Below are 211,843 nucleotides of genomic sequence, written 5' to 3'. Positions count from 1 at the left end.
AATCAGATGAGCGATGTCAACGCTCGCAACCAGGACCGGACGACACAAGAGCGGGCGGGCTCGGCCCAACGCCGAGCCCGCCCCCGGCACCCAGAGAGCCCAGATCATCCTGGTCTCCGGACGAGGGCTTCCGCCTCGGCGATCACGACGCGGACGGTTGCCGGGCACCCTCACGGCCGCGCCATGTGTGGCCGGACGTCGACGCTGGCTACCCCGACTGGGGGGGTGACGACCTTCGGCTCCGGCAGCGGCAGGGACGGAGCCGAGCGCCGCGTCAGGACCGCCTGGGTCAGACCATCCGCAGCACGACCTCGGCCACCGGCGCCTCGGGTGAGACACGCATTGCGACGGCTGTCCACACCAGTTGCTCGGCCGCAGTGGCGAACTCCCCTTGGTAGCCCGGCAGCGGTAGGCCCGTGACCGGGTCGATGGGCACTCCGGTCAGGGGGTGCAGTGCCGGCAGAACGGAGATGAGCTTCCTTGGTTGGGTGGGGACCCGTCGCCCGTGCGGGCGCCCGATGCCGGTGCCCGTCTCGTGGGCCCGCCGGCGCTCCTCCGCCTCGTATCTTTCCCGCGCTGTCCACAACGGACGCAGGAAGCCGAGCTCGATGACCGCGCCGCGGTCGTCGCAACGGGGCAGGCCCTGCAGGTAGAGGCTGCGTCCGTCGCCCAGCACCTGAGCGGCCAGGCCCTCGCCAGCCGGCAGCGCCGTCCCGCGGAGGCGGCTGCCTAACCAAGACGGATGAGCCTCGACCAAGCCCGTGACGACCGGCGTGAGCGTGTTTCCCGGAGCCGCGCCGGCCGCCCGGGACGCGTCCAGGTGCACGACGTCGACGAGCAACGCCTTGCCGGCTGCGACCAGGGCGTCGAGCGCACTACTGTCCTCCGTGGAGCCCAGCGCCTGCGCGATCCGTTGGCGCAGCGGGTCATGCGCCGGCCGGCCGGCCACCAGCCGGGTCCCGGCGATGGCACCGGCCGCCACGATGACGGCCCGCGCGAAGGCGACACGACCGGCGGCCTCCCCACCCGGCACATCGAGCAGCGGCTTGAGCCGGGTCACGAAGTCGGCCCGTGAGGCGACCCGGCCCAGTCCGCGCAGCGCCTCGGCGTCGACGAACCCCAGCTGGCCGTTGGACGGGTCAAGGATCGGCACCTCACGGGCGCCGCCGGCCACAGGCCCGGAGGGCACGGCCGCGTTCCAGGCCTCGACGGCCGCGGTCAACTCGACCTCACCGGTCGGCGCGCAGCCGAGCACCGCGGTAAGGAACACCGACTCGAAGCCGCCGAGGGTGCCGGCCTGCCGGGCGACCGCGGACGCGTGGCCCAGCACCGCGCGCAGCGGGACCGCGTCCAGGACCGCGAGCTGCCCGAGAATCCCGGCCGTCGCGTTGGACAGCGTGGTGAATGCCGGGCGTGCCCCCTGCAGGGCCTGGGCGTGCAGGGTCGTGAGGGAACGCAGGGTGGGTGCCGGGAGGTTGGCCCGGACCAGACCCGGCTTGAGCGTCAGAGTCATCTTGTTCACATCCCGTACGTGTACTGGCGCAGGACCGCGACGGCGTCGCGGACGGACGTCTCGGGCGAGACCCGGACGTGGCGCAGGGCCTCGACCGTGAGGCGCTGGTAGTCGCGCAACGTGGTGAACCGCGTCCGCGGCACGAGCTCGACCCACCGCTCGACGCCCTCGGCGGTCAGACGCCGCTCGGGCGCCACCAGCAGTTCCTGGAAGACCGCACCCGGGTCGTGCAGCGTCCCGAGCTCGTCGATCTCGGCCAGCTCGCCCATCAACAACGAACCGGTCGGCGACCGCTGGAAGAGGCCCTGGCGGCCGGGCCCGATCGGCACCATGCCCCCGACGAGCTGGGCCTCGGCGGCCCAGAACGGCACGGCGAAGTCCTCGTCGAACCGGCCCTCGACCTCGCACTTGTGCGGATGAGGCTCGATGGTCTTGTGGCCGAGCCCGTGGTGCGGGCGATGGCCCGACGCCGGTGCGTGATGCGAGGGCCCCACCTGGCCGTGTGGGTGGGCGACGTACGGCCTGCCGTCGCGAGTCTCCAGCCGCACGTCGGAGTGGACGGGAACCTTGTCGCCGGACGCATGCTCGCGGCTGTGGTGGTCGCCGGACCCGCCGAAGAGCCCCTGGAAGAACCCGGCCACAGCGCCGATGATGCCGCCGGCCACCGTGCCCACTCCGGGGATGGCCGAGCCGAGGAGAGCGCCCCCGGCCGCGCCGGCCGCCGTGGAACCGATGACCTCCCCGACCTTGCCGGCCGCGTGCTGGACGTCAGGCCCGCCGCCGACGTCGCGGGCCAGCCCGGCCAGGTCCCGCGACATCTCCTGTGGGCTTGTCACATGGGAGAAGACGTGTGCGACCTGGCCGATGGGCGTCTGACCCAATGTGCGGCTCGCGACGTCGAAGATCGTGCTGTGCTGGGCGCCCCCGCCGGAGTGGGAAGGTGCGCCACGCGAGGACGCCAGCCACTGGAACTGGTCCATTTCCGCCGTGACGCCGCCCAGCCGTGACGCGGACTGGAACGCCGCGGTGGCGGCCGACTCGAGCCCGTCGAAGCCGCCGTACAGGTCGACGGTGTCGCAGATGGAGCCGAGCAGGTGGTTACCGACGGCCGGAGAGGTCACACCGATCTGACCCAGCACCGCCGAGAGCCCGTTACTGTAGGCGGTGAACGCGTCGTCCGGCCAGAGCTTGCCGGCGTCGGTCACGTAGCGGAACCCCTCGGTGCCGATCGCCGCGTGATGCAGCTCCCGCAGTCCCAGCCAGGCCACGTCGGGCTCGACCAGCGCGATGAGCGACGGCGCGATCCACAGGTCGCCGGCCGCGTTGGTGCCGGCGGCGTCGGGTGGCCCGAGCCGCGAGAACCATTCGTCAGACATGTCAGCCACTCCTTCGGTCAGCCGGCGGCGATGGCCGCGCGGTGGAGGTACGTGAGCACGGCGAGGACCCGCCGGTGGTCGCCGGGTGCCGGTTCGAGATCAAGCCGCACGAATATGCTGCGGATGTGCGACTCGACGGTCTTCGGGGTGAGGAACAGCCGGTCGCCGATGCCTTGGTTGGACCGGCCGGCGGCCATCAGCTCGAGCACCTCGCGCTCGCGGTCGCTCAGCGCGGTGACCGGATCGCGCCATACCGGCAGTGGTGTGGCGTTGGCGCACCGGGCCCGCAGACTCGGTGCCACCGCGCTGCGACCGGCCGCGACGGTGCGGACCGCGACGACGAACGCCGGCAGCCCCACATCCTCCTCGACCAGGTAGCCGAGGCCGTCGGCGCCGGCCGCGAGCAGGGCCGCAAGCAGGTGCTCGTCGGTGCGGTCGGCCAGCACGACCAGCCGGTGCGTGCGGCGCAGCCCGACGAGCGTGTCGGTCATGTGTTCCGCCGCCGTGCCGCGCCGGTCGACAACCACGACGTCGGCCGTCACCCGGCGCATGACGGCCTCGAGAGCGGCCAGGGTCGGCGCCATGAGACGGACGGTGCAGCCGGATCCGCGCAGCGCCGCGGCGAGTGCCTCGCCGGCCAGGCCGGTGCCGGCCAAAATGATGCGGGTCGCGGCCGGGTGGGTCGCCTGGTGCAGGTCCGTACGCATACTCTTCCTCCCACGTCGGTACGCCAGGTAGATGCGGCCCGGTACGCGTCTGATCCGTCGAGCGGCGGTCGTTTTCCAGTCGACGAGACGGACCGGACGGATCAGGGACGCCGTCGCAGGCATCTGGTAGGCAGGCCGTGGAGGTGAGCGATGGAGGCCGAGGTGCTCGCGGCGGCTCGTACCGGTGACCAGCGGGCCTGGGACGCGATCGTGGACCGGTACACCGGTCTGCTGTGGTCGGTGGCGCGCAGCTTCCGGCTCGACGCGGCCGACGCGGCCGATGTCGTGCAGCTCACCTGGTTGCGCCTGGTCGAACACCTCGACGACGTCGTCGACCCGGACCGGCTCGGGGCGTGGCTGGCCACGACCGTCCGCCGCGAGTGTCTGCAGCTACTGCGGCGCCGGCGGGAGCGGCCGGCGGCGGTCGACGACTGGCTGGCCTCCGTGCCCGACCCGGGCCCGCCGGTCGACGCCCGGATGCTGCGGGTCGAACGCGACGCCGGCCTCTGGCGGGCCCTGCACACGCTGTCGGGCCGATGCCAGCAGTTGCTGCGCGTGCTGATGGCGGTGCCGCCGCCGTCCTACGCCGATGTGTCGGCCGCCCTCGACATGCCGATCGGCGGCATCGGCCCGGCCCGGCAACGCTGCCTGGCGGCGTTGCGCCGCGCGCTGGACGAGACGCCACTGTCCCCGGGAGACCACCGTGACGGATGACGAGCTGCTGGCCGAGCTGACCCGGGTCGCCGCGGCCGCCGACCCACCGCCCGAGCTCGTCGTGGCGAGCGCGCGGCACGCGCTGTCGACCCGCGGGCTCGACGACCAGCTGGCCGCCCTGCTGGCCGACTCCGCGCTCGACGCCGATGTGCAGGTGGTCCGCGGCGACGACCAGCTCCGGCTCCTGTCCTTTGCCCACGCCGACACGACGATCGACCTTCAGATCCAACGCACCGCCGACGGCCTGGCGGTGCGCGGCCTGGTCACCGGCGCCGCGGGCGAGGTCGTCGTCGACGCGAGCGATGGCCCGCACGCCGCCCCGCTCGACGAGGCCGGCTGGTTCACGGTGGCCGATCTGCCGGGCGGGCCGCTGCGGGTGCGGCTGCCGGGCCGGCCGGCCGGCGGCATCTCGACCGGGTGGATAGCGCCGTAACGTGTCGGCTGCCGCCGCGCTCGCCGCTCGCGCGTTGGATCTGGTCGGCGCGGATCCGCGCCGCGCGCTGGAGACGGCGGACGCGGCCGTACGGGCCGACGGGTCGGACCGCGCGGCCGTCTCCCGGGCCCACCGGGCGGCCGCGCTCGCGCTGCGCGAGCTGGGCGATCCGGCCGCGGCCGAGCGCCGCCTCCGGGTGGCCGTGCGTAGCGCCGGGCCCGTCGCCGAGGCCGCGGCGGAGGCGCGGATGAGCCTCGCATTCGTGCTGGTCGACCGGGGCCGACTGCGGGCGGCGCTGGTCGAGGCCGACCGAGCCGCCGCCGCGCTCGACGGGCTGCCGGCCGTGCGGCTGGCGGCTCAAAGGGCGTTGATCCTGCAGCGGACCGGGCGGCTGGCCGAGGCCCTGTCCGGGTACGCCGCCGCGCTGCCAGCCCTGCGGTCGGCCGGCGACACGCTGTGGGAGGCGCGGGCCCTCAACAACCGCGGTCTGCTGCACAAACACCGCGGGACGCTGGAAGCTGCCGACGCCGACCTGGTGCGGGCCGCAGCCCTCTACACCGAGCTGGGTCTGCACCGCTTCGCGGCGGACGCCGAGTGGAACCGGGCCACGGTGGCCGCCCACCGCGGCGACGTACCGGCCGCGCTGGCCGGCTTCGACCGGGCCGAGGCGGCCCACGCCCGGGCCGGCACGCCGCGGCCGCAGCTGTGGCTCAACCGCAGCCAGGTGCTCATGTCGGTGGGGCTGACCGCCGAGGCGTACGCCACGGCAGTCCGGGCGGTGGCGGCCCTGCGGGCCAGCGGGCACGCGACCGATCTGGCCGAGGCGCGGCTGCTGCTGGCCGAGGCGGCCGTGGCCGACGGCCGTCCGGCCGAGGCGGTGACGCAGGCCCGTACGGCCGGCCGGGCGTTCGCCCGCCAGGGCCGCGACGGCTGGGCGCTGCTGGCCCGGGTCGCCGCGCTACGCGCGACCTCGGCCCGCCCCCGAGTCGGCCTGCGCGACGCACTGGCCTGCGCCGAGGCGCTGGCCGCGGCCGGCTGGCGCGGCGCCGAACAGGACGCGCGGGTCGTGGCGGCCCGGTTCGCGCTCGCCGCCGGCGACCCCGCAGCGGCCGCCGCCCAGCTCCGGCGTGTCCGGCCGCGGCGGGCGACCGCCCCGCTCGACCTGCGCGTGCGCTGGTGGCATGCCGAAGCCGACCGGCGCCGGGCCGTCGGCGACCGGGCCGGCGCCCTGAGCGCGCTCCGGGCCGGGCTGCGCCAACTCGACGACGCCCAGGCGGTGCTCGGGGCGACCGACATGCGGGCCCACGTGGCCGGGCTCGGTCATACGCTGGCCGCCGACGGGCTGGACCTCGTGGTGGCCTCCGGCCCGGCGCGGGCGGTGCTCGTCTGGGCCGAACGGTCGCGGGCGCGGGCGCTGCGGCTGCGTCCGGTCCGTCCGCCGGACGACCCGGAGCTCGCCGCAGCGCTGGCCGAGCTGCGCCGGCTCGCGGCCGCGGCGGGGCCGGCCGGCCCTACCGCGGCGGCGCGGGCGGCCGCCGAGAGCCGGGTGGTGCGGATCAGCCGCATGACGGGTGGACCGTTGCACCGGCCGGCGGACCTGCCCCCCGCCCCGGCCGCACTGGCGGCGGAGCTGGGCGAGCGGGCACTCGTGGCGTACATCCGCCATCGCGACGAGCTGCTGGCGGTCTCTCTTGCGGACGGACGCTGCACGCTGCACCGGTTGGGCCCGGCGTCGGCGGTGACCGCGCCGCTGGAGACGTCCCACTTCACGCTGCGCCGGCTCGCCCTCGGCCTCGGGCCGCCGGCGGCCACCGATCGCATGCGGCACCTGGCCGAGGCGGCCGGCCTAGCGCTCGACCGGCTGCTCCTGGCCCCACTGCGGCGTGCGGTCGGCGACCGGCCGCTGGTCGTAGTGCCTACCGGCCTGCTGCACGCCGTGCCGTGGGGGCTGCTCCCCAGCGTGTCGGGGCGGCCGGTGACGCTGGCTCCGTCGGCGGCCGCCTGGCTGCGGGCGGAGTGTCGGCCCGCACGCCGCGGGCACCGACTCTTCGCCGCCGGCCCGGGGCTGCCCGGCGCCCGCCAGGAGGCAGCGGGTCTGGCCGGGCGTAGGGCCCTGCTGGACGGCGCGGCGACCGTCGAGTCGGTACTGTCCGGGATGGACGGCGCTGCGCTCGCCCACGTTGCTGCCCACGGTGTCCTGCGCGTGGACAACCCGCTGCTGTCGGCCCTGACGTTGGCCGACGGTCCGCTGACCGTCTACGACCTCGAGCGGCTGGCCACGGCACCAGACACGGTCGTGCTGCCGGCCTGCCAGTCCGGCGTCGCCGCCGTGCGGGCCGGTGACGAGCTGCTCGGCTTGGCGTCGGCCCTGCTCGCGCTCGGCACCCGAACGGTCGTCGCGACCGTCCTACCGGTGGCCGACGGGGCGACCGAGCCGCTGATGCGCGACTTCCACCGGCGCCTGCGGTCCGGGCAACGCCCGGCCGCCGCGCTCGCAGCCGCCCGGGCCGGCGCCGGTCCCGACCACGCCGCCTTCGCCGCGGCGGCGAGCTTCGTCTGCCTCGGCGGCTGACTACCAGATGCTCTCGATGTCGCCGGCCGGCAGCAACCGGCCGGTCAAGCCGGGCCACGGCACCGGCGGCAGCTCGGCCAGCAGCCGGTCGCGGTGCGCGGCCACGGTGCCACCGGCGGGGTCGGCGATCAACCGCCGGGCCAGCTCGGCCGCGAACAGGGGTGCGGCGAACGACGTACCGCTCCAGCTGGCCCAGCCGGCGAAGGGCGACCCGGCCTCGTCCTCGTGCCCGTCGATGTAGGCGCTACGCAGCCGGACGCCTGGCGCGTACACGTCGACCCACGGCCCCCGGTTGCTGAACGGCGCCGGCACCGGCCGGCCATCGATCGTCTGATAGGCGCCGACGGCGACCACGCCCTTGATGGCGGCCGGCCAGAACGGCCGCTCGGCGCGGTTCGCGCTCTCGCCGTCGTTGCCGGCCGCCGCCACCACGACCCGGCCGGCGGCGAGGATCCGGCGCACGGCCGTGATCAGCGCCGCCGGCGGGATGTCACCTTCGGTGTAGCCGCCCAGCGAGAGGTTGACGATGGGTGCGGTCGCCTCCTCCAGCAGGGCAAGTGCGATCCGTGCCTCGTCACCTTCGCCGCTGGCGTGCAACACGGTGGACACCGCGACGCCCGCTGCCGGCGCGACCCGGCCGACCAGGCCGCAGATGAAGTAGCCGTGCCCGGCCTGCCGGTCCAGCCGCCCGTCCTCGTCTTCGTCCAGTGGGTTGCCGATCCGGTCCGGCACCGGGAACCGCTCGACGACGAGGGCCCGCAGATCACCAGGAAGCTCACGCCACTGCGGTGGCATCGCGGTGTCGAGGATGGCCACGTGCGCCGTGCCGTTCGCCTCGCCTTGGGCGAGCGGCCACTGCGTCGGCGGCAGCACCGGCCGCGGCCGGTCACCGGGGCCGCCGTGGTACCAGTCTTCGCCGACGAACACGTGGTTAAGCTGGACGCTGGCCCCGCGCGCTCGCAACGCCGCCACCAGGTCGGGCAGGTCGCGGCCGCGGCGATCGGTGACCGTCCACAGTCGATGGCCAGCCTCGGCTGTGGCCAGACGCTCGTTGACGTCGCCGTAGTCGGGCCCGGCCACCCGGTCCCGCCAGGGCGCGTGGCCGGGCACGTACGGCTCGGCCACGACGTCCGCGGCATCCAGCAGGTCGGGCAGATCGGGCTCGACCTCCACCCCGACCAGGAGCTCGTCCGGCCGGAACCAGCCGTCGTGGCCGGCCACGACCGGGGAGACGGCTCCGTCAGGCAGCCATTCGATGGTCATCGCGGATCCTCTCGTGGCGGTGGTGGCACCAGCATGGCGCCGGTGCCACCCCTCGCACCATCGGCCGTTAGAGCGCCAGCAACGCCAGTCCGACGACGAGTAGCCCTTCCAGCAGTCCCACGCCGCCGGTGCCGTCACCGCCGCCTTCCGGCAGGATCGCGGCTTCGTCGACGTAGCCGATGGCCTGTCCAAAACGATCGACCACGGTGATCATTGTTCGTCCTTTCCTTCCATCTCGGCCCGCAGCTGAGTCGCTGCCGTAGCCACCCGGCCGGCGATCAGCTTGGCGAACGCGGCGACGTCGCCGTCGGTGGTCCGGTCGATCAGCGTGCGGATCTGCACCATCGCGTTGTCGAACGCGTGGGCGGCGTCCGGCTCGCCGAGGGCGGTGCGCTTTTCCTGCAAGGCGTCCAGCTTGGACCGCACCTCGTCGGCTCGGCCGGCGAGTACGTCGGCCAGCCGTGTGGTGGCCGTCACGTAGTCGTCCAGGGTGCGGCCCAGCCGTTCGCGCGCCGCGGCTCGGCCGTCGGCCGATCCGCCGGGCACCGGCACGGACGCCCGCAGCTCGGCCACGAGCCCGACCGTACGGGCCACGTCGAGCCGTTCGTCAATGGTCTTCCTGTCGGCCATCACCTTTCTCCCTTCGGTTCTATCCCAGGTCGAAGTGCATGACGTCGCCGCTCTCGCGAACGCCGAAGTCGCTGGCCCCCCACCGCATGCGGCGAGTGCCGAGGATCGCGTCGCCCACGTGGACCAGTGAGCACACCAGTTCCTTGCGGAGCTGGAGGAACCCGTGGGCCGGGTTGCGCGTCGCCGTGATCGGCTGGGTCGGGTTGCCGTGGAGCATCGGGGTACGGACGGTCTCGTAGTCACGCAGCATCTGCCAGTACTGCTGCTCCGGCCCGTACGGCCAGCCTTGGTGGTTCTGGGCCCAGAACTCGTCGGCGTAGAGGAACTCGATCGCCGGGATGGCGGCGTCGGCCGGCTGGGCCAGCTCGGATGCGGGGATCGCACGCAGCGCCGGATGTCCGTCGGGCAGGGCGTACGCGTCGGCGATGGGCGGCCGGTTCACCCGCACGTGAACGGCCGAGATCGCCCAGGACAGGTAGAACACCAGCGCGTCGGACAGCTCGCGGAACCGGTCGTAGGTGAACTCGATGGTGTCGTTGACCCGGATGCTGGTGTCGGATCGTCGGCCGCTGAATGTGAAGAATGCGACCGCCCGGTCGTAGACCTCGACCACCCGCCGGCGCATCTCCTGCTGGTCGTGCGCGGCCGCCTCGCCGCCGTACGTTTCACCGGTACGCGTGACGATGTACGGGCACTCGGTCACGTTGAGGTCGACGGCCGCGCCGGTGGCGTGCCGGCCGTCGCCGGGCCGGGTGCCGATGACCGGCTCGGCCAGACCGGCCCAGGGGTGGAAGTCCGCTTCGTCCGGCGAGGCCTTCCACGTGCTCCACAGGTCGTCCTGCACCGCGGTGAGGACCTGGGCCATGGTCGCGTTGACGCCGCCGGTGATCGGCTGGCCGAGGAAGGTGTCCATCGGGTATCTCCCGTCAGTGCAGAAAGTCGACGAGGCTCTGGCCGCCTGGCACCGCGACCATGTTGCGGTCCACGAGGCCGGCGATGCCGGGAATGCCGGCGCCGATGGCGTGCTGCCAGACCGAATGGTCCGACCAGCCGCGCGGCAGCAGCGGGCCGTTGGGCCGGGTGGCGTGGGCACCGTGGCCCAGCGGCCGGCCGTAGCTCGCGATCCACAGGTGATGCTTGCCGTCGAAGCTGGCGTTCCCGCGCATCCGGCTGGTCCAGAACGACGGGTACGTGTAGATCAGCGGACGCTGTCCGGTCGCCTGCCACACGATGCTGATGAAGAACTGGAGCGACACCACGGCCTGCTCCGCGGTCACCCCGTGCGGCAGCGTCTCGACGTCGACCGCCGGCGGCAGCTCGGCGCCGCCGCCCGCCGCCGTCAGTACGTTGGTGAAGTGGTCGGCCTGCACGCGGGTCGCGTCGGGCGTTGTGCGGGCATGGAAGTAGTGGTAGGCGCCACGCGGCATATGGCCGGCGCTGCCCGCCCAGTTGCGGGCGAACTGGTTGTCGGTGTGGTTGTCGCCCTCGGTGGCCTTGATATAGGCGAAGCCGAGACCGGCCTGGCCGACGGCCGGCCAGTCGATGGTCCCCTGTGCGTAGGAAACGTCGATGCCGTCGACCACCTCGAACGCCGTGCCGGGGGCGCTGAGCGCCCGCAGTTCCACCAGGGTGCCGTTGTGGTAGAAGATCGAAGCGTACTGGAAGTGGCTCACCCGGCCGACCGGCTGCCCGCCGACGACGTCGTCGACCTCGTCGCTGACCGGGAAACCGAGGGCCAGCGGGCCGCCGAGCTCGAGGTAGCGGGCCAGGATCGCCCCGTGCACCTCGAAGGTGCCGGTGTCCGGGTGCTCATAGATCGTGACCGCTACGCCGTTGGACAGCACGTACCCGAAGAAGCGTCCGTGGGTGCCGGGTACGGGCAGGGGTACGACCGGCAGCGGCACGGCCGGGACCCAGCCCTGATGCAGCAGTTCCTGGTACTTCCCTTCGATCCCGCTCATGGCCCCAGGGTCCGGCCTGGGGCCGGATCAGCCATCCGGGTTAGCCCTGAAGCCGGCGGACGGATCCGGCAGCCGGCGACACCTCCTGACTTGGCATCCTGCCGAGGAGGAGGAAACCGCGTTCTCTCGACAGAGCAGTGGCCCAGCGACGCCAGGAACGCGACGGTGACCGACCGTCGCTGTTCAGTAGCGATGGGCGGTGGAGGCGACGGCCCGCGCCTGAAGCTCACCAACTACGCAACGTGACGGCATGGGCGACCCGGCGGCGCGCGAATTCGGACGGCCGGATGTCGAGTAGGCGCAACGAGTGAAGTACCTGCTCGGTCGCCGTGACCACCTGAGCGGGGCCCACGGCCAGCCGCCATCCGATCAACCCGACCACCACGAGACCGAGGACGAGGACGGCGAGCCCGATGTCCGGCGCGACGCCTACGCGGTGAACCAGTGATCGGATCGCGATCTGGTAGCCGGCCAGGCCGCAGCAGACCAGGCAGAGCACCAGCAGGACCCGCACCCTGCCCAGAAGTTCGCCAGGTAGCCAGCGGTGGTCTCGGACAGCCCGAAACACCGAGGGCCCGCGCTCGGGTTCGACGGGCTTCGGCGTGCGCGAGACAACTTTCTTGAGCGATTGCTGTCTTACCGGGGCCTCACCTCATCCGGCTACCGGCCTCATCCACGCCGCTGCCCTGCACCATCAGGTTCGAAATGGCTAACTCATCAACAATCCTTCAACAAATCACCCCACACAGTCGTAGCACGCTCATCACACCAACACCGAGGAGGTGAATCTCGGTAAACCAGCAGCCATTCTCAACGAAGCAAGGGCCGGAGGAAGCGCGTCATTGCTGGTCCGTTCGGGCCCTCCGCCCCAGCGAGGCAATCTGTGATGACGATGACAGCGGGAGGGAAAGAACGGTTGATATGAGCATGGACGGAAACAAACTAGTTGACTGGCCGAGGAAGCAATTTACGCGAATCGCTGCATACTTCGCCGTCGTGGCCATCGTACTGCTGTATCCAGCAGTGGCTACAATGACGCCAGCCAGCGCCTCCGTCGCCAGTGGCTTTGTTGGCGGTAGGGACGTGGTGTACGACGACTGGGCAGACGAAGGGCCGCTCGACTCCTCGTCGCACAGGCGCAGCGCTGCTACCGGACTCTGGCAGTGGGTGCTCCACGCCGACGGTTACTACTCCGGACCTATTGACTGCGACTACGGTCCTGCTACCACGGCGGCCACCAAGGCGTTCCAGAGAGCCAATGGGCTCGCGCAGGACGGCAGCGCGGGCCCGTTGACCATGGGGGCCGCCGACCGGCGGCTCGTGAAGGAGCACCTCGACTACGTCCGCTACCAGGGGTTGATGGAAGACATCTGGTTCAAGCGTGTGAACGACGCCTACCAGGTGTATCTCTTCGGCGGCTACAAGGTGGCCTCGTACACGTCGACAACCGCATGTTAACGCGGCGGGTGGATCGGTAGCAGGAGTCAAGATTCGTTCGCTTCCGGGCAGTGAACCTCTCGACCGCTGTGGCGGCTAATTCGCAGCCGCAGATTCCTGCTCGGGTGCGGACGCCTACAGCAGTGAAGCGACATGCGCGATAGGTCACGATTTCCTAAGGGTCGGGTAGCCGGCGGAGTGTTGCACCCTCCGGCCGCCCTACCTTCAGTACTTGCTACGGGCATTGACCGAGTCGACTGGTACTCGGGGCCGGTTGGACGCCGCAACGCGGCGCCGATGCGTCAGGAGTTCTTAGCGGGTGGCTTCGGGCATGCCGAGGTCGGTGTAGAGGGTCAGGGCGTGATCGTGGTGTTCGCGGGCGCGGGTCGGGTTGTTGAGTGCCTGGTGGGCGTGGCCGAGGCCGGTGTGGGCGCGGGCCTGTTCGTCGCGTTTGCCGGTGTTTTCCGCGATGGTGAGGGCATGGGTGTGGTGGGTGAGGGCGTTGGTGTGGTGGCCCGCAGTGTGGCTGGCTTCGCCGAGGCCGTTGAGCGTCCATGCCTCGCCGTACGGGTCACCGATCTCGCGGAAGAGGCCGAGTGCTTGCAGGTGGTGCTCAATGGCCAGTTCGGGCCGGCCGAGGCGGGTGTGAATGACGCCGAGGTGCGCCAGCGCCGGGGCTTCGCCGGACCGGTAGCCGAGGCGCCGAAACATAGCCAGCGCCTGCCGAAGGTGCTCGGCTGCAGGCTCACGTGGTTCCACTTGCGCTTCGGCGATGCCGAGTTTGAGGAGTGTGATGGCTTCTCCGAACCGGTCGCCGTTTTGCAGGTAGAGGGTCAGGGCCTGCCGCAGGCGATCGGCCGCCGACCCATGTCGGCCGAGCCGTCCCTCGATCTCGCCGAGGCTGTGCAGGGCGTGGGCTTCGCCCACCTGATCGCCGGTTTGCCGGAACAGGGCCAATGCCTGCTCGACGTACGTGCCGGCTGGCTCGAAGCGGCCGAGTCGTTCCTCGATGAGTCCGAGGTCGTTCAGAATGTGGGCTTCGCCGACCTGGTCGCCGGTCTGTCGGAACAGGGTCAGCGCCTGCTGAAAGTGCTGGACCGCTTCTCCGTGCCGGCCAATCTGCATGTGGGCGGCCCCTAGGCCGAGCAGGCCCTGGGCTTCCCCGGCCCGGTCGCCGACGTGTCGGGCCGTGTCGCGGGCGTGGCCGTGGATGGCGAGGGCGTCGATGGGGTGGCCGCCGTCGAGGTAGCGGTACAGGAGGGGGGAGAGTCGGATGATGTGTGTGGTCCAGGCGTGGTTGGTGGCGGTCTGTGCGGCCAGCGTGGTTAGGCAGGGCCGTTCGTTGTCCAGCCACCCTCGGGCAGTATCCGGGTCGGGTAGGTCCGGGGTGGGGGTAGCGGCTGGGGGGATGCGGGGTCGGCGGTGCGCCTCGGCGGGGTGTAGGCGGTCCATGGCGATGGCGGTGGTGGCGAGGTAGTAGTCGAAGAGTCGGGTCAGCGCCGCCCGGCGGTTGTTCGTGGAGTGTGTGGTGTTGGCCAGGCGGGTGGCGTAGGCGCGGAGCAGGTCGTGCATGCCGTACCGGCCCGGGGTGGTGGGGTGGATCAGGTGCGCTCGGGTGAGCCGGTCGAGGGCGCGGTGGGCGGTTTGCAGGCTGGTGCCGGCCAGCGCGGCGGCGGCGTAGGCGTCGAGGTCGGGGCCGAGGTGCAGGCCAAGCAGGGCGAAGGTGCGGGCGGCGTCCGGCGGCAGGTGCCGCAGCGACCAGGAGAAGACGGCGGCCACGGCAGCACGCGGGTCACCGCCGGCGTCGAGGAGATCCAGGCGTCGCTCCTGGTCGGCTAGCTCGGTAACCAGGCCGGCCAGGGGTGTGCGAGGGCGGATGGCCGCGAGTTCGGCGGCGACCCGCAGGGCCAAGGGTAGCCGGGCGCACCGTTCGGCGAGGATGACGGCGGCGTCGAGTTCGGCGTCCACCCGCGGGCCGATGAGCCGGCGCAGCAGGGCGTGCGCGTCGGCGGCCGGTAGCAGGTCGAGGTCCAGACGGTGGGCGCCGTGGACGGCGACCAGCCCGGCCAGGGAATCCCGGCTGGTGACCAACACCGCGCAGGAGCCGGTTCCGGGTAGCAGCGGGCGGACCTGTTCGACGGTGGCGGCGTTGTCCAGCAGGATCAGCATCCGCCGGTCGGCGATTTCGGTACGGTAGCGGGCCGCCCGATCCTCCACCTCCAGCGGGATGTCCGGGCCGGGCACGCCGAGTGCGCTCAGGAACCCGACCAGCGCATCCGCCACGGTCACCGGCTGGTCCGGGTCGTAGCCCCGCAGGTTCACATACAGCTGCCCGTCGGGAAACCGGCCGCGGGTCCGGTGTGCCCAGCGGATGGCCAGGGCGGTCTTGCCGACCCCGGCCGTGCCGGACACCGCCGAGATCACCGCCGTCGTCTCCCTTCTGCCGTCTCCTGCGTTCGTGGAAGGCCCGGCTCCGCCTCCGTCAGGGAGGAGTCGGTCTAGTTCGGCCAGCTCGGTGTCGCGGCCGGTGAATACGGGCACGTCGGCCGGTAGCTGCGCTGGCGCCTGTCGCGCCATCGCCATGGCTGGCGCGGTCACGCCGGTGTCGCCCAGCGGCCGTGGAGCGGCGTCCAGCCCCTGCGGCGCATCCGAGAGCGTGGCGGATTCTCCTTGTAGGACCGCCCGGTGGGCATCCTGTGCCTCGCGGCTGGGATCCGCACCGAGCTGCTCGGCGAGTTCGCGTCGTAGCCGGTCATACAGCTGCAGCGCGTCGGCCTGCCGCCCGGCGGCGTGTAGTGCCCTCATCAACGCGGCGGTCAGCGGCTCGGCCAGCGGATGCTCTGCAGCGAGTTCGGTCAACGTGCCGATCACCCGTGCGACGTTTCCGTTGCCGATCTCGGCGTGTGCCCAGGCAACGACAGCGTCGAGACGGTGCTGTATCCAAACATGGCGGCTCCGGGCGGCCCATTGACCGGGCAGTCCGGTCAGCGGCTCGCCGTGCCACAGCTTGAGCGCACAGGCAAGCAGCTCGGCCCGTTTACGGTCGCTCGCCGCAGCGTCCCGGGCGCGGTCGACCAAGCGCCGGAACCGGTGTAGGTCGACCCGTTCGGGATTGATGTCCAACAGGTAGCCGCCCGAGCGACGTACCAGGCACACCTGACTGTGATGCGGCGTGCCCGGCTGTTCCAGTAGGCGTCTGATCCGGGTGATGTGCGTGTGCAGGGTCCGGCGGGCACCGTCCGGCGCCTCGTCCCACACCCGGTCGATCAGCGTTTCCGTGGTCACCGGCCGACCGGCGTCGACCGCCAGCGCCGCCAGCACGTGCCGACGCTGAGGCGGTACCACCTCCAGCAGCCGATCGCTGCACACCACCTCGACCGGACCCAACACCCGAAGCTCCACCATCGACTCCAGACACGATCGCCGCACTTATTGCTCATCAACAATCCATCAACAAATCGACCCATCCAGTCGTAGCACACTCATCACAGCGTCCAGACGACTGCCGGCGGGGTCGGCAGTCGCGATCTACGGAGTGAGGGATGGGCGGAAATGTGCCACTTTAAGGCCGGGCGGGAACCATCTCGACGGCAGGCGACGATCGCGGGCGGGCACAATTCCAGCCGCCTACACAACGTGAACTGCGAGAAGGTAGAGATGCTGAAGCACGGAATGAGGATCGGGTTCGTTGCGCTGCTGGTAGTGGCAGCCGTGTGGGTGCCAGCGACCGCTCAGGCTGCAACGCAGAGCTGGATCGTCAACGCGAACAGCGAGCTATGCCTAACGATCAACGGGGGGAGCACCGCCGACAATGGAGTCGCCGTCCAGTTCGACTGCGATTATCACGATGCCCGGTTCTGGTACCGCCGGAACGTCGGCGGCGGCTACTTCAACATCGTGAACGCGCACAGCAACAAATGCCTCACCATTGCCGGGGGCAGCAAGTCCAACAATGCGGCGGCGGTTCAGTACAAATGCGACGGGCATCTTTCACGGAACTGGCGGGTTACCGGAACTGTCCATGTGAAGATTGTTAATCAGCACAGTACGAAGTGCCTTACGCCGGCGGGGGGCAGCAGCGATAACCTGGCCCGGATCGTGCAGTACAACTGCGACGACCATCCGTCGCGAACCTGGTTCAGCGGCCTTTGGTGATCACAGCTCCGGTCGGCGGCGACAACTCGTCCAACCCCTGCCCCCTCCCTCCTCTCGAAGGGAGGGGGCAGGGGTTGGACGTTGTGGCTCACGCTTCTGCATTCGTCACATGCCGTGCCCGGCCAACTTGCAGCAGCGAGGGCCCGTCGCGACCGCGTGGCAGCTCGCGACACCCGCGATCCCCGCACCCAGCTGACCCACATCAGCCCCCGACCATCCGGCCGGAGGCCCCAGGAGACCACACCCACCGCCGCGACAGACGGCCCACCACCACGGCCCAACCGCCCAAGAAATCAACGCAGGTCGACCAATCTGGCTGGGTTGGCGACGCCGCCGCTACACGCGAATCATCGAGGCCAGCTCGTGATCGGGCGTGTCCTTGAACACTCCGCCGCAGTTGCCTACCCGTGTACGGGCACCGTCGACGATCACGATTCGCTGGTCCGGACTGGTCATATCGAAATTCCTCCGTCCACGGGACGGATAACTCCGGTGATGTATCCGGCCTCTTCGGAGGCGAGGAACGCCGTGGTAGTGGCCATTTCGCTGGGCGCCGCGAACCGACCGAGTGGGATGGTGGCGGCGAGTTCTTGACGCTTCTCCTCGGGAATCGAGCCGATCATTCGCGTCTCGGCGTTGGGCGAGATGGCGTTGACGGTGACACCGAACGTCGCGAGTTCCTTGGCCGCGGTCTTGGTGAAGCCGATGATTCCGGCCTTGGCCGCGCCATAATTTGCCTGCCCGATGTTGCCGCGCAGGCCCGTGTACGAGGTCACGTTGATGACGCGGCCGTACCGCTGCTCTCGGAAGACAGGAACCGCAGCGCGGGTCAGCCGGAAAGTCCCGCCCAGGTGGACGTCCAGCACCTCGGCCCAGTCCTGGTCCGAAAGCTTCCACAGTCGACGGTCCCGGAGGATGCCGGCGTTGTTGACGATGATGTCCAGGCGGCCGGCCGTCGCGACCGCCAGGTTCACCAGGGCCTCGACGGCTTCGGTGCTGGTGACATCGCAGGCAACGCCGACAGCGCCCAACTCGCCTGCCGCCAGTGCGACCGCGTCGGCGTCGGCGTCGGCGTCGACCAGGAACACCGTCGCTCCGGACTCGTGGAAAAGGCGGGCGAACTCGAGTCCGAGTCCTCGCGCCGCTCCGGTCACGATCGCGGTTCTCCCCGGGAAGTCGAACGTCAGGTTCGGCAACTCCTGCTCCTCCTCACATGCCCGGGTAACGGCCGATTAGCTTATTCATGATTGCGTTGGAGTCCGCCCAGGTCTTGGTAACCCGGGCGGCCTTCCAGGACACGGCCACGCGATACTCATTCCTGACCCTATCCGCCCTGGCTAGAGCAGTTCCTCCGCCGCGTCTTTCAATGAGGTCAGGACGCGGCGGGTTTGCGGCGTGTCAGGGAGCAACGCGAGGAGCAGCGGAGAGGTGGAGAAAGTCGACTGGTGGACCATGAGGCGGCGGACCCATTCCATGCCCGCCTCCAACTCGGCGAGGGCGTCAGTCGCGCCGCCGCTGCGCACCCAGTTTCCGAGAGCGGATCGGTGGATCGCATCGATGAGGGCCGCAAGGGCCGTCGACTGAAAAGGCGGGGCGGCGGCCGGGAGATGATCGCGCAGGAACGAACGTGTGAGCGCCACGTACCGCTCGTGTTCAATGACCTCACGCTTCCGTAGCTCGGGAACGACGCGCGTCAGTTTGTATCGCCGGAGGACGAGCTCGGGTCGACTGAGGAAGTCGCGCAACGACTCCTCCGTGGCTGCGACGACGGCCTCTACCGGATCCGTATCAGGAGCGGATTCAACGAGGCATCGCTCGACGAGCCTGATGCGTTCGGTGTGGTCCGGAAACGCGAGTTCGTCCTTGCTTTCGAAGTGTCGGAAAACGGTGCGGCGGGACACGCTCGATGCCTCCGCGACGGCTTCGACGGTAACATTTGCATACCCCTCCTCGAGGAACAGGGCCATCGCCGTTTCCGAGATCCGGTACTTGGTCTCGAGTATTCTCCGCGAAGTCACCGACAGGTGCCCTCTCCTGATCTGGTGTTGCGCGAAGCTCAGTTCCCGCGCATCGTGAGTTTGCCGAACTCTGTAACCCTGCGAGACGTCTGCAGCGGCTCACGGCCCGCGCCTCGCCGGGTCGGCACTGGCCGACGTGCGGCGCGACGACGTACGGCGCTGCCGCCAGGCCAGCCATTGGTGACGAACGGTACCCCAGACTCCACGCCGGAACAGCAACACCACGAGGACGAAGACCGAGCCGGTGACCAGGTCGATGCCGTCGAAGCCGGACGAGGCGAGGTAGTCGGCGAGCATCACGGACAGGAACGCACCCAGGACCCCTCCCCACAGCGTGCCGATGCCGCCCAGCACCGTCATCAGCACGACTTCGCCGGAGGTGCTCCAGTGGAGTTCGGTCAGCGCGACGAAACCGTGGTTGATCGCGAACACGCCGCCGGCCAGGCCGGTCAGTCCGGCGGATAGCACGAAGGCGATGACCTTGTACTTCTCCACTTCGTAGCCAAGCGCCCGTGCTCGCTGGGTGTTGTCGCGGATCGACACCAGGACTCGTCCGAACGGCGAGTGCACCATCCGCCAGGCTGCCCACATGCCGAGCAGGAGGATCGGCAAGGCCGCATAGTAGAAGTAGAACGACTCGGTCTCCACCAACTCGATGCCGAAGAACTTCCGGGGCACGCCTTGCAGCCCGTTCTCGCCGCCGGTCAGGCCGCTCCACTGGTACCCGACGAAGTAGACCATCTGTGCAAAGGCGAGGGTCACCATCGCGAAGTAGATCCCGGACCGGCGCACCGACAGATAGCCGGCGGGGAGGGCGAGAACCATCGCGAACAGCGCGCCGCCGACGACGGCCACGGGAAACGGCGCACCGTAGTGCGTCGCGATCAGGCCCGTCACGTACGCCGAGCTGCCCCAGAACGCCGCGTGTCCGAAGGACAGCAGGCCGGTGTAGCCGAGCAGGATGTCCAGGGCGATCGCGAACAGCGCCATCGCCACGATGTCCATCGCCACGGGCGGATAGACGAACCACGGCAGCGCCAGCGCTGCCACCAGGCCGGCGGTCAGCAGAACCCATCGCAGCCTCGGGCTTTCCGCCGTGATGGGAGCGCGCGCCTCGGTGACCGGAGCCTGGGTGACCACGGGCTGGGTCATGCCGTCGCCTCCTTGCGTCCGAACAACCCGGCGGGGCGGACCAGGATGATCAGGGCCATCAGGACGAAGATCAGGATCTGTGCGAACGTCGGGGCGTAGGCCTGACCGAACGCCTCCACCAGGCCCACCATGAAACCCGCGAGCACGGCACCGACGATCGAACCGAGGCCCCCGATGACCACGACCGCGAACAGGATGATCGCGAAATTGTTGCCCATGTCGGCCGTGATCGCGCGAAACGGTGCGGCGAGCACGCCGGCCAGGCCAGCGAGCGCGACGCCGAAGCCGAAGACCGGAGTCACCCAGCGGCCCACGTTGATGCCCAGGGCACGGGCGAGCTCGGGCTTCTCGGTTGCCGCCCGGACGATCATGCCAATCCTGGTCCGCGTCATCAGCAGCCAGACGAGCACACAGATCGCCACGGAGAACAGGAAGACGAACAGTTGGTAGCGCGGCAGCACGACGCCGGCCAGGTCGACGCGTCCCGATAGCGCTTCCGGAGCCTTGTACGGCAGCCCGGAGACGCCGTACCTCTGCTTGACGAACTCCACGAGGACCAGCGTGAGGCCGAAGGTGAGCAGGAAGTTGTAGAGGGGGTCGAGCCGGAGCAGCCACTGCACGAGCAACCGCTCCACCACGACGCCGAAGACGAACATCAGTACCGGCACCACCAGCAGCGACCACCACAGCGTGAGACCGAGTGTGTCGAGCAGGACAGCTGCGGTGACCGCGCCGAGCATGTAGAACGCGCCGTGGGCGAAGTTCACCACGCCCAGGACGCCGAAGATGATCGCCAGTCCCAGGGCGGCCAGCGCGTAGAAGCTGCCGGCCGCCAGGCCCTGTACGGCGTACTGCAGCACTGCGTTCATGGGTTCCTTTCCCGGTGCTGACCCTGGGCGCCGAGGGGTGCCTTGGGCTTACGAAACCGGACCACCGCTCAGATCGAGCACTCGGACGCCTCGGCAGGAGGGAATGCCTTCGCCGCCGGGATCGTGGTCACGATTTCCTCGTAGTCCCAGTCCTCCTTGACCTCCGACGGCTCCTTGACGCGGGCCAGGTACGCGTCGTGGACGACGAGGTGGTCCTTGGCGCGGATCTCGCCATTGCGCAGGAACACATCATTGATCTTCTTGCCCTCGAGCTTGCCGACGACCGCGTCGGCGTCGTCGGTACCGGCCTCCTGGACCGCCTCCAGGTACTGGAGCGCCGCAGAATAGTTGCCGGCATGTTCGAAGGTCGGGCGGGTCCCGGTCTCATCGCGGAACCGGTCCGCCCACGCGCGCGACTCGTCGTCCATGTTCCAGTACCAGGCGTCGGTGAACATCGTGCCGGCGAACTGGTCGACGCCCAGCGAGTGGATGTCGGTGATGAGCATCAGCCCGACGGCCAGGTCGATGCCCTTCTCCTTCAATCCCGACTCGTTGAACTGCTTGACGACGTTGATCAGGTCACCGCCGGCCTGCATCGTGCCGATCACGTCGGGATTGGTGCTGCCTGCCTTGGTGAGGAAGGTCGCGAAGTTGTCGTTCGGAAACGGTGTCGGGATGGTGCCCTGCACCGTGCCGCCTGCCTTGGAGATCGCCTCGGTGAAGGACTCGGTCATGTTCTGGCCGAACTCGTAGTCGGGGTAGATGATCTGCCAGTTCTTGCCACCGTTCTCGGTGACGGTCGTGCCGGTGCCGTTGGCGAGCATGTAGGTGTTGTATGCCCACTGGAAGGTGTACTTGTTGCACTGAGCGCCGGTCAGTTCGGTGGTCGCCGCGCTGACGTCGAGAAACAGCTTCTTGTGGTTCTTCGCCTGGTTGGCGACGGCCAGCGCCGCGGACGAGGTCGGCACGTCGAGGATGACGTCCGCTCCCCCGCGCTCGTACAGCTCCTGAGCCTTGGTGTTCGCGATGTCCGGCTTGTTCTGGTGGTCGGTCGACGTCACCTCGATCTCGTCGACGACGGCCTTGTCGCCGTACTTCTTCTGGTAGTCGGCCACCGCCATCTTGACCGCCTTGACACTGTTGGGCCCCGACGCGTCCTTGTAGACGCCGGACTGGTCGTTGAGCACCGCGAGAACCAGCTTGCCGTCCGTGAAATCACCACCCGAACCCCCGGGGCCGCCGCGACCGCAGGCGCCGAAAAGCAGTACCCCTGTCATGGCCGCGGCCCCGGCCCGAATCCGCTTGCTCTCCATGGTGGTTCTCCTCGTGTCGTGTCGGATGTGTCGCGTCGTCTGGTCGACCGGTCAGATGCCGAGGTGCTTGAGGAGTTCGCCCTCGCGCCGCCGGAATTCCGAGTTGTCGAGGGTCTCGACGATGCGGCCCTGGCTGAGCAGGTAGTGCCGGTCAGCCACGGTGGCTGCGAACTTGACGTTCTGCTCGATGAGCAGCACGCCGACGCCGGTGGCCTTGATCTGGCGGATGATCGCCGCGATCCGGGCCACGACCACCGGGGCCAAGCCCTCGGATGGCTCGTCCATCAGCAGCAGCCGGGCACCGGTCCGGAGCGCCCTGGCGATGGCCAGCATCTGCTGCTCCCCACCCGACAGCGTGGTGCCCGGCGCCTTGCGGCGGTCGGCGAGCACCGGGAACGTTTCGTAGACCCGCTCCAGCGTCCATGCCCGGTCGGAGACCTTGGGCGGAAGCAGCAGGTTCTCCTCCACGGTGAGGCTCGCGTAGATGCCGCGGTCGTCCTGGACCCAGCCCATGCCGGCGCGGGCCCGCTGGTGGGCCGGCACGCGGGTGACGTCGCGGCCGAGGAAGGAGACTCTGCCGCCGATCTGCCGGTGCAGGCCGATCAGGCACCGCACCAGGGTGGTCTTGCCCGCGCCGTTGCGTCCGACCAGAGTGACCACCTCGCCCTCCCCCACGCGCACGCTCACCCCGTGCAGCGCCTGCGCCTCGCCGTACCACGCCTTCAGACCAGTGACCTCAAGCATGGTCGGCCTCGCCCAGGTAAGCGGTGATCACCCGTTCGTCGTTGCGGACTTCGTCGTAGGCACCCTCCGCCAGGACCTTGCCCTGCTGCAGCACCGTCACCCGGTCAGCCAGGCTGCCGACCACGTGCATGTTGTGGTCGACGAACACCACCGTGCGACCGACTGCGATGCGACGGACCAACTCGATGGTGCGGTCGACGTCCTCGATTCCCATCCCGGCCGTCGGCTCGTCGAGGAGCATCACCCGTGGGTCCAGCGCCAGCACCAGTGCCAGCTCCAGCGCGCGCTTCTGCCCGTAGGCGAGCAGTCCGACCGGCTTCTCCGCCAGCGGCGTCAGCCCCACCTGCGCGAGCAGCTCGTCCACCCGGGCGCGATTCCTGCCGAGTAGCTTCTCCGACCGCCAGAACCGGAACCCCTGGCTGGTGAGCCCCTGAAGAGCGAGCTCCACGTGCTCCCGGCTCGTCAGGGTCTCGAAGAGGCTGGTGATCTGGAACGACCTGGCCACGCCGCGGCGCGCGACCTGCTCGGGCTGGTGGCCGGTGACGTCCTCGTCGAACACCGCGATCGCCCCGGACGTCGGGGACACGAAACCGGTCAGGAGGTTGAACAACGTGGTCTTGCCCGCACCGTTGGGACCCACCAGCGCGTGCACGCTGCCCTCGCGAACCTCGAGGTCCACCGAGTCGACCGCGCGGAAGCCCCGGAACACCTTCGTCAGGGACCGCGTGCGCAGCGCCACCCGACCGCTCGTCGTCACACGGCTTCCTTCCTGGCGACCTGCGGGCTCCGGGTGACCTGCGGGGGCCGGACACCCGCAGCCGGGCAGGGCATGGACGTCGCACGCCGGAAACCAACGGTGGTGCATGCCAGACGCGCGGAGGCGGAGATGCCCTGCACTGTGGTCTGTCGGAGTACTGGCGAACCAACGTCCTGCGCCCGACTGACAGGTAGCTGGGCGCACGCACACGAGCCTGCTGTCAACTCGGCTGTACTCCCCCGGGCGAGGAGCAGCGCTGGCGGTCGAGGCATCTCAGTCCCTTCTCAGTCACACCGTTCGCGCGGCTCTGGCCGCGGCTGGTCACCGAACCTTTCCACCTGAACCGCGGGGCACCTGCGCCCCGGTCCGTGCCGGGGCGCCGACGGAGCGTCACGGCACGGCCCGTGGTCGGCTGACGTCAACGCGAACACACGAAGCTTTGGGCGCTGTCGGGATCACCCGAGCGGTACTTCGGCCAGCGCGGGTACTCGCAGAGCGGGCGCGTTCTGCCGCTCCTGCCGTCTACCGCCACCGGATTGACAGGCGACCGTCCTTCCTCGACCCAACGTTCGAGAGCGGAGAGCGAGTCCCAGTTGGCGGCGAATGCGGGCGCGCCGACGTTGGCGTGATTTGCGCCTGGCACGAGGTAGTACCGCATGAATTCTTGTGTCTGCCGGGGCCCTACCGTGTCGAGCACCCGCCGGTAATAGTCGTTCGTCGAGCGGTGGGAGACCAACTCGTCCGCGGAGCCATGAAGGAGAAGCAGTTTTCCGCCGGAGCGCGCGAAGGGACGGAGGTCCGAGTTGTTGCGATCCTGGACGGTGGAAAGGTAGCTGATTCGGGGAAGCCATTTTCCTGGTCGCCGAGGGTCGATAGCAAGGGAGTTGTAGTCGGGGTCCCTCGTCAGGAAGTACTTGACCCACTGGTCCCAGTACTGGGCCCCATATCCACTTGTCGCCGGCATGGGATTGGCGGGCGCGGAGGTGCCGAATCCAAGAACTGGCGTTCTCATGTCAGCACCTGAAAGGAGAGGAAAGCCGGGATAGTACCGCTCACCGCTGGCGATTCGGTATGGCCAACTGAACGGCCTGGATGCGGCGATCACCGATGTGATCTGCGGATCGGAGAGACATGTCGGGCCGGCGTCGACGCCGTTGGGGCAGCGGAGCGCGCGGGGGTCGAGGTCACAGCCGTCGAGGTTCGAGATGATCCTGTCCTCAAGGCCGTCTCGTCCGTCGCATGCCTCCATGGCGCTGTTGTAGAGGAGGGCCTGCTTGTCGGGCCCGGGAAATGCGCCAGGACGGGACATCACTTGCGCAAGGTATCCGAGATACAGGACTTCGGCCGTGTTGTTCCAGGCAGGGTAGGCGGAGATGACGCCATCGAAGGCGTCCGGCCACCGTTGTGCGACGACGAGAGCCTCACGACCGCCTGTCGAGCCGCCCGCGAAGTACGTTCGGCTGGGCCCTGAACCGTAGCCACGACGGATGAGGTACATGGCGGCATCGCGGGTCTTCTTGAGCGCATCGCCGGCGGCAAAATTACGAAGTGCCTCGTCGTTCATGCCGAAGGACCCGTCCAAGGAGCCTGCGGGACCTGCCTGGTGGCCGGAGTCACTTGCGAACGTCACGTACCTACGAGCCAGGGGTGTCGGTTGATCGGGACGCCCGAATGGCACGTTCTGCGTGATGTTGGGAATCGTTCCGTTGTATCCGCCGCCACCAAACATCATTGCGGTGCGGTTCCAGCCGACAGGCATAGCGATGTGCAGCCTGATGTCCGGTGCGGAGGGATCGATGGGGAAGAGCGCCGCGCCGACGCTGCAGTACTCGATGGTCTCGCCAGCCACGGTCTGGGTTACCAGGGCCGCCGACCCGACGCGGCCACCCTTGGTCGGCAGACTGATTGCCGACGCCGGAATCTCTCTCCCCGCCAACCCCGCGCAGCTCGGAGCCGTGTCCGCCGCGGCGGCGGGAGCAGGCCCGAGGACCGCCGTCACGCTCGCCAACGTGGTGGCGAACGTGAGTCCAGCAGGGAGTCGTCTCGATCTTCCACGAAGTCGCAGCACTTGGCTCATTGCGGACCTCCTGCCTAAGCACGCTGTGCCGGCCAGGCCGCTCGCAGACGGCACTGAGTGCCATCACTGTGCCATGCGTCACACTCGCCCGCAAGGGCCGACCGAGGAACGCCAGGTGTCGGAGACCCTTGAGGACTCGTCCCGGCCTGAGCGGCGGATCAAGGCTGCGCGTTGCCGTCGAAGCTGACCGGCAAGAAGCGTCGCCGAGCCGCCGGTGGGCGAGCTCCGATGGCTGCCGCCGAAGCCCCACCGGTCCTGGATGGAGGTCCGGCGCACCCAGCAGTACGGGTCGGGGTGCACGCTGCCGGGCGCTTCTTCAGCCCGTCGCCGAACCGGCCACTCTACGACCTGGCGGTGCGCGATGGGCTGCAGCAGCCCGTCGGCGAGGAGGACCGCCTGACGCTGAACGTCTTCCGTCCGTCGACGTCGAAGCGCAACCTGCACGTCGTGTTTCTTCATCCACGGCGGGAGCAACGTCGTCGGCTATTCGGCGGATCCGGTGTACGACGGGCGAGAGCTGGCCAGGCGCGCCCAGGCCGTGGTCGTAACCGCCAAGTACCGGGTAGGAATCTTCGGCTGACTGAGCGCCGAAGGCTCAGGGGACGGCGATCCGCTGTCGGCGTCCGGCAACTTCGGCACTCTCGACCTTGTCGACGCGCTCCGCTTCGTCGACCAGAACGCCCGGAAGTTCGGTGGCGACTCCGACAACATCAGCGTCATGCGCCAGTCGGCGGGTGCGGTAGATGTATGGTCCCTGCTCGTCTCCCCACTGGCTCGCGAAATGGTCGACAAGGCAATCCCGCTCAGCGGCGGCCTGAACACCCGAAGTGTGGCCAACCGGACGCGGTGCGTAAGAGCCACGCGGTCCAGGTTGAAAAGGTTCGGTGGCTGGCGAGCCTGGTGCTGGACGCGGACGATCGGCACATCCATCTCGGGTCGACGACCGACCGGTGAGGACGGTCTCCGCCTGACGACGGCCGGGGACACCCTCGCAGAAGCCGGCGTGCCAGCGATCTGGCGTGGTCTGGAGCCATTCCTGGGCACCGCAGACCTCTCGTCGCTGCGCATGGTGGTCAACAGCGGGAGCGCCCTGCCAGACGCGCTGTCCCAGGCATGGGAGCGGGCGATCGGCGTACCCATCACAAGTTCATGGGGGATTACCGAGACGAGTCCGCTGGTTGCGTGCGGGCGGGTGTCGTCCGCTCACGACGCACTACCAGCCGGCGAACGCCGACGGTTGCTCGCCCCCGGGCCGACAATGCCGTTGGTCGACGTACGAATCGTGGACGCGGAGCGTCGACCCGTCGAGCGGGACGGAACCGCGTCGGGCGAGCTCCAGGTGGCCGGGCCGACGATCGCGGCCAGCTACTTGGGCGCCGATCCGGGCACGTCGTCCTTCACCGACGATGGCTGGCTGCGGACAGGTGACGTCGCGACGCTCGACGAGTTCGGCTACCTACACATCGTCGGCCGCATCAAGGACATGATCAAGTCCGGCGGGGAGTGGATTTCGTCGGTCACGCTCGAGAACGAGCTGATGGCACACGCGGCTGTGCGTGAGGCAGCGGTGATCGGCGTCGTCGACGACCGCTGGGGGAGCGGCCGTGCGCATACGTCGTACTCGCGGCTGGGATGGGGGTCGATGAGACGGGCCTGCGCGAGTACCTTCGCGGGCAGGTCGCCTCGTGGTGGATCCCCGATCGCTTCGTCGTCATCGACGAGATCCCCAAGACGGCGACGGGCAAGTTCTCGAAGATGGCGCTGCGTGACCTCACCGAGTCCGTTGCCCGGTCGCAACCGGCGTGACAACTCCGCGCCGTCCGGAGCTGGTGGGCGGTGGCCGTGACTGCGGCTGCTGGACGCGGGGGTCTCGTTGCAGAACAGGCAGCAGGGCTCCGCGCCGCCCTCCGCCGCCCACGTGGTATACATAGATTTCAATCGATGAAAGCGTGGAGACGCCGTTCATCGGTACCCCTGACCCAGGACCGGCGAACTCGGTGAACGCGGTGATCCCGCAGACGGTGCGCGACCGCAGGTACCCCCTTGCCAGCCGGTCGGACGGCGACATGCAGGACCGTCCGAGCACCGCGCCCACGACGGCGGCCTGGCACACCGCGACCCACCGGCCGGCCGCGGGAGCCCGGGCCGACCCTACGAGTGAGCAGCTCCCACCCCTGATTGGAAGCGACCTATGCCCCGACGATCTGCCCGCGCCGCCCTGGCCGGTGCCCTGACGCTGCTGACGGCCCTGACCATCAACACCACGTTCGCCGGTGACCCGGCGGATGCCGCTGACACCGTGCGCGCCGGCGATCCGGCGGATGTCGGAGCCCCCGCCGGCACGACCGGCCCCTGCACCCCGGGCGCCTCCTACCCGTCGCCGCTACCCGCCGCCACCATGGCCGCCACCAGGATCAGCGGCGGCTTCAGTTTCCTGGAGGGACCGGTCTGGCTCGCCGGGTCCGGCCAACTGCTCCTCTCCGACATGCGCGGCGGTACGGGCCCGGAGAACGTGCAGCCTTCGACGATCCGCCGGTTCACCCCGCCGAACACGTTCGACGTGTTCCTCGAGAACGCCGGCAGCAACGGGCTGGCCGTGACCGGGGACGGCACCCGGGTCCTCGCCGCCACCCACGACCAGCGCAGCGTGTCCTCCTACCTGCTGTCCGACAGAAGCCGCAGCTCACTCGCGAGCGGCTTCCAGGGACGACGGTTCAACTCCCCGAACGACCTCACGGTCCGCGCCGACGGGACCATCTACGTCACCGACCCGAACTTCCAACGCGGCAACCGGCCGGATGAGCTGGGCGGAATGACCGGGGTCTTCCGGGTGAGCGACGGTGAGGTGTTCCTCGTCGACGGCACCGTGTCCCAACCCAACGGCATCGTGTTGTCGCCGGACGAGACGACCCTCTACACAGGCGGCAACGCCGACAACACCATCTTCCGGTACGACCTGATGCCGGACGGCAGCACCGGTCGGCGCACCACGTTCGCGAGCCTCGCCGGCCCGGACGGCGCGACGGTGGACTGCGCCGGCAACATCTACTGGGCTTCCTACACCGACGGGCGAATCCACGTCTTCGCGCCCAGCGGCGAGAAGCTGGGCACGATCTCCGCGGGCCGGAACACCACCAACGCCGCATTCGGCGGCCCCGACGGCCGAACCCTGTTCATCACCTCCGGCACCTGGGGCGACTTCGGCCTGTACCAGGTCGAACTCAACGTGCCGGGGTCGCCGTACTGACGGGCCAGGCAGCTCAACCAACCACTCCGGTACCCGGGTACCGGGTTGGGCAACCGGGGCACAAGAAGAACGTCCAGGGTGCACCGCTACGACCCGCTGACCGGCGCGCTCGTTGCCGGGCAGTGAGGGTGCTTCCCCGATGGCGGGCGCCACTGGCATCCGAATGCGAGGATCAGGACTGTGCGGGATGTCTGGGACGTCGAAGGGCAAAGGCACACCCCGTCCGGCGAACGGGACGTGATCAAGCCGATACCGCTGCTGTTGCGGGACAACGCCCGGCGGTACGGAGACCGGACGGCGTACGCCGACGACCGACGCGCCGTGACCTGGGGCCAGCTGGAGCGGCGTACGGCACGTCTCGGCGCCGCTCTCGGCATCGCACGTGGCGCCCGGGTGGCGTTCTGCCTCGACGGCGGCGTCGACCTGGTGGAGGTGCTCTTCGCGGCGGTCCGGGCCACGGCTGTCGGCGTCCCGCTCAATCCACACTGCACCGAGGGCGAGCTGGCTGCCCTGCTCGCCGACTGCGAACCGACGGTACTGGTGATCGACGAACGACGCCTCGGCCAGGTCGCCCGAGTGACCGCAGGACTCCGTCCGCTACGGCTGGTGGTGGCCGGAGCGGGTCCGTTGCCGGCCGGCGCGCGCCGGCTGAGCGACCTCGCTGGCGGTGGCGACGAAACCGGGGACCCCGTCGGAGACGTGCCGGACGACCTTGGCCTCGACGAGCCCGCCTTCATGCTCTACACCTCCGGGACGACCGGAGCGGTCAAGGGCGCTGTCTCGAACCAGCGGGCGGCCCTCTGGTCGGCGGTCAGTTGCTACGGGCCGGTGCTACGCCTGACCTCGGCCGACCGTCTGCTGTGGCCACTGCCGATGGCGCACAGCTTCGCACACTCGCTTTGTGTACTCGGTGTCACGATGGCCGGCGCGAGCGCGCGGATCGTCTCTGATCCCGCTCCCGCGACGGTGGCCCGGCTGCTCGACGAAGCGGCACCGACCGTCGTCGCCGGGGTGCCGGTGACGTACCGCCAACTACTGGACGCCGACCCGCCGGCGGTGTCGTCGTTGCGGATCTGCCTGACCGCAGGGGCGGTCAGTGACGCAGAGCTGCGTGCGGACGTCGAGGCCAGACTCGGCGTACCGCTGCTGGACTGTTACGGCAGTACCGAGACCTGCGGCATGATCGCGGTGGAACCGGTCGCGGGACCGCGGGTGGGCGGTACCAGCGGCCCCCCGGCCCCGGGCGTCGAGGTGCGGTTGGTCGACCCGGCGACGGGCCGAGCGGCGGCACCGGACGCGGACGGCGAGGTCTGGGTCCGGGGGCCCAATCTCATGCTCGGCTACCACGGACAACCGCAGGCGACGGCGGAGGTACTGCGGGACGGCTGGTACCGCACCGGCGACCTGGGACGAATCGATGAGCACGGGCACCTGAGCGTCGTCGGACGGGTCGGTGACCTGATCATTCGCGGCGGCACCAACGTGGACCCGGCCGAGATCGAACAGATGCTGCGACGCCTGCCCGAGGTACGTGACGCCGCCGTTGTCGCCCGGGCCCACCCGCTGCTCGGCGAGGTTCCGGTGGCCTTCGTCGTGCCGGTGGACACCGCCGGGGCGACCGATCCGGCCGGCCTGCTCCGGGCCTGCGCGCGGGCGTTGTCCGCGTACAAGGTGCCGGAGGAGATTGTCTTCACCCCCGTGATTCCGCGTACCGCCTCCGGCAAGCCCCGACGCCGGCTGCTGCGCGAGGCACTCGCGGCCGGCTCGTCGCCGGAGACGACGGCCCGGTTCGACGGCCTGACCGCCGTCGAGCGCCGGGCCGTGCTGACAGACCTGGTCCGCGCCGAAGTGGCGGCGGTCTGCGGCCCGATCGCCGAGCTGACCACGGCGTTCGCGGACCTGGGCATGACGTCGATGGCGGCCATGACGGTGTGGCACCGGCTCAGCCTGCGCACCGGGTCGCGGCTGCCGACGACGGTGCTGTGGGACCAGCCCAGTCCGGCGGCCCTGGTGGCCTATCTGGACGATCGCCTTTTCGGAGGTACCCCGGTCACGGTCGTTCGGCGCCCGAGAGCCGCCACCGAGCCGGTCGCGATCGTCGCAGTCGGCTGCCGGTACCCGGGTGGGGTGCGTTCACCCGAAGAGCTGTGGCAGCTCGTCGTCGACGGCGTGGACGCGACCAGTGAGTTTCCCACCGACCGCGGCTGGGACGTCGAGGCGCTGTACGACGCCGACCCGGACAGGATCGGTACGACGTACACCCGCCGGGGTGGATTCCTGCACGAGGCGGCGGATTTCGATCCGGCGTTCTTCGGCATCTCACCGCGCGAGGCCCTCGCCACGGATCCGCAGCACCGGCTGCTGCTCGAGGTCGCCTGGGAGGTGTTCGAGCGGGCTGGTATTCCCACGCCTCGGCTGCGCGGCGCCGACACCGGGGTCTTCGTCGGACTCATGCACGCCGACTATGCGAGCCGGTTGTCCGCGCACGAGTTGGAGTCGCATCTCGGAATCGGCTCGGCCGGCAGTGTGGCATCCGGGCGCATCGCCTACGTGTTCGGGCTGCGCGGCCCGACGCTGACCATCGACACGGCCTGCTCGTCGTCATTGGTCGCGATGGACCTGGCGGCGAAGGCGCTCCGGGCGGGCGAGTGCTCGCTGGCCCTCGCCGGCGGTGTGACGGTGATGGCGACGCCGGGGCCGTTCCTCGCCTTCAGCCGGCAACGCGGCCTCGCCCCGGACGGCCGGTGCCGCTCGTTCGCCGCCGGCGCGGACGGTACCGCCTGGGCCGAGGGAGCCGGACTCGTCCTGTTGGAACGTCTGGCCGACGCGCGGCGGCACGGGCACCCGGTGCTCGCGATCCTGCGCGGGACTGCGGTGAACTCCGACGGCGCCTCGAACGGACTCACCGCACCGAACGGCGAGTCGCAGCGGGACCTCATCCGGCTGGCGCTCGCCGACGCGGGACTGCGGGCATCCGAGGTGGACGTGGTGGAGGGGCACGGTACGGGCACCCGGCTCGGCGACCCGATCGAGGCGGCCGCGATTCTCGAGACGTACGGGCAGGACCGGGAGCGTCCCGTCTGGTTGGGCTCGGTGAAGTCGAACCTCGGTCACACCCAGGCAGCGGCGGGCGTGGCCGGCGTGATCAAGATGATCGAGGCGATGCGCCATCGACAGCTCCCCCGGTCGCTGTACGCCGAGGAGCCGTCGCCGTATGTCGACTGGACCGCGGGTGCGGTACGGCTGCTTGACACGGCGCGGCCGTGGCCCGCCGAGGGACGGCCACGACGGGCGGCCGTCTCGTCGTTCGGCATCGGCGGCACCAACGCGCACGTGATCCTCGAGGAGCCGACCGCCAGGGTTGCCGTGCCGGCCGCCGAAGCCGGCTCGGACGACGACCGCGCCGCCGATCCCGCCGAGGCCGGTGCGTCGGCGCCCGCCCGCTCCTCACGCTGGGGCACCCCGCCCTGGCTGCTCGCCGGCGCCGACGGGGCCGGGCTGCGGGCGTACGCCGGGCGGCTCGCCGCCGCGCTCCCGGACGCCTCGACGCTGGACGTCGCGTACTCGCTGGCCACCGGGCGGACCGCGCTCGGACACCGGGCGGCGGTGCGGGCCGGGCACCTCGACGGGGTACGCGACCTGGCTCGCGGGATGCCGAACATCGGCGTACGCCTGGCGGTCGCCCGCCGCGAGCCACGGCTGGCGTTCCTGTTCACCGGGCAGGGTGCACAGCGGCTCGGGATGGGCAACGAACTGGCGGCAGCCTTCCCCCGGTTCGCCGAGGTCTACGACGCGGTGTGCGCCGCCTTCACGCCCCACCTGGACCGGCCGCTGCACACCGTGGTCGAGGGCGACGACGCCGAACTGCTGGACCGCACGGACTACGCCCAGCCGGCCCTGTTCGGGTACGAGGTGGCGCTGCACGCGCTGTACCAGGCGTGTGGCGTCCGGCCGGACCACCTCGCCGGACACTCGATCGGTGAACTCGTCGCCGCGCACGTCGCAGGCGTACTCTCGCTGCCGGACGCGGCCCGGCTGGTCGCCGCACGGGGGCGGTTGATGGCCGCCCTTCCCCCGGGCGGGACGATGGTCGCGGTCCGGGCGACCGAGGCCGAGGTGGACGAGCTCCGCACCGACGTTGCCGGCCCGGTCGGGCTGGCCGCGGTGAACGGCCCGGAGTCCGTCGTGCTCTCCGGTGCCGAGAACGCCGTCACGGAACTGGTCGCACGGCTCGGGCGTCGTGCCGACCGGCTGCGGGTGAGCCACGCGTTCCATTCGCCGTTGCTCGATCCGATGCTGGCCGACTTCCGGGCGGTGGCCGAGTCGGTGACCTACCACCGCCCCTCGGTGCCGGTGGTCTCCGGGTTGACCGGTCGGCCCGAGCCGGACGCGCTCGGCAGCGCCGAATACTGGGTCCGGCACGCCCGCGAGACGGTTCGGTACGCCGACGCGGTCGCCTGGCTCGACCGGGCCGGCACGTCCGCCTACCTCGAGGTCGGGCCGGACGCGGTCCTCGGCGTCCTTGCCGAGCGGTGCGTCGCGGCGGACTCCGATGCCGCCTTCGTACCCGGCATCCGACCCGGGTCCACCGAGGTCGCCGGCTTCCTCGACGCGTTGGCGACGCTGCACCTGCACGGCGTGTCAGTGGACTGGCAGGTGGCGTACGCCGGCAGCGGTGCCCGGTGGTGTGATCTGCCGACGTACCCCTTCCAGCGGCAGCGCTACTGGCTGGACGCCACCCCGCCGGCCGCCGTGGCGTCCCATCCGATACTCGGCGATCCGCAGCCCGCCGCCGACGGTCCACAGGTACGCCACTCGGGGCTCCTCGGCGCCGCCCGCCAGCCGTGGCTCGCGGACCACGTGATCGGCGGCGACGTCGTCGTGCCGGCGGCCGCACTGGCCGAGATGGCGTTCCGGGCGTCGGGTGCCGGGGACGACGCCGCCGTCCGGCTGGCTGAGCTGACGATCTCCACCCCGCTGGTGCTGTCCGGACCGGTGGACGTCCAGGTCGTCGTGGACGCGCCCGACGGCACCGGTGACCGTCCGCTGACCATCTGGGCCCGCCCGGACGGATCTCCGGGACCGTGGACCCAGCACGCCACCGCCGACGTCACGGCCGCAACCGGCCGTGCCCCGGCGCCCCGGCCCGACTGGCCGCCGCCCGGTGCCCGGCCGGTCGCCGTCGACTACGACCGGCTCGCTGCGGCGGGATTCCGCTACGGCCCGGCGTTCCGCCTGGTCACCGGCTTGTGGCGGGATGCCGACACCATCTACGCCGACCTGGCCCTGCGACCGGGCGAAGCCGGCCGGTACGGCCTGCATCCGGCGTTACTCGACGCGGCCCTGCATGCCAGCCTGCTGGCCGAATCGCCGGACCGGCCACGGATGCCGTTCACGCTCGGCGGCGTCGAACTGCACGCCACCGGAGCCACGGCCGCGCGGGTGGTGCTGCACCGGATCGGACCGGACGAGGTACGGGTCACCGTCGACGACCCGCTCGGCCGACCCGTCGCCACGATCGACTCACTCGTCAGCAAGGAGATCGACGCCGAGACCGTGGCACGGGCGACGGCCCGCCCGGCGCTGCACCGGGTCGACTGGGTACCGGCACCGGCCGCCGGCGAGGGCGGCCGGTACGAGCTGTTCCGCCCGGCCGCGCCCGCCGACGGCGACCCACCCGCCCGGGCACGCGCACTGCTCGACGGCACCCTGCGCCGGCTCACCGACTGGCTCGGCGCCGACCGGCCGGGACGCCTGGTCGTCGTCACCGAACGGGCCACCGGCGCCGACCCGGATCCGGCCGCCGCTGCGGTGTGGGGGCTGGTCGGCAGCGCCCAGTCCGAACACCCTGGCCGGTACACCGTCGTCGACCTGTGCGGCGCGCCCGCGTCGGAGGCGGCCCTGGACCGGGCGGCCTCGCTGGCCGAACCACGGCTCGCGGTCGACGGCGGCACCATAGTCGCGCCACGGCTCGCCCCGTCCGTCGCGGCCGACGGCGCCGCACCGGCCCTGGATCCGGATGGCACCGTACTGATCACGGGCGGCACCGGCGCCCTCGGTGCGATCCTGGCCCGCCACCTCGTCGCCGAGTACGGGGTCCGGCACCTGGTGCTCGCCAGTCGACGCGGGACGCCGCCGCCCTGGGCGGACGAACTCCCGGCCCGGGTCAGCGTGCGCGCCTGCGACGTCCGCGACAGGTCGGAGGTCGACGCGCTGGTCGCCTCCTGCCGGCCGGGACTGACCGCCGTGTTCCACCTCGCCGGTCTGCTCGACGACGGTGTCCTCACCGCCATGTCGCCGGAGCGGATCGCCGCCGTACTGGCGCCGAAGGCAGACGCCGCCTGGCATCTGCACGAGGCCACCCGAGGGCTCGGTCTCGCGGCGTTCGTGACGTACTCCTCGGCGTCCGGCGTGCTCGGCCGACCGGGTCAGGCCAACTACGCGGCCGCGAACGCGTTCCTGGACGCGCTGGCACAGCACCGCACCACCCGGGGGTTGCCGGCACAGTCGCTGGCCTGGGGCCTGTGGGAAGCCGACGACGACGCCGGAGGCATGTCCGGCAGAGCGGTGACCGACACGGCCCGCCGGCAGTTGACCGACGGCGGAATCCGGGCGCTCACTCGGGCGCAGGGCACGGCGCTGCTCGACCGGGCGCTGCGCACCCCCGAGCCGGTGCTCGTCCCGCTCCTACTGGACGTGCCTGCGCTGGTCGGCGCCGCCGTACCACCGATCCTCAGCTCCCTGGTGCCGGCCGCCCAGGGCGGAGCCGCCGCAGCCGCCGACGACGGGCGGGAGGCCTGGCGCGAGGCCCTCGCCGGGGTGCCGGCGGCGGACCGTGAGGCGGCCCTGTCGACCCTGGTCCGGGCGGAGGTGGCCGCCGTACTGGGCTTTACGGACGCGGCGTCGTGGGACGCGGAGCGGCACTTCACCGAGTTGGGCCTCGACTCACTCGCCGCGGTCCAGCTCCGCAACCGGCTCAGCACGTTCACCGGGGTACGGCTGGAAGCGACGATCGCCCTCGACCATCCGACCCTGGCGGAACTGACCGCACATCTGTACCCGCTGCTGGCCGAGACCCTGCGCACGGAGGCGACGCCGCACGACGCCATGCCGACCAGGGCGGCACCGAACGGCGAGCGAACCGCGTCGGACCGGTTCACCGCGATCTATCACCGGGTCATCCGTGCACAGGGTGTGCCGGAGGCGATGGCGCTGCGGTATATCGCCTCGTACGGCCTGCCGACGTTCAGCGTCGAGCAGCGAGCGCAGCACGTCATCCCGCCCGTTCGCCTGGCCGAGGGTGACCCGCGCCGGCCGATCCTGCTGTACATTCCCGGCTATCTCGCGCTGTCCGATCCGACTCCGGTCGGGTTGGTCCGGGCGCTCGACAACGAATTCGACCTGCACATGCTCGTCAATCCCGGCTTCGGTGCCCGCCGCGACATCCCGGACAGCGCCGCCACGCTGGCCAACCTGCACGCCGACACGGTCCGTACCATGGCCGGCGACCGACGGGTTGTTATCGTCGGCGAATGCACCGGCGGCCTGGTCGCGCACGCCGTCGCCGGGCACCTCGCATCCGACGACGCCCCGCCGGCCGGCGTGATCCTCATCGACAGCCACCATGGCGCCGAGGGCCGGGACGACCGACGTGCGCTCGCGCTGGTGGCGGTGGACCGCAACCGTCCAGCGGAGTTGTTCCACGGCTTCTTCTCCGACGCCATGATGATCGCCGGCGGCGCGTACGTACGGATCTTCGATGGCTGGCAACCTCAGCCGTCACCGGTGCCCACACTGCTGCTGCGCGCTGCTCCCACCCGTGAGATGCGCGACGCCGATCCCGGCGGAGACTGGTCGCCGTGCTGGCCGCTACCGCACGAGGTCGTCGACATCCCGGGTGATCACTACACGATGGTCGACGGCGACGCCGGAACGACCGCGGCCGCCATGCGGAGCTGGCTCCGCGAACTGGACCCGGCGTGGTAACCGCCGGGCCAACCCGGCGACGCGGCTCTGAGCGGGCATGGACCCGCCTGGGAGGCTTCACATTCGGTGGTCGAGTACCGTGTCGAGTGGCGGGGTTGACGTGCGTGCGAGCAAGTGTGCGGCGAACAGTGCCAACGCGAGCGCGGCCAACGCCCACTGTATCGGCAGAAATATGGTTGCCGGAGCGAGCGCGGCGACGACCAGGTTCGCCGCTCGTCGGCCAGCGATCCGGCGGCGGGCGCGCTGCCAGACGAGATGGTCGGCCAAGAGGTAGACGACGATTCCGCAGGTGAGTGTGACCTGTCCGAACATGGCGAGCGAGGCGGAGTTCCGTCCCTGCTGCGGCAAGGTCGTGCGCAACCCGAAGGCGACCAGTACGAGGCCGACGACGAGGAACAGGTGCAGGTACGCGTAGGCGTCTCGGGCTAACGCACCTCGTTGGCGGCTCTGGGTGAGTTCGGTGAACCGCTGACCGACGACGATGTCGGTGCCGACGTAGGTCCACCACATCGCGGATAACAGGGTCGCGCTGAGCGCGACGGTGACGAATGTGGACGGCGAGATGGGTGGGTCGCTGGCGGCGATGCCGGTGGAGATGACCGCCTGGCCGAGCGCGATGAGAAGTATCAGGTTGAAGCGGCCCATCCATCGGCTGACGGAGCGCAGTCGCCAGTTGCGGGACCCGATGAGGTATCCGCCGCCCACGTCGATGACGATGGCGGCGGCCCAGCACAGTGCGGTCAAGGGTGTGAGCGGGTCGCCGGTGGCCAGGGCGATCGACACTGCGGACAGCAGCAGGGCGATCCCTACTCCGGTCGGTACGGCCGCGCGAACGACGATGGAGCGAAGGGCGATGTCATGGCGGAGTACCCACCAAAACGACGCCAGGTGGAGCAGGCGCACCGCCGCGTACGAGGTGACAACGATCAGCGGCGCGGGCAATCCTCCGGACACGTCGCTGAACGTCTGGGGCGCGGCGATGCCGAGCGTCAGGATCAGCGCCACCGCGGCCAGTACGACCAGGCGCAGTCGCAGGCTGTTCTCCGGACCGCGGATCGTCGTGGTGAACCAGGTGTAGTTGACCCACGACCACCACAGAAGCGCCAGGACGGCCAGTCCCAGGGTCACCCCGGTCACCGATGGATGTCGGGTCATAATGACAGTGACCTGGAGGAACGCATATACGAAGACCAGATCCAGGAAGAGTTCCTCCGGGGTGGCGTCGACCTCCCGGCCGACTGTTGCCGCGACGGCGCGATGCAGCTCGCGGTGCCGGTGTCGTAGCGCTGTCAGATGGGCGACCACCACACAGAACAGAGCAACGGCCAGGATCGTGAGCGACCCCAACGCTGTCAGGTAGCGGGCCGGTGCTGCCAGCACCGCCACGAGAACAAGGCCGAACACGGGTCCGCGACCGATCCGCCGGACGGTGCGCCACTCGAACGCCACCAACCCGACCAGGTACAGGACCACACCGCCGTAGAGGACCGCCAGGTCCGCCATGGTCCAGTTTTCAGGATGACCGGACGGCGTTCCGCCCAGCGCCCTCTTGAGCCCGAACGCCACCAGGATGAGGCCGGCGATCATCGGCAGATGCAACAGCGTGTAGGCATCACGGGCGCGACGTGACCGTTCGCGCCGTGGAGTGGACTCCAACGCGGCCTCCCCGGCGGGCGCCGCAATGTCGAAGTACGCCCACCACAGGAACGCCACGACGACGAGGGCGAGCACCGCCCCGGCGAGTACCGACCAGGTGATCGGATCGTCACCGAGGAGTCCTCGACTCGTTCCGATCGAGATGATCGTCTCACCGAGCGCGATCAGCATTATCAGGTTGTGTCGCTCGGCCCAGTGCCGAACCGACGTGAGCTGCCATGTCCCGATTCCCGGCGCCCGCAGCCCCAGGTAGTCGACGACGATCGCGACCACGACAAGCACAAGCTGAAGAACCTCCGCGCCCCGTCCGGACGGCAGGTGAGCGGGCAGCAGAACTGCGGACAGTAGTAGCGGCAGGCTACCGGCCAGCGGCAGCCAGGCCCGTCGAGCCGCAGCGGACGATCTCTCCGTGCCTCGTCGCGCAGCGGAGATGATCAATAGGGATCCAACGCGCGCCGTCAGGAAGCCGACGACGAACACGAGGGGGCCGGACAAGCCAGCAGAATGTTCGACGAACACCTCCGGAATGGCGACCGCCACAAGCAGAATCGCGGTAGCCATCGCGAACACGGCGACCGGCAGCCCGTTTCGGTCGAGCCGGACCAGGTTCCCGACCCAGGCGTACCCGGCCCAACTGCGCCACAGGAGCAGCACCACCAACCCTCCGAAGAGCAACGCATCCGTGGCTGATCGTTCCGACATCAGATGGGTGACGTTGAAGAAGGCGAAGACGAAGACCAGATCGAGAAAGAACTCCGCGCGCGTCACCCCGCCGTGCGTCGCGGCCTTGACCCGTCCACCGGCTCCGAAAGCCCCCTCCGAGGCCGTCTCCCCACCGCCGCTGCTCACCCTCCCACTGTCCCAACCAACGGCATTAGCGGCAGGCGATTCGCCGAGCCACACCAGGCGTCTATGCCGGCGACAAGATCACCCGGACACACCCGGCCCGTCGACGAGGACGGCCAGTTCCCGAGACTCGGTCGTGCGCGCCACGGCTGGCGCGCGGCGGCCAATGCCCTGCATTCGCCAACATCTCTTCATCAACGGTTCGGACCAAATAATTTGAGATTTCAGATCGGCGTAGGCGGAATGCGAGTCGTCGTTGTTGACGACCTTGCCGCTGCAAGCGGCAGCACAGGTCGGCGTGACATGACAGATCCTCGTGCGTTGGAGCCCGCGTTCCGGCCGACCAGTTCGTTCAAAATCCTTTCGCGAACAAGGAGCAACTGCTCCAACGCCTCCTCGCCGACGTGTACATCCAGGCGCGCAAGCGACTCAACGGCCAGCCGCACCCACGGGGACCACGACCTGACCGACGCCGCGCAACTCCACAGGGTGCCGCCGGGCGGCGCCGGGTCCGCCGGGTTACCGTTACGGCATGTCCCGGGAGACGTGGACCGTGATCCTGGTGCTGGGTGGCATCGTGGCCGTCGCCACGCTGGCCGGGGCTGTCGTGCTCGCGGTCAAGGTGCTGCGTACGCGCAAGCTGCTTGGCGAGTTGGGGGCCGGCGGCAAGGTGGCGTTCTACGGCGCGTTGGTCTACACGGTGCTGCCGGTCGACCTACTGCCCGATCCGATCTACCTCGACGACATGGGCATACTGGCTGGCGCGTTGCTGTATTTGACCCGACTGGTCCACCAGCGCCGGGCGGCCCGTGCCGGGTCAGTGGATCGTCGGCCCGGTGCCGACGCGCAGCCGTTGCCGCCCCGAGGACGGGATCGGACGGGTACCCGACGATGACCCCCTGGAGCCTCCGCTCCTGAGACTCGCACCGACCGTCGACCTCACCCTGGCCGAACACGGCAGGCATGGTCCGTACCTTCGGACGGTGCGGCTCCGGTGTCTACGGTCACCGCCATCGATCACGTCGGCGGTAGGGTGGCTGGGGCGCTCGCCAGTAGTGCTGCCGGTGCGTCGTGGCGGTCGCGACAGCTGGCCCTCAAGCTCCTGATCAGGCCAACGTCTCCCGCCGGGCTGGCGGCGGCAGTGGCGGGCGGACAAGTCCGGGCGAAGGCGCCAGGCCAGTCAGACCAAGAATCGGACCCACCACCGCCGGCTATCAGCCCAGCACCGCTGAACCGACCCCGCCATGCTCACAGTCAGCCCAGAGATCCAGTCCTAGATCAAGAGACACGGATTTGCCGCCGTCAGCCCGCCCTCCAGTACGCTGCCGGAGCGTTGTGCTGCCATGGCTATAGGGCACCGGACATCGGCCAGTTGCCCCAGTGCGTGTTGGGTGGCAGGGTCGGCTGGTAGTGGGAGGGGTCGGCCAAGGCCAGGACCTCAGCGATCTGCCGATAGGTTTCGATGTCGCTTGGGCGGATCTCGAACGGTACCCGCTGCCCGGGTGGCACGTGTCGCGCGAGGTTCTCATGCAGGTGACGTCGCCGGTCCCGCTCGGCGCCGGGTGGGCTGACGCGCAGGGCGGTGTGGTGCCAGTCGTCCAGCCGCAGTACCCGTGGCAGGTCGGTCGGGACGAGCTGGCGTAGCTCGGCATCGGTCCCGAGCATTAGGTCGCGGTGTTCCGGTACGAGCAGCCGGAACAGTTCCTGGGGAGGGGTCGTGGGGGCGGCGTCCGTGCGTAGCTCCTGGCCACGCACGACGATCGGTACCTGGCGGTACCGGGGCGGCCACGGTTGCTCCTCGAACAGATCTTGGAAGTTGTCGACTCGGTTGATGAACTGCGTCGCCCAGTTTTCTGCTGTGCCGATGAGGCAGTTGCCGAGAGCGTGTTGGGCGTCCACCACGTTGGCGGCGCGGGGGTTGTATCCGACGGTCTCGACGACCAGCGCCCAGCGGTCAGCGTCGCTGAAGGCGTGCAGCCGGGCGGTCATCAGGTAGCTGTGCGGGTGTTCCGGCTGCGGGAACCGCAATTGTTCGGCTGCTCGGTCAAACACGGAGAGGATTCCTTCGGCCCGCAACACGCTACACATCGTACGCAGCGCCGCCACCATCGATTCAGCTCGATAGACCGCAGACCCGATCACGGGGCGCCCGCCCGGACAGCGCCCGCCGGCTGTCGAGTGCCCGGCGGCTACGGTAAGCTCGGTTCTATCGAACACTTTCTATGAGTTGCGTCCGATGCTGCCGGACCGGGGGCGCCATGCGTACGAGAACTGTTGTCGCAACCTCATTGGCGCTCGTGATGGCGTCCGCGGTGCCCGCCCGAGCCGCCGCTCCCATTCCGCCGCCACCGCCGACCGCCTCGATGGTCGTCGACGTGGTCACTGTGAGCGGGTCAGGCTGTCCACCAGGAACGGTGCTGGTCACTGTGGCCCAGGACAACACCCGGTTCTCGCTGATCTACAACTCGTTCTTCGTCCAGGTGGGTGTGGGCGCCGGACCCCTCGATTTCCGGAAGAGCTGCCAGGCCGTCCTCGCCCTGCGGCCGCCCGCCGGATTCACTCTGGCGGTCTCCGGGGTCGACCACATGGGATATGCCTTCCTGGCCGACGGCGCGACCGGTATCCATCAGGCAAGCCACCACCTCCAGGGAAGACCACGGCCGGCTTTGATCTCCCACCCGCTCATCGGACCGATGGACGGCCTGTGGCAGGCAACCGACGAGGTGCTCATCGAACCGGTCTACTTCCCGTGCGGCACCACGCCCATCATGGTCCTCGATACCGCGCTACGGGTCGGTGCCGGCACCTCAGACCCGCAGACCACCACGAGCTTCGTCTCCTTGGACGCGGTCGACATCAGCTACAGCAGCAGCTACCGCCTCGCCTGGGCAACCTGCTGAGCGGCACCCCACCGGGCTCGATCAGTGAATCCTGTTCAACCTACCCTTGCGGTCCGTCGTGGCCGGAGGTGGAAGTCGGGGCGGACGCGCCGCGCGGTTCAGGTTGAAAAAGGTTCAGTGGGGGTGGCGGGATTGTCGACGCTGAGCACCGTCACCGCGCCCGCACCGGCATCGGCGACCACCGAGCCGGGCCGGCCACTGTGGCGTACCGGACCAGGAACGCGGAGGTGGTGGCAATGACCCGGAGCGTCCGCAGCGCCAACAGCTGACCACCGGAAAGCGACACCCTGGAGTACAAGGGCGACGCCCGCAACTGGTTCAACACGTACGACGCAGCAGGGGACAACACCGTCGTCGCCGGGTCGAACCCGCCCGCGTGGCACGAATACTGAGTCTGGATCACCAAGGTCAACACGACTGACGTCGACATCCACTACCCCCTCGACGGGCACCGGGATCTGCGGCGTAGTAGCGGAGTTGGTGACCGCCCGCACGATTCAACGCCCCCCGGCGCCTCGTCCGAGCAGCCCGCCGGGACCTGGACCTTCGGGTGAGTCCGATCATGCCGGCTAGCCAAGAGCCACTGCTGTGCTTAGCCTAACCTAACCACTGAGCCGCCGAGGCTCGGTCGACCACGAGAGAACGGAAACCACCACCATGCGCGCATGGCGTCCGGTCCTGGCCGTGACCGCGTTGAGCGTCGTGCTCGCCGGCTGCGGCAGCGACTCCGACACCGCCGACACCCCCGCCGCCGGCGGTCCCTGGTCCTTCACCGACGGCTCCGGCCAGCTCGTGAAGGCGGACAAGACCCCCAGCCGGATCATCGCGCACGCAGGTGAGGCGGCCGCGCTGATGTCCTTCGGCATCAAGCCGGTGGGCATCTTCGCCGACGAGTCGGTCAAGACCGACCCCAACCTGCGCAACCTCGACCTGGCCGGGATCGAGATCCTCGGCGAGGAGTGGGGGAAGATCGACGTCGAGAAGGCCGCCGCGCTGCGCCCGGACCTCATCGTCGGCGACTGGTGGCCGGCGGAGAAGGCGCACAGCGGCATGGAGGAAGGCGTCGACGAGAAGAGCAAGAAGCTCGCCGAGCTGGCCCCCGTCGTCGGCGTCGCCCAGGGCAAGTCGATCGTCGCGCTGGCCGAGGGGTACGAGGATCTCGCCGAGAGCCTCGGGGCCGACGTGGACAAGCCGGAGATCGCGGCGAACAAGAAGCGCTTCGAGGAGGCGGTCACCGCCTTCAAGGCCGCGACCGCCGGCAAGCCCGGGCTGACCGTCGCGGCGATGTCGCCGGCCGACGACAAGGTGTACGTGGCCAACCCCGAGTACGCGCCCGAGCTGCTGGACCTGCAGGGCTGGGGATTGAAGGTGATCAACCCGGGCAGCCCGGACCCCGGCTTCCCGTACTGGGAGAACCTGAGCTGGGAGAACGCGGACAAGTACCAACCGGACCTGATCCTGTGGGACGGCCGCTCCTTCACCCCCACCGCCAACGCGGAGTGGGGCAAGAAGCAGCCGACCTGGTTCAAGATCAAGGCGGCCAGGGCCGGCGCGACCGTCTCCTGGCCGGCGTTCTGGCTGCACACCTACGGCGACTTCGCCACCGAACTCACCAAGCTGACCGAGGCGGTCAAGGCCGCGGATCCGAATGTCGGCAGCTAGCCGCTACGCGACGCTCACCCCGGGGCGCGGCGGGCGGCGGGCCTCGGCTCTCTGGCCCGGGCTCGCCGCGCTCTACGCACTCCTCGTCATCGTCGCATTCCTGAGCGTGACGATGGGCTCGCGCTCCATCGGGCTCTCCGAGGTGCTGCGTGCCCTCGGCAACCTGGGCGACGACGGGTCGATCGCCAGCACCGTCACGCTGGAACTGCGGGTCCCCCGTACCCTGCTCGGCATCCTGGTCGGCGCCGCGCTCGGCGTCGCCGGGGCGATCCTGCAGGGCGTCACCCGCAACCCGCTCGCCGACGCCGGGATCATGGGCATCAACTCCGGTGCCGCCGTCCTGGTCGTCTTCGCCATCACGGTGCTCGGGGTACGCGGCGTCGGCGTCTACATCTGGTTCGCCTTCGCCGGAGCGATCGCCGCGCTCGTGCTGGTGTACGCGATCGCGTCACTGGGCCGGGAGGGCGCCACGCCGGTCAAGCTGGCCTTGGCCGGAGCGGCCGTCACCGCCGGCCTCGTCTCGGTGACCACCGGGATGGTGATGACGAACGTGGACGCGCTCAACGAACTGCGGTTCTGGCAGGTCGGCTCGCTCGCCGGCCGGTACACCCCGATCCTGACCGGGGTCGCGCCGTTCCTGCTGCTCGGCCTGGCCGCGTCACTCGGCTTCGGGCGCGCCCTCAACGGCCTCGCACTCGGCGAGGACACCGCCCGCGGCCTCGGCCAGCACGTCACCCGGACCCGCACGGCCGCCTTCGCCGTGGTCGCGGTACTCGCCGGCGCCGCCACCGCCGCCTGCGGGCCGATCGTCTTCGTCGGACTGGTCGTACCGCACGTGGCCCGGCTCATCTGCGGTCCCGACTACCGGTGGATCCTGCCGTACTCGATGGTGCTGGCGCCGATCGTGCTGCTCCTGGCCGACGTGCTCGGCCGGGTCGTGGCCGCCCCCGACGAACTCCAGGTCGGGGTGGTGCTCGGTGTGCTGGGCGCGCCCGCGTTCGTGACCATCGTCCGCTACGGCCGGCTCTCGGAGGTGTGAGCGGATGACCACGACGACGACCCACCCGACCACCGCACCGACCGGTACCGGGGCAGGCTCGGCGCTGCGCGGCAACCGGCGGCGGCGCCGGACCCGCTCCACCGCCGTGACCTGCGCCCTGGCCGTGGCCGTGGCCGCGCTCTTCGTCCTGACCATGATGGTGGGCAGCTTCCGGCTCGGCGCCGGTGAGGTCGTCGCCTCGGTACTGCACCTGCGCGACAACCCCAGCGTCGACTTCGTCGTGCGCGGCCTGCGGCTGCCGACCGCCGCCTCCGCCCTGACGGTCGGGCTCGCACTCGGCGCCTCCGGGACGATCTTCCAGCAACTGCTGCGCAACCCGCTCGCCTCGCCGGACTTCGTCGGCATCACCTCGGGGGCCGGGCTCGCCGCCGTCACCGGGATCGTGCTGCTCCAGGCCGGCGGGCTCGCCGTCAGCGGGCTCGCCCTCGGCGGCGCGATCCTCGCCGGCCTGCTCATGTATCTGCTGGCCTGGCGCGACGGGGTCACCGGCTACCGCTTCATCCTGATCGGCATCGGCACGTCGGTCTTCTTCGACGGCCTCATCGGCTACGTACTCAGCCGCGCCCGGCTCTTCGAGGCCCGCCAGGCGATGCACTGGCTGACCGGCTCCGTCGGGCAGGCCAGCACCGACGAACTGCGCCTGCTCGCCGGTGCCCTGCTCGTCCTGCTCCCCGTCGCGGTACTGCTCCAGCGACCGCTGCGGGCCCTCGAACTCGGCGACGACGCCGCCCGTACCCTGGGCACCCGGCCCGACCTCAGCCGGGCCGGCCTGCTCGCCACCGCCATCGTGCTGGTCGCCCTGGCGGTCTCGGTGGCCGGCCCCATCGCCTTCGTGGCCCTCGTCGCCGGCCCGATCGCCAACCGCCTGCTCGGCCCGGCCACCGGCGGGATCCTGCCTGCCGCGCTGGTCGGCGCCGCGCTGCTGCTCACCGCCGATCTCGTCGCCGTGCACCTGCTGCCGACACCGCTGCCCACCGGTGTGGTGACCGGCGCGGTGGGCGCTCCCTATCTGCTGTGGCTGCTGGCCACCACGAACCGGCAAGGAGTGGGTGGATGACCCGACTGCGCGCCGAGGGCCTGACCCTCGGATACGACAACCGGACCGTCGTCGCCGACCTCGACGTCACGGTGCTGGACGGCCGGATCACCGCGATCGTCGGCGCCAACGCCTGCGGCAAGTCCACCCTGCTACGCGGCCTGGCCCGGCTGCTGCCGGCCCGCGGCGGCGCCGTCTACCTCGACGGCCGGGCCGTCGCCGACCTGCGCACCCTCGACGTGGCGAAGGTGCTGGGGCTGCTCCCGCAGACCCCGGTCGCGCCCGACGGCATCACCGTCGCCGACCTCGTCTCCCGGGGCCGCTATCCGCACCAGGGCTGGTTCCGGCGCTGGACCGACCGCGACCACAGGGCGGTCACCCGGGCGCTCGACGCCACCGGCACCGCGGACCTGGTCGACCGTCCGATCCGGGACCTCTCCGGCGGCCAGCGCCAGCGCGTCTGGGTCGCCATGGCCCTGGCCCAGGAGACCGACCTGCTGCTGCTCGACGAGCCCACCACCTTTCTGGACATCAACCACCAGGTGGAACTGCTGCGGCTGCTCCGCAAGCTGAACGCCGAGTCCGGCAAGACCATTGTCGTCGTCCTGCACGACCTCAACCTCGCCTGCCGGTTCTGCGACCACGTCATCGCGATGTCGGACGGCGCGATCGTCGCCGAAGGCGCCCCGACCGACGTCGTCAGCGCCGAACTGGTGGAGAAGGTCTTCGGGCTCGACTGCATGATCGTGCCCGACCCGATCGCCGGCACCCCGATGGTGGTACCCGTCTGAGGGGGCGGGCCGGCTGCGCAGCGCGGCCGCTCCCGCCCGCCCGGATCCCGGCGCCCGAGCGTGCCGCGACGACCACTGGAAGTACCCGACCAGGGACCGGAGACGGTACGGCCGGCGACCCTGGGACACGCCGTCGTCGAGATGCCCGCCGAGGCGGACCGGCAGCCCCTCTCCGCGCCGGCCGGCGTCGAGGTCCGCTGGCTGGTCCGCGACGACCGGCCGGGAGTACCCGGGACGTTGGCGCTCGCCGCGGCCCGGGACCTGCCGCCGGCCGACTCGCCGTACTACGGCTGGGTGGCCGGCGAACAGGCGCTCGCCACCGGGCTGCGCCGGCACTGGGTCAGCACCGGCGTGCCGACGGAGGACATCATGTCCTGCGGCTACTGGCGGGCCGCCCGCACCCGGGTCAACGCCGCCTAGGCTGCACCGGAGCGCCGGTACGCAGCGACTCGACGACGGCTTCGGCCGCCGCGACGCCCCAGCACGCCTCCTCGACCGGCATGACGTCCGGCTTGCGCCGGCCGGTGAACACCGCGAGGGCGTACCCTACCTCGCGGCGCAACGCCCCGCCGACCACACCGTCCTCCTCCGGCCACAGCGACAGGTCGGGAACCTGGACCCCAGCCCGAGTCCACTCCACCAGCGCGTCGCTCACCAACCGCTGCTTGAGGATCCCGTCCAGGCCCAGCACCTCGACCTCGCCCACGATGGCCCCGTCCAGGGTCAACGGACCGTCGTCCAGGGTGCCGGGCGCGGTCGCCGGCACGAGCCAGGCGGACTCGACCGTCGCGATCACTCCGTTGTCGAACTCGAGAAGGGTGCTGACCACGCTGGGTGCCGCGTCACCGGCGGCGCCGCTGCGCATCGCCACGACCCGGCGTACCGGGGTGCGGGCGAACGAGATCGCCAGGTCGATGTCGTGGATGCAGGACTCCCAGACCGGATGCACCCGGTCGCCGAAACTGAGGAACCAGGCGCGGCTGAAGTCCCGGCGCAGCCGCAGCGCGCACGGTGTACCGACGGCGCCCCGTTCGATGCCGGCCCGCATCCGGGCCATCGGTGCGGTGAACCGGGAGATGTGCCCCACCACGACCTGCCGCTGGTGGGCCGCGGCGGTGTCGGCGATCCGCCACGCGTCGTCGGCCGACAGGGCCAGCGGCTTCTCGACGAAGACGTGGCTGCCCGCCGCGAGGGCGGTCACGGCCAGCCCGACGTGTGAGGCCTCGTCGGAGGCGATCACCACGACCTCCGGGCGGACCCGGTCGAGCAGCGGGGTGAGGTCGGTGTCGGTCACCTCGACGCCGTGCGCCCGGGCCACCTCGGCGAGCCGGGCGGTGTCCGGGTCCGCCAGGCCGACGATCCGGGCGCCGGCCTCGGCCCAGACGCGGGCGTGCAGGGCCCCGAACCGCCCCACTCCGGCGATGACCACGGTCGGTCCGGTCATGACGATTTCCTTCCGGGGATGGACGGTTCTCTCGCACTCCGGCCGGCGGGCACCGCAGGAGCCGAGGGTGCCTGCGCACCCTGGCCGGCGGGCACGGCGGGAGTGAAGGGTTCTTCGGCGAGGGTGGCGGGTTCCTTGGCACCGTGGCCGGTGAGCACGGCGACGGCGCGCGGTCCCGCAGGCACGGCGGAGGTGTGCAGGGCCGCCACGGCGGCGGCCGCGGCCGGCTCCACGAACAGCCCGTGCCGGGCCAGATCACGGGCTGCCGAGGCGATGGCCGGCTCGTCGACGGCGACGATCGCGCCGCCGCTGTCCCGAGCGGCGGCCAGGGTCAGCAGGCCCTCGTCCTCGTAGCCGCGCAGCGCGTCGGCGATGGCGGTCGCGGCGGTCGGGGCGACCACGACGGGCTCGCGCAGCGACGACTCCCAGTCCGCCGCGTCCCAGGCGCGGGCCAGCGGAGCGCACGCCTGAGCCTGCACCCCGACCATCCGGGGCAGGGTACTGGTCAGGCCCGTGTCCCGCAGATCCGTGAAGCCGAGCCAGATGCCGCGCAGCAGCGGACCCGCGCCGACCGGTACGACCAGCACGTCCGGTACGGCGCCGAGATCCTCGACGAGTTCGGCCGCGATCGGCCGGTACGCCTCGGTCAGCAGCGGGTTCCGGTACGTGGTGGTGACGTTGAGCCAGCCCTCCCCCTCGGCGCGGGTCGCGGCGGCGTACGCGTCGCTGTAGTGGCCGTCGACCAGTTCCACCTCGGCACCGTGCGCCCGGGCGGTCGCCAGCTTCGCCCCGGCGTTGGAGCCGGTGGCGCAGAAGATCCGGCAGCGCAGCCCGGCCGCCGCGGCGTAGCTGGCGGCCGATACGGCGGCGTTGCCGGTCGAGGCGAGGACGAGACCGTCCAGTCCCCGGTCGAGGGCGGCGGACGCGGCCAGCGCCATCGCCCGGTCCTTGAACGAGAGCGACGGATTCAGCGACTCCAGCTTGACGTGTGCGTCGACCCCGCCGTGCCGCAGCGGCAGCAGTGGTGTCGCGCCCTCGCCGAGGGTGACGGCGTGCCCGGTCCGGGGCAGCATCCCGGCGTACCGCCACAGTCCGGTTCCGCAGGTGCGCCGGCAGTCCTCGGCGGAGACCGGGGTCAGGTCGAGCACCAGCGGTGACCCGCAGCTCGGGCAGCGGTAGGCGGGGAAGTCCGTGCTCTGCCGGCACCGGACACACGCGACGGTGAAGTCCCTCATCGCGTCGCCGTCGGTATCGAGCGCGCCGCAGCCGGCAGGGATCGCGGCTCCGGCGTCCGGCCGCCCGAACCGGCCTGCGGGTCGGTGACGGCACGGGCGGACGAACCGGCATGCGGGTCGGCACCGTCGCGAGCGGACGAACCGGCCTGCGGGTCGGTGACGGCACGGGTGGACGGACCGCTCCAGCCGAGCCGGCCGGAGAGGTCCGCGGCGGCGGCCCGGACCTGCGGACCGAGCCGGCCGGCGGCCCCGGCGTCGAACCGGGTGGCCGGGGCCGAGATGCCCAGCCCGGCGACGACGTGGCCGGCGTGGTCGAAGACCGGGGCCGCGACGCAGCAGATGCCGAGTTCACTCTCCTGCAGGTCGCGGGCGTAGCCGTCGGCCCGTACGCCGGCCAGCAGCGCGTCGATGTCGACGCGGACCACGGGCTCGCCGGAGAGCCGCCCGTGCGCCTCGATCACCCCGTCGAGGACGTGCGCCGGTGAGTGGGCGAGGATGGCCCGACCGATCGCGGTGGTCAGCGCCGGGTTGGTCTGGCCGACGCGGCTGTACATCCGCACCGGGGACGGACTGTCGACCTTCTCGATGTAGACGACGTGCACCAGGGCGAGCACGCCGAGGTGACAGGTCTCGCCGGTCTGGGCGGAGAGTGGTCGCATCACCCCCAGCGCCTCCTGGCGCAGGTCGAGTCCGTCGAGATAGGAGCGGGCCAGCGTCATCGTGCCGGCGGCCAGCGCGTACCGGCCGTCCGCCGTCTCGCGGACCAGCGCGGTGCCGCGCAGTACGCCGAGCATCCGGTGCAGGGTGGTCGCCGGGATCTCCGTCGCCTTGACGAGTTCGGTCAGCGAGGCACCCGGTGGGCTCTCCGCGAGCGCCCGGAGCACCGCGACGGTCCGCTCGACCGCCCGCAGGCCGTCGGGCTTCCGTTCGTTGTTGGCCATCTTCATGCCCTCATCTCGGCCTCGGCGTCCAGCCGGCGCACCGACAGCATCCGCTGCGTCATAGCACGATAAACCTCGGCCGCACCGCGCAACTGGTCGACGAGAACCCACTCGGCCAGGGAGTGTGCCTGGGCGATGTCGCCCGGTCCGCAGACCGCCGCCGGGGTGCCGGTGGCGGCGAGCAGGGCGGCGTCCGTCCAGAACTGCAACCCGACGGGCTCCGGGTCCGCGGCGACGGCGCAGAGCATCCCCAGGTACGGGTCGTCGGCCGGGCAGTCGAGCGGGGCGTGCACGAAGCTCGCCGTACCAGCCATCTCCTCGACCGTGGCGTCCACCCGAGGGTCCGCCTGACTCAACTCCGCCACGACCGCGCGCAGCTCGGCGAGTACCTCGTCGTGCCGTTCCGACGGCAGCCACCGCCGGTCGAGCTGGACGACACAGGACGCCGGGACCATCGGCGGCCGGTCACCGCCGGCCACCACCCCGACGTTGACGGTCGCCGGGCCGAGCAGTGGATGGCGGCGCCGGTCGAGCGCGGGTACCAGGTCCCGCTCGACCGCGTTGATGAACCGGGCCGCGTGGTAGACGGCATTGACCCCGTCCTGCGGCACGCTGCCGTGCGTCGCGACGCCCCGGAACGTCGCCTGCGCCCACATCGCGCCCTTGTGCGCCCGCCCGACGCGCAGCATCGTCGGCTCGCCCACGATCGCGAAGTCGGCGCGGACGCCGGCCCCGACCAGCGCCCGCATCCCGGGGCTCCCGTTCTCCTCCCCGGCGACGGCGGTCAGCAGCAGCTCGCCGTCGAAGGTGACGTCCGGCGCGGCGAGCAGTTCGACAACGGCGATCATCGCCGCCAGGGCGCCCTTCATGTCGACCGCGCCCCGGCCCCACAGCCGCCCGTCGGAGACCCGGGGCAGCAGCGCGTCCGGCATGCCGTAGGGCGGCACGGTGTCCAGGTGCGCGTTGAGCATCAGCGTCGGGCCGGGCCGGGTGCCGCGTACCCGGGCGATCACGTTGGCCCGGTCGCCCTGCACCGGCTGGGTCTCGACCTCGGCCCCGCAGCCGCGCAACCGGTCGTCGAGGTAGTCGGCGACCGCGCGCTCCTGCCCGGGATGGTCCTGGTGGCCCTCGATCGCGATCAGCCGGGCGGCCTCCGCCAGAACCGCGTCCGGGTCGATCCGCCCGATCGTCGAACCCTTCTCCGCCTCTCCCTGCGGTCCGCCGGACCGCAGGGTCGGCGGCGGCGCGTGGGCGCCGCACGGTTCAGGTCGGGAGAGGTTCATTCCGCACCGCCTGCGGAGAGGGCCGGATCGCGGTGCAGTTCGGCGACGGCCGCCGCGCCGGTGGTGTAGCGCCGGCGGGCCCGCCGGTAGCCGGCCCGGTGCTCGTCGGGGGCCGTCAACGGCTCGCTGTCGTCCAGCGCCGTGCCGGCGGCGACGACGTCCGGCCAGACTCCGGCACCGATCCCGGCCAGCGCGACGGCGCCGCGCGGCGAGGCGTCCTGGCGCAGCCGTCGCACGGGCGCGTCGCACACGGCGGCGAACGCCTCGCACCACACCGCCGAGCGGGTCACCCCGCCACCGACCCGGATCTCGGTCGCGGCGCCCGCGCCGTCGAGGAGTTGCTCCACCGCCGCCGCGCAGGCGTAGGCGACGCCTTCGAGGACGGCGCGGGCGACGTCGGCGGGTCCGTGTTCCGGCGCGGCGCCGAGCAGCGCGGCCCGGACCGCCGGATCGTGGATCGGGGCGCTGGCGCCGAGCAGGTACGGCAGGAAGGTCAGTCCACCCGCGCCGGGGCCGCTCCCCCGGGCCAGCCGGTCGGCCGTGCCGTCGGGCACCTGGGCGGTACCGCCGGCGAGCAGGTTCCGCTCGGCCCAGCGGATCGCCAGCCCGGCCGCGTACGAGGAGACCATGCCGAGGAAGCCGTCCTCGCCGGCCCGGGCGAAGACGAACCGGTCGACGCCGGCCCGGGGCTCGGGCACCGGGGTGACGATCTGGGCGGCGGTGCCGACGTTGACGTAGACCCGGCCGTCGCTGACCGCCCCGGCCCCGAGTGCCGCGCAGGAGACGTCGCCGCCGCCGGCCACCACCGGGGTACCGGCGCGCAGCCCGGTCGCCTCGGCCGCCTCGGGCAGGACCGTCCCGACGATCTCCGCCGAGCCCTGCACCCGGGGTGCCAGCCGCTCGTCGGCTCCGCAGCGGGCCCAGAGTCGCGGCTCCCACCGCCGCCGGCCGACGTCGTAGAGCAGGGTGCCGGCCGCGTCGGTGGGATCGGTGCCCCAGTCGCCGGTGAGGTGGTGCCGCAGCACGTCCTTGGGCTGGACCATCCGGACGGCCCGGCGTACCGCCTCGGGTTCGTGCCGGACCAGCCAGGCGAGCTTGGGTGCGCTGAACGCCTCCACCACCGGGTTGCCGGTCAGCTCGCCGAACAGGTCGCCGTGCTCGCGCAGTTCCCGCACCTCGGCGACGGCCCGCCGGTCCGCCCAGGTCATCGCCGGGCGTACCGGCCGGTCCCGGTCGTCGAAGAGCGCCACCGCGTGCATGTGGCCGCTCAGCCCGACCCCGGCCACCGCTGCGGGGTCGAGCCCGGCGAGTGCCTCCCGCACCGCGCCGGCCGCCGCGCGCCACCAGTCGGCCGGGTCCTGCTCGTACCGCCCCGGCCGGCTGGTGTCCGACGGGTAGTCGCGGTAGGTCCGGGCCGCCGTGGCACCGGTTCCGGCGTCGACCACCAGCACCTTCACCCCGGTGGTACCGAGGTCGACCCCGACCAGCAGGGAGTTGCCCGACACGGCGGCGGTCAACGGCTGTGGTGCGGCGGTCAACGGCTGCGCCGGGGGACGAAGCCGAACTCCATCAGGTATTCCAGGGACTCCTCGGCGACCCGGTCGAAGTCGGCGAGGCCCACCCCGGCCGGCTCGCCGACCCCGATGTTGCCGCCGACCTGCCAGCCCTCCCACTCGACGCTGACGTACCCGTCGAAGTTGATCTCCGCGAGCGCCTCGTACGTCTCCCGGAAGTCCACCAGCCCGCCGCCGAACCAGATGTGGTTGCAGTGCACGATCGTCGGCAGCCCCACCTCGTCCTTGATCTGCACGATGTCGATGTACGGGCCGAGTCGCTTGATCGCCTGCTTGACGTTCATGAACGGCTTCACCGCGACGTAGAACGCGCCGGTGTCCATCGTCATCCGCAGGTTGCTCGCGCCGACCTCGTCGAACATCCGCTCGATCAGCTCGACCCGGTTGAGAATGGTGCCCTGCAACAGCTCGATGCTGACGTTGAGCCCGAGCTTCGAGGCGTGCGCGGCCACCTCGGTGATCGCCTCCCGGCACTGCCGCCAGGCGTCCTTGCGGCTGAGCAGCACGTTCAGCGGTGGGTCGTAGTAGCCGTCGCCGATCAGGGTGCAGACCGACTTCGCGCCGAGTACGGCCGCCGCGTCCAGGGCCTTCTTGAACGACTCGATGCCGCGCTCCCGGTCGAACTCCCGGGGGCTGACGAAGGTGGTGTGGTGGCCGAGGTAGCCGATGTCGATGCCGACCCGCTCCGCCGTGGCGCGCACGTCCAGGAGCTGCTGGTCGTACTCGGCCTTCGGCACCTCCAGCAGCTTCGCGAAGATGAAGTCGACGCCGTCGTAGCCGTACTTCGCGGTCTGCTCCACGCACCAGGTCGCCGGTTTGTTCCCCCAGGAGTTCCAGGCCGGACCGGCGGCCTCCAGCCGACCCCAGGGCATGTTCGGCCAGACCTCAAAACTGATCTTCACCGTTGGTCTCCCTTCTCCAGGTGTGCGACGAGCTACGGGTGCCCGACGGGCTACAGGTGCGGGACGAGGTCGGACATCCGGCGCGCCGCCTCGCGGTTGTGCTCGGCCGCGCCGGGCATGTTCGCGCTCATGAACACCTCCGGCGTCTCGCCACGGCGGATCTGGATGCCGAGCGCCTCGACGATGATCGCGTCGAGCAGGGCGAGACCGACCACACTGGACGACGGCCCGGCGGACGGCAGTCCGGAGCCCAGCTCGACGAGCGCGTCGCCGGGCGGGCAGTGGTTGTCGACGACCACGTCGGCGATGTCGTGCAGCCGTGGGCCGGGCCGGTCGATCGCCGACGCGTACCGCCGGGAGGTGATGGCGATCAGCGGCAGGCCGCGCGCCTTCGCGGCCTGGCCGACCTCGACGGGCAACGGGTTCGCGCCCGAGTTGGACGCGATCAGCAGGACGTCACGCTCGCCGTCGAGCCGGTAATCCGACAGCACCGACTCGGCATGGCCGTGCTCCCGCTCCAGCACGGTGCTGCGGACGGCGCCCTCGTGCAGCATGTGCGCCGGCTTGAGGATCGGGCAGACCCGCACCGCGCCGCCGGCCCGGTAGAACGCCTCCTCCCCGAAGATGTGCGAATGGCCGCTGCCGAAGACGTAGCAGAGGCCCTTCGCGGCCCACGACCGGGCGACCAGCTCCGCGGCCCGGCGCACCGCCGGCAGCTCCTCGGCCAGGGCGCGGCCGAGGACCTCCTGCACGCGTGCCGCGTACCCGGTGGCGGTCACGTCCGACGGCGACCAGGCCGCGCGCTGCGCGGGTGCCGGCCCGCTCACTTGACCGCTCCCGCCGTCAGCCCGCCGACGAAGTAGCGGCCGGCGAAGAGGAACGGGACGATGGCCGGGATGACCGTGCAGAGCGTGCCGGCCATCAACAGCCCCCAGTTCACGGTGTACTGGCCCATGATCGCGCTCAGCCCGATCGGCAGGGTCTTGAGCTGGTCGCTGACGATGAGCTGCGAGGCGAACACGAATTCGGTCCAGGAGAAGACGAAGGCGTAGACGGCGACCGTGGAGATGCCCGGCGCGAGCAGCGGAAGGACGATCCGCAGCATCATCCGGACCGGACCGGCCCCGTCGACGGCGGCGGCCTCGTCGATGTCCCGGGGGATCGCGAAGAAGAAGCCGCGCAGCAGCCAGGTGCAGAACGGCGCGGTGAACGCGACGTTCACGATCACCAGCGCGTTCCTGGTGTCGATCAGCTGCACCGCCGCGAACGCCTGGTAGAGCGGCACCAGCAGCAGGGTCCCGGGAATCATGTACGCCACCAGGATCACCCCGGCCAGCTTGTTGCCGCCCGGAATGCGCAGCCGGTATAGCCCGTACGCCGCCGCGAACGACACCAGCACGGTGAACAACGCGGTGGACAACGCGATCACGAAGCTGTTGGTGAGGTAGCTCGGATAGTCCGTCGCGGTGAAGAGCTGCCGGAAGTTGTCCAGGGTCGGATCGGTCGGGATCAGCGTCGGCGTCGTACGCAGGATCTCCTCGCGGTCCTTGAACGCCGAGATCGTGATCCAGTAGAGCGGACCGAGCACGACGGCGGTGAGCAGGACCCAGGTGACGAGGCGCGGCAGCCGTGCCCAGGGCAGCCGGCCCGGCACGGACAGCGGGGATGTCATGAGTCCTCCTTCGGCTTCGCGACGCGGATGTAGAAGAAGGCGACGGCGGCCAGCAGGATGATCGTGATCACGCTGACGGCGGCGGCATCGCTCGCCTGGAACTGGTTGAACGCCTTGTTGTAGATGAAGATCGGGGCCGTCGTCGTCACGTCGGCCGGTCCGCCCTTGGTGACCAGGTAGATCGAGTCGACGATGTTGACCGACCAGAGCGACCCGACCAGCCCGAGCGCGAAGAGCACCGGCTGGAGCAGCGGGAACGTGATCCGCCAGAAGATCCGCCAGGCGTCGGCGCCGTCCACCCGGGCGGCCTCGTAGATCTCGGCGGGGATCGTCCGCAGTGCGCCGAAGATGACGACCGCGCCGAGCGGGAACCAGTGCCAGCTGTTCATCAGGATCAGTGCCGGCATCGCCAGCGCGCTGTCGCCGAACGGGCTGCCCAGCCCGTCGATGCCGACCGCGGCACCGAGTTTCGGCACGATGCCGTAGTTGCTGTTGCTGAGCCACTGCCAGATGACCGCGACCGCGACGGTGGGGATCACCCAGGGGATGAGCACCCAGGTCCGGGAGGCCCGGGCCCAGCGCCCGGAGCGGCCGATCAGCAGCGCCGTGCCGAAGGCGATGATCGTCTGCACCACGAGGTTGCCGGCCAGCCAGATCGCGGACCGCCCGAGCGAGGCCCAGAACGCGCCGTCGGCGAACGCCTGGGTGTAGTTGTCGAGGCCGACGTAGTTCGAGCTGCTGCCGACCACCCCCTGGTCCTGAAGGCTGAGCAGCACGGTGTTCAGCAGCGGATAGCCGATCACGCCGAGCATCACGCGCCCGCGGGGGGGGGGGGGCCCGGGCCGGGGGGGGGGGGGGGGCGGGGGGGGGCGGGGGGGGGGGCCCCCCCCCCCCCGCCCGGCGGCCCGGGTACCGGGGATGGCCTCCCCGGTACCCGGTACCGCGTTGCGGCTGCTCACTGAACCTTTTTCAACCTCCCCTCGCGGCTCGACGGACCGCAGGGTCGGACGCGGTGCGTGAGCGCCGCGCGGTTCAGGTTGAAAAAGGTTCACTTGGCGACCGCCGCACGCATCTGCTCGTCACCCCACTTGACCGCCGCCTCCGGCGACTCGCCGCCGCTGTAGATCCGCTGTACGACCTGGGCCAGCACGTTCTGCCCGGAGATCTTGCCGACGGAGTCGACGTACTGGCCGTCGACGAAGCCGAACAGGGCGCCCGTCTTCGACTGTTCGAGCATGGCGTCGACGCAGCCCCGGTACTTCTGCACGACCTCGTTGCTGGTCCAGGACTCGGCCGTGGCACCGTCGGCGGTCAACGGCAGGAACAGGCCCGGCTCGGCGTTGAGCAGCATGCCGTAGTTCTCCGGCTGGAGGACGTACTTCAGGAAAGCCTCCGCACCGGCGGCCTTGGCGTCGTCGCTGGACATCACCATCGCGGCGTTGGAGTAGTAGATGCTGCCCGGCTCGCCGCCCGAGTCGGCCACCGGGATCGGGGCGCAGCCCAGATCGCTCGCGGGGCGCCCGGACTCCTGCTCGAAGGGGGCCAGGTACTGCCCCTTCTCGATCGCCATCGCCGCCGCGCCGCTGTTGAACGCCGCCTGCGGCTCACCCCAGGAGTAGTTGCCGCTGTCCGACGGCGACTGCTTGAGCAGGTCCCGGTAGAGGGTGAGGGCCCGGACGGTCGCCGGGGTGTTGAAGTTGATCTCACCGGTGGGGGTGAAGAAGTTCCCGGCCCCGCTGGTCAGCATCAGGCTGTAGAGCACCTGGTCGGTGGCGAGGTTCTTGCCGGCCGGCAGCGCGATCCCCTTCTGGTTGCCGGTGGTGAGCTTCTGGGCGTCCGCCAGCAGTTCGCTGGTGGTCTTCGGCGGTTCGTTGATGCCGGCCTTGGCCAGCAGGTCCTTGCGGTACCAGAGCATCTGCACCATGCCGTAGAGCGGGACGGCCCAGTACTGGTCGTCGTCGCGGTACGGCGCCTTGGCCGCCTCGCCGAAGGTGTGCGCCTTGTCGAGTTCTTCCACCAGCGAGGTCACCGGCCGGACCGCGCCGAGCGGGCGGACGTAGGTGGTGAAGTCGGGGATGGTGAAGAGGATGTCGGGCTGCGTCCTGGACTGCACCGCGCCCGAGATCTTCGTGTAGATCTGGTTCCAGTCCTGGACCTGCGCCTGGACCTTGTATTCCGGGTTCGTCGCGTTGTAGCCGTCGATCAGTTTCTGGAACCCCGCGACCCGGTTCGGTGGCTGTTCCATGTGCCACAGGATCAGTGTCTTGTCGTCACCGGCTGGCCCACTCGAGCCGCCGCACGCGGCGGCCGAGAGCCCGACCACCGCGGCCACGGCCACGGCAGTCAGCCGCTTGACCTTTCCGTACCTCATGAGCTGGTACTCCTCTCACGGCCTTCAGGTGTTCCGCGAGCTTCCGGATCGTCACGACTCTTCGTGCGGCTGACGACGACGCTGCGGACTAGACGGACCGAGCGGTGTTGGAATAATGTTCCGGACCATACCGAGGCGGTCTAGACCAGTCAAGAGCAAGGGGGTACCGGGTCTGGACCGGACCTGGCCGGGTACGGCCGCCAGCCGGAGATACGGGATGCTCACTTCATGTCAACGCCGAAACACGTCGCGATCACGAACGCTCTCCGCGAGCAGTGCCGGAACCTGCCGGTCGGGTCCCGGCTGCCCTCGGAGAAGGATCTCGCCGTGCGCTTCGAGGTCAGCCGGATGACGGTCCGGCAGGCGCTCGACGCATTGGCCACCGACGGGCGGGTGGAACGCGTCCCCGGCCTCGGCACGTTCGTCCGCCGACCCACCGTGGCCATGGGCCCCAACCTCTCCTCCTTCACCGAGGACATGCGCTCCCGGGGGTTGCGGCCGAGCAGCCGGCTCGTCGCGATCGAGGAGGTCGCCGCCTCCCCCGAGGTCGCCGTCGACCTCGGGGTCGAGGTCGACAGCCCGGTGATCCGGCTGGAGCGGCTGCGATTCGCCGACGACGAGCCGATGTGCCTGGAGGACGCCCACCTCCCCGCCCGGTTCCAGCGCGTCCTCGAGGCCGCCGAGCTGGAGGGATCGTTGCACGAGGTGCTGGCGAAGGCGGGCGTGGTGGTCGCGGCGGCCCGACGCCGGGTACGCGCCGTGCCCGCGCCGTCCCGCGACGCCCAACTGCTCGGCCTGCCGGAGCACGCCCCGGCGCTGGAGATCGTCGACGTCTTCTACGACACCAACCGCCGTCCGGCCCAGCGTTCCCGTTCCCGCTACCGCCACGACCGCTACGAGGTCATGTCCGACCTGCACCGCCCCAACACCGAACCGAGGGAGACCGACGCATGACGTGGACCGCCCACACCAGCCCCGACCTGCCCGAACCGGCCGGGCCGTACAGCCACGTCGTCGACACCGGCACCCTGGTCTGGACGGCCGGCTTCGGACCGAAGAATCCGGCCACCGGCACCGTTCCGGAGGGCATCACCGCGCAGACCGAGCAGGTGCTCGACAACGTGGAGGGCGCGCTGCGCACCGTCGGGCTGGGCCTGCGCGACGTCGTGAAGGCCACCGTGCACCTGCAACACCTGGACCGGGACTTCGCCGCCTACAACGAGGTGTACGCCAACCGCTTCCAGCCGCCCTATCCGGTACGCACCACCGTCGGCAGTACGCTCGCCGGAATCCTGATCGAGGTCGACGTCGTGGCCGTACGGCGCGACCCGACGACTGCGGGCTGAGCGCGATGGGCGCCGTTCCGCTGCTCGATTCCGTCTGGCTGGTCGGCAGCGGGAGCCACCCCGACGCGCTCACCGACCCGCACGACTGCCACTGCTATCTGATCTGGGACGGCAGCGGCGGCGTCCTGGTCGACACCGGCACCGGTCTCGGCGCCCGGGCCTGGCTGGCCGCCGTCGCCGAGGTCTGCGACCCGGCCGCCCTGAGCGGCGCCATCGTCACGCACTATCACGCCGACCACGCCGGTGGCGCCGCCGCGACCCGGGCCGCCGGGCTGCCCGTCCTGGCCAGCGCCGAGACCGCGGCAGCGCTGGCCACCGCCGACGAGTCGCGCACCTCGCTGGCGGCGGCCCGCGCCGTCGGGGTCTACCCGTCCGACTACCGGCTGGCACCCAGCACAGTGGATCGGGTACTGGCCGGCGGCGACATCGTCCGGGCCGGCGAGCTGGACGTCGAGATCCTCGACGCACCCGGCCACTGCGACGGCCACCTCGTCGTACTGCTCCGCCACGCCGGCCGGACCATCCTGTTCAGCGGTGACTGCCTCTTCGCCGGCGGACGGGTGAGTCTCCAGGCGATCCACGACTGCCGGCTCGACCGGTACGCCGAGACGGTCAACGCGCTGGCCGGGCGCGAGGTCGACGTACTGCTTCCCGGCCACGGCGAGCCGGTCCTGCGCGACGCGCTGGTGGACATCGGCCGGGCGGCCGAGTCCTTCCGGCGGCTCGTCCCCCCACCGAACGTCCTCACCTCCTGACCACCCTCAGCAGGTGGGGCAGGCGGCCCGCAGGGCTGGATCTGCGATGACAGGTGGAGGCGTGCCGGGGCACCCGCCGCGGATCACGAATCCGGTCCAGCGGCGCCACGGCCGGCCCCTTGTCGGTGGGCGGCCCTAGACTGCGACGCCATGGCGATGGTGAGTTTCGTCGACGAGACGACCGCGGGCGAACGCAGCGCCGCATGGCATCTGGAAATCTTCGAGGAACGCCTGCCGGTGCGGGAGGTGATCCGTCGCCGCGTCTTCCAGGAGGTCGCCGAGCACAACGCGAAGGGCGGCGACCACTTCCGCGGGCTGGTGCAGCCGACCGGCACCGAGCGGACACTCAACGGTTTCAAGCTCAGGCAGCCGCGCCGGATCGACCCGCAGGAGCAGGCCGACCGCGCGCTGGAGGCGTTCTCCCGCAACGGTTTCATCGTCCTCGTCGACGACCGGCAGGTCGACGAGCTGGACGCGGTGGTGGAGTTGACCCGGGGCACCCGGATCACCTTCCTCAAGCTCGTACCGCTGGTGGGTGGCTGATGCCGACGCCGGTGCTCCTTCCCGAATACGGCGATCGGATGGCGGAGCTCGCCCGGCGCGGCGACGTCCAGGGCCTCGCCGACGAGGCTCTGGCCTACGCCGCCGTCTACACCGGTCACTGGGGGCACGAGAGCCGGCACGTGACCGACGCGCTCGGGCTCGTCGCACCGGAGCGCAAGCCCGAGCTGCTGATGGCGATCCTCGACCGGTGTTGCCGGGTCACCGAGACCGACCATCGCCGGGTCACCAACGAGCTGTTGGAAATCCTGGTCAGGCGCTACAGCAAGATCACGACACCGGATTCGGCCGCCGTCGCGCTCGGCTTCGCCGCCCGGCACACCGCCTACTTCGACGGCGAGGAGCAGCGGCGGATGGCCGCGCTCCTGCTGGATGCCGGGCGGCCGCTGCCACCGGAGGTCGTCGCCATGATGCGCCGCACCGTCGCGCACGGCTACTGGGGCTCGGCCGAAGCGCTCAAGCCGCTGCTGGACAAGCTCGACGCACCGGCGTTGAGCCCGGGCGAGGCGTGGGCCGACCGCGCCCTGGCCGACGTCGCGTCGCTCGACCCGGACGAGGCCCGTCGCTGGCATGAGCTGTTCCGGCACGCGGTGACCGCGACGAGCGCCAAACCGTCGCAGAAGTGGGAGACGGCCGCCCGCAGGCTGCTCGACGAGCTGCCCGAGCCGGGTGACCGGCTGCGGAGCTGGCTCGCCCTGGTCGGGCAGCCGCGCACCATCCGGCTCAACCGCACACGCTGGGAGCACGACGTCAACGAGGCCTTCGACCAGTTCAACACCACTCCGCTGCGTGGACTGGTCTGGATGACCTCCTTCCTGCCCGACCACCCCGAGACCCCACGGACGCTCGGCACGCTCGTCGAGGCGGCACTGCGCAAGGTCGCCGGGCTCGGCCCGCGCAGCCCCAAGATTGCCAACGCCGCCGTGTACGCGTTGTCGCGGGTGCCGACCGAGGCGGCGCTCGCCCAGATCGCCCGGCTCGCCGCCCGGGTCACGTTCAAGGGCACGCTCAAGGAGCTGAACGCGGCCCTCGACGCCCGAGCGGCGGCGCTGGGCCTGACCCGGGACGAGGTCGAGGAACTCGCCGTACCGGCGTACGGGCTGACCGAGGTGGGCCGGCGGGTCGAACACTTCGGCGACGCGTCGGCAACGCTGGACGCCACCTCCGGAACGGTCACTGTCACCTGGCGCAACAGCACCGGAAAGATCGTCAAGTCGGTCCCCGCCTCGGTACGGTCCGCCTATCCCGAGCAACTCACCGACTTCAAGGCCGCCGTGAAGGACGTCGAGAAGATGCTCTCGGCCCAGGCGGAACGCCTCGACCGCCAGTTCCTCGCCCAGCGGGTCTGGCCGTTCGACGCCTGGCGCGCCCGCTACCTCGACCACCCCCTGCTCGGTACGCTGGCCCGCCGGCTGATCTGGCTCGTCGACGACGTGCCCTGCGCCTTCGCTGACGGTGCGCTGCGTACCCACGAGGACAAGGAGATCGCGGCCGGCGAGACGGTCCGCCTGTGGCATCCGATCGGCCGCGAGGTGGCCGAGGTGCTCGCCTGGCGCGCATGGCTGGAGGCCAACCGGGTGACCCAGCCGTTCAAACAGGCGCACCGCGAGGTCTACCTGCTGACCGCGGCCGAGGAGAACACCCGGGTCTATTCCAACCGGTACGCGGCGCACGTCCTGCGTCAGCACCAGTTCCACGCCCTGACCGCGGCTCGGGGCTGGCGCAACAAGCTGCGGATGATGGTCGACGACGCCTACGAGCCGGCCACCCGCGAGCTGCCGCAGTGGGGACTGCGCGCGGAGTTCTGGATCGAGGGCATCGGCGACGACTGGGAGGCCGACACCACCGAGTCGGGGGCATACCTGCGGATCGCCACCGACCAGGTCCGGTTCTATCCGATCGGCGCGCCCGAGCACTACGCGCACGCCGGTGGCGGCGGCTACGAGCAGTGGGTGTCCCAGGACGCGCAGCCAACCGACCCGGTGCCGCTGGCCGAGATCCCGCCGCTGGTGCTCAGCGAGGTGCTGCGCGACGTCGACCTCTTCGTCGGCGTCGCCAGCGTCGGCAACGACCCCACCTGGCAGGACGGTGGTCCCGGAGGGCGATTCCGCGAGTACTGGGCGTCCTACAGCTTCGGCGAGCTCAGCGGCACCGCGCAGACCCGCCGGGAGATGCTCGAACGCCTCGTCCCCCGGCTGGCCATCGCCGACCGGGCGAAGGTCGAGGGCCGTTTCCTCGTGGTCCGGGGCGACCTGCGCACTTACAAGATCCACCTGGGTTCGGGCAACATCCTGATGAGCCCGAACGACCAATACCTCTGCATCGTGCCGAAGCAGACGGCCAGCTCCTCGACCGGGGATGTCTTCCTCCCGTTCGAGGGCGACCGGGTGCTCGCCGTCATCCTCAGCAAGGCACTCATGCTGGCAAAGGACATCCAGATCACCGACCGCACGATCACCCAGCAACTGCGGGGCTGACCCGGCCAGCAGCGATCCGCACGGCGGAACCGCTCCCCTCGCTGGCCGAGCTGGTGTCGGGACGCTGCTGGCAGGCCGCGGTACGCAGGTCGGGTCACCGCCACCGGCCTTGGACCGATCCCAGGCCGGCGTCCCGGCGCTGGCCCGACCGCATTGGGTGGACCAGGTCGCGCTGGACGGTGACGCGCTGGTGTCCCTCGACCTTCAGGGCAGGGAGTGGGGCCGACCACGCCGGGCCGGCCCTGCCTGGTCGACGGGGACCAGGCATGGCTTGATTCCGAGCGGTGACGCGCAAGCGACGACCTGGCCGCCTGCCAGGTGTCCGCTTTCACCCAAAGACGCACTTTTACCACCCTATTCTGATCTGGTGCCCGGCCGGTAGGCGCCGGGTCCGAGACGGGGGATCAAGAGATTGAAGGAATCCGAGGGTGCGGACAAGGGCCCTATGGCGGGCAGCGGGTCGTTTGACTTCTTCGTGGTCAACATCTCCAGCGAGACGCTGACCGGCAATGTCACCTGGACCGGCGGCAGCAGGTCCGAGAGCCTGGACGTGGACGGCCTGGCACCCGCCGCCATGTCCCGGCAACAGTCCATCTCGCCTCAGTCCGGCGTGAACGACTACTGGCAGTGGTCGGAGAAGGGCGACAAATACAAACTCAACGTGTACGACAAAGACCGTTACACCGCCGTGGTTATCAGCGACTACGGCATCGGTGTTCTGGTGACCAACACCAGCCCCGACACCTGGGCCTGGTGAGATCGGAGGTGGCGAACTGAGCTGGATGATCTGCTGGCACGGTCCGCGCACCGGTTCGGGCGTGCGGAGCCGTGCCAGCAGGCGCTCAGCCGACGGCAGAGCTGCGGCCAGCCGGCGCTCAGCCAAGGATCTGCGGCGGCGCCGAGGACCACGGCTTTCAGCCGGCGCAGCAGCCGCCGGCGGGCTCCGTGCCGGGTGCGGCGGAGACCTCGACCAGGGGCAGTGGCGCGGCGATCAGGCCGCCCGAGATGCCGGTGGCGAGTCCGCGTGGGCTGCTGACCGGGGCGGCGTCGGCGCTCGGGGTGCCGCAGCAGCCGCCCGCGCCGGCGGTGTCGTCGTCGACGATCGGGTTGCTGTTGCAGACCCCCGTTTCCGGCAGGTCGAGCCGGACGTCGCGGGCCGCCGTCCAGTCCCCGGCGAGGGCGGCGACCACGGAGCGGGCCTGCTCGTAGCCGGTGGCCATCAGAAACGTCGGGGCGCGCCCGTAGCTCTTGACCCCGATCGCGTAGTAGCCCGGTTCCGGGTGGGCGAGTTCGTCGACGCCGTGCGGCGGCACCGTCCCGCAGGAGTGCTGGTTGGGATCGATCAGCGGCGCGAGGGCCCGGGTGGAGCCCAGGATCGGGTCCAGGTCGAGACGTAGCTCGGTGCTGATCGAGTGGTCGGGTCGGAACCCGGTCGCCGGGACGATCCGGTGCACGGCGAGCGTACGGGTTCCGTCGGAGACCTCGACCCATCCGTCCGGCGTCGGGGTGAGCCGGTGCACGGAGAATCCGGTGACCAGTTCGATCCGGCCCGCCTCGACATGCTCACGAAGCCGGGTGCCGAGGGCGCCCCGCGCCGGCAGGGCGTCGGCGCTCTCCCCGCCGTAGCTGCGGGCTGGGCTGCCGGCCCGGATCGCCCAGCTGACCTTCGTCCCGTCGACCCGCGTGGCGAGGTCGGCGAGGGCGAGCAGGGTGTTCGCGGCGGAGTGGCCGGCGCCGACGACCAGGGTGTGCCGGCCGGCGAACCGGTCCCGGTCGACGCCCAGGACATCGGGTAGGGCGTGTTCGATGAACGCGGCCGCGTCGGTCTCGCCGCGTGCGGGGATGCCGGAGGCGCCGAGGACATTCGGAGTCGCCCAGGTGCCGGTGGCGTCGATGACCGCCCGGGCGAGCAGGTCCTCGCCGGAGGCGAGCCGGATCAGGATCGGCGTGCCGTCCCGGCCGGCGGAGCGGAGCCGGTCCACGCCGAGCCGGGTCACCGCGGTGACCCGCGACCGGTACCGGATGTCCGGCTTGAGCACGGGAAGGTCCGCCAGCGGCTGGAGGTACTCGGCGACGAGTTGGGCGCCGGTCGGCAGGATCTCGGGATCGGGTTCGACCCAGCCGGCGTCGCGGAGCACCCGGGCGGCGGCCTGGTCGACGTTGTACCGCCACGGCGAGAACAGCCGCACGTGCCCCCACCGGGCGACGGCTGCGGCAGGGCCGTCTCCGGCCTCCAGAACGGTGAACGGCAGTCCGCGCTCGTGCAGGTGTGCGGCGGCGGCCAGGCCGACGGGTCCGGCGCCGATCACCGCCACCGGCAGGTGTTCCAGTCGGTCAACCATGACAACTCCCTATCTTGAAAGTACTCGAAATAGCAGGTCGGACGGTGCCCTCGCCCTGATCTGGACTGGCTGGCGGGGTCAGGTGATCGCGGGGCTGGACGGGGGCCGTTGTGGTCGGTGGCGCCGCGGGCCGTGGTTCAGTCGCACGCCACCGCGGCTCCGCCACCCACCTTCACCACTCGCACTCTATCGCTTATCGCCGATCGGCGATGGAAGTTCATCGGAGTGCTCGCCGCGAGCCACACGGTGGCGACGACAAGTCGGGTGATCGCCGCCAGCGTGTCCGGCTCGACCCGATCCGGCGTGTCGGCCGGGCTGTGGTAGCCGGCCATTCCGGCCCCGATCCCGATCGCGGCCAAGCCCGCACCGGCGTAGCGGCGATTGTCCGAGGCAACCGGTCCGGCCGCCAGGGGTACGCCGGTGTGCCGGCCGGCCTGGTCGAGGACGGCGAGCAGGCCGTGCGCGGGACCGCCGGCCTCGACGGCGGCGGCCCGGTGCAGACGTCCGGCCCCGTCGACGTTGACCACCAGCGGGTCCGCGCCGGTACCGGCGAGCCGGGCGGCGTGCCGGGCCGAGCCGAGCGCACCCACCTCCTCGCCGTCGAGCAGGGCCACGGACAGTCCGGGGCCAGCCGGCATCGCGGCGGCGAGGACACGGGCGGATTCGAGGACCACCGCGACGCCGCTGGCGTTGTCGGCCGCGGCCGGCTGCCGCAGACCGGGGTGGTCGCCCACGCCGTCGAAGTGCGCGGTCAGCAGCAGGTCCGGCTCCCGCGCCGCCGGTGACCGGAGCCGACCGTGCAGGTTCGCGGCGGTGACGTCGGCACGCCGGATCGGGGCGTCGGCCTCGAACCAACCGCCGCCGGCCACGGCCACCCGGCTGATCGTGTCGTGGACCGGGCTGGACAGGGTGATGACCGGCAGCGGGCCCGGATCCGGTCCGGCCAGCATCGTGAACTGCCAGCCGTCCGCATCGACATTGCGCGCCACCAGCAGCCCGGCGGACCCGTCGGCGTCGGCGTACGCCTCGGAAAGGCCCGTCCCGGCCGGTACGACGAGCCAGTGGCCGCGCGGATCGGATGCTCCGGCGAGAGCCAGTGGACCACGTCGGGCCGACGGTAGGTCGGCAGAGGCGAGGTGCAGGGAGGCGTCACTGCCGAAGGAGAGGTCCGTGGTGGCGGTCCGGTCTCCCCACCGCGCGGTCGGCGTGGCGTAGATGTCGGGCACCGCTCGTACCGGAAACCGGTCGGACGTCACGGCGGCGCCGAGGTCGGCCAGCCGCGCGGCGAGCCACGCCCGGGCGGCGGTGTTGCCCGCCGCGCCGACCCGCCGGCCGGCAAAGGCGTCACCGGCGAGCGCGGTGACGGTCGCGATGGCGCGGTCGGCCGAGACGGCCGCCAGTGCCGCGTCGATGCCGTACCCGACCGTCGGGCCGGAGCGGCTGGTCATCCGCAGCAGCCCTGTCCGGCGGCGACCGCTTCGGCCCTGGCGACCGGCGCGCAGCAGGAGTTCGCCGCGACCGCCTCCGCCGGAGTTCCACAGCAGGTGCCACCGGCGGGGTCGGGCAGGGTGACGTTGGTGGCCTGGGCGGGACTGCCGCAGCAGCCAGTGGATCCGGCGACGTCCAGGGCGGCGGCCGGGTCTCCGGCGAAACCGCCGGCGCTCTCGTGCACGGTCATGTCGGACTCCTTCGGCGGTCAGCGGGGCAGGGCCAGGCGGTGGATGTCGGTGTGGTCGCGTTCGTAGCGGCGGCGGGCGCGCTGGTCGACGGTGGTGACCTCGGCGCAGCCGTCGCAGAACCGGACTCCCGTCTCCGGGGGACGGCGGCGGAACAGGCGGAGCATCGGCTTCTCCTCGCAACGAAGCTGTCTTGACGTTCTTCGAATCAGAGATTTGCACACTGATTCGACATCTGTCAACCTAGACGCATGTCGAAACAGTTGCCGGCACTCAGCCTGACCGACCTCAACGCCGGGGTGCCCTGCTGCGCGCCGATCAGCGAGCAGCGGATCCCGGCGGAGACCGCCGCCGTGCTCGCCCCGGCCTTCAAGGCGCTCGGCGATCCGGTGCGCCTCCAACTGATGTCGATGATCGCCTCGGCTCCGACCGGGGAGATCTGCGTCTGCGATCTCACCCCGTCGTTCGACCTGTCGGGGCCGACCATCTCCCACCACCTCAAGACGCTGCGTGAGGCCGGCCTCGTCGACGCCGAGCGCCGGGGCACCTGGGTCTACTACCGGGCCCGGCCGGGCATCATGCGCCAGCTCGCCAGCCTCCTTCGGATCGGAAGCCCGGCGAACGCCTGAAACGCGCCACCTGGGCAACGCGGAGTTGGCCGCCGCCCTCCGTACACCCGATGTTCACCTGAACCCGATGGACGAGAGATGGCGCTGGATGGTTACATCAGGTCGTGCTGATATCAGACGCGCCTGATGTGATCAAACTCCTGGCCGACCCACTCCGGGCGCAGATCGTCGATCTCCTCGCCCAGGGGCCGGCGTGCACCTGCCACCTGGTCGCCGACACCGGCGCGAAGCAGCCCAACGTCTCCGGCCACCTGCGGCAACTCCGTGACGCCGGCCTGGTCGTCACCGAACCACGCGGCCGGTTCACCTACTACCGATTGCTGCCCGACGCACTGGAAGCCGCCGCCGCCCAGCTCACCGACCTCGCCGCCCGGGCCCGGGCCAACGCCGAATCCCGCCGGGAGTGCTGATGACCGCCACCACCCACACCGCCGAGCCGGCACCCGCGGTCGTCGCCCGGCTGTCCCGCCTCGACCGGTTCCTGCCGCTCTGGATCGGCCTGGCGATGGTCGCCGGACTGCTGCTCGGCCGCGTCATCCCCGGCCTGAACACCGCCCTGGAAGCGGTCAAGGTCGGCGGCATCTCCCTACCGATCGCGGTCGGGCTGCTGGTCATGATGTACCCGGTGCTGGCCAAGGTCCGCTACGACCGGCTCGACACCGTCACCGGCGACCGCCGCCTGCTGATCTCCTCCCTCGTGCTGAACTGGCTGATCGGCCCGGCGATCATGTTCGCCCTGGCCTGGATCTTCCTGGCCGACCACGCCGAGTACCGCACCGGCCTGATCATCGTCGGCCTGGCCCGCTGTATCGCCATGGTGATCATCTGGAACGACCTCGCCTGCGGCGACCGGGAGGCCGCCGCCGTCCTCGTCGCCCTCAACTCCGTCTTCCAGGTCCTCGCCTTCGGCGTACTCGGCTGGTTCTACCTGTCGGTGCTGCCCGACTGGCTCGGCCTGTCCGGAGCGGCGTTGCAGGTCTCCGGCTGGGACATCGCCGGAAACGTACTGATCTTCCTCGGCCTCCCACTGCTCGCCGGCTACCTCACCCGACGTCTCGGCGAGCGCCGCAAGGGCCGCACCTGGTACGAGGCCACCTTCCTACCGAAGATCGGTCCGATCGCCCTGTACGGGCTGCTGTTCACCATCGTCATCCTGTTCGCGCTCCAGGGCGACGCGATCACCAGCCAGCCGTGGGACGTCGCGCTGATCGCGGTGCCGCTGCTCGCCTACTTCGCGGTCATGTGGGCCGGCTCCTACGCCCTCGGCCGGACGATCGGGCTCGGCTACGAACGGACCACGACGCTGGCGTTCACCGCCGCTGGCAACAACTTCGAACTGGCCATCGCCGTGGCGATCGGCACCTTCGGAGTCACCAGTGGCCAGGCCCTCGCCGGCGTCGTCGGACCGCTGATCGAGGTACCCGTCCTCGTCGCGCTGGTCTACGTCAGCCTCGCCCTGCGACGGCGCCTGTTCCGCACCGCCTCCGGAAACCCGTCGTGAGTGGCCCACCCCGATCCGCCGGCAACGCCGTACCGGATCAGGCGCGGCCCAACGGGAGCAGGAGCGCCGACAACCAGTCTCGGCCCAGACCGTTCGGCGGCCACGTGAACAAGCCCTATCGCCCCCGATTTCACACCTCGGTGCTCGACGAGCGGCTACCTCGGCTTCCCGAACGCGTCATCGCACGCTCGGACGCCGGTCCGGCCGAGCGAACGACCACCGGCATGCCGACAGCGCGCCGTCCACACCAGCCGACCACGAAGGATCCGATCATGTCCGACAAGCCCAGCGTCCTGTTCGTCTGTGTACACAACGCCGGCCGTTCCCAGATGGCCGCCGGCTGGCTACGCCACCTCGCCGGCGACACCGTCGAGGTACGGTCCGCCGGCTCGGCGCCCGCCGACCGGATCAACCCCGCCGCCGTCGAGGTGATGCGTGAGGTCGGCATCGACATCACCGCCCAGATCCCGAAACTGCTGGACTGGGAGACGGCCGAATCCTCCGACGTGATCGTCACCATGGGCTGCGGCGACGCCTGCCCCGTCTTCCCCGGCAAGCGTTACGAGGACTGGCAGCTCGACGACCCCGCCGGCCAGGGCGTCGACGCGGTCCGGCCGATCCGCGACGAGATCCGCACCCGGGTGGAGAAGCTGCTGGCGGAGCTGGCGGCGGGCCGGGCCGCGGGGTGAGGCACCGCTGATCCACCACGTCAGCCGGGCTTGATCTGAGCGAGCTGCACCAGGAGCTGCACCACCCGGTACGCCTCGGCCATGTCACGCCCGGTGAAGGTGAGCGTGCGACCGCCGGCCGCCCGGGAGACGCCCGGGACCAGGGTGGCAAGGTCGACGGTGTACGGGCCGTACAGGTCGAGTTCGATCCGTACCGGAGTGGGGGTCGGCACGGGACGGACCCGCCGGCGTCCCCGGACCGCCTCGGCGGCGGCCAGACGGATCCGGTCCCGGGCCTCCCGGGGATGCAGCGTTTCCGCCGCCGCCTGGCCGAGCGCCCGCTTGACCTCGACGGTCACCGCCTCCGGCACCAGGTCCCGCAGTTCGGCGCAGGCCGCATCGTCCCCGCTGAGCAGCACGACCGGCACTCCGTAGTGGCCGGCCACGGCGGCGTTGAGCCCGATCTCCCCCACCGACCGCCCGTCGATCCGCAGGTCGAGTACGGCGTCGCTGATCGTGTGCGCCAGCACGGCCGGCCCGGCACCGGCGCGGGCGTGGTACCCGACGAAGAGCAGCGCCTCCACCCCGGCTTCGAGCCCGGCCACCATGCCCAGCGGGCGGGGCCTGCCCCGGATCAGCCGGACCCGTCCGTCGAGCTCCTCGGGCAGCAGGTTGCGGAACGGGCCGTGCGAGTCCGCGACGGAGACCTCGGCGTCGGGCTCGGCGTCCAGTACGCCGGCGATCGCCGCGTTCACCTCGGCCGTCATCAGCGCCCGTCCGCGTTCGTAGTCGTAGCCGCCCGGATTCGTCTCGGTCGGGTGCACGACCCCGGAGACGCCCTCCAGATCGGCGGAGATCAACACCTTGGGCCGATTCGTCATCGCACCACGGTAGTGCGGCGGGCGTTACCGCGGATCCCTGATCGGGTGCGGATGATCGGGAGTTGGCCCGGACGGTGAGGACGGCGATGTCGTCGGCGGGCGGCAGGAGTGTTGACGACGTGCGCGCCGAGCGCGGTAACCTGCCGTTTCGTTGATCGTCTGCCGGTGGCGTTCCTGCGCCGGCCCGGCCGGCCAGCACCACCGCGGCAGCCGCCCGGGGCACCGTGGCCGCGAGCGGACGGCGCCGTCCGCTTCGTAGAGTCTTCGCGGTCGGCGGGGAGTAGGGAGAAGCGGGCATGTTCGACGACACCGGGCTGCTGCGACCGCAGGAGGAGCAGGCGTACCGGCTGCTGCTGCGCCTCTCCGCGGCCCGACCCGCCGACCTCGCCAGGCTGGCCGCAGTACCGTTCCACGAGGCCAGCGCAGCGTTGGAGGGACTGCGGAACAAGGGGCTGGCCATGGCACGACCCGGACCGGACCCGGTCTTCGAGCCGCTGCCGCCGGACGTCGCACTCGGCAACACCCTGCTGCGCCGGCAGGAGTCGCTGGAGAACGCCCGGCAGGCGGTGGCCGCGCTGACCGAGGAGTACCGGACCAGCGCCCGGCGCCGCAACGCCGATCATCTGGTGGAGGTGGTGGTCGGCGCGGGCGCGCTGCGCGACCGGCTGCGCGACCTGCAGGACTCGGCCCGCGAGGAGATCCTGTGGTTCTGCCGGGCCAACCCGCTGGCCATGTCAGGCTCGGAGAACGCCGAGGAGTCCGGGGCGCTGGCCCGTGGGGTGCGCTACCGGGCGATCTACGAGCGAGCGCTGCTGGAGGCACCCGGCGAACTGGAGAGCATCGCGGAGAGTGTCCGCGCCGGGGAGGAGGCGCGTACCCTGCCGACGTTGCCGGTCCGGATCGCCATCGCCGACCGGTCGACCGCGATCTGCCCGCTGGTACCGGACGACGAGCGCGACGTCGGGGAGCCGACCGCCGCGCTGATCCGGCGCAGTGAGCTGCTGGACGCGCTGCTGGCGCTCTTCGAGAGTCACTGGGACCGGGCGACCCCGATCCGCTGGGACGGCGATCGCGGCGGACTGGCCGACGGGGCGCCCGACGACGCGCTGGACGACGGCGAGCGGTTCCTGCTGTCGCTGTTCGTGGCCGGCTCTCCCGACAAGTCGATCGCGTCGCAGCTCGGCGTCAGCCGGCGGACCGTGCAGCGTCGGCTGGAGCGGTTGATGGCACTGGCCGGGGTGGACACCCGCACCGGGCTGGCCTTCCAGGCCGCCCGCCGGGGCTGGCTCTGACCTCGCCGGGGCTGGCCCTGCCGGGAGCCGACGGCAACCGCCGGCGCTGACATCCACGCCGGCCGGGACCGGACGGCAGCCGATCGGCACCCGTCCGGGCACTGCCAGCCGATCGGCACCGCTCCGGACTGGATCGCGGCAGTGGCCCGGTCCGGGCGGGACGACAGCAGTACCGCCTCCGGGCGGGACGACAGCAGTGCGCCGTCCCGCCCGGAGGTTGTTCAGCGCAGCCCGTACGCCCGGATCACGGTCTGGGTGACCGCGTTGCCGGACCGGTCGGTGGCCCGGACCCGCAGCGACACCGTGCCCTTTCCAGCCGGAACGCTCGCCTGGTAGGCGTTGCCGTACCCGGCCACCCGGACCGGCCGCCAGGTGGCGCCCTCGTCGAAGGAGACCTCGGCGGTCAGCCCGGTCCCGTTCGCGGCGGGGTGACCGTCCTGGTGCCGGACCTTCAGCCCGACGGTGTGCGGCCGGCCGCTGGCCCGCCCGGTCAGGTCCACCGGCGCGGCGTAGTCGACCTGCAACAGCGGCAGCGGCCGGGCCTCGTTACCGGACCGCTGCCCGGACCGGAACTCCCACACCGTCTCGGTACGGGTGCCCCAGATCCACTCCTCGCCACCGCGCTCGGTGGTCAGGGCCAGCCGGTAGCCGGCCTCGGGCCCGGTGGTGGTGACGTCCTGCCGGGCGTCGGGCAGCTCGGCCAGCAGCTTCCCGTCACGCCACAGCATGGCGCCCACCCGGAACGTCTCGCCGATCGTGTAGTGGCCCTCGGCGTCGACGAACTCCGGCACCCGCAGCGCGAGGGTGTTGCCGGTGCGGGTGGAGACCAGTTCCGGTATCCCGCGCGGCGAGGCCGGGCGGACCACCGGGGCGAGCCAGGTCTCCTCGGCGCTACGGGCACGGTAGCTGGTGGGCCGCTCGGCCATCCCGCTGTCGAGGGCGCCCATCTCGTTCCACGGCCACTCGTGGCTCACCCGGTGCTGCCAGACCGAGTCGCCGGTGGTCACCCACTCCTCGCGCTCCTTCGGGGTGGCCACGAACCGGGACGTGTCGTTCCATGCATAGGTCTGCCAGGGGCGCCATCCGAACCGCTGCTCCTTCGCCCAGGGGAATCCGCCGTTGTCGGCGTACCGGGTAGTGATCCGTGTCGAGTTGGCCGGGGTCACCCGGTAGACGATCCGGTCCGGGATCCGGTTCCGCTCCACGTGCTGCACGTCGTAGAGATAGGGGCTGGAGGTGGTCAGGGTCAGGCTCAGCGTCGCCCGGCCCCGCTGCGCCCGGGCGATCAGCCGCTGGCCGTCGTCGTTCGCCACCGCCAGCATCGGGATCGGCTCCCGGTCCCCGAGGGGCCGCCACACCGTCCACGCCGACCAGTCCGCCGGGCGCACCATCAGGGTCACTGCCGCGCCGGCCCGGGCCGCCGCCGCGGTCACCTCGCTCTCGCTCGGCGCGTCCTCCCCGCCCGGCTCGTTGCTCGACTCGATGAGTACCGCCGCGCCGCGCACCTTCGCCTGGGCCAGTTCCTCCGGGGTGCCCCGGCCGGCGTGGACGAGGGGGAACCGGCGGGTGCCGTCGTACGCCGGGGACTGCCCGGTCAGGTTGATGTCGAACGGGCCGGAGACCCCGGCGACCTCGGCCCGCACCATCGGCGCGACGAGCTGCCACCGGGACGAGAACTCGTACTGCCCGCTGGTCAGCCTGCCGGTCGGGGTGACGTTGACCTGCTGGATCGTGCTGAAGTGCATGGTGCCGTGGCTGATCTGCCGGCCGGTGCCGGTCACCCGGTGCGAGTAGTAGCTCAGCACCGCCTGCTGCTCGGCCGGCCGGGGCGTCTCGATCCGGATCGGGGTGCCCTTGCGGGCGTCGAGCAGCACCTCGATGTCCCGGTCGACGCGCAGCTCCGGATCGGTGATCAGGGTGGCCTGCTCGTCGAGTACGCCGCCGTCCTCGATCAGCGCGTGCAGCAGGTACGTACCCTCGCCGACCTCGATGGTCTTGGTCTCCTCCGGCCACAGGAAGTTCAGGTTGTCCCAGCGGTAGTTGTCGCCCATCAGGGCGAGGACCGGCACCGCCACCGGCTGGCCGGCCCGGCCGACCGCGCGGAGGGTGACCTTGTGCCGGGGACCGTCCAGGCTCACCCCCACCGCCGTGCTGGCGAGCACGCCGCCCGGACCGGTCGCGGTGATCCAGCCGCCGAAGAGTCCCCGGTCCAGCTTCGCCAGGTCGACGGTGACGGGTACCTCGATCGACCCTCCGGCCGGCACGGTGACCGTACCGGAACCGGTCGTCACGGCATCGGTCTCGGGCACCTCGGTGGCAACGTTCTCCAGCTCGACGGCGAGGCTCAGGGTGACCGGCGCCGGCCCGTCGTTGGTGTACGTGACGACCTTGCCGACCGGCACCGCAGCCGCGCCGGTGCGGGCGGTGGCGGCATCGTCCGGGTCGGTGTGCAGGCCGAAGTCGACCTGGCTGCTGGCGTACACCCGCTGGCCGACCGCGCGGGCGACGTCCACCCGGCCGGTGCCCTCGTCGAACACCGACAGCTCCGGGTTGGTCCGGGCGGTGCTGACCAGCGCGTCCTTCAGCCGCGCCGGCGACCAGTCCGGATGGGCCTGGGCCAGCAGCGCGGCCGCGCCCGCCACGTGCGGCGTCGCCATCGAGGTGCCGGAGGCGGCGGTGTACCGGTCGTCGACCGGGGTGCCCATGCCGGTGCCGGCGGCGCGGGCGGCCACGATACCCACCCCCGGAGCGGTGATCTCCGGCTTCAGTCCCTCGTCGCCGAGTCGGGGGCCCCGGCTGGAGAAGTCGGCCAGCGACTCGTCCCGGTCCACCGCGCCGACGGTCAGCGCGGACGGGGCCGCGCCGGGCGTACCGACGGTGTAGTTCGCGCCCTCGTTGCCGGCGGCCACCACGAAGAGGGTGCCGGTGTCGACGGTGATCCGGTCCAGCGCCTGGCTGAGCGGGTCGGTGCCGTCGGTGGGGCCGCCGCCGAGGCTCATGTTGACCACCGCCGCGCCCTGCTCGGCGGCCCACTCCATCCCGGCGATGATCCAGGAGTCGTAGCCGACGCCGTCGTCGCCGAGCACCTTGCCGGCCAGCAGGCTGGCGCCGGGGGCCACCCCCCTGCGGGTACCGCCGGATCCGGCGCCGGTGCCGGCCACGGTCGCCGCGACGTGCGTACCGTGTCCATGGTGGTCGGTGGTGTCCGGGCTGCCGCTGAAGTTCCGGGCGGTGACCTTGCCGACCAGGTCCGGGTGGGTCTGGTCGACCCCGGTGTCCAGCACCGCCACCTTCACCCCGGAACCGTCCAGGCCGGCCTGCCAGGCGGCCGGGGCGCCGATCTGGGCGACGCTGCGGTCCAACACCGGCCGGACCCGGCCGTCCAGCCAGATCTGGCTGATCCCGGCACCGAGCGCGGATGTGGCCGCCGAACGGGACGGGTCGGCCGGACGAACCTGCTGCCAGAAGCCGGCCAGCGAGTCCTTACCGGCCGCCAGTGCGGCACCGCCGATGCTGGCCAGCGGCCGGGTGTTCGTCGTACCGGCCAGGGCGCGGGCGGTGCCGGCAGCGGTGTTCTGGTAGCGGACGATCAGCGGCAGGCTGGCCGCGGCGGCGTCCGCGTACCCGTCGGCGATCAACTCCTCGACGTCGAACAGGTCCGCGTCCAGGGTGCCCGCCGAGACGTACGGCACGACGTCGCTGGGCAGTACCCGCAGCCCGCCGTCCACCTCGACGGTGTGGAAGGTGATCCGTTCCCGTCCGGCCGCCGGGCGGACCGAGGCCGCGTACCGGCCGGCGCCGGCCGGCGAGACCTCGACGACGTCGCCGGTGATCAGGGTGACCCGCGACCCGGCGGCGGCCGCACCGAGCGCGGCGAGCGAGCCGGTGACCGGGGGTACGGTCGATGGAGGCGCGGCGGTCGCCGGTGGTGGCCCGGCGGCGGTGAGTGCGAGTACGGCGGCCAGCACGGCAGCGGTACGACGCAGCGGAGATGACATGGCGGGGTCTCCTTCGACTCTCGCGAAGACGCCGTCAACGGCGACAGTCGGAGTCTGTGGCCGGAGCATTTCCTTGGTCATCAACCTGCGGTGCCGCAGAGGCGACATGGCGCCAAGTGGACACCCGGCCGGCACGGCGGGTACCTCCGGCGTTCACCCAGCGGATAGCCTTCCCGGACCAGACAGTACAGGGTTGGATGTACTATCGCGGTGTGGAGACGCTGACGCACGGCGAGGTGCTGGCCCGATTCGGTCACGCGCTGTCCGACCCGACGCGGGCGCGACTGTTGTTGGCCCTGCGGGACGGGCCGGGTTACCCGGCCGAGCTGGCCGAGTTGCTGGGGACCACCCGGCAGAACCTGTCCAACCATCTCGGCTGCCTGCGCGGCTGTGGCCTGGTGGTGGCCGTACCGGAGGGTCGCCGCACCCGCTACGAGCTGGTCGACGCCCGGATGGCGCACGCGCTGGGCGATCTGCTCGGCCTGGTGCTGGCGGTGGATCCGGCCGCCTGTCCCGACGCCACGGCGAAGGGTTGCTGCTGATGGCCGCGCCGCTGCGGCTCGAACCGCCCGGGCCGGCGCCGGCCCGCCGCGCCCTGCTCGCTCGACGGATCCGGCTGCTGGTCGCGGCGACGATCACCTACAACATCGTCGAGGCGGCGGTGGCGATCACCGCCGGCACCCTCGCCTCGTCGACCGCCCTGATCGGATTCGGTCTGGACTCGGTGATCGAGGTTTCCTCGGCGGCGGCCGTGGCCTGGCAGTTCGCCGGCCGGGACCCGCAGTCCCGGGAGAGGATCGCGTTGCGGATCATCGCGGTCTCGTTCTTCGCCCTTGCCGGCTACGTGACGGTCGAGTCGGTACGCGCCCTCGTCGGCGGCGCCGAGGCCGCACACTCCACCGTCGGCCTCGGGCTGGCCGCGCTGTCTCTGGCGGTCATGCCGCTGCTGTCGTACGCGCAGCGTCGCGCCGGCCGCGAACTCGGCTCCCGCTCGGCGGTCGCCGACTCCAAGCAGACCCTGCTCTGCACCTACCTGTCGGCGGTCCTACTGGTCGGGCTCAGCCTCAACAGCCTGTTCGGCTGGTCCTGGGCCGACCCGGTCGCTGCGCTGGTCATCGCGGCCGTCGCGGTCCGGGAGGGGCGCGAGGCGTGGCGCGGCGACACCTGCTGCGCCGTCCCGCTGACCGCGTCCCCGGCCACCGAGCGGTCCGCCGCCACGACCGCCGACGATGCGTGCGGCTGCGCACCGGACTGCTCCTGCTCTCCGGTCTGACGGCCCGCGGCGCACGTGCTTTCGCCGACCGACCAGGTGCCGGCCGGGGCTCGGTCGCCGCGACCCGTCCACCCGGGCCGCCGCTGTCAGGAGGTTCCGTCGCCGCCCGGACGCCTCGGGCGGCCCTGCGGATCCGCTCCACCCCGGGTCTCGTCCACGGCCTCGAAGCTGTCTCCCGGCGTACCTCCGGCCCGGCGTACCTCCCGCTCCGCCTCGTCATGCGGTAGTCCGGTCGTTCCGAGCAGGTCGGTGGCGATGGCGCGGACCTGCGCGACCACCACATTGCCGGAGAAGCCCAGACCCTGCCGGTAGGCAGCACTCGCCTGTTCCACGGCGTGGCACACCAGTTCCACGGCCCCCTTCGGCATCGAACCGCGGCGAAGATCGCGCTGCACCACCTTCGCCGCCTCCGCCAGACCACAGAGCGAGGCCACGAGTTCCTTCGGCGCCGGTTCGTCGTCGCGCAGCAGGGTCACCGCCCGCCGGGTCAGCACCCGGGCGTTACGGACGGCGCGCTCGACGTACTCCGCAGCCTTCACGTACTGCTGCAACGCGGCACGCGACCGCCAGCGCAGCGGCGCGATCGTGGCGGCCTCCCGCCCCTGGGGCAGCACCTCGTAGAACTCGTCGAGCTTCTCCTCACCACGCGTCAGCGCCGCCAGCGCCTCCTGCACGGGATCCTGGTCGCGCTCCGCAAGGCCCCGCGCGGTCACTGTCAGGCCCTCGACGAGTACGTTGAGAGCCGGTCGGGCCACCCGCGACACCACGGTCACCGGATTCACCGGCAGCAGCAGGGCCATCACCGACAGCGCCACGGCGCCACCGATCAACGCGTCGATCAGACGGGTGAAGTAGATGCCCTCGGTGGGCGGTCGCAACGTGGCCACCAGGACCGACGAGGTGGCGGCCTGGGACACTATCCCCGCCGACCCACCAGCCAGAATCGTCACCGTCATGGCCAGGGCGGCTCCCACGCCGATCTGCCACGATCCCCTCCCGATGACATAGATGAGCCCGTCGCCGACCGCGATACCGGCCGTCACGCCCAACACCAGCTCCACCGCCCGGCGCAGTCGCTGACCGGCCGATATCCCGAGAGTGACCATGGCCGCGATCGGAGCGAACACCGGTTGCGGGTTGCCGACCAACTCGGCGGCCAGGAACCAGGCCAGCGCCGCCGACACGGCGCTCTGGGCCACGACCACCTCGACCGCCCGCAGTTGGCGCCACCGTTCGACCAGCGCGCCGCGAACTCTGCTGCTGACACGCCGGGTGATCATCACCGCCGCCTGGGCGGTGAACCCTTTTCGACCTGAACCGCGCGGCGCTCACACACCGCGTGCGACCTTGCGGTCCACCGCACCGCAAGGGGAGGTTGACGAAGGTTCAGTCTGCCGGCCATCACAGTGCCACGATAGGGAGGAACTCCGGATACAGCGGTTGGATCCGGCATATACGGCGTACCGGCGACGACGTCCGGATCCCGGCCGAATCATGCTCTCCGGTGCGCGGGCCCGAGCCGGCCCCTGCCGCCGACCCGCCCGCCGGAGCTGCGGTGGTCCCACCATCGCCTGTCGGCGAGGGCTTGAAGTGCCCTCTGGCGGGAATGCCGGGCCGGTAGGGCAGACGATCATGGGAGCGAAGAGTGGCGGCGATCGGAACCGGCACTTCATCGCAGGTCGCGATGGTGGTCGCCTGCCGCAACGCACCGCGGGCGCACTGCGGCAGGTGCGGGCGGTTTCCGGGCGGAACCTCCCAGGACCGAACCAACCGAGAGACGGATCATGGCACGGATCGTCACACCGTACGGGCGGCACTCCACCGCTGCGGAGGTCATCGACGGGATCGACCTGTCCGGACGCCGGGCCATCGTCACCGGAGGCGTCTCGGGCATCGGTCTGGAGACGGCGCGGGCACTGGCCGGGGCGGGGGCGCAGGTGACGGTGACCGCTCGGGACGACAACGCCCGCCAGGCAGTGGCCGACATCGTGGGATCGACCGGAAACCCCGAGGTACGGGTCGCCCGCCTCGAACTGACCGACGTCTCGTCCATCCGGACCTTCGTCGACGAGTGGGAGGGGCCGCTGCACATCCTGGTCAACAACGCCGGTGTGATGGCACTGCCCGAGTTGCGCCGGACCGCGCAGGGTTGGGAGGAGCAGTTCGCCGTCAACCACCTGGGCCACCATCTGCTCGCCGTCGGGCTGCGTGACGCGCTGGCCCGGGCCGAAGGCGCCCGCGTCGTGTCGGTCAGTTCGAGTGCCCACCACCTCTCCCCCGTCGTTTTCGACGACATCCACTACCTCTCCCGCCCGTATCACCCCCAGCTCGCGTACGGGCAGGCCAAGACCGCCGTGGCGCTCTTCGCCGTCGGCGCGGCCAGTCGCTGGGCCGGGCTGGGGATAACGGCCAACGCCCTCAACCCGGGCGCGATCGCCACCGGTCTGCAGCAGTACATCGGCGGTGACCTCGGAGTTCCGGCCGATCTGCAGAAGAGCCCCCAGCAGGGGGCAGCCACCTCCGTCATGCTCGCCACCTCACCACTGCTGTCCCACGTCAGCGGCCGCTACTTCAACGACTGCGCGGAGGCCACGCCGGTCACCGTCCAGCCTACGGACGAAGCGGAGCTCGCCTCGTCCGTCGCCCACTACGCGATCGATCCGGAGCAGGCAGATCGACTGTGGCGGTTGTCCGACCAGATGGTCGGCTGATCCAGGGACCGGCGTCGCGGTCGTCCCGGTGGACGAGCCTGCGGAGCCGGCGGCACCCTGCCACCGGAGGCGGTGCGGTTCGCCGGTCGTCGACGTGCCGGCGACCAGCCGAGTGCGGGCGCGAACGGGGTCCCCGCGCCGTCAGGCGGTCCGATCACCGGGGCGGTCGCCGTCGTTGCCGGACGCCAGGCAGCCGCGGCCGCCGTCCAGCATCGCCTGGACCGCGTCCGCGAGTTGGTCACCGTCGTGCAGCGGCACCGGAAAGCACAGCCGGATGTCGGAGTCGTGGTCGGGATGTTCCAGCCGGAGCACGATGCCGAACCGGTCCAGCGCCAGCGGTCGGATCTGGCGTACCCCGTGGAGCCGGCCCGGCGGTACCAGCCTGGACAGCCGCGCGACCGTCTCGGGATGGTGGTCGTCGAGGTGGCAGAGCAGGTCGGCTTCACTGTCGGCCAGCGGATCCGGGCGGGCGACGGCGAACGCCGCCGGATCGATCGATGCGGTGGTACCCGCGGTGACCAGTTCGGCCGTTGCCAGCTCCAGTACGGCCGGCAGCTCCGCATCGGCGACGGCGACGCCGTCGGCGACGGTCAACCAGCCGGTGAGAGTGGCCCGGGCCCGGACCCGGTCACGAACCTGGACGGGCGCCAGATCGGTCACCTCGACCAGTGCCACCAGCTCGCCCGACTGGCGCAGGTGCCGGGCGAGGCAGCTCACCGCGGGCAACTCGACGATCAGCCGTTCGGACGGCAGGCGGTGCCGGCCGACGAGATCCGCCCGGTGTCCGGGCGTGTGCAGGCTCAGCGACTTCGCCGCGACGAGCAACGAGCGCAGTCGTTCGGCCGGGGAGCCGGCCAGTACGGGAGTGAGCTGGTTGCCAGACATGATCGCCTCCAGTTAGGTTAGCCTCACCTTACACACGAAGAGGTGATGGATGAACCAGGCACGCCCGAAGGTCAGGCGCTCCCGCGCCCTCGGCATCCCCCTCACGCCCAAGTGCGTGCGCTACTTCGAAAACCGCCCCTTCCCGCCGGGGCAACACGGCCGGGCTCGGCGTAAGGAGAGCGACTACAAGGTCCGGCTGCTGGAGAAGCAGCGGCTCAAGGCGCAGTACGACCTGCGCGAGGGGCAGTTGCGACGCGCGTTCGACCGCGCGGTGCACCGACCCGGCAAGACCGGTGAAGAACTCCTGATCGACCTGGAGACCCGGCTCGACGCGCTGGTACTGCGGGCCGGCTTCGCCCGCACCATCTACCAGGCCCGCCAGACGGTCAGCCACCAGCACGTCACGGTCAACGGCCGGCGCGTCGACCGACCGTCAGCCCGGCTGCGGCCCGGCGACACCATTGCGATCGCCGAACGCAGCCGCCACAAGGCGCCGTTCCTCGCCGCCGCCGCCGGTGCGCACGCCCCGGCACGCCCCGCGCCGTACCTCGACGTCAACCTGGCGGGCCTGGCCGCCCTCCTCAACCGGCTGCCCGCCCGCGCCGAGATACCCGTCATCTGCGACGAGCAACTGATCGTCGAGTACTACTCGCGCTGACCGGGTCGGAGCTGCCGGACCGGCACGACGCCGTCGACCGGTCCGACCCGACCGGCGGCTGCCCGCCGGACCGCAGCGGGGCGGCGAAGACCTCCGACGGGGATGGCACCGAACGGCGCCATCCCCGTCGCAACTGCTCCTACCTGGCGGTACAGGTCAGGGTCGGCGCGGTGTTCGTGCCGCTCCAGGAACCGTTGAACCCGAAGCTGGTGCTGCCGTTGGCGCTCAACGCGCCGTTGTGACTGGCGTTGGCGGCGCTGACCGACGCCCCGCTCGAGGTTATCGACGCGTTCCACGAACTGGTGATGCTCTGGCTGTTGGGCCAGGTCCAGCTCACCGTCCAGCCGGAGATCGCGGCGTTGCCGGCCCGCACCGTGACCTGGGCACCGAAGCCACCGGTCCACTCGTTCGTCTTCGCGTACGTCGCGGTGCACGCACCGTTGCCGGCCGGCGGCGGGGTGGTCGGCGGGGGGTCCGTCGGGGGCGGGGTGGTCGGCGGCGGCGTGGTCGGGTTGCCGCCACCGCCGAAGATCACGTCACTGCACAGGTAGTACGGCTGGTCGAGGTGGCTCGCCTGCCAGATCGTGTAGACGACGTGCCGCCCGGTGCGGTTGCCCGCGTTCACCTGGGCCTCGTACAGCCCGGTGGTCGGGTAGCTGGCGGTGCGCAGCACCAGGTCCAGGCTGCCCCAGGTGAGCGGCTGGGTGGTCGGATCGAAGCCCTGCTTGGTGATGTAGATCAGCAGGTAGTCGGCACCGTGCCGGGCCCCGTCGGTGAGCGTCAGCGTGAAGTTGTTCGGCATCGGCTTCGCGACCCATGCGCCGACCGCGTCGAGCGAAGCGTACAGCCCGCCCTGGGTGCGGCCGCCGCTGCAGAGCTGCCCGTCCGGGACGGCGGCCTGGTGGTTGCCGCCGACGTTCTCCCGGAACAGACCGTTCCAGTTCCACATCGTGTTGGGGTTGGCCTGCCAGGCCTGAGCACACATCGGGTCGGTCTGTGCCATGTTGGGGTTGAGGTGGTCGTCACCCCAGCGTTCCCAGCATCCGTAGTTCCGCGACGGTGGGTTGGTGACCGACCCGTGCGCCGAGGCCGGGCTGGCCTGGTTGACGACGACCATCGTGAGCCCGGTGACGAGGACGGCAACCGCGGCGAATATCAGATGGCGGGCTGTTCGTGAGGCTTTCATCAGTGCTCCAGCATTCCGCCGACGCCTGTGTCGCTCGACGGGATGCCCTGGCCCACGAGGAAACACGCGCCGAGCAACATGAAGAGTCTCGGAAGCGCAGGCAAGACGGCTGTGCTGCCTGCGATGGCTTGGGTGGCTCCCGCGATGATCCTACAAGGTGCATCCAGGGATGTGAATCTCTTCCTGGAGTTCGCCAAGGCGACCCGGACAGCGCGCTCAGACCGGTCAGGTGTGGCTGCGCCGACGCGCGGGCTTGCCCGATCAACCGACGTGTGTGCAATATATTGCATGCCCGTCCCCGAGAACGCACCGGCGATCGACCGACGCCTGCTCCGCGACGACGTGTATCACCGCCTTCGAGACGTCATCGTCGACGGCAGCCTCGCGCCCGGCGAGCAACTGCGCGACGTGGAGCTGGCGGCCTGGCTCGGCGTCAGCCGTACCCCCGTCCGAGAGGCGTTGTTGCGGCTGGCCGAGGCCGGTCTGGTGGTGGCCCGGCCGGGGCGCTCCACGACGGTGAGCTCGCTGAACCTGCGTGACGTCCGCGATGCCCGCGACGTGGTCGCGGCAATGCACGAGCTGGCCGTACGGGAGGCGGTGGGAAGCCTCGGTCACGCCGACATCGAGGCGATGCGGGAGGCGAACCGCCGGTTCGGTGCCGCGATCGGGCAGGGCGACGTCGAGGCCGCGTTGCGCGCCGACGACGAACTGCACGGCATCCCGGTGACCGTGGCCGCGAACCGGGCGCTGGCCGCAGTCCTCGAACAGTTCACCCCGGTGCTGCGGCGAGCCGAACGGCTGCGCTTCTCCTCACTGGCCGGGCGTGCCTCGCTCGCCCGGCACGACGAGCTGATCCGGCTCTGCGCCGCCGGGGACGCGGACCGGGCGGCAGCGGTCGCCTTCGACACCTGGCGCACCCTACCGACCACCGAGGAGTGACCGTGGCCCTGTCCGACTTCCCACGCCACCGGCTGACCTTCGGGCCGAGCCCGGTCCACCCGCTGCCGCGACTGACCGCCCACCTCGGCGGCGCGTCGATCTGGGCCAAGCGGGAGGACTGCAACGCGGGACTCGCCTACGGCGGCAACAAGACCCGCAAGCTGGAGTACCTCGTCCCGGACGTACTGGCGCAGGGCGCCGACACGCTGGTGTCGATCGGCGGGTACCAGTCCAACCACACCCGCCAGGTCGCCGCCGTCGCCGCGTCGCTGGGCCTGAAGGCGGTGCTGGTGCAGGAGAACTGGGTCGACTGGCCCGACAGCGTCAGCGACCGGGTCGGCAACATCATGCTGAGCCGGATCATGGGCGCCGAGGTCCGGCTCGACCCGGCCGGATTCGGCATCGGGTTCAAGGACTCGTGGATCCGCGCCATCGAGGACGTACGGGAACGTGGCGGCACGCCGTACCCGATTCCGGCGGGCGCCTCCGACCACCGGCTCGGTGGGCTCGGATTCGCAAACTGGGCGTACGAGGTCGAGCAGCAGGAACGCGAACTGGGCGTCTTCTTCGACACCGTCGTGGTCTGCTCGGTCACCGGCTCGACCCAGGCGGGCATGATCGCCGGGTTCGCCGCCCTTGAGGAGGCCGGTGGCCGGCAACGCCGGGTTATCGGGATCGACGCCAGCGCGAAGATCGAGGAGACCCGCGCCCAGGTCGCCCGGATCGCCACAGCCACGGCCGAGCTGATCGGCGTCGCCCGGCCGCTGCGCGACGAGGAGATCACCGTCCTGGCCGGCTGGGCCGGCGACCGGTACGGGATCCCGGTGGAATCGACCCTGGAGGCGATTTTGCTGACCGGCCGCCTCGAGGGCGTGATCATCGACCCCGTCTACGAGGGCAAGTCGATGGCCGGCCTGATCGACCTCGTCACCAGCGGCGAGATCCCGGAGCAGGCCATCGTCCTCTATGCCCACCTGGGCGGCCAGCCGGCGCTGAACGCCTACAGCGGCCTGTTCACCCACACCCGCCCGCCGAGCGCCTGACGTCGTCACCGCCCTTCCGAAGGGACGGGCGTCGGTCAGACACATCGGGCGGTTGACACACGCCTGGTACTTCTGGCAGGCCTGGCGACTGGCGGTGGAACCTACCCGAACAGGCCCTCGGGCGGCAGCTCTTGTCCGACAGCGCCGGTCGAGCGGGTCGAGCCGATCGATATCTGGTCGGTACGTGGACGCGAGATCAATCGATGTAGCCTCGTAGGCTGGCTCGTAGGCTGGATCGTGCCCCCGACCCGCACCACCTGAACAGATGTCCCGACTGTCCTGCGGTCTTGCCCCGCCGCCCAGGTATGGAGAGGATTTGGCGATGATGAAACGTGCCGTAACGTTCACCAAGCATCACACGCCCAACTCGTTGCGCGTGGTGGCGCGGCGAGTGATGTGTGAGACCCACAACGCCAGACTGCGACTCTCGGTTCCGGTCGAGTCGCAGAGCGAATTTGGAAACATATACCACTGCACGATTCGCAAAACGGCCAGCCAGTGGGTCAAAGCCGTGTTCAACGACCCCATCGTGTATCGGTACTCTGGATTACTGCCCTACGATCCGCGCCCCTACAAGTGGCGATACCCGCATGCCTTGCCACCCAACCGCGTCGTCTCGTCCCTCTTCATGTCCTACAACGGCTTCATGCGCCTTCCCAAGCCTGACTCCTACCGGGCGTTCTTCGTCCTCCGCGACCCCCGCGACATCGTCGTTTCCGGGTACTTCTCCTATCGAAGTTCGCACACCGCGATGGGCGACATTCCGCAGGTACGGAGAGTGCTGCGAGAAAAGCCGTTCAAGGAGGGCCTGCTGTATGTCATCGATCATCTCGCCAACAAAGGCACATTCAGGTCGCTTCGCTCGTGGGCGACCGCTCCGAGCACCGAAGCCATCGGCCTGTTCCGGTACGAGGACCTGACCGGGGAACAGCAGGCGGATGAGGTGGCTCGGCTGATGCGCCACTGCGGGATTCCCATCCCGCCGTCCGATCTCGACGCTCTGCTGTCCCGATACAGCTTCTCAAGAATGCGCCGTGGCGTAGAGACCGCCGGGTCGGTCTCCCACTATCGGAAGGGTGAGTCCGGCGATTGGCGCAATCACTTCGATGACGACGTCTACGAGGCATTCGTCGCAGCGGCGGGTGACCTCGTCGAGGTTCTCGGTTACCCCCCGCATGAACCCTCGCCTCGCGCCCGGCTTGGCCAGGACTCCTGACCGTCCGGCCGAAGCAATGCCGACGGGTGGGTGCGCCAGCGGTCGAGCTCGACCTGGAGAGGGGTCGCCGTGCTCCCGGACAGAGCGGCGTCATTCCTGCAGAACGTGATCCGTGAGATGTTCGAGGCCCAGTCCGACCGCACCGGCCCTCGGGAGTTCGACGGCGTCGTCGAGTGGCAACTCAGGATCGGCTGGGACGACGGTGAACAACTGACCCGCCTCGTCCTGACAGCGTCCCAGCCGGTCTGGTCCGACAGTGTCGGGGCCAGGGTCCGCCCGGTGGTCTTCGTCGCGGTCGGCAGTGACGCGCAACCGCACCCGCCCTACGGCAGGCGCCCGACGGTTTCCCGCTTCCAGGACCGGCCGGCGGACATCCCTGGTGTCCCCCTGGACGAACTGCCGGCCACTCCGGCCGGTGGTTGGGCCAGGGCCCTGATCGGACGACTGGGCGGCGCGGGCGCCCGTCAGTGGGAGGACGGTTGGATCGGGTTCACCGTGACCCTGCCCGACGAGCCGCCCTGGATAACCGGAACGACGCGTGGCCCTCACGGTCGTCCGAGCGCACCGGACCCGGGCAGCCGAGCCTGACCGGCAGAAGGTGCCGGTGCGGCAGCGCATCCGCCGGATACCCGGTCGCTCCGACGGGGTAGCTTCCCCTGCAGGATCGCGCGGTGCAGGGCGGCCAGTTCGGCGCCCGGCTCCATCCCGTACCCGCTGATCAGCGCGACCCGCGCTCTTTGGTACGCGTCGAGCGCCCCCGCCAGGTCTCCACTCCGGTACAGAGCTTGAATTGTCAGGATTACGTCCTGTGTTAATCGCGTCGCGTGCTGATCGTTCCAGGGATTAGCCTGGCGCCGTGAGTTCAGGGGATGACCTTCAGGGCCGATGTGCTGAGCTGGTGGTCCGGCAAGAACGGGCCGAAGATCACGAGGCCGTGCGGGAAGTTCACACGCAGGCGTTCGGCGACGGCGAACGGGTCCCGACGCTGGTCGATGTGCTGCGCGCAGTTCAGACATCGCTCGCGTCGTTGTCGCTGGTCGCTACCGTCGGTGAACGCGTGGTCGGCCATGTGATGCTCAGTGCCTGCCGGTTGGACGCTTTGCCGCGGCTCGTGGACGTGTTCTCGCTGTCGCCCCTCGGGGTGCTGCCGGAGTTCCAGCGTCGTGGAATCGGCACTCGGCTCGTGGCGCACGCCCTCGCGGGAGCTGGCAGTCTGGGCGTCCCTCTGGTGTTCCTGGAGGGCTCACCGCACTACTACGGCAAGCGCGGCTTCGCCGACGCCACGAAGTTGGGCTTTCGTCCGCCCACACTGCGCTACTCGCCAGGCGTCTTTCAGGTCGCCAGACTGTCCTCGTACGAGGAATGGATGACGGGCACCTTCGTGTACTCCGATGTCTTCTGGGCCCTCGATTGTGTGGGCGGGCGGGACGAGCGCCTCGCGGCGGCGCAACCTGGTGCCACGATTCCGAAGTGATCCGAAGCGCGGTCGGACAATGCCGCCGCCAGCAACCGGATCGCTTCACGCCGAGCCCGGCCCTCGACCGTCAGCCCACCACCATCGACGCCGGTTGCCGACCGGTGCCGCGACCGGGCTCCCCGTCCTGACGGATGTCCAACGGCCGCAACAGTCCGGCCGCGGGTTCCATCGCGACCGCTCCCCCCGTTGCCGTGGAGCACCGTCTACTCCGGATCACACGTCCTGCTCAGGATCACGCGTCCTGCTCAGGATCACGCGTCCTACTCCGGATCACGCGTCCTCTTCAAGATCACGCGTCCTACTCAGGATCATGCGTCCACCGTGGAGGAAGCGTGGAAGGAACGTGGAGAGCTTCCCCGGGTAACATCAACATCTTCCACTGCCGTGGCCGCGAAACCGTCGAAATGCGAGGTCGGAATGCTGATGGTTTCGGTGCTGGGGCCGGTGCAGGTGCTCCGCGGCGGCGTCCCGGTCCGACTGGGCCCGCGACAGGTCGAGGTGCTGTCGATCATGCTGATCAACCGGGGTGCGTCGGTGCCGGCCAGCCGGATGGTGGAACTGCTCTGGGGCGATGCGGTTCCGCCCGGCGCCCCGGCCACGCTGCGCAGTCACGTGTCGCACCTACGCCGGGCGCTGCATCCGGCCTCCCCCGGCGCCGCCGACATCATCAGTGGCGCCGGTAACCCCTCCGGGCGGGGATACCGGCTGGATCTGGCTCCGGAACAGATCGACGCACACCGGTTCGAGCAGGAGTACGCACGGGCCCACCACCTGCTGCGGGCACGCGACGCCGAGGAGACGGGCCGGGCCGTCGCCGTACTGCACGACGCCCTGGGGCTCTGGCGTGGACCGGCCTTCGCCGAGGTGGCCGACCGCCCGTTCGCACTGAACGAGACGGCCCGGCTCACCGCGCTGCACCGCTCGGCCCGGCTCGCCCATGCCGAGGCGCTCGCCTCGCTCGGCCGGTACGGCGAGGTGATCATCGCGCTCTCCGGTGTGGTGGCCGAGGAGCCGTACGACGAGGGGCTGCGCCGGCTCCTCGCCGTCGCCCTCTATGCCGAGCAGCGGGTGGACGAGGCCGCCCAGCTCTGCCGGGCCGGCCTGGTCCTGCTGCGCCATCGCGGCATCGACGCCCCCGACCTGCAGGAGTTGCAGCGCCGGATCCTACGGCGCGACGTCCCGCTGCACAGTCCACCGACCCGGGCGACCGGCGCCGGACCGGCCGGACCGGGAAAAGCGGCCGCCGGACGCACGCCCGCCACCACCACCACCCGCCCTCCGACCGGCCCGACCCAGCCCGCGACCAGTACCGGCACCGGCAGCGCCACGAGCGCCACCGGCACCGGCACCGGCACCGGCACCGGCACCGGCACCGGCACCGGCACCGGCGAGCCGAGCCCCGCCGAGCCGGTCGCGCCACACCTGCTGCCGCCGGATCCGGCACGTTTCGTCGGCCGCGCGGCAGAGCTGGCCGAGATCCGGCGGCGGCTGGACGACCTGGCCGACCGGGCCGAGACGATGGTGATCACCGGGCCGCCGGGGGTGGGCAAGTCCAGCCTGGCGATCCGAGCCGGGCACGCGGTAGCGGACCGGTTCCCCGACGGCCAGCTATACGTCAACCTGCGCGGTTTCGACCAGACCGGCCCGGCGCTCGGCCCCGGTGAGGCGATCCGAGGTTTCCTCGACGCGCTCGGGATACCCCAGCAGCAGTTCCCCGTCACCGAGGCGGCCCAGGCCGGCCTGTACCGGGCGAGGCTGGCCGGCCGGCGGATGCTGGTGGTGCTGGACAACGCCCGCGACGCCGACCAGGTACGCCCGCTGCTGGTCGGGTCGCCGGGCTGCGCCGTACTCGTCACCAGCCGCAACCAGCTTGCCGACCTGGTCACCACCGAGGGAGCGCATCCGCTCGGCCTGGATCTGCTCTCCGAGACCGAGGCCCGGCAGTTGCTGGCCCGCCGCCTCGGCGACGAGCGGGTGGCCGACGAACCGGAGGCGGTGGCGGAAATCGTCCGCCGGTGCAGCCGGCTCCCGCTGGCACTGGCGATCGTGGCCGCCCGGGCGGCCGGCAACCCGCGCTTTCCGCTCGCGTCGTTCGCCGACGAGCTACGCCAGGCCGACCAGGGCCTGGACGGGTTCCGGGCTGCCACCCCGGGCACCAACATCCGTACCGTCTTCTCCTGGTCCTACCACACCCTCAGCCCGGCGGCCGCTCGGCTGTTCCGGCTGCTCGCCCTCCCGCCCGGCCCCAGCATCACCGTGCCGGCGGCGGCCAGCCTCGCCGCCGAGCCGGCCGACCGGCTCCGCCCCGTCCTCGCCGAGCTGGCCGCCGCGCACCTGGTCGCCGAGGTGTCACCCGGCCGGTACGCCTGTCACGATCTGTTGCGGGCGTACGCCATCGAGCTGGCCGGCGAGGACCCGGAGCGCGAACGACAGGCCGCCGAGCGCCGCCTGCTCGACCACTACCTGCACACGGCCCGCGCCGCCGACCGGCTGATCTGGCCGCAGCGGGACCCGATCGCCATCGCGCCGCCCCGGGCCGGGGTGGTCCCCGAGCAGCTCACCGACCAGCACTCGGCGCTGGCCTGGTTCGCCGCCGAGCACGCCGTACTGCTGGACGTGGTCGCGCGGGCGGTCGACACCGGATTCGACGCGCCCGCCTGGCAACTCGTCTGGACCCTGGTGAACTTCTTCGACCACCGGGGGCACTGGGACGACTGGTTGGCCAGCGTCGGGCGGGTGATGCCGGCGCTCGACCGCCTCGGTGACCGGTCCGCCCAGGCGCACGCCCACCGCCTCCTCGGTGCCGCGTACGTGCGGTTGCAGCGCCACGACGACGCGCGGGCGGCGTACCGGCGCGCACTGGAACTCTTCGGCGAACTCGGTGACACGGTCGGCGAGGCGTTCACCCACCGCAGCCTGGGCTGGCTGGCCGAACGGCAGGGCGACCCGGCCGGCGCGCTCCGCAGCGACCTGCGGGCGTTGCAGCTCTTCCAGCAGGTGGGCCACCTGGACGGCCAGGCCAGCGCGCTCAACTCGGTCGGCTGGTGCCAGGCGTTGCTCGGCCGGTACGAGGAGGCAATCGACCACTGCGAACAGGCCCTCCTGCTGCATCGGAAGAACGGCAACCGGGGCGGCGAGGCCAGCGCCCTGGACAGCCTCGGCTACGCCCATCACCTGCTCGGCGACCACGTTTCGGCGATCGGCTACCTGCGGCAGGCGGTCGAGCTGTGCCGGGAACTCGGACGGTGGACCCAGGAGGCGGAATCTCTGCACCGCCTCGGCGACGCGCAGTACGCCTCCGGGGCCGTACCCGATGCCCGCCTGGCCTGGCGGGCGGCGCTGGCCATCCTCGACCGGCTGGGCCGCCCCGAGGCCGCCACGGTCCGCGGCAAGCTCGACCGTGGCGGCCCCGGGGCCGGTCCGCCGACGGGTCACCTGTAGTACCCGCCGTCCTGGTATACCCGCGGGTTCCTGGTCCGGGCGTCGGCCAGGTTGGCCGGGATCAGCCTGCTTGGACGGTCCCGGCGTGGCGCCGGGGCTGGCCGGGATCAGCCTGCTTGACGGAGAGACTGTGCCGGAACACGTCCCGGGGATCCCAGCGCGCCTTCGCCCGTTGCAACCGGGGATAGTTGGCCCCGTAGTACAGCGAGTGCCACGGCACGCCGGAGGTGTTCCAGGCCGGGTCGGCGAGGTCGACGTCCGGATAGTTGATGTAGGAGCCGTCGTTGACGTCGCCGGGCACCGGCACTCCGCCGGTGTCCGCGTACACGTCGCGGTAGAACTCGCGGATCCACGCCAGGTGCCGGGCGTCCTCGGCCGGGTCGGCCCAGCCGGCGAGGTAGAACAGCTTGATCACCGAGTCGCGCTGCGCGGTGGCGGTCGCCGCCGACGGTACGGTGTTGATCTGCCCGCCGTAGGTGTTGAGACTCAGCGACCCGGCCGGGTTGTCGTAGTCGCTCCGGGTCAGGTGGTGGTATGCGGCGGCGATCTGCCGGTCGGTGAGCCCCCGGCGGAGGTAGCCCGCCTTGGTCTTGAGCCGCCACTGCTTGCCGTCGTCGCCGTTGCCTCTCAGCGCCGAGGTCAGCCACGGTAGGACCTCCTGGCTACGGACCGGCGCGACACCGACACCCGCGTTCAGCACGGCGACGTGCTCGTCCAGCAACCGGGTGGCGTCGGCACCGTCGGCAACCTGGCCGATCAGCGTGTGGTTGCCGGCCGGCCGGCGGGACAGCAACAGTTCGCCGTACAGCCGGGCCTGCGGGGTACCAGGAGCGCGGTGCCGCGTGCACCAGTCGCCGAAATTGCGGGCCAGTCTGGCGAATCCCCGCTCGTCCATGCCCTGCCACGGCCACTGGACCGTGAAGGTCAGCACGGATGCGGGCGGCCGGGGCAGCAGCCGGCTCGGGTCGTCGCCGGTCGCCCCCGGCGAGCGGAACCAGTACCGGGTGACGACTCCGAAGTTGCCGCCCCCGCCACCGGTGTGCGCCCACCACAGTTCCCGGTTGGGGTCGTCCTGGTCACGGGTGGCGACCACGGTACGGGCCGTACCCGACTGGTCCACCGTGACGACCTCGACGGCGTAGAGGTGGTCGACGACCAGGCCGTGCAGCCGGGACAGCGGCCCGTACCCACCGCCGGCGACATGCCCGCCGGCACCTACTCCCGGGCACGAACCGCCGGGCAGGGTCACGCCCCAGCCGAGATAGAGGCGGCGGTACACCTCGCCCAGGCTGGCGCCCGCCTCGACCGCGAACGCGAACCGCAGCGGATCGTAGTAGACGCCGGTCATCCCGGACAGGTCAATGACCATCCGGACCTGCGGATTGTCGACGAAGTCCTCGAAGCAGTGCCCGCCGCTGCGTACCGCGATCCGCTGGCCGGCCCGTACTCCGGCCTGTACCGCGGCCCGGACCTGTTCGGTCGAGCCGACCACCCGGACCTGGTCGGGGGTGCCGACGAAGCGCCGGTTGCCCCGGCGGACCAGATCCGCGTAACGCGGATCGTCCGGGCCCACCGCGACCGGCCCCAGCGGTGGCGGGCAACCGTCGGCCGGAGCGGCGACGGCGGGTGCCGGCCGGTGAACCTGCCGGGCGGCCACCCCGGTGGCGACCGCGGCGATCGCGGTGGCGCGGAGCAGATCTCTACGACGGTGTTCGGACATCTGGCGGGTGCTCCCGTTCTGGTGGTGGCAGCGCCGCTTCCTTACGGTCGACGCCCCGCTGTTCGAGGTCGCCGACAACGCTAGGAGCGTTGGCGGGGCACGGAAATCTTGCTGGCCACCACGTCCGTAAGGGGGAAGGCCCTACATTCACCGCGACTGGGCGCAGACCGAAGGACAGCTGAAGCGGGTTGGACGCAAGCCGCCGGGCCACCACGCCGCCCGCGTTCCGCTTTAATGGATCGGTGCCGACACACCGCGCCCAAACTGTGGCGTACTTCGCCGCCGCCGCTGTCCTCGTCGTCGCCGCGACGCAGGTGCCCGGCCGGCTCGCCGCGCGGCATGACCCGGCCCCCGCCGAGATCGTCCCGAGCCAGGTGCAGAACCCCTGGCTGTGGCAGGCGACCGTCGGCCAACATCCGGTCGGGCCCGCCTCGGTGCTCTTCTTCACCGCACACACACGCTATCTCGAGTCGACCGGAGTCGTGGTCGGCCGCGACGGCGGCTACCGGCTGCTGCCGATCAGCGTCGGCGAGGGGCACGGGCTGCTCTCGCCGGACGGCCGCTGGTACCTCCGCCCGGGCACCGGCAGCCTCGTCGACCTGCGCAGCGGCGACGAACGGCGTACCCACCGGCCGGGTCTGCACCCGCTGACCTGGTCTCCGGACGGAAGGTCGGTCGTCGTCAGCAGGAGCAACGACGACCAGGTGATCACGTACGGGCCGGACGACCAGCAGCTCAACGACCCGGCGAGGCCGGACGACCTGCTCATCGTCAACCCGTGGAGCGGGGCGGAGCGGGTGCTGCCGGTCGGCGTCTTCGACAGTCACAGCGCGGCCGCCTGGTCTCCGGACGGCTCGCAACTGGCCACGAGCGGCCCGGTGGACCCGGCCGCGCAGCTCGCCGAACGCGAACGGCTGGTGGTGGCCGACCCGGTCACCGGGGCGGTGCGCTGGCAGGTCGAGTTGGGCGACCGGCGGCGGCTGGCCGGGCGGGCCGCCTGGAGCACGGACGGCCGGCGGATCGCCCTGCTGACCCACGACGGCTGCACGACCGGCTGCGCCGACATCGCCGAAACACTCCGGCGCCCCTGGCGGATCGAGTTCCTCGACGCGGCCACCGGTCGCCCAATGGGAGCCCCGGTCCCGGTCCCCGGCTCCGCCACCGAACTGGTCTCCTGGCGGGGCGGGGACCCGGTGGTGGAGCGGCAGTCGCCGGAGGCGGACGACGAGAAACGGCGGACGGCCCTCGCGGCGATCTCCGCAGACGGTCGGGAACAGGTGCTACTGACCGCCCCGACCGGTGTCAGTGACCTGGAAGTGCCCGGGGACCTGCTGGGCCGTGCCGCGTTCGGTGGTCCGGATCCGCGGCCCTCCCCGTTCGCCGCGCCGCCGTGGTTGGCCGCCGCTCTCGCCGTGACGGTGCTGCTCGCCGTACTGCTGCTGATGCGCTGGCGGCGCCGACGCGCCAGACTCCGCTGATTCCACCCCTCGGCTAACCGTCGCGCCAGCGGACCCGGGTCGGGCGCTTCCCCGTCGCGGCGTACTCCAAGGCGGCGTCCCGGACGGCGCCCGGTGTCACGCAGGCCAGGTTCGGACCGCAGCCGATCCGATCGTCACCGTAGTCGAACTCGATCTCCGGAATCCCGTCCTGCCAGGGCGGCAGGTCCGCCTCGTAGCCGAGGACGCTGGCCGGACCGGTCCAGTAGAGGAATCCGCGCGCCATCTCCCCCGGCCCCACACCATCGCCACGATCACCCGGCTGCTCCGGGTGCCTCCGTGGACCCGGCGCCCCGTGCCAGCAGGGTCCTCCTGGCAGGTCGTCGAGCCGGCCGGCCAGGACCAGACGTTCGTAGGCCCATCGCCACTCGTCGCAGCGGCTCCGCCCGCACCGGACGCACACCCCCGTCACCGGATCGTCGGCGTGGGTCAGCATCGTGTCCCTGAAGTGCGCGGCCATCTCCTCGGACACCTCGACCGCCGCCGACGGCCGGTCACCCGGTCGCCCCGTCACCGTCGACCACTCGGCCAGCGGGCGTCGGGGCGCGACACCAACGGCTCTTGATCTGCGACAAGACAATCGTGAACGTACTGGCCTACGCCCGTATGGTCCTTCCCGCGACACCCGGCAGCCATGCTGCGGCCGTACTCGACGCGATGGCCGGATTCTGCCCAGCCTGGGCACCGGTCACCTACGACGCGGTGTTCTACCTACCCGACCACTACCACCACCGGTCCGACCCGATGCGGGCCAAGGTCGCCCACCTGCAAGCCGAAACCGCCCAGGCTGTCCGCGACACCTGCGCCGACGTCGGGCTACCGCTGGTCGACGTGCCTGCCGGGCTCGACACCGCTCGGCGCGTTGCCTGGATCGCCCGGCGGGTCGATCCGCTGCTCGACGGCGCTACCGGCTAACCTCTGCGGCGTGATCGCCCCACCCGTGCACCCGGTTGACGTGCTGCTCCTGCTCACTCACGCCGGTCACGTTCTGTTGGCGCTACGGGAGGACACCGGCTACGCGGACGGTCAATGGAACCTGCCCTCCGGCAAGCTGGAGGTCGGCGAGGACGCCATCAGCGGCCTGGTCCGGGAGGCCCGCGAGGAGATCGGCGTGCGGCTCGACCCTGCGGAGCCGCGAATGGTCACCACCGTGCACCACCGCAACTCAGCCGGGCTAGCCCGTGTCGGGCTCGCCTTCGCCGTACCGTTCGACCCAGCACGGCACGGCGAGCCGGTCAACGCCGAGCCGCACAAATGCACCAAGATCGAATGGTTCCCCGCCGACATGCTGCCGCCGAACACCTACCCGTACACGGCCGCGTGCGTGCGGGCCTTCCACGACGGCGAGCCGTTAGCGCTCAGCGGCTGGTCATAGCGGCTGAGGGTCGCGCCCTGACGGTTCGTGGTGTCAAGCTGTGAGGGTGAACCGTCGCCGTGACCGTCGCCCGCGTACGCGCAGCGTGCGGGTCCGGCGTGCGGTGCGCCAAGCGATCAGGCCGACCCGTACCGGGTGCCGAAGGGGCGTGACCGGGATGCGTGGTTGCACTGGGCTGATGACGCCTACAACCGGGCCGTGGACGCGGTGTTCGATGAGGAGTGGGAGCGGCAGGCGCACGGCGAACCGTCCAGGGTGATCATGTTGCAGGTCCACGACGAACGGATCGACGGCCCGGTGCCGGACGAGGTGCCGGCGGATATCCCGGCGGCGGCGCAGAAGCGGCGGGCGCTGGCGCAACAGTTGCACGCCGCAGTTGGCCGACCCGCCTTCGTGGACCGGCCCGGACCGGTTCGGCTGGTCGGTGCTGGAAGTGCCGGCGGCGCGGCTGGACGGCGCAGTACGGGCGTTGCGGGAGGCAACGGTGACCGTCCTGCGCGATCCGCGGTCGGTGCTGATCACGTCCGGCAAGCGCTCCGGCGCGGTAGTGCTGCGGCTGCACGGTGACTCCTTCTCCGTGGTGTTCCACGTCTCGCCCGGTGACGGGCCGGTGTTGCTGGTGCTCGATGAGCTGCCCGGCTACGCGGTCCGGGTGGACACCGCCCCGGACCCGAAGGCCGTCATGCGGGTCATGACGATGAAGTTCGAGGTGCTTCGCGCGGTGGAGATGGCGCAGCGGTCCCGCCCGGCGGCGGCCGACACGCCCGTGTCGCACCGCCTGGGACTGTACAAATTAACTTGACACTGCCATCGACCGGGTACGCCGACGGCGAACGGTCATGCGCGTAGCGCCGTATCGGCAGCGCCGACCTGATGTAGCAGCGGCTGGCCCGCGACGAAGCGACCGACCTCGTCTACTACCAGCCGACCGACGCGGCGCCGCTCGAGTCCGATACTGCCGGCGATGTGTGGGGTGAGCACCACGTTGGGCAGCGTATAGAGCGGCGAGCCCGGTTCGGGTGGCTCGGGATGGGTCACGTCGAGGAGCGCGAATACGTCCTGACGCCGGTGCAGGACCCGGATCAGCGCGGGTTCATCCAGCACTGCACCGCGTGCGGTGTTGATGATTGTGGCACCCTCGGGCATCGAGGCGAGGAGTTCCTCGGTGATCAGTCCCGAGGTCTGTGGCAGAGACGGCGTGTGCACAGTGATCACGTCGGCGCGGTGAAACAGCTCGTCGATTCCCACGAGCTCGACGCCGAGAACGGCCGCACTCGCGGCGTCTACGTACGGGTCGGCGGCAAGCACACGAACGTCGAGTGCGGACAGCCGTTGGGCCACCAGGCGGCCGATCAGGCCGAGTGACAGTATGCCGACCGTCGAGCCGAACGTGCCGGGCGCCGCCGGCTGGGATGGGAACCGGCCGAGCCGGCGTACCGCGCGTTCGAAGCGGTGAGCGTGCTTAAGCGCCAGCGTCACCTGCGCGAATGTGAACTCGGCGACTGGCACCGCGTTGGCGGCGGCGGCCGACACGATCTGGATGCCGGCGGCCCAGAACTCGTCGGTGACGATCGGCCGCACCGATCCACCGCCGTAGAAGACCGCACGGAGCCTGGTCGCGTGGGAGAGCAGAGTGCTGTCCAGGCGGGGGCCGCCCCAACCGGTGACGAGCAGCTCGACGTCGGCCAGTAGCGCCGGTCGCGTGCTGATCTGCTCAACCGTCGCGTCCGGGCCGGCCCAGCGGACCAGGCGGTCCAGGTGGGCACGTTCCTCCGGTCCGTATACGTCGTCGACCAGGTCGCGCGGCATGACCAGCAGGGCCGACGGACGGTGCGCCGCGTCGGCGAGCACCGGTGACGAGGCTCGGGGTGATGGGGACAACGCACAGCTCCTTCGTGATCGACCACGCTGAGTGGGGAAAGACCCGGAAGTACCGACGCGAGTCATCGCCGGCGTGCCGGCACCACGGTTTGGTGCGCCGCCGTATGTGTGAGCGGCGCACCAACCCTCGTGCTTTGCGCAGAAACAGCCGGCGATCGAGTCGAGCGCGACGGGGCAGCGGCTCACCCATCCGCGGCGGTCGCGCTGCCGGCAACGCCGCTACCCGCCAGCTCCGTCGTCGCGGTCCGGGCGGTTGCCGGCGCCGGGCGCGCTTGGCCGGAGGCGTTCCCGCTGGCAGGACTGAGCGACAGTGATGCTCTCGAAGGTGCTCTTCGTGGATGCGTAGAGCCCGACGCCGCCGCTGCGGACAACGGTGTCGCGAGCCGCCAGGACCTGGACGCCGTTCAACGTCACGGTGATGCGGTCGCCGTGAATCGCCGCACCCAGTCGAACGGGGCCGGTCAACGGGTTGCTGATTGATGCCGAGCCCACCCCGACCGGACCCGACGCGTGGGCCTCGCGGATGATATTCGCGTACCGGGTTCCTTCGCTCGTCTTGCCGATGTGGATCCGGTACCCGTACGAGTCCGAGGTGTCTCGGAGCGAGATTCCCGCGTTACCGACGGATCCATTGATCGTGACCGTGGTCTCCGCGACGAAGTCGCACGCCTCGGAGAAGCGCGACGGCAGTGTCGAGTCGGCCAGGACGTGCGCCCGGCCACCGGCAGGAGGCGTGAGGTGCAACTGACCCGAGGCGACGGACACGGACCCGGCTATTGCCCGCCAATTGGCCTGATCGATCCCTTCCCTGATCACGATGTTGTCGAAGGTCGCCGCCCGCCGATGCGTGAAGGCGGCGGCACCACCCGTCGGCAGCTGTGTGTCGTCCGCGGAGATCGACGTGTCGCCGACTTTGGCGGTCAGATGTTTCCCGATCGCGGAAACGATCAGCTTGTGCGGGGTGTTGGCGCCGGCGGGCAGTGCGGTCTCCGCGAGAATCGTGGTCGTCGCGTTGTATATCTTCACGAGCTGCAGCGTCGCCCCCGACGAGGAGTTGAGTACATTGGCCCGATAGTAGTTTCGGGAATCGTGGTAGCGGAACGCGAGACCGGTACGGGCCGTCGTCTGGCCGCGTACCCCGGGAACGATGTCCGCGGCCATGACCACGTCATCCGGTACATCGTGCAGCGCCGCGAACGACACAATGTCCGCGGTCGAGGTCTGTGCCAACTGCGTGTCCGGACCGGCGCCGGTCAGCGCCCAGGTGCCCTGCACCGGCGTCCAGCCGTCAAAGGATCCGTTGAAGTCGTAGACGGTGCGGTCCAGGCTGGCATCGGCGAACTCGTCGTCGAGCACGGGTGTCGGGGAAAACGACGCCTGGACCGACACGGTGATGAGGTCGCCCGTGCGGGTGAACGCGGTCGGGGTCTCGTTCACCGTCACCGCGTTGACGTTGGGCGCGTTGACGGAGAGCGTGCCGGTGAACGGGTCGCCAAGCGAGATCTGGGCGGTCGCGCCTCGCAGTTCCACACTGACGTCGGACACCGGCGCGGATGCGGCGACAACGGTGGCACCCTGGTCGACCAGGGACGACCCGCGGGTCAACGCGTACCGGGTGAGCCCGCCGCCCGAAGCACGCTCGAGGTAAGCGGTCTCGGCGTTGGTCGTGGCGGCCCCGAACGCCCTCGACGAGGGAGTCGCCTCCCGCGAAAGGTAGAAGCGTCCGGTCGCGTCCGGCAGGCCGATTTCCATCGCGGTCGCCACGGAATGACCCACCCCGGGCATAACGATGCGCCTCGCCGTCACCGCGGGCGCCGCGCCGGCCTTGCCGGGAACCACCACCGTGTCCAGTCCCGTCGACCCAGTGGCGCGCCAGTCGTACGACAGGTAGTCGACGTCCGTGAGTACCTGATCGCCGACGCGTACGGCGCCGTCGTCGTGGACAGTGGGGGTGAGCGCGGTGCCGGCCGGGGCTACCGGGACGAGCCGCACGCCGGCAACCGGTGCGGCTCCGGGCACGGTGTCGAAGCCGACCGTGGCGACCTTCGTATTCGGGTTGACGGTGACCGGATCACCCGGGAAGTGCCAGAGCTGCCGGTAATTGTGCGCGGCGGTGTCACCGGTGAGGTCGTCGGAGACGACCCAGAAGCCGGGCTTGACGAAGTAGACGGCGCGATCGTGCACGACCGGCCGGTAGCCCATCGTCGTACCGCGGTAGATGTCGAGGCCCGCGTTCGAGCGCCACAGCGACGTCGTGCGGGGGACGCCGGCGGTCTGCGCGCGTCCGTCGACCTCGATGGTGTTGTGCGCCTCGGTGGTGCGGCGCATCCAGTCGTTCGTCGGAGTCGCGCTGTAGTCACCCACTCCGGAGTCCACGATCAGCGGACGCCCGTACGCCGCCATCACCAGGCTGAGGTCGTCCGGATGCCGATGCGAGGCGGTGTAGCTGGAATTCTGGTTGTTGATCAGCATGTACCGGGCGTCGGCGTCCCACCCGGAACGCTGGACCGCGAAGCTGATCGGAAAGACCGTGGACGGCAGCGTCGGGGCGGTCCCCTGCGTTCGACCGGAGGCGACCCAGGTGAAATCGGGCCAGGAGTTGCGTGCACCTGTTCTGCCGATGGCGGACGCACCGGCATCGGCGTTCGGCGAGTCGCCCACCATCGCGACCTCAAGGTTCGGCTGACGGGTCGCGAACAGCGAATCCGCGATCCAGTCCGACGTCTGGGCGATCGATTCAGGAAGGGTCCGCCCGTTGGCATCCGCCAGTCTGATGACGGTGTTGAGCAGATCCGCCACGTATGCCTGATAGTTGAACGCCGGCTCGCGGTACACACCGTCGCCTTTCACGTGCGCGCGCAGGAACCGCTCGAACGAGCGCACCGCGAACCACTCCCAGCCGGGCGATGCCGAGAACTCGGGCAGAAACACGGCTGCCGCGTAGACCGAGCGGGCCATGGACACGTACCAGTTGTTCCCGACATGTATCTGCATCACGCCGACGAGGTACTTCGCCGTGGCGTGCACGCCGGACAGGTACGCCACGAGGTCATTCGCGTCGATGCCCGGGTCGGTCCGGAACACTGCAAACGCACTGACCAGCTGCGCAAGCCGCTTGGCGGCCGACAGGTTGCGGTTCTGTGGCCAGCTCTGATTGTCGGCGAAGAAGTCGAGCGAGATGTCCATCCACGCCGACGCGTACGCCGCACGCTCTGCCGGGTCACTCTCGAACGCGTAAGCGCTGACCAGTCTGGGCATGAACGCGAGGTCACTCATCAAGACCTGCGCGCCGCCCGGGGTGGTCTGCGTCCCACCCCAGGCGTCCTGCCAGTTGACGTCGATCCGCTGCTGGGCGTCGTTGTAGAAGTCGCGGGTCTCGGCGCCGAACCGGAAGATCCCCGCCGCGAGCTCATCGGCGCTGGCGTCGCCGCCGCCCGCGTCCGCGCTCGGAGGCAGGTACTCAACGTCGGTGCGGCCCGCGTAGAACACCTTGAGCTCGCCCGCGGCGCCCGCTTCATCACCGGCGGCGAGCTCTGCCGCCACCGCGGCGAGTTCCGGACGCGTCAGGTCGAGCAGTTCGCCGAGATCCGACATGTCGGCCGCGGCGGCCCTGCCCGGCGACAGGACCGTCGCCACCAGAGCCAGCACGAGCGCCGCAGCGGCACCCGCACGGGCCCGGCGATGCGTGTACCAGGGAAAATAGCTTCGTCTCACTATGTCTTCTCCCTTACCCGTGAGAGTGAACCTTTTTCAACCTGAACCGCGCGGCGCTCACGCACCGCGTCCGCCCTTGCGGTCCGTCGGACCGCAAGGGGAGGTTGAAAAGGTTCAGCGTTAGCTGAGTCCTTCGACCGCGTCCGGGAGCGCCGAAAACAGTCCGCGGAGTTCGCGGCCCGGCTGGTGTTGCTCAACCCGGGTGGGTGGACTTCACGGCTCGGCGGCCGAACCGAACGGGTACGCCGGACCGGCCGCCGTGTCCGGCTCGTCAGCGACCCGCCTGCTCCTCGTACTCCGCCTTGATCTTGTTGCCCACCCGGTCCATGAACTGCTTGATGGCCGGCTGCCACGCCGAGACGGGTTTGTTGCCCAGCTGGATCTCCAGCAGGACCGAGTCCAGTTCCTGCTGCTCGCTGGCCGCCTTGCTGGCGGCGGTCTCCGAGTACAGCCCGAGGGCCGGGTCCGGGACGGCGAGCGGGACGCCGGCGACCTGGTGGTCGTACTGGTCCTGCACGGCCTGGCGGTTAGCGGGCTCGTAGATGACGGGCGATGCCTCGGCGAGGTACCGCACGGGCAGGAACGTCTGGCTGCGCCCGCCCTCGGTGAGGGTCGGGTCGGAGCTGTCGCGGTTGAACGTCTGGCCCTCGACGCCGTACCGCAGGGCCATGTACTCGCTGCTGCCGAAGGGTGAGCACAACCAGTTGAGGACCTTGAGGATCTGCTTGATCCGGTCGGCGTCGTCGGTCTTGGCGATGGCGGTGAAGCTGGACAGCGTCGGACCGGGCGTGCGTACCTGCGTCCCCGTGCCGTCCCGGGTGGGCGAGAGCATGCCGGTCAGGCGGAAGCCGGGCACGTCTTTGGCCTGGCCGTAGAACTTGCCCCACCCGGCGTACAGGCCGATGGTGAACGAGGTCGTGCCGGCCAGCATCCACTGGTTGCGCTTGGTGTTGGGCGCGCCCGCCTGGTCGGGATGTATCACCCCGGACTTCACCAGCTCGACGGTGTCCTGGAGGGCCTGCGTGAACTGCGGTGTGGTCCCGGTGTGGGTGAAGACGCCGTCCTTGGCCTGCCAGGCGCCGGCGCCGCCGGGCCAGTTGCCGGTAATCCCGTTCATCTCCAGGATCGTGTTGAACGGGATCTGCCCGAACGCCCAGCGGCCGGCCCGCTCGTCGGTCAACGCGGCCGCCATCTGCTTGAACTCGTCCCACGAGGTGGGTTGGAGGCTGAGTCCGGCCTTGGCCAGCAGGTCGGCCCTGGTGTACAGCACGGTGCCGATCCGTGCCCTCGGCACCGGGATGCCCCAGATCCGTTGGTCGTAGACGGCGCTGCGCCAGGCATCGGTGGGCAGGCCGGCGAGGTTCGGGTAGGCAAGGACCGCGTCCCCGGACAGGTACTCGGTCAGGTCGGTGAATGTCGCCTTCAGCATGGCCGGCATCTGTTGGACGACGCCCTGGATTGCGACCATGTCCGGCAGATCGCCACCGGCGATGGTGGTGGCGACCTTGCTCTTGTAGTCCGCCGACGCGACGTACGTGATCTTCAGCTCGGTGCCGAGTTTGTCGTTGAGGTTCTGCCAGTAGGGGTTCGAGCCGAGCGCGGGGGCGATCGGGTCGTACGTGTACGTCAGCGCCGTGACGGCCTCGCCCTGCACCGGCTGCGACGCGGCGGTGGAGGCGGTCGGGTATGTGAAGTATCCCGGCGACACCCCGGCCGGCTCGGCCGCCAGGTCGGGCGTGGCCGCGGTGACGGGCTTGTAGGTGGGCAGCTTGACCGGCCCGGTCGAGCCGTTCGACGAGCTCGACCCGCCGTCGCCGCACCCCCCGAGCAGCGGGCCGAGCCCCGCTGCCGCGCCGAGTGCCAGGACGCGACGGCGGCTGAGGTTAGGTGCCATGACGTCTCCTTCCACATTGTGTGGACGACCGGTCAGCCCTTGACGGCGCCGACCATCAGTCCCTTGGCGAAGTGCTTCTGGATGAACGGATAGATGAACAGGATGGGCAGGATGGAGATGACGAGAATCGCCATCTGGACCGAGATCTGCGGTGGCAGATTTTCCAGGCTGGAGCTGAGCTGATCGGACCCGATCGGGGTGTCGTTGACGACGTAGGTGCGCAGCACCAGTTGCAGCGGCCACTTTTCCGGCGACTGGAGATACAACATCGAGGAGAAAAACGCGTTCCAGTACGCCACGGCGTAGAACAGTCCGATCACGGCGACGACCGCCTTCGACAGCGGCAGCACGATCCGCAGCAGGATGCGCACCTCCCCGGCACCGTCCATAAAGGCGCTTTCCAACAGCTCGCCGGGGATTTCCAGGAAGAACGCGCGCATGACGATGACGTTGAACGCGTTCACCAGCACCGGCAGGATCAGTGCCAGGTAGTTGTCCAGTAGGCCCAGCTGCTTGACCGTGAGGTACATCGGGATGATGCCCGGGTTGAACAGCAAGGTGAACACCGTCATCAGTAGGATCGGCTTGTGCAGCAACGAACCTGGCCGCGACAGCGCGTACGCCAGAGCGATCGTGGCGACGAGGCTGAGTGCCGTGCCGACCGCGGTGATGCCGGCGCTCACCATCAGGGCACGGGTGACGATTCCGCCGGACAGGACGGCCCGGTAGGCGTCCAGCGTCGGTTCGCGCGTCCAGAGCACGAAGCCGCCCGCCCTGCTGATCTCCTCCGGGGAGGCGATGCTGGTCATCAGCACGGCCCAGAACGGCACCACCACCGCCAGGCAGCCAAGGCCGAGCACGAGTCCCCGCGCGCCGATCCCCAGCCTGCTGGGCTCGCCCATCCAGGCCGGGCGCTGGCCACGGCCCGAGCGTGGCCGCCGCGGCCGCGCGCCGCCGGCGGGGCGCGGCACGGACACCGCAGGCGACACAGGTCCGCTCGTCACTTGGAGTACACCCCCTGCTCGCCCAGCGCGTGGGCCGCCCGGTTCGCGCCGAGCACGAGCGCGACACCGACAATGCCTTTGATCAGCCCCACGGCGGCCGCGGTGCCCCAGTCCCCGCCGACGATCCCGTGGTTGTAGACGTATGTGTCGAGCACCTCGCTGGCACCGGCACCGACCTGGGCCTGCTGCAGGATGATCTGCTCGAACCCGACGGACAGCGAGTCACCGAGCCGCAGGATCAGCAGCAGGACGATCACCGGGCGGATGGACGGCAGGGTCACGTGCCACAGGCGGCGAACCGCCGAGGCACCGTCCACCACCGCGGCCTCCATCTGCGCCGGATCCACTCTGGACAGCGCGGCGAGAAAGATGATCGTCGACCAGCCGGTGTCCTTCCAGATCACCTGTGATGTGATCATGAGCTTGAACAACTCGGGCACGCCGACGATGTGGAATGTCGACAGGTCGGCCGAGCGCAGCCAGCCGTTGAGCATCCCGCCGTTGCCGAACATCTGCTGGAACAGGGCGACCACGATCACCCAGGACAGGAAGTGCGGCATGTAGAGGATCGACTGGGTGAGGCGTTTGAGTCGTTCGCTGACCGTCGCGTTCAGGATCAACGCGAGGCAGATCGGCAACGGGAACACGAAGACGACCTGAATCAGCGTGATGATCAGCGTGTTGACGAGCGCGTTGAGGAACACCGGGTCGCCGGTGAGGATGGGCTCGAAGTTGTCCAGCCCGACGTACGGGCTGTGCCAGATTCCCAGGAACGGCTGGAAGTCCTGGAACGCGATGATGTTCCCGCCGAGCGGCAGATAGTGGAACAGCAGCAGCGCCGTGACCCCGGGAAGCGCGAGCAGCAGCAGGACCCGGTCGCGCCGCCAACGGCTGCGCAGGCTATGCATCGTCGCTCCCCACCGGGGGATGCGAGCCGATGGGCTGGCCCGCCACGCAGGCCCGCACCGCCGCCCGCAGCGCGTCGTCGGCGTTCGCCGCGACCCTCCTGCTCCGGGCAACCGCGGGCGCCGGATCGGTGGCGATGTCGGTGACCGCCGCGACCACCGTCGCCGCGGCGCGATGGTCGAGCTCGATCACCAGGTCCGGGGCGCCGAGGTCGGCGAACATCTGGGACTTGGTCGTCTCGGTCGGCTGTCGAAGGTAGATGGTCGGGATCGCGTGCCGTGCGGCCAGGATCGGCGAATGGCACTCCATGCTGACCACCAGCGACGAGACGGCGTAGACGCCGGTCGCCTCCTCCAGCGGCCAGTACCGGTCCAGGAGCCGGACCTGCCCGAGCGTCTGTGGACTGACCAGGCTGGGAAGGTGCTCGTGCGCCAGCTCGACGGCGTAGCTCATCTCGGGCACCACGATGGCCGGCAGGCCGCTGACGCGTACCCAGGTCTCGATCGCCGCCGCCAGCACTGCCAGGTCGTGCGTCACGGTCGCCCGGTTGACCGCGTCGCGCCGCATCTGCTCGCGGGTCGGATCCGTGCCGTAGATCTTCGCGTAGGGGCTGTAACGCAGCCGCGGGACAAAGCAGGCGAACCGACCAGGCTGCAGGCCGAGGCCCTCCAGCAGGCGGGCGGCCGCGACGGCGTCAGTATGGTCGAACGCGAACGTGCCATCCGGCCCGAAGGCGAGGTCGGGCCTGGTTATCTTCTGGCTGCGCAGGGTCGCGAGGGTCAACGTTTCGCGGCAGTAGACGAAGTCGGCGCCGTCGAGGCGGTCCTTGACGTCGTCGTCAAGGTAGGACGGTGGGAGCAGATCGACCATCTGGGCCAGCTCCGGCAACGTCGCCACGGTCGGTGGGCACAGCGGATCCACGGTGACCCCGAAGTACCCGTACGGGCGGCCCACGTGCCGGCGCCACCAGTCGATCTCGGTGCTCTGGAAGGCGTCGGCACCCGATCCGTGCATCAGGACGTCCGCGCCGTCGATGGCGGCGGCCAACTCCGGGGTGCTCGGCCCGTCGCCGCCGAGAGTGCCGTCAACGACGCGCAGATCGGGCAACGCGTGTCGCAGCATGGATCGCTCGCGCTCCTCCAGCCGCACCGGCCAGAGGATGACCTCGACCTCGGGGGCGAACCGCTGGAACGCCCGCACGACACCAGGGGAGTGCGCCACGTCGCCGATGTTCACCGTCGCCCAGGACGACCGCAGGAGGACGGTGTGACGGGTCGATGTCATGCATGCTCCTTCGGTGACGTATCGTTAATTCAACGTAGAGCTGGTTAGACGTTACGTCAAGATCCGAGGAGGCTTGCAACGTGGCAACGCAACGTGACGTCGCACGAGCTGCTGGGGTGTCGCTCGCGGTGGTGTCGGCGGTGGTCAACGGCACGAGCCACACCCGGATGAGGGAATCCACCCGCACCCGGGTGCTCCGGGCGATGCAGCAACTGGGCTACCAGCCGAACCATGCGGCGCGCTCGCTTCGACTCAACCACACCGGCATGATCGCGATGATCCTCAACAAGCTCGACAACCCGGTCTACGGACCCCTGCGGCAAGGCGTCTACGAGGCGGCGGCGGAGCACGGCGCGACGGTCCTGCTGGGCGATGCCGAGACGATGCGCTCCGGCAGCCAGTTCCTGACCCGGCTACTCAGCCAGGGCACGGTCGACGGCATCCTGATCCGCGGCGAAGGGCCGCTGGACGACGACGTAATGGCCGAACTCCGCTCCCACCCCAAGCCGATCCTCATCCTGGAACACGCACCGGACCATCCCTGGATCGACATCGACGATCGCCGCGCAGGCGAGATCGCGACCCGGTTCCTGGTCAACCTCCGCCACCGCCACATCGTCTTCATCGGGGGATCGGGATACATCTCCCAGCAGCGCTACCTGGGCTACCAGCAGGCGATGGACTCCGCCGGCCTGGCACCGGCCCCACACCTGGCCACCGGGTTCGGCGAGCAGGCCGGCGTCGACGGGCTCCGGCAGGCCATGCAGGCGGCAACCGCACCCACCGCCATCGTCGTCAACAACATCATGAGCGCGGTCGGGGTCCTGGCCGCCGCACACGACCTCGGCATCGCCATCCCCGACCAGCTGTCGGTGATCGGCATCCACGACGTCGACCTGATGCAACACCTGCGCCCGGCCGTGACCGCGGTCCGGATGCCCATGTACCAACTCGGCTGGGCCGGCGTCGAGGCGCTGTACGACCTGATCGCAGGACGGCCGGGCACGGGCGGTCTCATCACCGACCCCGAACCCGAACTGGTAATCCGAGACTCAGCGACCGCTCTGAACCCGCCGGGCACCTGAACCTCGCTGCCGTTGGTGCGCATCACATCGCAGCGGTGGTCCTGCTGGTCGGCAGGCTGTGACCTGGTGCACCGGGAAGCCTGGTCGGCATGTCCACCGCTCGTCGCGGGATACGCCAACGCCCATCGCGTCGAGCCCGGTCGGCGCCGAACCCGCGCAGCGCGGCTGCGACACGGTCACCGCGCCGCAGCCGCCCCGCCAAGGCGGTCACCTCGGTTCATCACCCTGGTTACCCCGGGCCTGCTGCTACGACAGCGCCTCGCCAGGCAGGCTGCCCTGGCCGAGCGTGTGCTTGGTGGCGATGTCCACCGTGGTCGGGTCGAAGCCCCGCCCGCGCCGCCCGGACGGCAGGATCGTCACGGTGCACAACCGGTCGATGAACAGGCGTTGGTCGGCCAGTTCCAACCGGTCCCATGCGGCTACCGGATCCGGCGCGTTGATCACTGTGGCCAACGGGTCGGTGGTCACCGAGGCGTTCAACACCTCGTCGATCTCGGCGATGCGGGCGTTGCCGCGTTTGGTCGCGGCGATCACCTGGGCGCGGGTCTTCAACCCGAGCACTTCGTCTTCGGCCATCAGCTCAAGCCGGTTGCGGATTGCCTTGCGTCCGGCGCGCAACGCCTCGGCGTCCACGTCCGGGGCAGGCTAGGCCAGCAGCTCGTACGCCGGCGGGTGGGTCAGCGCGTACAGCACATGGGCGAACACCAGGCGGTCCACGCTGGCCACGTTGCGGGTCAGGTGGTTGTTGTTCTTGCACTTGTACCGGGGCTCCCGCCCACCCAACGTGACCTGACACGTCACCGGCTTGTCAGTCTCGGTGCCGGGCGGAGTGCAGATCCCGCACCGGTAGATCCCCGACCCGTGCCAGCGCGGCGCCGCGCCCGGCCCGGTGCGGCGGTTCGGGTCGGTCAACAGCTCCCGCACCGCGAAGAAGCTGAACACGGTCGAACAGGAGGTGTTGCCGGACGCCACTCATCAGCCGGCCGTCGGGACAGGCACTCGACCCTCATGGCGGTCGGCATGTCTTTCGAGCCTCAACTGTCGCGCCAGCCGACGCGGGTCGGGCGGGCGCCGGTCGCCGCGTACTCCAGGGCGGCGTCGCGGACGGCGCCCGGGGTCACGGTGGCCAGCTTCGGACCGCAGGCGATCGGATCGCCGCCGTAGTCGAACTCGATCCGTTCGACCTCCGCCGGCCACGGCGGCAGCTCCGGCTCGTAGCCCAGACTGCCGGTCGGCCCGGCCCAGTAAAGGAATCCCCGCATCGGATGCCCGAGCCCGAGCTGCAACGACGGCAGGGCCGGCGGCGTGCCCGGCCGAAACCCCGGCTCCAGAAACCTCGGCGGATACAGCCCGACCACGTGCGGCCCGCGCGAGGTCACCGCCAGGCCGGCCAGCAGAGCGTCCAGCTCGGCGATGCCGCTCACCGCCCGCCACCGGCCCTGTCCCCACACCACCGCCACCATCACCCGGCGACTCCCGCATCCCCCGAGGACGCACCACCAGCGCCCGGTCTGGCGGACCTCGGCAGGTCGGCGAGCCGGCCGGCCAGGACCAGCCGCTCGTAGGCCCACCGCCACTCGTCGCACCGGCTCCGCCCACACCGCACGCAGACCCCGAGGTCGGGATCGTTGGCGTGCGTCAGCATCGTGTCCCGGAAGTGCGCCGCCATCTCGTCGGACACCTCGACCGCCGCGGACGGCCGCCCGAGCGGTCGCTCCGTCACCGCCGATCACCCCGCCACCGGCCGTCGGCCAGCCGGGCGTTACGGGTCTGCCAGCTCCGCAACGCCGCCTTGACCCGGTCCGCGTCGGCGCGGGCCACCCGGACGTCGCGCCGCAGCAGGTCCACCTCGTCGGCCAACCGGGCCAGGAAGTGGTACACCTCGTCCGGGTCCAACCCGCGCCGCCATGGCCCCCGCCCGAACCGGACCGAACGGATGTCCGTCGAGGTCAGCCTCGGATACACCGCGCTCACCGCCGACCACCACCATCATGATCGGGTACGCCCACCAGCGCCCCAACCGCAACACCACCCCACCCCGCCCTCCGGGCGGCTCCCGCAGACCAAGACACCTGTGCCCTCCCGACGTCGTCCGCACCTGTCGACCGGATCGGCACCGAGGCGGGCGGGGTCGGCATCCCGCCACGCCGGCATGGCGGAAACCGTTGGCCACAGCACCCGCCCCGGGCCGTGGGTGGATCCTGTACCGGAATGCGCTCCGTCAGAATGACGCAACGTTGATGCGATATATACGCAAAGCTCATTGGTTCGATAACCTCGTCGGTATCTGTCCGACGCGAACCGGCACCCCTGGTGGAGGGTCCTGACATGTCCAGCAAAGCCCCGCCAGTCTGTCGCCGGTGTGGCACGCGGCTGGCGAAAGACAATCGCACGAGAGTCTGTCGGCGATGCGGCGGCGAGGCTGGCAGTTACCTTTTCGCGCCGCCACCATTGCCGTCCGGGTTCTGGCAGGCCAGGGAGCTACGCGATGCTCTTGCCGAGCGCCACATCGGCCACGTGATCAGGGCGTACCGGCATCATCCCCACCACGGGCCGCGACCGCTGCCCCAGGACCTCGTAGCTGGCTGGATGAACCTGTCGCAGGCCCAGCTCAGCCGCCTGGAGAACGGGCCAGGGCTACGCGACCTCGATCGGCTGGTCGACTGGGCGCTGTTGCTCGGCATGCCCGCGGAGATGCTGTGGTTCGCGCTGCCCAGCAGTGCGCCAGCACAGGCCCAGCCTGGACCGGACGGCATCGCGCTTCCGTTCGTGCACGCGCTCCGCGCCGTCGATCGAGAGGTCGGCGGCGCTCACCTTTATGCGACAGTCGCGGCCCACCTCGCTCAGTACCCGTCCGCGCTCCCATCGTCCGGTGCGAGTTCACGAACGCACCCGAGATCAGAATCCGTGGCGTCCCTTGCCGAAATGGCGGGTTGGATGGCGTTGGAGAGCGGTGCCAGGACGATGGCCCGCCGGCACCTGTCCTACGCCGTCGCCAGCGCCGTCACCAGCGGCGATAGCCAACTGGCTGCCCAGGTCTGTGCGAGTCTCAGTCACTTCGCCCGCCAGGATGGCAACGCGCACGATGCGGTGGCACACGCCGAGGCCGGGTTGGTACATCTCCGGAATGGGCCACCACACGGCCCTCTTGAGGCCCGGCTACAGGCAGTCCGCGCCTCCGGGTTGGCGGCAGGTGGCCGCCCCGTCGAGGCTGTAGCGGCGATCACGGCCGCCGAGACGGCATTCCAGGGCACCTCTGTCTCCTCCTCACACTGGTTGAGCCCGTTCGACGAAGCATCCCTCGCCTCGGAGGCAGCCCGATGTTTTCTCCAGGTAGGCGACTTCGCTGAGGCGGCTCGACAACTACACCAGGCCCTCGCGGGCCGCAAGCACGGTCGCGTGCGTAGCCGTGCTCTCGCCCAGATCACGCTTGCCACCGCGCTACTTGGCCAAGGGCGGCCGGACGAGGCATGCACCCTTGTCCGCGAGGTGCTCGCATACACCACGAACCTCGGTTCGGCAGTACTCCTCGACCGGCTGAAGCATGTGGCGTTGCTGCTCAGATCCCACACCGAGCGATGCAGCGACGTTCCGGAGCTGATCGGGCAGCTTCGTCAAGCTGTGCTCGACCGCGCGTGGATCGGCACCACCGGGGCCCTGCACGATCTGCCAGCAGTACGTCGGCCGCAATGACCGACCAGGAGCGGCCGTTGTACGAACGCGACCGGGCGGCCTGGCGGGAGCACCTCGCCGAGGGTAACGCCAGGCAGGCCCGCAAACGGGTCGGCGCCGACGCCCTCATCCGGAACGGTCGGGGTGAGATCCTGCTGGTGGATCCGAGCTACAAACCAGACTGGGACCTCCCCGGCGGCATGGCCGAGCAGAACGAACCACCGCACCAGGCTGCCGAGCGTGAACTGCGTGAAGAGTTAGGTCTCGAACTCTCGCTCAACACGATGCTGGTGGTTGATTGGGTCGCACCGCACGACCCCTGGGACGACAGCCTCATATTCGTCTTCGACGGCGGCATCCTCGACGATCGACAGATCACTTCGCTCCGCGTGGCGGATCCGGAAATCAGGGCGTTCGAATTTGTCTCCCTGGCGCAGGCGGCGACGTTACTCAGGCCGTACGTCTGGAAGCGGCTCGATCGGGCACTGGCTGCCGTCACCGACGGAACGGCGGGCTATCTGCACACGTCGGTGAGCGACCGGCTATCCGGATGACCACGTGTCGTGAGAGCTGGGCAGTCACGTCCTGGCACACTGGCAACGGTGTCGCTCGAAGTCACATCTTCCGCCGTGAGTGGACGAGAGAAGTCCCATTCTATCGTCCTCGGAAACCTCGCCCTGGCTCACATTCGGCAACGTCACATCGAGGAGTCGGCCGCCGTATTGCACGAGGCGATCGACATCGTCGAACGGACTCGTGCCGGTGGCGGGGCAAACATCCTTTTCGGCGCTTGCCGAGAACTTCAACCGTGGCGCAACCACGTCGGCGTCTACGACGTGACCGACCGAGTACTCTCCCTCGTGGCGGGATGAGGAGCGCACGGATATCGACCAGGAGAAGGGGCAAGCACGCGAGAAAGTGTGGCGCCGACTGGAGCAGTCCGGTGCCGCCTTGCCACCTGGCGCACACGGCCGAATCCCAAATTTCCTGGGCGCCGACAGGGCGTCTGCTCGACTGGCCGAGTTGCCGCAGTGGCGCCGAGCCAAGGTCGTCAAGTCCAACCCAGACAAGGGCCAACTACCAGTCCGACTGCAAGCACTCAGCGACCGCAAGCTGCTTTATATGGCGGTTCCCAAGCTCGCCAAAGCCCGGCCGTTCTACCTGCTCGACCCAAGCAATCTCGGGGCTCCGCCCACCTCCATAGCCACCGGGGCCGGGGCTGCCGCACACGCCCTCACCGTCGAGATTGGACAAATGCAGCCGATAGACCTGGTAGTCTGCGGAAGCGTCGCCGTCAACCGTGATGGCGTGCGAGTCGGCAAGGGCGCGGGTTACTCCGACATCGAAGTCGCTCTCCTAACTGAGGCTGATCTGATCGCACCCACCACCTTGATTGTGGCAACGGTCCACGAGCTTCAGGTCCTTGACGAGCCTCTACCCGAATCGCCACATGACTTCAGTGTCGATTTGATCGTCACCCCCCAAGAGGTTATCTGGTGTGCCCCACCTCGACGCCCACGCGGAATCTACTGGAATGCAATCAGTGACCAACAGATCGCCGAGATCCCGGCTCTCGCATGCAACGCTCAACGTCCGAAGTGAGCGGAGCGCCGGTTGACGGGGCATCGCACATGCTCGGTCTGCGCGAGCGGATTGCCGGGCTGTCGATGGCGGGGACGTAGTGCAGTTACGCGGGTCTACCGTTTTCCAGATAGATAATGACGCCTTGGTCGACAACCGCCAGCGTGTTGGCGAGCCGAGCCGCAGGCCCGCCCCTCTCCACGAGACTGACAGCCTCAGGCCCAGAAACCAAGCGGAAGGCACCAATCTCCGAAGCGTCTATCCTCATTGCCCCCAACTGCGCGGCGGTCAGGATCCCCCCGTCAAAGAGGAACTGAACACCCGCCGGACGGTCAGTGGTCGCCGTCTTATAGTCCACAGAGAGCAGACGCCCGACTTCGATATCCAGCCCGATCTCCTCGCGGACCTCGCGCCTAGCTGCGTCTATTGGCGACTCGTCAGCTCCCATGATCCCGCCAGGCAGGTGCCAGTCCGCCTTGTAAGTGGGCTTTAGTAGTAACAGCGCACCAGCGCTGTCCCGGAGGACTACGCCCGCTGCACCGATCAGCTTGGCCTGACCCGCGTAATAGCTGTAACTCGCCATCACGAATCCCCCTTCGCTGGCCACCGTCACTGGTCGTCCGTCGAGCGGCGAACATGATTAGTAAGGATCCGGACGAGTCAGCCGTCCTGTCTCGACCAACCGTCCAGCTCCGTGCAACGACTAGGCCAGCGGCACGTCCGGAAAGCGTGTCAAGCCCCTACCGGACGTCAGCGCCTACCGGGCTGCGGCCGGCGCGGTGGCCTGCTGCATCAAGGCAACATATCCGTCCTCAAGCGACGGTGCCACCGGCACCGCGTCCGGGCTCGGCCGGGTCGGGCTGACCACCCGGTAGTGGGTACCGTCGGTCCGGCTGATCGCCGAGACCACCACCCCGACCGTCGGAGCCGGGCCGGAGCTGGTCACCTCCCAGGTGGCGCCCTCGCCGACCCGGACCAGATCGGGAACCATCCCGGTGTAGACCACCCGGCCCGCCGCCATCACCGCCGCGTGCTGGCAGGTCTGCGCCACGTCCTCCACGATGTGCGTACTCAGCAGCACCGTACGGTTCCCAGCCAGCCCGGAGAGCAGGGTACGGAAGCGTACCCGCTCCTCGGGGTCCAGCCCGGCGGTCGGCTCGTCCACCACGATCAGCGCAGGATCACCGAGCAACGCCTGCGCGATGCCGACCCGCCGCCGCATCCCACCCGAGAAGCCCTTCATCCGCCGCCCGGCCACCTCGGTCAACGCCACCAGCTCCAGCAACTCGTCGACCTGCCGGCGACGGGCCCGGGTGTCGTCGAGCCCCTTGAGCAGACCCACGTAGTCCAGGAACTCCCGGGGCGACAGGTCCGGATAGAGGCCGAGATCCTGCGGCAGGTAGCCGAGCCGGCGCTGCACCGCCAGCCGCCCCGCCCCGGTGGTCAGGTCGTGGCCACCGACCCGCACCTGCCCACCAGTCGGCGGCAGCACGCCGGCGAGGATCCGCATCAGCGTGGTCTTGCCGGCACCGTTCGCGCCGAGCAGCCCGTACATGCCGCCGGGGATGACCAGGTCGACCGAGTGCAGCGCGATGACCTTGCCGAACCGGCGGGTCAGACCCGTGGTCTGGATGTCCATACGAGGGAAACCTTTCGGAAGTGAGACGCGTCAGGCGGCGTGCCGGCGGCGGGTCAGGACGGTGTGCGCGACCAGCAGGGGCGCCACGCCGAGCAGGACGAGCAGGGCGACGCTGAGCAGCGCGCTGCCGGCGCCGGGCTCGGGGCGCAGGAAGGAGAGCCAGCCGGGTACCCCGGCGAAGAGCGCCAGCTCGCCCGAGAGCCAGCTCGCCGGATAGTCGCCGATCGGCGTGACCAGCGTGCCGGTCAGCGACGGCAGGAAGTCCGGGGTGAGCATGTTGCCCCAGAACCAGTACCCGACGAAGAGCACCCGGAACAGCGGCGCGGAGATGGCCAGCGGGCAGGCCAGGGCGAACCCGGCGACGAAGACGAGCCCCGGGAGCATGACCACGGCGAACGCCAGTACCGCCCAGCCGAGCATCAGCGGCTCGCCCCGGTGCACGGTCTCGTAGCCACCGGCGAGCAGCATCACCAGCAGGACCGGCAGCGCGGTCGCGGTGAGCCCGCCGAGGTACTTCCCGGCCAGCAGCAGACCCGGCCGGACCGGCAGGCTCTCCAGCAGGGCGGCGGTGCCGAGCCGGCGGTCCCGGATCAGCCGGTCCGCCAGCACCATGCCGAAGCCGAGCGGCACCACGATGCCGAAGATCAGCGCCCAGCCGGCCATCACCTCCGGTGCCGTCGCGTCCGCCGGCAGGTAGCGGGGCCCGCGCGGGCCCTGGAGCAGCGCGATCACCGTCGCCAGGACCAACGTCGTCAGCCACAGCGACCGCTTGCGGGCCTGCATCCGGAACTCGTACCGGCCGACCGCGAGCAGTTCCGACATGCCGCTCACTCCTCCTCCTCGGACAACAGCAGATGGGGCCGGCGCAGCAGCAGCGCGACCGCGGCGACGAGCAGCAACCCGGTGAGGGTCAGCACCAGCCGGTTCGCCAGCCAGCCCTCCCCGGTCCCGAGCCGGCTGGTGGCGAACAGGTAGAGCGGGCGGGTCCAGTCGTGACCGGCCAGCACGGACGCGAAGACCTGCTCACCCAGCCACAGCCCGGCGACCGCGCTGGTGGCCACCACGACGCTGCGGCCGAGTACCGCCAGCAGCACCGCCAGGGCGGTGAGCCAGATTGTCGGTGGGGCCCAGACCAGCGGCGAGGCGAGCGGGTCCGGCCCGGTCCACCAGCCGGTGAGCCCGAGCCCGGCCGAGTAGACCAGCGCGGAGATCGCGGCGGCCAGCGCCAGCACCCCGAGCCGGCGGCCGAGCGTGCGGGCGTATCGGGTCGGGAGGGCGAGTTGCAGCTCGCGGCAGCCGTCCCGGGCCACCAGGGTCACCGCGGTCATCGCCACCGCCAGCGGCAGCAGGGCCTCCAGCCCGGTGAGCAGCAGGTCGCCGACCTGCCGCCGCCCGGCCCCGCCGTTGGCCGAGAGCAGGGCCATCGCCACCGCGACCAGCAGCGTCGCCGGTGGCGCGACGCCGGCCGCCCAGCCGGCGCGGCGCGCCTCGTACCGCCACAGTTGGCGGGACCCGGCTTGCAACAGTGGAAGGTGCCAGGAATATTGGGCCATCACGCAACTGGGTGCGCCGGCGAGCCGGCGGGGTTCACCGGCACGCGGGTGACCCGGGCCACATCCGGTGCCGGTCACCGACCGTAGGCGCGTCGTCCGACTCCGGCCGGCAGGTGCGGTAGGAGTACGACCGTGCCGGCCATCAGCAGCGCCGCCACCAGCAGCAGCGGTCCACTGGTCCGCCACAGCGGCTCGACCAGCCGGTCCACCGTGCCGTCCAGGGCGTTGGAGCCGGCGAGCAGCCGGAGCACCCAGAGGCCCATCGCGACCCCGATCCCGACCGCCGGCCGCCACAGCACCGACAGCGCGAAGCTGACCGCCGAGAGCAGCGCCATCGGCCCGAGCCAGGCGGCGAAGAGGCCCACCGGCGCACCGGCGTCGAACCAGACCAGCCCGAGGGAGGCGACCGAGGCGGCGCCGAAGATCGCGCCGAGTACCAGGGTGAGCCGGGCCAGCAGCACCGCGCGTACCCCGGTGAGGCTCGCCGCGACCAGCTCGCCGGCCTCGTCCGTGCCGCTGCCGCAGGCACCGGCCACGCCCAGCGCCGCGACCAGGGGTACCACAATGGCCAGGACCTGCTCGGAGAGTCCCGCCGGCGCCCAGCCGGCGAGAGCGGTGCCGGCCACCAGCACCACGGCGGCGACCAGCCAGACCCGCCGGTCGACCAGGCGCCGCTGGGCGGCCAGGATCCGCACCGCCCGGCGCGCGGCGGCGCCGCCGAGCGGAGCCGCATACCGGGGTACGACCGGCGTGCTGTCCCGGGACGGCGCCAGCCGGGACAGCACGGCGCCGAGCAGTCCGGGCGGCGGCGGGGCGACCGCCGCGACCCGGTCACCGACGGCGCCGGCCACCCGCCGCCAGGCGGTCAGTTCGGCGGCGCAGCCGGGGCAGTCGGCGACGTGCCGGGCCACCTGGCCGGCCCGGTCGTCCGGCAGGGTGCCGGCGGCGAACCCTGCCAGCAGGTGACTCGGGTGGGTCATCGTCCCGTCTCCCGTCCGGTAACCCCGACCGCCGCCGCCTCGGGCAGTGCCCGGGCCAGCCCGGCCCGGGCGGCGAACAGCCGGCTCTTCACGGTGCCGACCGGAATGCCGAGCACCTCGGCGATCTCGGCGTGCGCGAGCCCGACGCCGAACGCCAGGTCCAGCACCTCCCGGTGCGCCGGAGCCAGCTCGGCCAGGGCGGCGGCCACCGCCCGGGCGTCGGCCCGGGCCAGGGCTACCGCCTCCGGGCCGGGCTCACCGGCCGGCACCTCGGCGGCGGCCTCCATCGGCAGTGGCGCCGGCCGGCGTCCGGCCATCCGGCTCAGCGCCTGCCGCCGGCAGATGCCGAACAGCCAGGTACGCACCGTGGACCGCCCCTCGAACGAGCCGGCGCCCCGCCAGGTGGCCAGGAAGGTGTCCTGGAGCGCCTCCTCGGCCCGGCCACGGTCTCCGAGCAGCCCCTCGGCGTACGCCAGCAGCGGCTGGCCGTGCCGGGCGTACAGCTCCTCGAAGGCGCGCTGGTCCCCGGCGGCCACCCGGCGCAGCAGCCCGTGGTCGACGTCATCCATCCCGTCCTGGGTAGCCCGCCGGGCCGCCCGGGTTCACCTGCCGGCAGTGAATGTGCCGATCGTCACAGCCGAATGTGCCGTACCTCGGATCGAAGGCAGCCAAACCGGTAGCTTCCACCCCGGAAATAGATCGAATACTGGCTATGGATCGGACGCGTTCCGAACGGCGACGACGGGAAATGATCTTGTAACGCCGAGGAAAACCGGAGCTCGCACGATGCCCGTTACCCCCCAATCCCCCAACTGGAGGTCGCATTGTCCAGCCTTCCGGGTCGGCTCCGGCCGACACCTCGGCGCCTGGCCGTCGTACTGGTTCCGGTCCTCACCGCGGCGCTCACCGCCACGGTCGTCTCCATCGTCAACCGCTCCCCCGAGCCGGCGGCGGTGGCGCTGCCCCCGACCAGTGGCGCCGTCTCCGGAGTCACCGGACCGACCGAGATCCGCAGCGCCGCGTACGCCCAGGCGGTGGCCGGGGCCAAGGCGAAGAAGCCCAAGGTCACCGTGATCGGCACCGGCGGCACCATCTCCGGCGTCGCCACCTCCCGGAGCAGCTTCACCGACTACCAGTCCGGCCGGATCGCCATCGGCGACATGGTCGCCCGGCTCCAGCCGGAGATCGGGCAGGTCGCCGACGTCTCCACGGTGCAGTTCGGCAACAAGGGCTCCGGCGGCTACACCATCGCCGAGTTCCACGCCCTCACCCTGGCCGTCGAGGCGGCACTGAAGAAGTCCGACGGGGTGGTGGTGACCAGCGGCACCGACACCATGGAGGAGTTCGCGTACTGGCTGGACCTGACCGTGCAGAGCCGCAAGCCGGTGGTACTCACCGGCGCCATGCGGCCGTGGGCGGCGGTCACCCCGGACGGGCCGCAGGTGATCGGCGCCGACGGTCCCGCCAACCTGTACAACTCGATCGTGCTGGCGGCCAGCCAGTCCACCTACTGCTACGGCACTGTGCTGCTGCTCGGCGACGAGTTCCACGCCGCCCGGGACGTCACCAAAACCAGTTCCTACCGGATGGACACCTTCCAGTCCCGGGAACTGGGCGTACTGGGCTGGGTCGACGGGCCGAACATCAAGGTCGGCCGGGCACCGGCCCGGGTCGAGGACTGCGACGCGAAGAAGCACTGGCTGACCCCGTTCGACCTGTCGAAGGTCGCCCCCGCCGCGGTGCCCCGGGTCGAGGTGGTCTACGGCTACCAGCAGGCCGGCGGGGAGGCGATCACCGCCTTCGCGGACGCCGGGGTGAAGGGCATCGTCACCGCCGGCACCGGCGCCGGCGGCATCTCCTCGGCGCAGAGCAGCGCCCGGAGCGCCGCCGCCGCGAAGGGGGTCGTCTTCGTCAGCACCACCCGGACCGGCTCCGGCTCCGTCTACGGCGGCAGCACCAGCTCGCCGATCATCGCCGGGGACGACCTGCTGCCACAGAAGGCACGACTGTTGCTGATGCTCAGCCTCGCCTTCGCCCCAGCCGACGTGGCCAAGGTACGGACCTGGGTCACCACGCTGGGCAACCCGGAGTGGAACACCGCCCCCAAGGGCAGCCCGAAGAACTGACCAGCGTACCGGCGGCGCCGGGACGGACGACCGGATGCCCGGAGTTCGCCCGGCCCGCCGTCGCCCGGGCTCGGCCCCGCCCGGCCCGCCGTCGCCGGGGCTCGGCAGTACGGCCGGAAGGTGGGCGGAAGGTGGGCGGAAAGTGGGCGGAAAGTCCAGTGGCTCAGGCTGGTCCGCATGTCACCGCCACCCAGGGGCCGCCTTCGGCTGCGCTTCGCCCTACTCGGTCCCGTCCGCGTGTGGCGGGACGGCCGGCCGGTACGGGTGAACGGCGTCCGGCCGCGAACACTGCTCACCGCCCTGCTACTGGAGCCGAACCGACCGGTCTCCCTCGACCACCTCATCGAACTGATCTGGGAGGGTCCGCCTCCGGTGTCGGCCATCGCCAACCTGCGCACCTACGCGACCCGACTCCGTACCTCGCTGGGCGGCTCGCCGGAGGCCGGACGGAGCCGGCTGGCCACCACCAGCGGCGGTTACCTGCTCCGGGTCGGCCCGGAGGAGCTGGATCTGCAGGTGTTCGCCGACCGGCTACGGCTGGGTCGTACGGCGCTCGCCGCTGGTGACCCGGCCCGGGCCGCGACGCAGTTGGCGGCGGCGCTGGCGCTGTGGCGTGGTGACGCCGCCAGCGACGTACCCCGCAGCCCGGCCCTGGCCGCCCGGCTCAGCGCCCTCGACGAATCGCGGCAGCTCGCGATCGAATGCCACCTGCGGGCACGTCTCGGCCTCGACGGCAGCGAGGATCTCGTCGGCGACCTGCGCCGGCTGACCCTGGCCTATCCCACCCGGGAGACCCTGTGGGCGCAGCTCATGGTGGCGCTGTACCGGCGCGGTGACGTGGCACCGGCGCTGGCCGCGTACGGCCGGGCTCGCGAGGCCCTGCGCGAGCAGCTGGGCGTGGAGCCCGGACCGGAGCTGATCGCCCTGCACCGGGCCATCCTCAACCGCGATCCCCGGCTCGGCTCGGCACCGCAGTGGCTGCCGTCGGTGATGGCGGACGGCCGGCACTGCGCACACTGCCACCGGCCCGAACAGCCCGTCCGACCCGGCTGACCGCCGCGACCGGAGCACGGACGCCGGGCGCCGAACCGGACCCGGAACGCCGGGCCCGAACCCCGAACCCCGAAGCCGGGCCCGGAACGCCGGACGCCGAACCCGACCCGAGCACGGACACCGGACCGGAGCATGTTCGGCCACCTTGCCGACCGCGATCAGGTTCGCCGGTCCTGCCCCGGCCGTCGCAGCGCGGGCACCTGCCGCCGGTGCGGGGGTAGCTCCGCCAACGGTCGGCGGCTGATCGACCCGGCCCGGCCGCGCCGCTGATCTGCCGGCCCCGCCGGGACGGACCGGCGGGACCCGGAGTTGCCGTCGCCCGGGGCGGGCGCGAACCCCGCCGACCGGGCCCGAACCGATTCCCACGGCGTGGCCCGACCTCCGACCGGCCTGGCGCACCTCTGCCGGACGCGCCGCGCGGCCGCCCCGGTGGCCGCCAGCTCGCCTCCGGAGAATGCGCGTCAACCCGTCGGCCCGTTCCCGCTGCCACCCGGCACCGCGCCGGACCCCCGGACCCGGCGAAGACCCGGACTCCACCACCGAACGGGCGGCGTTGCCCCGCAGCCGCTCCACGCCTACGGTGCGCCCGGTGACGCCGTCCGTCCGGAAAGTAGTCGGGACGTGCACGCAACCAACGGATCCGACCAGTTGTCAACCCTGTAGACCCTAGGGGGACGACCTACACCGGACCCTTCTGTCTGGTACACAGGGATCGTTGATCACAATGATGAATTTTCGAATCCTCGGTCCGGTGCGGGCCGAACATCGCGGGACGCCGGTGGCCGTGGGTCGGCGCCGGGAACGCTGCCTGCTCGGGCTGCTGCTCCTGGAGGCGGGCCGCCCGGTGCCGATCCACCGCCTGGTCGACCTGCTGTGGGACGGTGACCCGCCCGACACCGCTCCGGCCGTGCTGAGCACCTACGTCTCTCGGCTGCGCACCGCGCTCAACGCACCCGGAGACGGCAGCGGCGAGGCACTGGTCCGGCGCGGCGACGGGTACGCGATCGAGGTCGACGCCGAAGCGGTGGACGCGCACCGGTTCACCCGGCTGGTCGAGCGGGCGCGTTCGTTGACCGGGGTCGGCCGGGCCGACCTGCTCCGCGAGGCGCTCGACCTCTGGCGCGGTACACCGCTGGCCGACGCCCCGGAACCGCTGCGGGAGCGGGTCTGCGCCGGACTGGAGCGGCTGCGCGGCTCGGCGATGCTGCTGCGGATCGAGACGGACCTGGCGCTCGGCGCTCACGAGGAACTGCTCGGCGAGCTGACCGAGTTGGTGGAACGCGACCCGTCGGACGAGACCCTCGCCGGTCACCTGATGGTCGCGCTCTACCGCACCGGGCGGCGCCAGGACGCGCTCCAGACGTACCACCGGATCCGGCAGCGGCTCGCGGACGAGCTGGGCCTGGACCCGGGGGCCCAGCTCAGCGAACTGGCCCGGGCCGTCCTGCGGGGTGATCCGGTGCTGGACCTTGAGCACGGCGGCGACGACCAGGCGGAGCCGCCGGCCGACGACCAGCTCGGGACGAATGCCGACATCCCGCCGGCCCAGCCGGTGGTGCCGGCGCAACTGCCGCTCAACCTGCCGGTCTTCGTCGGCCGGACCGCCGAACTCGACCGGCTGGACGCCATCCTGTTGCCGGCCGGCGACTCGCCGCCGGGGTCTCCGGTCGCGGTGATCTCCGGAACCGCAGGGGTCGGCAAGACCGCCCTGGCGGTGCGGTGGGCACACCTCCGGGCCGCACGCTTCCCCGACGGCCAGTTGTACGTCGACCTGCGCGGCTACGATCCGGCCGGATCGGCCCCACCACGGCCGGACCAGGCGATCCGCGGCTTCCTGGGCGCGCTCGGGGTTCCACCGCAGCACGTACCGGCGGATCTGGCCGAGCAGGCGGCGCTGTACCGCAGCCTGCTCGCCGGCCGGCGGATGCTGGTACTGCTGGACAACGCCGCCGACACCGCTCAGGTCCAGCCGCTGCTGCCCGGCTCCCCCGGCTGCGGCGTCATAGTGACCAGCCGGAACTGGTTGTCCGGTCTGGTGGCCGTGGTGGGCGCCGAGCCGCTCGCCCTCGACCTGCCGCCGGTGGTCGACGCCCGGCACCTGCTGGCCCGGCGGATCGGCGCGGACCGGGTGGCCGCCGAGTCGGACTCGGTCGACGAGATCATCTCCCGGTGCTCCCGGCTGCCGCTGGCGCTCGCCCTGGTGGCCGCCCGGAGCGCCGCCCGGCCCGGGTTTCCACTTCGGGCCCTGGCCCAGGAACTGCGCCGGCCCGACGGCCGGCTCGACGGGTTCGGCGACGGTGATCCGGGTACGGACGTGCGGTCTGTCTTCGCCGGCTCCTACCACACCCTGTCGACGGGAGCGGCGCGCCTGTTCCAGCTATTCGGACTGCACCCGGGGCCGGAGATCGGTGTCGCCGCCGCGGCCAGCCTGCTCGGGGTGCCACTCGGGCAGGCACGCCCGGCCCTGGCCGAGCTGGCCCGGGCGAGTCTGCTGGTCGAACGCTCCCCCGGCCGGTACGGCTGCCACGACCTGCTCCGTGCCTACGCCGGCGAACTGGCGCGCGATCGGGAGCCCCAGCCGGGGCGGCAGCAGGCCGTACGCCGGCTGCTCGACCACTACCTGCACACCGCGTACGCCGCCGCCCGACTGACCCACCCGCACCGGGACGAGATCAGCACCGCTCCGGCCGAGCCGGGGGTGACCGTCGAGACGTTCCACGATCCCGAACAGGCGCGCGCTTGGTTCGGCACCGAGCAACCGGTACTGCTCGCCCTGCTCGGCGAGAACTCCCCGGTGGACTTCCCGCACGCCTGGACCCTCGCCTGGACGTTCGCGCCCTTCCTCGACGAGCACGGCCACTGGCCCGACCTGGTGACCGTGCTGGAGGGCGCACTGGCCGCGGTGCGTCGACTCGGCAACCGGCCCGACCAGGCGTACGCACTGCGCTACCTCGGGATCGCCTACCTGCGGCTCGGCCGGCACGACGACAGTCACTCGCACCTGCGGCAGGCTCTCGCGCTCTTCGCGGAGCTGGACGACCCCGTCGGCCAGGCACAGGTGCAGCACAACCTGGCCCTGGTCGCCGAGCAGCAGTCCCGGTACCGCGACTCGCTGCGGCACGCCGAGCAGGCGCTGGAGCTGTTCCGGGCGGCGGGACACCGGATCGGCCAGGCCCGGGCGCTCAGCTCGGTGGGGTGGTGCCGGGCCCAGCTCGGCGAGTACGAGTCCGCCCTCACCTCCTGCTATCTGGCCCTGGCGGAGCAGCAGGAGCAGGGCGACCGGCCCGCCGAGGCGCACACCTGGAACAGCCTCGGGTACGCCCACCGGCACCTCGGCCAGCTCACCGAGGCGATCGCCTGCTACCGCCGGGCCCTGGAGCTGTTCCGCCGCCTCGGCAACCGCCCCGCCACCGCCGACACGCTCGTCCGGCTCGGCGACGCGCGGTATTCCGACGGTGGGATGGAGACCGCCCGCCGCACCTGGCGGGAGGCCGTGGAGATCTTCGACGACCTCCACCACCCGGACGCCGACCGGGTGCGCACCCGGCTGCGACGGCTCGGTACCGGCCAGGTCCCGTACGGCCCGGCCCGGCTCTGACACCCGGGCGCGGTCGGCCAGCGGGATCGGCCGCGGTTTCGGCGACGCTCCGTCGGGCCGGCCGTCGTCGCCGGGCCGCCGGCGCGGACGTCGAGCCGCGCAGGTACGCCAACCCGCCCACCCCTGCCGGGACGGCACGGCGATCGTGGACATCACCGCCTCGGGGCGGTTCAATTCGTGCCCATGGGTGAGCCGAGCAGGATTCTGCTGGACGAGGCGGAGATGCCGCGTCGCTGGTACAACGTCGTGGCCGACCTGCCCGCCGCACCGCCGCCGGTGCTGCACCCGGGCACGCTGGCGCCGGTCGGTCCGGACGACCTGGCGCCGCTGTTCCCGACGGCACTGATCGAGCAGGAGGTCACCGCCGAGCGCTACGTGGACATACCCGAAGACGTACTGGACGTCTACCGACTCTGGCGGCCGTCCCCGTTGTACCGGGCGCACCGGCTGGAGCGGGCGCTCGGCACCCCAGCCAAGATCTTCTACAAGTACGAGGGCGTGTCGCCGGCCGGATCACACAAGCCGAACACGGCGGTGCCGCAGGCGTACTACAACGCGGCGGCGGGAATCCGCCGGCTGAGTACCGAGACCGGTGCCGGCCAGTGGGGAACCGCGCTCGCCTTCGCCTGCTCCCAGTACGGCCTGGACTGCGAGGTGTGGCAGGTGCGGGCCTCGTACGACCAGAAGCCGTACCGGAAGATCATGATCGAGACGTTCGGCGGGGTCATCCACCCGTCGCCGTCCGAGCTGACCGCGGCCGGCCGGGCCGTGCTGGCCAAGCAGCCCGACTCACCCGGCTCGCTGGGCATCGCGATCTCCGAGGCGGTCGAGGTGGCCGCCGGCAGCTCGGACACCAACTACGCGGTGGGCAGCGTGCTCAACCACGTACTGCTGCACCAGACGGTGATCGGTGAGGAGGCGATCGCCCAGTTCGGCAAGGTCGGGTTGATGCCGGACCTGATCGTCGGCTGCACCGGCGGCGGCTCCAACTTCGGCGGACTCGCGTTCCCGTTCCTCCGGGAGAAGCTGGCCGGCCGGATGGAGGTGACCATCCGGGCCGTCGAGCCGGCAAGCTGTCCGTCGTTGACCCGGGGCGTCTACGCGTACGACTTCGGCGACACCGCCGGGATGACCCCGCTGATGAAGATGCACACGCTCGGACACGACTTCATCCCCGACCCGATCCACGCCGGTGGGCTGCGCTACCACGGGATGTCACCGCTGATCTCGCACGTCTACGAGCTGGGGCTGATCGAGGCGGTGGCGAAGGGCCAGCGGGAGTGTTTCGAGGCGGGCGTGCGGTTCGCGCGTACCGAAGGCATCGTGCCGGCCCCCGAACCCACCCACGCGCTGGCCGCCTGCATCGAGGAGGCGTTGCGGTGCAAGGAGACCGGCGAGGAGAAGGTGATCCTGACCGCGCTGTGCGGGCACGGGCACCTGGACCTCGCCGCCTACGGCGCCTACCTCGCGGGCGACCTCGCCGACCACGAACTCTCCGAGTCGCAGCTACGCACCGCGACCGCCGGGCTGCCGTCGGTACCCGCCGGTCCGGCGTAGCCCACGCCCGGTGCACCTTTTCCACCGGCACCGCGCGACGCACGCGCCGGGACTACCACCTGCACCGCGCGACGCACGCGCCGGGACTACCACCTGCGGCCACGACGGACCACATGGGGTTGGGAAAGGTTCAGCGGTGGCCGGCGCTATCCGGTCACCGCGGCGGCCGGGTGGCCGAGCGCGGCGACGAGGCGGCGGGCCTCGGTCGAGAGCCGGCTCGTCCCCCGGCGGGCGGCCACCTCGGCCAGCCCGGGGACGGCGATCGGGACACCGGTGGCGGTCGCCGTCTCCGCCGCGAGGGTCAGTAGGTCGGATACGCCGGGGCGTGGCTTCGGCGCGGCCAGCAGGGCCGGCAGGGCGGCGGCGAGCAGCCGCCAGGTGCTGAGTCGGGCACCGGCCAGCGCCAGGTCCCGGAGCGGCTCGACCGTCCGGGTCAGGGTGACCAGCCCGCCCGACGCCAGCTCCCCGAGTTGCCGACCCACGGAGGCGGCATCCAACTCACCTGCGGCGGCGAGCGCCAGCAGGGCGTCGATGGTGGCAACCCGGTCGGCCCGGTGCCGGGCGGCGAGCCCGTACGCCAGGGCCAGGTCGAGCGCCATCCCACCGTCCCCGGTGCTCTCGGCGAGCAGCGGCAGTATCTCGGCACCGCCCCGGAGGTCCTGGTCGGCGGCGCCGGCGATGTCGTTCAGCGCGTACGCGGCGACCAGTCCCCGATAGCCGGGCAGTATGGAAGGCCAGAGCCGGGACCATCGCGCGCAGTGGTTGCCGAACCGGGCCACCCGACCGGTGAGCAGCCCCAACGGGTCGTCGAAGCGCTCCACGCCGGCCTCCTGCGCCGTGCCGACCTCGACCTGCACCCGCTCGACCGGGGTGGCGTGTTTACCCGAGTAGTAGTAGGTGACCTGCTTGAACGTCACCCTGGCGGGCCGGAATGTCGGCGGTGGCAGCCCGCCGGAACGCAGCCAGGCGGCGAGCCGGTCCCCACCCGGGGTGCGCAGTGCCTCGGCGCGTCCCGCCAACGCGTCGTCACCGCCGGGCGGCAGCCGGAGTAGCGCCTGGGTCAGGTCCCAGCGCCACGGCTGTGCCTCGCCGAGCGCGGCCAGCCGGTCGTACAGCGCGGACGGGTCGAGCGCGCCGTTCGTCGAGGTGGGCGTGGCGAGCAGGACCACACCCGGGGACCGGCCGAGGTAGGTGCCGATCTCGGCGAGCCGGACCCGGAGCAGCCGGTGCGGCGGGGCGATCCGTGGGTCACTGGCCAGCTGGGACCTGTGCGCGGCCGAGAGCAGCCCCACCCACCACCTGCGCAGCGTACTGATCTGGGCCGGGCCGGCCGCCGCGCGCAGCAGATCCTCGACCGGGCCGTGCAGGCAGGACGGCGACCAGCGGTGCTCGCCGGAGCCGTGCCGGTCCAGCACCGGCGCCAGCGCCCGGGTCAGGCCCGGCTGGTCGGTCGTGGTCAACCGGACCGCCGCGTCCAGCACCCGCTCCAGCGGCAGCGTGGTGAGCCCGGTGCTGAGCAGCGTCGCGACCTCCTCCGCCAGCTCGTCCGGGTCGGTGATCGGGGGTGGGACGGCCGTCGACGCCGGCGCGGGGGGCAGGTCGTCGCCGGAGCGCACGACCGCGCTGGCCGGTCCCGAAGCCGGAGCCGGAGCCGGAGCCGGTTCCGGTGCCGCGCGGTGCCTGGCGACCAGTGCCACGGCTCGGTCCCGCAGCTCCACCGCTGGGTGCTCGGCCGCCGCGCCGAGCACGTCGGCGATCTCCGCCGCCCGCTCGGGCCGCTGCCGGGCAAGCTGGTCCAGCCAGCGAAGCTGGGCGCGTACCAGGCCCTTCTCGGGGCGGATCAACACCGCCCGGGACGCGTCGAGCAGCTCCTCCAGCTCGACGTCGGCGGCTCCGCGCAGCGCCTTCTGCGCCATCGACGCCACCGGCCCCGGGCCGTCGGCGAGCAGCCTGAGGTAGTCGCCGGCCCGGTCGGCGCGTTCGGTCGGCGTCGGGGCGAGCAGGTCGTGCAGGACGAGGAAGGGACGCAGCGCGGCTGCCCGGTCGCCCCGGACCAGCCGGTCGACGCAGCCGCCGAGCAACACCGCCCGGTCCACCCGGCCCTCGGCGGTGAGCTGGACGAGGGCGTGCGGCAGGGCCATCGCCGCCCCGGTGTGGTAGTCCTCGAAGCCGAGCCGGCCGCCCAGCCCGTCCACTTCGAAGAGCCGGGGCAGCAGCGGGTCGAGGAAGGGGTCGGCGCGCAACCGGTCGGGCAACGGGGGCGCCTCTCGCCCGCCGCTTGGCCAGGACATCTCGTCGAGCCAGCCCTCGACGAACCGGTCCCCGGTCGGCGGGGTCAGCCTCTCCTCGGCGAAGAGGTAGGCGACCAGACCCCAGCTACGCGGCGGGGTCCCGGTGAGCCGGCCCGCGAGCCGCCGGGCGAGGTCGGGCAGCCAGTCGATGCCCCGGTCCCGGGCCGCCGCCACCACCGGCGGACCGGCCGCCATGTCCAGCTCGACCGCGCGTCGCCCGATGATCTCGGCCGCCTTCGCCGCGCTGGGCAGGCAGCCGACGGCCACCACGGCGAGCGCCGCCGCCTCCCGGCCGACCCACCAGTTGTCTTTGAGCCGGCGGACGAAGGCGACCAGTTCGACACCGAGCTGCCGGCGGTCCGGCTCGGACAGCCCGGCGAGCGCGTCGGCGACCGCCTCGACCGCGCGCTGGTGGATGAGGTCGAAGATGCTCTCGGTCACGCCGGGATCTCCGCCGGTGCGCCGACCATCGACACGGCGAGGGCGTGCTTGCACGGACCGCGCTGCCCCCGGTGCCGCGCCCACCAGGGACAGGAGCAGGTGTACCGGCCGTCCGGGTGGCTGCGCACCCGGTAGACGTCGGCACCGTTGCGTACCGTCGCGGTGGCGCCGTCGGCCTGCACCGCGCCCGCCTCGACCAGGGCCCGGGCGCCGAGCAGCCGGGGGTTGTCCCGCTCGGCCCGGCCGGCGTCGTACGGCAGCACCCGGTGGAAGTACGCCGCCTGCGACACGTCGAAACCGACCCGGCCGGCGGTGCCGAGCTGCGCCAGTGCGGCGCGGACCCGGTCGGTGCCGATCCCGGCCCCCTCGGCGAGCGTGTCGACGTCGATCGTCGGATCCCAGGAGAGCAGCGCATCGACCAGCTCGGCGTCGTCGACGACGTCGTCTCCGGCCAGCGCGGCGAGGCTCGCTCCCTCCCCGGAGAAGCCCCGGTACGGCTCGGGCGAGAGGGTGAGCGACAGCCGCAGTTCACCGGTGTCCAGTTCCCAGCCGTTCGGCAACGGCGGGGAGCCGGCCGCGACGGTCGGGCCGTACACCCGGAGGGTTTTCGCGTGGCGCAGCAGTCCGCGCAGCGTGGCCAGCCGGTCGGCCCCGGCCAGGCAGACCGCGCCCGGCACCGGTCGCCCGGTCAGCCGCAACGACCGCCCGGCCGGCACCGCCCAGAGCACCGACCGGTCTCCGGCGCCGGGCAGCCGGCGCAGGAAGGCGGCCGCCTCGGTGGCCGGTATCTCGGCCCGTGGCTCGAAGGCCGCCGCCAGCACGTGCACCTCGGCGAAGCCGCGCAGCCAGCGCCCCGGCAGCGGAACCTTCTTCTCCACCACCGATCCGTCCGGGGTGGAGACGGTGAGGTCGTCCGGCCCGACCGAGAGGTGCAGCGGGTCGAGCCCGCCGACCCGGGCCAGCGCCGCCCGCAGCGGCGGGTTGACGTCGACGTTGGTGGCGCCGTGCGCGACGATCTCGCCGTCGATCCCGGCCGGCAGCGCGTCGAGCCGGGCGTAGACCCCGCAGCAGCCGGAGAAGGACTCGAAGCGCAGCCGGTCGCGACTGCCGGTCACCACCGGGTCGAGGCTGGCCGGGTCGGCCGGCCGGTAGTAGCGGCTGCGGGCGACCTCGGCCACCGCGAGCAGGCCGGCAGCGGCCGCCCGTGGCGTGGTCAGGAACCCGGAGAAGAACCGGGGGTTGGCCACCGGTCCGCCACTGGTCTGTAGGGCCAGACCGTCGGGTCGGAGCGCGGAGGGGCCGAGATACCGGTACGTCTGGACGGCGGTCACGGCAGCGGATGCTACGCGGCGGTGCCGACATCCGAGGACCGGCCGACTATCCCCGGGAGGAGATCTGCTGCACGGCCCAGCCGTTGCCGTCCGGGTCGCTGAAGAAGACGAATCCGACGTTGTCCAGCGGTTCCGCGACGGGTCCCGGGTTCTCGCCGAGTACCTGGATCTCGCTGACCTCGACACCCCGCTCGACGAGTTGGGCGCGCGCCTTGGCCAGGTCGTTGACGACGAGTTGCAGCCCGCGCAGCGAGCCGGGCGGCATGTCCGGCACGGCACCGGTGCCGATCACGATCGAGCAGCCCGAGCCCGGCGGGGTGAGCTGGACGAGGCGTATCTTGTCGCTGATCCGGGTGTCGTGGTCGACGTGGAAGCCGAGCTGGTCGGCGTAGAAGGTCTTGGCCCGGTCCACGTCGGAGACGGGGACGATCACCACTTCCAGGGTCCAGTTCACGGTGAGTGCCTCTCTGCGTGTGTCGACATCGGTGCCCGGCCGGTGCCGGGGACCGGCGGTCCTCGGGGTCAGCGGGCCTCGATCCGCTCCGCGAGCAGGTCGTCGAGCCGGCGGTAGCCCTCGGTCACGCCGCGCCGCATCGGATAGCGGAGCACCCGGTTCCGGCCTTCGGGCGTGGCGTAGCGGATCGTGCTGGTCAGGGTGGTCACTCCGGCCCGTTCGGCGAGCCGGTGGCTGATCAGGGTGTCGCCCGGGTACGACTGGTCGTCGTACCGTTCGGTGTAGACCAGCCGTCGGGCCGGCTCGATCACCTGGTAGATCCCGCCGTGCGCCATCTCCGCGCCGTCCGGGCCCCGGGAGACGAACCGCCACGCGCCGCCGACCCGCAGGTCCACCCGGCAGTCGACGAGCTGCCAGCCGCGCGCGCCGAACCAGCGGCGGAGCAGGTCGGGGCGGGTCAGCGCGTCGAAGACCAGCCCGGCCGGGGCGTCGAAGGCGCGGCTGAGCACGATCTCCCGGTCGGTCGGGGTGGTCACGGTCAGCTCCCGGTCGCCGCTGGTCACCGCCCCTCGCCGCCCTCGGCCTGGAGTTCGGCGAGCAGGCCGTCGAGCCGCTGGTAGCTCTCGGCCCAGTAGTCGCGGTAGTTCTCCAGCCAGTCCAGGGCGGCCTTGAGCGGCCGGGCCTCCAACCGGCACGGCCGGCGTTGCGCGTCCCGGCCCCGGGAGACGAGCCCGGCCCGTTCCAGCACCTTGAGGTGTTTGGAGACGGCGGGTTGGCTCATCGCGAACGGCGCGGCCAGCTCGGTGACGCTGGCCTCGCCGGTGGCCAGCCGGGCGAGGATCGCCCGGCGGGTCGGGTCGGCCAGGGCAGCGAAGGTCGCGTCGAGCAATTCCGCACTCATCTTTTGTAACCTCTCAGTTCTATAACCAGGTGGTTTATATCGCTACCCGGCCGGAGCCGTCAAGCCGACCCACCCGGACCTGTCCACGGTGGACGGAGCCGGACCGGCGACGGCAACGATCCGGATGGATACCATGAGCCATGGCCAGACCCCGGATCGATCCCGTCGTGTGGCGACCGGAGCGGGCACCGGCCCGGGCCCGCCAGGACAGCGGCGCCGACCCGATGCCACCGGTACGCCTGCACGCCGTGCCCGGCCAGGGGCCCGAGGACGTCGCGGTCGACTCCGCCGGCCGGGTCTACACCGGGCTCGCCGACGGCCGGCTGGTGCGGCTGTCGGCGGACGGCACCGGGCCGCAGGTGGTCGCCGAGACCGGCGGCCGGCCGCTCGGCGTCGAACTGGACCGCGACGACCGGCTGGTGGTCTGCGACGCGGCACGCGGGCTGCTCCGGGTCGACCCCGACACCGCCCGGGTCAGCACCCTGGTGGCCGCCGGGACCGTGGTCGGGTCGGCGCCGCTGCGGCTCTGCAACAACGCGGCGGTGGCCGGCGACGGGTCGATCTGGTTCAGCGACTCGTCGCAGCGCTTCGGGCTGCCGCACTGGAAGGCCGACCTGCTCGAACACTCCGGCACCGGACGCCTGCTCCGGTGGCGTCCGGACGGGCGTACCGGGGAGGTGCTGACCGGGCTCCAGTTCGCCAACGGGGTGGCGCTGGCGGCCGACGAGTCGTACGTGGTGGTGGCCGAGACCGGGGCATACCGGCTGACCCGGGTATGGCTGGCCGGGCCGCGTACCGGCGAGGTGGACCGGCTGGCCGGCAACCTGCCGGGCTTCCCCGACAACCTCGCCCCCGACGACGACGGGCTGCTCTGGATCGCGATGGGCTCGCCCCGGAACGCACTGCTGGACCGGGTCTCGCCGTGGCACCCCGCCGTGCGTCGGGCGGTCTGGGCGCTGCCGGACTTCCTGCAACCGAAGCCGGCGGACACCGCCTGGGTGCAGGCGGTGGACGCCGAGGGCCGGGTCCGGTACGACCTCCAGGCATGCGTTCCGGGCTTCTCGATGGTCACCGGGGTACGCCGGCACGGCGACACCGTCTGGCTGGGCAGCCTGCACGGCAGTGCCGTCGCGGCGTTCGACCTGATGACCGCAACGTCTTGATCGTGGGAGTCCGCCGCAGAGCGGACTTCCGCGTACTCCCGGGATTTGAAATCTTGGGAACGTGGTGGGGGTCGACGGGCGGGAACAAGCCGAGCGCGTGCTGGTCCGCGGGTTCGGGGCGCTCCGGCTCGCGCAGTACGCCACGGCCGGGGCGGCCGCCGTCTCCACCGACCGGTCGGCATACCTGCGACCGGGCGTCGTGTTCGGCCTCTACGCCCTCGCCGCCGTGTGGTCGCTCGCGCTCTACGGAGCCGCGCTGCGCGGGCGGCGCATCACGTCGCTCGCCGTCGTCGTCGACATCCTGCTCATCGGGGTCGCGCTCGTCGTGATCGGCCGGTTGACCGCGCCCGGTCACGCGATCGGGTGGGCGAACTGGACCGTCGGGCCGGCGAACGCGGCCGGCGTACTCGCCGTCGTGTTCAGCCCACGCTGGCTGGCCGCACCGTCGATCCTCCTGCTGTCCGGCTGCTACCTCGCCGGGGTGTGGCGGGATCTCGCCGCCGGCGCCTCGCCCCTCGCGTCCGCGACCGGCAACATCGGCTCGCTGGTCCTGTTCACCGTCGCCGCCGGATTCGCCGCGGCCTGGGTACGTTCGTCGGCGCGCGCCGCGGACGAGGCCCACGCGTCCGCGTTGGCGGCCCAACGCCAGGCCGCCGACGCGGCCGCCCGGATGGCGTCGGTCGAGGCCCGGGACTGGGAGCGGCGGCGGCAGTACCGGAACCTGCACGACACGGTGCTGTCCACGCTGACCGTGGGTGCGATGGGGCAGATCGACCTCAACACCGAGCAGTTCCGCAGCCAGTGCGAGCGCGACGCGCGGTACCTGCGCTCCCTGATCACCGGGTCCGACGACGCGATGTCGACGGACCTCAGCACCGGGCTCGGGCGCGTCGTGCGTGACCTGGCGGCGCTCGGGCTGCGGATCGACCACAACTCGGCGGAACTGCCGACGGGCGTGCCCGGGCACGTCACCGAGGCGTTGCTGGGGGCCACCCGGGAGGCGCTCAACAACGCCCGCAAGCACGCGGGCACCGGGCAGGCGTGGTTGACGACCCGGGGCGACGGCGCCGGCGGGGTGCGCGTCACGGTCGTCGACCGGGGCGCCGGCTTCGTACCCGCGACAGCGCGGAGCGGGTACGGCCTGCTGGGCTCGATCCGGCACCGCGTGGTCGAGGCCGGCGGCCAGTGCGACATCACCAGTACGCCCGGCGAGGGCACCACCGTGGAGATCACATGGAAACCGTCATAACCATCGGCGCGATCGACGACGAGAAGATGCTGCTTCAGTCGTTCGCCAACTGGTTCGGCAGCACGCCCGACATCCGTTTGACGGCGGTGGCCGCCTCCGTCGACGAGTACCTTGCCGGACCCGACGCTCCGGCGATCGTGCTACTCGATCTCGATCTGGGCAACTTCACCGACCCGGCGCACAACGTGGCGCAACTGACCGCCAGCGGCCGGCAGGTGATCGTCATTTCGGTGGTGAAGGACCGCCGGTGGGTGGTCTCCGCGACCGAGGCCGGCGCGGTGGCCTACATCCCCAAGGAACGCGACCTCAACGATCTGGCGGACGCGATTCGGGCCGTGCACCGCGGCGAGACGCCGACGTCGCCCGAGCACGCGTTCCTGCTGAGCGACGACGACCGCCGCGGTCCGTCGCTGACACCCCGGGAACGGCAGATCCTGCTGGGGGTGGCGGAGGGCATGACGCACACCGCCATCGCGCGGCGGCTCGGCATCGAAAAGAGCACGGTGAAGACCCACCTGGAGCGGGTTCGGCAGAAGTACCGGGACGACGGGCGGCCCATCACCAATCCGGGTGACTACCTGAAGCGCGTCGGCGAGGACCCGATCCGTGGCGATCTGCCCTAGGCCGTACATCTAGTTTCCAACTGTCTGCCGTGGTGCCCGGCGCGCCGCCCGACCATCCTGAGAGCCAAGCCAAGCCGAGTCCTGAACGATGTCGTCCTGGGGAGCACGAGTGAGTGAGGTGGCGATCGCCAGCCTGCGGGAGCTGGCCGGGCCGGACCTGTACCGGCGCAACGCCTTCCGGGTCACCGGCCTGCCGGTGGACGTGGACCGGCGCACCGCGCGAGCGCGGCAGCAGCAGTTGACGGCGGCCCTGCGGGTCGGCGCCGACGTGGGCTTGCAGGGTTCCTCGGCGACCACCGAGGAGGTACGCGCCGCGTTCGACGGGGTGTTGGGCGATCCGCGCCGCCGCCTGGTACACGAGGTGTTCGCCGTGTGGGGCGCGCCGGACGGCTGCGAATGCCCGGCGGGTGTGCACTACGACCACGACTCCGCGGTGCGGGCCCACGCCGCGGCGCTCGACGTGGAGCCGGCGGACCTGCTGGCCGCGACCATCTCCGGCGGGCTACCGGGCCAGTGGACGGCGGCGGCGACGGCGTGGACGAAGACGCTCCGGTCGGCGTCGTTCTGGCGGCACCTGCACCACCGGGTGGAGCGGCTCGACGACCGGCAGCTCGGCGCGTCCACCGTGGATGCGCTGCGGGCGGAGCTGCCGGTGGCGTTGGTGCGCCCACTGCTGGGGCTGGCGGCCTCCGCCGCCTATCCGGCTCCGCTCCGGAAGAACCTGAGTGAGTGGCCGGTGCCGGCCCGGGAACGCGACCGGCTGATCGAGGAGGCCGCCGAGCCGCTGTACACGGAGCTGGAGTCCGGCGTCCGGGACCTGCACACCCGGCTGGACTCCGGTGACGCCGACGAGATCGTGGCGGAGATGCGGGCGCGGGTGAAGCCGGTGCTGGCCCGGCTGGAGGGGTTGGCGCCGCGCGACGAGCACCGCCGCACGGACGCCGTCCGGGACAAGGTCGCGGTGCTTCTCAACAACTGCGCACTCGCCCGGAACCGGGCCACCGGGCAGTACGAGGGCAAGGTCAAGGGATGGCTGAGGGAGGCGGAGAAGCTCGCCACCGACCCGGAGACCCAGCGCCGGATCCGGGAGAACCTGCGAGGCTTCGACGAGGCGGACGAGGCGCTCAACCAGTTCCGGTTCACGGTCGACGAGATCCGGCGGACCCGCGGGCGGTACGAGGCCGCGAGGTTCCTGCGCGGCATCCTCTCCGAGGTCACCGACGAAGCGCTCGCGGTGGCCATCCGCGGAATGCTGTCCGATTTGGACGCCGGGGCACCGATCTCATACGGCACACCCAGCCGATCGGTCCGGTACCGCTCGCCGATCCGACTGTCCGACTGGGAGGAGTACGAAGCACGGCGGCGCCGCCGGGTGGTGGCCATCCTCGTCCTCTGCGCGGTCCTGGTGGTGGCGCTCGTGCTGATCGTCAACGCGGTGACCGACTCGGAGGAGAGCGGGGTCGACATCCACCCGGCCGACTACGGCGATGTCTCGCAGGAGATTCTCTGCGTCCGGGACGCCAACGACTGGCGCGACGGCGACACGAGGGTGACGACCGTGCCCTGCGGGCAGGAACACGCCGGCGAGGTGATCGCCTATCTGGGGCTGCGGGAGGCGATCTCCTCCTGGCCCGGCGCGGACTACGACTACCTGGCCGGGCTCGCGCGCTTCAGCTGCGGGGAGCAGGCGCTCCACTTCGGGCTGTCACAGTCACCGGACCTGTACGCGACCGAGGTCGTCCTCCCCGCCCCCGACATCGTCAACAGCTCGGACTCGGTGTCCAACTATGCGACCTGCCTCGTCGTGCGTGCCGACGGCAGGCGCTGGTCGTTCCTGGCGGCCTCCCAACAGACCGGGGCCCAGCTCGCCGTGCCGCGGCCGGTGACGTCCCGCCAGGGTCGGGACCACAACGCGCCGGCCGGGTACTGTGTGGAACTCAAGCAGGAGCCCGACGGCGCGGACAACGTCTGGCCCATCGTGCGCTGCGACAACCCCCACTGGGCCGAGATCCTCGGTTACCAGGTCCTGGCCTGGCCGCCGCCCGGGCCACGGCTCGGCGAGGACGCCGCCCGGACTCGGCTGGCGGAGGAGGCGGGCCAGGCGTGCCAGCGGCTGGCGAGCCAGCTCCGGATGCCCAGCACGTTCTCCGTCACGCCGATCCGGTCCGATTGGTGGACCGAGCAGAGTCAGGAGCGGATGTACGCGGCCTGCGTGGCGCACCGCAAGGACCACCAGCCCTTCGACGGGCGAGCCCGGTAGGCCGGCATGGTGCCGCACAAGGAGTCGACGGTGGATGCGCAGACGCGCACGGTCGGAAGCGTGACGTTGCGCGTCACCTCGCCCGAGGGGAGGGCCCGGGGCGTGGAGCTGACGGACGGGCCCGTAACGGTCGGGCGTACCGCGCCGGACCACACCCCGGACGTGGTGCTGGAGCCGGACCCGCAGCGCTGGGTCGGTCGCCTGCACTGCACGTTGGACCTGAGCGACGGCGGCTGGACGGTCACCGACAACGCGAGCGTCAACGGCACGCTGCTCCGCTCGCTGAGTGGACGCACCGAGCGCCTGGTCGGGAGCCGCCGCCTGCGGCACGGCGATGCCCTGCTGATCCTCGGCGACATGTCCCCGGACGGCGAACCGCTGTACTGGGAACTGACGCTGCTCGACCCGCACACCACCCAGGCCGCCCCGTTCGAGCCGACTCCGGCGGTGCCTACCCGCGGGCCGTGCCTGCGGTACGACTGGGTAGCCGCGCGGGCTTATCGTGTCGACGAGAGCGGTGAGACCCCGGTCAGCGGGCTGCGGCCACAGGGCCACCAGCTGTTGCGGTACATGGTGGGTCGCAGCAGCGCCGGTGCGGCGGTCGCGTGCGGGCACGAGGAGCTCATCGCCGCGCTCTGGGGCCCACCGGAGGAGTGGCCGGCGGGCCGCGCCTATACCCGGACCGACCTGGCCGGCGTCGTACGGGCGGTGCGTCGCGCCGTCGAGGCGGATCCGTCCGTGCCGCGCATCCTGGAGACCATCACCGGCATCGGGTACCGGCTCATCGTCACAGATTCCAAGGAAGAAGACTCGTGAGTCTGCTGGAGAGCGGTGACCGCGTCACCGAAACGCTCGTGGTGGACCGGTTACTCGGTGAGGGCGCGTTCGCCGAGGTGCACCGGGTGCGCCACGAGTACCTCGGCTGGCAGGCCATGAAGGTCTTCAAGCGGGTCGCCTCGCTCGACGAGACCCGCACCCTGCTGGAGGAGGCCCGCTTGCTGTCCACATTGGGCCATCCGAACATCGTGCGGGTGTTCGACGCCGGTACGGTGCGCACGCCACAGGGCGTCCGGGGGTTCTTCACCATGGAGTACGTGGCCGGGGGCAGCCTGGAACGCCTGATCCGCGCACACCGGCCCACGGTACCGGTGCCACTGGCGGTCGAGGCTGCCGAGCAGATCGCCTCCGGTCTGACCGCCGCGCACGGGCAGGACCCGCCGATCCTGCACCGTGACCTCACGCTGGCGAACATCCTCGTCGGATACGACGGCAGCAGCCTGCGGATCCGGATCAGCGACTTCGGGCTCGCCAAACGCGCCGACCCGTTCACGATGCTGGCCAGCGCCCAGGGCACGTTCGCCTTCATGGCCCCGGAGGTGCTGCGACGCGAGGGATATTCGCGGGCGAGTGATGTGTGGTCGGTGGGCACGATCGTGTATCTGCTGTTGACCAACCGGCTGCCCTACGACGACGGTGGGCCCCTGTCGTCGTACTCGCCGGGCCGGTTCGCGCGGATGCCGTTGCCGCCGAGTCGGTACAACCCCGAAGTGGATCCGGAGCTGGACCGGATTCTGCTGTCCACCTTGGAGGTCGACCCGGCCAACCGGCCCACCTCGGCCGGTGTTCTGGCCGCCGAACTACACGGCCGGCGTCACGGCGGCGACTCGGCTCGCAGCCGGGGAGAGCCGCCGCACGCCCGGGCCGCGCGGCTTGCCGAGCAGGCGCTGGCGCTGGCCCGGCACGCCGGCCAACTCGACCGTGCGGCGGGTCTCATGGCGCAGGCGCTCGAACTCTCGCCGGATTTGCGCGCCCGATACCTGCCCAAGCTGAACCTGTGGCGACGAGGGGTGACGATGTGAAACGCATGACCCGATTGCGCGAGGAGCTGCGCCAGCGCCGGCATCATAGGGAGTTCCGGATTCCGCTTCCGATGTGGACGGACGGGCAGCGGGCCCGACTGGAGGATCTGCTGACGGCGGTCCGGGACGCGAAGCCGGACGAGAAGGAACCGACGCCGGACGAGAAGGAACCGACGCCGGCAGAGCCGGACAAGAAGGCCCTCGCGACCGCCGTCACGAACCTGTGGCGGGCTCAGCGAAAGCTCGCGACGACCGGTGAGCGGCCCTCGCCCCGCGACCGCCAGGCCAGCCGGTACCTGCGCACGTCCAGCGAGGCACTGGCCGACGCCGGCCTGATCGTCCAGGACCACGACGGCGATGCCTTCAACGCGGGTCGGGAGCTCGAAGTCCTGGTGTACCAGGAGAGCCCCGCCCTGACCGCCGAGACCGTGATCGAGACCGTACGGCCGTCCGTCTATCTGCACGGCCGCCTCATCCAGATGGGGCAGGTCATCGTCGGCACCCCCACCCAGCCCGTGGACGGAAGGAACGACCATGCGTGACACCATCGACTTCGGCATCGACCTCGGCACCACCAACAGCGCGATCGCCGTGGTGGAGGAGGACGGCAGCGTCGCCGTCATCAAGAACAACGACGGTTGGGACATCACCCCGTCGGCGGTGTGGATTCCGAAGCCGGGCGTCCTGCACGTGGGGCGCCGAGCGCGCGAGCGGGCGCCGAGCGACCCGGAGAACACGGCTACCGAATTCAAGCTGGAGATGGGACTGGCGGACGCCAGCAGGCGGTTCAGCAAGGCCGGCACCGCGCTGACGCCGCCGCAGCTCTCCGCCGAGGTGCTCAAGTCGCTGCGGGTGGACGCCGCACACCACCTCGGCAGCCCACCGGACGCGGCGGTCATCACCGTGCCGGCCGCGTTCTCGCTCAACCAGAACAAGGCCACCCTGGAGGCGGCGGCACTCGCCGGGCTCAGCGCCTCCTGCCCGCTCGTCCAGGAGCCCACCGCGGCGGCCTTCGCGTACGGCTTCCACGACGCCGACGACCGGGCGTACTGGATGGTGTTCGACTTCGGCGGCGGCACGTTCGACGCGGCGGTGGTGAGCAAGCGTGACGGCGACCTGCGGGTGCTGAACCATGCCGGCGACCCGTACCTGGGCGGCAAGCTCATCGACTGGGCGGTGGTGGAGCGGATCCTGGCCCCCGCTGCCGCGTCCGCGTTCGGCCTCGCCGACTTCCGCCGCGACAACCCGGTGTGGCTGCCGAACTTCGCAAAGCTGAAGCAGGCTGCCGAGGAGGCCAAGATCCAGCTCTCCCGCCGGGACGCGATCGACCTGTCGGTGGAGCTGGAGGTCGGCGGACGCGACACCGAGACGTTCGAGTACACGCTCCGGCGGGACGAGCTCGACCGGGTCGCCGAGCCGTTCTATGCGCGGGCGATGAACCTGTGCCGCACCGCGCTCGCCGACAGCGGGCTGAGCGCGGACGACATCGATCGGCTGCTGCTCGTCGGCGGCGTCACCCTCGCGCCCGGCCTGCGGGAGCGCCTCGCCGACAGCCGCGACGGAATGGGTATCGCGCTCGACACCAGCCTGGACCCGACCACCGTGGTCGCCCGCGGTGCCGCCATCTTCGCCAGCACCGTACGCCGCCCCGACCCGACGTCGTTCCAACCGGCCGCCGGCGAGTTCGCCCTGCAACTCGCGTACGAGCCCAGCGTCACGACCACCGCGCCGGTGGTCGCCGGCAAGGTGCACGCCGCCGCACCGATGGACTGGACCGGGTACGGCGTGACGCTCAGCAACCCGAACGGGCAGCCGCCGTTCCGCACCGGGCGGGTCGCGCTGAACGCGGAGGGCGCCTTCCTGACCGAGGTCGCCATCGACCCACACCGGACCTCGCGGTTCACGGTGGAACTCACGGACGGGTCCGGCGTACCGCAGAAGCTGTCGCCCGACTCGCTGTCGATCACGCACCGGGAGGTCGAGTTCGGCGGCGCCGGGCTGACCCACTCGCTCGGCATCCAGCTCGCCGACCGCGCGTTCGCGCCGCTGCTGCGCAAGGGCGCGACGCTGCCGACCCGGGCGCGCGAGGTGTTCCGCACCGCTGCGGCGCTACGCCGCTCGGACGCCGAGACCGTGATCCGGATTCCGGTGGTCCAGGGCGAACGGGACCGCGCCGACCGCAACCGCCCGGTCGGCATGCTGGAGATCCGCCCGCTGGACGTGCGGATCGACCTGCCCGCCGGGACCGAGGTCGAGGTGACGTTCGAGGTGGACACCTCCAACCTCGCCACCGTCGTCGCCGACGTACCCCTGATCCAGGCCCAGTTCGAGGCGGAGATCAACCTCGACGACGTGCGCACGCCGCAGCCGGACGAACTGGCGAGCGCGCTGGCCGAGGCCGAGCAGCGGATGGCCGCGCTGCACGAGTCTCGCGCGTCGGACGTACCGGAGGTACGCGACCGGCTGCGGCGGCTCGACGACGAGGGCACCCTGACCACCGCGCGGGAGCAGGTCCGGGCCGCTGCCGTGGACGCGGGCGCCGCCGCCACGGCCGAGGACCGGCTGCGCGAGGTGCAGGCGCAGCTCGACGACATCGAGGAGGCCGCCGACCAACCGGCGCTGGTACGGGAGCTGCGTGACCTGCTCGCCGAAACCGGCCGGCTGGTATCCGAGGTGGGGCACCCCGCCGACCGGTCGGCGCTCGCCGAGTTCGAGCAGCGCGCGAACGAGGCCATCGAAAGCGGCAGCTCGGCGCGGATCAAGGCGGAGACCGAGCGGGTCACCGAGTTCCTCATCGAGCTCGAACGGCGGCAGCCGGGCTGGTCGGTACGCCTGTTCTACGCACTGTGCGAGCAGCAGGGCCGGATGCAGCCGTCCGGTGAGGCCCGCAAGCTCGTCCGGGAAGGCAAGGAGGCGCTGGCCGCTGGTGACGAACGCGCGCTCGACGCCGTCAACTCGCGGCTCGTCCGGCTGCTGCCGCGCGAGGAGCAGCCGAAGATCATCGGGCTGGTCGGCCGGTGACCGCACCGGACCTGGTTACCGACCTGACGCTGAGCCGGGCCATGGCCGCCGCCCGGCGCGGCGACCTGGACGGTGCCGCCCAGACTCTCGCCGGGTTGGACGGCGACGAGCCGGCCGCCCTCGACCTGCTCGCCCGGATCCGTGCCCAGCAAGGGCGCTGGCAGGAGGCGGACGAGTCCTGGGCCGCGGTCCAGGCGATCGAGCCGGACCACGAGGGCGCCGCCGCGGGCCGGCGGGCGGTCGCCGCCATCCTCGCCGGTGATCGCCGGCCGCGTCCGGTCGCACCGCGGGTGGGCCTCGCGGTGGCCGGGGTGGTGGTTGTCGCGGTCGCCACCGGTACCGCGATCGTGCTCCCGTCGCTGTCAGCCTCGCCGCCCGCGAAGCCCGTCGCGTCGGTGGCCGCCTCGACGCCGGACACCGCGGCGTTGGACGCGGAGCGGCGCCGTGCCGCGGAGTTGCAGGGCCGGCTCCAGCAGATCGAGGCGGATCGGGCGGCGGCCGCCCAGGCGTTGGCCGCCCGGCTCGACGCCATCGCCCGGGGCGTCACCCTGCCCGGCGTGGTGGTGAAGCGCCGCCCGGACACGGTGGAGGTCTATTTCCGGAAGGGCCTGTTCAGCCGCGACGCCTGGCTGACCGCGAACGGTGCCGAGATGCTCGCCGCCGTCGGACGCCGGCTGCCCGACCTCGACGTGGCGGTCACCGTGGTCGGGCACAGCGTGCCGGTGCCGGGCGGACGCACCAGCGGCGGTTCGGGTACGGCGCTGAGCCGGGCCCGGGTCGCGGCGCGGGAGCTGGCGGAGGCCGGCGACCTGCCGCTGACCGCTTTCACCCTGCGCTCCGCCGACCAGTCCCAGGGCCCGTTCCGGGAGCCGGCCCGCAACCGCACCGCGAGCCTGGTCCTCACCCCCTCGTGATCAGGAGCGTTCCCAGGAGTAGTCAAGTTTCATGGTGTGTGGTGGAACGTCCGGACCAGGTCCTCGACCCGGGCCCGCAGGGTCAGGAACTCCGGCGTCCGCTTGAGGCCGAGATCCCGATCGTCCGGCAGGTCCAGCGTGATGTCGGCGGCGACCCGGCCCGGGTCGCTGGCCAGCACCACCACCCGCTGCCCGAGGAAGACCGCCTCCTCCACATCGTGCGTGACCATCAGCACAGTGGTGCCGGTGTCCCGCCACACCCGCCGGGTGAAGAGCTGCATGTCCTCCTTGGTCTGCACGTCCAGCGCGCCGAACGGCTCGTCGAGCAGCAGCACGTCCGGCTCGCAGGCCAGCGCCCGGGCGATGGCCACCCGCTGCCGCTGCCCGCCGGAGAGCTGCTTCGGCAGCGCCGAGCGGAGTGCGGTCAGGCCGGTCTCCTCCAGATACCAGGCGACCCGGCGGGCCCGCTCCGCCCGGTCGATCCGGAGCAGTTCCAGGCCGAAGGCGACGTTGCGCTCGACCGTCCGCCACGGATAGACCGCGCCGCCCTGGGACACCAGGCCCCGGTCCGGGCCGGGCCCGCGCACCGGGTTGCCGTCGAGCAGGATCTCCCCGCTCGACGGCCGGTCGAGGCCGGCGACCAGGGAGAGCAGGGTGGACTTGCCGGAGCCGCTGGCGCCGACGACGCAGACGAAGGACGTACGGGCGATCCGCAGGTGGACGTCGGCCAGCGCGGGGACGTCCCGGCCGTGCCGCCGGAACACCCGGTTGACGCCGACGATTTCGAGCAGCCCGGTGGTCACGGCACCCACCGCCCGAGCCGGTCCCGGGTGATCCGGAGTACGACGTCGGCGGTCACCCCGATCAGCCCGATCACCACCAGGATGGCGAAGATCTTGTCGGTCTGGGTGAACCGCTGGGCGAGCAGGATCCGCTTGCCCAGACCCTCCTGGCTGTTCACCAGCTCGGCGACCACCACCAGGCCCCAGGCGGCGGCGAAGTTCACCCGTACCGCGTCGACGATTCCGGGCAGCGCGTACGGCAGGATCACCTTGCGTAGCACCTCACCGCCCCGGGCACCGAGCGTGTACGAGACGTTGACCAGGTCGATCGGCACCTGCCGGACCGCGTCGGCGACCATCAGCATGTTGAAGAAGACGGTGCCGATGAAGATCAGCGCGATCTTCGGCGCCTCGCCGATGCCGAGCCAGATCAGCAGCAGCGGGGTGAACGCGGCCGCCGGCAGATAGCGCAGCAGTCCACTGACCGGCTCCAGGGCGGACCGGGCCGCCGCGAAGCTGCCCATCGCCACCCCGAGCGGCACCGCCACGGCCACGCCGAGCCCGTACCCGTAGAGGATCCGGCGGACGGTGGCCCAGGCGTCGGTGAACAGCTCCCCGCTGCCGGCCATCTCGACCCCGGCCGACCAGACCGCGCCCGGCGGCGGCAGGAACCGGGGGTCGACCGCCCCGGTCGCGCCGAGCAGCAGCCAGGTCAACAGGGGCAGGGCGACCGAGGCGAGCACCAGGACGGTCCGGGTCCGGCCCGACAGCGGGGTACGCAACGCCAGCACCGTGCCCGGTGGTCGGGCCGGGCGGCGCCGGGGCAGCGAGCCGAAGAGTTGCCGGGCGGTCGCCGGGCGCTGTGCCGTCGTCCGCTCGGGGGTGTCGGGGCTGATTAGGCGCTCCATCAGGTCACCGCGTGCACGAACTTCGGTTCGAGCAACCCGTCCAGCGACGGCTTACCCGGAGCCAGCTCGGTACGGACCAGGAACTCGGCGATCTGGTCGGCCTGGAAGTCCAGGTGGGTCGGGTCCCCGCCCGGGGTGAACGCGGCGATGTTCTGCTCCCGGGTGAAGATCGTGGTGCCGGCGTTGTACGTCCGGTAGTCGGCCTCGCTCACCCCGCCCCGACGGGCCATGATCGCCACCGCCTCGGCCTCGTTGGCCGCGATCCACTCCAGGGTGTCGAACCAGGTCTGCACCACCTTCTGCACCTGCTCGGGATGCTCCTGGAGGTACCCGCTGTCGAAGGCGAGGTGGTCCGGGATCGCCCCCGGGAAGTCCTTCGAGGTGGCGATGGCCCGGCTGCCCGCCCGGCCCAGTGCGGTGGTGGTGAACGGCGCGAACGCCCCGACCGCGTCGACCTGCCCGGCCACGAAGGCGGCCGCCGCGGCGTCGGTGAGCAGCGGGGTCAGGATGATGTCCGCCTCGGACAGCCCGGCCTTCTCCAGGGCGAGGAGCAGTAGGTAGTGGTCGACGGTGCCCTGCTCCACCGCGACCTTTCTGCCGCGCAGCCCGGCCACGTCGTCGATGCCGGCCGTCGCGATGATCTGGTCGTTGCCGGTCGAGTTGTCGTTGACCAGCACGATGGTCTGCTTCGCCCCGCCGCTGACCGAGGTGAGGGTGTCGTTCAGGGTCTGGCTGTTGGCGTCGAGGTTGCCGGTGCTCAGCGCCTGGAGACTGTCGGTGTAGCTGTCGAACCAGGTCAGTTCGACGTCGACGCCGTTCGCCTCGAACAGCCCCTTCTCCTGGGCGACCTGCCACGGAAACCAGCCCGGCCAGGCGCTGAAGCCGAGCCGTACCGTCGTCGACCCGGCGGCGCCGGAGTCACCGCCGTCGCCGCAGCCGGCTGTGGCGCCGAGCAGGGCGACGCAGGCGGCCACCGCCAACAGCCGGGTCAGCGGGCGTCTTCTCATGACTTCCTCCCGGGGAGGTGGCCGGCGCGCACGAGGCAGCCCAGGGTGTCGCAGATGACCCGGGTGGCGATGAGCGAGGTGATCTCCGCGTTGTCGTACGGCGGGGAGCACTCGACCACCTCGATGCCGGCGAGCGGCCGCTCGGCGATGAGTTGGATGAACTTGAGCACCTCGCGGGGCAGGAAGCCGCCCGGTTCGGGCCAGCCGGTGCCGGGCACGAACGCGGCGTCGAGGCAGTCGACGTCGAAGGAGAGCCAGACCGCCTCCGCGCCGTCCCAGGCGACCTCCAGGGCCTTCTCGGCGGCGGCCTCGATCCCCATCTCGACGCAGTCGGTGACGGTCATGATGGTGGTGCCGCGTTCCCGGCCGACCTTCACCCCGGGCCGGGGTGCCTGCCAGCCGCCGATGCCGATCTGCACCAGGTTCTTCGGCGGCACGTTCGGGATGTCGGTGGCGTGGAACCACGGGGTGGTGTGCATCCGCTCGTCGAGATCGGTCTCCTGGGTGTCGACGTGCCGGTCGAAGTGGATGATGCCCAGGTTGCCGGCCAGGTGCTCGGCGACGCCGCGTACGGTCGGGTAGCCGATCGAGTGGTCGCCGCCGAGCACCACCGGGAAGGCGCCCGAGGCGTAGACGTGGCTGACCGCCTTGGAGATCTGGTCGAAGGTCTTCTCGATGTTGCCGGGGATGGTGAAGACGTCACCGAGGTCGGCGATCGTGATCGACTCCCGCAGGTCCACGCCGAGCTCGAAGCTGTACGGCCCGTACAGCGCGGAGATCTTCCGGATGCCCTGCGGACCGAACCGGGTCCCGGGCCGGTACGTCGTACCGCCGTCGAACGGGGCGCCGAGCACGGCCACGTCGTACTCGCCGCAGGTGGTGACGTCCTCGACGTACGGCGCCTTGAGGAAGGTGTTGATGCCGGCGAAGTGCGGTAGCTCGCCACGGGAGAAGGTGGGGATCCGGCGGTCCACGATGGAGTCCGCGCCGGGCAGCCCGAGCCGGAGGCCGCGCTCGACCTCGGCCTCCCAGCGGGTGGTCGGCAACTCCGCCTCCCGCCGCACCGCGTAGCGGGCCTCCGGACCGTAGTTGTCGTGCAGCAGCGGGTCGGGCTCACCGGGACGGTCGTCCGAGCGGCCATGCGGGTGTTGACCGTGTGCGAAACCCATGGGCACCTCCGGGAAAGGTCGCCCGGCCGGGAACAGCCGGGTGCTGGCTGTCTCCCGGGCTTTTGTCCCGCCGTGGAACGGCGCCGACCGCGCCGCCGGCCCCGCCTGCGCCTCTCGGACCAGTCCCGCCCCGGTCGGGACGGCGGAACCCTAGGCGCGCCTCAGTGGATGAGTCGCATCGAAACGTAAGGGCCGTGGGTTTCCCGCGTTTTGCCCGCCCGTTGCCGGCAGGTATCGGTCGCGATCGACATCACGTCCCGGTGCCGCCGCGCTGGCCCCAACCTCCCGGCCCCGGCCCGGCTCCGGTGCCCGCAGTCCGCGCACCGGACCGGACGTGTCGCTTCGAATGATGGAGGCCACAAACTTCCCTATCACACCCTATCCCAGGTAGGTTAGGTGCTGATGAGTAACGAAATGCTCTCGGTCGAGCAGGTGGCTGACCGGCTCGGCCTGCACGTCCGGACCGTGCGCGGCTACATCCGCTCGGGCCGGCTCCGGGCGGTACGGATCGGCAAGCAGTACCGGATCGCCCGGGCCGACCTCGACGCGCTGACCGGCGGCGCCGGCCCGACCCGGCACGGCGCCCCCGTCGCCGTGGAGGTGTCGAGCATCGTGCAGGTCGACGGCATCGACCGGTCCGGAGCCGACCGGCTCGGCACCTTCCTGCTGGCCGGGGCGAACACCAACCACGACCCCGGGCATCCGCTGCGGGTGCAGACCGTCCACGACGAGGAACGAGGCCGCATGAAGATCGTGATACTCGGTGACGCCGCCGCCACCGCCGAGCTGCTGCACCTGCTCGACGCCGTGCTGCGCGGCGACAACGGCCTGCTCGGCGGGGAGGTGGCGGATGCCTGACGAGATCCAGGACCGGGCCGGGGCGTCGGTGCTGCTCTGCGACCCGGGCGGCCCGCCGATCGCCACCGAGCAGGACGTGCTGGACCTGATCGGCGCGGCCTTCCTCGGCGCCACGGTGGTGGCGGTGCCGGCGAACCGGCTGGACCCGAGCTTCTTCGCCCTCGGCACCCGCTTCGCCGGCGAGGTCATGCAGAAGTTCGTCAACTACCGACTGCGGCTGGTGGTGGTCGGCGACATCTCCGGGCACCTCGCGACCAGCTCGGCGCTGCGCGCCCTGGTCGAGGAGTCCAACAAGGCCGGCCACGTCTGGTTCGTACCGGACCTCGACGCCCTCGACGACCGGCTCCGCGCCCTGACCGACCGGCCGGGTCGGCGCCCGGCCTGACGCCGCCGGCCGCCACCCGGGTTCGGGCTGCCCGTCGACGCCGTCGCCGGAGCCAGCGCCGGCAGATGGGCATCACGGTGCGTGCCTCGGCGCGGGTCCGGCCCGGCGGCGCGGCGGCCTTCGTCCGGGGCGGGGCGAGTCTGTCGTACCGGCCCGGTAGCCTGCCCTGCGTGGACAGCCCAGCGGGGGCCGGAGTCGGGTTGACCGACGAGCGGACGGCCCGGCGTGCCGTGCTCGACCACATACTCGCGCTGGTCGCGGCGGCACCCTGCGGCGACGCCCTGGTGCTGCGCGGCAGCATGACCATGCGGTCCTGGGTCGGTGACCGGGCCCGCGAGCCCGGCGACCTCGACTGGGTGGTCCGGCCGGGCGCACCGGTCCCGCTCGATGACCTGCACCCGCACCCCTACGTCGACCGCCTCGACCCGGTCCGGCTCTGGCCGGAGGCGGTGCACGGGGTACCCCGGGACGAGCCCTGGATGTTCGAGGACTTCGACACCGGTGGGCTGCCGGCGCGGCTGCCCCCGGAGGGGCTGCACTGGGTCGAGGCCGCCGAGACCGCGCTGCTGCCCAGTCCGCACCAGGACGTCATCGAACTGCTGCGCCGCCATCCCACGGCCGCCGGCGACCTCCGCGTCGACCCGGACGCGATCACCGAGGAGAACACCTGGGGCTACTCGTACGACTCGGGATACCGCGACCTCGCCGAGGAGGGCGGCGGCGGGAGCCGGCTCGTCGTGCCCTGGCGGGTCGGCGACGCACTCTCCGGCACGGTCCAGCTCGATTTCGCGTACGACGAGCGGCTGCCCGAGCCGCCCCGGCTGCTCGCGGTGCCCCGGCAGGACGGGACCGACCCGCCGACGGTGGTCTGGGCGGCGACGCCGGAGCTCTCGCTGGCCTGGAAACTCCAGTGGCTCTGCACCGACCAGGCGACCGACGGGCTCTCGGCCGGAAAGGACCTCTACGACGCGGTGCTGCTCGCCGAGCTGCCCGGGGTACGCCTGCCGGCCCGGTTGCTCCGTACGCTGCTGCACCGGATCCCCGACCCGGACCTGCTGCGACCGACGGCGGTCCGGGGCTGGACGGTCGACTGGTCGGCCCTGCCCAGCGGGCATCCGCCGGCCGGGGCCGATCCGGTGCCCTGGCTCGACCGGCTGGCCGCCGCACTGGCGCCGGACCTCCCGTAGTCAGCCTCGTCCGGTTGGGTGGCCGATCATCCTGCGGCGTTCTGGTCCTCTTCCTCGTAGACGTCCGGCACCCCGTCGGCGTCGCTGTCGCGCTCCTCGACCGTGCAGATCCCCTGGTAGTGCCGGTTACGGGCGCGCAGTACGACCGCGGCGAGCAGTGCCGAGAGCAGCGAGCCGACCAGTACACCGATCTTGGTGTGGTCGTCGCGTTCGGTGCCAGCGCCGAACGCCAGCTCGCCGATCAGCAGTGACACGGTGAAGCCGATCCCGGCCAGCAACGCCAGCCCGAACACGTCCCACCAGCCGAGCCCTTCGGCGAGCCGGGCCCGGGTGAACCGCTGCACCAGCCAGGTCGCCCCGAAGACTCCGACCGCCTTGCCCACGACCAGCCCGACCACCACCCCGATGGCGACCGAGTCGGTGAGCGACGCACCCAGGCCGCCCGCGCCGACCACCGACACCCCGGCGGCGAAGAACGCGAATACCGGCACCGCGACCCCGGCGGACAGCGGCCGGAACCGGTGCTCGAAGTGCTCGGCCAGCCCTGGGCCGGGCCCCGGCTTGCGCCGGGACACCGGCACGGCGAACGCGAGCGCGACCCCGGCGACCGTGGCATGCACCCCGGAGGCGTGCACCAGGGCCCACGCCACCGCGGCCAGCGGCAACAGCAGCCACCAGGACCGCACCCGCCGCTGGACCAGCAGGCCGAACAGTGCCAGCGGGACCAGCGCCAGCAGCAGCCAGCCGAAGTGCAGGGCGCTGGTGTAGAACACCGCGATGATCATGATTGCCAGCAGGTCGTCGACGACCGCGAGGGTGAGCAGGAACGTCCGCATCGCCGCCGGCAGGTGGGTGTTGATCACCCCGAGCACGGCGAGGGCGAACGCGATGTCGGTCGCGGTCGGGATCGCCCAACCGGCCAGCGCCCCGTCCCCGGTCCGGAGGTTGAAGGCCGTGTAGATCAGGGCCGGCACCGCCATCCCGCCGAGGGCGGCGGCGACCGGCAGCATCGCCCGGCGGGGCTCCCGCAGGTCTCCGGCGACGAACTCGCGTTTCAGCTCCAGCCCGGCGACGAAGAAGAAGATCGCCAGCAGGCCGTCGGCCGCCCAGGTCGCCAGGGAGAGGTCCAGGTGCAGGGCGGCCGGGCCGATCCGGAACTCGCCGAGCGACCGGTACGCCTCGGACCACGGCGAGTTCGCCCAGGCCAGCGCGAGTACGGCGGCGATCAGCAGCAACACCCCGCCGACGGTCTCGGTACGCAGGATGTCGCCGACCCGGCGGACCTCGGGCCAACTCCCCCGGGAGAACAGGCTCGGCATGCGGCTGCCAGGGGTGGCCATCACGGTGCCTCCGGTGGGGTCGACGAATGAATCGCCGACCAGACTTCCCGGCACACCGGCCTCCACCCTACCGAACCCGCGATCATCACCCAACCGGAAGCCACGGCGCTGCCTCGCCTGCCGCACCCCCCGCCGACCTGGGCGGAGGGTTCTCCGCGTCCGGTCCACGCAGGCCGGGTGGCCGGGTTTCCGCGAAGAACGCCGCCCGGGTGTCGGATCCCCGGTGCTACCGATGCCGCCTACGCTGGCCGGACGCCTGGCTCTACACGGTCGCCCGGCGGCGGGGCCTCGGCGCGCTGCGCCGGGACACTCGGTACCGGGACAAACTCGGGCTGATGGTGTGGCCGGCGCAGCCGGACCCCGGCGACCGGCTCAGGCTGATCTTCACCTGTCACGCCGAAGCGGCCCGCTGGGAGGAGATCGACTGGGCGCAGATCCTCGTCCTCTACGACATGCTGCTCCGCCTGGCGCCGTCGCCGGTGACCCGGCTGCACCGGGCGGTCGCCAACCGCTACGTCGGCGGCCCCGCCGCCGCGCTCGCCGAGGTCCACGCCCTCGGCCGGCCCGCTGGACGGCTATCACCTGCTGCACGCCACCCGGGCCGAGTTGCTGCGCGACCTGGGCCGTCCGGACCAGGCCCGCGCCGCCGACGAGCGCGCCCTGGCGCTGACCGCCAACCCCGCCGAGCAGTCGCTGCTGCGCCAGCGCCTCAACTGAGCCTGACCGGCGTCCCGTTGGCCGGTGCGGAGCACTCGCCGCTGTTACGTTGAGAACATGTTCACCCGGGCCAGAGGTATCGCCCGGTCCCTGCTGCTCTACCACTGCCGACCGGTCACCCAGCGCCGGGCCGCGCGACTCTACGGCCAGTTCCTCCGGCCGGGGGATGTCGGGTTCGACATCGGTGCGCACGTGGGCGGTCGGGTACGCATCTGGCGGCGGCTGGGCGCCCGGGTTGTCGCCGTCGAGCCGCAGCCGGACTGCCTGCGCGTCCTGCGCTGGGGCTTCCGGCGGGACCGGAGGGTCAGCATCGTGCCGGCGGCGCTCGGCGCTCGACCCGGCCGGGCGACGATGGCACTCTCCACCGCCACCCCGACGGTCTCGACGATGTCAGCCGACTGGATCCGGTCGGTGACGGCGGACCGCAGCTTCGAGCAGGTGCGCTGGGACCGCGCGGTGAAGGTCGACGTGACGACCCTCGACGACCTCATCGCGGCGTACGGGGTACCGGCGTTCTGCAAGATCGACGTCGAGGGCTTCGAGTCGAACGTGCTCGCCGGGCTCAGCCGACCGTTGCCCGCGCTGTCGTTCGAGTACCTCCCGTCGGCACACCATGCCGCGCTCGCCGCACTCGACATCGTGCACCGGCTCGGTGCGACGGCCGGCGGATACCGCTACAACTACTCGCCCATCGAAACGATGCGGTTCGCCAGCGAGCGCTGGCTGGACGCCGCCGACCTGACCGGACTGCTCGAACGCTTCCGCCCGCTGGGCCGGTCCGGCGACGTCTACGCCGTTCTGCCCCGAACATCGCACTGAGCCGGGGCCACGAGGGTCTTCCCCCGGTCAGCCCGGCCCGGCACCGCGCCAGCACCGGTCCGTCGCCCCGACCGGATCGACCGCCGGAGCCGGACCCGCCGGAACCGGTGCGGCGCACCGACCCCGGCGGCGTCCACCAACTCGCTCAGCGCTTCCTCCGCAGCTCACGCATGCGCCGGTAGCTGCGTTCGGCCGCACCGAGCGAGCCGGGCGGATTCGGCTGTACGTCCGGCGCGGTGTCCTGCTCCCAGAGGTATCCGTGCCGGCCGTGGCCGCGCAGCGCCGCGAAGAACTCGGCGAACGGGATCTCGCCGAGCCCGAACTCCACGTCCGCGTACGAGTTGCCCTGCTGCGGGTCCGGCAGCGGCACCCCGTCCTTGACGTGGAAGAGCGGATAGCGGTGCGGGTGGGCGTTCACGTAGTCGATCGGCCGGAACCCGGGGTACTTGCGCGCCCCGCCGTACGCCCACAGGATGTCCATCTCCAGCGCCACCACTCGGGGGTCGGTGTGCTCCAGGAAGACGTCGTACAGGCGTACCGACGGCTGGTCGGTGGCGAAACTGAACTCGATGGTGTGGTTGTGCTGGTACATGGTGATGCCCCAACGGGCGGCCCGCGCACCCCAGCCGTTGAACTCCTCGGCCGCCGCCTTGTAACCGTCGACCGTGCGGTCCTCGGTCGGTGCCTGTGCGGTGCCGAGATAGCGCATGCCGAGGGTACGGGCGATGTCCAACTCCTGGTCGAGATTGTTCCGGAAGTCGCCCAGCCCTCGGTGGCTGCCGGACGCGCGCAACCCGTTGCAGTCGAGCAGCCGCCGGATCTGCCGCGGGGTGATGGCGCCCACGCTGCCCTGGGTGTAGCCGGCGAACTCGACCTCGCGGTAGCCGATCCGGGACAGTTCCTCGAAGACCCGGGCGAAGCCGTACTCGGCGATCTTGTCCCGCACGCTGTAGAGCTGGATGCCGGTCCGTTCCTTCGGGATGAGCCGACCGCCGCCGCCCCGACCACCGGGGGCGGCCGTGGCCGGCACCTCGGTCAGGGTCGCGGCGCCGACCGCGACGGTGGTGCCGGCGAGCCCGCGCAGGAACGCGCGACGGTCGATGCTGTGCTTAGCCATTGTTCCGATCTCCCATCGGTCTACCCGGCGCAGGCCAGAGCGGCGGGCCCGGCGAGGAGTCGCTGAGCGCCCGTTCCCGTTCAGCGGCAGGTCGCCGATCCGTCCCGACCTCGCCCGAACTGTCTGCTGGCAACTTTTGGCCGCCGAACCGAAAGTTATGGTCAAGCTATCGAAGCTTTTCGAAGCTGTAAACCTCCTTCCAATCTAGGCCACTGAATGTTCCGCTTCACGGCCGCGAATGTCCGGGAAGGTGCCCGCGCGATCACATCCGGCTTCGTACGGCACCGGGCCGGTCGGGCTGCCCGGAAGACCCCGACCGACGATCCGGCCCGGAGCGTCACCGGCGGCGGGTAGGCTGCCGGATCGTGGACGCAGACCGGGAGGCGATCGACACCCTCGTCCGGGCCCACCGGTCGGCCGCGTGACCCGGCCGGAGTGCACCGGTGCACCCGGGCTGCGGCGGCTGACCGGACCGGAGGCGCTCGCCCTGCACGACCGGCTGGTCGAGACGTACGCGGCGGTGTTCTGCACGCCGCCGTGGAACGACTCCCCCGAGCGGGCCGCCCGGTTCGCTGAGCTGCTGGCCGACTGGGCCGGGAAGCCGGGCTTCGCCGCCGTCCTGGCCGACGACGGCGGGACCGTCGGAACCGGTCGCCATGACCGGGCCGTTCCCGGGTTCGCGGTCGGGCTGACCACCCCGACCCCGTTCCCCGCCGACCGCACCTACGGGCAGGTACGCCGGCTGCTCGGACCGGCCACCGAGATGCTCTCCGACTGGCTGGAGGTCGCCGAGTTGGCCGTCCATCCGGCGGCCCGGCGGGGCGGGCTCGGCCGGCGGCTGCTCGCCACGCTGACCGGTGACCGGCCGGCGTGGCTGCTGACCGTCCCGCAGATCGCCGGCACCACCGCCTTCTACGACGCGGTGGGCTGGATCCGGCACGGCACCGGCTACGGCATCACCGTCTACACCAACCGGCCGCTACCCCGCTGAGCCGCTGCCGGGCAACGGTGCGGACGAGCCGGGCCGTTCGGCACGCAGCCGCCAGAACGCCCCGCCGAGCAGCGCGAGCGTGAGCAGACTGACCGTCAGGTCGGCGACCAGCGCCTGGGCCGGCGACGCGGCGGCGTAGCTCGGTGCCAGGTACGCCCCGGCCGCCGCCACCACCAGCCCGGCCCCCCAGGCGGCCAGGACATGCCGCTGCCCCCAGCCCGTACGCCGGGACCACCGCACGATCAGGACCGCAGCGAACGTACTGGCCGCCACCGCGATCGTGACGCCGATCCAGTTCGGCACCAGGTCGACGGCGAGCCGGGCACCGGAGACCACCACCCCGGCCCAGATCGGATGCGGCGCTCGGCCGGCCGTCGGCTCGGCGGGCTCGCCCGGTCGACGTCCGCGCCGCCACCGGGGCAGCAGCGCGGCGCCGATCAGGACGAGCGCCGTCAATGCCGCGAACGACAACTGGAGCGGGCTGGCCAGGAAGCCCTTCCGGCCGCCGTCGTCGGAGAAGACCAGCAGGCTGCCGAGCAGGTAGAGGAGGCCGGCGACCAGCAGACCGAACCGGCCGAGCCACGGCTCGGCGCGCCGGGACGGCCGGACGAACGACTCGACGATCACGATCGGAACGCAGATGCTCAGCACGACGTGCCCGCCGAGGTAACCGAGCGCGTTCTGGGCGCTGAATCCGAGCCCCGGTACCATCGTCGCCCGCGCGGCGGCGGCCGCGTCGGCGAACTCGGTGTCGTCCAGGAAGGCGTCGTTGAACAGCGACTGGTCAACCAGCCCGGCCTGGATCATGCCGAACGCCGCGCCGAGCAGCACGATCGCCGGCCAACCGCCACCGGTGCGCCGGGCGGTCTCCCGGATGAGCAGCGCGGCCGAGCCGTAGAGCGGCCCCAGGAAGGCCACGACCAGCGGGTAGTCGTCGACGGTGAAGCCGCCCCACGCGCACTCCGCCGCCCACGGGGCGAGCAGCCAGAGCGCGACGACCGGGCCGATCCGGCGCCACCGGGACAGGGAGGTGCCCGCAACGCTCGTCTCCGGGCCGGCCGGTGTCGCCGGGGCATCGGCCGGAACGGCTCGGGGGTCGGGCATCTGTGACTCCTCGCTGCTCGCCTTCGCGACTTCCACGCATCTCGGCACCGGGACCGCCGCCGCTTCGGGGAGGACCCGGGCGCACGTCTCGGGCCGGGGCGGCGCGCGTGCCGTGCCACCACGGTCCCGGGTGGGTGCCGGTGACCGGAACGGCCCTTGGGCGAATTCACCTGAACCAAAGTCGATGGCTCGGGTCGACCGGCGACGGTCCTCCGACGAGGGAGGTGTCGCGGTGGCCCGCCCCGGGGTGCCGGGAGGCTGTGCACCCGGTCCGGTTGTGTCTAGAAAACTTGACATGGTGTCTGCCGTTCTTTACTCTTCGACATGTCAAAGATTCTTTACCTCTCGAAGGTGGCGAGAATGTCGTACGAGGAGAAGGGCACCTGGGTCGCCCTGGTGGTCGGGGTGACCGTCTATCTCGGCTATCTCGCGGTGGTGCTGGGTCGGCTGGCCGGCACACCCGTGGCCGAGGTGACGTACGTACCGGCGCTGCTGCTGGCCATCGGCGTCTCGATCGTGGCGTCGATCGTGGCCCGCATCGCGGTCGAGATCGCCCGCCCGAGTGAGAGCCACTCCGGCGACGTCCGGGACCGGGAGATCCACTGGCTCGGCGACCGCGTCGGGCAGCGGATGCTGATGGCCGCCGCGCTCGCCGCACTCGGCCTGGCGCTGTTCGAGGCCGAGCACTTCTGGATCGCGAACGTGCTCTACCTCGGCTTCGTCGCCTCCTCGGTGGTCGGGTCGGTGGTCAAACTCCGCACCTACCGCAGGGGCATGTAGCCGTGGTCAAGCCCACCCGGGTCACCAACTCGATCCGCGCCCTGCGCTTCGCCGCCGGTGAGATGACGCAGGCCCAGCTCGCCGAGCGGATCGGGGTGACCCGCCAGACGATCATCGCGATCGAGCAGGGCCGGTACTCGCCGTCGCTGGAGATGGCGTTCCAGATCGCCCACGTCTTCGCGGTGCCGCTCGAAGAGGTGTTCCAGTACCCCGACACAGGAAGTGAGCAGCCATGAGAGCAGCCGTTTACCGGACGTACGGTCCCCCCGACGTCGTCCTGGTCGAGGAGGTCCCGACACCCGTTCCCGGCGAGGAGGACGTCCTCGTCCGGGTGTACGCCGCGACGGTCAGCGTGACCGACGGCACCGCCCGGCGCGGCTCGCCGCGCTTCGCCCGGCTCTTCTTCGGGCTCCGCCGACCGAGGTGGACGGTGTTGGGCTCCGAGTTCGCCGGTGTGGTCGAGGCGGTCGGGCCGGGCGTGACCCGGCTGCGGGTCGGCGACGAGGTCGTCGGGATCACCGGCCCCGACTTCGGCGCGCACGCCGAGTACGTCCGCGTCCACCAGGACGGAGCCCTCGCGCCCAAGCCGGCCAATCTCGACTTCGCCGAGGTGGTCGCCCTGGCCGACGGCACCGCACTGGCGTTCCTGCGCGACCGGGCCCGGTTGCGCCCCGGCCAGACGCTCCTGGTCAACGGCGCCTCCGGAAGTGTCGGCAGCGCGGCCGTGCAACTCGGCAGGCACTTCGGCGCCCGGGTCACCGGGGTGTGCAGCACACCCCACCTCGACCTGGTACGCGAACTCGGCGCCGACACGGTCCTGGACTACACCAGGGAGGACTTCACCCGCGCCGGCCAGACCTACGACGTCGTCTTCGACGTGGCCGGCACCAGTTCGTTCGGGCGCTGCCGCCGGGTGCTCAACCCCGCCGGACGCTATCTCAGCCCGGTGCCGTCGCCGGGCCTGCTGGTCCAGATGCCGTGGACCGCGGCGTTCGGCAGGAAGAAGGCGATCATCGCGTTCACCGGGCTGCGGAAGGCGGCGGACAAGACCCGCGACCTACTGCTCGTGCGGGAGCTGGCGGAGGCCGGCACGCTACGGCCGGTCATCGCGGACCGCTACCCGCTGGAGCGGATCACCGAGGCGCACCGCCACCTGGAGCGCGGCAAGTACGGCAACATCGTCGTCACCATGACCGGAGCCGGCTGAACCGGTCCGGCGACGCCGCGCCAGCACAGTGGACGGTGGGGCTCCGGAGAGGGCGGTACGCTCGGCTCCGACGGGAGAAACCTCGTACGCTTGATCATCTCTCGCGATGGGAGAGGACACGATGACCGCTTCTCCGGTGCTTCCCCTCAAGCGCACCTGCCCGCACGCGCCACCGGCCGAACACCTGCGGCTGCAACGGGAGGAGCCGGTGGCCCGGGTGACCCTCCCGGACGGCTCCACGGCATGGGCGCTGAGCCGCCTCGAAGACATCCGCACCATGCTCACCGATCCACGGTTCAGCTCAGACCGGTATCGCGAGGGATATCCGTTGCAGCCCCCCGGTCAGCAGCGCCGTGCCGACGAGCGGCCGCTGCTGATCGGGCTCGACCCGCCGGAGCACGGTGAGGCCCGCCGCGCCGTCGTCGGCGAGTTCACCATCAAGCGAATGAACGCGCTGCGCCCGCGCATCCAGCAGATCGTCGACGAGTGCCTCGACGCCCTGCTCGCCGGGCCACGTCCGGCCGACCTCGTTCCGGCGCTGGCCCTGCCGGTGCCATCCCTGGTCATCTGCGAACTGCTCGGCGTGCCGTACGTCGACCACGACTTCTTCCAGGACCGCTCGGCCAACCTGCTGCTCCGGTCGACACCGGCCCAGGAGCGCATCGCCGCGGCCAACGAGATCCGCGACTACATGGCCACGCTGATCGCGGAGAAGGCGAAGACGCCCGGCGACGACCTGCTGAGCCGGCAACTGGCCAGGGGGGCCGATCACGAGGATCTGGCGGGTCTGGGTTTCCTGCTGCTGCTCGCCGGGCACGAGACCACCGGAAACATGATCTCCCTCGGCACGATGACGCTGCTGGAGCGGCCGGAGGCGCTGGCCGCGCTGAAGCGGGACCCGGCCCGGACTCCGCAGATCGTCGAGGAACTGCTCCGGTACTTCACGATCGCCGAGTACGTCACCTCCCGGATCGCGGTGCAGGATGTCGAGATCGGCGGGGTGCTGATCCGGGCCGGCGAGGGTGTCGTCACGCTCGCCAACGCCGCCAACCGTGACCCGGCCGCGTTCACCGACGGCGACACCTTCGACATCGGCCGCGCCGCCCGCCATCACATCGCGTTCGGCTTCGGCGCCCACCAGTGCCTCGGACAGAATCTCGCCCGGGTCGAACTCCAGATCGTCTTCGACACCCTCTTCGCCCGCATTCCCGACCTCCGACTGGCCGCGGCGATCGACGAGCTGTCGTTCAAGGACGACTCCACCGTCTACGGCCTGCACTCCCTCCCGGTCACCTGGTAGGAGACGCGATGCGGATAACGGCTGACCTGGACCGCTGCGTCGGCGCCGGCCAGTGCGTACTCACCGAGCCCACCGTGTTCGACCAGAGCGACGACGACGGCACCGTGATCGTCCTCGGGAGCGCTCCGGAGGACGCGGAGACGATCGGCCGGGTACGCGAGGCGATCCGCATCTGCCCCAGCCAGGCCCTGGCACTCGCCGAGCCCGCAGCTACGCCCTGATCCACCGGCCGAGGACGGTCGGTCGGGGCGCCACGTCCGGTGGATGTCGCGCTACTCGTGCCGGCTGACACCCTCGGAGTGCATGCCGGTCTGCTCCTCCAGCGGGTTGTTGCGGAGGTCGTCGAGCGCGGTGTCGTCGGGAAACAACCGGCGTCCCGGCCCGGGATCGGACGGGGCGCCGCCCGGTCCCGCCTCCGGGGTACGGGTCGGCTCGACCGGTCCGAACCCGTGTTTGCCCGCCCCCTGTGCCCACGGTTGGGGCGGCTGCGCGTCGGCCCGCCGTTCGCCCCGTCGCGCGGGTGGCAGGCCGGTCTCCTCGCTCCCCTCGTCCAGCGGCGAGTCCTGGGTAGCGCCCCACGGCGCGTCCCGGTCCTCGGTGCCACCGGTGGTCCCCCAGGGTTGCACCGACTGCGGGCCGCGCTCGGACCCGTCCAGGGCGGCCGGAACGCCGTCCGCGTCGTCCGGCTGGAGCTGTCCACCCGGGTCCTGGTCCGCCGGTCCCCTCTTCGCGCTCATCCCCACCCCCGCTGCCCAGTCGTCCCCGCCGGGCCGGCCCGGTCGACCCGGCACCGGCGGGTGTGCGGTTCCCGGCCCAGGGCAAGACATGCGGCCGGCCGGGAAGGTATCTCCGGTCGACCTGCCTCGGGCAGTGCCCGGGAGCCGCCACCGACGGCGGGCGACGACACAACCGGGTTGGGCGGGCGTGGAAGGGGTATAGCCGGCTATCCGGTGGTCCTGGTCCGGCCGCCTCCGGGTCAGGCCCGCATGACGGTCGCGATCGGGATGCGGGCGGCCCGGATGGCCGGGATGAGTCCGCCGAGCAGCCCGGCCACCAGGCCGGCGATGACGCCGGCAACTCCCGCGCGCCACGGGAACACCATGTCTTCGAGGAACGGCGCCTGGTCGGCGAAGAGGGTACCGGCCACGCTCAGGGCGAGCGCGGACGCCCCGATCGCGGCAGCCGCGGTGAGCAGGCCGGTGAGCAGGGTCTCGGCGAGGACGATGCCGGCCAGCAGCAGCCGCGAGGTGCCGACCGCCCGGCGCAACGCGAACTCCTCGACCCGTTCTCCCACGGTCGCCAGCCCGACGTTGAGGATGCCGGCGACCCCGATCAACAGCACCAGGCTCGCCATGCCGAGGAAGATCCACCGGATCAGCGCCAGGTCCCGGGCGATCTCCTTGCGGGCCTGGATCGTCTCGAAGTGGATCTGGTCCGCCGGTATCCCGGTCGCGGTGATCCGGAGCACCAGCAGCCGTTCCAGCTCGCCCGCCGTCGGAGCCATCATCACCTGGAGACCGGGACTGAATTCGCTGGGGCCGGTCGCCGGGGGCATCCAGTTCGCCAGTTCGTCGGCCCGGAGGTAGGCGACCGGTTGCGGGTTGCCGTCGTCGACCACGCCGATGATCCGGGGCGTCGGGTTGGCGGTCGCCCCGTCGATGCGCATCTCGGCCGGTACCTGGTGCCGGTTGAAGCCCTTCGCCGCCTCCAGGTTGAGCACCAGCCGGGGCGCCAGGGACGGCGCCGAGGTGAAGTCCAGCCACTGCCCGGAGACCCTCCGGAACGGCTTGAACTGGCGGATGTCGCCGGTCAGCGTGTTCAGGGTCAGCTCGATCGCCTGCCCCGGTACGGGTGTCCCCGCGTCGCCGCCGGGCGAGATCGACCGGCAGCCGTACTGGTCGCAGTACACCGGGCCGCCCGGGCCGCCGTAGCCGCCGGCCTGGTCGAACGGGGCTCCGCCGGGGTTGATCGGAGCGACTCCCGGCTCGCCGACGATCGCCTGTCGGGTGGAGATCGCCACCGCGTCCGGCCGGTTCGCCAGGGTGTCATTGCTGACCCGGACGCTCTCCGGACTTGCCGGCAGGTACGCCTGGCGGGTGCCGTCCTTGCCCACCTGTAGCGCGAGGTTGGCCAGTTGGGCCCGTTCGAGGGTCTCGGCCCCGGCCTGCACCACCACCACGGCCAGTACGCCGAGGAAAAGGCTGACCATCGACAGGAAGGTACGCATCTTGCGGGCCCGGATGCCCTGGACGCCGATGATCAGCGCGGACCGGAACCGCCCGGAGAGCCGGATCACCGGGTCGCCCCGTCCGGCACGGCGATCGGAGCGGTCCCGGACGGGGCGGTCTGGGTCGCGGCGGCCGGATCGGTCCAGCGCGTGCCGGACCCGCTCGCGGCGGACTCCGGTGTCCACGCCTCGTCCGGGGTGGTGGTCGCGGGATTGAGCATCCCGTCGCTGAGCCGCAACACCCGGCGCATCTTGTCGGCATGGTCCCGATCGTGGGTGACCAGGATCAGCCCGCAGCCCCGGTCGGTGGCCGAGCGCATCACCTCGATCACCAGGTTGCCGGTCTCGGTGTCCAGCGCGCCGGTCGGCTCGTCGGCCAGCAGCAGGCGTGGTTCCCGGACCAGGGCCCGGGCCACCGCCACCCGCTGCTGTTCGCCGCCGGAGAGCCGGGCCGGACGGTGCTTCGCGAGGTGGGCGATGCCGACCTGGTCGAGTGCGGCCATGGTACGGGCCCGGCGCTTGCCGCGGGACAGCCAGCCCTGCCCGTTGACCAGGGCCATCGCCACGTTCTGCGCGGCGGTGAGGTGCCCCAGCAGGAAGAACCGCTGGAAGACAAAGCCGAACTCGGCGCTGCGCAGCGCCGCCGCCCGGCGTTCGGGCAGTCGGGTGATGTCCCGGCCGCCGAGCAGGTAGCGACCGCCGTCCGGACGGTCGAAGAGGCCGATCAGGCTGAGCAGGGTGCTCTTGCCGGAGCCGGACCGGCCGAGGATCGCCACGCTCTCTCCACTCTCGACGGTCAGGTCGACGCCGTCGAGGATGGTCCGTGGCTTCTGCTGTCCCTTCAGCGTCTTGGTGATGCCGTGCAGTTCCAGCAGCGCGGTCATTTCCCGCCCATCGGGTCGGCGGGGCCACCCGGCTGCGCCGGTTTGGCCGGCGGCAGGTCGGGGCCGGGTACGGCGACCGTCTCGTCACCGGTCAGCCCGGACGTGATCTGCACGACCTTGCCGTCGCTGAGCCCGAGCACCACGTCCCGGGTCTCCCGGTTGCCGTCCGGGCCGACCACGTCCACCTTGCCGCGGCCCTGACCGCCGGCGACCGCCTCGACCGGGAGCACCAGCGCGTTCCTGGCCCGGGCGGTGACCACCTCGAGGGTGGCGGTGGCACCGTTGATCAGTTTGACGTTGGACGGTGCCGTGCAGACCACCCGCATGCCGGTCGGCTCGGACGGCTGGACCGGCTGCCGGGGGTCCGGTGGCGGGCCGACCGGCACGACCGGGGGCGCCCCGGGGCCGGCCGACGGGCCGGTCGACGGTTCCGGTGCCGGCGGGTCCGGGATCGTCCCGGCCGGCAGCGCGGCGATGGTGCCGAGGACTTTGCAGGCGAACGGGCCGGGGCCGTTCTTGATCTGGGCCTGCACGGTTGCCAGCGAGTCCGAGATCTGGTATGCCTGAGCGCCGTCGATCTCCGCGACCAGCCCGTACCCGATCCGCTTCGCCGACACCACCGGCATCCCGGCGGCGACGTTGGACCGGTCGTCCACCAGCCGGCCGGCGAAGACGGCACCGGCCGGTACGTCGATCCGGTGGCTTCGGCCCTTCGCCCAGATGCTGGCCACCCGCGTCGCCTTGGTCGGCGTGCTCTCCGGCGGCTCGACGTCGCGGTAGCGGATCTGACCGGCGACCGGGGCCACCACGCCGAATACCGGGTTCATGGTGACCTTGCCGGCCAGGCTGACCCGGTTGTCGAGATCCTGCCGGGCCGGCTTCGCCGTGGTCATGGCGGTGCCCCGGGCCGCCAGACCGGGGGTCCGGGCCTCCGGATCGGACTCGCTGCAAGCGGCACCCGCTGCGACGAGCAACACGAGCACGCACGAGCGCAGCAGCGAACCTTTCGGTAGTCGCCTTCGCACCGGCACCCCTCACTGACGTAGTCCCGGACCGACATCTGACAAGACGCAGCCCGCCGGTCATCGGTTGCCCTCGGGACGGGATGATTTCGCGACAAACGACCGGCAAGTGGCGGTGCGGTGCCATCCGCACCGCTACCGCCGTATCAAACCAGAACGGCCGCCGGGGCACTGTCCCGTGTCAGCCCCGGGCCGGCGCCGGCAGCAGCAGGCGGACAAGTCAGCTCGAAGGCACGAAGCCAGTCGGGCGAAGGGTCACACCCACTACTGCCGACGATCGGCTCCGCACTGCCGAACCGCCCCACCACCCGCACAGTCAGTCGAAGTGCCGGATCCGGGGCCACAGCTCGGCCCAGGCCAGCCGGCGGTCCTGGCACACCACGATCGGCACGCCCTGCTCCTCGTTGTCGACCCCGACTCCGTTGTCGAGCCGTCCGGCGATCCGGCACCCGCCGAAGAATCGGCGGAGTTCGCCCACCTCACCCACCCCGACTCCCACCAGCACCGTCGCCGACTCCGGCGGCGGGCCGTAGTAGCCCAGCTCGTTGTGTCCACTGTAGATCGGGGGAAGCCGGTCGGCGCCGAGCCGGGTGAGCGCGCCGGCCTCGCCGTAGTTGGCGGTCAGCACGACCGCCGCGGCCCGGTCGGCGGGCGGGAGTTCGTCGTACGCCCGGACCACCTGGTCGACGTAGCGGGGCCAGCCGACCGAGTCCGCGGCGGTGACGTTGATCCCGGGCACCGGCGAGTCCCCGAGCACCTCGACCGGGAGCAGCGGTAGTGCCATTACCGCGCTCGCCAGCGCGTTGAGCAGGTACGCCGTGCCGACCACGGACGCGCGCAGCCGCCGTCGCCCCCGCCCCAGCCAGTCGGCCAGCACCACGCAGCCGGCGGCGAGGAGCGCGCCGAGCAGCCCGTACGAGTAGTAGTGCTGGCCGCCCGACACCAGTACCAGTACGCAGACCACCAGGTACGCCACGGCGAGTGCGCGTACCGGCCGCCACGGTCGGCGACGCAGCAGCCCGACCAGGCCGGCGATCCAGACCGCCGCCAGCGGGGGTCCGATCAGCAGGAACTGGAAGGGCACGAACGTACTCCGCGACTCGGCGCCCCTGTCGTCGGCGAGCGCCGTGGCCATGTCGGCCTGGGGCAGCTCGTGGGTGAACTGGTAGACCAGGTTGGGCGCGCCGATCAGCAGGGCGAGTGCGACGCCTGCCCAGAGCCAGCGACCGGCCAGGATCCGGCGCGGTCCCACCGCCAGCAGGCCGGCGCCGAGCCCGATCAGCAGCAGCACCACGAGCAGTTTGTTGTAGAGCCCGATCCCGAGTACGGCTCCGGCCGCCAGCCACCAGCGCGGCTGGTCGCGCAGCAGTGCCCGGGCGGCGCAGAGGACGATGCCGAGCCAGACCACCAGGTCGACGCCGGCGGTCAGCAGTACGTGTCCGAAGATCAGCGTGGTCGCCCCGGTGCCCAGGCCGAACGCGGCCAGGGTCTGGGCGAGCGCGCCGCCGCCGAGTTCCCGGGCGAGCAGGGCGGCCAGTAACAGCGCCGCCAGCACGAAGAGGGTGGCCGGCACCCGCAGGCCCCAGAGCGAGCCGCCGAAGAGCGCGTCGGCCAGCCGGGCGATCGCCGGGGTGAGCGGCGGCTGGTCCCGGTAGCCCCAGTCGGGGCGGAGCATCAGGAAGTAGAGCTCGTCGCGGTGGTAGCCGTAGCCGCCGTTGGTGGCCAGCAGCAACGCGGCGACCAGGCCGGCGACGGCGCCGAGCGGTCGCCAGGCGATCGGGGCCAGCGTACGGCGCCCGCCGCCGTCGGTCGCGGTCCTTCCGGGTACGTCCGGCGGCGCGGCGGTCGCGGCGGGCCGGACGGCGTGCTCGGTCATGGGTCGCCCTCCCCTGGCGGTGCCGGCGACCCGCGACGCGAGCCCGTGCCGGCCAATGCATAACGGTTAGAGTTTAACCGTTAGGTATCGGCTGTCAACGCGCTCCGACCCGGACGCCGGCCACGGCCCCGTCCACCGTGGCCGCTCCCCGGTCGTCTACGCCGAGGCCGAGTCGGCGGGCGACGTCGGTGACGGCGTCCCCGCTACTGCGCCGGCCGGCCGCCGGTCGGGGCGGCGCCCGGCCCCGACACCTGGTGGGCCGGGTTGCCCCGCCAGACGGTGCCGGCCGGCAGGCTGCTGCCCTTCATCACGAACGAGTCGGGAGCCACCACCACCCCGTCGGCCAGCTCGACGCCGTAGTGCACCAGTGCGCCGGTGCCGACCGAACAGCCGCGACCGAGCCGGATCCGGTCCGTCTTGAACGTCCCGTCCTCCAGCGAGTGGGAGTGCAGCGTCGACCCCTCGTTCAGCGTGCAGTGGTCGCCGATCCGCACCAGGGTCCGCTCCGGTATCCCGCAGCCGTCGTCGAAGACCCGCCGGCCGACCCGTACGCCGTGCAGGCGCAGCAGCAGCGGCTTGAGCGGGGTGCCGTTGAACAGGCCGAGGTGCCCGACCCCGGTGAGCTTCCAGTACCGCTCGTGCCGCCAGTACCGGGGGTCGTAGATCGAACAGCGCAGCGGGCGCAGCCGGCGGAAACCGAGGCAGAGCCAGTCCAACAGGGCCGAGTAACCGACGATCAGCAGCATGGCGAGCAGCAGCCCGGCGCTGAACGTGAACAGGTTCGGCCGGGCGCCGTCGCGGATGCCCTCGACCCGGACCACGACCTGGATCGAGAGGTAGAAGAGCAGCCAGCCGCTGAGCAGGTACCAGCCCATGGTGCGCAGGTTCGACCGGTTCTTCCGGGACAGCCGGCGACGGAACTCGTCCCCGGCCCTCAGCTCGTCGAAGCCGGCGTCCCGGCGTACCGACCGGGGAATCTCGAACGGCGGGGAACCCAGCAGCCCGACGCCGGTCCGGACCGGGCCGTCGACCGGCACCATCACCTTCGTCGCCAGCAGGCAGTTGTCGCCGACCCGCGCCCCGGCCGGAAAGACGACCCGGTTGCCGAGGAAGTTCTCCGCACCGACGGTGACCCGGGACAGCGCGAACGAGGTGGGCGAGTACCGGGCGTTGCCCATCGACAGCCCGTCGGAGACCAGCACCCCGCCGCGCACCTCGCAGAGGAACGGCGTGTCGTGCCGCTGCCCGCAGCCGAAGTTCGAGCCGGTCTGCCGTACCTGCCGGAACCGCCAGCCGATCGCCCGGAGGTAGCCGATCACGTACGAGCTGTCCCCGAAGAGGAGGTTGAAGTACGGGACGTTGCTGAACCGGGAAACGGTCTGGAAGCAGATCCACCGCCAGCCGTAGAGCGGATACGCCCGGTCGGCGGCGAGGAAGAGGTTCGCCAGCCGGGGCACCGCGAGCACCAGCAGCGCGCCGAGCAGGATGCCGCCGACGAACATCAGCAGCGATCCGGAGACCGTACTGATGTCCAGCGTGAAGGCGAGCGCGGCGAGTACGACCAGCAACTGGGTGTCGACCACCACCCGGCCGACGAGCTGGCCGGCACCGTAGGCGCCCCGGCGCACCGCCGCGCAGTGCCGGGGCTCCGCCACCGGGTTGCCGCTCCCGCCGGGCACCGCCGGTGACCCGTGGAACCGCGCTCCGGCCGGTACCACCTGCCCGGCACGCGGCGACGAGGCGTGCCCGAGGTGCGCGCCGTCGCCGAGTACGGTGTCGAGGTCGAGCACGCTGCCCTCGCCGACCTGGACGTTCCGGCCGAGCCGGACCGGACCGGTGGTGATCCAGCCGGCCTCGGCCCGGTAGCCGAGGAAGCTCGCGCCCCGGCCGACGACCGATCCGGCGCCGATCTCGATCAGGTCGGTGCAGACCGGCACCGACCGGGACAGCACCAGGGCGCCCGGGCCGATCTTCGCGCCCAGCGCCCGCAGGTAGAAGTTGTAGACCGGCGATCCGACGAAGAGGACCAGCGGGTTGGCCCGGATCATCCGCTTGACGACCCAGAAGCGGAGGTAGCGCAGCCCCCAGATCGGAAAGGTGCCGGCCCGCCACCGCCCGACCAGCAGCCACTTCAGCGCCACCGGCAGCACCGCCAGCACGCCGAACCAGGCCGCCCCGAAGCTCAGCGACCGCAGCGCGACGTCGCCCGCGCCGGCGCCGTCGGTGATCCAGGTGTACCCGGCGAGCGCCACGGCGGCGAGCAGCACGAGGTAGCCCAGCCCGAAGAGGGTCTGCAGCACCCCGCAGCCGTACCACTCGAGGTTGCTCGGCACCCGCTGCGCCGGGCGCGGCGGTTCGGGTGGCGCCGCCGGGGTGTCCGCCCCGACGACGGTGGCCAGGGCGCGCACGGTCGGGTGCAGGTACACGTCCTTGATCGAGACGTCGGCACGGAGCCGTTCCCGCAGCCGGGTGCAGTACCGGGACATCACCAGCGAGTCGGCGCCGAGGTCGGCGAAGAAGTCGTCCCGGACCGAGACCCGGTCCACCCGCAGCAGGTCGGCGAGGAGTTCCGCGAGTGCACCCTCGGTCGGCCCGACCGGGGCGACCACCGACGTCGTCGGCAGCGCACGCGGCCCGGACGGGGCTGGCAGGCGCTTGCGGTCCACCTTGTCGCTGGGCAGCGTCGGCAGCTCCGGCAGCTCCTCGAGATAGGCCGGGACCATGTAGCCCGGCAGCCGGGTCCGCAGCGCGGCCAGCGCCGCCCCGCTCTCCAGCGCCGCCGCACCGGCCCGCCGGGTGTAGAAGGCGGCGAGTTCGACGACGCCGGGCTCCGGCTGGTACGTCGTCACCGCCGCCTGGGCAACCTCCGGCAGCCGCAGCAGCACCGACTCGATCTCGGTCAGCTCGATCCGGTACCCGCGCACCTTGACCTGGCTGTCGATCCGGCCCAGGTAGTCGAGCTGCCCGTCCGGGGTGATCCGGCCGAGGTCCCCGGTCCGGTAGATCCGTCCCGAGGGATTGTCCGGGATCCCGATCGGGTCCGGGATGAAGGCCCGGGCGGTCAGGTCGGGCCGGTTGACGTACCCCGGAGAGAGGCCGACCCCGGCGATGCCGATCTCGCCGGTCTGGCCGGCGGGCAGGACCCGGTGGGCGGAATCCAGGATCACCACCGAGTACGTCGGCAGCGGCACCCCGATCGTCACCGGCCGGTCCGGCTCCAGCCGGGTCCAGGTGGCGGTGACCGACGTCTCGGTCGGGCCGTAGACGTTGAGCAGCGTGCGGCCCGGCCGGTGCCACCGCTCCACCAGGTGCGCCGGGCATGCCTCGCCGGAGACCAGCACGAACCGCAGCTCCGGCAGCTCCTCTTCGATCGTGGCCAGCAGCGTCGGTACGCAGCAGAGCGCGGTGACCCGCTGCCGGGCGAGGAAGCCGGCCAGGTCGCTGCCGACCAGCGCCCCGGGCGCGGTACTCGGCACCAGCGTCGCGCCGGAGACCAGCGGCACCCAGATCTCCTCGACGGAGAAGTCGAAGGCGATCGTCATCCCCTGGTAGACGCGGTCGTCCGGGCGCAGCCCGTAGCACTCCACGGCCACCCGGACGAAGTTGCAGATGTTCGCCTGGTCGATGGCGACGCCCTTGGGCCGGCCGGTACTGCCGGAGGTGTAGATGAGATAGGCCAGCTCGCCCGAGTCCGGCCCGCGTTCGTCCGGCGCGATCCGGTGGCTGGGGTACCGGTCGAGATCCGGGTCGGTGTCGATCCGGATCACCGTGCCGGCGACGTCGTCGAGCCGGTCGCCCAGCGTCGAGAGCGTGACGATCGTCCCGACTCCCGCGTCGGCGACGACGAAGCCGATCCGGTCCGCCGGGAAGTTGGCGTCCACCGGGACGTACACCGCATGGATTTTGGACACCGCGAGCATGGCCAGATAGGCGAAGGCCGACCGGTCCAGGAGCAGCCCGACCCGGTCGCCCGGCCGCACGCCCCGGGCCAGCAGCAGCCGGCCGAACTGGTTGGCCCGGGCGTCGAGTTCGGCGAAGGTGAGCCGGCGCTCGCCGTCGTCCACGGCGAGGCGCCCGGGATCACCCTCGGCGGCGAAGCGGTCGCAGCGCTGCTCGAAGAGGTGGTGCAGGCGGTCACCGGGTCGCCAGCGCACCCGGTTGTCCGCGCCCGGTGCGGTCAGTACCAGCCCGGTGCCGGGCCGGGCCGCCGGGATCGGGGTGCGGGGCGCGACGGTGGGAGCGGCACCCGGCGCCACCGGTGCCGGCCCGGTCACGCCGGCACCAGGCCGGAGGAGCCCCACACGTCCCGCTCCGACCCGGCGGTCGGCGCCGCCTGCTCGTCCTGGTCCGATCCGGCGACCTGCGTCGCCGCGGCGCGGGTCGCCGCCAGCAGGATGTCGAGGCCGTTGTCGAGCAGCTCGTCCGGAGTGGTGAGCGGCGCCAGCACCTTGACCACCTGGTCGTGCGGGCCAGCGGTCTCCAGCATCAGGCCGTCCGCGAAGCAACGCCGGCTGATGGCCGAGGCCAGCTCCCCCGAGCCGACGTCGACGCCACACATCATCCCGCGCCCCTTCAGCACCGCGCCCGGCACGGCGTCGGCCACCTCGGCCAGCCGGCGCGCGAGCAGGTCGGCGCGGCGCGCCACGTCGGCGGTGAAGTCGTCACCGGACCAGAACTTCGTCAGCGCCACCTGCGCGGTGACGAAGGCGTGCGCGTTGCCCCGGAACGTGCCGTTGTGCTCGCCGGGCTGCCAGACGTCGTACTCGGGACGGATCAGTAGCAGCGCCATCGGCAGGCCGAACCCGGAAATCGACTTCGAGAGCACGACCAGGTCCGGAACGATCCCGTACGGCTCGAAGCTGAAGAACGTGCCGGTACGACCGCAGCCCGCCTGCACGTCGTCCACCACCAGCAGCGCACCGCTGCCGCGGGCCAGTTCGGCGATCCGGCGCAGCCAGCCGGCCGAGGCGACGTTCAGGCCGCCCTCGCCCTGCACGGTCTCCAACAGGATCGCGGCGGGCGCGTCCAGCCCGCTGGACGGGTCCCGCAGCATCCGCGCCAGCAGGTCGGCGGTGTCGATCCCGGCGCCCTGGTATCCGTCGTACGGCATCCGGGTCACCCCGGGCAGCGGAAGCTGCGGGCCCACCCGGTGGTGCCGGTTCCCGGTCGCCGCCAGCGCGCCGAGTGAGACGCCGTGGAAGCCGTTGGTGAAGGCGACCACGTTGGTCCGCCCGGTCGCCTTGCGGGCCAGCTTGAGTGCCGCCTCGACGGCGTTCGCCCCGGTCGGGCCGGTGAACTGCACCCGATGGTCCAGACCTCGGGGCAGCAGCACCAACGACTCGAACGCGCTGAGGAACGCACCCTTGGTCGCGCTGGACAGGTCGAGGCAGTGCGACATCCCGCGCTGTTCCAGATGGGCGATCAGGGCGTCCCGCATGTCAGGGTCGTTGTGCCCGTAGTTCAGCGAACCGGCACCGGCGACGAAATCGAGGTACTCGCGGCCGGTGACGTCCCGCACCACGCTTCCCTCCGCCGTGTCGAATACGCAGTCGAATTGGCGACAATAGCTCCGCACCGCCGATTCTCGACGCTCGAATATCTCCTTCTCATTCGCGCCCGCCGCTCCGCGCACCGTCATCGCTCCTTCTGCGCCGCGCCCGATGGCCTGGTCGGCCGCAGCCGCCAACCAGGACCGGGACTGTCAGATGTCTGTACGTCCAACCGGAGAACGGCGTCCGGGACACGGCGGCGATTGGCGGCGATGTCAATCGGTTGGATTGCCGACTCAACGCTTGCAGTACCGATGGCTGGGTGCCCTGATACGTGATGGCGTTTCGACGACGGCAGCATTCACGAGCGATTTTCCGACCACCGGGCAGGGCACGGCGCCGGGGGCGCCGGCGGGTCGGCCGGCAGGCGCGGGGTGGGAGGCGCCGGGTCAGCGGTAGTCGCAGACCCCGGTCGGGAAGATCTGTTCGAGGCGCCGCCGCTCGGTGTCGGTCGGGCGCCACGAGCCGTAGAGTCCCCGGGCGATCGCCACCCGGACCGGCTGCCGGTCGCAGGCGTAGACGCCGCCCTCGATCGGACCACCGGCGACGGTGCGCGACGTGCCGTAGAGCGGGAACTGCCGGGTGCAGGCGCCGGCCGGCCGGTTGTCGAGGATGCCGTTCCAGACGTGGTCGCCCCGGGCGATCTCCGTACCGGTGGTGCTGAAGCAACGGTCGACGGCCAGCGCCGGCCTGTTGCCCTGCACACCCCGCCACGGCCGGGTACGCAGGTTGGCCATCCAGTCGTCGATCACCGACAGCGCATCCGGAGTCTGGTCGAACGCCTCGGCCGGCCGGGCGTCGGTGAACCAGATGACCTGGTTACCGGCGTTCCGGTCGTGCTCGCGCATCCGCTGCCGGGACGCGAAGGACTGGTGCGAGTTGTGCATGTCCAGTTGCTCTTCGAGGTAGTGCCGCCAGTCGATGACCGGGATGTCGATGTCGCCGGTGAAGACGATCCCCGACTCGTACGCGGCCCGGATCGCCTGCCGGTCACCCGTGGTACGCGGGGCCGGTGTCCGGCCGTCGTCCGGCGACAGTCGCATGTTCCGGGACGACCACGGGTCGAACTGGGCCGGGTCGGCACAGGCCGCCGGGGTGAACGGGCAGCCCTCCTGCACCATCTCCGACTGCGGTTTCCAGGAGCCGACCCGGGCGTTCAGGTCGAGGAACTCGGCCGGGGTGATCCGGCCCGAGGTCAGCGCCGACAGGCCGTACTGGACGCCGACGTTGTCCCAGGTGGATCGGGCGTACCCGTCCGGGCCGGTGCCGTAGATGTTGACCAGGTCGCCCCAGTGCGACCACTGCACCGTCCCGGCCACACCGGGCGGGTCCATCTCGGCCCAGAGCGGGTCGCCGGGCGACCAGCGCGGGTTGAGTGCCAGCGGGGTCAGGCCACGCCAGCCCTCGACGCACTCGGTGGACCCGGGCGCACCGCCGAGGTACGGGTTCGGCACCGTCGCGCTGGCGTTCATGCCGATCAGCCAGGTCCGGTTCTCCCAGTCCCGCCACTTCGGGTTCGGCCGATCGGTGACGTCCATGTAGTGCTCCAGCAGCTCGCAGTCGCCGACGTGGATGGTCTGGGTGGCCATGTCCGGGTACGAGTACTGCGGTATCGCCGCGTCGATCACCCGGTTGCCGTAGTTCTGGCCGTAGACGTACTGCTGGAGGCCGCCGCCGGAGCCGCCGACCCCGACGGTGTAGAGCGGGACGCCGTACTCCTCGACGAAGTGTTCCTTCAGCATCAGCGCGGTTTCGCCACCGAGCACCAGGTTGTAGTGGGTGGCCGTGCGGGTGCCGGTGGAGTAGAGCACGGCGTAGCCGAGCGAGAGTCCCTCGTGGTAGAGATGCCCGCCGGGAAGCCGCCCCTGGTCGTGCCCGATCGCCACCCCGCCGTCGAAGCGGTAGATGACCCGCCGGTTCCAGTTCGCCTCCAGCACCGCGATCGAGTAGACGAACCGGTTGATGGTGCCGCGCTCCCGGCGTACGACGTAGTCGACGGTCCGGCCGTCCAGGGTGCGGGTGGTGGTCAGGTCGGCCGGCCGGGTCCCGTCCGGTGGCATCGGCTTGAACGTCCCGTCGGTGGCCCGGTAGAGCCGGTCGGTGACGGTCGGGGCGGCACAGTCCCGGCTCCAGCCGACGACCTCGCCGTCCGGGCCGCGTACCCGCATGCCCTGCCCGTCCTGGTTGTCCACCAGCGGTGCGCCGAGCCCGTTCTGCTCGGTCCGACAGAGGAACGGGTACTGCGGCGGCCCGGAGAAGATCGGACCGGAGACGGGATGGTTGCGGACGGCCAGCGTCGCGGTACGGGCCGACCGGGCGCTCGCCCGGAGCAGGTTGGTGCCGTCGCGGAGCCCGTCGACCACCCCGTGCAGCGACCGGCCGTCGACCCGGAGCGCGCGGGTGACGTCGGTGCCGTTGCGGGTGACCCGGACCGTACGCGGGTCGACCCGCCCGTCGAAGGTGACCCGGACCAGCGCGTCGCCACCGCTGACCCGGTCGGGCCGGCTGGAGAGGATCTCGATGTCGAGCCGCTGCCCGGTGGCACCGGTCCAGCCGGCGGCCGGCGTCGCCGCGCCGACGGTGAGGACGACCGTCAGGGCCATCCCGAGCCCGCCGGTGACAGCCCGCCGGGTGCGGGGCCCGGCCGACACCCCGCCGGCCCCGATGCGCGGCGCGGACCGGCTCCACCGGCCGAGCCGACCGGTGTGGACGGTGCTGTCAGCGGCACGCCGACGGCGAGCGAGGAACCTGAGCACAGACATCGGTCTCTCCGTTTCATCCCGGAGCCCCGGATGGTGGCGAGCATCGACGATGTCACGAGGATCGTTTGGTTGTCGAGATCGGAGTCCGGGCCGTGGCCGCCCGAGGTCGGACGCAGGGTGGGACGGCGAGCAGTGACGCAGGCCGGGACGGCGAGCGGTTCCGTTCGCCGTACTATCGCGGATCGACCTGGTCTCGCAGCTCGGTCCGGAAGCCGGACGGACCGAAGCGGACGGTGACCCACCGCCCGGGATGGTCCGCGCCGAGCCGGCGGAGCATCGGCTCCGGGTCGGCGATCGGCTCCGACATTCCGGAGCACGGCGTCGGGATCGGTCGGGTCGGTTCGTCCGGTACCGCCTCGGCGAGCACGCTTGCCAGGTAGTCGAGGGCGTAGGCGACCGCCCCGGCCAGGGTCGGCCGGCTCGGGAAGGCAACCTCGGCCGCCACTGCCCGCGCCGGGCCGGCAACGGTGATCTCGACGCGCCAGGAGAGGCCATGGGGCCGGAGCGGGTTGTCGGCGTGCGACCCGTCGTCGCGTACCGAGACCTCGACCGCCAGGCCGAGGGCGAGGGCGAGCCGGATCACCTGCGGCAGTGCCGGTACCTCGGGTGGCGCGGCCGACACGATCAGCCGACCGCCGGGTCTCCCCCGGCCGGCCTGGGCGAGATACCGGGTCAACGGCTCGACCCCGGTCACCTGACCGGAGACCAACCCACCGCGCAGCTCGCGATCGACCGGCCAGCCGCCGTCGACCTCGGTGAGGTCCTCCGGCCGTACGTCGAAAGTGGCGGCATGTCCGGCCAGCCGGAACCGGTCGGGTAGCTGGGCCACCGGGGTGCCCTCGGAGCTGAGTCCGACCGGCGACGCGGGCGCGGCGTCACCAGCCCGCCAGGTCAGGTGGGTGACCTGGCCGGCCAGATCGGTGAGGGTGACGACCAGCCCCTGGTAGATCCGGCGACTGCCCCGACAGGTGTGGCAGCTCGACACCCTGCTGCGCAGGCCGCTGCCGCCGCAGCCGGCACAGTCCGGATCGGCTGCGGAAACGTCGACGGCGCACGGACAGGCCCACTGCCCATCGGCCGGTTCGCACTCCGGGCAGGGGGTGTGCGGGATCGTGTCACCCAGCCAGGCCGGGTCGGGCGGTTCCCAGCCCCGCCGCAGCAGCTCGGTACGCCGGTGTACGAGTTGCCCGGTCTCCCGCTCGACCAACCGATCGCGGTGACCGGCGACCCGCAGGCTGCTGTGCCACCAGTGCCCGTCCCGCCAGATCGCGCACGCGCCGGGCAGCGGCTCCCCGGTGCGCAGGTCGGTGCAGTCGGCGATGACCCGACGCTCGATCTGGGCCAGGTCGCGGGCCGGACCCGGCCCGGGGTCGGCGGTCGGGACGAGATAGCGGGCGGGCGCGGCCACTCCGCGCGCCGCGAGCCCGGAGATCGCGTACGCGACGGTGACGGCGCCGAGCGCGTCGGCCAGACTGGCGGCGGTGCCCCGCAGGTTCGCCGGCACCGCCGCCCCGGGCAGGTCGAACCGGACGTCCCAGAGCAGGTCGTCGTGGCACAGCCGACGCGCCTCCAGCACCAGGTCGAGACAGAGCCGGTCGGCGAGGGCGCGGAGCTGGTCGAGTCTCCGCTGCGGGGCGACCGGCGGCGGGGCGACGCTGCGACCGAGGAACACCTGCCAGCTCTCGCCCGGACAGCCGGCGATGGACCGGCCCTCCAACGCCGACCGCTGGTCGTCGGGAAGTTCGGGGCTCCACTCGTCGGGCAACCGCACCGCGACGGCTCCGGCCGGCTGCCCGGAACCGCTTGCCCAGGTAGCCACGCCGCCCGAACAGCTCGCCCAGGTAGCCGCGCCGCCCGAACAGCTCGCCCAGGTAGCCGCGCCGACGGCCTCGGCCAGCTCGCCGACCAGGGGCAACAGCGGCAGTTGCCAGCCACCCTCGGACGCCGGGCGGGGCGTGACCACGCCCGGGACGACGCTGGCCGAGGCGACCTCGCCGGTGTCCAGGTTGGCCACCGTCAGCACGAGCTGCGCCCGCCGCTCCCCGCGCTGCCCGCACCGCTGGCAGGGGCGGCCGACCCGGCCGAGGCCGCGACAGACCCGGCAATCCCGGTACGGCCCTCGGGGCGCCGGCTCGTCGGTGACCAGGAGCCGATCGCCGTACTCGACGCAGGCGCAGGCGGTGAGGATGAAGGTCAGCCCGTCGCAGCTCGGGCAGGTGGTGACGAGGGCCCGGTCGTCGGTGCTCGGCCGGGTCATCGTCGTACATCCCGAGCGGGCCGGTTCTCCGCCTGTCCATGTCGGTCACCGCGGTGGCGGCGGGCGGAGTGGATGTGACAGACAATTGCGCGCACGACAGCAGCATCCTTTCGCCGATGATTTGTCGGCCGGCACGACAGCCGATGCGAGAGACTGTTTGGACGGTCGTCTTTCGCACGCCATCTTGTAGCCTGTGCGGGGTGGCTGGCAACCAATTCTCGCGAGAAACGGTCGGCCGCCATTGACTTATTTGTGGGGAACAGATAGACGTTTCACCGGAGGCGGCAGGATGTTGCAGAATCGACCGTGGGGAGTGATCACATGACCGAGGACATGGGCTCGACCGTGCCCCGCCGCCAACTCGGGCGCACCCTCAAGCAACTGCGTACCGAGGCCGGGGTGACCCTGGACGGGACGGCCGACGCCCTGGAGTGCAGCCGGCAGAAGATCTGGCGGATCGAAAGTGGACTCGGGGTGGTCCGCGGGCTCGACGTCAAGGCGATGTGCGCGCTCTACGACGTCCGGCCGGATCTGGTCACCGCGCTGGTCGGGCTGGCCAGCCAGACGAAGGCGAAGGGTTGGTGGCACGCGTACGGCGACGCCATCCCGGAGTGGTTCGAGCTGTACGTCGGCCTGGAGTCCGCCTCCTCGCGACTGCGCTTCTTCTACGACGCGATGGTGCCGGGCATGCTCCAGACGAGAGAGTACGCGCTGGCGGTCTATCAACATCAGCAGATGATCAGTCAGGAGGAGCTAGACCGGGCCGTTGAGGTTCGACTGCAACGACAGTCCCTGCTAAACCGCCGCCTGCCATCTCCACCCAGGGTGGAGCTGATCATCCACGAGGCTGCCCTGTTGCGGATCGTCGGCAGCCGCGAAACGATGGCGGCTCAGCTTCGCCACCTACTCAGGGTCGACGCTCGACCCAACGTCTCTATCCGCGTATTGCCGCTGGCCATCGGGCTGCATCATGGCGCCGTCGCCGGCACCTTTGTGATGCTGAACTTCCCAGCCGGCAATCGAAACACCCCGGAGCCGCCAGTCATCTACTGCGAATCACTGACCGGGGCTCTCTATCTTGATCGGCCAAGCGAGTTGGCCGCCTACGAAACCGTCTGGAGCGGGCTGACCGCTCTTGCACTGGATGAGGGACAATCGATACACATGATCGAAAAGATCGCTGCGGAGGTCCATCATGGCTAACCTGACCGGCGCCGCGTGGCGTAAGAGCACGCGCAGCGGCGACAACGGAGGCGAGTGCGTCGAGGTCGCTGACAACCTGGTCGGGGTCGTCGCCGTACGCGACAGCAAAGACGCCGCCGGACCAGTGCTCACCTTCCCCCCGTACACCTGGTCTTCCTTCGTCGCGGGAGTCAAGACCTCGACCCGCACCCCCTGACCGCCTGATCCACGCCGCCCCGGTCGCCCACCCGGCGGCGGGGGCGGCGCCGGCCCGTTCCGGCGGGGCGGCCGGAGGCGACGCGACGTGAGCTGACCTGCGTTCGCCGAGGCCGGGTTGAACGGCCGCCGGCCCGAGTGCCCGATCAGCGGACGAATAGGCGAAATGCCGACCCGAGGTTCCATATCCCACAGCACTGCTCCACGGATTCCACATTGTCCCTAGTCAATGACGAAGATCGATGCTATGAATTGGTGAGTCGCTGCCGACCCCACCAGGGCAATGCCGCCTCCACCGTCCAGGCACCGACATCGTCAAGGGAGAGCAGTACGTGAACGCAAATCAGGATGGTTGGACACCGGCTCGATGGCGGCGTGCGACGAGAACCATCATCGCCAGGGCGGCGATATCCACCGGAATCGCCGCGCTCGCCATTGGAGTCACGGTAGGCGTAGCTGCCGCAGGGGTCCGTCCAGCCGAGCGTGGCCCGCTGAACGCCGCGCTCGCCGCCCCGGCGGTCTCCAGCGTCGCCGCAGGTTACGCGCAGACCTGTGCGATCGGCACCGACGGAACACTCTGGTGCTGGGGCGGCAACTACAACGGTCAGGTCGGTGACGGCACCACCACGAGCCGGAACACCCCGGTACGCATCGGCACCGCCACCACCTGGGCCAGTATCGACGCCGGCCACAGCTACACCTGTGCGGTACAGACGGACGGGACGCTGTGGTGCTGGGGCCGCAACCTCGACGGCCAGCTCGGCGACGGCACCACCACGAACCGGAACACCCCGGTACGCATCGGCACCGCCACCACCTGGGCCAGTGTCAGCGCCAGCACCAGTCACACCTGCGCCGTCCGGACCGACGGCACCCTGTGGTGCTGGGGCATCAACCGTAACGGGGAGCTGGGTGTCGGCTCGTCCGTCTCCAGCACGACCACCCCGATGCAGGTCGGCACGGCGACCAACTGGGCGAGTGTCACGACCGGCCGCGGGCACAGCTGCGCCGTCCGCACCGACGGCACCCTGTGGTGCTGGGGTGACAGTTCGAGTGGACAGCTCGGTCTCGGCACCCTGAGCTACCGGATGACTCCGACCCAGGTCGGCACCTCGACGTGGACCGGGGTGACAGCCGGGTACACCTTCACCTGCGCGGTCCGCGCCGATGGCACCCTCTGGTGCTGGGGTGAGAACGGGTACGGACAGCTCGGGGTCACCGGCCCCTACCGGACCAGCCCGATCCAGGTCGGCACCGCCACCACCTGGGCCCGGGTCAACACGAGCAACGACGCGCCGTGCGCGGTCCGCACCGACGGCAGCCTGTGGTGCTGGGGAAACAACACGGCCGGACAACTCGGCGACGGCACCACCACCCACCGGTTCGCCCCCACCCGGGTCGGCAACGCCACCACGTGGACCGGCGCCGTCGTCGGCAGCTATCACAGCTGCGGGGTCCGCACCGACGGCAGCCTGTGGTGCTGGGGGAACAACACGGCCGGACAACTCGGCGACGGCACCACCACCCAGCGGTCGACCCCGGCGCAGCTAACCCTGCCGGGCTGACCGTAAACCACCGCACTTCGACGCCATGCCGTCGACCTGTACCGCTGATCCGCAGGCGGCGAGCAGGTCGACGGCATGGCCGTGGACCGGTCGTCACGCTCCCGGTGGGGTGGCCGGCAGGAACAGTGCGGCGATGTCGTCAAGGTGGACGACGACGAGCGCGCCCACCAGAGCCACGCGCCCACCAGGGCCAGCGGCACGGACTCAGCCCTGGTACGGCGCGGCCACGCCCCAGCCCCAACGCGGTACCGGTGCCTCCCGGACCGGGTCCGCATCGGGTTGGGAGTTCTGTAGTGCCAGCCGGGTACCCCACTCCAGGTAGCTGGCGAAGGCCGCACGGAACTCCGGATCGTCCGCGAGGCCGACCTCGTCGGCGGCGTCCGTCATCAGGTTGACCCACCGTCGGCGTTGTGCCTCGCTGATCGCCCTGCCGAGGTGTTTGCCGAGCATGTGGCGGTAGCCGCCGCGTCCCTCGGTGTAGGCGGTCGGTCCCCCGAAGACCTCGGCAAGCCACAGCGCCACGTACCGGGGGTGCTCAGGGTCCATCCGCGCGAACATCGGCGCGAGCAGTTCGTCGGCGCGGACCAGCCGATAGAAGGCGTCGCACAGTTTCGCGAACGCGTCCGAGCCGCCGGCCCACTCGTACAGCGACGGCGGTACGGATGGGGCGGCGCCGCCGGAGCCGACGACCGGGGTGCCGCTGTAGTGCCGCATCTCCTCGATGTCCTCGACATACGGCCTGATCTCGGCGAGGAACTTCGGAAACAGCGGGCCGCCCCGGAACCCGCGCAGGTGGTCGTCCCTCGATGTCCACCTGATCCGCAGCAGGTAGCAGGCAGGATCGTCCAGGCAACGGCTCAGCTCGTAGTCCACGCACTGCGGCGCCGTACGCAAGAGCTCGGCGGCCCGCTCGTACGCCGCCTCGAAACCGCCTACCCGCTCCGGCGGTACGCGGTACCTGATGTACTCGATCACCATGAACAGAGCCCAGCATCCGGACCAGGAAAGAACAAGTACGCACCATTCGGTGCGTACTTCGACGGAGCCCTCGACGCGCAAGCAATACGGTTGCCCGGTGGAACTCGCCGTCGATGTCATCGGCGCCAAATGGCGACCGGTGATCCTCGCCCACCTCAAGGAGGGCGTACACCGGTACGGCGAGCTACGCCGCCGAATGCCCGGGGTGAGCGAGAAGATGCTGACCCAGCGGCTACGCGAGTTGGAGGCCGACGGACTCGTAGCCCGCGACGACCACGGCACGAACCCGCCGCACGTGGAGTACCGGCTGACCGAGGAGGGCCTCAGCCTGGCACCGGTGCTTCAGGCGCTCTACGACTGGGGGATCGCGCGGGCCGCGCGTACGGGCGCGGTCGTCGGAGAACCAGCTCGGTAGAGGCCGCGCCCCTCGTCGCCCTGCCGGTGGCCGTGTTCACCACGTCGAGGCGGTGGCCGCTGTTGGCACTGGGCCGTTTCGCGGCCGCTGCAGCCGCCAGGAGATCGAAGCGGCTATCGTCACTGCCGTTCGATCGGCTGGCATCTACAGCGGCCGTATCGACCACCGACATCACGTCCTCCGGCACCGGTTCACCGGGAGCCGGCCGTCCCGGCGAGCAGCTCGGCGACGGCGGACGTGGTCGCCGGATGCGTGTCCAGCAGCAGCACCGCCGCCTCGCTCGACCGTGACCCGCCCGCCGGTGGCCCCGCCGGCTGCCAGCCGGGATCGCAGCCGAGCAGCTCGGCAACGGCGTCGCAGGCGGCCGGGTGGTCACGGAGCAACCCGACCACGGGCCCGCAGGACGACGACACCGGGCTACCACCCACCGCAGCACCCGGCACCCCCGGGTCGGGCGTAGGCGCGTCGGCCGACCACGGCGGCACCCAGGCATCGAGCGCGGCGAGACCGGCCGGGAACGTCCGGCCCGCCTCCCGGACCAGCAGCGGAACGAGTTCCCGCCCCTGCTCCCGCAACGTCGTGATCAGCTTGGGCAGCCAGGGCAGCAGCACCGGATCGGGCAGGCGGGCGAATGCCTCGGAGATCACCTCCACGACGACCGGGGCCAGCGACGGCACCGGCTCCAGCGCCTGCACGAAGCCGCTCAGATAGTGCGGGAACGCCGGCACGACGAGCGGATTCGTCAACAGCTCGACGCAGCGCGACCGGAGCTGCGCCACGGTGAGCAGCCCCAGTTGGGACTGGGCCGCCCAGAGCAGCGCCACCTTCGCCGGAGCCTCCGGATGCGACTGCCGCACCGCCAGCTCCAGTTGGGCACGGTCGCAGCCGAGGGACAGCGCCAGGCTCTCCATGGAGAAGAGGAAGCCGAGCATCGCACCGACCTGGCGTACGCCGGTCTCGTCGTCCACGAACGCGGTCGGCAGCAGCGTGCAGTAGTGCGCGTACCCAGTGGTCACGAACGCCTCGCACCAGGCCGGCAGCTCCGGCTCGGTGTTCCGGTAGTGCGCCAGCAGCCGCCGGATCCGGCGCAGCACCTCGGGCGCGTCGTCCACGGTGCGTTCGGCGGAGAGCAGTTCCACCGCCCGCCCACCGAGCTCGTCGACGAACCGCCGGCTGGGCAGGAAGAGAATCGCGTCCTCCACCGCCGCCAACGCGACCGCGGCGGTCGCGTCCGGCGCCCAGACCGAGCGGCGCAGCCGCTTCTCCAGCACCTGCTCGACGGTGATGCCCTCGTAGCCCAGCTCGATCACCGCGCGCTGGTGCCGGCCCAGGCCCAGATCCCAACTCTCCTGGATGGAGCGTTCACCGAGCCGCCGCTCCCCCATGATCGGGCGGACGACTCCGTCCGGGAGCAGCCGGTGCAGCACCCAGAGCAGGTCCGAGCAGGGGGCCAGCTCCGGGCGGGCGGTCAGGTCGAGCAGGGCCCGCTGGATGGTGCGGGTCTCCAGGGCGAGCCCCAGCGGCGCCAGCCGGTCGAAGACGTCCCGGGCCAGCGGCGGCAGGGCGTCGTATCCGACCTGGCCGATCCGGTCGCCGCCGAGCAGGATGTCGCAGAGCCGGCGTACGTCCCGCCGGCCGGGAACCACGTCCTTCTCGATGCAGGTGACCGCCGCGTCCGCGAAGTCGTAGGGCGTCGGCCGGGCCCGGTTGCGGATCCCGGCCAGCAGGATCGAGGTCTCGAAGACCGCGATCGCGTCGGCGGTGCTGGCCAGGTAACCGTTGCGGCGGGCCAGCCGCACGATGTCGACGCACCAGCCGAGCAGCTCCGCCTCGTCGACCTCGTCCAGCACCGGTGGCCGGGACAGGAACCCGGAGAGCCGGTCGGTGACCGGCGCCGTTGCCGCCGGTGCCGGAAGCTGCTTCTTCGCCCTGCCCCGCTTGCGGCCCCCCGGCTGCCCGGCAAGCTGGTACGGCGTGACGCCGCCCCGGCCGACCGCCTTGGTCCAGCCGGCCTGGGCGATCGACACCGACCCGGGGGCGAGGTCGAACTGCCGCTCGATCGCCGAGTGGCTGGACGGGATGAGCCCGTACAGCCAGCGGGTGGCGGTGCGTGGGCTGATCTCCCAGTCGGGCGTGCCGGGTGCGGTGCCGAACTCCTCGACCGGGCTGGCCGCGTGGAAGGCGCCGCAGACGTACAGGCAGCGCGACCGGTCGACGCCGGTGGCCGCCATGTGCTGGCGCATCCGGGTCCACATGTAGCGCTCGCGGTCGGAGTCACGGTCGTCGTGACCGGGGCCGGCCGGCGGACGCAGTCGCCGGAACAGGCTGCCGATCAAGACCATCACCTGCCGGTACGTGTCGTAGTCGGCGTCGGCGAGGGGCTGCTCCACGTACTGGTCCCACCACTCGGACCAGTGCCGCACCTTGCCGTGGTGCAGCAGGTACGACCGGAGTTCGGCGAACCGGGGACGCAGGTCGCCGATGCCGATCCCGACCGCCTCGCCGTGCAGGGCCGCCTCCTCCGGCGGCTGCCCGCCGGCGTCATCCGGGGCGGCGTCGGTGTCGGCCGACTCCGGGCCGGCGTCGGGTGCCGGATCGGGCGACTCGGTGCGCGTCCACTGGAAGACGTGGTCCGCCGACCGGTCCACCAGGACCAGTTCGACGTCCGGGTTGTCCAGCGCGTATGCGATGGCCTGGTATTCCGCCGACGCCTCGCTGATCGGGGCGACGATGTTGAGCGGTGCCCAGGCCGACGGGAACCCGTCGAGCTCGGACGCGAACGCCTGCAACGCCACCGGCAGCCGGCAGTTGCGCAACTCCTCCAGCAGCGGTCGCAGGTCCTCACACAACTCCAGGTAGATCACCGCGGGCTGCTTCTCCCGCAGCCGTCGGGCCATCGCCAGGGCGGAGGCGGGTGAGTGGTGGCAGACCGGGAAGATCTCCAACTCCTCCCCCAGCGCCCGGTCGACGTCGTCGACGATGCCGGTGAGGATGTCGGCCACCGCGTCCGGACCACCGGCGAACGCGGTCGCCGCGCCCTGTAGCTGCGAGCGCAGCGGAGCGAACGTGCCCGCCGACCGGTCGGGCCGGTCCGGCGGGATCGGTCGGGCCGGGGCCTCGGCGTCGGGAGCGCCGGCGCCGGTGCTCGTGTCGGCGTGGCCACTCATGTCGGCGTGGCCGCTCACGACAGCGTGGCGATCGCCTCACGACCGCCCTGGAGGAACTCCGGCCACGACCCGCCGTCGGCCTTGCTGCGCGGCTCGACCACACCGTGCCAGTACTTGTTCAGGATCGCCAGGTCCTCCGGGGTGCGCCGGGCCAGCGAGCCGACCAGCGAGCCGGCCAGCGTCGCGGCCCGGAGGGTACGGTCGCCGAAGAATTGACTGTGCAGGATCGCATCCTCCAGTACCCCGATCTGTTCGGCGGTGGAGAGCGCCGACTCCAGCTTCTCGTCGTCGCTGCCGGCCGCGGCCGCCGCCGCCCGCAGGTCCGCGAAGCTCTGCAACAGGATGTCCAGCAGCGTCGGCGGCACGTCCAGCTCGATCCTGTGCCGGCGCAGCAGTTCGGTGGTACGGAACCGGACGATCTCCGCCTCGCTGCGCTTGTTCGTCACGACCGGGATGCGGACGAAGTTGAACCGGCGCTTGAGCGCCGAGGAGAGGTCGTTCACGCCCCGGTCCCGGCTGTTCGCGGTGGCGATGATCGAGAAGCCCGGCTGGGCGAAGACGATGTTGTCGTCGTCGAGTTCGGGAATGGAGACGTACTTCTCGGAGAGGATGGAGATCAGTGCGTCCTGCACGTCGCTGGTCGACCGGGTCAGCTCCTCGAACCGCCCGATCACCCCCTGCTCCATCGCCGTCATGATCGGCGACGGGATCATCGACTGCCGGGACTGGCCCCGGGCGATCACCATCGAGACGTTCCACGAGTATTTGATGTGGTCCTCGGTGGTGCCGGCGGTGCCCTGCACCACCAGGGTCGAGTTGCGGCAGATGGCGGCGGCGAGCAGCTCGGCGAGCCAGCTCTTGCCGGTGCCCGGGTCGCCGATCAGCAGCAGGCCCCGGTCCGACGCGAGGGTCACGATGCTGCGCTCGACGAAACTCCGGTCGCCGAACCACTTCTGCGAGATCTCCCGGTCGAGGCCGTCGGCCCGCTCGGAGCCGAGCACGAAGAGCCGGACCATCCGCGGGCTGAGTCTCCAGGAGAACGGCTTCGGGCCGTCGTCGACCGACTCCAGCCAGTCGAGTTCCTCGGCGTACTTCACCTCGGCGGGGGCACGCAACATGTCGGTCATTCGGTGGGGTCTCCTAGCTGAGGAAGTTCTTCAGTTCGAACACGAGCTTGCGGATGTGGCCGGAGAGGACCGGCGCGCCGAGATCCTTGAAACGCTGCCGGAACCACGGGTTCACGCTCTGCTGGCCGCCGCTGCTGACCGAGCCGACCGGGATCACCCGGACGCCGCTGCGGTGCATCGCCGCCAGGCCGTCGAAGACGCCCTGCGGATCCGACTCGTAGTAGTCGGAGATCCAGACGACCACGGTGTTGCGGGGCTCGGCGATCTTCGGCCGGACCAGGGTGAGAGCGGCGGTGCCGTCCGTCCCGCCGCCCAACTTGGTGCGCAGCAGCACCTCGAACGGGTCGTGCACCCACGGCGTCAGGTCCAGCGCCCGGGTGTCGTACGCCACCAGGTGCACGTCGACCTTGGGCAGCCCGGCGAAGATCGAGGCCAGGATGGTGCAGTTCACCATCGCGTCCACCATCGACCCGGACTGGTCGACCACCACGATCAACCGTGCCGGGGTGGTCCGCCGGGCGGTCTGCCGGTAGTAGAGCCGGTCGACGTAGAGCCGCTGGTCCTCGGGGCTCCAGTTGGTGAGGTTCTTCCAGATGGTGCGTTCCAGGTCGAGGTTGCGGAACACCCGCTTCGGCGGCACCGAGCGGTCGATGGTGCCGACACTCGTCTGCTGCACCTGGGTACGCAGCACCTCGGCGACCTCGTCGACGAAGCGCCGGATCAGCGCCTTGGCGTTGGCCAGCGCCACGCCCGACAGGTTGTGCTTGTCGCGCAGCAGTTGCTCGATCAGCGACATGCTCGGGGTCAACTTGCTGGCCAGGGCGCTGTTGCCGAGCACCTCGCGCAACTGCATCCGGCGCACCAGGTCGCCCTCGATCCCGGCCAGTACCCCGGCCAGCTCACCGTTGCCGGGCTGGGTGCCCACACCGGGCCCGCCTCCGGTGCCGGGCCGGCCGCTGCGCAGTTGCCCGGGCGCCAGCCCGAGTGCCTGCTCGAACCAGCCGGCGTCGGACTGCCAGCGGGCCAGCTCGGTGGCGGTGACGTTGCCCGAACCGGTCGCGAAGATGTTGAGCAGCAGCTTCGACACCAGGGCGGCCCGGCGCACCTCGGCGGCACCGACCCGCTCGACCGGGTCGGCCCCGCCGGGCGGCGTCCCGGCGTCACCGGCGGTCGGCTCGGTGCCCGGAGCAGGCGCGGCCCCATCGACGGGCGTCCCGGCGTCATCGGCCGCCGCGACGCCGGAAACGGGGTCGTCGCCCGGCCTGTTCGGGCCGTCGTTCGGCGCGGGACCGCCGGTGGGCTCGGGGTCGGCGGACGGCGGTGCCATCAGGTCCCGGATGTCGGCGGCAAGCTCGGGAAAGCGCTGCACGACGGTGTCCACCGAGACCGCCGGATCCAGCAGTGCCGCCGGTAGGCCGAGGTCGTCGACGATCGCCACGCTGGCCGACTCCAGCGCAGGCTGCTCGTCCGCGTCGAACAGCCGGGCCAGTAGGCGCCAGTAGAGCACCTGTCGCCGGTTCTCGTGGGAACGGGTCGCGCCGCCCGGTTGTCCACTGTGCTCGTTCATCGGCGCAGCAACCGTCCTGCCCGCTCACGGAGTACGGCCACCGCGTCGCCGGACTTCGCCTCGGCCTTGACCACCTTGGGATCGGTGGGGCCGAGCGCCCAGTCTCCGGTGTGCGCCTCCGCCGTCGCGCGCTTCAGGGTGTATCGCACCGCGAGCGGTTGCAGCAGCCAGCGGCCGGCATCCCAGCGGAGCAGACCGAGGCAGGCCGACGACCTGGCCACCAGTTCCGGGGTGAGCGGCGCGCAGGCCGGCAGTCGGGAGACGTCGACCGGAAGGGACTTCCCGTCGAGTTCCAGGACGAGCCCGCCCCGATCGTCGACGGTGGCCGAGTAGTTCTCCAGCAGGACGGGTTCGGCGATGCGTACCGGATGGCGGTCCAACGGTGGGGCCGCCGATGCGATCGCCTCGGGCAGCCGCAGCCGGGCGGTGGCGAACGGGTCGGCTGGCTCGGCCGGCCGGGCCTGGTCGTCCCGCCAGAGCAGGTCACCACCGGGCAGCAGCGGCAGGTCGGTGATCTCCAAGGCGCGCCGCTGGGCGAGCGCACCGAGCAGCACCGGATGACCGGCGAGCAGTCGCCAGACCGCCGGGCCGACGATCGTCTCCACCTTCGCGGCCGAGACGCTGGCCCGGACCAGCCGGGGCGGCGCGCCACCGGCCGGTTCGAGCACGCCGTGCACCTGCACCTGGATCGCGGTGCCGTGCTCGTGCACGTCCGCGCCGAGCGGCAGCAGCCGGCCGGAGACCACGGTGGCGGCGGCCGGGGCGTCCGGCGAACCGCCGGGCTGGGCCAGCAGCAGGGCCCGGGCCCAGAGGTCGGCCCAGCGCCGGGCCGGTAGCCGGTCCATCGTCGCCACCGGGCAGCACCCGCGCAACTCGGCCGCCAGCCCGTCCAGCAGCACGGCCAGCCGGCGCAGCGACGGCACGGCCAGCGCCGCGTCGAGGGTCTGCGCCGAGGCAGCGACCAGGTCGTGGTCGACGCCGCGCCAGCCCGCGATGGCCAACTCGCGAAGCCACGACCGGCACCCGGCCAGCACGTTGTCCGGCGCCGACGGTGCGGGATCGGCCGGCGCGGCCGCCTCCCAGCCTGCCCGGGACCGGCCGAGTGCGGTGTCCAGCCGGGCGAGCAGCGCGTCGTGCACCGCGCCGAGCAGTGCCGTCCGCCCGCCGGCCAGCACGCTCAGGTGCTCGTCGGCGAGTGACCCCGCCACCACCTTCTCGACGGCCACCCGTACCCGGTCACCGAGTGGGGTCACCGCGAGGGCGTCGGCGAGCGCGGCCAGCGCCGCCCTGGGCTGCTCACCCAGTCGGGCGAAGCCGTGGGTGAAGCCGTCGTCGAAGCCGCCGACCAGGTCGAGCGCCTCTTCGATTCCGGGCTCGACCTCGTCGAGCAGGGCCAGTTGGGTAGCCAGCATCAGTCGACCGTCCCCGTCGCCGGAAACCAGTGCAGTTCGGGAAGCGGCTCGGTGCTGCCCGGCACCTCGAGGTAGGCCAGGTGCCGCAGGAAGCGGCTGAAGACCACCGCCGCCGGTGTCGGCTCGTGACTGCCGTCCAGCCGGTCCGCCAGATCGGCACCGATGGAGTCCCCGTCGGCCAGGTCGATCCGCAGGTAGCGGGCGACCCGCTCGACGCCGTACTGCAGGGTGGCCTCGTCCAGCAGCGCGTCCAGGTGCTTGCAGGGCGCGCCGCGCAGCCCGCCGCACGGGCGGTTGTTGTTGGTGCTGCAGTTGAAGGCGTGACTGCCGGCGGCGATCGACGAGACGTAGACCCGTTCGATGTCCGAACCGCTCGACACGACGCCCTGCAACCGCCCGTCGGCCAGCTCGACGAAGGGCACCTTCGCCAGCTTTCGGGGCTGCACCGCCGGCAACACCCGGGCGGCGCTGCGCCGCTCCCACCCGACCTCGATCGTTCCCACGACCCCCGCCCTTCTCGTTCGATGCCCCGAGAAGATAGACGGTCGCGGCGACATTTTCCGCCGCGGGGATCGGGCGAGCGCGTATGCCCACCTCAGCGACGAGGTCCGTGCCGTGCCCCGTGCCGCACCGGGCGAGCTGAGGTCGTCAGGTGCCTGAGGTTCGCCGGCAACCGGCGCCCGGACCGATGCCGGGGCGGGACGGACGCGTGTCGTCCCGCCCCGGCGGGCCACCGGATCAGACGGCGCTGCGGGCCATCGCCCGTACTCCGACGGTCAGGCCGACAGCGGCGGTGACCAGCGCCGCGACCCAGCCCCAGAGCACGGTCGTGGAGCCGATCTCACCGGCGAACAGCGCGCGTTCGGCGTCGACGAGATAGGCCAACGGGTTGAAGTGCGCCGCGACCCGCATCCACCCCGGACCGGTCTCCAACGGCAGCAGGATGCCGGAGAGCAGCATCAGCGGGAAGATCAGGGTCTGCTGCACGGCCCAGAACATCCAGTCCTGCTTGCGTACGGCGATCGCGAGCGAATAGCTCAGCGCGCCGAGCCCGACGCCGAAGACCGCGAGCAGCGCCAACCCGACCAGCGCGCCGACCGGATAGAGCCGGAAGCCGAACGGGATCATCACCAGGACGATGATCACCGCCTGTCCGGCGAGCGGCACCATCTCCTTCAGCGCGCGGCCGACCAGCAGCGACGACCGGGACAACGGGGCGACCAGCATCCGCTCGTGTGCACCGGTCTGGAACTCGAACAGCAGGTTGGCCCCGGTGGCCGAGGTGCCGAACAGGGCGGTCATCACCAGGATGGCCGGTACGAACCACTGCCACACCCCACCCTCGCCGAGGGTCGTACCGGCCTGGCTGCCGAGCGAGCCGACCAGCAGCGGCCCGAACAGGCCGAGGAAGACCAGCGGCTGCACCATGCCGAAGATGAGCGAGAACGGGTCGTACCGCAACGGGCGCAGTTCGCGGGTCAGCACGATGCCGATGTCGCGGAGCAGGCCGAGCGGACCGCTCCGGCCGCCCGCCGGAACCGGGGTCGGCGACGGGGCGGTGGCGCTGATGGTGGTCACGGTGCGTCCTTCCGGGTCTGCGGGTCCTGCGGGCTGCCCTGCACCGTCGAGGTCTCCTGCTCGGCCTCGCGCAGGCTGCGGCCGGTGAGGGTGAGGAACACGTCGTCGAGGGTGGGTTGGTGCGCCTGGGCGGTGCCGACCCGTACGTCGGCGGAGACCGCGGCCCGGAGCAGTTCCGGCAGTGCCGCCGGCCCGTCGGCGACGTGCGCCTCGACCCGGGAACCGGCACAGACCACGTCCCGGGCGCCGGGCAGCCGGTCGACCAGCCGGGCCAGCGGCCGGGCGTCGTCCCCGGCGGCGGTGACCACGATCCGGTCCCCGGCGAGCTTCGCCTTCAGCGCCGCCGCCGAGTCGTCTGCGATGATCTCGCCGTGGTCGACGATCACGACCCGTTCGGCCATCGAGTCCGCCTCGTCCAGGTAGTGCGTGCTGAGCACCACCGTCATCGCGGCCTCGGCGCGCATCCGCAGGATGTGGTCCCACAGGTTCGCCCGGTTCTGCGGGTCCAGCCCGGTGGAGGGCTCGTCGAGGAAGAGCAGCGACGGCGCGTGGACCAGGCCCATCGCCACGTCGAGCCGGCGACGCTGCCCGCCGGAGAGGGCCGAGACCTTCCGGTTGGCGAGGTCGGTGAGATCGAGGCCTTCCAGCAGGTCGTCGGCCCGCCGCCGGGCGGCACGCCGGTCCAGGCCGTAGATGGCGCCCTGGGTACGCAGTTCGTCGCCGACCCGCTGGGTGTGCCCGGCCCCGTTGCCCTGGCCGACGTACCCGATGTGCCGGCGGACCCGGCCGGGTTCGCGCACCACGTCGTGGCCGGCGACGGTCGCGGTGCCGGAGGTCGGCGCGATCAGCGTGGTGAGCATCCGCATCGTGGTCGTCTTGCCGGCGCCGTTCGGGCCGAGCAGCGCGACCAGTTCGCCGGGTTCGATCCGCAGGCTGATGCCCCGGACGGCGTGCACGGTCTGGGAGCGGCTCACCACGAAGTCCCGGGTGAGCGAGCGGGCGTCGATCATTCGTTGCTCCCCGGTCGGAGGGTCGGTCGTCTCATGTCCGGAACGCTAGGCGGCATAGCGGCCAGTTTCTGGCCTGAATGTCGGGCAGACTTGCCGGCATGGCGAACACCAGCTCCCGGACCCTCCGCCTGCTCTCCCTGTTGCAGACCCACCGCTACTGGCCCGGCACCGAGCTCGCCGACCGGCTCGGCGTCTCGGTCCGCACCCTCCGCCGCGACGTCGACCGGCTGCGTGAACTGGGCTACCCGGTCGATGCGCACCGGGGCGTCGACGGCGGCTACCAGCTCGCCCCGGGCGCCGCCTTACCCCCGCTGGTGGTCGACGACGAGGAGGCGGTCGCGCTCGCGGTCGGGTTGCAGGCGGCCGCGCACGGTGCGGTCGCCGGCATCCAGGAGTCGTCGATCCGGGCCTTCACCAAGGTCGTACAGGTGATGCCGGCCCGGCTGCGGCGTCGGGTCGACGCGCTGCGCGCGATGACCGTACCGGCGTTCTGGGGCGACGGCGGCGGACCGACCGTCGAGGCGGCGGTCCTCACCACCGTCGCCCAGGCCTGCCGGGACGCCGAACGCCTGCGCTTCGACTACACCGCCCGGGGCGGGCAGCGGACCGAGCGGCACGTCGAGCCGTACCGGCTGGTCTCGCTCGGCCGGCGGTGGTATCTGGTCGGCTACGACCTGATCCGGCACGACTGGCGCAGCTTCCGGCTCGACCGGCTGAACGATCCACGCGGCACCGGGGCCCGGTTCCACCCCCGGCAACTACCCGCCGAGGACGCCGCCACGTTCGTCCGGGCCGGGATCGAGAACCTGCCCGCGCCGTACCGGGTGGAGGTGCTGGTGCGGGCGCCGCTGGCCACCGTCGAGGAGCGCCTGTCCCGCTGGGCCACCATCGAGTACGTCGACGAGCGGCACTGCCGGATGGTGATGACCACCGACACGCTGGACTGGCCGGTCATGGCGCTCGGCTCGCTCGGCGCGGAGTTCGAGGTGCTCTCCCCGCCCGAGCTGACCGACCAGCTCCGGGAGTGGAGCGAGCGGTTCCGGCGCGCCACCGCGACCGCCCCGGCGGCCGGGGCCGGCGACTGACCCGGCTCACCCGTCGGCGTCGCCGATCCACCACCGGATCCCGTACGGGGCGAGGAAGTCGAGGAAGTCGCGAGGGTCGTACGCCTGCGCCGGGGCGAGTACCCCGGGCCGGGCGCCGTCCGCGACGAGTCGGCGGGCGGCCTCGACGGCGATGACCGCCGTACTGCCGTAGGTGTCGCTCCCCCGCACGACGCCCCGGACCCGGCGCCCCTCGACACCGACGGCGTCGACCAGGTAGCTGAACCGCTGGCCACGGCGCCCCTCCTCGTCCGGCCCCTCGGGCAGGGCGTCGATGACCTCCGGCGGAAGCGGCGCGCTCAACGCCGCGCCCAACCCGGCCTCGGCGAAACTCTCCACCCGCCCGACCGGCACGTGTCGTGGAATGGTCACCACCTCCGCCAGGGGAAACCGGGTCACCTCGGTCGGTTCCGACGCGCCCGGCAGGGTCACCGAGGTACGCCCGGGCGGCACCCCGGTACGCCAGGCACCGCTCTGGTAGGTGAGCCCGCCTCCCCTGATCACGTCGACCGTCGCGCCGAGCGACCGCAGCGAGCCACGGGACGGTCCACCGCCACCGGTGATGAAGTGGCTCACCACGATCTCCTCGACCGGCCCGAGGGTGTCGGCGAGCAGCCGGGCGAGCAGATCCGCCGGCAGGCAGGCGTCGTTCGCGGCGGGCACGACGGTGACTCCGGCGCGCTCGGCCGGCCCGGCGAAGGTGTCGAAGACGGTGCTGAGATAGACCTGTTCGCCGGCGGTGTCGACGTACTGGCAGCCGGCGGCGACGGCGGCCCGGACCACGGAGTGCCCGGAGTCGGTGAACGGTCCCGCACAGTTGACGACCGCGTCGCAGTCCCGCAGCGCCGCCACCAGCGTCCGGTGGTCGTCGGCGCCGGCCACCCGCCGCCCGGCGCCGGTGATCCCGATCCGGGTGGCGGCCCGGTGCAACCGGGCGGCGTCCCGGCCGACGAGGACCGGCTCGACGCCCCGCCGGGTCAGCTCGGCGAGCACGAGACCCGCCTGGTAGCCACTCGCACCGTAGACGGCGATCCTCATCCGGTCTCTCCTCAGGTCGGGGCCCGCCGGGTCGGGGGCCGGCCGGGCGGACCGCCGGGACAAGGTCGGGTAGGTGATCCCACCGACCGGCCCGGGTCCACATCACGCTATGGCGGTGTGTGAAGACGACAAATGCGTAAGACTCTTCCGGGCATGCGTGACCGTCTCAGCGGATTCATCCGGGGATACGCTGAGACGATGGACGTGCTCTCCGACGCGGTCACCGCCGTGCGGACCGGTCGCCCGCACTCCGCGCGGGTACGCCGGCCGGCTCCGTTCGGACAGCGGTTCCCGGCGGTCGACGGGGCCGGCTTCCACGTCGTCGTACAGGGCTCGTGCTGGCTTTATCCGCCGGACGGCGCACCGCTGCGCCTCGGCGTCGGCGACGTGGCGTTCCTGCCGCGCGGCGCCGCCCACGCCCTGGCGGACAGCCCGTCGACCCCGCTGGTGGAGATCACCGCCGCCCCGTCGACAGCGACGTCGACCGAGTCGGGCGGGGGCGCCCGGGAGCGACCGGGCGGTCAGGGCGTGAACCGGCCCGGTCGGCAGGCGACCGACGGCACCGGGGCCGAGACGGTGATGCTCTGTGGCGCGTACCTGCTGGACGGTTCCCGGAGCCACCCGCTGCTGCACGACCTGCCGGAGGTCATCCACCTGCCGGCACGGATCGCACGGCACCCCGGACTGCACGCCACGGTGGAACTGCTCGGTGCCGAACTGCTCCAGCCCCGCCCGGGCGGCGACGCCATGCTGCCCGCCCTGTTGGACGTGCTGCTGTTACAGATCCTGCGTGCCTGGTTCGACGAGCGGGCCGCCGACGGCGCCGCCACCGGCTGGGCGGCGGTGCTGCGCGACCCCGGGGTGGCGGCGGCGCTGCGGGCGATCCACGGCGATCCCGGTCGACAGTGGACGGTCGGGGAACTGGCCGGCCGGGCGGCGCTGTCCCGGGCCGCGTTCGCCCGGCGGTTCAGCGCGCTGGTCGGCCAGCCACCGCTGGCGTACCTGACCTGGTGGCGGATGACACTCGCCGCCCGGCTACTCCGGGACGGTGACGCACCGCTGGCCACGGTCGGCCGGCAGGTGGGCTACACCTCGGAGTTCGCCTTCGCGCACGCGTTCAAGCGGGAGTACGGCTCGGCTCCCGGCGGGTTCCGCCGAACCGCGCGGTCGGGCGGCGCCGGCACGGTGCCACCCGCCACCGGGATCCACGCCGAACTCGGCGGGTTGACGCCGGAGCCGACGTAGGCGAGGCTGCTCCAGCCGATTGTGGATCATCGTCGCGAAAGCGTGGCCGGGACGCCTGGGACATGGAACAGACATTCGAGTTGACCGTCAACGGCGAGCGGCGGCAGGTCGACGCCGACGCCGACAGCACCCTGCTGCACGTGCTGCGGGAGGTGCTCGGTCTCAAAGGCTCGCGGTTCGGCTGCGGCCTCGGCCTCTGCGGCGCCTGCTTCGTCCTGCTGGACGGCCGGCCCGCACCCTCCTGCGACATCCCGCTCTGGGCGGCAACCGGCCGGACGGTCACCACGGTCGAGGGGCTCGCCAACGGCGACGTACCGCATCCGGTCCAGCGGGCGTTCCTCGACGAGCAGGCCGCCCAGTGCGGCTACTGCGTCTCGGGGATCCTGGTCAGCGCGGCGGCGCTACTCGCCGAGCACCCGCAGCCGCACGAGTCGACGGTGGCCGCCGCGCTCGACCGGCACCTGTGCCGGTGCGGCGCACAGCGGCGGATGGTCCGGGCCGTGGTCCGGGCCGGGTGGTACGGGGCCGGCAGCACCGGCGAGGGCGGCACCGGCGCAGGCGACACCGACCCGAGCACCAGCGATCCGAGCACCAGCGACACCAGCGCCAGCGACACCAGCACGACCGATGCCAGCACGAGCGGCGCCAGGAGCGGGGCGAGCGGCAGCGGGGCCAACGCCGGTGCGTCAGGAACGGCGGTCGACCGGTGAGCGTCGACCGCCGGGACTCCGCACCGGCCGCGCCGCCGCTGCCCCGGGGCGTGGTCGGCAACCCCCGGCTCGCCCGCTGGATAACGGTACGCCGGGACGGCACCGTCACGGTCCGGGTCGGCAAGGTGGAACTCGGGCAGGGCATCCTCACCGCGCTCGCCCAGCTCGCCGCCGACGAACTCGACGTCGACCTCGGCGCCGTCGCGATGGCGGCGGCCAGCACCGCCGAGGGCCCGGACGAGGGGCTGACCGCCGGCAGCCTCTCGGTCGCCGACTCCGGCGCCGCGGTCCGCCAGGTGTGTGCCGAGGTACGGGCGCTGTTCGTCGCCGAGGCGGTGGCGACCCTGGCCCTCGACCCGGACACCGTCACCGTGCAGAACGGAGTCATCACCGACGCGGACGGCTCGCGGCACACGTCGTACGGGGAACTGGCCGAGCGGGTCGACCTCGACCGCGAGGCGACCGGGGCGGTCCGGCCGAAGCCGAGACACCAGGCGCGATGGGTGGGCACCAGCGTGCCCCGGCTGGACCTGCCCGACAAGGTCTCCGGCCGGCCCCGCTTCATCCAGGACCTCGCACTGCCCGGGCAGCTCTCCGGCCGGGTGGTCCGGCCACCGTCACCGGCGGCCACCCTGGTCGAGGTCGACACCGCCGCCGCGCGGGTCCTGCCCGGAGTGCAGGCAGTGGTCCGGGACGGCGACTTCCTCGGCGTGGTCGCCGAGGGCGAGGAGAACGCCGAGCGGGCCGCCTCGGCGCTGGCCGCCGCGGCCCGCTGGCACGAGGAGCCGACCCTGCCGGACGAGGAGGAGATCTCCCGCTTCCTCCGGGACGGACCGGCCGAGTCGATCCCGGTCCCCGAGCCGGGCCGTCCGGGGCCGGCGGGCCGGCCCGCCGGCGGTCAACCTGGCGGTGCGGCTCGACCCGACGCCACGGGTCGGTCCGGCCTGACCGAAGGTTCTGGCCCGGTCGAGCTGCCGGAGCCGACCCGTGCCGCCGGGCGGGTGGACGGTGCCGACGAGGCAGCACCGGACGCCGTGCGGGGCGCCGGCACCGGGCAGGTGGTCCGGCGGTTGTGGGCGACCTACAGCCGGCCGTTCCTGGCCCATGCGTCGATGGCGCCGAGCTGCGGTGCCGCCCGCTGGGCCGAGGACGGTTCCGCGGTCAGCGTCTGGAGCCACAGCCAGGGCATCCACGCGCTGGGACGGGCGATCGGCACCGCGCTGGGACTCGACGCCGACCGGGTCGACGTGCGGCACGTCGAGAGCGCCGGCAGCTACGGCCACAACGGCGCCGACGACGCCGCCTTCGACGCCGTACTGCTCGCCCGGGCCGTCCCCGGCCGACCGGTGCACGTACGGTGGAGCCGCCGCGACGAGCTGACCTGGGCGCCCTTCGGCTCGGCCATGGTGGCCGAGGTGGAGGCCGGCGTCGCCGCCGACGGTACGGTGCTGACCTGGTCCTACGACGTGTGGAGCCAGGGGCACACCGCCCGGCCCGGTTACGCCGGCAGCCCGGGACTGCTCGCCGCCACGCACCGGGACCGGTCCCGTCCGACGCCACCGGCGGCCGATCCACCGGCCTCGGGCGGTGGCGGGACGACCCGCAACGCCTGGCCGATCTACACCTTCCCGGAACGCCGGATCCACGGCCACCGGGCGCTGCGGACCGCGCTGCGCTCCTCGTCGCTACGGTCGCTCGGCGCGTTCACCAACGTCTTCGCCATCGAGTCCTTCATGGACGAACTGGCCCTGGCGGCCGGGGCGGACCCGGTGGCGTACCGGCTGGCCCAGCTCGCCGACCCCCGGGCCCGGGAGGTGCTCTCCACCGCCGCCGAACTCGGCGGCTGGCAGCGGCGCGGCACCGAGGAGCACGTCGGACACGGCATCGGCTTCGCCCGCTACAAGGACCGGGGTGCGTACTGTGCGGTGCTGGCCGAGGTGCAGGCGGAGCACGAGGTACGGGTGCGCCGGCTGACGCTGGTCGTCGACGTGGGGCGGGTGGTCAACCCCGACGGGGTACGCAACCAGATCGAGGGCGGCGCGGTCCAGGCGACCAGTTGGACGCTGAAGGAACGGGTCCGGTTCGACCGCTGGCGGGTCACCAGCGCGGACTGGGAGAGCTATCCGATCCTGCGGTTCAGCGAGGTGCCGCAGGTCGACGTACACCTGATGGATCGCCCGGCGGAGCCGTCGGTCGGCGCCGGCGAGGCGGCCCAGGGTCCGACGGCGGCCGCCGTCGCCAACGCCGTCGCCGACGCGATCTCGGTCCGGGTACGCGACCTGCCGATCACCACCGACCGCATCGTGGCGGCGCTCTGACCGGAGACCGCGCTCCACCATGGGCGGCCACCGCACGGGGGAGACACCTTCGCACCTCGTGTGCGACAGCCGTACCGGGCGGATCGATAACCTTCGGTGATGCGAGGCTCGCGGGAAGACGACGGTTCGGCCGAACTCGACGACGTGGAGCGCCGGCTACGGGCTATCCGGGACGACCCGGAGAAGTCGACGACACTCCGGGAACTGGCGCAGTACCAGCTTGAACGCATCACCGCGCTGCGGGCGGCACGTACCGGCGGCGGCACCGGTACGCCCGCGGTGACGGTGGACCGGCTCGGTCCGTTCCGGTTCTCGACGATGCCCGCGACCGGCATCGTCAGCATCGAGATCGATCGTGGCGACGGCCTCCTCCCGCTGGTGGCGATCGTCTCCGCCGAGGAGCTCCGCCGGCTCATGCCGCTGTTCGAGCACGTCCGCAACCACGCCGCGCGCGGCGAGTCGATCCGGATCGACGTCCGGGAGGCGTTCCGCCAACTGCTCGGCCACGACCCGTTCGAGGACCAGCTCGATGACCGATGACGGCCGACCGCCGAGGGCCCGGCGGCACGCTCCAGGTGTGGTGCCTCCGCTATCCGCGCGGCGCGCCGACCCGGTACTGGTCGGGCTGACCCCCCGTTCCCGCTTGAAGGGCGAACGGGCTGCCGTAGCCGACCTGTCGGACCAGCGACGCGACGGTGCTGTCCGGCTCGCGCAGCAGGTCGGCCGCGAGCGCCAGCCGGTCAGGTAGGTCATCGCCGGTTCGCCGACCAGTTCGGTGAACCGGCGGGACAACCCGGCCCGGGAGACTCCGGTCGCGGCGGCCAGCGACCCCACCGTCCAGCCGTGCGCGGGGTTGTGGTGCAACATCCGCAGCGCCCGCCCCACCACATCGCCGAGGTGGTGGCGGCGCTGACCGGGGACGGTCACGTCGGCCAGCTCCACGAGCTGACCGGCCCCCGGCTGTTGACCTTCGCCGAGGCGGTCGACGAGATCGCCGAGCCGGCCGGCCGGGACATCCGGTTCCGGACGATCCCGGTCGAGGAGTACGCCGCCATGCTGGCGGAGCAGAAGTTGCCGGCGGACGTGTCCGCGCTGCTGACGTACCTCTTCGTGGAGGTGCTGGACGGCCGCAACGCCCAGCTGGCCGACGCAGTCCGCCGGGCGCTCGGCCGCCAGCCCCGGGAGTTCCGCGACCTCGCCCGGGATGCCGCCGCGACCGGGGTCTGGTCGGCGTGACGCGCCGCCCGGGCCGGCGCCGGCCGGGGTACCCGGGTCCCCGCACCCCGACCCGATGCGGACGCGGAACCGCCGCCTGCGGTCAACTGATCCGGAAGGTGGCCCGTTCCCGGTCGGCGCGGCGGTTCCCGGGACGGCCGACGGTCAGCCGTCCGTTGCCGTCGTGCGTGACGTAGGTGTCGGCGTCGTCGGCCAGCCGCAGCGACACCGCCCGCCGGTCGGCGAGCCCGCGCACCTGGACGAAGCTCGCCGCCACGGCGTACGCGTCGGTGTCCTCGTACGGGTCGACGCGCAGCACGGTGCCGTCGAGCCGGGCGTACCGGTCGGGGAAGTTGACCGACTGCACCGCCACCCGGCCCGGACCGGTGAACCCCGGCACCAGCCGGAACTGCGTGTCGGCGACCTCCCGCACCCCGCCCTCGACCCGGAGCAGATAGCCGAAGTGCCGGACGTACGCCTCCGGCGCGTCCAGTGGGGAGAACCGGAGCACCGGCCCGCCGTCCCCGACCGGTACGCCGAAGCCGGGTGTGCCGTCGGTGTTCCAGTACAGCCGCTGCACCCGGGTGTGCCGGTTGGGATCGAAGAGCGGGTCGCCGGTGATGTCGCGGTAGTCCCGGGCGTGGTAGACGAGCACGTCCGTCTCGCCGTCCTCGGCGACGGTGAACGAGTTGTGCCCCGGGCCGTACCGGCGGGTGTTCTCGTTGGTGGCGAAGACCGGCTGCGCCGACTTGGTCCAGGAGCGGGCGTCGAGCAGGTCGGCGTTCTCGTCGGCCGTGAGCAGCCCCATGCAGTAGCGGGCGTCGGTCGCGCTGGCCGAGAAGGTGACGAAGACCCGGCCGTTGCGGATCAGCACCGCCGGCCCCTCGTTGACCCGGAAACCCTGCACCTCCCAGGAGAGCGTCGGCACGGCGATCCGCACCGGGTCGCCCTGGATCGCCAGCGGGGAGGCCATCGCGGCGATGTAGAGATTGCTGTTGGTGGCGATGCCCGGCTCGCCCTGCGCCCAGAGCAGGTAGCGGACGCCGCGGTGCGCGAAGGTGGTGGCGTCCAGGGTGAAGGTGTCCCAGGCGGTGCTGAGCTGGCCGCGCAGCACCCAGCCGGCCGCCGTGCGGGGATCGGGCTCGGCGGACTCCAGCACGTAGGTCCGGATCCGGAACGGGTCGTCGGAGTCTCCGGCGGCGAAGTAGATGTACCACCGCCCGTCGATGTGGTGCAGCTCCGGCGCCCAGATGTAGCCGCCCATCCGGCCGGTGGCCGGGCGCCGCCAGACGGTACGCTCCCGCGCGCTGGCCAGGCCGTCCAGCGTCGGCGCGCCGCGTACCACGATCCGGTCGTACTCCGGCACCGAGCCGGTCAGGTAGTACATGCCGCGGACCGGTCGGGTGACGAACGGGTCGGCGCGCTGGGCGACCAGCGGATTCCGGGTGGTCAGGCCGGTGCCGGCCGGCTCGGCCCGGCGGTCGGTGTCCGGTGCCGGGGCGGTGTCCGGCGCCGCCCAGGCTGCCGCGCCGGACGCCAGCGGCAGCGCACCGGCCGCTCCGGCGACGACCAGCCCGCTCCCGGCGGCGTGCAGCAGCCCGCGCCGGCTGACTCCGTCAGTACTCACCGCGCCGTCCTCTCCACGACTCCGTCTCCGCCTCTCGACGGTGCGGCCGGACCCGCGGTCGCACCGATCCGGATGAACGTCACCGAGTACGCCGGGAAGGTGTACGAGAAGGTGTTCCGGACGCCGGTCAGCCGGGACTCGCGGGGCTGGATGGGGGTGAACGAGGCGGTGTTGACGTCGTCCGGCCCGCCGGCCAGGGTCGTCACCCGGGCGGTCGAGCCGACCCGCACCCGGTCGCCGAGGTCGATCCGGGTCGCCGCCTCGGACGCCTGCGCGTTGACCACCTTCAGCACCAGTTCGCCGGTGGCCCGGTCCCGGGTCACCACCTGACGGAACGGCTCGACGGCCCGGTCGTCGGTGAAGCTGCCCCACTCCTGCCCGTCCAGATACAGGGTCACGGTCCGGTTCCGTACCGAGATCCGCAGGTCGTAGGCGCGGCCGGTCTCGACGCTTCCGGGCTTGGCGATCATCGTCTGCTTGCCGCCGCCGCTGGCCTTCTCCACCGCCGTCTGGGTGTTGTTCCAGCCGCCGACGTTCCACCAGTAGAAGTTGCCGGTGTCCCGCACTCCGAACACGACGAGGAAGCCCTCCCGGCCGGACCGCTTGGTGGCGGTGACCCGCAGGTCGTAGTCGCGCCAGCCCGGGTCACCGGCGGTCACCATGGTGTCCTCGGCGACCGCGTCGGACTGCAGGTACGCGCCGTCCACCACGGACCACGAGCCCCGCCCGGTGGCGTGGGTCCACTGCCCGGCACCGCCGGAGAAGTCGTCCCGGAGCAGGGTGGCGCCGTCGGCCGAGGTGACCGTGACGTCGTCGTACGCCGCGCTGGTGGCCCAGGTGGAGAGCCCGACCGCACCGGTGATCGGTACCGTGGTGCTCGGCGTCCCGGAGGCGCGGCTCGGCACCACCTCGTCGCCGACGTTGGTCATGAACAGCTTCTGCACCTGGTAGCTCGCCGACGGCCAGGAGGTGGAGTTGTTGAACCAGATCAGGTCGGGCCGCCACTGCACGTAGTCCTCGTTGGCCAGCAGCGGCGCGTACGACGCCAGTCTCACCACGTCGGCGTTGCGCTCCAGCCCGGTCATGTACGCCGCCTCGGCGAGCGCGTTGTAGAACCGGTTGTCCTGCGAGGCGTACTCGCCGAGGAAGACCTTCGGCCCGGCCCGGTCGTAGGAGTCGTACCGGTCGTTGTGCTGGAGGAACCACTCGGGGCTGTTGTAGTAGTGCTCGTCGACCATCTCGACCCCGGCATCCCGGTTGAGCTGCCAGAGCCGGTCGAAGGTGCCGCCCGCGTCGTCCGGCCCGGAGTTGCTGATCACGGTGATCTCCGGGTACGCGGCCTCGATCGCCGACCGGAACTGCTGGAACCGGGTGAAGAACTCGTCCGGCAGGTTCTCCTCGTTGCCCACCCCGAGATGGGTCAGCCCGAACGGCGCCGGGTGGCCCATCCGGGCCCGCAGGCCGCCCCACGGCGAGGTCGCCGGGCCGTTGGCGAACTCGATCAGGTCCAGGGTGTCCTGGACGTGCCGGCGCAGCAGCTCGGGATCGTCGGTGGCCTGGTTCTGCCCGCAGCCGGTGACCAGCGCCGGCACCACCGGCAGCGGCATCGTGCCGATGTCCTCGGCGAACTGGAAGTACTCGTAGTAGCCGAGGCCGTAGGACTGGTTGTAGCCCCAGAAGTTGGCGTTGGTGGCCCGCTCCTCCACCGGCCCGACGGTGTCCTTCCACTGGTAGGAGCGCCGCCGTTCGTAGTCCGGCGCGGTGTAGCCGTAGTGGCTGCCGGTGTTGACCAGGCAGCCGCCAGGGAAGCGCAGGAAGCCCGGCCGCAGCGCGGCGACCTTCTCCGCCAGGTCCCGGCGCATCCCGTTCGGCCGGTTCTTGAAGGTGTCCCGGGGAAAGAGCGAGACCATGTCGAGGTGTACGGTGCCGCCGCCGGTGCCGGTCACCGCCAGCCGGCCGGTGCTGCTGGTCGCGGTCGCCCGGAAGGTACCGGTGTACTTCGTCCAGCCGTCGCCGCGGACCACGATCCGCAGCGGCGCGGCGAGGTCGGCACCGGCCGGATCGGTGAGCCGGACGGTCAGCGGGGTGCCGGCGGCGGTGCCGGTGCGGGCCCAGAGCGAGAAGTCGTAGTAGCGCTGGCGGTCGAGGCGGATGCCGGAGTTGTAGCCGGCGTTGACCACGCCGTAGCCCTGCCCGCCGGCCGGCAGGTCGAGCCGCAGGTAACGACGGTTGCGCTCGCCCAGCCGCCCGGCGTCGTCGACCACCCCGACGGTGCCCCGGACCCCGTCCGGCGCGGTCGGGGCCCAGGCCGTCATCCCGGTGTACCCGGCGTTGTCCGCCGGGTCGTACTCGAAGGAGCGGTTCTGCACGAGTTCGGCGTAGAGTCCGCCGTCGGCGGCCCGGTTGATGTCCTCGAAGAAGACCCCGTACATGGTGTCGGCGATCGCCGGGCCGGTGCCGGCGGCGTCCACTTCGACGGTGTAGTCGGTCGTGGCGGCCGTGGCGGCGGCCGGGACCGTGCCGAGCACGCCGGCCAGCACCAGGGCGCCCGCGAGCGCGCGGGTCGGGCGGGATCGGGACATCGTTCCTCCGTCCGTTACCGGTCGGCCCGGTAGCCGCCCGCTGCGCCGAAGCGGTAGGTGGCATGGATGAGCGTTAACATAGATAGGTCGAAATTGCCTGTCAACCCTGGGCCGACCTCCACTCCACAGTTCGGTGAGCGCTCACACCACCGCTCCGGTCGCCCACCCCGGCGGACGCGGGCCCCTCCCACCACCACCGGGCGACGGCAGGAGGGAGCCCGCTGCGGGCACGGGTCAGGCGGGTGTGCCCCGGACGGTCAGGTCGCGCATCCGGCCGATGTTGTCGAACGAGCCGAAGCCGACCCGGCCGGCGCCGAAGGTGGTGTCGGCGGCGGTCATCAACGGGTCCCGGGAACGGTCGAGGTAGACCGCGATCTCACCGGTCGCCGGCTGGTGGACCAGGCGGACCCGGTGCCAGCGGTCGTCGGTGATCGCGGGTGCCGCTCCTTCGGACCGGCCGTTCCACTGGTAGTCGATCCGTTCCCGGTCGGCGTTGTCGACCTTGAAGATGCCGTTGTGCGGATAGATGGTGTTGTCGGTCGAGAGGTGCGCGTAGTAGAACTCGGTGTCGGACTTCCAGCCGAACACGATGATCACGTCCCGGTTGGTCTCCTCCACCGGCGTGTCGAGCCGTACCTCTGCGTTGATCTCCACCGCGCCGAGTTCGGGCCCGGCGGTCAGCACGGCGTACTCGAACGGGCGGCGCGGGCCGGGACGCTGCGTACCGGCCTCGGCGAGGATCACCTGGCTGCCGGTGAACCGCCAGTTCGCCGGGGTGACCGGGCGCCAGTTGCTCGGACGCATGGTGTCCCGGACCTTCGTGGTGCCGACCCGTCCACCGGCGTACTCCCGGGTGCCGGTGACCTTCCAGATCTTCCCGTTCGCCTTGGCCAGGACGTACAACTCACCCTGGGCGTCGGTGCCGAACCGCAGGTCCACCCGGTTGGGGTCGCCGGGCGCACCGGGACCGGAGAGATCCTGCATCCGCACCGGAGTGCCGGCCGCGTCGAAGAGGGCCAGCCGGTGGATCGGCGCCAGGTCCCGGCCCCGCCGCATCTGGTCGACCTCGGTGTAGAGCACCCGGCCGTCGACGAGGTCGCCGAAGACGTACTTGCCGCGCAGCGCCGGCACGTCCCGGCCCCGGTAGACGAAGCCGCCGGCCACCGCGACGCCGATGTCCGAGGTGCAGTTCCAGCCCGGCGCGGGTTCGTGGTCGTACGCGGCGACCGGGTACGTGTAGCCATAGGTGGCGTCGTCCGGGGGCAGCGGAAAGATCCGGTCACACGGCTCCGTCGACGTCTTGTCGAAGACGAACGCGCCCTCACGCTCGCTCCAGCCGAAGTTGTCGCCGGCCCGCACCTCGTAGATCGCCTCGATGGCGTGTTCGCCGATGTGCCCGAGATACATCCTGCCGGTCTCCCGGTCCCAACTGAACCGGTGCGGGTCACGCATCCCGACCGCGTAGATCTCACCGAGCGCGCCGGCCTGGCCGACGAACGGGTTCGACGGCGGGATGCCGTACCGCCCGTTCGGGGCGTTGCTGCCGGCCGGGTCGATCCGGAGCAGCTTGCCGTGCGGCATCGCCATGTTCTGCGGGTCGGTGTTGCGCACCCCGACGCCGCCGTCGCCGGCCGCGATGTAGAGCAGCCCGTAGTCGGCGTCACCCCGCCGGGCGGTCGGGTCGAAGTTGATCTCCTGGATGCCGTGCACCCGGCCGCCGAATCCGATCCGCAGCACCTCTCGGCGGCTGCCGGCGAAGGTGTCGGCGGCCGGGTCGGTGGCGGTCCACTCGGTGATGATGCCGTGGTAGCCGGTGTTGGGCTGGCTGTAGTCCGGCAACACCGGGGTTAGCGGGGCCGACTCGGTGTGCACGGTGTAGAACCTGCCGTTGCGGCCGAAGTCAGGGTGGAATGCGACGTATCCGAAGCCCTGGCCGAGCCCCTGGCCGGAGAAGAAGCGCGGCGCGAAGGTGCCGGCCACGTCCAGGTAGACGTGCGGCACGCCGTCCTGCACGAGATAGAGGCTGCCGTTCAGGTCGGGTACCGCCCGCCGGCCCGATCCGTCCGGCAGCTCCATGATGGTGTTGATCCGCGCCTGTCGCATCAGGCGCGGGTCGGTGGGTGCCGGGGTCGGCTCCGACTTCGGGTACGCCGCGTACTCGGTGAGCACCAGCCCGAGCCGCGACTGGATCTGCTGTTCCGGTACGGGGTCGTAGACCGCGTCGGCGGCTCGGGCCGGCGCTGCCCCGACCAGAGTGGAGAGTACGAGGGCTGCGGCGCTGAGCGAGGCGGTGGCGAGGGGTCTGCGGAGGCGACGGGTGGGAGTACGCACGCGGGTCACTCCGTTCTCGGGACGGGACTGGGGCGGGTGGGGGTCAACGTCCTCCGGTCACGTGGCGGTACTGCTTCTCGACCTGGCGGGCCGGGACGACCCGGTCGAGGAACATCAGCGAGTCCATCCGGCAGTCGCAGGGGTTCTGCTCCCGGGTGTCCTGCGGGAAACTGCCGCCGATCTTGATGCCCCGGGGATCGGTGGCGGTGGCGCGGTGCCGGCCCGGCCCGGCGACCTGCCACGGGTCGTCGGTCCGGGTGTAGAAGCCGTCCAGCGGCCGGCCGTTGCGGTAGAGAGCCATGCTGCCGTCGGTGAAGTCGAAGGTGGCGGCGAGGAACACCCACTCACCGACCGGCAGCAGGGTCCGCCAGTCCCCGGCCGCCGCGAAGGTCTGCGACTCGCCGCCGTCCAGCCGCCGGCCGAGGGCGACCAGCCGCAGTTCACCGTCGACGGTGATGAGTTCGAGCAGCGCCCGCACGGCATGCCCGTCGGAGTCGCCGGTGAGTACCCCGGCCAGGCCGATCGCGTTGAACCGGTCGCCGGGGGCGGCGGTGTTGGAGTTGGGCGCCGGCCCGTCGCCGAGCATCTTGAACCAGCCGAGCACGCTCGCCCCGGCCGCGCCGTTGAAGGCGTGCAGGCTGGGCAGCCCGGTCGGTGCGTAGACGCCGGCCTTCCAGTCGTCGTTGCCGGCCACCGCCGGATCGACCTGCCGGGTCTGCACCGCCCGGCCGCTACCCCGGTGCGCCCGGTCCGGCACCCGCATCGCGGCACCCCCGTTGACCAGGTCGAGGGTGCTGCCGGAGCGGCCCAGGTCGCGTTCCCGGTCGGGGTCGCCGCGCAGCGGGTGGTCGAAGTCGTAGTACGCGACCAGCCGGTGCCGCAGTTCGGGATGGACGGCGCGGTGGCGGTCGCCGTGCCCCTGGGCCGGTGTCGCCGTACCGGTCGTCGCCAGCAGCCCGGCCAGGGCGGCGGCGGTGGTGGCGAGGACGGCGGATCGCAGTCTCGGTCTCGGTCTCGGCATCGCGTACACCTCTCTGTGCGTCGCGGCGAGGTGGCACCGGGCGGGTCGGCCCGGCGCGGCACTAACCGGTGTGCCCGCTGGTGCCGTCGTCACCCGCCTGCTCGGTGGAGATCCGGGCCGCCGTGCCGGCGGCGGGTGGCGTCTCGCCCGGCCGGCCGCCGAGATAGAGGTCGCCGAGCTGCGGGTCGGCCAGCAGCTCGGCCGCCGGCCCGGAGATGTGCACCCGACCGAGGTCGAGCACACAGCCGAGGTCGGCCGTCTCCAGTGCCCGCCGGGCGTTCTGCTCGACCAGTAGCACCGCCGTGCCGGCGTCGCGCATCCGGACGACCTGCTCGAAGACCGTGCTGGTCGCCTTCGGGTCCAGCCCCATCGACGGCTCGTCGAGCAGCACCACCCGGGGTTCGACCATCAGCGACCGGGCGAACTCGACCTGTTTCTGCTGCCCGCCGGAGAGCAGCCCGGCGAGGGTGTCCCAGCGCTGCCCGACCACCGGGAAGAGGTCCCGGACGAAGTCGGCCCGCCGCGCCAGCAGCGAGGAGTCCCGCAGGGTGTAGCCGCCGAGCAGCACGTTCTCGGCCACCGTCATCTCCCGGAAGACGCTGTGCCCCTGGAGCACGTGCGCCACCCCGGCGGCGAGCATCCGCTGCGGCCCGTGGCCGGTCACGTCGACCCCGCCGACGAGGATCCGGCCGGACCGTGGCTTGAGCAGCCCGCTGGCCACCTTGAGCACCGTCGACTTGCCGGCACCGTTGGGACCGACGAGGCAGACGACGGTGCCGGGCTCGACCGAGACGGAGAGCCCGCGCAGCACCGGGGCCGCCCGGCCGTACCCGGCCTGGACGTCGACGAGTTCGATCTCAGACGCCAAGGTACGCCCCCAGCACCCGCTCGTCCGAGCGGATCACCGACGGCGGCCCCTCGGCGATCGGCCGTCCCCGGTCGAACACCACGACGTGGTCGCTGATGCTCATCACCAGGTCCATGTTGTGCTCGACGATCACGAAGGTCCTCCCCTCGGCGTTGAGCTCGCGCACCAGGGCGCCGATCCGGTCCAGCAGAGCCGGGTTGACCCCGCCGGCCGGCTCGTCCAGCAGCACGGTCTCCGGACCGCTCATCAGCACCCCGGCGAGTTCCAGCAGCTTCTGCTGCCCCCAGGACATGTTCCGGGCCTCGACGTCGGCCAGGTGCTCGATGCCGAGCCGGGTCAGCCAGCCCCGGGCCCGGTCCAGCTCGGCGCGGCGCCGGGCGCCCCGCAACTGGCTCCAGAACCCGTCGGGTCGGGCCGCCGCGAGGACGTTGTCCAGGGCCGACATCCGGGGGAAGACCCGGCAGAGCTGGAAGGTACGCCCGATGCCGGCCCGGGCTATCGCGTGCGGGCTCCGCCGGGTGATGTCCGCGCCCCGGTACGACGTCCGCCCGCTGTCCGCCCGGATCATCCCGGTGACGCAGTTGAAGAAGGTCGTCTTGCCGGAGCCGTTCGGCCCGATCAGCGCGTTGACCTGCCCGTGCCGGAACGTCACGGTGGCCGTGTCCAGCGCGGTCACCCCGCCGAACGCCTTGGTCAGCCCCGTCGTCGCCAGGCTGCCCGTGCCACCCGTCGCCGGGCTGCCCGTCCCGGTCCTCGCCGGGCTGCCCGTCCCGGTCCTCGCCGGGCCGGTGGGCCCGCTCGGCTGCCCGGTCACGACCGCTCCTCCGCCGACCGTCCGTCGGGGGCGCCGACGGGAACTCCGGCCGGTGGGTCGACCGCCGGGCCACCGTCTGGTCGGGTGGCGTCCCGGTCGCGCAACTCGGCCGCAGTCACCTCGCGGATCGAACTCTGCGCCGGCCGCAGGAACCGGTCGAGCAGGGCGCCCACCGCCGGCAGCACCCCGTCCGGCATGAACATCACCACCAGGGCCAGCAACAGGCCGGTGGCGACCAGATGCAGCGGGGTGTTGCCGAACTCCACCTTGAAGTACTCCAGTCCGATCCCGACGACGAGCGCGCCGACCAGCGGGCCGAAGAGCTGGCGTACCCCGCCGAGCAGCGCCATCAGCACCAGGTAGGAGCCGGTCAGGATGGAGAACTGGAAGACCGGGTCGAGGTCGCCGAACCAGAGCGCGTAGAGGCCGCCGGCCAGGCCGGTGAAGCCGGCCGACACCACGAAGACCACCAGCTTGTACCCGAAGGTCGGGGTACCCAGCGACTCTGCCTTGTCCTCGTCCTCCCGGATCGCCTTGAGGCCGAGCCCGAAGCGGGACCGGTCGACCAGCCACCAGACCAGCAGCGCGACCGCGAGCAGGGCGGCGAAGAGATAGAAGAAGACCCGGTGGTGCTCGGGCCGGAGCAGTCCCGGGAACGGGCGCGGCACGACCAGCCCGCGCGACCCGCCGGTGAACGACGCCCAGCTCTGGAAGACCAGCAGCAGGATCAGCACCAGCGCGATCGACACGATCACGAACGACGCCCCGCGCACCCGCAGCGCGGCGTACCCGACCGGGACCGCGAACGCCGCCACCAGCAGCGCCGCCGCGGCGAGCGCGACGAAGCTCGGCAGTCCGGCCCGGACCACGAACAGGCCGGTGGCGTAGCCGCCGAGCCCGGCCAGCGCGCCGTGCCCGAGCGAGATGTACCCGGTGAACCCGCCGACGAAGTTCCACGACGTCGACAGCACCGCGTAGTTCAGCACGACGACGCCGGCCGAGAGGATGTACGGGTTCGGCGCCCAGGACGGAAACGAGAGCACGGCGGCGGCGACGGCCAGGATCGCGGCCAACCGGAGCAGCCCGGCCGTCCGCCCCACCGCCCGGTTTCCGGGTGTCGGCCCGGCCGGTCCGGCCTCCGGCGCCGTGGCCGTCGTGGGAAGGTCAGAAGCGCTGGGCAAGCCGACCTCCGAAGAATCCCTGCGGGCGGAACGCCAGCGTCGCGAAGAGCGCGAGATAGAAGACGGTCTGGGCCCAGGTGGTGCCGAGCGGGATCTGCAACAGGCTCTGCATCAGCCCGAGCAGCATCGCGGCGATCGCCGCCCCCGGGACGCTGCCCAGCCCGCCGACCACGATGATCGCCATCAGTGGACCGATCCAGTGCCAGTGCAGCGACGGGTAGATGGTGGTGTCCAGGGCCAGCGCGGTACCGCCGACGGCGGCGGTGGCGAGCCCGACGCCGAAGCCGAAGCCGGCGATCCGGTCGGTGTCGATCCCGATCAGCCGGGCGGCGTCGGAGTGCTGGATCGTCGCCCGCAGCGCCCAGCCGAACCTGGTCCGCTTGAGCAGCAGGTACAGCGCGAGCAGCGCGACGGCGGCGAGCCCGAACGCGATCAGCTTGACCACCGCGATCCGGGCGCCGAAGAGCCCGAGGCTCGCCGAGCCGTAGCCGAGCTGGATCCGTCGCTGGGTGCCGGTGAAGGCGTAGCCGAGCAGCCCTTCGACCAGCACGGCGATCGCGAAGGTGAGCAGCACCGACATCATCGTCAGGGTCACCGGACGCAGCCGGGCCAGCAGCAGCCGCTGGAGCAGCACGCCGAGACCGAAGAAGAGCGGGACCGTGACGACCATCGACAGCAGCGGGTCGACGCCCAGCCTGGCGTGCGACCACCAGGCGAGGTAGGCGGCGAGGATGAGGAACGCCGAGTGGGCGATCATCACCACCCGCATGATGCCGAAGTAGAGCGTCAGGCCGGCTGCCAGGAGGGCGTACAGCCCACCCAGCAGCAGGCCCAGGATGACGCTCTGGAAGAGCAGGGCGCCGGACGGCATCCGCTACCTCACCAGGCCGGCTTCGGGTAGACGATGTCGACTTCCTTCGCCTCGGTGGGCAGGACGATCTGGATCTGCCCGCCGACCCACTGCTGGATCATGTGCGCGCCCTGCGGCTTGCCGGTGGCGTCCCAGGTGAGCGGCCCGACGACGGTCTCCACCTTGTTGCCGCGGATCCAGTCGACCAGCTTCTGCTGGCACTCCCCCTGCTCGGCGCAGCCGACCGCGCTGACGGCGGCGGCCACCACCTGGCCGGTGGTGTACGCGTTCGCCTCGTCCTCCTCCGGCGGTGAGCCGAACTGCTCCGTGTACTTCTGCACGAACTCGACGTTGCTCGGGTACGGCGCCTTCTGGGTGTAGCCGGTCGGCGCCAGGATGCCTTCGGTCTTGTTGCCGATCGCGGCGGCGAACTCGGGGCTCGTCGGTGCGGTCGAGAAGGCCGCCAGCTTGGGCTGGTAGTTGAGCTGTTGCAGGGCGACGATGAGGTTCACGCCGTCCTGGTACTGCGAGCCGCCCACCACCATGTCCGCCTTCGAGGCCGCGATCTTGGCGGCGATGGTGCCGAAGTCGGTGGTGTTCGGCGGGTACACCTCGTCCACGACGGTACGCACCCCGCCCGCCTCCAGCTTCGCCTTCAGCCCGTACGCGGTGCCCTGTGCGAACGGGTCGTCCATGGCGGCATACGCGACGGTGGTCGGTCGCTGGCCGGGCGGCAGGGCGAGCAGGTATTCGGCGAGGTGGTTGTAGTGGTCGTCGGCGACCGCCGGTGCCGCGTAGAACAGGTTCTTGAAGCCCTGCGTGAAGACCTCCTTCGCCGCGCCGGCCGGCTCCACGAAGAGCATGCCGTACTCCTGCGCCACCCGGGCGGCCGGGACGACGAGGCGGGTCGAGAAGGGACCCACCACGATGTCCACGTTGTCCTGGCCGATCAACTGCTCGTAGTCGGCCACCACCCGGTCGGCGTTGGACTGGTCGTCGAGAATCTTCAGCTCGACCTGCCGGCCGAGCAGGCCACCCTTGTCGTTGGTGATCTTGGCCCAGGCCTCGTAGCCGCGTTGCACACCCTTGCCGGGCTCGGAGAAGTCCCCGGTCAGCGGGAGCGAGATCCCGACCAGGATCGGATCGTCGGAGGAACCCGACCCGCCGTCGTCGCCACAGCCCGCCAGCAGAAGTGCCACCGCCGCGCCGACGGCCGTTGCCCATCGTCCGCGTGTCGCTCGGGATGTCATTCCTGACGCTCCTTCGCAGAGGTAACGAAAGCGCTTACGGAAGCGCTTTCGTACCATAGGCTGTGGCCTGCGTCACTTGCAATAGTTACCGCTACGGTCGTTGATGTTTCCCGGGAGTTACCGATGCCGAAGCCTGGCGGGCGGCTGCGCCTCGTCGACGTCGCCGAACGGGCCGGCGTGTCGCTGGCGACCGCCTCCCGGGCGCTCGCCGGCCGGGACGGCGTCAGCCCAGCGGTCGCCGACCGGGTCCGGCAGGTCTCCCGGGAACTCGGGTACGTGGCCAACCCGTACGCCCGGACCCTGGCCGGCGGCGTCAGCTCGACCGTCGGACTCGTCGTGCACCAGGTCGACGACCCGTACTTCTCCGAGATAGCCGGCGGGGTCATCCAGGTCGCCGACGAACAGGGCCTGCTGGTGCAGATCTGCCACTCCGGCCGCGACCCCGAGCACGAGCTGCGGCAGTTGCGGCACCTCATCGCCCAGCGGGTCGGCATCGTCGTGATCGCCGGCTCGGGCTACGACGACCCACGGGTCCAGGCCGAGGCGCGGCGCGAACTGGCGGCGTACCAGACCCTGGGCGGGCGGGTCGCGGTGATCGGCCGGCATCCCCTCGGGGTGGACGCGGTGCTGCCCGACAACGAGGCCGGTGGGCGTGCCCTCGGCGAGCACCTGCTGGCGCTGGGCCACCGCCGGATCGCGGTCGCCGCCGCGACCGGTGGACTCACCACCGTCATCGACCGGCTCGCCGGAGTGGCGGCCGCGCTGCGCCGGCACGGGCTGACCCTCGACGAGCTGCCGATCGTGCACACCGACTTCACCCGGGACGGGGGCCGGATCGCGGCCGAACGGATCCTGCGGGAGCATCCCGACACGACCGCGATCGTGGCGCTGAACGACTCGATGGCGATCGGGGTGCTCTCGACGCTGCGGGCGCACCGGGTCGGCGTACCGGACCAGGTCTCGGTGGTCGGTTTCAACGACGTCTCGGTGGCCGCGGACCTGGCGCCCGGTCTCACCACCGTCCGGCTGCCGATGACCGACATGGGCCGGATGGCCCTGGAGCTGGCCCTCAAGCCGCGCTCGAAGCGACCACGGCGCCGGCCGACCGGACACGCGCTGGTGATCCGCGACTCGACCGGGCCGGTGCCCGGCTGACGCCACCGGGTTGTCGCCCGCCACGTCCACCGGACGGATGCGACGCGCCTGCCGGGGTGCGCCGCGCGGTCACGGCGCGGACGGCGCCCCGGCAGGCGGACCGGACCTCCCTGCCGTGCCGGGTGAAGCCGCGGGGCTGTCCGGGCGCGGGTTCGGTCTGTCCGGGTGAAGGTTCTGGTCTGCCCGGCGCAGGTCCGGGCTATTCGGTGCGCAGTGCGGTGGCGGTGCGGGTGCGGGCGGCCCAGCCGGCGGGCAGCAGTGCGCCGAGCACGGCGATGAGCAGGCCGCCGAGGCCGAAGAGCACCAGCTCGGCGGGGTGGTAGATGTCGATGACCGAGGCGGGCAGGTTGAACCCTGCGGCATGGCCCATCTCGGCCACGATCATCCGCTGCATGACAACGCCGACGGGTACGCCGACGGCGCCGCCGATCAGCCCCGTGACGACGACCGAGGCGACGACCATCATGATGATCTGCCGCGGGGTCATCCCCAGGGCCTTGTGCACCCCGAGATCGTGCACGCGTTCCCGGGTCTCCAGCACGACCATGTTGAGTACGCCCAGCGCGGCCACGGTGACCAGCATCAGGGTGAGCAGGCCGGTCAGCGTGTTGATGATCAGAAGGATCTCGTCCGCCTCCTGCTCGACGACCTCCGCGGTGGCTTCCACCGACGCCAGCGCGGCGTTCAGCGCCTTGACGTACCCGGCCGGGTCGGTGCCGGGAGTGAGGGTGATGTGGTATTCCTGGGGCCGCAGGTCCGGTTGGCTGGCCGCGAGTGTCGCGGCGGCGGTGAGCACCTGCATGCCTCGGGACTCGATGTTGAAGACCTCGCCGACGATCCGGGCGTCGATCCGCCTGCCACGGTCGGTCAGGACGATGCTGTCGCCGACCCGGGTGTCGGTGGCGGTCAGGAACGGTCGGGAAACCACGATCTCGCCGGGTTGGCCGAACCAGCTACCGGAGATCATCTGGTAGCTGTCGGCGTGGCCGTCGCCGGTGAAGGCGAGGACGCTCAGCGCACTGGTGAGGCCCGGCGTGGTCACCTCGGTGTGTGCGACGCCGCTGTACCGGCCGGTCCCGGGCTGTGCGGTGATAGCCGCGACCACCACCACGGGGTCCGGTGACGGCGGCGGCCCCAGAGCGACTCTCGGTGGCCCCGGCGGGGCGCCCCCGGGTGGCGGCCCGGAGATCGCGCGGCCCGGGTGGATGACGACGTCGCCATGGCTCTCCGTGGCCTGGACCTCGTTCAACGAGGCGCCCAGCCCTACCGCGAAGGTCGCGGCCGCAGCCCCGAACGCGATCGCCGCGACGATGGTGGCCGTCCGGAGCACCCGGGCGAACGGCTGGGCCAGCCCCAGGGTCGCCGGTCGGGGCAGCGGAAGTCGGGCGGCCAGCCGGGCGGCCCACTGCCCCCGGCCCGGGCCGGGGGTGCGGCCGACGGCGAGCACCTCGACGGTGCGCAGCCGCCCGGCCCGGGACGCCGCCGCCCAGGCGGTCGCGGTGACCAGGGCCAGCGCCCCGGCCAGCACCAGGAGGTTGACCCACGGGGTGACGCCGGTGTCCGTGGTGCCGTAGACCTCGTTGGTCTGCGCCAGGACCGGGACGACCAGCAGGTTGCCGGCCACGACGCCGAGCACGGCGCCGACCACGGCGGGGATCAGCGTCTGCGCCGTGTACGCCCGGACCACCTGGTGCGGGGTGAAGCCGAGGGCCTTGAGGACGCCGATCCGGTGTGTTCCGGTGCTGACCGCCCCGGCGATGACGTTGCCGATGATCAGGACCGCCATGAGTACGCCCAGCACCCCGAACGCGATGAGGAACGGCACGAACAGCAGCGTGCTGCCGGCGCTGTTGGTCCTGGTGGTGAGCCAGGACCGTGCTCCGGTGAACGCCCCTGTGGGCACGCTCGCCTCGATCGCGGCGCGACCCGAGTCGATCTGGCCGGCGGTGTCGCTCGCGGTCAGCCGGTAGAGCATCTGGTACCCGGCGGTCGCCCCCGGAGCGGTCAGCGCCGCGACCTGCTCCGGGGCCACCCAGCCACCGGCGGTCTCGCTGACCGACCGGGCCACGCCGACCACCGTCAGGATCGGACCGCCGGCCGGGCTCGTCAGCGTCAGCGCGTCACCCACCTGCGGCTGGAGGCTCATCGGGAGCCGATGGTCGGCGTGCAGCACGATCTCGCCGGGGGCGGTCG

Annotated in this window: 177 protein-coding genes and 2 pseudogenes (1 of these 179 only partly in view); 80 read left to right on the top strand and 99 right to left on the bottom strand. The window is 71.5% G+C overall.

The window, feature by feature from the left end:
* Positions 1 to 289 precede the first annotated feature (289 nt).
* The 3 genes from R6Y94_RS14610 to R6Y94_RS14600 are packed head-to-tail and all read right to left on the bottom strand — an operon-like array spanning position 290 to position 3,596.
* Positions 290 to 1,513, bottom strand: coding sequence for a hypothetical protein (locus R6Y94_RS14610; protein ID WP_318396373.1), 1,224 nt, complete (start codon positions 1,511 to 1,513; stop codon positions 290 to 292).
* A gap of 5 nt (positions 1,514 to 1,518) precedes the next feature.
* A complete protein-coding gene (locus R6Y94_RS14605; RefSeq protein ID WP_318396372.1) occupies positions 1,519 to 2,889 on the bottom strand; it encodes a hypothetical protein in 1,371 nt (456 codons plus the stop codon).
* A gap of 17 nt (positions 2,890 to 2,906) precedes the next feature.
* Positions 2,907 to 3,596 carry a helix-turn-helix transcriptional regulator gene (locus R6Y94_RS14600; protein ID WP_318396371.1) on the bottom strand — a complete coding sequence of 230 codons (690 nt, stop codon included), beginning with the start codon at positions 3,594 to 3,596 and terminating at the stop codon, positions 2,907 to 2,909.
* A 150-nt stretch (positions 3,597 to 3,746) separates the two neighbouring features.
* Between R6Y94_RS14600 and R6Y94_RS14595 the strand changes: the two genes are divergently transcribed.
* Genes R6Y94_RS14595 through R6Y94_RS14585 form a run of 3 tightly spaced genes read left to right on the top strand, consistent with a single transcriptional unit; the run spans position 3,747 to position 7,315 of the window.
* Positions 3,747 to 4,310 (top strand): sigma-70 family RNA polymerase sigma factor, encoded by a 564-nt coding sequence (locus R6Y94_RS14595; protein WP_318396370.1) that lies wholly within the window; start codon positions 3,747 to 3,749, stop codon positions 4,308 to 4,310.
* Complete coding sequence (locus tag R6Y94_RS14590; RefSeq protein WP_318396369.1) at positions 4,300 to 4,743, top strand: hypothetical protein; 444 nt, start codon at positions 4,300 to 4,302, stop codon at positions 4,741 to 4,743. Before R6Y94_RS14595 ends, R6Y94_RS14590 begins: the two co-directional genes overlap by 11 nt.
* A gap of 1 nt (position 4,744) precedes the next feature.
* Positions 4,745 to 7,315 (top strand): CHAT domain-containing protein, encoded by a 2,571-nt coding sequence (locus tag R6Y94_RS14585; protein ID WP_318396368.1) that lies wholly within the window; start codon positions 4,745 to 4,747, stop codon positions 7,313 to 7,315.
* Here the strand turns inward: R6Y94_RS14585 and R6Y94_RS14580 are convergent, their stop codons facing one another.
* From R6Y94_RS14580 to R6Y94_RS14555, 6 genes are all read right to left on the bottom strand, one after another.
* Positions 7,316 to 8,578 (bottom strand): S8 family peptidase, encoded by a 1,263-nt coding sequence (locus tag R6Y94_RS14580; protein WP_318396367.1) that lies wholly within the window; start codon positions 8,576 to 8,578, stop codon positions 7,316 to 7,318.
* Positions 8,579 to 8,645: 67 nt separating this feature from the next.
* Positions 8,646 to 8,792 carry a hypothetical protein gene (locus tag R6Y94_RS14575; protein WP_318396366.1) on the bottom strand — a complete coding sequence of 49 codons (147 nt, stop codon included), beginning with the start codon at positions 8,790 to 8,792 and terminating at the stop codon, positions 8,646 to 8,648.
* On the bottom strand, positions 8,789 to 9,208 hold the full coding sequence (locus R6Y94_RS14570; protein WP_318396365.1) for a hypothetical protein: 420 nt from the start codon (positions 9,206 to 9,208) through the stop codon (positions 8,789 to 8,791). The genes R6Y94_RS14575 and R6Y94_RS14570 overlap by 4 nt, the downstream gene beginning before the upstream one ends.
* Positions 9,209 to 9,227: 19 nt before the next feature.
* Positions 9,228 to 10,121, bottom strand: a complete 894-nt coding sequence (locus tag R6Y94_RS14565) for a hypothetical protein (protein WP_318396364.1) — start codon at positions 10,119 to 10,121, stop codon at positions 9,228 to 9,230.
* A 13-nt stretch (positions 10,122 to 10,134) separates the two neighbouring features.
* The gene (locus tag R6Y94_RS14560) at positions 10,135 to 11,169 is read right to left on the bottom strand and encodes a GH25 family lysozyme (RefSeq protein ID WP_318396363.1); all 1,035 of its coding nucleotides are present in this window, start codon (positions 11,167 to 11,169) and stop codon (positions 10,135 to 10,137) included.
* A 226-nt stretch (positions 11,170 to 11,395) separates the two neighbouring features.
* Positions 11,396 to 11,683 (bottom strand): hypothetical protein, encoded by a 288-nt coding sequence (locus R6Y94_RS14555; RefSeq protein WP_318396362.1) that lies wholly within the window; start codon positions 11,681 to 11,683, stop codon positions 11,396 to 11,398.
* Between the two features lie 482 nt (positions 11,684 to 12,165).
* Here R6Y94_RS14555 and R6Y94_RS14550 point away from each other — a divergent pair, with 482 nt between their 5' ends.
* Positions 12,166 to 12,627, top strand: a complete 462-nt coding sequence (locus R6Y94_RS14550; RefSeq protein ID WP_318396361.1) for a peptidoglycan-binding domain-containing protein — start codon at positions 12,166 to 12,168, stop codon at positions 12,625 to 12,627.
* A 291-nt stretch (positions 12,628 to 12,918) separates the two neighbouring features.
* On the opposite strand, the gene R6Y94_RS14545 is transcribed toward R6Y94_RS14550, so the two are convergent.
* The gene (locus R6Y94_RS14545; RefSeq protein ID WP_318396360.1) at positions 12,919 to 16,035 is read right to left on the bottom strand and encodes an AfsR/SARP family transcriptional regulator; all 3,117 of its coding nucleotides are present in this window, start codon (positions 16,033 to 16,035) and stop codon (positions 12,919 to 12,921) included.
* A gap of 228 nt (positions 16,036 to 16,263) precedes the next feature.
* Here R6Y94_RS14545 and R6Y94_RS14540 point away from each other — a divergent pair, with 228 nt between their 5' ends.
* The gene (locus R6Y94_RS14540) at positions 16,264 to 16,761 is read left to right on the top strand and encodes an RICIN domain-containing protein (protein ID WP_318396359.1); all 498 of its coding nucleotides are present in this window, start codon (positions 16,264 to 16,266) and stop codon (positions 16,759 to 16,761) included.
* Between the two features lie 452 nt (positions 16,762 to 17,213).
* Here R6Y94_RS14540 and R6Y94_RS14535 read toward each other — a convergent pair whose 3' ends face one another.
* From R6Y94_RS14535 to R6Y94_RS14500, 8 genes are all read right to left on the bottom strand, one after another.
* Positions 17,214 to 17,957: an SDR family oxidoreductase gene (locus R6Y94_RS14535; RefSeq protein WP_318396358.1), complete on the bottom strand. Its 744-nt coding sequence runs from the start codon at positions 17,955 to 17,957 to the stop codon at positions 17,214 to 17,216.
* A 141-nt stretch (positions 17,958 to 18,098) separates the two neighbouring features.
* Positions 18,099 to 18,779, bottom strand: a complete 681-nt coding sequence (locus tag R6Y94_RS14530) for a helix-turn-helix domain-containing protein (protein ID WP_318396357.1) — start codon at positions 18,777 to 18,779, stop codon at positions 18,099 to 18,101.
* Positions 18,780 to 18,878: 99 nt separating this feature from the next.
* Positions 18,879 to 19,931, bottom strand: a complete 1,053-nt coding sequence (locus R6Y94_RS14525; RefSeq protein WP_318396356.1) for a branched-chain amino acid ABC transporter permease — start codon at positions 19,929 to 19,931, stop codon at positions 18,879 to 18,881.
* Positions 19,928 to 20,800, bottom strand: a complete 873-nt coding sequence (locus R6Y94_RS14520; RefSeq protein ID WP_318396355.1) for a branched-chain amino acid ABC transporter permease — start codon at positions 20,798 to 20,800, stop codon at positions 19,928 to 19,930. Before R6Y94_RS14520 ends, R6Y94_RS14525 begins: the two co-directional genes overlap by 4 nt.
* 68 nt (positions 20,801 to 20,868) lie before the next feature.
* Positions 20,869 to 22,113, bottom strand: a complete 1,245-nt coding sequence (locus R6Y94_RS14515; RefSeq protein ID WP_412102764.1) for an ABC transporter substrate-binding protein — start codon at positions 22,111 to 22,113, stop codon at positions 20,869 to 20,871.
* Positions 22,114 to 22,164: 51 nt separating this feature from the next.
* Positions 22,165 to 22,857 carry an ABC transporter ATP-binding protein gene (locus tag R6Y94_RS14510; protein ID WP_318396354.1) on the bottom strand — a complete coding sequence of 231 codons (693 nt, stop codon included), beginning with the start codon at positions 22,855 to 22,857 and terminating at the stop codon, positions 22,165 to 22,167.
* Positions 22,850 to 23,614: an ABC transporter ATP-binding protein gene (locus tag R6Y94_RS14505; protein ID WP_318396353.1), complete on the bottom strand. Its 765-nt coding sequence runs from the start codon at positions 23,612 to 23,614 to the stop codon at positions 22,850 to 22,852. The genes R6Y94_RS14510 and R6Y94_RS14505 overlap by 8 nt, the downstream gene beginning before the upstream one ends.
* Positions 23,615 to 24,032: 418 nt before the next feature.
* Entirely contained in the window at positions 24,033 to 25,691 is a 1,659-nt protein-coding gene (locus R6Y94_RS14500) for a tannase/feruloyl esterase family alpha/beta hydrolase (RefSeq protein ID WP_318396352.1), read from the bottom strand.
* Positions 25,692 to 25,905: 214 nt separating this feature from the next.
* Here R6Y94_RS14500 and R6Y94_RS45125 point away from each other — a divergent pair.
* The 4 genes and pseudogenes from R6Y94_RS45125 to R6Y94_RS14485 all read left to right on the top strand — a co-directional run.
* Positions 25,906 to 27,051 (top strand): annotated as a pseudogene (locus R6Y94_RS45125) (carboxylesterase family protein); the annotation flags it as partial.
* 230 nt (positions 27,052 to 27,281) lie between these two features.
* On the top strand, positions 27,282 to 27,497 hold the full coding sequence (locus R6Y94_RS14495) for an AMP-binding enzyme (RefSeq protein WP_318396380.1): 216 nt from the start codon (positions 27,282 to 27,284) through the stop codon (positions 27,495 to 27,497).
* 385 nt (positions 27,498 to 27,882) lie between these two features.
* Positions 27,883 to 28,938 (top strand): SMP-30/gluconolactonase/LRE family protein, encoded by a 1,056-nt coding sequence (locus R6Y94_RS14490; protein WP_318396351.1) that lies wholly within the window; start codon positions 27,883 to 27,885, stop codon positions 28,936 to 28,938.
* 180 nt (positions 28,939 to 29,118) lie between these two features.
* Complete coding sequence (locus tag R6Y94_RS14485) at positions 29,119 to 36,924, top strand: type I polyketide synthase (protein WP_318396350.1); 7,806 nt, start codon at positions 29,119 to 29,121, stop codon at positions 36,922 to 36,924.
* A gap of 57 nt (positions 36,925 to 36,981) precedes the next feature.
* Here the strand turns inward: R6Y94_RS14485 and R6Y94_RS14480 are convergent, their stop codons facing one another.
* The gene (locus tag R6Y94_RS14480; protein WP_318396349.1) at positions 36,982 to 39,429 is read right to left on the bottom strand and encodes a low temperature requirement protein A; all 2,448 of its coding nucleotides are present in this window, start codon (positions 39,427 to 39,429) and stop codon (positions 36,982 to 36,984) included.
* Positions 39,430 to 39,958: 529 nt separating this feature from the next.
* Between R6Y94_RS14480 and R6Y94_RS14475 the strand changes: the two genes are divergently transcribed.
* Entirely contained in the window at positions 39,959 to 40,321 is a 363-nt protein-coding gene (locus R6Y94_RS14475; protein ID WP_318396348.1) for a YkvA family protein, read from the top strand.
* Between the two features lie 452 nt (positions 40,322 to 40,773).
* Here the strand turns inward: R6Y94_RS14475 and R6Y94_RS14470 are convergent, their stop codons facing one another.
* Entirely contained in the window at positions 40,774 to 41,478 is a 705-nt protein-coding gene (locus tag R6Y94_RS14470) for a DUF7003 family protein (protein ID WP_318396347.1), read from the bottom strand.
* Positions 41,479 to 41,648: 170 nt separating this feature from the next.
* Here R6Y94_RS14470 and R6Y94_RS14465 point away from each other — a divergent pair, with 170 nt between their 5' ends.
* From R6Y94_RS14465 to R6Y94_RS14440, 6 genes are all read left to right on the top strand, one after another.
* The gene (locus tag R6Y94_RS14465) at positions 41,649 to 42,326 is read left to right on the top strand and encodes a DUF4360 domain-containing protein (protein WP_318396346.1); all 678 of its coding nucleotides are present in this window, start codon (positions 41,649 to 41,651) and stop codon (positions 42,324 to 42,326) included.
* A 657-nt stretch (positions 42,327 to 42,983) separates the two neighbouring features.
* On the top strand, positions 42,984 to 43,988 hold the full coding sequence (locus R6Y94_RS14460; protein WP_318396345.1) for an ABC transporter substrate-binding protein: 1,005 nt from the start codon (positions 42,984 to 42,986) through the stop codon (positions 43,986 to 43,988).
* The gene (locus tag R6Y94_RS14455; RefSeq protein ID WP_318396344.1) at positions 43,975 to 45,027 is read left to right on the top strand and encodes an iron ABC transporter permease; all 1,053 of its coding nucleotides are present in this window, start codon (positions 43,975 to 43,977) and stop codon (positions 45,025 to 45,027) included. The genes R6Y94_RS14460 and R6Y94_RS14455 overlap by 14 nt, the downstream gene beginning before the upstream one ends.
* Before the next feature lie 4 nt (positions 45,028 to 45,031).
* Positions 45,032 to 46,105 carry a FecCD family ABC transporter permease gene (locus R6Y94_RS14450; protein WP_318396343.1) on the top strand — a complete coding sequence of 358 codons (1,074 nt, stop codon included), beginning with the start codon at positions 45,032 to 45,034 and terminating at the stop codon, positions 46,103 to 46,105.
* Positions 46,102 to 46,875, top strand: coding sequence for an ABC transporter ATP-binding protein (locus R6Y94_RS14445; RefSeq protein WP_318396342.1), 774 nt, complete (start codon positions 46,102 to 46,104; stop codon positions 46,873 to 46,875). The genes R6Y94_RS14450 and R6Y94_RS14445 overlap by 4 nt, the downstream gene beginning before the upstream one ends.
* A 60-nt stretch (positions 46,876 to 46,935) precedes the next feature.
* A complete protein-coding gene (locus R6Y94_RS14440; RefSeq protein ID WP_318396341.1) occupies positions 46,936 to 47,295 on the top strand; it encodes a siderophore-interacting protein in 360 nt (119 codons plus the stop codon).
* Here R6Y94_RS14440 and R6Y94_RS14435 read toward each other — a convergent pair.
* From R6Y94_RS14435 to R6Y94_RS14390, 10 genes are all read right to left on the bottom strand, one after another.
* Positions 47,282 to 48,319: a Gfo/Idh/MocA family oxidoreductase gene (locus R6Y94_RS14435; protein WP_318396340.1), complete on the bottom strand. Its 1,038-nt coding sequence runs from the start codon at positions 48,317 to 48,319 to the stop codon at positions 47,282 to 47,284. The genes R6Y94_RS14440 and R6Y94_RS14435 overlap by 14 nt on opposite strands.
* Positions 48,316 to 49,554, bottom strand: a complete 1,239-nt coding sequence (locus R6Y94_RS14430; protein WP_318396339.1) for a pyridoxal-phosphate dependent enzyme — start codon at positions 49,552 to 49,554, stop codon at positions 48,316 to 48,318. The genes R6Y94_RS14435 and R6Y94_RS14430 overlap by 4 nt, the downstream gene beginning before the upstream one ends.
* Positions 49,551 to 50,501, bottom strand: a complete 951-nt coding sequence (locus tag R6Y94_RS14425) for an IclR family transcriptional regulator (RefSeq protein WP_318396338.1) — start codon at positions 50,499 to 50,501, stop codon at positions 49,551 to 49,553. Before R6Y94_RS14425 ends, R6Y94_RS14430 begins: the two co-directional genes overlap by 4 nt.
* On the bottom strand, positions 50,498 to 51,778 hold the full coding sequence (locus R6Y94_RS14420) for a M20 family metallopeptidase (RefSeq protein ID WP_318396337.1): 1,281 nt from the start codon (positions 51,776 to 51,778) through the stop codon (positions 50,498 to 50,500). Before R6Y94_RS14420 ends, R6Y94_RS14425 begins: the two co-directional genes overlap by 4 nt.
* Positions 51,775 to 53,316 (bottom strand): xylulokinase, encoded by a 1,542-nt coding sequence (locus tag R6Y94_RS14415; RefSeq protein ID WP_318396336.1) that lies wholly within the window; start codon positions 53,314 to 53,316, stop codon positions 51,775 to 51,777. Before R6Y94_RS14415 ends, R6Y94_RS14420 begins: the two co-directional genes overlap by 4 nt.
* Entirely contained in the window at positions 53,313 to 54,254 is a 942-nt protein-coding gene (locus R6Y94_RS14410) for a sugar phosphate isomerase/epimerase family protein (RefSeq protein WP_318396335.1), read from the bottom strand. Before R6Y94_RS14410 ends, R6Y94_RS14415 begins: the two co-directional genes overlap by 4 nt.
* A 50-nt stretch (positions 54,255 to 54,304) precedes the next feature.
* The gene (locus tag R6Y94_RS14405; RefSeq protein WP_318396334.1) at positions 54,305 to 55,081 is read right to left on the bottom strand and encodes an SIS domain-containing protein; all 777 of its coding nucleotides are present in this window, start codon (positions 55,079 to 55,081) and stop codon (positions 54,305 to 54,307) included.
* Positions 55,078 to 55,926, bottom strand: coding sequence for a carbohydrate ABC transporter permease (locus R6Y94_RS14400; RefSeq protein ID WP_318396333.1), 849 nt, complete (start codon positions 55,924 to 55,926; stop codon positions 55,078 to 55,080). Before R6Y94_RS14400 ends, R6Y94_RS14405 begins: the two co-directional genes overlap by 4 nt.
* Positions 55,923 to 56,738 (bottom strand): sugar ABC transporter permease, encoded by an 816-nt coding sequence (locus tag R6Y94_RS14395; RefSeq protein ID WP_318396332.1) that lies wholly within the window; start codon positions 56,736 to 56,738, stop codon positions 55,923 to 55,925. The genes R6Y94_RS14400 and R6Y94_RS14395 overlap by 4 nt, the downstream gene beginning before the upstream one ends.
* A gap of 236 nt (positions 56,739 to 56,974) precedes the next feature.
* Entirely contained in the window at positions 56,975 to 58,297 is a 1,323-nt protein-coding gene (locus R6Y94_RS14390; RefSeq protein WP_318396331.1) for a sugar ABC transporter substrate-binding protein, read from the bottom strand.
* Positions 58,298 to 58,525: 228 nt separating this feature from the next.
* On the opposite strand from R6Y94_RS14390, the gene R6Y94_RS14385 reads away from it, so the two are divergent.
* The 6 genes from R6Y94_RS14385 to R6Y94_RS14360 all read left to right on the top strand — a co-directional run bounded on the left by R6Y94_RS14385 (position 58,526) and on the right by R6Y94_RS14360 (position 64,193).
* Entirely contained in the window at positions 58,526 to 59,251 is a 726-nt protein-coding gene (locus R6Y94_RS14385; protein ID WP_318396330.1) for a GntR family transcriptional regulator, read from the top strand.
* Positions 59,248 to 59,643 carry a RidA family protein gene (locus R6Y94_RS14380; RefSeq protein WP_318396329.1) on the top strand — a complete coding sequence of 132 codons (396 nt, stop codon included), beginning with the start codon at positions 59,248 to 59,250 and terminating at the stop codon, positions 59,641 to 59,643. The genes R6Y94_RS14385 and R6Y94_RS14380 overlap by 4 nt, the downstream gene beginning before the upstream one ends.
* 5 nt (positions 59,644 to 59,648) lie before the next feature.
* Entirely contained in the window at positions 59,649 to 60,398 is a 750-nt protein-coding gene (locus tag R6Y94_RS14375; protein WP_318396328.1) for an MBL fold metallo-hydrolase, read from the top strand.
* A 150-nt stretch (positions 60,399 to 60,548) separates the two neighbouring features.
* Positions 60,549 to 60,941, top strand: a complete 393-nt coding sequence (locus R6Y94_RS14370) for a hypothetical protein (protein WP_318396327.1) — start codon at positions 60,549 to 60,551, stop codon at positions 60,939 to 60,941.
* A 38-nt stretch (positions 60,942 to 60,979) separates the two neighbouring features.
* Positions 60,980 to 63,436: a DUF4132 domain-containing protein gene (locus R6Y94_RS14365; RefSeq protein ID WP_318396326.1), complete on the top strand. Its 2,457-nt coding sequence runs from the start codon at positions 60,980 to 60,982 to the stop codon at positions 63,434 to 63,436.
* 412 nt (positions 63,437 to 63,848) lie between these two features.
* On the top strand, positions 63,849 to 64,193 hold the full coding sequence (locus R6Y94_RS14360; RefSeq protein ID WP_318396325.1) for a hypothetical protein: 345 nt from the start codon (positions 63,849 to 63,851) through the stop codon (positions 64,191 to 64,193).
* Positions 64,194 to 64,350: 157 nt separating this feature from the next.
* On the opposite strand, the gene R6Y94_RS14355 is transcribed toward R6Y94_RS14360, so the two are convergent.
* The 4 genes from R6Y94_RS14355 to R6Y94_RS14340 form a co-directional block, all read right to left on the bottom strand.
* The gene (locus tag R6Y94_RS14355) at positions 64,351 to 65,778 is read right to left on the bottom strand and encodes an FAD-dependent oxidoreductase (protein ID WP_318396324.1); all 1,428 of its coding nucleotides are present in this window, start codon (positions 65,776 to 65,778) and stop codon (positions 64,351 to 64,353) included.
* 137 nt (positions 65,779 to 65,915) lie between these two features.
* Positions 65,916 to 67,226, bottom strand: a complete 1,311-nt coding sequence (locus R6Y94_RS14350) for a M28 family metallopeptidase (protein WP_318396323.1) — start codon at positions 67,224 to 67,226, stop codon at positions 65,916 to 65,918.
* On the bottom strand, positions 67,223 to 67,456 hold the full coding sequence (locus tag R6Y94_RS14345; protein ID WP_318396322.1) for a hypothetical protein: 234 nt from the start codon (positions 67,454 to 67,456) through the stop codon (positions 67,223 to 67,225). The genes R6Y94_RS14350 and R6Y94_RS14345 overlap by 4 nt, the downstream gene beginning before the upstream one ends.
* Positions 67,457 to 67,474: 18 nt before the next feature.
* Positions 67,475 to 67,621 (bottom strand): hypothetical protein, encoded by a 147-nt coding sequence (locus tag R6Y94_RS14340; protein WP_318396321.1) that lies wholly within the window; start codon positions 67,619 to 67,621, stop codon positions 67,475 to 67,477.
* Positions 67,622 to 67,705: 84 nt separating this feature from the next.
* Here R6Y94_RS14340 and R6Y94_RS14335 point away from each other — a divergent pair, with 84 nt between their 5' ends.
* The 4 genes from R6Y94_RS14335 to R6Y94_RS14320 all read left to right on the top strand — a co-directional run bounded on the left by R6Y94_RS14335 (position 67,706) and on the right by R6Y94_RS14320 (position 70,273).
* A complete protein-coding gene (locus R6Y94_RS14335; RefSeq protein ID WP_318396320.1) occupies positions 67,706 to 68,083 on the top strand; it encodes a metalloregulator ArsR/SmtB family transcription factor in 378 nt (125 codons plus the stop codon).
* 104 nt (positions 68,084 to 68,187) lie between these two features.
* Positions 68,188 to 68,493 (top strand): metalloregulator ArsR/SmtB family transcription factor, encoded by a 306-nt coding sequence (locus tag R6Y94_RS14330; protein WP_318396319.1) that lies wholly within the window; start codon positions 68,188 to 68,190, stop codon positions 68,491 to 68,493.
* Positions 68,493 to 69,584 (top strand): ACR3 family arsenite efflux transporter, encoded by a 1,092-nt coding sequence (gene arsB, locus R6Y94_RS14325; protein WP_318396318.1) that lies wholly within the window; start codon positions 68,493 to 68,495, stop codon positions 69,582 to 69,584. Before R6Y94_RS14330 ends, arsB begins: the two co-directional genes overlap by 1 nt.
* Before the next feature lie 272 nt (positions 69,585 to 69,856).
* Complete coding sequence (locus tag R6Y94_RS14320) at positions 69,857 to 70,273, top strand: arsenate reductase ArsC (RefSeq protein WP_318396317.1); 417 nt, start codon at positions 69,857 to 69,859, stop codon at positions 70,271 to 70,273.
* 20 nt (positions 70,274 to 70,293) lie between these two features.
* Here the strand turns inward: R6Y94_RS14320 and R6Y94_RS14315 are convergent, their stop codons facing one another.
* The gene (locus tag R6Y94_RS14315; protein ID WP_318396316.1) at positions 70,294 to 71,133 is read right to left on the bottom strand and encodes a M55 family metallopeptidase; all 840 of its coding nucleotides are present in this window, start codon (positions 71,131 to 71,133) and stop codon (positions 70,294 to 70,296) included.
* 296 nt (positions 71,134 to 71,429) lie between these two features.
* On the opposite strand from R6Y94_RS14315, the gene R6Y94_RS14310 reads away from it, so the two are divergent.
* A complete protein-coding gene (locus tag R6Y94_RS14310; protein ID WP_318396315.1) occupies positions 71,430 to 72,425 on the top strand; it encodes a helix-turn-helix domain-containing protein in 996 nt (331 codons plus the stop codon).
* Positions 72,426 to 72,646: 221 nt separating this feature from the next.
* Here the strand turns inward: R6Y94_RS14310 and R6Y94_RS14305 are convergent, their stop codons facing one another.
* On the bottom strand, positions 72,647 to 76,423 hold the full coding sequence (locus tag R6Y94_RS14305) for a S8 family serine peptidase (RefSeq protein ID WP_318396314.1): 3,777 nt from the start codon (positions 76,421 to 76,423) through the stop codon (positions 72,647 to 72,649).
* Between the two features lie 197 nt (positions 76,424 to 76,620).
* Between R6Y94_RS14305 and R6Y94_RS14300 the strand changes: the two genes are divergently transcribed.
* Complete coding sequence (locus R6Y94_RS14300; RefSeq protein WP_318396313.1) at positions 76,621 to 76,965, top strand: metalloregulator ArsR/SmtB family transcription factor; 345 nt, start codon at positions 76,621 to 76,623, stop codon at positions 76,963 to 76,965.
* Entirely contained in the window at positions 76,965 to 77,696 is a 732-nt protein-coding gene (locus R6Y94_RS14295; RefSeq protein WP_318396312.1) for a cation transporter, read from the top strand. The genes R6Y94_RS14300 and R6Y94_RS14295 overlap by 1 nt, the downstream gene beginning before the upstream one ends.
* An 86-nt stretch (positions 77,697 to 77,782) precedes the next feature.
* Here the strand turns inward: R6Y94_RS14295 and R6Y94_RS14290 are convergent, their stop codons facing one another.
* Positions 77,783 to 78,976 carry an FUSC family protein gene (locus R6Y94_RS14290; RefSeq protein WP_318396311.1) on the bottom strand — a complete coding sequence of 398 codons (1,194 nt, stop codon included), beginning with the start codon at positions 78,974 to 78,976 and terminating at the stop codon, positions 77,783 to 77,785.
* Positions 78,977 to 79,480: 504 nt separating this feature from the next.
* Here R6Y94_RS14290 and R6Y94_RS14285 point away from each other — a divergent pair.
* Positions 79,481 to 80,407, top strand: a complete 927-nt coding sequence (locus R6Y94_RS14285; protein ID WP_318396310.1) for an SDR family NAD(P)-dependent oxidoreductase — start codon at positions 79,481 to 79,483, stop codon at positions 80,405 to 80,407.
* Positions 80,408 to 80,548: 141 nt separating this feature from the next.
* Here the strand turns inward: R6Y94_RS14285 and R6Y94_RS14280 are convergent, their stop codons facing one another.
* Positions 80,549 to 81,292: a DUF2470 domain-containing protein gene (locus tag R6Y94_RS14280; protein WP_318396309.1), complete on the bottom strand. Its 744-nt coding sequence runs from the start codon at positions 81,290 to 81,292 to the stop codon at positions 80,549 to 80,551.
* 49 nt (positions 81,293 to 81,341) lie between these two features.
* On the opposite strand from R6Y94_RS14280, the gene rpsD reads away from it, so the two are divergent.
* A complete protein-coding gene (gene rpsD / locus R6Y94_RS14275; RefSeq protein WP_318396308.1) occupies positions 81,342 to 81,950 on the top strand; it encodes a 30S ribosomal protein S4 in 609 nt (202 codons plus the stop codon).
* 139 nt (positions 81,951 to 82,089) lie between these two features.
* Here the strand turns inward: rpsD and R6Y94_RS14270 are convergent, their stop codons facing one another.
* Positions 82,090 to 83,136: a lytic polysaccharide monooxygenase gene (locus R6Y94_RS14270; protein ID WP_318396307.1), complete on the bottom strand. Its 1,047-nt coding sequence runs from the start codon at positions 83,134 to 83,136 to the stop codon at positions 82,090 to 82,092.
* Between the two features lie 288 nt (positions 83,137 to 83,424).
* Between R6Y94_RS14270 and R6Y94_RS14265 the strand changes: the two genes are divergently transcribed.
* The 4 genes from R6Y94_RS14265 to R6Y94_RS14250 all read left to right on the top strand — a co-directional run bounded on the left by R6Y94_RS14265 (position 83,425) and on the right by R6Y94_RS14250 (position 86,922).
* Positions 83,425 to 84,075, top strand: a complete 651-nt coding sequence (locus tag R6Y94_RS14265; protein WP_318396306.1) for a GntR family transcriptional regulator — start codon at positions 83,425 to 83,427, stop codon at positions 84,073 to 84,075.
* 2 nt (positions 84,076 to 84,077) lie between these two features.
* On the top strand, positions 84,078 to 85,118 hold the full coding sequence (locus R6Y94_RS14260) for a 1-aminocyclopropane-1-carboxylate deaminase (RefSeq protein ID WP_318396305.1): 1,041 nt from the start codon (positions 84,078 to 84,080) through the stop codon (positions 85,116 to 85,118).
* A gap of 322 nt (positions 85,119 to 85,440) precedes the next feature.
* Positions 85,441 to 86,334, top strand: a complete 894-nt coding sequence (locus R6Y94_RS14255) for a sulfotransferase domain-containing protein (RefSeq protein WP_318396304.1) — start codon at positions 85,441 to 85,443, stop codon at positions 86,332 to 86,334.
* A 69-nt stretch (positions 86,335 to 86,403) separates the two neighbouring features.
* The gene (locus R6Y94_RS14250; protein ID WP_318396303.1) at positions 86,404 to 86,922 is read left to right on the top strand and encodes a hypothetical protein; all 519 of its coding nucleotides are present in this window, start codon (positions 86,404 to 86,406) and stop codon (positions 86,920 to 86,922) included.
* Here R6Y94_RS14250 and R6Y94_RS45120 read toward each other — a convergent pair.
* The gene (locus R6Y94_RS45120) at positions 86,880 to 87,350 is read right to left on the bottom strand and encodes a BTAD domain-containing putative transcriptional regulator (RefSeq protein ID WP_412102763.1); all 471 of its coding nucleotides are present in this window, start codon (positions 87,348 to 87,350) and stop codon (positions 86,880 to 86,882) included. The genes R6Y94_RS14250 and R6Y94_RS45120 overlap by 43 nt on opposite strands.
* Between R6Y94_RS45120 and R6Y94_RS14245 the strand changes: the two genes are divergently transcribed.
* The gene (locus tag R6Y94_RS14245; RefSeq protein ID WP_412102762.1) at positions 87,233 to 87,808 is read left to right on the top strand and encodes a GNAT family N-acetyltransferase; all 576 of its coding nucleotides are present in this window, start codon (positions 87,233 to 87,235) and stop codon (positions 87,806 to 87,808) included. The genes R6Y94_RS45120 and R6Y94_RS14245 overlap by 118 nt on opposite strands.
* Before the next feature lie 420 nt (positions 87,809 to 88,228).
* Positions 88,229 to 91,252: an AfsR/SARP family transcriptional regulator gene (locus R6Y94_RS14240; protein ID WP_318396301.1), complete on the top strand. Its 3,024-nt coding sequence runs from the start codon at positions 88,229 to 88,231 to the stop codon at positions 91,250 to 91,252.
* Positions 91,253 to 91,313: 61 nt separating this feature from the next.
* Here R6Y94_RS14240 and R6Y94_RS14235 read toward each other — a convergent pair whose 3' ends face one another.
* On the bottom strand, positions 91,314 to 92,972 hold the full coding sequence (locus R6Y94_RS14235) for an FAD-binding oxidoreductase (protein WP_318396300.1): 1,659 nt from the start codon (positions 92,970 to 92,972) through the stop codon (positions 91,314 to 91,316).
* 242 nt (positions 92,973 to 93,214) lie between these two features.
* Here R6Y94_RS14235 and R6Y94_RS14230 point away from each other — a divergent pair, with 242 nt between their 5' ends.
* The gene (locus R6Y94_RS14230; protein WP_318396299.1) at positions 93,215 to 94,450 is read left to right on the top strand and encodes a hypothetical protein; all 1,236 of its coding nucleotides are present in this window, start codon (positions 93,215 to 93,217) and stop codon (positions 94,448 to 94,450) included.
* 13 nt (positions 94,451 to 94,463) lie between these two features.
* Here R6Y94_RS14230 and R6Y94_RS14225 read toward each other — a convergent pair whose 3' ends face one another.
* On the bottom strand, positions 94,464 to 94,982 hold the full coding sequence (locus R6Y94_RS14225) for an Imm1 family immunity protein (RefSeq protein ID WP_318396298.1): 519 nt from the start codon (positions 94,980 to 94,982) through the stop codon (positions 94,464 to 94,466).
* Positions 94,983 to 95,050: 68 nt separating this feature from the next.
* Between R6Y94_RS14225 and R6Y94_RS14220 the strand changes: the two genes are divergently transcribed.
* The 3 genes from R6Y94_RS14220 (at position 95,051) to R6Y94_RS14210 (ending at position 96,645) form a co-directional block, all read left to right on the top strand.
* Complete coding sequence (locus R6Y94_RS14220) at positions 95,051 to 95,383, top strand: hypothetical protein (RefSeq protein ID WP_412102760.1); 333 nt, start codon at positions 95,051 to 95,053, stop codon at positions 95,381 to 95,383.
* 10 nt (positions 95,384 to 95,393) lie between these two features.
* Complete coding sequence (locus tag R6Y94_RS14215) at positions 95,394 to 95,843, top strand: NUDIX domain-containing protein (protein ID WP_318396297.1); 450 nt, start codon at positions 95,394 to 95,396, stop codon at positions 95,841 to 95,843.
* 376 nt (positions 95,844 to 96,219) lie between these two features.
* Positions 96,220 to 96,645 carry a hypothetical protein gene (locus R6Y94_RS14210; RefSeq protein ID WP_318396296.1) on the top strand — a complete coding sequence of 142 codons (426 nt, stop codon included), beginning with the start codon at positions 96,220 to 96,222 and terminating at the stop codon, positions 96,643 to 96,645.
* 35 nt (positions 96,646 to 96,680) lie between these two features.
* Here the strand turns inward: R6Y94_RS14210 and R6Y94_RS14205 are convergent, their stop codons facing one another.
* The 6 genes from R6Y94_RS14205 to R6Y94_RS14180 form a co-directional block, all read right to left on the bottom strand.
* A complete protein-coding gene (locus tag R6Y94_RS14205; protein ID WP_318396295.1) occupies positions 96,681 to 97,694 on the bottom strand; it encodes a hydroxyacid dehydrogenase in 1,014 nt (337 codons plus the stop codon).
* 249 nt (positions 97,695 to 97,943) lie between these two features.
* The gene (locus R6Y94_RS14200) at positions 97,944 to 101,438 is read right to left on the bottom strand and encodes an alginate lyase family protein (RefSeq protein WP_318396294.1); all 3,495 of its coding nucleotides are present in this window, start codon (positions 101,436 to 101,438) and stop codon (positions 97,944 to 97,946) included.
* Between the two features lie 271 nt (positions 101,439 to 101,709).
* The gene (locus R6Y94_RS14195; RefSeq protein ID WP_318396293.1) at positions 101,710 to 103,332 is read right to left on the bottom strand and encodes an extracellular solute-binding protein; all 1,623 of its coding nucleotides are present in this window, start codon (positions 103,330 to 103,332) and stop codon (positions 101,710 to 101,712) included.
* A 32-nt stretch (positions 103,333 to 103,364) separates the two neighbouring features.
* On the bottom strand, positions 103,365 to 104,321 hold the full coding sequence (locus R6Y94_RS14190; protein WP_318396292.1) for a carbohydrate ABC transporter permease: 957 nt from the start codon (positions 104,319 to 104,321) through the stop codon (positions 103,365 to 103,367).
* An 11-nt stretch (positions 104,322 to 104,332) separates the two neighbouring features.
* Positions 104,333 to 105,244, bottom strand: coding sequence for an ABC transporter permease (locus tag R6Y94_RS14185; protein WP_318396291.1), 912 nt, complete (start codon positions 105,242 to 105,244; stop codon positions 104,333 to 104,335).
* Positions 105,237 to 106,526: a polysaccharide pyruvyl transferase family protein gene (locus tag R6Y94_RS14180; protein ID WP_318396290.1), complete on the bottom strand. Its 1,290-nt coding sequence runs from the start codon at positions 106,524 to 106,526 to the stop codon at positions 105,237 to 105,239. Before R6Y94_RS14180 ends, R6Y94_RS14185 begins: the two co-directional genes overlap by 8 nt.
* Positions 106,527 to 106,606: 80 nt before the next feature.
* Between R6Y94_RS14180 and R6Y94_RS14175 the strand changes: the two genes are divergently transcribed.
* Positions 106,607 to 107,611 carry a LacI family DNA-binding transcriptional regulator gene (locus R6Y94_RS14175; RefSeq protein WP_318396289.1) on the top strand — a complete coding sequence of 335 codons (1,005 nt, stop codon included), beginning with the start codon at positions 106,607 to 106,609 and terminating at the stop codon, positions 107,609 to 107,611.
* A 246-nt stretch (positions 107,612 to 107,857) separates the two neighbouring features.
* Here R6Y94_RS14175 and R6Y94_RS14170 read toward each other — a convergent pair whose 3' ends face one another.
* From R6Y94_RS14170 to R6Y94_RS14150, 5 genes are all read right to left on the bottom strand, one after another.
* On the bottom strand, positions 107,858 to 108,244 hold the full coding sequence (locus tag R6Y94_RS14170; protein ID WP_318396288.1) for a hypothetical protein: 387 nt from the start codon (positions 108,242 to 108,244) through the stop codon (positions 107,858 to 107,860).
* A 12-nt stretch (positions 108,245 to 108,256) separates the two neighbouring features.
* Positions 108,257 to 108,553: a hypothetical protein gene (locus tag R6Y94_RS14165; RefSeq protein WP_318396287.1), complete on the bottom strand. Its 297-nt coding sequence runs from the start codon at positions 108,551 to 108,553 to the stop codon at positions 108,257 to 108,259.
* A 92-nt stretch (positions 108,554 to 108,645) separates the two neighbouring features.
* Positions 108,646 to 109,074 (bottom strand): Imm1 family immunity protein, encoded by a 429-nt coding sequence (locus R6Y94_RS14160; RefSeq protein ID WP_318396379.1) that lies wholly within the window; start codon positions 109,072 to 109,074, stop codon positions 108,646 to 108,648.
* Positions 109,074 to 109,334: a hypothetical protein gene (locus R6Y94_RS14155; protein ID WP_318396286.1), complete on the bottom strand. Its 261-nt coding sequence runs from the start codon at positions 109,332 to 109,334 to the stop codon at positions 109,074 to 109,076. Before R6Y94_RS14155 ends, R6Y94_RS14160 begins: the two co-directional genes overlap by 1 nt.
* The gene (locus R6Y94_RS14150; RefSeq protein WP_318396285.1) at positions 109,331 to 109,585 is read right to left on the bottom strand and encodes a DivIVA domain-containing protein; all 255 of its coding nucleotides are present in this window, start codon (positions 109,583 to 109,585) and stop codon (positions 109,331 to 109,333) included. Before R6Y94_RS14150 ends, R6Y94_RS14155 begins: the two co-directional genes overlap by 4 nt.
* Before the next feature lie 615 nt (positions 109,586 to 110,200).
* Between R6Y94_RS14150 and R6Y94_RS14145 the strand changes: the two genes are divergently transcribed.
* Genes R6Y94_RS14145 through R6Y94_RS14130 form a run of 4 tightly spaced genes read left to right on the top strand, consistent with a single transcriptional unit; the run spans position 110,201 to position 112,885 of the window.
* The gene (locus tag R6Y94_RS14145; protein WP_318396284.1) at positions 110,201 to 111,304 is read left to right on the top strand and encodes a tetratricopeptide repeat protein; all 1,104 of its coding nucleotides are present in this window, start codon (positions 110,201 to 110,203) and stop codon (positions 111,302 to 111,304) included.
* Positions 111,301 to 111,837 carry an NUDIX hydrolase gene (locus tag R6Y94_RS14140; RefSeq protein ID WP_318396283.1) on the top strand — a complete coding sequence of 179 codons (537 nt, stop codon included), beginning with the start codon at positions 111,301 to 111,303 and terminating at the stop codon, positions 111,835 to 111,837. The genes R6Y94_RS14145 and R6Y94_RS14140 overlap by 4 nt, the downstream gene beginning before the upstream one ends.
* Positions 111,838 to 111,885: 48 nt before the next feature.
* The gene (locus R6Y94_RS14135) at positions 111,886 to 112,155 is read left to right on the top strand and encodes a hypothetical protein (protein ID WP_318396282.1); all 270 of its coding nucleotides are present in this window, start codon (positions 111,886 to 111,888) and stop codon (positions 112,153 to 112,155) included.
* A 13-nt stretch (positions 112,156 to 112,168) separates the two neighbouring features.
* The gene (locus tag R6Y94_RS14130; protein ID WP_318396378.1) at positions 112,169 to 112,885 is read left to right on the top strand and encodes a 5-formyltetrahydrofolate cyclo-ligase; all 717 of its coding nucleotides are present in this window, start codon (positions 112,169 to 112,171) and stop codon (positions 112,883 to 112,885) included.
* A gap of 85 nt (positions 112,886 to 112,970) precedes the next feature.
* Here the strand turns inward: R6Y94_RS14130 and R6Y94_RS14125 are convergent, their stop codons facing one another.
* The 6 genes from R6Y94_RS14125 to R6Y94_RS14100 form a co-directional block, all read right to left on the bottom strand.
* Complete coding sequence (locus R6Y94_RS14125) at positions 112,971 to 113,477, bottom strand: NUDIX hydrolase (RefSeq protein ID WP_318396281.1); 507 nt, start codon at positions 113,475 to 113,477, stop codon at positions 112,971 to 112,973.
* A gap of 144 nt (positions 113,478 to 113,621) precedes the next feature.
* Entirely contained in the window at positions 113,622 to 114,503 is an 882-nt protein-coding gene (locus R6Y94_RS14120) for an ABC transporter ATP-binding protein (protein WP_318396280.1), read from the bottom strand.
* A 30-nt stretch (positions 114,504 to 114,533) separates the two neighbouring features.
* Positions 114,534 to 115,334: a hypothetical protein gene (locus R6Y94_RS14115; RefSeq protein WP_318396279.1), complete on the bottom strand. Its 801-nt coding sequence runs from the start codon at positions 115,332 to 115,334 to the stop codon at positions 114,534 to 114,536.
* A complete protein-coding gene (locus tag R6Y94_RS14110; RefSeq protein WP_318396278.1) occupies positions 115,331 to 116,056 on the bottom strand; it encodes a hypothetical protein in 726 nt (241 codons plus the stop codon). The genes R6Y94_RS14115 and R6Y94_RS14110 overlap by 4 nt, the downstream gene beginning before the upstream one ends.
* Positions 116,057 to 116,130: 74 nt before the next feature.
* A complete protein-coding gene (locus R6Y94_RS14105; RefSeq protein WP_318396277.1) occupies positions 116,131 to 117,036 on the bottom strand; it encodes a hypothetical protein in 906 nt (301 codons plus the stop codon).
* Complete coding sequence (locus R6Y94_RS14100; RefSeq protein WP_318396276.1) at positions 117,033 to 117,605, bottom strand: RNA polymerase sigma factor; 573 nt, start codon at positions 117,603 to 117,605, stop codon at positions 117,033 to 117,035. The genes R6Y94_RS14105 and R6Y94_RS14100 overlap by 4 nt, the downstream gene beginning before the upstream one ends.
* Positions 117,606 to 117,860: 255 nt before the next feature.
* On the opposite strand from R6Y94_RS14100, the gene R6Y94_RS14095 reads away from it, so the two are divergent.
* From R6Y94_RS14095 to R6Y94_RS14080, 4 genes are all read left to right on the top strand, one after another.
* On the top strand, positions 117,861 to 119,162 hold the full coding sequence (locus R6Y94_RS14095) for an asparaginase (protein WP_318396275.1): 1,302 nt from the start codon (positions 117,861 to 117,863) through the stop codon (positions 119,160 to 119,162).
* 177 nt (positions 119,163 to 119,339) lie between these two features.
* On the top strand, positions 119,340 to 120,215 hold the full coding sequence (locus tag R6Y94_RS14090; RefSeq protein WP_318396274.1) for an AfsR/SARP family transcriptional regulator: 876 nt from the start codon (positions 119,340 to 119,342) through the stop codon (positions 120,213 to 120,215).
* Between the two features lie 724 nt (positions 120,216 to 120,939).
* Positions 120,940 to 123,813, top strand: coding sequence for an AfsR/SARP family transcriptional regulator (locus tag R6Y94_RS14085; RefSeq protein ID WP_318396273.1), 2,874 nt, complete (start codon positions 120,940 to 120,942; stop codon positions 123,811 to 123,813).
* Between the two features lie 183 nt (positions 123,814 to 123,996).
* Positions 123,997 to 125,370, top strand: coding sequence for a TrpB-like pyridoxal phosphate-dependent enzyme (locus tag R6Y94_RS14080; RefSeq protein ID WP_318396272.1), 1,374 nt, complete (start codon positions 123,997 to 123,999; stop codon positions 125,368 to 125,370).
* Positions 125,371 to 125,516: 146 nt separating this feature from the next.
* Here R6Y94_RS14080 and R6Y94_RS14075 read toward each other — a convergent pair whose 3' ends face one another.
* The 5 genes from R6Y94_RS14075 to R6Y94_RS14055 all read right to left on the bottom strand — a co-directional run bounded on the left by R6Y94_RS14075 (position 125,517) and on the right by R6Y94_RS14055 (position 130,788).
* Positions 125,517 to 128,102: a hypothetical protein gene (locus tag R6Y94_RS14075; protein WP_318396271.1), complete on the bottom strand. Its 2,586-nt coding sequence runs from the start codon at positions 128,100 to 128,102 to the stop codon at positions 125,517 to 125,519.
* Positions 128,099 to 129,433, bottom strand: a complete 1,335-nt coding sequence (locus R6Y94_RS14070; RefSeq protein ID WP_318396270.1) for an SWIM zinc finger family protein — start codon at positions 129,431 to 129,433, stop codon at positions 128,099 to 128,101. The genes R6Y94_RS14075 and R6Y94_RS14070 overlap by 4 nt, the downstream gene beginning before the upstream one ends.
* Positions 129,434 to 129,479: 46 nt before the next feature.
* Complete coding sequence (locus R6Y94_RS14065) at positions 129,480 to 129,887, bottom strand: VOC family protein (RefSeq protein ID WP_318396269.1); 408 nt, start codon at positions 129,885 to 129,887, stop codon at positions 129,480 to 129,482.
* 68 nt (positions 129,888 to 129,955) lie between these two features.
* A complete protein-coding gene (locus tag R6Y94_RS14060; RefSeq protein WP_318396268.1) occupies positions 129,956 to 130,450 on the bottom strand; it encodes an SRPBCC family protein in 495 nt (164 codons plus the stop codon).
* A complete protein-coding gene (locus R6Y94_RS14055) occupies positions 130,447 to 130,788 on the bottom strand; it encodes a metalloregulator ArsR/SmtB family transcription factor (protein WP_318396267.1) in 342 nt (113 codons plus the stop codon). Before R6Y94_RS14055 ends, R6Y94_RS14060 begins: the two co-directional genes overlap by 4 nt.
* Before the next feature lie 140 nt (positions 130,789 to 130,928).
* On the opposite strand from R6Y94_RS14055, the gene R6Y94_RS14050 reads away from it, so the two are divergent.
* The 9 genes from R6Y94_RS14050 (at position 130,929) to R6Y94_RS14010 (ending at position 141,877) form a co-directional block, all read left to right on the top strand.
* On the top strand, positions 130,929 to 131,951 hold the full coding sequence (locus R6Y94_RS14050) for an SMP-30/gluconolactonase/LRE family protein (RefSeq protein WP_318396266.1): 1,023 nt from the start codon (positions 130,929 to 130,931) through the stop codon (positions 131,949 to 131,951).
* Positions 131,952 to 132,012: 61 nt separating this feature from the next.
* Entirely contained in the window at positions 132,013 to 133,200 is a 1,188-nt protein-coding gene (locus tag R6Y94_RS14045) for a sensor histidine kinase (protein WP_318396265.1), read from the top strand.
* Positions 133,137 to 133,823 carry a response regulator transcription factor gene (locus R6Y94_RS14040; RefSeq protein WP_318396264.1) on the top strand — a complete coding sequence of 229 codons (687 nt, stop codon included), beginning with the start codon at positions 133,137 to 133,139 and terminating at the stop codon, positions 133,821 to 133,823. Before R6Y94_RS14045 ends, R6Y94_RS14040 begins: the two co-directional genes overlap by 64 nt.
* A 109-nt stretch (positions 133,824 to 133,932) precedes the next feature.
* On the top strand, positions 133,933 to 136,083 hold the full coding sequence (locus R6Y94_RS14035; protein WP_318396263.1) for a hypothetical protein: 2,151 nt from the start codon (positions 133,933 to 133,935) through the stop codon (positions 136,081 to 136,083).
* 30 nt (positions 136,084 to 136,113) lie between these two features.
* Positions 136,114 to 136,899, top strand: a complete 786-nt coding sequence (locus R6Y94_RS14030) for an FHA domain-containing protein (RefSeq protein ID WP_318396262.1) — start codon at positions 136,114 to 136,116, stop codon at positions 136,897 to 136,899.
* Positions 136,896 to 137,942 carry a serine/threonine-protein kinase gene (locus tag R6Y94_RS14025; RefSeq protein ID WP_318396261.1) on the top strand — a complete coding sequence of 349 codons (1,047 nt, stop codon included), beginning with the start codon at positions 136,896 to 136,898 and terminating at the stop codon, positions 137,940 to 137,942. Before R6Y94_RS14030 ends, R6Y94_RS14025 begins: the two co-directional genes overlap by 4 nt.
* 5 nt (positions 137,943 to 137,947) lie before the next feature.
* Complete coding sequence (locus R6Y94_RS14020; RefSeq protein WP_318396260.1) at positions 137,948 to 138,484, top strand: hypothetical protein; 537 nt, start codon at positions 137,948 to 137,950, stop codon at positions 138,482 to 138,484.
* Entirely contained in the window at positions 138,477 to 140,963 is a 2,487-nt protein-coding gene (locus R6Y94_RS14015; RefSeq protein WP_318396259.1) for an Hsp70 family protein, read from the top strand. The genes R6Y94_RS14020 and R6Y94_RS14015 overlap by 8 nt, the downstream gene beginning before the upstream one ends.
* Positions 140,960 to 141,877, top strand: a complete 918-nt coding sequence (locus tag R6Y94_RS14010; RefSeq protein WP_318396258.1) for a hypothetical protein — start codon at positions 140,960 to 140,962, stop codon at positions 141,875 to 141,877. Before R6Y94_RS14015 ends, R6Y94_RS14010 begins: the two co-directional genes overlap by 4 nt.
* A gap of 29 nt (positions 141,878 to 141,906) precedes the next feature.
* Here R6Y94_RS14010 and R6Y94_RS14005 read toward each other — a convergent pair whose 3' ends face one another.
* The 4 genes from R6Y94_RS14005 to R6Y94_RS13990 are packed head-to-tail and all read right to left on the bottom strand — an operon-like array spanning position 141,907 to position 145,743.
* Complete coding sequence (locus R6Y94_RS14005; protein ID WP_318396257.1) at positions 141,907 to 142,680, bottom strand: ABC transporter ATP-binding protein; 774 nt, start codon at positions 142,678 to 142,680, stop codon at positions 141,907 to 141,909.
* Positions 142,677 to 143,567, bottom strand: a complete 891-nt coding sequence (locus R6Y94_RS14000) for an ABC transporter permease (protein WP_318396256.1) — start codon at positions 143,565 to 143,567, stop codon at positions 142,677 to 142,679. Before R6Y94_RS14000 ends, R6Y94_RS14005 begins: the two co-directional genes overlap by 4 nt.
* Positions 143,567 to 144,574, bottom strand: coding sequence for an ABC transporter substrate-binding protein (locus R6Y94_RS13995; protein WP_318396255.1), 1,008 nt, complete (start codon positions 144,572 to 144,574; stop codon positions 143,567 to 143,569). The genes R6Y94_RS14000 and R6Y94_RS13995 overlap by 1 nt, the downstream gene beginning before the upstream one ends.
* Complete coding sequence (locus tag R6Y94_RS13990) at positions 144,571 to 145,743, bottom strand: agmatinase family protein (protein ID WP_318396254.1); 1,173 nt, start codon at positions 145,741 to 145,743, stop codon at positions 144,571 to 144,573. Before R6Y94_RS13990 ends, R6Y94_RS13995 begins: the two co-directional genes overlap by 4 nt.
* 402 nt (positions 145,744 to 146,145) lie before the next feature.
* Between R6Y94_RS13990 and R6Y94_RS13985 the strand changes: the two genes are divergently transcribed.
* The 3 genes from R6Y94_RS13985 to R6Y94_RS13975 all read left to right on the top strand — a co-directional run bounded on the left by R6Y94_RS13985 (position 146,146) and on the right by R6Y94_RS13975 (position 148,173).
* The gene (locus R6Y94_RS13985; RefSeq protein ID WP_318396253.1) at positions 146,146 to 146,601 is read left to right on the top strand and encodes a helix-turn-helix domain-containing protein; all 456 of its coding nucleotides are present in this window, start codon (positions 146,146 to 146,148) and stop codon (positions 146,599 to 146,601) included.
* Entirely contained in the window at positions 146,594 to 146,986 is a 393-nt protein-coding gene (locus R6Y94_RS13980; protein WP_318396252.1) for a DUF4180 domain-containing protein, read from the top strand. Before R6Y94_RS13985 ends, R6Y94_RS13980 begins: the two co-directional genes overlap by 8 nt.
* A 65-nt stretch (positions 146,987 to 147,051) precedes the next feature.
* A complete protein-coding gene (locus tag R6Y94_RS13975) occupies positions 147,052 to 148,173 on the top strand; it encodes a nucleotidyl transferase AbiEii/AbiGii toxin family protein (protein ID WP_318396251.1) in 1,122 nt (373 codons plus the stop codon).
* A gap of 26 nt (positions 148,174 to 148,199) precedes the next feature.
* Here R6Y94_RS13975 and nhaA read toward each other — a convergent pair whose 3' ends face one another.
* Positions 148,200 to 149,513, bottom strand: coding sequence for a Na+/H+ antiporter NhaA (gene nhaA, locus R6Y94_RS13970; protein ID WP_318396377.1), 1,314 nt, complete (start codon positions 149,511 to 149,513; stop codon positions 148,200 to 148,202).
* A 774-nt stretch (positions 149,514 to 150,287) separates the two neighbouring features.
* Here nhaA and R6Y94_RS13965 point away from each other — a divergent pair.
* Positions 150,288 to 151,049: an FkbM family methyltransferase gene (locus R6Y94_RS13965; protein WP_318396250.1), complete on the top strand. Its 762-nt coding sequence runs from the start codon at positions 150,288 to 150,290 to the stop codon at positions 151,047 to 151,049.
* 145 nt (positions 151,050 to 151,194) lie between these two features.
* On the opposite strand, the gene R6Y94_RS13960 is transcribed toward R6Y94_RS13965, so the two are convergent.
* The gene (locus R6Y94_RS13960) at positions 151,195 to 152,166 is read right to left on the bottom strand and encodes a sugar phosphate isomerase/epimerase (protein ID WP_318396249.1); all 972 of its coding nucleotides are present in this window, start codon (positions 152,164 to 152,166) and stop codon (positions 151,195 to 151,197) included.
* A gap of 421 nt (positions 152,167 to 152,587) precedes the next feature.
* Here R6Y94_RS13960 and R6Y94_RS13955 point away from each other — a divergent pair, with 421 nt between their 5' ends.
* Entirely contained in the window at positions 152,588 to 153,157 is a 570-nt protein-coding gene (locus R6Y94_RS13955) for a GNAT family N-acetyltransferase (RefSeq protein ID WP_318396248.1), read from the top strand.
* Here R6Y94_RS13955 and R6Y94_RS13950 read toward each other — a convergent pair.
* Entirely contained in the window at positions 153,146 to 154,261 is a 1,116-nt protein-coding gene (locus R6Y94_RS13950) for a hypothetical protein (RefSeq protein ID WP_318396247.1), read from the bottom strand. The genes R6Y94_RS13955 and R6Y94_RS13950 overlap by 12 nt on opposite strands.
* 324 nt (positions 154,262 to 154,585) lie before the next feature.
* Between R6Y94_RS13950 and R6Y94_RS13945 the strand changes: the two genes are divergently transcribed.
* From R6Y94_RS13945 to R6Y94_RS13925, 5 genes are all read left to right on the top strand, one after another.
* Positions 154,586 to 155,041 (top strand): hypothetical protein, encoded by a 456-nt coding sequence (locus R6Y94_RS13945; RefSeq protein ID WP_318396246.1) that lies wholly within the window; start codon positions 154,586 to 154,588, stop codon positions 155,039 to 155,041.
* 2 nt (positions 155,042 to 155,043) lie between these two features.
* Complete coding sequence (locus R6Y94_RS13940) at positions 155,044 to 155,277, top strand: helix-turn-helix transcriptional regulator (protein ID WP_318396245.1); 234 nt, start codon at positions 155,044 to 155,046, stop codon at positions 155,275 to 155,277.
* Positions 155,274 to 156,248, top strand: a complete 975-nt coding sequence (locus tag R6Y94_RS13935; RefSeq protein WP_318396244.1) for an NAD(P)-dependent alcohol dehydrogenase — start codon at positions 155,274 to 155,276, stop codon at positions 156,246 to 156,248. Before R6Y94_RS13940 ends, R6Y94_RS13935 begins: the two co-directional genes overlap by 4 nt.
* Before the next feature lie 121 nt (positions 156,249 to 156,369).
* Positions 156,370 to 157,548 carry a cytochrome P450 gene (locus tag R6Y94_RS13930; protein WP_318396243.1) on the top strand — a complete coding sequence of 393 codons (1,179 nt, stop codon included), beginning with the start codon at positions 156,370 to 156,372 and terminating at the stop codon, positions 157,546 to 157,548.
* Positions 157,549 to 157,556: 8 nt separating this feature from the next.
* Positions 157,557 to 157,769 (top strand): ferredoxin, encoded by a 213-nt coding sequence (locus R6Y94_RS13925; RefSeq protein WP_318396242.1) that lies wholly within the window; start codon positions 157,557 to 157,559, stop codon positions 157,767 to 157,769.
* Between the two features lie 51 nt (positions 157,770 to 157,820).
* On the opposite strand, the gene R6Y94_RS13920 is transcribed toward R6Y94_RS13925, so the two are convergent.
* The 9 genes from R6Y94_RS13920 to R6Y94_RS13880 form a co-directional block, all read right to left on the bottom strand.
* On the bottom strand, positions 157,821 to 158,285 hold the full coding sequence (locus R6Y94_RS13920) for a hypothetical protein (protein WP_318396241.1): 465 nt from the start codon (positions 158,283 to 158,285) through the stop codon (positions 157,821 to 157,823).
* A 239-nt stretch (positions 158,286 to 158,524) separates the two neighbouring features.
* On the bottom strand, positions 158,525 to 159,844 hold the full coding sequence (locus R6Y94_RS13915) for an ABC transporter permease (RefSeq protein ID WP_318396240.1): 1,320 nt from the start codon (positions 159,842 to 159,844) through the stop codon (positions 158,525 to 158,527).
* A complete protein-coding gene (locus tag R6Y94_RS13910) occupies positions 159,841 to 160,659 on the bottom strand; it encodes an ABC transporter ATP-binding protein (RefSeq protein ID WP_318396239.1) in 819 nt (272 codons plus the stop codon). The genes R6Y94_RS13915 and R6Y94_RS13910 overlap by 4 nt, the downstream gene beginning before the upstream one ends.
* Positions 160,656 to 161,684, bottom strand: coding sequence for an efflux RND transporter periplasmic adaptor subunit (locus R6Y94_RS13905; RefSeq protein WP_318396238.1), 1,029 nt, complete (start codon positions 161,682 to 161,684; stop codon positions 160,656 to 160,658). The genes R6Y94_RS13910 and R6Y94_RS13905 overlap by 4 nt, the downstream gene beginning before the upstream one ends.
* Positions 161,685 to 161,997: 313 nt before the next feature.
* Positions 161,998 to 163,557, bottom strand: coding sequence for a glycosyltransferase family 39 protein (locus tag R6Y94_RS13900; protein ID WP_318396237.1), 1,560 nt, complete (start codon positions 163,555 to 163,557; stop codon positions 161,998 to 162,000).
* A 203-nt stretch (positions 163,558 to 163,760) separates the two neighbouring features.
* Entirely contained in the window at positions 163,761 to 167,831 is a 4,071-nt protein-coding gene (locus R6Y94_RS13895; protein WP_318396236.1) for a Pls/PosA family non-ribosomal peptide synthetase, read from the bottom strand.
* A complete protein-coding gene (ectB, locus tag R6Y94_RS13890) occupies positions 167,828 to 169,195 on the bottom strand; it encodes a diaminobutyrate--2-oxoglutarate transaminase (protein WP_318396235.1) in 1,368 nt (455 codons plus the stop codon). Before ectB ends, R6Y94_RS13895 begins: the two co-directional genes overlap by 4 nt.
* A 300-nt stretch (positions 169,196 to 169,495) precedes the next feature.
* Positions 169,496 to 171,868 (bottom strand): DUF6351 family protein, encoded by a 2,373-nt coding sequence (locus tag R6Y94_RS13885; RefSeq protein ID WP_318396234.1) that lies wholly within the window; start codon positions 171,866 to 171,868, stop codon positions 169,496 to 169,498.
* Between the two features lie 172 nt (positions 171,869 to 172,040).
* Positions 172,041 to 174,125 (bottom strand): hypothetical protein, encoded by a 2,085-nt coding sequence (locus R6Y94_RS13880; protein ID WP_318396233.1) that lies wholly within the window; start codon positions 174,123 to 174,125, stop codon positions 172,041 to 172,043.
* Between the two features lie 321 nt (positions 174,126 to 174,446).
* Here R6Y94_RS13880 and R6Y94_RS13875 point away from each other — a divergent pair, with 321 nt between their 5' ends.
* From R6Y94_RS13875 to R6Y94_RS13865, 3 genes are all read left to right on the top strand, one after another.
* Positions 174,447 to 175,328 (top strand): helix-turn-helix transcriptional regulator, encoded by an 882-nt coding sequence (locus tag R6Y94_RS13875; protein WP_318396232.1) that lies wholly within the window; start codon positions 174,447 to 174,449, stop codon positions 175,326 to 175,328.
* A complete protein-coding gene (locus R6Y94_RS13870; RefSeq protein ID WP_318396231.1) occupies positions 175,321 to 175,524 on the top strand; it encodes a DUF397 domain-containing protein in 204 nt (67 codons plus the stop codon). Before R6Y94_RS13875 ends, R6Y94_RS13870 begins: the two co-directional genes overlap by 8 nt.
* A 331-nt stretch (positions 175,525 to 175,855) precedes the next feature.
* Positions 175,856 to 177,088 carry a hypothetical protein gene (locus tag R6Y94_RS13865; protein WP_318396230.1) on the top strand — a complete coding sequence of 411 codons (1,233 nt, stop codon included), beginning with the start codon at positions 175,856 to 175,858 and terminating at the stop codon, positions 177,086 to 177,088.
* A 204-nt stretch (positions 177,089 to 177,292) separates the two neighbouring features.
* Here the strand turns inward: R6Y94_RS13865 and R6Y94_RS13860 are convergent, their stop codons facing one another.
* Positions 177,293 to 178,066: a group II truncated hemoglobin gene (locus R6Y94_RS13860; RefSeq protein ID WP_318396229.1), complete on the bottom strand. Its 774-nt coding sequence runs from the start codon at positions 178,064 to 178,066 to the stop codon at positions 177,293 to 177,295.
* Between the two features lie 97 nt (positions 178,067 to 178,163).
* Here R6Y94_RS13860 and R6Y94_RS13855 point away from each other — a divergent pair, with 97 nt between their 5' ends.
* Positions 178,164 to 178,481, top strand: a complete 318-nt coding sequence (locus R6Y94_RS13855) for a helix-turn-helix domain-containing protein (RefSeq protein ID WP_318396228.1) — start codon at positions 178,164 to 178,166, stop codon at positions 178,479 to 178,481.
* A 191-nt stretch (positions 178,482 to 178,672) separates the two neighbouring features.
* On the opposite strand, the gene R6Y94_RS13850 is transcribed toward R6Y94_RS13855, so the two are convergent.
* From R6Y94_RS13850 to R6Y94_RS13815, 7 genes are all read right to left on the bottom strand, one after another.
* Positions 178,673 to 181,648, bottom strand: coding sequence for a DUF5682 family protein (locus tag R6Y94_RS13850; RefSeq protein WP_318396227.1), 2,976 nt, complete (start codon positions 181,646 to 181,648; stop codon positions 178,673 to 178,675).
* Between the two features lie 14 nt (positions 181,649 to 181,662).
* Positions 181,663 to 182,775, bottom strand: a complete 1,113-nt coding sequence (locus R6Y94_RS13845) for an AAA family ATPase (protein ID WP_318396226.1) — start codon at positions 182,773 to 182,775, stop codon at positions 181,663 to 181,665.
* 13 nt (positions 182,776 to 182,788) lie between these two features.
* The gene (locus R6Y94_RS13840) at positions 182,789 to 184,342 is read right to left on the bottom strand and encodes a VWA domain-containing protein (RefSeq protein ID WP_412102758.1); all 1,554 of its coding nucleotides are present in this window, start codon (positions 184,340 to 184,342) and stop codon (positions 182,789 to 182,791) included.
* A complete protein-coding gene (locus tag R6Y94_RS13830; protein ID WP_318396225.1) occupies positions 184,339 to 185,754 on the bottom strand; it encodes a hypothetical protein in 1,416 nt (471 codons plus the stop codon). Before R6Y94_RS13830 ends, R6Y94_RS13840 begins: the two co-directional genes overlap by 4 nt.
* Complete coding sequence (locus tag R6Y94_RS13825) at positions 185,754 to 186,257, bottom strand: hypothetical protein (RefSeq protein WP_412102757.1); 504 nt, start codon at positions 186,255 to 186,257, stop codon at positions 185,754 to 185,756. Before R6Y94_RS13825 ends, R6Y94_RS13830 begins: the two co-directional genes overlap by 1 nt.
* Positions 186,258 to 186,492: 235 nt before the next feature.
* Positions 186,493 to 187,332, bottom strand: a complete 840-nt coding sequence (locus R6Y94_RS13820; RefSeq protein WP_318396224.1) for an ABC transporter permease — start codon at positions 187,330 to 187,332, stop codon at positions 186,493 to 186,495.
* Entirely contained in the window at positions 187,329 to 188,342 is a 1,014-nt protein-coding gene (locus R6Y94_RS13815; RefSeq protein WP_318396223.1) for an ATP-binding cassette domain-containing protein, read from the bottom strand. Before R6Y94_RS13815 ends, R6Y94_RS13820 begins: the two co-directional genes overlap by 4 nt.
* A 98-nt stretch (positions 188,343 to 188,440) precedes the next feature.
* Between R6Y94_RS13815 and R6Y94_RS13810 the strand changes: the two genes are divergently transcribed.
* Entirely contained in the window at positions 188,441 to 189,427 is a 987-nt protein-coding gene (locus tag R6Y94_RS13810) for a YafY family protein (protein ID WP_318396222.1), read from the top strand.
* Positions 189,428 to 189,433: 6 nt separating this feature from the next.
* On the opposite strand, the gene R6Y94_RS13805 is transcribed toward R6Y94_RS13810, so the two are convergent.
* Entirely contained in the window at positions 189,434 to 190,483 is a 1,050-nt protein-coding gene (locus R6Y94_RS13805; RefSeq protein WP_318396221.1) for a saccharopine dehydrogenase family protein, read from the bottom strand.
* A gap of 153 nt (positions 190,484 to 190,636) precedes the next feature.
* Between R6Y94_RS13805 and R6Y94_RS13800 the strand changes: the two genes are divergently transcribed.
* The 5 genes and pseudogenes from R6Y94_RS13800 to R6Y94_RS13775 all read left to right on the top strand — a co-directional run.
* Entirely contained in the window at positions 190,637 to 191,728 is a 1,092-nt protein-coding gene (locus tag R6Y94_RS13800) for an AraC family transcriptional regulator (RefSeq protein WP_318396220.1), read from the top strand.
* Between the two features lie 62 nt (positions 191,729 to 191,790).
* Complete coding sequence (locus R6Y94_RS13795; RefSeq protein ID WP_318396219.1) at positions 191,791 to 192,438, top strand: (2Fe-2S)-binding protein; 648 nt, start codon at positions 191,791 to 191,793, stop codon at positions 192,436 to 192,438.
* Positions 192,435 to 194,756 carry a xanthine dehydrogenase family protein molybdopterin-binding subunit gene (locus R6Y94_RS13790; protein WP_318396218.1) on the top strand — a complete coding sequence of 774 codons (2,322 nt, stop codon included), beginning with the start codon at positions 192,435 to 192,437 and terminating at the stop codon, positions 194,754 to 194,756. The genes R6Y94_RS13795 and R6Y94_RS13790 overlap by 4 nt, the downstream gene beginning before the upstream one ends.
* 99 nt (positions 194,757 to 194,855) lie before the next feature.
* Entirely contained in the window at positions 194,856 to 195,296 is a 441-nt protein-coding gene (locus R6Y94_RS13785) for a hypothetical protein (RefSeq protein WP_318396217.1), read from the top strand.
* A 348-nt stretch (positions 195,297 to 195,644) separates the two neighbouring features.
* Positions 195,645 to 195,992, top strand: a pseudogene (locus R6Y94_RS13775) (NmrA family transcriptional regulator); the annotation flags it as partial.
* Positions 195,993 to 196,074: 82 nt separating this feature from the next.
* On the opposite strand, the gene R6Y94_RS13770 reads toward R6Y94_RS13775, so the two are convergent.
* From R6Y94_RS13770 to R6Y94_RS13730, 9 genes are all read right to left on the bottom strand, one after another.
* The gene (locus R6Y94_RS13770) at positions 196,075 to 197,598 is read right to left on the bottom strand and encodes a family 43 glycosylhydrolase (RefSeq protein WP_318396216.1); all 1,524 of its coding nucleotides are present in this window, start codon (positions 197,596 to 197,598) and stop codon (positions 196,075 to 196,077) included.
* Complete coding sequence (locus R6Y94_RS13765) at positions 197,595 to 200,180, bottom strand: alpha-L-arabinofuranosidase C-terminal domain-containing protein (protein ID WP_318396215.1); 2,586 nt, start codon at positions 200,178 to 200,180, stop codon at positions 197,595 to 197,597. The genes R6Y94_RS13770 and R6Y94_RS13765 overlap by 4 nt, the downstream gene beginning before the upstream one ends.
* Positions 200,181 to 200,414: 234 nt before the next feature.
* The gene (locus R6Y94_RS13760) at positions 200,415 to 202,511 is read right to left on the bottom strand and encodes a PQQ-dependent sugar dehydrogenase (RefSeq protein ID WP_318396214.1); all 2,097 of its coding nucleotides are present in this window, start codon (positions 202,509 to 202,511) and stop codon (positions 200,415 to 200,417) included.
* A 43-nt stretch (positions 202,512 to 202,554) separates the two neighbouring features.
* A complete protein-coding gene (locus tag R6Y94_RS13755) occupies positions 202,555 to 203,532 on the bottom strand; it encodes a hypothetical protein (RefSeq protein ID WP_318396213.1) in 978 nt (325 codons plus the stop codon).
* 61 nt (positions 203,533 to 203,593) lie between these two features.
* Positions 203,594 to 204,400: an ABC transporter ATP-binding protein gene (locus R6Y94_RS13750; RefSeq protein WP_318396212.1), complete on the bottom strand. Its 807-nt coding sequence runs from the start codon at positions 204,398 to 204,400 to the stop codon at positions 203,594 to 203,596.
* Positions 204,390 to 205,214, bottom strand: a complete 825-nt coding sequence (locus R6Y94_RS13745; protein WP_318396211.1) for an ABC transporter ATP-binding protein — start codon at positions 205,212 to 205,214, stop codon at positions 204,390 to 204,392. The genes R6Y94_RS13750 and R6Y94_RS13745 overlap by 11 nt, the downstream gene beginning before the upstream one ends.
* Positions 205,211 to 206,395, bottom strand: a complete 1,185-nt coding sequence (locus R6Y94_RS13740; protein WP_318396210.1) for a branched-chain amino acid ABC transporter permease — start codon at positions 206,393 to 206,395, stop codon at positions 205,211 to 205,213. Before R6Y94_RS13740 ends, R6Y94_RS13745 begins: the two co-directional genes overlap by 4 nt.
* Entirely contained in the window at positions 206,379 to 207,266 is an 888-nt protein-coding gene (locus R6Y94_RS13735; protein ID WP_318396209.1) for a branched-chain amino acid ABC transporter permease, read from the bottom strand. The genes R6Y94_RS13740 and R6Y94_RS13735 overlap by 17 nt, the downstream gene beginning before the upstream one ends.
* A gap of 8 nt (positions 207,267 to 207,274) precedes the next feature.
* Positions 207,275 to 208,495 (bottom strand): amino acid ABC transporter substrate-binding protein, encoded by a 1,221-nt coding sequence (locus R6Y94_RS13730; protein ID WP_318396208.1) that lies wholly within the window; start codon positions 208,493 to 208,495, stop codon positions 207,275 to 207,277.
* Between the two features lie 123 nt (positions 208,496 to 208,618).
* Between R6Y94_RS13730 and R6Y94_RS13725 the strand changes: the two genes are divergently transcribed.
* Positions 208,619 to 209,650, top strand: a complete 1,032-nt coding sequence (locus tag R6Y94_RS13725; protein WP_318396207.1) for a LacI family DNA-binding transcriptional regulator — start codon at positions 208,619 to 208,621, stop codon at positions 209,648 to 209,650.
* 199 nt (positions 209,651 to 209,849) lie between these two features.
* Here the strand turns inward: R6Y94_RS13725 and R6Y94_RS13720 are convergent, their stop codons facing one another.
* Positions 209,850 to 211,843, bottom strand: the 3' portion of a protein-coding gene (locus tag R6Y94_RS13720) for an FtsX-like permease family protein (RefSeq protein WP_318396206.1). The gene runs 388 nt beyond the window's last position; 1,994 of the gene's 2,382 nt are visible here — the last part of the coding sequence; the start codon falls outside the window, past its right edge; the stop codon is at positions 209,850 to 209,852.

The sequence above is a fragment of the Plantactinospora sp. KLBMP9567 genome (assembly GCF_033446045.1).
In the GTDB taxonomy this organism is placed as follows: Bacteria; Actinomycetota; Actinomycetes; order Mycobacteriales; family Micromonosporaceae; genus Plantactinospora.
This window is presented reverse-complemented; position numbering and strand designations above follow the sequence as displayed.

What these genes read in the sequence shown, in the direction of transcription:
- R6Y94_RS14610 (WP_318396373.1), bottom strand. Translation starts at nt 1,513, where the DNA reads ATGACTCTGACGCTCAAGCCGGGTCTGGTCCGGGCCAACCTCCCGGCA.
- R6Y94_RS14605 (WP_318396372.1), bottom strand. Translation starts at nt 2,889, where the DNA reads ATGTCTGACGAATGGTTCTCGCGGCTCGGGCCACCCGACGCCGCCGGC.
- R6Y94_RS14600 (WP_318396371.1), bottom strand. Translation starts at nt 3,596, where the DNA reads ATGCGTACGGACCTGCACCAGGCGACCCACCCGGCCGCGACCCGCATC.
- R6Y94_RS14595 (WP_318396370.1), top strand. Translation starts at nt 3,747, where the DNA reads ATGGAGGCCGAGGTGCTCGCGGCGGCTCGTACCGGTGACCAGCGGGCC.
- R6Y94_RS14580 (WP_318396367.1), bottom strand. Translation starts at nt 8,578, where the DNA reads ATGACCATCGAATGGCTGCCTGACGGAGCCGTCTCCCCGGTCGTGGCC.
- R6Y94_RS14575 (WP_318396366.1), bottom strand. Translation starts at nt 8,792, where the DNA reads ATGATCACCGTGGTCGATCGTTTTGGACAGGCCATCGGCTACGTCGAC.
- R6Y94_RS14570 (WP_318396365.1), bottom strand. Translation starts at nt 9,208, where the DNA reads ATGGCCGACAGGAAGACCATTGACGAACGGCTCGACGTGGCCCGTACG.
- R6Y94_RS14565 (WP_318396364.1), bottom strand. Translation starts at nt 10,121, where the DNA reads ATGGACACCTTCCTCGGCCAGCCGATCACCGGCGGCGTCAACGCGACC.
- R6Y94_RS14560 (WP_318396363.1), bottom strand. Translation starts at nt 11,169, where the DNA reads ATGAGCGGGATCGAAGGGAAGTACCAGGAACTGCTGCATCAGGGCTGG.
- R6Y94_RS14540 (WP_318396359.1), top strand. Translation starts at nt 16,264, where the DNA reads ATGCTGAAGCACGGAATGAGGATCGGGTTCGTTGCGCTGCTGGTAGTG.
- R6Y94_RS14525 (WP_318396356.1), bottom strand. Translation starts at nt 19,931, where the DNA reads ATGACCCAGCCCGTGGTCACCCAGGCTCCGGTCACCGAGGCGCGCGCT.
- R6Y94_RS14520 (WP_318396355.1), bottom strand. Translation starts at nt 20,800, where the DNA reads ATGAACGCAGTGCTGCAGTACGCCGTACAGGGCCTGGCGGCCGGCAGC.
- R6Y94_RS14515 (WP_412102764.1), bottom strand. Translation starts at nt 22,113, where the DNA reads ATGGAGAGCAAGCGGATTCGGGCCGGGGCCGCGGCCATGACAGGGGTA.
- R6Y94_RS14510 (WP_318396354.1), bottom strand. Translation starts at nt 22,857, where the DNA reads ATGCTTGAGGTCACTGGTCTGAAGGCGTGGTACGGCGAGGCGCAGGCG.
- R6Y94_RS14500 (WP_318396352.1), bottom strand. Translation starts at nt 25,691, where the DNA reads ATGAGCCAAGTGCTGCGACTTCGTGGAAGATCGAGACGACTCCCTGCT.
- R6Y94_RS14490 (WP_318396351.1), top strand. Translation starts at nt 27,883, where the DNA reads ATGCCCCGACGATCTGCCCGCGCCGCCCTGGCCGGTGCCCTGACGCTG.
- R6Y94_RS14475 (WP_318396348.1), top strand. Translation starts at nt 39,959, where the DNA reads ATGTCCCGGGAGACGTGGACCGTGATCCTGGTGCTGGGTGGCATCGTG.
- R6Y94_RS14465 (WP_318396346.1), top strand. Translation starts at nt 41,649, where the DNA reads ATGAGTTGCGTCCGATGCTGCCGGACCGGGGGCGCCATGCGTACGAGA.
- R6Y94_RS14460 (WP_318396345.1), top strand. Translation starts at nt 42,984, where the DNA reads ATGCGCGCATGGCGTCCGGTCCTGGCCGTGACCGCGTTGAGCGTCGTG.
- R6Y94_RS14455 (WP_318396344.1), top strand. Translation starts at nt 43,975, where the DNA reads ATGTCGGCAGCTAGCCGCTACGCGACGCTCACCCCGGGGCGCGGCGGG.
- R6Y94_RS14450 (WP_318396343.1), top strand. Translation starts at nt 45,032, where the DNA reads ATGACCACGACGACGACCCACCCGACCACCGCACCGACCGGTACCGGG.
- R6Y94_RS14445 (WP_318396342.1), top strand. Translation starts at nt 46,102, where the DNA reads ATGACCCGACTGCGCGCCGAGGGCCTGACCCTCGGATACGACAACCGG.
- R6Y94_RS14435 (WP_318396340.1), bottom strand. Translation starts at nt 48,319, where the DNA reads ATGACCGGACCGACCGTGGTCATCGCCGGAGTGGGGCGGTTCGGGGCC.
- R6Y94_RS14430 (WP_318396339.1), bottom strand. Translation starts at nt 49,554, where the DNA reads ATGAGGGACTTCACCGTCGCGTGTGTCCGGTGCCGGCAGAGCACGGAC.
- R6Y94_RS14425 (WP_318396338.1), bottom strand. Translation starts at nt 50,501, where the DNA reads ATGAAGATGGCCAACAACGAACGGAAGCCCGACGGCCTGCGGGCGGTC.
- R6Y94_RS14420 (WP_318396337.1), bottom strand. Translation starts at nt 51,778, where the DNA reads ATGAACCTCTCCCGACCTGAACCGTGCGGCGCCCACGCGCCGCCGCCG.
- R6Y94_RS14400 (WP_318396333.1), bottom strand. Translation starts at nt 55,926, where the DNA reads ATGACATCCCCGCTGTCCGTGCCGGGCCGGCTGCCCTGGGCACGGCTG.
- R6Y94_RS14395 (WP_318396332.1), bottom strand. Translation starts at nt 56,738, where the DNA reads ATGCTCGGCGTGATCGGCTATCCGCTGCTGAACACCGTGCTGCTCAGC.
- R6Y94_RS14390 (WP_318396331.1), bottom strand. Translation starts at nt 58,297, where the DNA reads ATGAGGTACGGAAAGGTCAAGCGGCTGACTGCCGTGGCCGTGGCCGCG.
- R6Y94_RS14385 (WP_318396330.1), top strand. Translation starts at nt 58,526, where the DNA reads ATGTCAACGCCGAAACACGTCGCGATCACGAACGCTCTCCGCGAGCAG.
- R6Y94_RS14380 (WP_318396329.1), top strand. Translation starts at nt 59,248, where the DNA reads ATGACGTGGACCGCCCACACCAGCCCCGACCTGCCCGAACCGGCCGGG.
- R6Y94_RS14375 (WP_318396328.1), top strand. Translation starts at nt 59,649, where the DNA reads ATGGGCGCCGTTCCGCTGCTCGATTCCGTCTGGCTGGTCGGCAGCGGG.
- R6Y94_RS14370 (WP_318396327.1), top strand. Translation starts at nt 60,549, where the DNA reads ATGGCGATGGTGAGTTTCGTCGACGAGACGACCGCGGGCGAACGCAGC.
- R6Y94_RS14365 (WP_318396326.1), top strand. Translation starts at nt 60,980, where the DNA reads ATGGCGGAGCTCGCCCGGCGCGGCGACGTCCAGGGCCTCGCCGACGAG.
- R6Y94_RS14355 (WP_318396324.1), bottom strand. Translation starts at nt 65,778, where the DNA reads ATGGTTGACCGACTGGAACACCTGCCGGTGGCGGTGATCGGCGCCGGA.
- R6Y94_RS14350 (WP_318396323.1), bottom strand. Translation starts at nt 67,226, where the DNA reads ATGACCAGCCGCTCCGGCCCGACGGTCGGGTACGGCATCGACGCGGCA.
- R6Y94_RS14345 (WP_318396322.1), bottom strand. Translation starts at nt 67,456, where the DNA reads ATGACCGTGCACGAGAGCGCCGGCGGTTTCGCCGGAGACCCGGCCGCC.
- R6Y94_RS14340 (WP_318396321.1), bottom strand. Translation starts at nt 67,621, where the DNA reads ATGCTCCGCCTGTTCCGCCGCCGTCCCCCGGAGACGGGAGTCCGGTTC.
- R6Y94_RS14335 (WP_318396320.1), top strand. Translation starts at nt 67,706, where the DNA reads ATGTCGAAACAGTTGCCGGCACTCAGCCTGACCGACCTCAACGCCGGG.
- arsB (WP_318396318.1), top strand. Translation starts at nt 68,493, where the DNA reads ATGACCGCCACCACCCACACCGCCGAGCCGGCACCCGCGGTCGTCGCC.
- R6Y94_RS14320 (WP_318396317.1), top strand. Translation starts at nt 69,857, where the DNA reads ATGTCCGACAAGCCCAGCGTCCTGTTCGTCTGTGTACACAACGCCGGC.
- R6Y94_RS14315 (WP_318396316.1), bottom strand. Translation starts at nt 71,133, where the DNA reads ATGACGAATCGGCCCAAGGTGTTGATCTCCGCCGATCTGGAGGGCGTC.
- R6Y94_RS14310 (WP_318396315.1), top strand. Translation starts at nt 71,430, where the DNA reads ATGTTCGACGACACCGGGCTGCTGCGACCGCAGGAGGAGCAGGCGTAC.
- R6Y94_RS14305 (WP_318396314.1), bottom strand. Translation starts at nt 76,423, where the DNA reads ATGTCATCTCCGCTGCGTCGTACCGCTGCCGTGCTGGCCGCCGTACTC.
- R6Y94_RS14300 (WP_318396313.1), top strand. Translation starts at nt 76,621, where the DNA reads ATGTACTATCGCGGTGTGGAGACGCTGACGCACGGCGAGGTGCTGGCC.
- R6Y94_RS14295 (WP_318396312.1), top strand. Translation starts at nt 76,965, where the DNA reads ATGGCCGCGCCGCTGCGGCTCGAACCGCCCGGGCCGGCGCCGGCCCGC.
- R6Y94_RS14290 (WP_318396311.1), bottom strand. Translation starts at nt 78,976, where the DNA reads ATGATCACCCGGCGTGTCAGCAGCAGAGTTCGCGGCGCGCTGGTCGAA.
- R6Y94_RS14285 (WP_318396310.1), top strand. Translation starts at nt 79,481, where the DNA reads ATGGCACGGATCGTCACACCGTACGGGCGGCACTCCACCGCTGCGGAG.
- R6Y94_RS14280 (WP_318396309.1), bottom strand. Translation starts at nt 81,292, where the DNA reads ATGTCTGGCAACCAGCTCACTCCCGTACTGGCCGGCTCCCCGGCCGAA.
- rpsD (WP_318396308.1), top strand. Translation starts at nt 81,342, where the DNA reads ATGAACCAGGCACGCCCGAAGGTCAGGCGCTCCCGCGCCCTCGGCATC.
- R6Y94_RS14270 (WP_318396307.1), bottom strand. Translation starts at nt 83,136, where the DNA reads ATGAAAGCCTCACGAACAGCCCGCCATCTGATATTCGCCGCGGTTGCC.
- R6Y94_RS14265 (WP_318396306.1), top strand. Translation starts at nt 83,425, where the DNA reads ATGCCCGTCCCCGAGAACGCACCGGCGATCGACCGACGCCTGCTCCGC.
- R6Y94_RS14255 (WP_318396304.1), top strand. Translation starts at nt 85,441, where the DNA reads ATGATGAAACGTGCCGTAACGTTCACCAAGCATCACACGCCCAACTCG.
- R6Y94_RS45120 (WP_412102763.1), bottom strand. Translation starts at nt 87,350, where the DNA reads ATGTCTGAACTGCGCGCAGCACATCGACCAGCGTCGGGACCCGTTCGC.
- R6Y94_RS14240 (WP_318396301.1), top strand. Translation starts at nt 88,229, where the DNA reads ATGCTGATGGTTTCGGTGCTGGGGCCGGTGCAGGTGCTCCGCGGCGGC.
- R6Y94_RS14235 (WP_318396300.1), bottom strand. Translation starts at nt 92,972, where the DNA reads ATGTCCGAACACCGTCGTAGAGATCTGCTCCGCGCCACCGCGATCGCC.
- R6Y94_RS14195 (WP_318396293.1), bottom strand. Translation starts at nt 103,332, where the DNA reads ATGGCACCTAACCTCAGCCGCCGTCGCGTCCTGGCACTCGGCGCGGCA.
- R6Y94_RS14185 (WP_318396291.1), bottom strand. Translation starts at nt 105,244, where the DNA reads ATGCATAGCCTGCGCAGCCGTTGGCGGCGCGACCGGGTCCTGCTGCTG.
- R6Y94_RS14180 (WP_318396290.1), bottom strand. Translation starts at nt 106,526, where the DNA reads ATGACATCGACCCGTCACACCGTCCTCCTGCGGTCGTCCTGGGCGACG.
- R6Y94_RS14160 (WP_318396379.1), bottom strand. Translation starts at nt 109,074, where the DNA reads ATGGTGGCGGTGGTGTGGGGACAGGGCCGGTGGCGGGCGGTGAGCGGC.
- R6Y94_RS14145 (WP_318396284.1), top strand. Translation starts at nt 110,201, where the DNA reads ATGAACCTGTCGCAGGCCCAGCTCAGCCGCCTGGAGAACGGGCCAGGG.
- R6Y94_RS14140 (WP_318396283.1), top strand. Translation starts at nt 111,301, where the DNA reads ATGACCGACCAGGAGCGGCCGTTGTACGAACGCGACCGGGCGGCCTGG.
- R6Y94_RS14120 (WP_318396280.1), bottom strand. Translation starts at nt 114,503, where the DNA reads ATGGACATCCAGACCACGGGTCTGACCCGCCGGTTCGGCAAGGTCATC.
- R6Y94_RS14110 (WP_318396278.1), bottom strand. Translation starts at nt 116,056, where the DNA reads ATGGCCCAATATTCCTGGCACCTTCCACTGTTGCAAGCCGGGTCCCGC.
- R6Y94_RS14105 (WP_318396277.1), bottom strand. Translation starts at nt 117,036, where the DNA reads ATGACCCACCCGAGTCACCTGCTGGCAGGGTTCGCCGCCGGCACCCTG.
- R6Y94_RS14100 (WP_318396276.1), bottom strand. Translation starts at nt 117,605, where the DNA reads ATGGATGACGTCGACCACGGGCTGCTGCGCCGGGTGGCCGCCGGGGAC.
- R6Y94_RS14090 (WP_318396274.1), top strand. Translation starts at nt 119,340, where the DNA reads ATGTCACCGCCACCCAGGGGCCGCCTTCGGCTGCGCTTCGCCCTACTC.
- R6Y94_RS14085 (WP_318396273.1), top strand. Translation starts at nt 120,940, where the DNA reads ATGATGAATTTTCGAATCCTCGGTCCGGTGCGGGCCGAACATCGCGGG.
- R6Y94_RS14080 (WP_318396272.1), top strand. Translation starts at nt 123,997, where the DNA reads ATGGGTGAGCCGAGCAGGATTCTGCTGGACGAGGCGGAGATGCCGCGT.
- R6Y94_RS14055 (WP_318396267.1), bottom strand. Translation starts at nt 130,788, where the DNA reads ATGAGTGCGGAATTGCTCGACGCGACCTTCGCTGCCCTGGCCGACCCG.
- R6Y94_RS14050 (WP_318396266.1), top strand. Translation starts at nt 130,929, where the DNA reads ATGGCCAGACCCCGGATCGATCCCGTCGTGTGGCGACCGGAGCGGGCA.
- R6Y94_RS14020 (WP_318396260.1), top strand. Translation starts at nt 137,948, where the DNA reads ATGACCCGATTGCGCGAGGAGCTGCGCCAGCGCCGGCATCATAGGGAG.
- R6Y94_RS14015 (WP_318396259.1), top strand. Translation starts at nt 138,477, where the DNA reads ATGCGTGACACCATCGACTTCGGCATCGACCTCGGCACCACCAACAGC.
- R6Y94_RS14000 (WP_318396256.1), bottom strand. Translation starts at nt 143,567, where the DNA reads ATGGAGCGCCTAATCAGCCCCGACACCCCCGAGCGGACGACGGCACAG.
- R6Y94_RS13995 (WP_318396255.1), bottom strand. Translation starts at nt 144,574, where the DNA reads ATGAGAAGACGCCCGCTGACCCGGCTGTTGGCGGTGGCCGCCTGCGTC.
- R6Y94_RS13990 (WP_318396254.1), bottom strand. Translation starts at nt 145,743, where the DNA reads ATGGGTTTCGCACACGGTCAACACCCGCATGGCCGCTCGGACGACCGT.
- R6Y94_RS13985 (WP_318396253.1), top strand. Translation starts at nt 146,146, where the DNA reads ATGAGTAACGAAATGCTCTCGGTCGAGCAGGTGGCTGACCGGCTCGGC.
- R6Y94_RS13980 (WP_318396252.1), top strand. Translation starts at nt 146,594, where the DNA reads ATGCCTGACGAGATCCAGGACCGGGCCGGGGCGTCGGTGCTGCTCTGC.
- R6Y94_RS13975 (WP_318396251.1), top strand. Translation starts at nt 147,052, where the DNA reads ATGGGCATCACGGTGCGTGCCTCGGCGCGGGTCCGGCCCGGCGGCGCG.
- nhaA (WP_318396377.1), bottom strand. Translation starts at nt 149,513, where the DNA reads ATGGCCACCCCTGGCAGCCGCATGCCGAGCCTGTTCTCCCGGGGGAGT.
- R6Y94_RS13965 (WP_318396250.1), top strand. Translation starts at nt 150,288, where the DNA reads ATGTTCACCCGGGCCAGAGGTATCGCCCGGTCCCTGCTGCTCTACCAC.
- R6Y94_RS13960 (WP_318396249.1), bottom strand. Translation starts at nt 152,166, where the DNA reads ATGGCTAAGCACAGCATCGACCGTCGCGCGTTCCTGCGCGGGCTCGCC.
- R6Y94_RS13950 (WP_318396247.1), bottom strand. Translation starts at nt 154,261, where the DNA reads ATGCCCGACCCCCGAGCCGTTCCGGCCGATGCCCCGGCGACACCGGCC.
- R6Y94_RS13945 (WP_318396246.1), top strand. Translation starts at nt 154,586, where the DNA reads ATGTCAAAGATTCTTTACCTCTCGAAGGTGGCGAGAATGTCGTACGAG.
- R6Y94_RS13935 (WP_318396244.1), top strand. Translation starts at nt 155,274, where the DNA reads ATGAGAGCAGCCGTTTACCGGACGTACGGTCCCCCCGACGTCGTCCTG.
- R6Y94_RS13930 (WP_318396243.1), top strand. Translation starts at nt 156,370, where the DNA reads ATGACCGCTTCTCCGGTGCTTCCCCTCAAGCGCACCTGCCCGCACGCG.
- R6Y94_RS13925 (WP_318396242.1), top strand. Translation starts at nt 157,557, where the DNA reads ATGCGGATAACGGCTGACCTGGACCGCTGCGTCGGCGCCGGCCAGTGC.
- R6Y94_RS13920 (WP_318396241.1), bottom strand. Translation starts at nt 158,285, where the DNA reads ATGAGCGCGAAGAGGGGACCGGCGGACCAGGACCCGGGTGGACAGCTC.
- R6Y94_RS13910 (WP_318396239.1), bottom strand. Translation starts at nt 160,659, where the DNA reads ATGACCGCGCTGCTGGAACTGCACGGCATCACCAAGACGCTGAAGGGA.
- R6Y94_RS13900 (WP_318396237.1), bottom strand. Translation starts at nt 163,557, where the DNA reads ATGACCGAGCACGCCGTCCGGCCCGCCGCGACCGCCGCGCCGCCGGAC.
- ectB (WP_318396235.1), bottom strand. Translation starts at nt 169,195, where the DNA reads ATGACGGTGCGCGGAGCGGCGGGCGCGAATGAGAAGGAGATATTCGAG.
- R6Y94_RS13885 (WP_318396234.1), bottom strand. Translation starts at nt 171,868, where the DNA reads ATGTCTGTGCTCAGGTTCCTCGCTCGCCGTCGGCGTGCCGCTGACAGC.
- R6Y94_RS13880 (WP_318396233.1), bottom strand. Translation starts at nt 174,125, where the DNA reads ATGACCCGGCCGAGCACCGACGACCGGGCCCTCGTCACCACCTGCCCG.
- R6Y94_RS13875 (WP_318396232.1), top strand. Translation starts at nt 174,447, where the DNA reads ATGACCGAGGACATGGGCTCGACCGTGCCCCGCCGCCAACTCGGGCGC.
- R6Y94_RS13870 (WP_318396231.1), top strand. Translation starts at nt 175,321, where the DNA reads ATGGCTAACCTGACCGGCGCCGCGTGGCGTAAGAGCACGCGCAGCGGC.
- R6Y94_RS13860 (WP_318396229.1), bottom strand. Translation starts at nt 178,066, where the DNA reads ATGGTGATCGAGTACATCAGGTACCGCGTACCGCCGGAGCGGGTAGGC.
- R6Y94_RS13850 (WP_318396227.1), bottom strand. Translation starts at nt 181,648, where the DNA reads ATGAGTGGCCACGCCGACACGAGCACCGGCGCCGGCGCTCCCGACGCC.
- R6Y94_RS13845 (WP_318396226.1), bottom strand. Translation starts at nt 182,775, where the DNA reads ATGACCGACATGTTGCGTGCCCCCGCCGAGGTGAAGTACGCCGAGGAA.
- R6Y94_RS13840 (WP_412102758.1), bottom strand. Translation starts at nt 184,342, where the DNA reads ATGAACGAGCACAGTGGACAACCGGGCGGCGCGACCCGTTCCCACGAG.
- R6Y94_RS13830 (WP_318396225.1), bottom strand. Translation starts at nt 185,754, where the DNA reads ATGCTGGCTACCCAACTGGCCCTGCTCGACGAGGTCGAGCCCGGAATC.
- R6Y94_RS13815 (WP_318396223.1), bottom strand. Translation starts at nt 188,342, where the DNA reads ATGATCGACGCCCGCTCGCTCACCCGGGACTTCGTGGTGAGCCGCTCC.
- R6Y94_RS13810 (WP_318396222.1), top strand. Translation starts at nt 188,441, where the DNA reads ATGGCGAACACCAGCTCCCGGACCCTCCGCCTGCTCTCCCTGTTGCAG.
- R6Y94_RS13805 (WP_318396221.1), bottom strand. Translation starts at nt 190,483, where the DNA reads ATGAGGATCGCCGTCTACGGTGCGAGTGGCTACCAGGCGGGTCTCGTG.
- R6Y94_RS13800 (WP_318396220.1), top strand. Translation starts at nt 190,637, where the DNA reads ATGCGTGACCGTCTCAGCGGATTCATCCGGGGATACGCTGAGACGATG.
- R6Y94_RS13795 (WP_318396219.1), top strand. Translation starts at nt 191,791, where the DNA reads ATGGAACAGACATTCGAGTTGACCGTCAACGGCGAGCGGCGGCAGGTC.
- R6Y94_RS13785 (WP_318396217.1), top strand. Translation starts at nt 194,856, where the DNA reads ATGCGAGGCTCGCGGGAAGACGACGGTTCGGCCGAACTCGACGACGTG.
- R6Y94_RS13765 (WP_318396215.1), bottom strand. Translation starts at nt 200,180, where the DNA reads ATGTCCCGATCCCGCCCGACCCGCGCGCTCGCGGGCGCCCTGGTGCTG.
- R6Y94_RS13755 (WP_318396213.1), bottom strand. Translation starts at nt 203,532, where the DNA reads ATGCCGAGACCGAGACCGAGACTGCGATCCGCCGTCCTCGCCACCACC.
- R6Y94_RS13735 (WP_318396209.1), bottom strand. Translation starts at nt 207,266, where the DNA reads ATGCCGTCCGGCGCCCTGCTCTTCCAGAGCGTCATCCTGGGCCTGCTG.
- R6Y94_RS13730 (WP_318396208.1), bottom strand. Translation starts at nt 208,495, where the DNA reads ATGACATCCCGAGCGACACGCGGACGATGGGCAACGGCCGTCGGCGCG.
- R6Y94_RS13725 (WP_318396207.1), top strand. Translation starts at nt 208,619, where the DNA reads ATGCCGAAGCCTGGCGGGCGGCTGCGCCTCGTCGACGTCGCCGAACGG.